Source organism: Variovorax sp. YR566 (genome assembly GCF_051992195.1).
GTDB lineage: Bacteria > Pseudomonadota > Gammaproteobacteria > Burkholderiales > Burkholderiaceae_C > Variovorax.
In genome coordinates this window covers 6,361,836-6,588,977 of record NZ_CP197092.1, presented here as the reverse complement: position 1 = coordinate 6,588,977, position 227,142 = coordinate 6,361,836, and the positions used below count along the sequence as shown (strand labels likewise).

The following is a 227,142-nucleotide window of genomic DNA, read 5'->3' as shown; positions in this document are numbered from 1 at the left end:
GTCCCACGGCGTGCAGCAGCCGCTGCAGATGGTCCGCCAGGATCGGGTCGTTGGTGCTGCCGCTGCGCGCGCCCTCATGCTGCGCCGCCGCATACCGATGCACCAGCATTCCCACGGCCGGCCCCTCGTCGAGGATCAGCCGCATGAATCCTTCCTGGCTTGCCGTCTGCAGCACTTCGCCGAATTCGTCGACGGCGGCGGCCACATCGCCCACGCGCTGCAGCGCCAGCGCGCGCAGCACCTTGAGCTTGAGCACGCGTCGGTTGCGGGCCGAGGCCAGCGCGGCATGCAGCTCCGCGTCGAGCACGCCCAGCGCGCTGCGTGCGTCGCCGAAGGTGATCTCCCAGCGTGCCTTGGCCAGCGCGAGATAGTCGAGGTCGTGCGCCGGCAGGCGTTGCCGCTGTTCGCGCTCCCACAGCGCGGGGTCGTCGGCGCGCAGCAGTTCGTCGTGCGATGCGGGCCCGTTGCCCTGCAGCAGCAGCATGCGCGAGCGCTCCAGCTTGGCGCCCGCCACCACGCGCGGCAACTGCCGGTGGTGGCCCAGGTATTCGAGCTCGGTCAAGGCCTGGAAGGCTGCGTCGATGTCGCCCGCATGGAACGCGAGCCGAGAGCGCATCACGTGGCTCAGGATCATGTGGTCGGGCAGGCCCACGTCGCGCGCCAGCGGCAGGTACACGTTCAGCAGGTGCTCGGCCTGCACGAGCTGGTTGGTCTCGTACACGGCGCCCGCGTACAGCACGCCGGCCCATGCATTGCCGTGGCTGTGGTTGTAGGACACCGCATGCGTCGAATCGACCGCCATGCGCAGCCGCGCGGTGGCCTGCCGCAGGCGGCCTTCGTGCAGGTCGAACAGGCCGGCCAGCGACTCGGTATACATGCGGTTGAAGGTGCTGTTGCCCTGCTCGCGCCGAGCCACGTCGAGCAGGCGCCGCGCTTCCTGCTGGTCGCCGCGCACGGCCAGGATGTGGGACATGGCGTTGAGCAGCACGCTGTCGGCAAAGGCCAGGCCGGTCGGCAGGCGCGCCAGGCTCGGCCGGCCGGCCTCGTAGGCCTCGTCGTGCCGGTCCTGCATGGCCAGCAGCAGGGGCACCAGCGTGTGGGCGCTGGCGCGCACTTCGGCAATGGGGCTGTCGAGGCAGCCCGACTGCTCCAACTGCCGCATCGCGTCCCACGGGCCATGGGTGAAGCAGGTGGCCCACAGCGAGATGGGCTGCAGGAACGGGTGTTCGCGCAGCTGATGCTCGGGTATCGCCGAGAACCAGCGCGCCAGCATGCGCATGCGGCCCTGTTCGAGGAACTGCGCCGCGTAGCTGTCGAGCAGGGTCAGCGCATACGGATGGTCGCCTCCCTCGATGGCATGGTCGATGGCGGGCACGGGGCGGTCGTGCGCTTCGTACCAGCCCGCCGCCGCGAGGTGCAGGCGCTCCAGCTCGCCGGGCTGCTCGCGCGCCAGCTGCGCGCGCAGGAAGTCGGCAAACAGGCTGTGATAGCGCCATGCATCGCCGTCGCCGCTCACGGGCGTGACGAACAGGTTCGACGCGGCCAGCCGTTCGAGAATGGCCGCGCAGTCCACGCGCGGGCACAGCGCCTGGCACACCGACGCATCGAGCTGCCGCAGGATGCTGGTGCGCAGCAGGAAGTCGCGTATCTCCTGCGGCTGGTGCGCGAGCACGTCTTCGGCCAGGTAGTCGGCCACGGCGCGGTCTGAGCCTGAAAAGCGTTCGACAAAACCGCTCGTGGTGCCATGCCGCTCCAGCGCCATCGACGCGAGCCAGATCGCGGCCACCCAGCCTTCGGTCTTGCGGTACAGCTGCGACAGCATGTCGGCCGGCAACGCCTGGGTTGCCTGCGCCTGGCGCAGGCTGAAGAAGGCGCTGGTTTCTTCGAGACTGAAGCGCAGGCGGTCGGTGTCGATCTCCATCAGCTGGCCGCGCGCGCGCAGCCGCCCCAGGCCCAGGTCGGGCAGGCTGCGCGAGCCGATCACGATCTGCCCGCGTCGCGGCAGGTGCTCGATGATCTCGCGCACCAGCCCCAGCACGGCCGGCTCCTGCACTCTTTCGAAGTCGTCGAGAAACAGCGTGAAGGGCGAGTCGTGGGCGGCCAGCGCAGCCACAGCATCGAAGGGCGCATTGGCGAGCGGCTCTTCCACACCCAGGCGCTGCACGGCCTCGGCCAGGCATGCGAGAAAGCGCGAGACGTCGTTGTCGGCGCGGTCCAGCGTGAGCCACGCGGTGGCAATGCCCTGCGCCTCCATGCGCTCGCGAATCTGCGCCATGGCTGTCGTCTTGCCGAAGCCGGCCGGCGCCCGTACGAGCACCAGCTTCACGGCTGCCGAGGCGATCTCCTCGCTGATCGCGGTGCGCAGCACCTGCGTGGCGACGAAGGCCGGGGGGTTGAGCTTGGTTTCGAGAATCCGGGGTGTGGGGGACTGCATGCGGTGCTGCTGAAATCCCGTCGTTTCCGACGATGTGTGCGGCTGATTCTGCTTCCTAAACTGGCTGTGGACAAACCCGTCAAGACACCTCAAGGACACCAGCAGATGCAACTCGATTCCAGCATTGCAGCCGTCGTCACCGGCGGCGCCTCGGGGCTCGGCGCCGCCACCGCGCGCCGCCTTGCCAGCCACGGCGTGAAGGTCGCGCTGTTCGATCTCAACGCCGAGCAGGGCGAAGCCTTGGCCAAAGAGCTGGGCGGCGTCTTCTGCAAGGTCGACGTCACATCCGAAGAACAGGTCGATGCGGCGTTCGCCAAAGCGCGCGCGGCGCACGGGCAGGAGCGCGTGCTCGTCAACTGCGCCGGCACCGGCAATGCGGTGAAGACCGCGAGCCGCGACAAGGCCACCGGCGAGATCAAGCACTTTCCGCTCGCGAATTTCGACCGCATCATCCAGATCAACCTGGTCGGCACCTTCCGCTGCATTGCCAAGTCGGCGGCCGGCATGCTCACGCTCGACATGCTGCAGGACGGCGAGCGCGGCGCCATCGTCAACACCGCCTCGGTGGCCGCGCAGGACGGCCAGATGGGGCAGGCCGCCTACACCGCATCGAAGGCCGGCATCGTCGGCATGACGCTGCCGATCGCGCGCGACCTCATGAGCGAGGGCATCCGCGTGAACACCATCCTGCCGGGCATCTTCGACACGCCGCTGCTGCAGGGCGCGCCCGACAACGTGAAGGCCGCACTGGCGGCGTCGGTGCCGTTTCCGAAGCGGCTGGGCAACCCGGCGGAGTACGCGACGCTGGCGGAGCTGATGATCACCAACGGGTATTTCAACGGCGAAAGCGTGAGGCTCGACGGCGCTATCCGCATGGCGCCGCGCTGAGCGGTTCGACCCTCCGCACGCTCGCGCACGGACATACCTCTTATGGGGGATGTGCAGGCGCGCACCTTCCGATTGAATTCGCAGCCAGAGGCAGCATGGCCGGGCGATGCATCGGCCGTACCAGGTGCCACTGGAGGGGAATTCGATGAGCGCTATCGACGAAGAGGTGGCCAAGCGACGCGACGCGCTGGGCGATCCCGCTTTGACAGGTTCGACCCGGAAGTGGGGGCTTGCGCTTTCGGGTGGTGGCATCCGCAGCGCAACTTTCTGCCTCGGCGTCTTCAGCGCGCTCGCGCGGCGAGGGGCGCTGCTGCGCTTCGACCTGATGTCCTCGGTGTCGGGCGGCGGCTATGCCGCCTCCATGCTCGGGCGGCTCTTCAGCAGGGCGCGCAATCGCGCGGATCTCGATCGCATCCAGGACGAAGTCGGCAAGGCAGGGTCGAGCTGGTTCATCTGGTGGCTGCGCGCCAACGGTCGCTACCTGATTCCGCGCGGGCCGCTCGACCGCACCTTCGCGGTGGCGCTGTACCTGCGCAACCTGCTCGGCGTGCACGTGGAGCTGGGCCTGGTGTCCGTGCTGGCGGGGCTCGCGCTTGCAGCGCTGAATCTGGTGGCCTGGTGGGGCATGGCGGAAGTGGGGTACCTGCCCGGCATCGCGGGCTACTTCCAGTGGCTGGCCGAGTGGCTGCCGTCGTGGACCCCGGTGGTCTGGCTGGCGCTGCCGGTGGTCGGAGTGTTCGTGCTGGTCCATGCGTCGGCTTATTGGGCCGTGCCGTGGGTGGAGGCCACGCGCCAGCAAGGCGGCGTCTGGAGGATCTGCCTGGGCGTGCTGGTCGCGAGTGCCCTGCTGCTCGGGCTGGGCCTGACATTCGGAGATGTCCGCAGCGAGACCGGCGACGATCTCAGGAACTTTCTCTGGAGCGGTTTCGGCGTGCTGATCGCCGTCTGGTTCTTTGCCGTGCGCCTGGCGGACGGCGTGTTGACGGAGTCCGAAGACCGCGGCACGCACCAGCCGCAGTCCGACAAGGCGCGCAACCTCCTGACGAACAAGCTCGCCTTCAGTTTTCGCGTGCTGATCGTCGTGCTGGCGGTCGGTCTGGCCGATCGGCTCGCATGGCATGTGGCGTTCCAGCAGATCGGGCTGGCGAGCGCGGGCATTTATCTCGCGATGGCAGCGGCAGTGTTGCGTGCGGTGCTGCCGCTGGCGTCGAACCTGGTGCCGGGGCGGTCGACGTCGAAGGCCCTCATGGCCATTGCGCATCTGCTGGGCTATTTGCTGGCCTTCCTGCTGTTCGCGTGGTGGGTGTCGCTGGTGTACAAGGCCGTGCTGGGCGGGCTGTTCGTGCCGCGCCAGGACCTGGCTTTTTCCGATGCATGGCGCATCTGGGGGCTGCTGCTGGTGCCGGTCGTGAGCTATCTCTGGTGCACGGGCAAGACGCCGGCGTTCCTGAACCTCTCGTCGCTGCATGCCTTCTACCGGGCACGGCTGATCCGCAGCTATCTGGGTGCGGCCAACGCGCAGCGTTTCGGCCAACCTTCGGCGCAGGGCGCGTACGGGGTCCTGGGGGCGTTGGACTCCGTGCCGGCCGTGTTCCCGCCAAACCTGGACACCGCTTCGGTCAACACGATCGTTGCGGACGATGACGCCGATCTTGCGCACTACAAGCCGCAGGCCCCTGGAGGACCGGTCCACCTGCTCAATGTGTGCCTCAACCAGACCAAGGACCCGAGGGGGCAGCTCTTCAACCAGGACCGCCGTGGCCTGTCGTTGACCGTGGCGTCGGGCGGCTTCATGCGGGTGGGGCAGGAAGAGTGGAAAGAGCTGAAAGGCAGCGACACGCCGATGACGCTCGGCAGCTGGATGGCGGTGTCGGGGGCCGCCGTGGCACCGGGCCTGGGCAAGCTCACGCGTGGCGGAGTGGCTGCGCTGCTCGTGTTCGCGGGCGTGCGGCTGGGCTACTGGTGGCGCCAGCCGGAGAAAGACAAGAAGCATTGGTCGGATTTCCTGACCAAGTCGTGGGGCCTGATGCGCGAGACGCTGGCGATCTTCGAGGGCAAGGAAGGCCGCGACTGGTTCATGACCGATGGCGGGCATTTCGAGAACACCGGCGCCTACGCGTTGCTCTCGGAACGCGCGGAAGTCATCGTCGTGGTGGATTGCGGAGCCGACCCCGACTACACCTTCGGCGATGTCGAAAACCTGGTGCGCAAGGCACGCATCGACTTGCAGGCCGACATCGAGTTCCTGCGGCCCCGGCGGGCACTGCCGGGCGAGGTTCCGCGCGGGCTGGCGTCGGAGCCCCCGGGCTTCTACGGTGCGCTGCACGCATTCGGCTCGCTGCAGGAGCTGGCCTCGAACGCGAGCAATGCCTGCCTGGCGGTGGCCCGGATCAATTACTCCGACAGGGACGGGGTTGTGGAGGTGGGGCCGAAGCTGAAGCGGGAGCGCGGAATCCTGCTGATCGTCAAGCCGAACATGTGCAAGGGCCTGCCCATCGATCTTCAGAACTTCAAGCGGGCAGCGCCAACCTTTCCCCAGGAAACGACCGCCGACCAGTTCTTCTCGGAAGCGCAATGGGAGAGCTACTTCCGGCTCGGGCAGGTCCTGGCGCAGGACCTGAGCCCGGCATTCATCGAGGCTCTGCGCGCGGACTGCGTCAAGAACGAGCCGGCGCATTTCGTGCCGGACGACTGCTCGGTGGCCCTGTCGGGCGCTGCGCTGAACGGCGACGAAAAAACGGCGCGCGGACGCATCATCGGCAGCGTGGGCGCCACGGCGGTGGGCGCGTCGATCGGGCTGGGCGCGGCGGCGACGCTGGGTGTGTCCGCGTGGCAGGCGATCGACAGTGTGAAGGTGGGGAGCGCCAGCCGCGTGGACAGGGAGCGCAAGGCGCTCGATGAACTGAGCGATCTCTGGAGCAAGCTGCCCGCGGCTCTTCCTGCGAATGCCAGGCCGACGCAGGTCGCTCCCCAGCTCGAGGCGCTGGCCAGCGAACTTCTCAAGACTGCGGATACGCTGTGCCCGGCTGGCGAGGTGGACTGGTTCAAGCGCTCCGAGCTGGCCAGGCGCATCTACGCCGACACCCTCAGCGAGTGCCGCAAGGTGGTGCCCTATGTCTTTTCTCGCGCTTGCAAGGGGCTTGTGGAGGCAGAGCATCCGGAGGCGCAGAGCAGGCTTGCCGTCTGCCTCAAGCAGGAGCCGGGCAAGACCTCCAAGGAGCCGCTGCCGCGCTATTGGGGCTATGACTATTCGGCCGTGGCGCCGCTCGATGGCATGCACCTTTGCAGTCCATTCCGCGCCGAATTGCTCAAAGCCCGCAATCGGTATCTGGCTGATTACGGAGAGGCCGACGATCAAAGCGCTTCGCTGTCCGGGAAGGATGCAGGAGCGCCGGAGTCGAACGACCTTGGCGCGCGACGCGCATGTCCCAAGGTAGAGGCGACGCCAGCCGGGGCCCCGCCGCCGGCGGTTTCTCCTGCCGCGATTCCACCAGCACCAGCTGCGTCGTCGCCCGCATCTGCCGCATCGTCGCCTTCTGTTGCACCACCAGCGCCAGTCGCTCCCGCCGCGACGCCTCGCAGCGAGGCCGCGAGGAGCGAGTCCTGCAAGGGCGAGAGGGTCTACATCCAGATTTACGACGGCAGCCAGAGAGACAGCGTACGTACCTATCGTGAGCGTTGGCAGCAAATAGGCGCCAGCGTGCCGCCGATCGAAGACGTCACGGAGTCGGCGCGCAAGAACAACCTCCCGCCGCCGAGGCAGGTGAGCCAGCCCACGGTGCGCTATCACGACAAGGCGTCGATCGGTTGTGCCTACGCGCTGCTTCGCGAGGTGGGCTATCCCAATTGGCTCGTGGAGCAGCTGTCCCCCCGACTCAAGCCGAGCAATCGCACCGTCGAGGTCTGGATTCCGACCTCGGCGTCACTCCCCGCGAAGTAGGGGACGGAAAGCGAGAGTCCAAAATCGTCCGTTCCGACGACGCTGCGCCGCGGCACGGGGCCAACAATTCTCCAAACCCCAGACCCCATTGGAGAATTCCCCATGCCCGAAGCATTCATCGTCGCCGCCGCACGTACCGCCGGAGGCCGCCGCAACGGCCGCCTTGCCGGCTGGCACCCGGCCGATCTCGCCGCGCAGGTGCTCAACGCCCTGGTGGAGCGCACCGACGCCGACCCGGCACTGGTCGAAGACGTCATCATGGGCTGCGTCGACCAGGCCGGCGAGCAGTCTTCCAACATCGCGCGCAACGCGGTGCTGGCGTCGAAGCTGCCTGAATCCGTGCCGGCCACTTCGGTCGACCGCCAGTGCGGCTCGTCGCAGCAGGCGCTGCATTTCGCGGCGCAGGCCGTGATGTCGGGCAGCATGGACATCGTCATCGCCGCCGGCGTGGAAAGCATGACGCGCGTGCCGATGGGCATGCCCAGCACGCTGCCGCTGAAGAACGGCCTGGGCTTCTACGTGAGCCCGCTCATGGCACAACGCTACCCCGACATCCAGTTCAGCCAGTTCACAGGCGCCGAGATGATCGCCAGGAACTACGGCATCGAGAAAGACGAGCTCGACCGCTACGCATTCGAAAGCCACAGGCGCGCCATTGCCGCCACCCAGGCCGGCCTTTTCGAGCGCGAGATCGTGCCGATTGCGGTGCGCATGGCCGACGGCACCGAGCCCGGCGAGCTGCACACCACCGACGAGGGCATCCGCTACGACGCCACGCTGGAGAGCATTGCGGCCGTCAAGCTCATTGCCGAAGGTGGGCGCTGCACCGCCGCCACCGCCAGCCAGATCTGCGACGGCGCGAGCGGCCTGATGGTGGTGAACGAGCGCGGCCTGAAGACGCTGGGCGTGAAGCCGCTCGCGCGCATCCACCACATGAGCGTGATGGGGCACGACCCGGTGATCATGCTGGAGGCACCGCTGCCCGCCACGCAGCGCGCGCTGAAGAAGGCGGGCATGAAGATCGAGGACATCGACCTGTACGAAGTCAACGAGGCCTTCGCACCGGTGCCGCTGGCCTGGCTGCAGGCGCTGGGCGCCGACCCGGCCCGGCTGAACGTGAACGGCGGCGCGATCGCGCTGGGCCATCCGCTGGGCGCCTCGGGCACCAAGCTGATGACCACGCTGGTCCACGCGCTCGGCCAGCGCGGCAAGCGCTACGGCCTGCAGACCATGTGCGAAGGCGGCGGCATGGCCAACGTGACCATCGTCGAGCGGCTCTGAGCGCGGCGCGCCCGCGCTGTGGGGCGCCCGGATCGGCGATGCCAACATAATCGGGCCCCATGGGCGCCCTGCCAGCCATCCTCGATCCTCGCTCCGTCATCATTCTTGCGGGGCTCATGGGCGTTGTGATGGCGCTGGTGGTGTTCTTCATGCGGCGCAGCTATCCGGCCACCATCCAGGGGCTGGACGAGTGGTCCCAGGCGCCGCTCATGGCGTTCGTGAGCACCATGCTGTTTGCGGCGCGCGGCTTCTTTCCGGACTTCCTCACGATCGTCGTCGCCAACTTCGTGCTGTACCAGGCCTGCATCCTGTACTACGCGGGCAGCCAGAAATTCTTGCTCGGGCGCCGCGACACCCGGGGCTGGACGTTGCTGAACGGCTGCCTGGCGCTGGCCATGTTCTGGTTCAGCAGCGTGAAGCCCGACTTCGAGACCCGCCTGCTGCTCATTACCCTGGCGGTGTCGGCGCTGTTCTTCTTCCACGCCCAGCTGTACATGCGCCACGAGGGCGGGGTGTTCGGCAAGCGGCTGATGATCGGGCTGCTGCTGGCGCAGGCGCTGGTGGCCGGCCTGCGCTTCGTGTCGGTAGTGGCGGGGCTGGCTGGCAGCAGCCTGATGGACGGCACATGGATCCAGTCGCTCTACATCAGCATGTACTCGTTCACCGTGCTGCTGCTATCCATCGCCGTCATCCTCATGGCCACCGACCGGGTGCACACCGAATTCGAATACCTGGCCACGCGCGACCCGCTCACCGGCGCGCTCAACCGGCGCGCGGTGCTGGATGCATGCGGCACCGTGTTCGCCTCGGGCCGCCGGCGCATGGCGCTGCTGATGGTGGACCTGGACCACTTCAAGGACATCAACGACCGCTTCGGCCACCAGATGGGCGACGCAGTGCTGCGCGAGGCCGTCGGCCGCATGCAGCGCGCCATCGGCGACAAGGGCCTGCTCGGGCGCTACGGCGGCGAAGAATTCGTGGTGCTGCTGCCCGACGTGGGCAAGGCCGAGGCGATGGATATCGCCGCGCGCCTCAAGCAGAACATCGACGAACCGTTCCCGGCCGATTCGCCGATGGCCGCTGTCGGCTCGATGGCGGTGAGCATCGGCGTGGCGGCCAGCGAGAGTGGCACGGGCAGCATTGGCGTCGACGATGTGCTGGCGCTGGCTGATGCGGCGCTGTATCGCGCGAAGGCAATGGGGCGGGATCAGGTGATTGCGGCTGCCTGAGGGTTGTTGTCAGCGCCGCACCGCACCGCTCGCCAGCACGATCCCCGGCACCACCAGCGCCAGGGCCAGCAGCACCGCACCGGTGATCGATTCGTTCATCCAGGCCGCCGCGCCCAGCGTGGTCAGCACTGGCACCAGCGCCGCCGACAGCGACGCGCGCGGCGCGCCGAGCCGTGCGACGGCCACCATGTAGACCACCAGCCCAAGCACTCCTGCACCCACACTTTGCGTCGTGGCCTGCAGCGCGACATCGGGCCATGGAGCGCTGAGCAGCCGCCGCGGTGCGCCGGCGATCGACATCACAGGCAACAGCATCAGCGCCGACCACCCGTTCACGAACGCCGCGCCTTGCCACGGCGTGAGCCCGCAGTGCGCGAACGCGAGCGAATGCACGGCCCACAGCATGGCCGCCGCAAGAAAGAGCAGATCGCCGCGCCAGTCGAGCGAGCCGCCGCGAAAGCTCCCCGCAGCGAACAGTGCCATGCCGATGGCAATGCAGGCCAGCCCGACAAGCCTGAGGCCCTCGACCTTCTGCCTCTTGTGAAGCCATGCGCCGATGGCGGTGAAGAGCGGCAGGCTGCCCGCCATGAAGATGCCCATGTGGCTCGCAGGCGCCCATTGCGCGCCGGCCAGCACCAGCAGTCCGAAGGGCAGGCCGCCGCCGATGACGAGCAGCGCGAGCACCAGCGGCGAGGCCTTCGGCGCGATGCGCTTGCTGCCGAACCACAGCGGCGCGAGCAGCAGCGCCGGAATGCCGTAGCGCATCAGCGCCAGCTCCATCGGCCCGAGCGTGGTGGTCACGCCGTGGCGCGAGACGAGTTGCCAGGCGCTGCCGATGAAGGCTGCGGCCAGCGCGGCGAGCAGGCCTGCAGAAAGGTTGCGATCCATCATCGCGGCGAGTCTCGCGACCGCGCCGCGCGGCGGCTATCAAATTCGTGCGCTGCCGGCCAGCACGCGGCGGGCTTCGCCCAGCGTCACGCCCACCTCGCGGCGGAACACCGCGCCCAGGTGGCTCTGGCTGCAATAGCCGAGGTCGTGCGCGATGCCCGCGAGGTTGCTGTCTCCATCGACGAGCCGCTCCATGGCTGCTGCGAGCCGCAGGTGCTGGCGGTACTGATGCAGGCTCAGGCCAGTCTGCTGCCGGAAGCTGCGTGCCAGATGGAATGGCGAGCGCGAGACCGCGTCGGCCACTTCGTGCATCGGGAGCTTCGCCTCCCCGTCGGCGGTTTCTGCGAGCAGCCGCTTTGCGCGCATGACCGCGCCCGTCAGCGGCAACTGCCGGCGCGACATGCCGAGTTCATCGACCAATGCAGTGATGGCATCCGCACCTGCATCGCCTGCACGCAGTTGCCGCTGCGCCGCGTGAACCCGGTACAGCGACCGTGGTGAAAGCAGGCAGAACACAGGTGCCGCATCGGTGTGAGACGGCCGATGCCGGCTGATGACCATGCTGTGTCGAGCTGCATGCATCACCGGCCGCAACTGATAGACCAGGGCGTCGCAGAACTGCATGGCGGTGAGCCCGTCGACCAGCCAGGTGCCGTCGCCTGTGCGCACATCGAGCACCGTGCGGCCCACCGGGAAGATGATGCGCCGCGATTCCAGCGTGTAGGGGCTGCTCCAGTCAGGCCCCTGGTGCGCGTGGGCGCGCACGTGCTCGACCGTGAACTCGTGTCCGGTGTAGAGGAGAGTGCGTTCCTGTGGCATGACTGGATGGCCGTCGACTACTTTTCGCCCCAGCGCCAGCGCGGTGGCTCGCCCTTGATCCAGCAGACGGCGACGAGCGCGATGGTCAGCCCCATGAGGGCCGCGAAAAACAGCAGGGGTTCCCGTTCGGGGCGGATGGACAACACAGCCGTCACCACCAGCAGGCCGTACACGGCCATCACCGCCCAGCCTTGCCAGCAGTTGGGCAGGCCCCAGCCCCAGCCGTAGCGCTTGGCGGGAAACCAGTAGGGCTGCTTTTGCATCACGTCTCCTCGTCGATTTGCCGGATTCTGTCCGCTCTGCCTGAAGAGATGCTGAGCTTCAGCCTCACGCAAACGGATAAGGCCCTTGCATCTTCCCGATGTGGCTCACATGGCTCACCATGCCGTGCGCTTCGTTCCACAGGTGCAGCATGCAGCCGGGCCGGCCCATGAAGGAGGCCGGCGCCGCGTCGGCGGCCAGCTGCAGCGCGATCTCGGTCGTGCTGCTCGGGCATGAACACACGACCGTGCCTGCCCAGCGCCGCAGCATGGTGCGGTGCACGTGGCCGCACAGCACCAGCTCGATGTTGGAGGCGCTGCGCACGATGGCTTCGAGCGGCGCCGTGTCCATGTAGCGGTACGTATCCATGTAGGGAATGCCGCTCATGAAGGGCGGGTGATGCAGCATCAGCAGCGTTGGCTTGATTCGGTCGGTTTCGAGCGTGCGCTGCAGCCACGCCAATCCTTGCGCATCGATGCCGCCATGGTGAAGCCCGGGAATGCACGAGTCCAGCGCCACGATGCGCACCGCATGGTCGTCGAGGCAGTAGTGCAGCGCGCCTTCGGCCGGCAGGTACGCATGGTCCGCGAAGGCTGCACGAAAGTTCTCGCGGTGATCGTGGTTGCCGGGAATCACGAGGTACGGAATCGTCAGCTTCGCGAGCAGGTGCCGCACCTGTGCGTATTCATCGGGCCGGCCGTCGTCGACGAGGTCGCCGGTCAGCAGCACCAGGTCGGGCTTGCGGTCGAGCGCGTGCAGGTGGTCGATGGCTTCCTCGAACATGCGGTTCGAGTCGGCCACGCCCTGGTAGAGCTGGCCGGCGGGGCGGATGTGGGGGTCGGAGATCTGTGCGATGAGCATGCCGCATCATCAAGCACGATCCGTTCCCTCCGGTGGATTCAGATGCCGACGAACTCGGCCACCTCGGCCAGCGGTGCGCGCTCGGTCACCAGCGCATCGAGCGGCCGGCTGCGGTCCGCATAGCCGATGGACATGCCCGTGAACAGCATGCGCTCGGGCGGCAGGGCGATGAACTGGCCGATGGTCTGCGGGTAGATCGCCCAGCACTCCTGCGGGCAGCTGTCGAGCCCTTCGCCGCGCAGCAGCAGCATCACGTTCTGCAGCATCATCCCCAGGTCGGACCACTGCGGCGGGCCCATGCGGCGGTCGACGCTGCAGAAAAGCGCGAGCGGCGCGCCGAAGAACTGGTAGTTGCGCGCAAACCATTCGCGGCGCGCGGCCTTGTCTTCGCGCGGAATGCCCAGGCGCGCATACATTGCCTCGCCCACGGCGAAGCGGCGGTCGCGATACGGCGCTGCAAGCTCGCGCGGGTAGATGTCGTACTCGCTGCCTTCGCCGGTGGGCGCCTCCTGCACGCGCGTGCGCATGATCGCCTTGAGCTCGGCGAGTTTTTCTCCGCCCACCACATGCAGATGCCATGGCTGCAGGTTGCCGCCGGAAGGCGCGCGCAGCGCCTGCTCGACGACGCGGCGGATGACGTCGCCGGGCACCGGCGTGTCGAGAAAGTCGCGCACCGAGCGGCGGGTGGCGATTGCGTCCTGAACGTTCATGCAAAAGTCCTCTTGAAAGGCCATGCTAGGGGCAACCCTCGAGCGACCTCAATCGTCCGTTCCGACGATGCGGCGCTGAGTGGCGGCTGCCTAGCATCGCCTCAGCGTACAGGAGACAAAAACATGTTCGGATTGATGCAAGACCGCCCGCTGCTGATCTCGTCGCTCATCGATCACGCAGCCACCTTCCACCCGCATGCCGAAGTCGTGGGTCGCACGGTGGAGGGGCCGGTGCATCGCACCAACTACGCGGAGATACAGCGCCGCGCCAAGCAGGTGGCCAACGCGCTGACGACGCTCGGCATCGAACCCGGCGACCGCGTGGGCACGCTCGCGTGGAACACTTATCGCCACCTGGCGCTGTACTTCGGCGTGTCGGGTTCTGGCGCGGTGCTGCACACGGTGAACCCGCGGCTCTTTCCGGAGCAGGTCGACTACATCGTCAACCACGCCGAAGACAAGGTGCTGTTCTTCGATGCCAACTTCGCTCCGCTGGTCGAGAAGCTCGCGCCCGGCCTGAAGTCGGTGCGCGCCTTCATCGCGATGACCGACCGCGCCCACATGCCCGCCATCGACGTGCCCAACCTGCTGTGCTACGACGAGCTCATCGGCGCGCAGAGTGAGACCTACTCCTGGCCCGAGTTCGACGAACGCACCGCCTCGTCGCTTTGCTACACCTCGGGCACCACCGGCAACCCGAAGGGCGTGCTGTATTCGCACCGCTCGACCGTGCTGCACTCGCTGATGGAATGCGCGCCCGACACCTTCGGCGCCAACTCGCAGATGACGCTGCTGCTCGCAGTGCCCATGTTCCACGCCAACGCATGGGGCATGCCGTATGCGGCCGCGATGACCGGCATGAAGCTCGTCATGCCCGGCCCGCATATGGACGGCCAGAGCCTGTACGAGCTGATGCGCGACGAGAAGGTCGGCTTCTCGCAGGCCGTGCCGACCATCTGGCTCATGCTGTTCCAGTACTTCGACGCGCACCCCGAAATCGACACGCGCGCCATCGGCCTGAAGCGCATCGGCGTGGGTGGTGCGGCCACGCCGCGCAGCATGATCGAACGCTTCGAGAGCGACTTCGGCGCCGACTTCGTGCAGGGCTGGGGCATGACCGAGACCAGCCCCATCGGCGTGATCGGCAACCTGCTGCCCAAGCATTTGTCGATGCCGAAAGAAGAGCAGATGCGCGTGAAGATGCGCCAGGGCCGCGGCGTGTGGGGCGTGGAGCTGAAGATCGTCGGCGAGGACGGCCAGCGCCTGCCGCACGACGGCAAGGCCTTCGGCCATTTGCACGTGCGCGGCCCGTGGATTGCGAGCGGCTATTTCAAGAGCGAGGGCGGCCCGGTGCTCGACGCCGAGGGTTTCTTTCCGACCGGTGACGTCGCCAACATCGACGAAGACGGCTACGTGCAACTGGTCGATCGCGCGAAGGACGTCATCAAGTCGGGCGGCGAATGGATTTCTTCCATCGACCTGGAAAACGCCGCGAGCATGCACCCGGCCGTGGCCGAAGCGGCGGTGATCGGCATCGCACATCCGAAGTGGCAGGAGCGTCCGCTGCTCATCGTGGTGAAGCGTGCTGGCGCCGAAGTCACGCGCGAGGAACTGCTCACTTTCCTCGCGCAGCGCGTCGTGAAGTGGTGGCTACCGGAAGACGTGGTCTTCGTCGACACGCTGCCGCATACAGCCACCGGCAAGCTGCTGAAGACCAAGCTGCGCGAGCAGTTCAAAGGTTACGTTGCGACGACATCTGTTTGACGGTTTGATGACTTGTTAGATTTTTCTGTGGACAACTCTGTGAGTTGTGGGTGGAGGCGCAGAGGCGAAGCGAGGATTGGCGTGGCTTCCCATCACGTTGCCTGTTGAATAGGCAGCCCTTCGATGGGGGAGGCCGAAAGGCATAGGGTGGGCGCGTATGTATACAAACAGGAGGGGCAGCCGGCGTCGACTCCCTCCGAAAACTAGACACCGCGAAACTAGCTGGTGCCCCGCGCCAGCTGAGCCCGCCCGAACGGCGTGATGCGCCGGATCACCGCCAGCTCCTGCGGCTCGCGGCTGTCCTTCCACGCCAGCACCGGGCTGATCGCGGCATCGACGAACCCGGCCTGCTTCAGCGCCTCGATGCAGTTGATCTCCTGCGCGTCGTCCACGCGAAGCGGGAATGTCGAACGCTCGATCATGCGCAGGTAGTGCAGCGGTTCGATGCCCGTGCGTGCCGGCTTCGGTGGTGCGTCGGTGTTGCTGGCGTTGCGACCGCGCAGGTTGTCGATCTCGGCGTGCCCCTCGTCGGTGATGCAGACCACCAGCGCCGCCTGCGCCAGCCTGTAGCTGCCCCCGGTGTCGAAAGCCGGGTCGATGGCGGCTTCGATCAGGCCGGTTGCTTTCAGGACGGAAACGCGTCGCACGTCCTGCGCGTCCGTCACGTGCATTGGCAGGCGAGCATGCTCCAAATGAAGAAGGTAACTGAGCGGCACCGAAGATCCCCTGTCTACGTATCCCTCGGCCCTCATGCCGCGTCATGCCGTCCAGCCAAAGCAGGGGCAGCAAGAACGCCCCCGACTTCCTGGACAACTCATGCGCCCCGGACCAATCCAGCCCGCGAGGGTGTTGGTCGAGAAGGGTGTGAATTGTGAATATTTGTCAACAATTCTTGTAGGACGGCCGGTCGAGCGCCATCACCGAAACAGGGTATTTCCTCTGGCCGGGTTCTGGGGTTTCAGGATCGGCTGCGTTGGCGCGGCCGACCCTCGACGCGTTCGCTCCTCAGTGCTTGTGGCTACCGTGCCCCGCGGGTTGCGCAGAGGCATTGAGCGCCCGCACCGGTGCCTTCACCTCGACCGATTCGCGCTTGCCGTCCTTGCCTTCGAAAACCAGCGTGAGCGGCACGGTGTCGCCTTCCTTCACCTGCTGCTTGAGGTCGAGCAGCATCACGTGATAGCCGCCGGGCTTGAGCTCGACGGTCTTGCCGGCGGGCAGGTCGAGCGCAGGGATCTGGCGCATGCGCATCACGTTGTCCTGCATGGCCATTTCGTGCACCTCAACGATGGGCGTGACGGGCGAACTGGCCGAGACCAGTTTGGTGTCTTTCGCGGCGCTGAGCTGCATGAACGCGCCGGTGGCCTTCTGCTGCGGCACGGTGGCGCGCACCCACGCGTCCTTGATGGTGACCTGGGCGTGCGCGTGTGCGGCGAGCAATGTGGCGATGGCGATGAGGAGGGTGCGTGCGATGGGGTTTTTCATGGATGAAATCTCCTGAGGTTGAAACGATGGAAGTCAGGCGGATGCGGTCTGAAGAATCTGGCGGAGGTCTTGCGCGCATTCTTCCGCGCTCTGTTCGTGGCGCAGCACGAGGCGGATCTTTCCCTTCGGGTCGAACACGTAGCTGAAGGCCGAGTGGTCCATGGTGTACGAGGAGCCCGTGGGCACTTTCTTGTAGAACACCTTGAAGTCTTTCGCGGTCTCGCTGGTTCGCTGCATGTCGCCATAGAGGCCTATGAAGCTGGGGTCGAAGGCCTGCGTGTAGGCCTTGAGCACGACAGGCAGATCGCGCTCGGGGTCGACGGTGACGAAGATCACCTGAAGGCGCTCGCCGTCTGCACCGAGCAGCCGCTTCGTCTCTGCCGCGCGCACGAGTGCTGTGGGGCACACGTCGGGGCACTGGGTGAAGCCGAAGAACATCATCACTGCCTTGCCCTTGAAGTCGGCCAGTGTGCGTTCATGGCCGTCCGCGTCGGTCAAACGGAAATCCTGCGCGTATCTGGCGCCGGTGATGTCGACGCCGTTGAAGCTGGCGGGCAGCACCTTGTCGCAGGCTGCGAGGGTCGTGAGCGCGGCGAGGCTGCCGGCGGACAGCAGCAGGAATCGCCTTGTTGGATGGGGTGTGTGGATCATTGAAAAAGCTCTCTTCGGCACGGGTGCGTGTGCCGACGAATTCATTGCAGGAACGCACGCGACGAGCGAGCCTCGACCGAGGCGGCCGCATCACGCGCGCAAGAACTGAAGAAGCGTCAGGAGAGCGAAGGAGGCCCGCGCGCCGGCAAGGGCGCAGCGGTGACCGCGGCGACGTGCGCGGACGGAATCGGCTGGACTGCGCGGGCCAGCGGCATGAGCGCGGGCAACTCGACAGTTGGCGTCGTTGCGGGTGGAGCGCCGTTGAGCACGCACAGCGGGCAGTCCATGTGGCCCGCGCCCAGCTCTTGCGCGCCGTCGTCGGTGTGCACGATGGCTTTCACCGAACCGGCGTTCGAGCAGACCAGTTCCACGGTCTGCGGATGCACGACTGGAGACGCGATGGCCACGCCAAGCGACAGCGCGAACCACAGCAGCACCCAGCGGATCAGGCCCACGCCCGGACGCCGCAAGCCCGCGCGGGCGGCGGGCGGGTTTGGTGTGGCGAGGGAAGGCGCGAGCATCGGCGCGGATTATCGGTCAGCATGCCCGGCAAAGAAAAAAGCCTTGTAAGTCGTTGACTCACAAGGCTTTTTCGTTTTGTTGGTGGCTCTTCACGGACTCGAACCGCGGACCTGTGGATTATGATTCCATCGCTCTAACCGACTGAGCTAAAGAGCCGTCAGTGCTGATTTGCACCGAGCCCAAAATTATAGCCCAGGCTGAGGGCCCAGTTCAACCACCCGCGGGCAACTTGCCCAATTCTTCGGAAACGAGCCGCACGATCAGCTTGTCCAGCGTCTGCACCGAGTAGTTGCCGACGTCATGCACGGTCTGCGTTCCCGGGCCGCTCGCCGGGTTCGTCGCTTCCTTGTAGGTCAGGAACACGAAGCGCCCGCCGGTGTATTGCGCGATCTGGCGCTGGATGTATTCGCCCTGCTTGTCGAGCCCCGATGCGCCCACGCTCAACACCTTGATGCCCTTGCCCAGCGCGGCGACCATGTCGTCGTCGTACTGCGGGCCGCCGTAGTCGAGGTGCGGCGGCGCATCGGCCAGCAGCACCACGAGGCGCGTGGTGCCGTTGCCGCGCCAGCTCATCTTGTGGATGGTTTCGTTCAGGGCCTCGTTCATCGCCTCGGGGTAGTCGCCGCCGCCTGCAGCACGCAGCGCATCGAGCACGCCCTGGAAGGCGTTGAGGTCGTTGGTGAAGTCGTGGCGGCGCACGAGAAATTCGTCAGAGCGGTCGCGATACGCCACCAGGCCGAAACAGGTGTCGGGGCGGCTCGGCAGTTTGGCGACCTGGTCGGCGATGGTGCGCAGGGTGGTCTTGAGCTTGGCGATCTCGTCGTCCATCGAGCCGGTGGCGTCGATCAGGAAGACCAGGTCGAGCCTGGCGCGCGCGGGCACGGCGCCGGGCTTGCCGTCGAGCACGACGTCGACGGCGTTCTTCTGGCCGCGCTGCAGGAAGGCGGTGCTCTGGCGGCCGTTCCTGCGCACGGTCACTTCGTACACCGGGCTCTGCGCCTTGTCGAATGCGTTCGGATGCAGCCAGGCGCGCCCGCCCGCATCGGTGCGGGCCCACATGGCGGCGCCGTTCGCGGCCTGCACCGCCACTTCGGCATCGGGCACGACCGCACCGCGGGCGTCGCGCACCTGGAGGAGGTAGCGCGCGCTGATGTCGCGCTCGCGGTGGACGACCTGCGTGCGACCGCGGAAGGCCAGGTATTCGCTGAAGTCGGCGTTGTCGTCGACCATGCCGGCGGTGACGGGTTCGTTGGCGGGGCGCGGGGCCTGGGCTGGTGGCTGAAGGCCGCCGCTTATGCGCGGCGCTGCGGGCGCGGCCGGCGCAGCAGCTTCAGCGATGGCGCTGGCAAGGGGCTCGGCGGCGGGTGCCGGCATTGATTTCGCGGCCGAGACCGACGGCGAGCCGGGCCGGCGCAGGCTGTAGTCCTTCATCGCGTCGGTGTCCGCAAGCTCGCGCCGGTCGCGTGCGACGCGCGCCATGCCCGGTGTCTCGTAGGTCTGGACCGGCCTCGCGCAGTGCGTGGCGGACGGTGCCTCGAAGTTCGGCACCGTCTGCGCCACTTGCAGGCGGCTGTCGGGCGCGGGCGTGGGCCAGCGCGTGGCACTGGAAAGGGCAGGGGGCTCGGTGGCGCCGCAGGCGGTCAGGAGCAGTTGGGCGCACAGCAGTACGACGAGCGGGCGGCGAAACCTGGGAACGAAAGCTTGGGTCATGGAAGCACTCCGGGTGGTTGAGTGCAGGCTGATACGGCCGACCACCGCCAGCGGGGTTGAGCTCGCCGACTTTTTTTGCCGCCCCGAACCCCGGTGCGGTCCGCCGCCCGTACAAGCTGGGGTGAAAATCCTTCGATGTCCGCGCTTCCCCGCGCCCCTTCCGCCAAGAACGCCCCCGAGCGCCAGGCCATGCCCGACGACCAGTTGATGCTGGCCTACGCGCAGGGTGACGCCGCCGCGTTCGACGTGCTCTACGCGCGCCACGAAGGCGGACTGTTCCGCTTCGTCAAGCGGCTGCTGGGCGCGCGGCTCGTGGCGCAGGCCGACGAGGTATTCCAGGACACCTGGGTGCGGATCATCTCGGCGCGCGACAGCTTTTCGCCGCAGGGCGCGACGTGGCGCACCTGGGCCTTCACCATTGCGCACAACCTGGCGATGGACCGGCTGCGCGTGAGCGGGCGCGAAGTGACGCTCGATGCGCACCCGGACGACGACAGCGAACCCGTGCCCACGCTCGACCGCGGCGTGCGCGGGGCCGTCGATGCGGCGGCGCACCCGTCGGCCGAAGAGCTGGCGTTCTGGCGTGCCGCGGGCCGTCGCCTGCTGGCTTGCCTCGACGAACTGCCGGCCGATCAGCGCGCCGCGTTCCTGCTGCACCATGAAGACGGCCTGACCGTCGAGGCGCTGGCCTCGAGCCTGGAGATCGGTTTCGAGACCGTGCGCAGCCGCCTGCGCTATGGCTTGCAAAAACTGCGCGGGTGCATGGAGCGCTATCTGTCGGTGCTGGAGCAACGGGCATGAGTGGCAACAACACCAAGTTCGACGACGACAACAACGGCGATCTGCGCGACCCCGCGCTGCGCCGCGCGCTGGACCATGCGCCCGACAGTGATGCCAGGCCCGATCCGCGCACGCGCGACGCGGTCCTGAAGATGGCGCACAACCTTGCCGAGGCGCCGGTGACAGCGAGCCCTGCCGCCAACAGCGCGAGCGCCGCGCCGTGGTGGCGACGCCTCTTCGGCGGTGGCGGTGAGCCGCGTGCGCGCATGCCGTGGAACGCGGCTTTCGCGACGGTGCTGGTGGCTGGTTTCGTGGCGGTGCTGTGGCATCGCGAGCCTGTGCCCGATGCGCGACTCGATGGTGAAGCCCGCGTGGGCGGGGCGACTGCGCAAGCGCCGGCGCCGGTGGCGCCGCCTGCAACGGCTCCGGCGCAAGCGTCCGCGGAGGCCGCGCCTCCAGCCGAAGCGCCGGCAGCCGCCGCCGCGCCGCCACCAGTCGTTGCGCAAGCCCCCGCAGCGCCTGCCGCGGAGCAACGCGCCAAGGCCCCGGCCCCGCGCGATTCTTCTTCCTCGAAAAAGGCGGCCGATGCGGCGAGCGCAGATGCCCTCCAGCGTGCTGCGCCGAAGCCATCTCTCAAGCAGGCGGCTCCTGCGCCCGTCGCGCCCGCCGAGCCGGTCACACCTTCGACACCGCCTGCCATCGTGGCCGAGCAATCCGCACCCGCACCCGTCTTGCGCGATGAACGCCGCGAAGCCTCCGTGGAAAACGAACGGCGAAGCGCTTATGCAGCAGGAGCGCCCGCGCCGGCAGCGCCACCGCCGCCAGCCGCCGCACCCGCGAACCAGGACAGCGCCAGCGCCGAGGTTTCCGGCGGACTGCGTTCGACCGCGCCGGGCGCTGCCGCCAAGGCCATGACAAGGCCTCGGAGCGCGGCAGCGTCTTTCTCCGCGCTGGAGCGATGGACGTCCTTCAACTTCACGCGTTCAGGCGCCAGCGTGCGCCACGAGCGCGGCGACATCGAAGGCCTGCCGGCGCTCGTGAGCACCGTGGCGCGTTCGGCCACGTCGCCCGACGAACCGCTCGCCGCACCGGTCGAGGCGCGGCTCGAGCTGTACCGAGGCAATGCGCTGGTCGCCGTGCTGGAAATCGCCGGCGGCCAGGTGCGCTGGACATCGCAGCCCGGCGGCGCGGCTCTCGTCGGCACGCCACCAGCGCAAGCGCTCGATGCGCTGCGCTCGCTGCTTACGCGCTGATCAGATCAGGCGTTCTTGAAATCCGGCGCGCGCTTGTTGAGGAAGGCGTCCATGCCTTCCTTCTGGTCGACGGTGGCGAACAGCGCATGGAACAGTCGGCGCTCGAACATCACGCCGTCGCTCAGGCCGCTTTCGAAGGCGCGGTTGACCGATTCCTTCGCCGCCATCACCGAGATCTGCGAGTAGCCGCAGATGATCAGCGCCGCGCCCAGCGCCTCGTCGGCGAGCTTTTCGAAAGGCACCACGCGGCTCACGAGGCCGGCGCGCTCGGCTTCGGCGGCGTCCATCATGCGGGCCGTGAGCACCATGTCCATGGCCTTGCTCTTGCCCACTGCGCGTGGCAGGCGCTGCGTGCCCCCGGCGCCGGGGATCACGCCGATCTTGATTTCGGGCTGGCCGAACTTCGCGTTGTCGGCCGCGATGATGAAGTCGCACATCATCGCCAGCTCGCAGCCGCCGCCCAGCGCGAAGCCGGCCACCGCGCCGATCACCGGCTTGCGGATCGAGCGGATGGTTTCCCAGTTGCGCGTGATGTAGTCGCCTTTGTAGGTGTCGATGAAGCTGTACTTGGCCATCGCTGCGATGTCTGCGCCGGCCGCGAAGGCGCGCTCGCTGCCCGTGAGGATGATGCAGCCGATGGCGTCGTCCGCATCGAAGGCCTTCAGGGCCTGGCCCAGCTCGGTCATGAGCGCGTCGTTGAGCGCATTCAGGGCCTTCGGGCGGTTGAGGGTGATGATGCCGACCTTGCCTGCTTCGGTCCGCACTTCGATGTTTTCGTAGCTCATGGTGTCTCCGGGGGAAGGGGAAGAAAACGCGCTTCACTATACCCAGCATGGCCGGCGCGGGTGGCGGGGCATTGCGAGTTCCCATAGAGTGCCCGCCATGAGTTCCAACTACGCCTACCTGTTCGTCGCCATCGTGGCCGAAGTGATCGCCACCAGTTTCCTCAAGGGGTCCGAGGGCTTCACCCGACTGTGGCCCACGCTGGCCTCGGTTGTGGGCTATGTGATTGCGTTCTTCTTTCTCTCGCTCACGCTGCGCACCATCCCCACGGGCATCGCCTATGCGATCTGGTCCGGCGTGGGCATCGTGCTGATCTCGCTGGTGGGCTGGCTATGGTTCGGGCAGAAGCTCGACGGGCCGGCCATTGCGGGGCTCGCGCTGATCATCGCGGGCGTGGTGGTGGTGAACGTGTTTTCCAAGTCGGTTTCCCACTGAGCGCCATGTGGCTTTCAGTTGAGAATTATTCTCATCTAGAATGCCCGCCATGGAGTTCCCGATGCAAGAACATGCCGTGTTGCTGCGGGCCTATGCCCGCGTGCAGGAGCGCTGCTCGCGCCTGCTGGTCGAGCAGGCCGCGCTCGTCGAAAGGCTCGAAGCGCAGATCGTGCGTTTGCGTGGCGCCCTGGTGGCGCGCGACTCGGCCATTGCCATCGTGCGCGAAGAGCTCGCGGTGCGTGCCGCCGCAGGCGGAGCGCTGCCGAAGCGGCTGAGCGCGCTGCTGTCGCCGGGCAGCAAGCGCCATCTGATGATGCCGCCCGAGCCGCAGGCGCGCGCCGACCTGCGCGAGAAGGCCGTGCTGTGTGTCGGCCATGAAGACGAGGCGCCTTCGCTCGCGCGCCAGCTGGTCGAGATTGCCGGCGGCCGCTACCTGCACCACGACGGCGGAGACGATGCGGACGATCCCGCGCTCGAAGCCAGCCTGCGCGCGGCCGATCTCGTGATCTGCCAGACCGGCTGCGTGAGCCACGATGCCTACTGGCGCGTGCAAGACCACTGCCGGCGCACCGGCAAGCCCTGCGTGCTGGTCGGTGAACCGCAGCCGATGCTCTTCGTGCGGCACCCGGCAGCGGCGGAAAACGCCTAGCCGGCCAACCAGCCCGCCACCTTCGTGGCGTCGTGCGAGAACAGGCGCCAGGTGGTCACTCCGACAGGCAACACCAGCGGCAGCCTGATCAGCTTGCGGTCGCGCGCCACGATGGCCGTGCACTTCGTCGCATCGCCCAGGTACAGCGCCAGGTCATCGAGCTTGGCGATGCGCCATGCCTGCGCAGCCTGCTGCTGGCCCTTCTTGCCGGCAGCAGGCAACTCGATGCCGATCCACTCGTCGTTCGCGGAGAAGCCGGCCTTCTCGGCCGCGCCGCCGCGCAACACCACCTTCACCTGAACGCTGCCATTGGCCTCGGCCACGCGCAGGCCCAACGCCTGCGCCTGCTGCGACGGGTCCTCCAGCGTGGCAACGCCGTGCGCGCGCAGCAGTTGCGCGAGCGGAAGCTCCTCGGTCGAATGCACCCAGCGCGCCAACTCCGCCGCGTACGAGCGGCCGCTCACGGCCTCGAGCGCCGCTGCAATGTCGGCCTCGCTGATCGGCCCGCCACTGCTGTGCGTCCACAGGTGGCGCATCACGTCGTCGAGCGAGCCCTTGCCTTCATGGCGCAGCGTGAGGTCGAAGCAAAGCGCCACCAGCGCGCCCTTGGTGTAGTAGCTCACCGTGCTGTTGGGCGTCTGCTCGTCTTGGCGGTAGTACTTGACCCAGGCGTCGAAGCTCGCGTCGGCCACCGGCTGCACCAGTCGGCCCGGCGTCTGCATGACCTGGTTGATGGTCTTGTTCAGCAGGCGCAGGTAGGCTGCGTCGTCGATGCGACCGGCGCGGCGCAGCAGCAGGTCGTCGTAGTAGCTGGTGAAGCCCTCGAAGAACCACAGCAGCTGCGTGTAGTTCTCCTGGCTGTAGTCGTAGCGCGCGAACTCGGCCGGCCGCATGCGCTTGACGTTCCAGGTATGGAAGTACTCGTGGCTGATGAGGCCCATCAGCGTGGTGTAGCCATCGGGCTGCTTCTTCTTTTCGCCGCGCTGCGGAAGGTCGCGGCGGTTGCAGATCAGCGCGGTGGAATGGCGGTGTTCGAGCCCGCCATAACCGTCGTCGACGGCGTTGAGCATGAACACGTAGCGGTCGATCGGCGGCTTCGGTCCGCCGCGTTTGCCGACCTTGTCGCCGTGCCAGAAGCGCATCTCGGCTTCGCAGATCGCCTTTGTGTCGGCGATCAACCTCTCGCCATCGAAGGATGCAGCGGCACCGGCAATCACGAAGCGGTGCGGCACGCCGCAGGCTTCGAATTCGGCACTCCAGAAGGCACCCAGCTCGACCGGGCTGTCGGCCAGCTCGTCGTAGCCTGATGCGTGGTAGTTGCCGAAGCCATGCTTGTCGGCCTTCAGCGGCACGAGGGCGGTGGCGCACGACCAGCGCGCGGCGTCGTCGGCCAGCTTGGGTGCGACGATCTCCAGCGCATGCGGCGCCTCGGTCTGGCCTTCTACGCGCAGGCAAACGCTGGTGCCGTTGAAGAAGCCGCGCTCGGCATCGAGCCAGGCGGTGCGCACCGAGTTGTCGTACGCGCAGACCTGGTAGTGCAGCACCAACGGCTGGCCGGGCGTGCATTCGACGAGCCAGCTGCATTTGTCGAGCTGCATCAGCGCCGGCTTGCGGCGGCCCTGCGTGGCGCGCAGGCCCTGCAGGTTCTTGGCGAATTCGCGGACCAGGTAGCTACCGGGAATCCACACCGGCAGCGACACGTGCTGCTGCGCGGCGGGCGCGTCGATGGTGAGCGTGACACTGAATAGATGCGCGTGCAGGTCCGCGCATTCGACGCGATAGCGCACGCCCGCCACGGGTGCGGCGACAGCGGCGGCGCGCCGCGAAACGGTCTTCGTCGCCATCAGCTGGACGAAGCGGCGAGTTGCTTCTCGACCTGCTCTGCGGGAATGGCGCCGGGCGTGCGGGTGCCGTCGCTGAAGATCAGCGTGGGCGTGCCGGTGATGTTGTACTTGCGGCCGAACTCGACGTTGCGCTGCAGCGCGGTCACGTCGCAGCCGTTAGGCGCGGTGGTGGGACGGGTGCTCGACTCCATCCAGTCGCCCCAGGCCTTGCCCTTGTCCTTGCTGCACCAGATGTCGCGCGACTTGATGTTCGAATCGGGGCCGAGCACCGGGTACAGGAACAGGTACACGGTGACGTTGTCGACCGTCTTCATGTCCTTCTCGAAGCGCTTGCAGTAGCCGCAGTTCGGGTCTTCGAACACCGCGAGCTTGCGCTTGCCGTTGCCGCGCACGATCTTGATCGAGTCCTTCAGCGGCAACTGGTCGAAGGCGACCGCGCTGAGTTTTTCCACGCGCTCTTCGGTCAGGTTCTTGCGCGATTTCACGTCGATCAGGTTGCCCTGGATGAGGTAGTTGCCCTGCTCGTCGGTGTAGAAGATCTGCGAGCCGTTCACGCGCACTTCGTAGACACCCGGAATCGGCGACTTCGACACTTCGTCGATGGCCGGGAACTGCGGAATGCGTGCGGGCAGGTTCTTGCGGATCTCGGCTTCGCCGGCTGTGGCGGCCACGACCGCGCCCAGCGTGCAGGCGGCGAGTAAGAGGTTGCGTACGAGTGTCATCGGGAGATCCGTTGGTTCGGTTCTAAAAGAGGGGGCGGGGCGTCAGGCCTTCAGGCCCATGGCCTGCGCCGTGATCCAGCGCTTGACGAGGCGCGTGCGGTCGAAGCCGCGCATGCCCCAGTTGCGCAATGCAGGAAGCGGACCCAGGTTGTGCGCAAAGAGTTGCTGCAGCCCGTCGGTCGCCAGGCTCATCTGCAGCACGTCGGCGCGGCGGGCGCGTTCGTAGCGGCGCAGCAGGCGCGCGTCGCCCACGCTGCGCAAGTAGTCGCGGTTCTTGATCACGTCGGCCAGCGCGGCCGCATCGGCCAGGCCCAGATTCAGGCCCTGGCCGGCCAGAGGATGCACCGTGTGGGCCGCATCGCCCGCCAGTGCCCAGGAGCGAGTCGGCTGCCCGGGCATGGCGCCGGTCCAGCGGTCGGCGATGGCGCGGGCCAGCGGCCAGGCGCCGCGCTCGCTCGTGAGCTTGAGCGCGCCGAGCGCGTTGTGGCTGGCTTCGGTGATGGCGGCGTTGAATTCGTCGTTGCCCTGCGCGAGCAGTTCGGGCGCGCGCAACTGGTCGACCGACCACACCAGCGCGACCGTCTTGCCGTGCGCGCCGCCGAGCGGCAGCAGCGCGAGCACTTCGCCCTTGTCGTTGAACCACTGGCGCGCGATGCCGTCGTGCGACTGCCCGGCCTCCAGGCGCGCCGCGATCGCATGCTGCGGATAGCGCGTGACCTCGTAGCTCACGCCGAGGGCTTCGCGCGTGGTGCTGGCCTTGCCTTCGCACACCACGGTGAGCGGGGCTGCCACCGGCTCGGTCACCACTTCGATCAGGGGCTGGAAGCGCACTGCGTCGGCCAGTTGCTGTTCGAGCGCGGGCACGTCGACGATCCAGGCCAGCGCGTCGACCTTCTGGCGCGCGGCGCTGAACTGCACCCGGCCGCCTTCGTCGCCATGCACGAGCATCTCGCGCACGGCCGTGGCATGGGCCCCATCGGGCCAGGCGCGCAGCGATTCGAGCAGCGTGCGGGAGGCGGTGTTGAGCGCGTAGGCGCGGATGTCTTCCTTGCCCTGCGTGGCCGGCGGCACCACCAGCGCGACGCGCACACGCTCGCGCGCGAGCAGCAGGGCCAGCGTACGGCCGACGATGCCGGCGCCGCGAATGCAAACTTCTGGGGGGAGGGCCATGAATCGATTGTAGGAGTTGCCCGCCAGCCCGCGCCCGGCGCCTTTCCCCCCGGGGTGCCAAGGTCTTCCGGCTGCCGCGATGCGGGACAATTGCGGCCGAATTCCAAGGAACCCCCACCGTGTCCCAGCCCGCTTTCGACCTCGAAGCCACCATCGCGCGCCTGTTCGTCTATCCGGTCAAGTCCTGTGCCGGGGTCGAGCTTCCCGAAATGCTGCTGACCGAGACCGGCCTGGAGTTCGACCGGGCCTGGATGGTGGTCGACGCCCAGGGCGAATTCGTCTCCCAGCGGCAGCTGCCGCGCATGGCGCTGATCAAGCCGCAGATGAAGCACATGGAAGTGGTGCTGCGCGCGCCCGGCATGCTGGCGCTGCACCTGGCTTTCGACCGGGTCGAGAAGCCGGTGCGGGTGCGCGTGTGGAAGGACGACGTGGCTGCCTACGACATGGGCGACATCGCCGCGCAGTGGTTCAGCGACTTTCTCTCCGAACCCGGCAAGCCGCAGACTCTGCGCCTCGTGCGTTTCGACCCCGAGCACAAGCGCCTGTCGAGCATGAAGTGGACCGACGGCGTCGAAGCGCAGACCCAGTTCGCCGACGGCTACGCGCTGCTGGTGGCGAGCGAGGGCTCGCTGGCCGAACTCAACGAACGCCTCGCGGCGCAGGGCCACGGTGCAGTGGGTATCGAGCGCTTCCGCCCCAACATCGTGCTGGCGGGTATCGAGTCGCACGACGAGGACCGTGTCGACGCCCTGCACATCACGACCGGCGAAGGCGAGGCCGAGCTGCGCCCCGTCAAGCCCTGCACGCGCTGCCCGATTCCCGACATCGATCCGGCCACGGCCCTCAGCAGCCCCGAGGTCGGCGACACGCTGCGCACCTACCGCGCCGACGCGCGGGTGGATGGCGGCATCACCTTCGGCATGAACTGCATCGTGATCCAGGGCGTGGAGCACATGCTCAAGGTCGGGCAGGCGGTGGGCGCGAACTACAGGTTCGAGTGACCGACGCCAGGCCGGCGCTTCAGAACTTCACTCCGGCGATCAGGATGATGTTCGCGTAGGGCGTGCATTCGCCCGTGCGCACGACGGCGCGCGCCTTTGCCGTGCGGCGCTTGAATTCTTCGTGCGACACCGTCTGCGGCGCGATGCCCAGCGACTGCGGATACCAGCCCGGCAGCTTCTTCGCATCGCCCAGCGCCTCGTCGGCCACCACGATGCTTTCCACCTGCATTTCCGACAGCACGGCCTGCAGCACGTCGGTGAGCTGCGGCACGCCGCGCGCCACGGCGAGGTCGATGCGGCGCGGGCCGTCAGGAATCGGCAGGCCGGCGTCGCCGAGCACGAGCATGTCGCCATGGCCCAGCGAGGCGATCACATGGGACAGTTCGGCATGCAGCAGGGGGGAGCGTTTCACAGCTTGATCCAGTCGGGAGGCAGGGGGCTGCGCAGCACGGCGTCGCGCTGCGGAATGGAAGGTTGGGCGCCGGGCTGCTGGATGCACAGCGCGGCGGCGCGGATGCCCAGGCGCACGGCTTCGTCGAAGGGCTGGCCTTCGCCCAGCGCGACTGCGAGCGCACCCAGGAAGGTGTCGCCGGCGGCCGTGGTGTCGACCGCCTGCACCTTCGGCGCGGGATGGTGACGCGCGCCGTCGGCATCGACTGCCACGGCGCCACGCGCGCCGAGCGTGACGACCACGCGCTCGATGCCCTTGGCGCGCAGGGCCTGGCCGGCCTGGGCGGCTTCCTGTGGACTGTCTGCGGACTGGCCGCACAGCGTTTGCGCCTCGATCTCGTTGACGACCAGCGTGTCGATCTGCGGCCACAGCGGTTCGGCGATCGCCTGCACCGGCGACGGGTTGAGCAGCACCTTGCAGCCCGCACCATGCGCCACCGCAATGGCGCGCGCGACCTGGCCCATCGGCGTCTCGAACTGCGTCACGAGGAAGGCCGCGCCCTGCACCTGCTGCTTCAGCGCAGCCTCGTCGATCTCGACCCGGGCGTTGGCGCCGGGAATCATCACGATGCGGTTCTGGCCGCTGTCCTCCACGAGGATCAGCGCCGTGCCGGTCGGCTCGCCCGCCGCGGTGCGCAGCGCGGCGGTGTCGATGCCGTCGCGCTCCAATGCCTGGCGCAGCGACTGGCCGTGCGCGTCGTTGCCGACGCAGCCGATCATTTGCACCTGGCCGCCTTCGCGCGCACAGCTCACCGCCTGGTTGGCGCCCTTGCCGCCGGGAATGTTGGCAATCGAATGGCCCAGCAGGGTTTCGCCCGCGGCCGGCGCGTGCGGCACACGCAGCACCAGGTCCATGTTGAGGCTGCCGAGCACCACGATGCGCGGCGCCTGGATGGAACTGGTGGAAGAAGAAGGCTTCAGGCTCACGGGGTGCGGGACTTTCGGGTTTCCGTTGAAGGCGTTTCGGTCGCGACGGGTGCGGCGGGCTCGCGGAAGCTCGCGTGCCGCGCGGTCGAGGCGCGCACGCGCAGCTCGGGCTGCAGCACCACCTTGCGCGCGTCGCGCCGCTTGCCGCCGACGCGTTCGAGCAGCATGTCGACCGCCAACGCGCCGATGCGCTCCTTGGGCTGCGCCACGGTGGTGAGCGGGGGGCTTGTGTAGGCCGAGAGTTCGATGTCGTCGAAGCCGACGATCGAGAGTTCGTCGGGCACCCGCACGCCGCTTTCATGCGCGGCACGCAGCGCGCCGATGGCCATCAGGTCGTTGCAGACGAACACGGCCGAGGGCTTGCGCTCGGTGCGAAGAATGGCATGCATTGCTTCGTAGCCGCCCTGGCTGGTGAAGCCGCCGCGCCACAGCAGCGCTTCGGCATTCGCGATGTCGGGTGTTGCGCCGGTCTCGGCCAGCGCCATGCGCCAGCCCTCGATGCGCTGCTCGCTCGGCATCACGCCCACCGGCCCGCCGATGCAGGCAATGCGCTTGTGGCCCAGCGACAGCAGGTGCCGCACCGCGAGCAGGCCGCCCTGCATGTGCGCGGTTTCCACCAGGTCGCAGGCCGGGTCGGCGATTTCTCGGTCGACCAGCACCGTGGGCATGCGCAGGCCGCGCAGCTGCTTCATGAGGGAGTCGTCGTCGCCCGCGCCGGTCGACACCACGATCAACCCGTCGATGCGGCGCTCGGCCAGCACCTGCAGGTAGACGCTCTGGCGGTGAGGCTCGTCGTCGGTGTTGCACAGCACCAGCGTGTAGCCGGCGCCGAAGCAGCGGTCTTCCACGATGCGCACGATCTCGGCGAAGTAGGGGTTCGAGCTGTTGGGAATCAGCATGCCCAGCGTCGAGGTGGTGTTGCTCTTCAGGCTGCGCGCCATCGCGTTGGGCACGTAGCCCAGCTCGCGGATGGCGAGCTCCACGCGTTCGCGCACCTTGGCGCTCACGTGGCGGGTGTCGTTGACCACGTGCGACACGGTGGTGACGGACACATCCGCCTTGAGTGCGACGTCCTTGATGGTAGCCATGGCTTTTCCTGTTCCTGGTGGGGGCGGGATGCTGTCGTCAGGCCAGGCGGCGGTCGGCACGGCGCTGGCGGAGGGTGTCGATGATCACCGCTACCACGATCACGGCGCCGGTGATGATGCGTTTGCTCGGCTCGCTCGCGCCAACCTGCGCAAGGCCCGCCTCGAGCACCGCGATGATCAGCACGCCGAAGAAGGTGTTGATCACCGAGCCGCGCCCGCCCATGAGGCTGGTGCCGCCAATGACCACGGCAGCGATCACCTGCAGCTCGATGCCGACGCCGGCATTCGGGTCGGCCGCTTCGAGGCGCGCCGATTGCATCAGGCCCGCGAGGCCGGCCAGCAGGCCGGTCACGGCGAACACGATGATGCGGATGGGGCGCGGGTCGATGCCCGCCAGGCGCATGGCTTCTTCATTGGTGCCGATGCCCACCACGTGGCGGCCGAACACCGTGCGCGTGAGCACCATCTGCCCGATGACGACGAGTACCACCGCCAGCACGAAGGCGGCCGAGATGCCGCCGATCCACGGCGCGGCCAGGCCCGAGATGGCGTCGCCCACGTACTGCGTGCGCGAATCGGTCACGAGGTAGGCGCCGCCGCGCACCGCTTCGAGCATGCCCAGCGAGACGATGAAGCTCGGCAGCCGCCATGCGACCGACACCGCGCCCGTGACCGTGCCGCAGATGAGCCCGGTAACAAGGCCGAGCACCGCGGCCACAGGCACCGAGAGCTTCCATTCGAGGATGGCCGCCGCCGTGACGGCCGCGCTCAGCGCCAGCACCGAGCCGACGGACAGGTCGATGCCCGCGATGATCAGCACGAAGGTCATGCCGACCGCCATCACGGCCAGCGCGGGAATTTCATTCGCGATGGAGACGAAGGTCTCGCGCGTCAGGAAGTATTCGCTCAGCGAACCGAAGAGCGCGACCATGCCCACGAGCACGACCGTCAGGCCCAGGTAGGTGCCGAGCTGGCCCTTGAGTGCGGAGGGCGAGGCCGGCGGGTTTTGTTTGGTGGAGGCTTCGGCGTTCATTGTGTGTCGGCGGTGACCGGGGTCGAATCGGAAACGGGGGATACCGTCGGCGGGCTGGCGGCGCGTCCTGTCGCGTCGCTGAATGCTGCGGCCAGCAGCGATTGTTCGGTCCACTCGCCGCGCTCGAACACCGCGACCAGCCGGCCGGCGCTCATCACGCCGATGCGGTCGCACATGGCCATCAGTTCGCGCAGGTCGCTCGACACCATCAGCAGCGCCTTGCCGGCGTCGGTCATGCGGTCGAGTTCGGCGTACAGGTCGGCGCGCGCGCCCACGTCCACGCCGCGCGTGGGCTCGTCGAGCAGCAGCACCTTGCATTCGCGGTGCAGCCAGCGCGCGAACACCACCTTCTGCTGGTTGCCGCCGCTGAGCGTGGCAACCGGTTGTTCGATGCTGCGTGAACGGATGCGCAGCAGTTCCACCAGCTTCTGCGCAATGCTGCGCTCCTTGGCGCGCTGCAGCCAGCCGGCGTGCGAGATAGCGCCAAGATCGCTCAGCGTGGCGTTGACGCGGATCGATTGCGTCAGCAGCAGGCCCTGCGACTTGCGGTCTTCGGTGACGAGGCCGATACCCGCGCGGATGGCCTGCATCGGCGAGCGCCAGCCCTTGCGCGCGTGCTGCGTGGGCTGGCCGTTTTCATAAAGGGTGATCTCGCCGCGGTCGGCGCGGTCGGCGCCGAACAGCAGCCGCACCAGTTCGGTCCGGCCCGAGCCGACCAGCCCGGCCAGGCCCATGACTTCGCCTGCGCGCAGGTCGATGTCGACGTCGCGCACGACCTGCGCCCGGCCAATGCCGCGCGCACTCAGCAACACGGGGCCGGCCACGCGGCGGTCGCGGCCCTCGTGCTCGTGCACCGCACGGCCGACCATGCGCTGCACCAGTTCGGATTCGCGCACGCCGGCCATGGCGCGCACGTCCACCAGCCGGCCGTCGCGCAGCACCGCGACGCGGTCGGCGATGCGCTGCAGTTCCTCGAGGCGGTGCGACACGTACACGATGGCCACGCCGCGCGCCTTCAGCAGCTCGATCTGCTCGAACAAGTGCGAGGTTTCGCGCGGCGTGAGCATGGCGGTGGGCTCGTCGAGCACCAGCACGCGCGTGTCGTCCTGCAGGTTGCGCGCGATCTCCACCATCTGCTGCTGGCCGATGCCCAGCCGCGCCACGGGCGTGGCCGGGTCGATGTTCTCCATGCCGATCTTGGCGAGCTGGCGCGCGGCCAGCTCGTGCAGCTTGCTGCGGCGGATCCAGCCGGTCTTGTTGGGCAGCCGGTCGAGCAGCAGGTTCTCGGCCACCGACAGCGTGGTGACGAGGCCGAGTTCCTGCATGACCATGCGCACGCCCAGCCGCTCGGCGTCGCGGCGCGAGCCGGGCGCAAAGGGCTTGCCGTCGAGCAGCATCTGGCCGCGCGTGGGCTGCACCAGGCCGCAGACGATCTTCGAAAGGGTGCTCTTGCCGGCGCCGTTCTCGCCCGTGAGGGCCAGCACTTCGCCGGCGTTGAGCACGAGCGAGACGTCGTCCAGCACCGGCGCCGCATAGTCCTTGCCCATGGCGCTCAGCGAGAGCACGGGCATGGCCGTTGTGAGATTCATGGCGGCGGATGCTGTCAACGTCTGTACTTTCTCTTGCTGTGTGCTTACTTCGAGTCTTTGGTGACCAGCACCACGTCGGTCTTCACTTCGGCGGGCATCTCCGACTGCTTCTTCTTGTCGGCGATGGCTTTCAGCGCGGTCTCGATGCCGAACACGGCCTGCTTGGCGGCGAACTGGTCGGCCGTGGCGAGCACGCGGCCGTCCTTCAGCATCGGCTTGATGGCGCCGATGTTGTCGTAGCCCACCACCAGCACCTTGCCGGTCTTGCCCGCGGCCTTGACCGCAGCCACGGCGCCCAGCGCCATGCTGTCGTTGCCGGCGAGCAGGGCCTTCAGGTCGGGGTGCTCGCGCATCATGCCGGCGGCCACGGTGTTGCCCTTGTCGATTTCCCACTGGCCGGACTGCACGCCCACCACCGTCACGCCGGCGGCCTTCATGGCGTCTTGATAGCCCAGCGTGCGCTGCTGCGCATTGAAGGTGGTCGACACGCCTTCGATGATGCCGACCTTGTCGCCCGCCTTCAGCTCCTTGGCGAGCGCGTCGCCCACCAGCTTGGCGCCGGCGCGGTTGTCGGGGCCCACGAACGGCACCAGGATGCCCTTTTCCTTCAGTGCGGCACCGTCGAGCTGGTTGTCGATGTTGACCACCAGGATGCCCTTGTCGATGGCCGCCTTGATCACCGGCACCAGCGCCTTCGAATCGGCCGGAGCGATGACCAGCGCGTTGATCTTCTGCGCCACCATCTGCTCGACCATCTTGATCTGGGCGGAGGTGTCGGTCTCGTCCTTGATGCCGTTGGCCACCAGCGTGTATTCGGCGGCATGGGCCTTCTGGTGCGCCTTGGCGCCGTCTTCCATGGTGCGGAAGAACTCGTTGGCCAGCGACTTCATGACCAGCGCGACCTTGGGCTTGTCCTGGGCGAGGGCGGGTGTTCCGGCCATGGCGCCCAGCAGCGTGAGTGCGGCGGCGCTTTGCAGGGTACGGCGGGTGAACTTCATGGTGAATGTCTCCTGAGGTGGTTGATCAGAACGGTGCGCCGGTCTTTGCCGGGGGCTCCGATGTTAGCTGAGGGAAACGTTTGCGCAAACGTTTGCCGGTCGGTGCTAACCCTGAGGTTTTGAGCAAGCAAATGCGAGCTCGAAGACCTGCCGGACGGGCCTGCAACCATGCTCGCCTAAAATCGCGGGTTACCCAAGAGGACCTCCCATGAGTTTGCAATGCGGCATCGTCGGCCTGCCCAACGTCGGTAAATCCACCCTTTTCAATGCGTTGACCAAGGCCGGCATCGCGGCGGAAAACTATCCGTTCTGCACCATCGAGCCCAACGTGGGCGTGGTGGAAGTGCCCGACCCCCGTCTCGCGCAACTGAGCGAGATCGTCAAGCCCGAGCGCGTGGTGCCCGCCATTGTCGAGTTCGTCGACATCGCTGGCCTGGTGGCCGGTGCCAGCACCGGCGAAGGCCTGGGCAACAAGTTTCTGGCGCACATCCGCGAGACCGACGCCACCGTCAACGTGGTGCGCTGCTTCGACGACGAGAACGTGATCCACGTGGCCGGCAAGGTCGACCCGATCTCCGACATCGAAGTGATCCAGACCGAACTCTGCCTGGCCGACCTGGCCACGGTCGAGAAGGCGCTGCACCGTCACACCAAGGTGGCCCGTTCCGGCGACAAGGACGCGCAAAAGCTGGTCGGCCTGCTCGAGCGCTGCCAGGCCGCGCTGAACGAGAACACGCCGGTGCGCGCGCTCGACTTCACCAAGGAAGAGCTGCCGCTGGTCAAGAGCTTCACGCTAATCACCGCCAAGCCCGCGATGTTCGTGGGCAATGTGGCGGAAGACGGCTTCGAGAACAACCCGTATCTCGACCGCCTGCGCGAATACGCTGCCAAGCAGGGCGCGCCCGTGGTCGCCATCTGCGCCAAGATCGAAGCCGACCTGGCCGAGATGGACGACGAAGACAAGAAGATGTTCCTCGCCGAGATCGGCCAGGAAGAGCCGGGCCTGAACCGCCTGATCCGCGCGGCCTTCAAGCTGCTGGGCCTGCAAACGTATTTCACCGCCGGCGTGAAGGAAGTGCGCGCCTGGACCATCCACATCGGCGACACCGGCCCGCAGGCGGCCGGCGTGATCCACGGCGACTTCGAGAAGGGCTACATCCGCGCCCAGACCATCGCGTTCGAGGACTACATCGCCTTCAAGGGCGAGCAGGGCGCCAAGGACGCGGGGAAGATGCGTTCTGAAGGCAAGGAATACGTCGTGAAAGATGGCGACGTGATGAACTTCCTGTTCAGCTCCTGACGCCACTCTCCCGAGCGAAATGCTCCGTTGATGAGCCTTCCCAAGATCGTCATCATTGCGGGCCCCAACGGGGCGGGAAAGACTACCTTCGCCCGCGCTTTCCTTCCGCAGGAAGCGCAAATCTCGCGTTTCATCAATGCGGATCTGATCGCCGCCGGGCTGTCACCCTTCGCGCCGGAGGCCGAAGCCATCAAGGCCGGGCGATTGATGCTGGAAGAGATTGCCGAGTGCGTTCGTCGTCGGGAGAGCTTTGCTTTCGAGACCACGTTGTCGGGACTGAGCTATCTGCGCCACATCGGCGCATGGAGGAAGTCTGGCTATCACGTGAGCCTTTTCTTTCTGGCGCTTCCGACGGCAGAATTTGCAGTCGCGCGCGTGGCGGAACGTGTCCGGCAAGGCGGGCATCACATTCCTGAAGATGTGATTCGCCGTCGTTTCGAGGCGGGGCGTCGGAATTTTGACGACCGTTATCGCGCTGCGGTGGATGCCTGGGCGCTGTACGACAACGCTGGCGAAGAGCCAGATCTCATCGAATGGGGAGAAGCACCATGACCCGTGAACAGCTGATGCAAGCAAAGGACAAGGACCTGGCCGCTTCGCTGATCGCGATTCGGCGCGCCGCACGGGAAGCGCGAGAAGCCGCAGTGCGCACCAACACTGCCATCGTGGTGCAACGTGGCCAGAAATCAGTCCGCATCACGGCTGACGAACTGCGCAAGGCCGGGGTGAAGTAGGCGTCGAGCACAGTGCTGGCAGCCGCCGGCCCGCACATCCGGCTGGGTCGCCAAGGCCGGTTTCTTGGGTAGACTGCGCGCGCCCTATTTCTCCTCCAAGGCCCGCCTTCATGCTCACCGTCCACCACCTCAACAACTCGCGCTCGCAGCGTGTGCTCTGGCTGCTCGAAGAACTCGAGCTGCCGTACGAGATCGTTCACTACCAGCGCGATCCGCAAACCAGTCTGGCGCCCGCTTCGCTGCGGGCCATTCATCCGCTGGGCAAGTCGCCGGTGGTAACGACGGATGACGGACTCACGCTTGCGGAATCGGGCGCGATCATCGAGACGCTCGTCGAGCGCTACGGCCACGGCCGCCTCGCGCCCGCGGCCGGTTCGCCGGAGGCGCTGCGCTATCGCTACTGGCTGCACTTTGCCGAAGGCACGGCGATGTCGCCGCTGCTGCTCAAGCTGGTGTTCGATCGCATCGAGACGAGCAAGATGCCTTTCTTCGCGAAGCCGATCGCCAAGGCCATCTCGGCCAAGGCGAAGTCGGCGTTCATCAATCCGAACATCGCAAGCCATCTGAACTACATGGAAGCCGAACTCGGCAAGAGCGAATGGTTCGCCGGCGACGAGTTCACGGGCGCGGACATCCAGATGAGCTTCGTGGTCGAAGCCGCGCAGGCGCGCGGCGGGCTCGATGCGAAGCGGCCGAAGCTGATGGCGTACCTGGAACGCATCCATGCGCGTCCCGCGTACAAGCGCGCGCTCGAACGCGGCGGTCCCTACGCCTTGTTGAACTGATCAGAAGATCTGCAGCAGCGCCACCGTCATGGTGATGTAGCGCAGGAACTTGCCCACGGCCATGTAGGCAACGCATGGCCAGAACGGCAGCTTGAGCCAACCTGCGACCGCGCACAGCGGGTCGCCCACCAGTGGCAGCCAGCTCAGCAGGCAGGCCTTCGGGCCGAGCCGCTCCAGCCAGCCCAGAACGCGCACATGATGTTTCGAGTGCGAGTATTTGTCGGCCACCTTGTGCGCGCCGTAGCCCATCCACCAGTCGACTGCGCCCCCCAGCGTGTTGCCTATGGTCGCCACCGCGATGGCCGGCCAGAACATGTCGGGGTTGAGCTTGAGCAGCCCGAAGAGAAAGGGCTCGGAGCCCACCGGCAGTAGCGTCGCGGAGACGAACGCCGCCACGAACAAGGTCGAGAGACCGTACTGCGGCAGTGCCAGCAGCGCCATGAGGGAGTCGAGCCAGGCTTGCATAAGGTCGGCGCAGTATAGGCAGCGCGTGCCTCGCAACCCCGCAGGAGAAAGCCCCGGAATGCACCGGTGTTTGTACGGGTACCCAGGGCGCAAATCGTTTCAGTCGCTGAAATGCGGCGTGGCTACAATCGTGCCTCATTTTTCAGCAGCCGAACGCGCACGCTCCTCTTTCCAATGACCTTGCAGATCGGCACCCACACGCTGGAAAACCGCCTGTTCGTCGCGCCCATGGCCGGCGTGACGGACCGGCCCTTCCGCATGCTGTGCCGCGAACTCGGTGCCGGCTACGCGGTCAGCGAGATGGTCACGTCGCGCAAGGAACTCTGGGGCACGCTCAAGACATCGCGCCGTGCGAACCATGATGGCGAACCGGGCCCCATTGCGGTGCAGATTGCCGGCACCGATGCGGCCATGATGGCCGAGGCCACGGTCTACAACATCGAGCGCGGTGCGCAGATCATCGACATCAACATGGGCTGCCCGGCCAAGAAGGTCTGCAACAAGTGGGCGGGTTCTGCGCTGATGCGCGACGAGCCGCTGGCGCTTGAAATCGTGCAGGCCGTGGTCGATGCCGCGCAGCCTTTCGGCGTGCCGGTCACGCTCAAGATGCGCACCGGCTGGAGCCAGGAGCACCGCAATGCGGTGAAGCTCGCGCGCGATTTCGAATCGGCCGGCGTGCAGATGCTCACGGTGCACGGCCGTACGCGCGAGCAGGGCTACAAGGGCTTTGCCGAGTACGACACCATCGCCGCCGTGAAGGCCGCGGTGCGCGTGCCGGTGGTGGCCAACGGCGACATCCGTTCGCCCGAGAAGGCACGCGACGTGCTTGCGGCCACCGGCGCCGACGCGGTGATGATCGGTCGCGCCGCGCAGGGCCGCCCGTGGATCTTCCGCGAGATCGCGCACTTCCTGGAAACGGGCACGCACCGCGCGCCGCCGCTGGTGGCCGAAGTGCGCCGCTTGCTGCTCGACCATCTCGTGGAGCACTATGCGCTTTACGGCGACTACAGCGGTGTGCGCACGGCGCGCAAGCACATCGGCTGGTATGTGCGCACGCTGCCCGACGGCGAAGCGTTTCGCGCACGCATGAACACCATCGAGGACTGTGCCGAGCAGCTGCGCGCGGTCGGCGACTATTTCGACGGGCTGGCGGACCGCATGGACCGCATGCCCGTGCAGCACCTGGCGGACGAAGAGGCGTCGCCAGGTGAAGAGGAGGCGGCTTGCGCCGTCGATTGAGAAAAAGAGAAGAAGCAATGAGCAAGAAACATATCGAGGACTGCGTGCGCACCAGTCTGGACAGCTACTTTCGCGATCTGCGTGGCACCGAACCCGACGGCATGTACGAAATGCTCGTGCGCGTGGTCGAGAAACCCCTGCTCGACGTCGTGATGACGCGCGCGGAAGGCAATCAATCCAAAGCCGCGCAATGGCTGGGCCTGAATCGCAACACGCTTCGCAAGAAGCTCGTTGAACACAAACTTTTGAAATAACTCCACGGCATATCCAATGGCCCAGACCGCACTCATCTCCGTTTCCGACAAGACCGGCATTCTCGAATTCGCCCAGGCGCTGCATGCGCTGGGCATCAAGCTGCTGTCCACCGGCGGCACCGCCAAGCTGCTGGCCGATGCCGGCCTGCCCGTCACCGAAGTTGCCGACCACACCGGTTTTCCGGAGATGCTCGATGGCCGCGTGAAGACGCTGCACCCGAAGATCCACGGCGGCCTGCTCGCGCGCCGCGACCTGCCCGCGCACGTGGCGGCCATCAAGGAACACGGCATCGACACCATCGACCTGCTGGTGGTCAACCTGTACCCGTTCGAAGCCACCGTGGCCAAGTCCGGCTGCACGCTCGAAGACGCGATCGAGAACATCGACATCGGCGGCCCGGCCATGGTGCGCAGCGCGGCCAAGAACTGGAAGGACGTGGGCGTGCTCACCGACGCATCGCAGTACGCGGTGGCGCTCGCCGAGCTCAAGGCCGACGGCAAGCTCAGCGACAAGACCAAGTTCGCGTTTTCGGTGGCCGCGTTCAACCGCATCGCCGACTACGACGGTGCCATCAGCGACTACCTCTCGGCCATCGACTTCGACGCCAGCATCGGCCAGCCCGCGCCCAAGCGCTCGCTGTTCCCCGCGCAAAGCAATGGCCGCTTCGTGAAGGTGCAAGACCTGCGCTACGGCGAGAACCCGCACCAGCAGGCCGCGTTCTACCGCGACCTGTATCCGGCGCCCGGTTCGCTCGTGTCGGCAAAGCAGCTGCAGGGCAAGGAGCTGAGCTACAACAACATCGCCGACGCCGATGCTGCATGGGAATGCGTGAAGAGCTTCGACGTGCCGGCCTGCGTGATCGTGAAGCACGCCAACCCCTGCGGCGTTGCCATCGGCAAGGATGCTGCCGAGGCTTACGGCAAGGCCTTCAAGACCGACCCGACCTCGGCCTTCGGCGGCATCATCGCCTTCAATCGACCGGTCGACGGCGCGACGGCCCAGGAGATCTCCAAGCAGTTCGTCGAAGTGCTGATGGCGCCCGATTACACGCCCGAGGCACTGGAGCTGTTCCAGGCGACCAAGAACCGGCAGAACGTGCGCATTCTCAAGATATCGCTGCCGCCGGGCGGCGCGAGCGACTGGGACAACGGCCGCAATGCGATGGACGTGAAGCGCATCGGCTCAGGCTTGTTGATGCAGACCGCCGACAACCATGAGCTCGCGGCCAGCGACCTCAAGGTGGTCAGCAAGAAGCAGCCTACGCCGCAGCAGCTGCAAGACCTGCTCTTCGCATGGAAGGTCGCGAAGTACGTGAAGAGCAACGCGATCGTGTTCTGCGCCAACGGCATGACCATGGGCGTGGGCGCGGGCCAGATGAGCCGCCTCGACTCGGCGCGCATCGCCAGCATCAAGGCCGAGCACGCAGGCCTGTCGCTGAAGGACACCGCCGTGGCCAGCGACGCCTTCTTCCCGTTCCGCGACGGCCTCGACGTGGTGGTCGATGCGGGCGCGAGCTGCGTCATCCAGCCGGGCGGCTCGATGCGCGACCAGGAAGTGATCGATGCCGCCGACGAGCGCGGCGTGGTGATGGTGCTTTCGGGCGTGCGCCACTTCCGCCACTGATCGGCGGAACGCAGGGTTCGGCGGCCGCGAGACTTACTCGTGGTTGCCGAACCGGTATTTCAGCTGGAAGGTGATCGCGCCGTACAGCCGGTTCTTGATCGTCGGCACGTAGGCGATGTTGAGGCCCCAGTTCTTGCCTTCGATGGCAGCCACCGGAAGGATGGCCGGGAACCAGTTGCCGTTGCGGTAGTTGGGATAGCCGTCGAAGCCGCCGACCACGGCGCCGAACTTCACGCCGTAGAACTCGACGGGCAACACATACAGGCCCACGTAGTTCGACTGCCGGCGATCGCTGTTGCGGAAGGTGCCCGCCGTGAGGCGGTAGGTGTCGTTCAGCGGGTACTCGAAGCCCAGCCCCTGGTTGACGTTCTCCAGGCCCTTGCCGCCGTCGAAGTGCGCCGAATAGAAGCCCGGGTTGATCCAGATGTTCTTCGGATCGAAGGAGGACTGCGCAGTTGCCAGGTCGGGTAGAAGAAGAGCAAGAAGAGGAATGCTCAGCACCGGCAACGTGCGCAGGGGGTTCATGGGCTAGGGCGTCCTGAAGATTTGTCTTGCGGCTTCGATGGTGGCGGCGACGTCGTCGTCGCTGTGGGCTGCGCTCACGAAGCCTGCTTCGTAAAGCGCGGGGGCAATATACACGCCGCGATCGAGCAAACCGTGAAACAGCGCATTGAATTTCGCGTTGTCGGTTGTCATCACGGTTGCATAGTTTTGCGGCAGGTCCTTCATCAGGAAGAAGCCGAACATGCCGCCTTCGCTGTCGGCATTGAAGGGCTGTCCTTCGGCCGCGGCGGCCGCCTTCAGGCCATCGACCAGCGTGCGCGTTTTCTTGCCGAGCGCTTCGTAGAAGCCGGGCTTTGCAATTTCCTTCAGCGTGGCAAGACCACATGCCGTGGCCACCGGATTACCCGACAGCGTGCCGGCCTGATAGACCGGGCCCAGCGGCGCAAGCTGTTCCATGATCGCGCGCGGCCCGCCGAAGGCCGCGAGCGGCATGCCGCCGCCGATGACCTTGCCGAGCACCGTGAGGTCGGGCTTGATGCCCAGCACGCCCTGTGCGCCGTGCAGGCCCACGCGAAAGCCGGTCATCACTTCATCGAAGATCAGCAGGGCGCCGTGCTGCGTGCAGAGCTCGCGGCAGCGCTTGGCGAACTCGGGCGTGGCGCGCACGAAGTTCATGTTGCCGGCAATGGCTTCGATCATCAGGCAGGCGATGTCGTTGCCGTGCAGGGCGAAGGCTTCTTCGAGCTGCTGCAGGTTGTTGTACTCGAGCACGATGGTGTGCTGCACCACCTCGGGCGGCACGCCGGCCGAGGTCGGGTTGCCGAAGGTGGCGAGGCCGGAGCCGGCCTTCACCAGCAATGCGTCGGCGTGGCCGTGGTAGCAGCCCTCGAACTTGACGATGCTCTTGCGGCCGGTGGCACCGCGCGCCAGGCGCAGCGCGCTCATCGCGGCTTCGGTGCCGGAGTTCACGAGCCGCACCATCTCCATCGACGGCACCAGCGCGAGGATGGCCTCGGCCAGTTCGATCTCGCGCTCGGTCGGCGCGCCGTACGAGAAGCCTTCGAGCACGGCCTTCTGCACCGCCTCGACCACGGCAGGGTGGCCATGGCCCAGGATCATCGGACCCCAGGAGCCGATGTAGTCGATGTAGCGCTTGTCGTTGGCGTCCCAGAAGTAGGCGCCCTGTGCGCGCTGGATGAAGCGGGGCGTGCCGCCCACGGCCTTGAAGGCGCGTACGGGCGAGTTGACGCCCCCGGGGATCACGGCGCGGGCGCGCTCGAAAAGAATGTCGTTGCGGTCGGTCATCAGTGTCGGGTGTCGTGTGGGGGGAGGGCGAAGTCCGGCGCGGCGTCCGGGTCTTCATCGTCTTCGTCGTCCTCGGGCTCGGCCCAGAACAGGCGGTCGGGCAGCACATGGCCCATGCCGGGGCGAAAGCCCGCGTCGAGGCAGCGGTCCATGTAGGCCAGCGCCTCGGTGGTCGCGGCCACGAGGTCGGTGCCGCTCGCCAGCAAGGCGGCCAGCGCGGCCGACAGGGTGTCGCCGGCGCCGGCGAAGACGGCTTCGAGCCGTTCGTACTTCTCGTTGGCGAGCACCGACTGCGGCGAGGCCAGCACGTTGTCGATGAACTGCTCGGGCAGCACCATCCCGGTTACCAGCGTGTAGGGCACGCCGAACTCGCCAGCGGCCTTGGCAATGTCGCGCGCACCGGGCGGACGCTCGCCGTTCCAGTCCGGAAGCAGCCAGCGCCACAGAGTACTGTGGTTTCCAACCAACACCGTTGTCTGAGGCAAAACAAGCTCCCGAAAAGCGTCCAGATAGGGCTCGATCAGGTTCTCGTCCCACCACGAAAGGTTGGGCATGTAGGCCACCACGGGCACCTCGGGATAGTCGGCGGCGGTCTCGGCGATGGTGCTCAGGGCCTCGGGGGTGCCGGCAAAGCCCACCTTGATCAACTGGACTTCCACGTCCTCCAGGATGGCGCGCGCCTGTTCGGCGATGGCCTCCTCGTCGAAGGGAAAGTGGTCGAAAATCTCGGCCGTGTCCCTGGCGTAGGCGCCTGTGACGACGGGCAGGACGTGTGCGCCCACCGACGCCATGGCGAGGGCATCGGCGCCCAGCCCGCCCGCACCGCTGGGGTCGCTGGCGTTGAACACCAGCACGCAGGGAGGATTCAGGTCGCGCTCGGCCAGCTCGCCTTCATCCTGCGAGGGGTCGTTAAGATCGCCCGGTTTGCGGGTTTTGTCTGCTGGAAGTAAGTAGATGGTCATACGCCGGGCGGAATCCCCTGGATGGTGGCATAGGCGCGACGTTTACCGTCTGCCAGTGAGATACGCATAGATACACTCGTTGCATTTAATGAACAAGGACTTTAAGCTCCGATGAATACGAAAACTTGGATGTGCCTGATTTGTGGGTGGATCTATGACGAAGCGGTTGGTGTACCGGAAGACGGCATCGCGGCAGGCACGGCCTGGGCCGATGTGCCGATGAACTGGACCTGTCCTGAGTGCGGTGCGCGCAAGGAAGACTTCGAAATGGTTGAAATCTGAAAGCATGGCATAGATAGAGCTACGCGGTCTGCGTCGATGTTCGGCGCGGCGGGCTTCCAAGTCTCATGAGCAGGAGCGTTTGCAATGGGCCCGAATGGATCAGGTTACAAGGTGCTTGTCATCGACGACAGCAATACCATCCGGCGCAGTGCCGAGATTTTTCTGAAGCAGGGTGGGCACGAGGTTCTTCTTGCGGAGGACGGCTTCGACGCGCTCTCCAAGGTTAACGACCACAAGCCGCATCTGATTTTCTGCGACATCCTGATGCCGCGACTCGACGGCTACCAGACCTGCGCCATCATCAAGCGCAACGCCCATTTTTCCAACGTTCCGGTCGTCATGCTGTCTTCGAAAGACGGTGTATTCGACAAGGCCCGCGGCCGTATGGTCGGATCGCAAGACTACCTGACCAAGCCTTTCACCAAAGACCAGCTGCTGCAGGCCGTGCAGCAGTTTGGCATCGTTCAACAGGAAGTGCAGTAATGCCTATTCGCAAAATCCTCGTCGTCGACGACTCCAAGACGGAACTGGTGTTCCTGACCGACCTCCTCCAGAAGAACGGCTTTGCCGTCAAGACGGCTGAAAACGCCGACGACGCCATGCGCCGCCTGGAAGAAGACCACCCCGACCTGATCCTCATGGACGTCGTGATGCCCGGCCAGAACGGCTTCCAGCTCACGCGCGCCATTGCCCGCGACCCGAAGTACGCGGCGATCCCGATCATCCTGTGCACCAGCAAGAACCAGGAAACCGACCGCGTCTGGGGCATGCGCCAGGGCGCACGCGACTACATCGTGAAGCCGGTCAACGCAGCCGACCTGATGTCCAAGATCAGCGCGCTGAACTGAGCGAAAGCCTGCCGAGTCCATGGCGAATCGCGATGCTCTGAGAGCCTTCCAGTCCCGGCTGGCGAGCCGCCTGCAGGCCGCTCGCACGACGGGCGTGGCTGCCACGTGGCTGGCGGTCGAGGCGGGCGAGGGCAAATACCTCTTTCCGCTGGGACACGCCGGCGAAATCTTTCCCTGGACGCCGCCACAGCCCGTGCCCTACACGGAGCCGTGGTTCCTCGGCGTTGCCAACCTGCGCGGCGGCCTCTATGGCGTCGTGCAGCTGTCGGCATTCGCCTCCGGCGTCCCGGTCGCGCTGGCCGCCACCGAGGCGGCGCGCATCCAGTCGCGGCTCGTTGCTTTCAACGAGCTGCTCGAAGTCAACTGCGCATTGCTGGTCGATCGACTGGCGGGGTTGCGGGGGGCGGAGGCCTTCACGGCGTCCGAGCCTCCTGGCGCAGAAGCACCTGCCTGGCATGGGCATCTGTTTACCGATGCAGCGGGGGAGCGCTGGCAGGAAGTCAACCTGCAAGCGCTTTCGCAGCAACCCCAGTTTTTGAGTATTGGTGCGTAGTGCTCCCGCACGCCGTACCGGAAACCACCTGAAGGACCGACCGTGAGCTCGATCGCCGACAAGTTCAAGAAATTACTGCCCGTGAACAACGGGAACGACAAGGCCCGCGTCGATGGCTCCGGTTCCACGATATCGCTTGACGATGTCGATACCGTCCAGGTTCCGGACGAGAAAACCGTGCGCCTCGCCAGGAAGGGTGCCGCGACCACGGACACCAGCTTCGGCGAGCTCGACCTGCCGGGCGGCGGCGACGCCGCCAACGAGCCGGGCGCCACGGTTGCCGAAGCGGCGCCCGACACCACCGGCGGCCGCGCGGGCTCCAACCCGGCGAGGCAGCAGCGGATCCTGGCCATCCTGCTGGCCGTCGTGGTGCTGTTGCTGCTGCTGGTTGCCGGCTCCGCCATTCTTCGCGCGGAACGCCTGGCGCAGCAGGTGGCGGCCACCGGCCAGTCGCTGATGCAGTCGCAGCGTCTTGCCAAGTCGATCTCGCAGGCCCTTGTCGGCAGCGCCTCGGCGTTCGTCGAAGTGAAGGACAGCGCCGACGACCTCTCGCGCCGCGTGCAGGGCCTGACCAACGGCGACGACTCGTTGCGCCTGGAGCGCGTGGGCAACCAGTACGACGAGGAGATGAACAAGATCAATCCTCTCGTCACCCGCGCCGACGCCAGCGCCAAGGCCGTGCTGGCCCAGCGCCAGATCCTGACGCAGGTGGGTGCCGCTCTGCGCGACATCAACCAGCAGTCGTCCACGCTGCTCGAAATGACGGAAACCGTCGCGTCGCTGAAGATGCAGCAGAACGCCACGCTGCCTGAAATCTCGGCCGCCGGCCAGCTCGTGATGCTGACGCAGCGCATCGGCAAGTCGACCAACGAGTTCTTCACGGTCGAGGGCGTGAACCCCGACGCCGTGTTCCTGCTGGGCAAGGACCTGAACACCTTCCAGGAAACCACCCGCGGCCTGCTGGACGGCAACGCGCAGCAGCGCTTCCCCGGCTCGAAAGACCCGCAGACCCGCCAGCAGCTCGAAGCCATCCTGAAGACCTACGAGCAGATGCGCACACAGGCTTCGGCCATTCTGGGCAACCTGCAGGGTCTGGTGGCGGCGCGCGAAGCGCAGGCTTCCATCCTGACCGACAGCGAGCCGCTGCGTAAGTCGCTCGGCGACCTGCAGGAAAAGCTCTCCGCACGCACCGGCCTGGGCGCCGGCACCATCGTGCTGCTGTTCGTGCTGTCGCTGGCCGCCCTGGCACTCGCTGGCGCCATCGGCTTCGTGCAGGTGCGCGAAGGCCGTGAACGTGCCGCCGTCGCCGAACGCGAACGTCTGGCTGCCGAACAGGCTTCCGACGAAGCCGGCCGCGTGAACAACGCCAACCAGGCCGCCATTCTTCGGCTGATGAACGAACTGCAGACAGTGGCCGAAGGCGACCTGACGCAGGAAGCAACCGTGACCGAGGACATCACCGGCGCCATCGCCGACTCGGTGAACTACACGGTGGAAGAACTGCGACTGCTGGTGGGCAACGTGCAGAACACGGCTACCCGCGTGGCGCAGACGACGTCGCAGGTGGAAAGCACCTCGACCGAGCTGCTGGCCGCCTCGACCGAGCAGCTGCGCGAAATTCGCGAAACCGGCCAGTCGGTGCTGACCATGGCCGAGCGAATCAACGGTGTGTCTACCCAGGCGCAAGAGTCCGCCACGGTGGCGCGCCAGTCGCTGCAGGCTGCATCCTCGGGTCTGCAGGCCGTGCAGAACGCCATCGGCGGTATGAACTCCATCCGCGACCAGATCCAGGAAACCTCCAAGCGGATCAAGCGCCTGGGCGAATCCTCGCAGGAGATTGGCGAAATCACGGAGCTGATCTCGGACATTACCGAACAGACGAACGTGCTGGCCCTGAACGCCGCCATCCAGGCCGCATCGGCCGGTGAAGCCGGACGAGGCTTCTCGGTGGTGGCGGAAGAAGTTCAGCGACTGGCCGAACGCTCCGCAGACGCCACGCGCCAGATCTCGGCGCTGGTGAAGGCGATTCAGACCGACACGCAGGATGCCGTGGGCGCCATGGAGCGCTCCACGCAGGGTGTGGTTGAAGGGGCCAAGCTGTCCGACAACGCGGGTACCGCGCTGTCCGAGATCGACCGCGTGTCGCGCCGACTCGCTGAGCTGATTGAGCAGATTTCGCAATCCGCCTCCCGCGAAGCCGATTCGGCCAACGTGGTGGCCGCGAACATCCAGCACATTTTTGCCGTGACGGAACAGACCGGAGAAGGTACGCGCACCACCGCCCAGCAGGTGCGCGAACTGTCGCAGATGGCCGAAGAACTGCGTCGTTCGGTGGCTCGTTTCAAGATTGCCTGACCCACAAGATAGATAAGAACGGCGAGCACCCAACGTGTCGATTCAAACCCCTGCCACGGCCCCCCTCGCCGGCAACGTGCCGGCCACCGAAGACCTCGGGCCGCTGGCCTGGGTGCTGGGAGAAATCCAGAAATCCCTCGACGGTGTAGGTAAGTCGCTGCGGCGCTTCGTGCGCGACGTGGACGCCGCAGCCGAGCCTGAGGCCGGCCCGCTGCAGATGGCCCGCCAGCAACTGCACCAGGCCGTTGGCGCGCTCCAGATGGTGGGGCATTCCTCGCCCGCGCTGGTGCTCGGCGCCATCGAGTTCGCGGTGCAGGGCTTCATCGCCGAACCGCAGCGCTGCACCGATGCCGCGGTGGTCAAGATCGAGCGTGCCGGCTTCGCCGTCACCGATTTCCTCAACGCCCTGCTGGCCGGCAAGCCCGTGTCGTCGGTGGCGCTGTTCCCCCAGTACCGCGACGTGCTGGAGCTCGTCGGCAACGAGCGCGTTCACCCGGCCGACCTGTGGAGCACCGTCTGGCGCTGGGTCGAGGTCAAGCCCGCGCTGACGCAGGCCGCCATCGCCTATGACCCGGCCGTGCGCTCGAAGCTCGACCGCGAAGTGCTGCAACTGGTCAAGACCGGCGACGTGCAGGCCGCCCGGCGGTTGCATGCGCTGTGCCTGGGGCTCGGCCGCGGTGCACTGCTGCCCCGCGTCGCCAGCTTCTGGACCCTGGCCGCCGGCTTCTTCGAAGCCCTGGCCACCGGGCTGATCACGCCCGATTCCTACGTCAAGCGCGCCGCCTCGCGCGTGCTGCTGCAGTACGCCACGCTCGCGCGCGGCGACAGCCTCGTGTCCGACCGTCTCGGACAAGACCTGCTGTTCTTCTGCGCGCAGGCCGTGCCCACCGCCAGCGACGACGCCGCCACGCTGCGCACCGTGCGCAGCGCCTGGGGCATCGCCGGCGAACAGCGCATCGACTACACCGTTGAGCAGTTCGGCCGCTTCGATCCGCTGGTGCTGCAACAAGCGCGCAAGCGTATCGAGACCGCCAAGGAAATGTGGTCGGGCCTCTCGGGCGGCGACATCACCCGCACGCGCCAGGTGGCCGACACCTTCGCGCAGCTCGGCGAATCGCTGCAGAAGCTGCACCCGCCGAGCCTGCCGATGGTGCAGGCGCTGACCCATGCGGTCGAAGCCTCCGTGCGCTCCGGCCAGGCCCCGGGCACCGAACTCGCGATGGAAGTCGCCACCTCGGTGCTCTACCTGGAAGCCGCGCTCGAAGACCTCGACCCGAGCGATCCGCAGCTCACCTCGCGCACCCTGCAGCTGGCGGGCCGCATCGAACGCGTGCGCGCGGGCGGCCATTCCGAGCCGCTCGAGCCGTGGATGGAAGACCTCTACCGCCGTGTGAGCGACCGCCAGACCATGGGCACCGTGGTCGACGAGCTGCGCAGCCACCTGAGCGAACTCGAGAAATCGCTCGACCAGTATTTCCGCCGCCCGGCCGAAAAGGGTCTGCTGCGCACCGTGCCGACGCAGCTCCTGCAGATGCGCGGTGTGTTCTCCGTGCTCGGCCTCGACCAGGCCGCGCTCACCGTTCAGCGCATGCGCGACGACGTCGAGGCGATGCTCGTCAGCACCTCGCCGGCCGAAGAAATGGCCGGCTTCGACGCGTTGGGCAACAACCTCGGCGCGCTCGGTTTCCTGATCGACATGCTGGGCTACCAGCCCGCGCTGGCCAAGCGCCTGTTCGTGTTCGACGCTGAAGCCGGCGAACTCAAGCCGCTGATGGGCCGCCAGGCCACCGACAGCACTGCTGCCGACGGCGCCGCCCCGAGCCCGGCTCCGGTCGCCCAGGCCGTGCTCAGCATCGAGGAAGTCGACGCACAGATCGCCTCGAAGCTCGCCGCGCTCGCCACGCCCAACCGCAAGGCCAAGGTTTCGCCGATCGAGGAGTTCAGCAGCAAGGCCGACAGCTGGACGAACAAGATCTCCGGTCCGTCCGCACTGCCCGACACCGAAGTCACCGAGCTCGAAGAAGACGACCTGCAGAACATCTTCCTCGACGAGGCCCGCGAGGTGGTGCAGAACGGCCTGGCCGCCATCGCCGAACTCGCCAGCTACCCGGACGACACCGAAGAACTCACGATCCTGCGTCGTGCCTTCCACACGCTCAAGGGCAGCTCGCGCATGGTCGGCCTCACCGACTTCGGCGACGCCGCCTGGTCGCTCGAACAGGTGCTCAACACCTGGCTGGCCGACCAGCGCGCCGCCACGCCGGAACTGCTGTCGGCCACCGAACGCACGATGAAGGACTTCAGCCAGTGGGTCGAGGCCATTGCCTCGGGCTCCGCACACGGCTGGCAGTCGGCACCGTTCAGCCGCGTGGCCAACGCGCTGCTGGCCGGCGAGCCCGTGCCCCCGCCGGTGCGCGTGGCCGATGCGGAGGCCCTGGCGGTCGCCGCGCGCCACATCGCGGCCGAAGCGCCTCATTCCGCGCCAGCGCCGCTCGAAGTTGCGGCGCCGGTGGCGGCGCAGCTGCCGCCCCTGCAATTGCCCGATTTGCCGGACCTGTCGCTGACCTCGGAAGCTCCCGCACCAACACCGGCTGCGGCACCCGAGGTGCCGTTCGAAACCGTGGCATGGCAGGAGCCCGAGAAGGCTGCCACGCCCGAGCCCGACGACGATTTCGCATCGACCGACTTCATCGATTTCGAAGCGAAGCAGACCACCGAGCCTGCAGCGCTGGAAGCCTTGCCGAGCGGCGAGGAGTTCGATTTCCTGGCGCCCCCCGCGAAGACGCCTGCCGCCGCCGAGCCGGAGCCGGCAGAGCCCGCTCCAGTCATCGAATCGATCGAGGCCACCGTGCCGACCACGGCCGGCCTGCCCGACCTGGACTGGGAGCCCGAGCCGCTGCCCGTGCAGGCTGCTGCCGTTGTTGCAGCCGAGCCCGAAGTCATCGAAGCCGCGGCGCTGCCGCTGCACGAAGAAGAGCCTGAAGAACCGGTCGCCGCACCCGAGCCGCAACCGGTGGCTGAAGCAGAGCCGGAGCCCGAGCCCGAACTGCCCGCCCCGGCGGTTGCCGAAGAGGTGCTCGTGCCCATCTTCGAAGCACCCCCGGTGCCCGAAGAACCGCAGATCCTCGTTGCCGACAAAGAAACAGAAGCAGAAGCGCCCGAACCTGTCGTGGCCGCTGCGCCAGCTGCGCAGCAGGAAAGCGCCGAAGACCAGGTCAAGGTCATCGGCCCGCTGCGCATCGGCATCCAGCTCTACAACGTCTACCTCAACGAGGCCGACGAATGGTCGCGCCAGCTCGCCACCGACGTCGGCGAATGGGCGCTCGAATCGCACGAACGCCTGCCCGACTCGACCGTCGCGCTGGCCCACTCGCTGGCCGGCAGCTCGGCCACGGTCGGCTTCCACAGCCTGTCGGGCATGGCCCGCCTGTTCGAAGCCGCGCTGCAGCATCTGCAGATGCAGGGCAGCGGCACGCGTGAGCAGGGCATGGTGCTGGTGGCCGCGGCCGACGAGCTGCGTCGCCTGCTGCACCAGTTCGCCGTCGGCTTCCTGCGTGATCCGGCCGAAGGCACGCTGCAGGCGCTGCGCGACATCGCCAATTCGCCGATGCCGACCGAAGTTGCCATGCGCGCCGAAGTCCGGCCGCTGCAGCAGGTGGTGGTCAGCGATTCCGTCGCCGACGTGGCGCTGGACGATTCCGAAGACGCCATCGACCTGGCCGACGCGGTCGACGTCGACCTGTTCCCGATCTTCGAGGAAGAGGCGGCCGAACTGCTGCCCCAGCTCGGCGAGGCGCTGCGCCAGTGGGCGCATCACCCCGACGACAGCGCGCCGCGCGCCTCGGTGCTGCGCACGCTGCACACGCTCAAGGGCAGCGCACGGCTGGCCGGCGCCATGCGCCTTGGCGAGCGCGCGCACCGCATGGAGTCCGAGATCGAAGTCCTGGGCTCCCAGGGCGCGGAACGGGCCGACATCGAAAAGCTGCTGACGCGCCTCGACGCCCTGCAGGCCACCTTCGACGCACTGCGCGCGGCCGACGATGCCACGCAGGTCGAGCTGGCCCAGATCGTGGCCGCGGCCACCGCGACCGCATCCGCCGCCCAGCTGCTGCAGGTGGCGCCCGAAGCCGGCGTGCCGGCGAACGACGAAACCGCCACCCCCGTGGCGAGCCTGGAAGACGAAGAATCCGTCGCTGCCGCACCGGCCGCACCCACGACGCTGCAACCGCGCCCTGCGCCCGCACTGCTCACGCCCCTGCGTGCCGCAACGGGCCAGGCCGTACGCATCCGCACCCAGCTGCTCGACCGCCTGGTCGCGCAGACCGGCGAGGTCATCATCACGCGTTCGCGCCTGGAGGCCGAGCTGGGCCAGCTGCGCGGCTCGCTGTCCGACCTCACGGGCAACCTGGACCGCCTGCGCCAGCAGCTGCGCGACATCGAAGTGCAGGCCGAAAGCCAGATGCAGTCCCGCCTGGCGCAAGCCAAGGACTCGCAACAGGGCTTCGACCCGCTGGAGTTCGACCGCTTCACCCGCGTGCAGGAACTCACGCGCATGATGGCCGAGTCGGTGAACGACGTGGCCACCGTGCAGCGCACGCTGCAAAAGACGGTGCAGGCGACGGAAGACGACCTCAGCGTGCAGGCGCGCCAGACGCGCGAACTGCAGCGCGGCCTGCTGCGCACGCGCATGGTGGAATTCGAAGGCATCTCCGACCGCCTCTACCGCGTGGTGCGCCAGGCCTCGAAGGACACCGGCAAGCAGGTGCGCCTGGACATCGTCGGCGGCTCTATCGAAATGGACCGCGGCGTGCTGGACCGCATGACGCCCGCCTTCGAGCACTTGCTGCGCAACTGCGTGGCCCACGGCATCGAGGATTCGGCCGTGCGCGAAAAGGCCGGCAAGGACGCCAGCGGCCTGATCGTCATCGACCTGCACCATGAAGGCAACGACGTCTCGGTGAGCTTCCGCGACGACGGCGCCGGCCTCGACAACAAGCGCATCGCCGAGCGCGCCCGCGCTCTCGGCCTGCTCGGCCACGACCAGGAACTGTCGGCCGAAGAAGCCACCGAGCTGATCTTCAAGCCCGGCTTCTCGACGGCGGGCCAGGTCTCCGAACTGGCCGGCCGCGGCATCGGCATGGACGTGGTGCGCGCGCAGATCGCGGCGCTCGGCGGCCGCATCGAAACGCACAGCAACCCGGGCCAGGGCACCACCTTCAAGCTGGTGCTGCCGCTGACCACCGCCGTGACGCACGTGGTGATGCTGCGCGCGGGCGAGGTGTCGATCGGCGTGCCGTCGAACCTGGTGGAACTGGTGCAGCGCGTGGGCGGAACCGACCTCGAGGCCGCCTACCTGCACAACAGCCATCCCTTCGGCCATGAACAGGTGCCGTTCTACTGGGCCGGCGCGCTGCTGCAGGCCTCGACCCGCAGCGAGCATGCGGGCGCCAAGAACAACACGATCGTGGTCGTGCGAAGCGCCGCGCAGCGCGTGGCCCTGCACGTGGACGAAGTGCTGGGCAACCAGGAAGTCGTGGTCAAGAACCTCGGCCCGCAGCTCGCGCGGCTGCCCGGCCTGGCCGGCATCTCGGTGCTGGCTTCGGGCGCGGTGGCGCTGATCTACAACCCGGTGGCGCTGGCCGCGGTGCACGGCGAACAGGCGCGGGAGCGCCAGGCCGCCGCGCTGGTGGCGCCGGCGCATGCCGCATCGGCCATGGCCGGGCAGGGCGCGCCGCAGGAGCCGTTGCCGGTGCTGGCCCCGGTGGCACCGCAGATTCCGCTGGTGCTGGTGGTGGACGACTCCATCACCGTGCGCCGCGTCACGCAGCGTCTGCTGCAGCGCGAAGGCTATCGCGTGTCGCTCGCGGCCGACGGCCTGCAGGCGCTCGAACGGCTGCAGCAGGAGCGCCCGGCGGTGGTGCTGTCGGACATCGAGATGCCGCGCATGGACGGCTTCGACCTGGCCCGCAACATCCGCGCCGACGCCGCATTGGCCGAGCTGCCGATCATCATGATCACCTCGCGCATCGCCGAGAAGCACCGCGACTACGCGCGCACGCTGGGCGTGAACCACTACCTCGGCAAGCCGTACTCGGAAGAGGAACTGCTGCGCCTGGTGCGTGCGTACACGAGCGAGTCGACGACGCTGGCTGCCGCCGCCTGACGCGCGGTTTTCAGGCAGCGATAAAGAAAAGGGCCTTCGGGCCCTTTTCTTTATCTATTTCTGCAGCGCCTTCGCCCGAGCCACGCCGTAGCGCTGCAGCGTCTTCTCGCGCGCTTCGGCGTGGTCCACCACCGGCTTCGGGTACGTCTCGCCGAGCTTGATGCCCGCCGCCTCCAGCTCCACCGGCGACGCCATCCACGGCGCATGGATCGCCGCATTCGACAGCCCCGCCAGCTGCGGCAGGTAGCGGCGGATGAACTTGCCCTCGGGGTCGAAGCGCTCGCTCTGCGTCACCGGATTGAAGATGCGGAAGTAGGGCTGCGCGTCGCAGCCGCTCGAACTGGCCCATTGCCAGCCGCCGTTGTTCGACGCCAGCTCGAAGTCGTTCAGGTGCAGCGCGAAGTAGGCCTCGCCGCGCCGCCAGTCCAGCCCCAGGTCTTTGCACAGGAAGCTCGCCACCACCATGCGCAGGCGGTTGTGCATGTAGCCGCTCTGGTTGATCTGCAGCATGGCCGCGTCCACCAGTGGGTAGCCGGTGCGGCCCTGGCACCAGGCGTCGAACAGCTGGTCGGCGTGCTTGCCGTGGTGCCAGGTGATCTTGTCGTACTCGGGCCGGAAGCTCTTCGACTCGCCGCCCCGGTGCACGTGCGGAAAGTGAACCAGTATCTGGAAGTAGAACTCGCGCCAGATCAGCTCGCTCAGCCAGGTCGCCGCCCCGGCGTTGCCCTGCAGCGAGAGCTGGTGCGCCAGGCTGGCCATCTGCCGGATCGACACCGTGCCGAAACGCAGGTGCACGCCCATGTAGCTGGGCCCCCGCACCGCCGGAAAGTCGCGCGCCTCGTGGTAGCGGTCGATGCGCTCGAAGAAATCCTCGAACAGCAGGCCCGCGCCGCGCGTGCCCGTGGGAATTTCCAGCGCCGAGAGGTTGCTCTTCTCGAAGCCGATCTCCCGCAGCGTCGGCACCGGCTCCCCGTAGGCCTGTGGCGAGGGCGCCAGCGCGTCGGCGTGGCTGCGCACCGGGTACGACTTGAGGAAGAACGCATCGACTTTCGCCAGCCAGGCCCGCTTGTAGGGCGTGAACACCGTGTAGGGCTGGTCGGTCTTGGTCATGACCTCGTCGCGGTCGAAGACGGTGGAGTCCTTGTAGGTGTGGAAGGCCACGCCGGCATTGGCCAGCGCGCCGAACACCTTGGCGTCGCGCTCCAGCGCGTCGGGTTCGTCGTCGCGGTTGGCAAATACCGCCTGCACGCCGAGCTCGCGCGCCAGCGCCGGAATTTCCTGCACCGCCGCGGCATGCCGCACGATCAGCCCGCCGCCCAGCGCGCGCAGCTCGGCCTCGAGCTCCACCAGCGATTCGCGGATGAATTCGACCCGGCGGTCGACCGTGGGCAGGGCGTCGAGGATGGCCTTGTCGAACACGAAAACGCAGACCACCTGGCGGCAGGCCCGCAGCGCGCGATACAGGGCCGCGTTGTCGTCCACCCGGAGATCCCGGCGGAACCACATGAGCCCTTTGGGATAGGTCTTGTCAACGGCCAGTAAAATCGGAGGCATATGGCCGCCGATTCTGCCCCGATGAACCTTACGCATCACTTTTTGATAGCGATGCCCGGGATGGAAGACAAAACTTTCAACCGCAGCGTCGTGTACCTCTGCGAACACAGCGAGCGCGGTGCGCTCGGCCTGGTAATCAACAAACCCAGCGACATCAACCTGAGGGTGCTGTTCGAGAAGATCGAGCTCCATCTGGCCCGCCCCGAGCTGGGCGAAGCCCCCGTCTTCCAAGGCGGCCCGGTGCAGACCGAACGCGGCTTCGTGCTGCACGAGCCGGTCTTCACCCAGGCCGAGAAGCCCGAGGAATCGGTCTACGCCTCGACCATGACCATCCCCGGCGGGCTCGAAATGACCACCTCCAAGGACGTGCTGGAGGCCCTGGCCACCGGCGCGGGCCCGCGCAAGGTGCTGGTTTCGCTGGGCTATGCGGCCTGGGGCGAAGGCCAGCTCGAGTCCGAACTGGCCGAGAACAGCTGGCTTACCGTGGGCGCCGACCCGGCCGTGATCTTCGACACCCCGATCGAGCAGCGCTACGACAGGGCGCTGCTGCTGCTGGGCCTCGAGGCGTGGAAATTGTCGCCGGACGCCGGACACGCATGAGCGCAGCCGCCATGCCAGACGCTCCCGCTCCTACTGCTTCTTCTTCCGTTCCCGCTGCTGCCGTTCCCGTCCCAGCCCATTTCCAGACCTTCCTGGCCTTCGATTTCGGCCTGAAGCGCACGGGCGTGGCCAGCGGCAACCGGCTGCTGCAGACGGCCACCCCCCAGCCCACCATCAAGGCCGAGGGCGACGCCCGCTTCGCGCAGGTCGAGGCCCGCATCAAGGAATGGCAGCCCGACGCGCTGGTGATCGGCGTGCCCTACCACCCCGACGGTGCCCCGCACGAGAACACCCGCCGCGCGCAGAAGTTCGCGCGCCAGCTGCGCGGCCGTTTCAACCTCCAGGTGTTCGAGGTCGACGAGCGCTACAGCACCACCGAGGCGCTGGCCTCCGGCGCGCGCGATGCCGACGCTGCCTCGGCCTGCATCATCCTGGAGCAATTCTTGAGGAGTCTCACGTGAGTTCAATTCCCGATGCCGAAGCGCTCTACACCAAGCTGCTTGCCGGCGTTAAGACGCTGATGCGCCCTGAAACCAGGCTGGTCGGCATCACTTCCGGCGGCGCCTGGCTGGTCGAGCGCCTGCAGAAAGACCTGGGCCTGAGCGGCGCCCCCGGCGTCATCTCGTCGGCCATGCACCGTGACGACTTCGCGCGCCGCGGCCTCTCGGCCAGCGCGCAGACCGTGCTGCCCTTCGACGTGAACGGCACCGACGTGCTGCTGCTCGACGACGTGCTCTACACCGGCCGCACCATCCGAGCGGTGCTCAACGAGCTGTTCGACTTCGGTCGCCCCGCCAGCGTGCGCCTGGCGGTGCTGGTGGACCGGGGCGGACGCGAACTGCCCGTGGCCGCCGACTTCGCCGCCACCACGCTCACGCTGCCGAACACCCAGCTGCTTGCCCTGGCCCGCGCCGCAGACGGCGCCTTCAGCCTCAAGGTGGAGGAAAGCAAGTAATGCTCTACAAGCGAAATCCGCAGCTCAACAAGAACGGCGAGCTGATCCACCTGCTGTCGATCGAAGGCCTGCCCAAGGACATCGTCACGCACATCCTCGACACCGCCGCCAACTTCACGAGCGTGAGCGACCGCGAGGTGAAGAAGGTGCCGCTGCTGCGCGGCAAGAGCGTGTTCAACCTGTTCTTCGAGAACAGCACCCGCACCCGCACCACCTTCGAGATCGCGGCCAAGCGCCTGTCGGCCGACGTCATCAACCTCGACATCGCGCGCTCCTCGGCCACCAAGGGCGAATCGCTGCTCGACACCATCGCCAACCTGAGCGCGATGGCCGCCGACCTGTTCGTGGTGCGCCACAGCGAGTCGGGCGCGCCGTACCTGATCGCGCAGCACGTGGCGCCGCACGTGCACGTGGTGAACGCCGGCGACGGCCGCCACGCGCACCCGACGCAGGGGCTGCTCGACATGTACACGATCCGTCACTACAAGAAAGACTTCTCGAACCTCACGGTCGCCATCGTCGGCGACGTGCTGCACTCGCGTGTGGCGCGCTCCGACATCCATGCGCTCACCACGCTCGGCTGCGCAGAAGTGCGCGTGGTGGGCCCCAAGACGCTGGTGCCGAGCGACATGGCCGGCATGGGCGTGCGCGTGTGCCACACGCTCGAAGAGGGCATCAAGGACTGCGACGTGGTCATCATGCTGCGCCTGCAGAACGAGCGCATGAGCGGCGCGCTGCTGCCGTCGTCGCAGGAGTTCTTCAAGACCTTCGGCCTCACGCCCGAGAAGCTGCAGCTGGCCAAGCCGGACGCCATCGTGATGCACCCGGGCCCGATCAACCGCGGCGTGGAGATCGACTCCGCCGTGGTCGACGGCAAACAGAGCGTGATCCTCCCGCAGGTCACTTTCGGCATCGCCGTGCGCATGGCGGTGATGAGCATCGTGGCAGGTAACGAAGCATGAACACACTGATCACCAACGGCCGCTTCGTCGACCCCGCTTCGGGCACAGACAAGAAGGCCGACATCGCCATCGCCGACGGCAAGATCGCCGGCATCGGCCGCATCCCTGCCGGCTTCAAGGCCGAGCGCACCATCGATGCCGCGGGCTGCATCGTCGCCCCCGGCCTCGTCGACCTTGCCGCGCGCCTGCGCGAGCCCGGCTACGAACACGAAGGCATGCTCGAAAGCGAAATGGCCGCGGCCATTGCCGGCGGCGTCACCAGCCTCGTGTGCCCGCCCGACACCGACCCCGTGCTCGACGAACCCGGCCTGGTCGAGATGCTCAAGTTCCGCGCCGAGAAGCTGCAGTGCGCGCGCCTGTTTCCGCTCGGCGCGCTCACGCGCAACCTCGCCGGCGGCGTGCTGACCGAGATGGCCGAGCTCACAGAGGCCGGCTGCATCGGCTTCAGCCAGGCCGACGTGCCGCTGGCCGACACGCAGGTGCTGCAGCGTGCGCTGTCGTACGCCAGCACCTTCGGCTACACCGTGTGGCTGCGTCCGCAGGACCGCGACCTCGGCAAGGGCGTTGCGGCCAGCGGCCCGCTCGCCACGCGGCTCGGCCTCGCGGGCGTGCCCGTGTCGGCCGAGACGATCGCCATCTTCACCATCGTCGAGCTGATGAAGGCCACCGGCGCACGCGTGCACCTGTGCCGCATCTCCAGCGCCCGCGGCGTGGCGCTGGTGCGCGAAGCCAAGGCGCAGGGCCTGCCGCTCACCTGCGACGTCAGCATCAACTCGCTGCACCTGGTCGACACCGACATCGGCTACTTCGACAGCCGTGCACGCCTGAACCCGCCGCTGCGCCAGCAAGGCGACCGCGAGGCGCTTTCTGCCGCGCTGGCCGACGGCACCATCGACGCGCTGGTGTCCGACCACACGCCGGTCGAGGCCGACGCCAAGACGCTGCCCTTTGCCGAAAGCGAAGCCGGCGCGACCGGGCTCGAGCTGCTGCTGCCGCTCGCGCTGCAATGGGGCGAGCGCAGTGGCGCGGGTGTGGCACGCGCCATCGAGGTCATCACCTCTGCACCAGCGCGCCTGCTGGCCGCTGAAGACGCGGGCACCGGCATCGGCCGCCTGGTGGAAGGCGGCGTGGCCGACCTGTGCATTGCCGACCCCGGGCTCGAATGGCAGGTGCTGCCCGATGCGCTCAAGAGCCAGGGCAAGCACACGCCGTTCGCCGGCTATCCGATGCAGGGCCGCGCACGCCACACGCTGGTGGCGGGCCGGGTCGTGCACGGCTGACAGACAGAAAGAAAGAACGACGCCCCGATGGTTCATTCGTTGAAAGCCTGCTGGCGCCTGCTGCACGCGGTGGGGCATGCGCTGGTCGGCTGGTGGACGATTCGCTTCACCTTTCCCAGCCTCGAGCAGGCAGAGCGCAATGCGCGCGTGCAGGCATGGTCGAGGCGCATGCTCGAGATCATGGGCATCACGCTGAAGGTGCAGGGCACGCCGCCGCCCGAGGGGCCGGTGCTGCTCATTTGCAATCACCTCTCGTGGCTCGACATCACCTGCCTCCATGCGGCACGCCATGTGCGCTTCGTGTCGAAGTCGGACGTCAAGAACTGGCCGCTGATCGGCACGCTTTCCAACGGCTCCGGCACGCTCTACATCGAGCGCGAACGCCGCCGCGACGCACTGCGCGTGGTGCACCACATGACCGAGGCGCTGCGCAACGGCGACCTGATCGGCGTGTTTCCCGAAGGCACGACCAGCGACGGCCGTGGCCTGCTGCCGTTCCACGCCAACCTGCTGCAGGCGGCCATTTCTTCCGGCGCGCCGGTGCTGCCCGCCGCGCTGCGCTTTGCCGATGCCGCCACCGGCGAGACCAGCCAGGCCCCGCGCTACATCGACGACGACAGCCTCGCCGCCTCGCTGTGGAATACGCTGCGCGCGCCGCCGCTGCTGGCCATCGTGCGCTTCGGCGAGCCGCAGGACCCGCACGGCCGCGAGCGCCGCGCCTGGGCGCAGTCGCTGCATGAAGACGTGCAGCAGTTGCGCCGCGAAACACACTGAAGTCAAAAAAAAAGCGCTCCTCGAGGGAGCGCTTAACGACGCAGGAATGCGCCGTGAGGAGGAACCGGGAGCCCTTCGGCAAATGCTGCCTGCCGAAGACCTTCAAGCCTCCACTTTGACCGCGTGCGCGGCCCGTGCCTGCGGGATAAGGCAGGCCGGGCGCGTGGGTGCTTGCCTACAGTCAGCCCAGCAGGCCGTGCAGGATGTTGGTGACCGGGCTCACGACGTGGTTCACCGTCTGCTCGACCTGGCTGGTGATCGGCGCCACCACTTCGGTCAGGCCCGAGCCGACGGCATGGCCCGCGCCTTCGACCACGCTGGCCACCGTGTCGACCACCGGTGCCACGACACCCGTGGCCCCTGCCAGGATGTCCGTTGCCGGAGCCGCGGCGTGGGAGACCGTGCTGCCTACGGTCTCGACTGCCGGAGCGACTGCGTCGCCCGCCGGCTGCAGGACGTTGGCCACGGCGCCGTCGCCGCCCAGCGCGCCAAGCAGACTGCCGACGAGACCGTCCGCGCCCAGCAGGCCGCCGACCAGGCCGTCGCTGCCCAGGAGGTTGCCCACGATGCCGTCCTCGCCGAGAACACCACCGAGCAGGCCGCCACCGCTGCCACTGCCGCCGCCGAGTACGCCGCCAAGGAGGCCATCGTCACCCAGGACACCGCCCAGGAGACCGCCGTCGCCGCCGGTCACGCCGCCGAGCACACCGCCTAGCAGACCGTCGTCACCCAGGACACCGCCGAGCAGGCCGCCGTCACCCAGGACACCGCCAAGGAGGCCACCGTCCCCGCCGAGCACGCCGCCCAGCAGACCGCCTTCGCCCAGGACGCCGCCGAGGAGACCACCATCACCACCGAGTACGCCGCCAAGCAGGCCGTCGTCGCCCAGGACCCCGCCGAGGAGGCCGCCATCGCTGCCAAGCAGACCGCCCAACAGACCACCGTCGCCCAGCACGCCACCGAGCAAGCCGCCGTCACCGCCCAGCAGGCTGCCGAGCGGGCCTTCGGCGCCGAGAAGGCCGTCGTCGGCCAGAACACCGCCCAGCAGGCCGTCGTCACCGAGAAGGCCGCCCAGCAGGCCGTTATCGCCCAGCACGCCACTGAGCAGGCCGCCATCTCCCCCGAGCAAACCGGCCAGGGGTGTCTCGCTCAGCAGGTCGCCAACCGCGCCGTCGGGTCCGAGCAGGCTGTCGACCAGCCCGCCTTCGCCAAGCAGGCCGCCGGTGAGGCCTTCGCTGCCCAGCAAGCCGGCGAGCGAGCCGTCGCCGCCGAGCACGCCGCCCAACGGGCCATCGTCGCCGAGGAGGCCGTCAACACCGCCGAGCACGCCGCCAAGCAAGCCACCGTCACCGCCAAGCAGACCGCCCAGCAGGCCGTCGTCACCCAGCACGCCACCGAGCAAGCCGCCGTCGCCGCCAAGCAGACCGCCCAGCAGGCCGTTATCACCCAGGACGCCACCGAGCAAGCCGCCGTCGCCGCCAAGCAGACCGCCCAGCAGGCCGTTATCACCCAGGACGCCACCGAGCAGCCCGCCGTCACCGCCGAGCAGGCCGCCAAGGAGCCCGTCATCGCCAAGCAGTTGCCCGATCAGACCGTCTTCGCCGAGCACGTTGCCCAGCAGGCTGCCGTCGCCCAGCAGGCCTTCGAGCACCTGCCCGACCACGCCGTCGGTGCCGACCAGTTCGTCCACGAGGCCGTCGATGCCAAGGCCGGTGGTCACGCCGCCGAGCAGGCCTTCGCTGCCGAGCACGTTTTCGAGGATGTTGCCCAACGCATCGGTCAGGTAGTCGACCTGGCCGATCAGCGACCCGACGAGCGCGTCAGTCAAGCCGTCGCCCAGCAGGCCGTCCACCACGGGGGTGAGCACGCCGCCGATGTTGACGGCCAGGTTGTCGACGGTGTTGTCCAGCGGATCGAACGCGTTCGGATCGTCGGGCCTGAACTCGTTGCCCGCGATCGGCGAAAGCACGTCGTCCAGCAGATCCGTGAGGCCGTCGGCTGCGGGCATCAGCGATGCCAATGTGCCGGATGAACTGGCGGCGACGCTTCTGGCCGCAGCGGCGCTGCCACCTCCGAGGCCGAGGACGTTGTCCAGGGAGCCGAGCAGATGGCCGGCGAGGCTGTCGCCTGGATCGAGCAGGTGGTCGGCATCAGCGTCCGCATCGGCGTCTGCGTCTGCGTCTGCGTCTGCATCCGCGTCGGCATCAGCGTCCGCATCTGCATCTGCATCTGCATCTGCATCTGCATCTGCATCCGCATCCGCATCCGCATCCGCATCCGCATCCGCATCCGCATCCGCATCGGCGTCGGCGTCGGCGTCGGCGTCTGCATCACCGTCCGCATCCGAGTCTGCATCTGCATCTGCATCTGCATCTGCATCTGCGTCGGCATCGCTGTCGCCAACGCCCGGAACGAAGAAAGGAACTGCGCCGGCGTCGCTGCCGCCGCCACCGCTCAGCGCGGCGCCGAGCGCGACGGCACCCAGTGCGCCGAGCGCGAATTCACCCAGGCCGATGCCGCTGCCGGCAGCGGTCTTCTTGCTCACCGCAAGCGCTGCGGCTTCCGCGTCGCTGTCGGGCGAAGTCACTTCCAGGTCGCCCGAGGCCACGTCCACATTCACTTGCTCGAGGCCGCTGGCCAGCTTGGTCGTGCTGATGGTGGCGTCGGTGCCGCCCGTGAAGACGCCGGACAGCGGCGCCGTGTTGGTGGCCGATCCGGGGAAGAGAACATTGGCGTGGCCGTCCTGCGGAACGATCACGCGGTCGCCGGCCATCAGCGCCTGGCTGCCGTCGACGGGAATCGAGACGCCGTCGCGCATGAGGACCGTGCCGGGCGTGGCGTTCGACAGCGATCCGATGCCGGCCGGTGCCGCGGGCTGAACTGCGGCGGCGGTAGTGCCCATGGGGGCAATCGGCTTCACTGTCGCCTGGGCGATGACCACCGGCGCGGCACCGTTGTCGGCGCCTCCGGCGATCGAAGAAATCGATGCATTGGCATCCGTCATGGCAGTCTCCTCGGTGGTGGGACTTACTGACGGGGCAACTTGCGTGCCGCATTTTCGCGATACATCGAGCGCGCATGCGCCGAATGTGCAAGCTATTGATTCATATGAATTTTTTGCCGGATCGGTGCCGCGATGGAGATCGGCGAAAGCCCTTGGCTGTGCGCTCTTCGGCGCTTGTTACGTAGCGTTGTTACGCGCTGGGGTCGTAACGAGTGCTCGCGCAACGGCAGTCGCCGAAGGCTTCGGCAACGGGTATCTGAACAGGGGGGCTTGCTGGTGCTCGACAGGAATCAAAAAACGGCCGGACAGCCCTGCCTATGTTGAATTCTCCCCAGCTCAGTCTGAAAAGTATCGACAAAAGTACCGACAAATCTTGACGGTGATTTCTGTACGGAGAGATTTATCTCGGCGCTGCACTCCATCTCGTGAGCCGTACGCCGAGGTTTGGAGGCGTGCCAAATCGTCGGTGCGTTTCGTGGATGCAAAGAGCGCAGGCTGCCACGATGCGTCAGGAGTGAGCGTTCGATCGGCTTTCCTGAATCTCATTTGGTCAACGAGTGGAAATCGGAAGGATTGCCGACCCATGCCTGCAATGCTTCTCTGCGCCATCCTTTTGCTCGTCCGCCGAGCGACACCTGAGGCGGAAAAGCACCGGCAGCAATCCGTCGATAGATGGTGGAGCGACTCAAGGCAGTGATGCGGATCACGTCACCGAGCCGATAGAAGGCCGGTTCAGGCTTCTGCGAAGCGGTCGTAGTGTCCCTGGCATATGGCATGGCTGCACCTTCTTGAGCTTCCTGGCCGCGTGAGGATGCGCGAGTCCTGCGAGGTTCAAAACTCGCTTCAGCGAACTGCGGCGATGAACGTCGCACAGGTTGATCGCCTTCTTCAGAAATCACGCTCAAGCGTCCGGGGCCGGCTTCGACCCGGTTGTCGACTTCACAGCGGACCGGACCTCGGTGCGATGCGGAGCACCCATGCGCTTACGCTTCGCATCCGATAGTCGGTCGATGGCATTCGAGCTTACGCAGCGCTCAATGCACGAGCAGTGCGGCGACGCGCACGGGAGTTGGTGCTGCAGATGTGTCGCTCATCAGCCAGGATGACCGCCATCACCTCGGTGACGCGGCGCTCAACACGGCCCTGCTTGCGGGCGAAGAGCAGAGGTTGGGGCTCGTCGGCCGACGAGGGCAGCGTCTGAGTTGGGGTGTTCTTGTTGATGCCCACGAGCATGGGCGTCAAGACCCTGTTGTGCCCAAGAGCAAGCGCAGATGTGGACGCTTTCCCTCGCTCGCCGCAATCCGGCGCGGCAGTACTGCCTAGGCGGCTCGAGTGCGTATTTCAGCCCATCGTGGACGGCGTTTCAGGCTGATCGAAGACGCCGTTTCAACGTGATCGTGGACGGCATTTCAAACTGATCGTGGACGCTGTTTCAGCGCGATCGTGGACGATTTGGGGAGCGCGCAAGTGATCTTTTGACCGGGCGTCAAGCTCATCGCCTTTTGCGGTGAAGCCTGATGCCCACGAACAGAATCACGATGCGCCGAATCCGAGAGACATTGCGCCTGCACCTGCAGGCAGACCTGAGCTACAACGAGATCAGCCGAGCGCTCAAGATCTCCAAGAGCGTCGCGGGCAAGTACGTCTCGCTCGCCCGCGCCGCAGGCATCGACTGGGTGGTGGCCCAGACGCTCACCGACGAGGAGCTTGAATCCCGGCTGTATCGACCGGCGTTGCCCCGCTCCAGCCACCAACTCAGCCCCGACTTCGCGCTGGTCCATCAGGAACTCAAGCGCGCCGGTGTCACCCTGCAGCTGCTGTGGGAGGAGTACGCCCGCAGCCTCGTCGGGGCAGGCCAGCAGGCCTACAAGTACACGAGCTTCTGCGTGAAGTACCGGGCGTGGGCGCTCGGGCTGAAGCGGTCCATGCGCCAGACCCACATCGCCGGCGAGAAGCTGTTCGTCGACTACGCCGGCCAGACCGTTGCGCTCATCGACGCGGCCACCGGCGAGCTCGCCGCCGCGCAGATCTTCGTGGCCACGCTCGGCGCGTCCAACTACACCTACGCCTGCGCCACCGCGCGTCAGACCACCGCAGACTGGATCGGCGCCCAGGTGCGTGCGCTGGAATTCTTCGGCGGCGTGCCGCGCTTGATCGTGCCCGATCAGGCCCGCGCGTTGATCAAGAGTCCAGATCGCTACGACCCCGAACCCAATCGCCTATACGACGAGTTCGCCACCCATTACGGCTGTGCGTTGCTCGCAGCACGCCCGGCCCATCCTCGCGACAAGCCGAAGGTCGAGAACGCGGTGCTCGTGGTCGAGAGATGGATTCTGGCGCGCCTGCGCAACCGGCGCTTCTTCAGCCTGGACGAACTCAACCGGGCGATCGCCGCGCTGCTGGTCGATCTGAACCAGCGCCCCTTCAAGAAGCTGCCCGGCTGTCGGCGCAGCGCCTTCGAGACGCTGGACGCGCCCGCGCTGCGGCCGCTGCCGCCCCAGCGCTTCGAGGCGTGCCTGTGGAAGAGCGCCAAGGTGAACATCGACTACCACGTCGAGTTCGACGGTCACTACTACAGCGTGCCGCACGCTCTCGTGCGCACCACCGTCGATCTGCGCGTCAGCGCCAGCCTGGTGGAGTGCTTCGCTGCCAACCAGCGTGTGGCCTGCCATGCGCTGAGCCACCGCAAAGGCGCGCACACGACCGCGCCCGAGCACATGCCGGCGTCGCACCGCGCCCACCTGGAGTGGACGCCCCAGAAGCTGATCGACTGGGGCCGGCGCATCGGCGTCAGTGCGGCGGCGGTGGTGACTTGGCAACTCGAACACCGCCCGCATCCGGAGCAGGGCTACCGCGCCTGCCTGGGGTTGCAGCGCCTGGCGCGCGAGTACACGCCGGCACGGCTGGAAGCCGCCTGTGCTCGAGCGCTCGCGATTCGCGCGCCGACCTACCGCAGCGTCGCCTCGATATTGAAGAACGGCCTGGACCGCCAGCCCGCCCTGTTCGCGACGACACCCACGCCGCTGCCCGCTCACGAGAACGTGCGTGGCCCGGACTACTACCACTGAACCACTCAAGGAGATGACGATGCTGAATGAACACACCCTGGACCAACTGCGCAGCCTGCGCCTGGACGGCATGGTGCGCGCAATCGAGGAGCAAACTACGAGCACCGCGGCGGCCGCACTGGGCTTCGACGAGCGCCTGACCATGCTCGTGCAGCGCGAGATCGCATGGCGCGACAACAAGCGGGTGGCGCGTCTGATGAAGGCCGCCCGGTTGAAGGTCAGCACGGCCTGCGTGGAGGACATCAATTGGCGCGCGAGTCGTTCGCTGGACCGCGCCCAGGTGGCCGCGCTGGCCGGCGGCGACTGGCTGCGAAACGCGCAGAACTTGCTGATCACCGGCGCGACGGGATGCGGCAAGACCTGGTTGGCATGCGCGCTGGCGCACCAGGCGGCAAGGTCGGGCTTCTCGGTCCTGTACACCCGCGCTGCGCGCCTGTTCGATGAGCTGCAGGTCGCCCACGGCGACGGCAGCTTCACCCGGCGTCTGGCGCAGTTGGCCAAGCTCGATCTGATCGTGATCGACGACTTCGCGATCTCCCCGGTCGGCGCGCCCGAGCGAAACGATCTGCTGGAGGTGCTGGACGATCGCGTGGGCACGCGCTCGACGCTGATCACCAGCCAGTTGCCTGTACGAGCATGGCACACCTACCTGGACGACCCAACCCTCGCCGACGCGATCCTGGAGCGTGTCGTGCACAGCAGTCACAAGATCGAGCTCAAAGGCAAATCGCTGCGCGATGAGGAGCCCATGAAATGACTACCGCGCTCACCGCCCACGACTGTGGGCTGCAAGACGACTTATCCACCGCGTCGGCCGGTACGTCGCAAGCGCCGTCCGCCGCCGTGGATAAGTCTGCGCCGCAACCCTCACCAAACATCTGGAACCTCGCTTCGCGTCAGTGCGCTTCAAACTGATCGTGGACGATTGAGATACATTGAACCCCTTGCTTGCGTGCATCCCCTGCACGTCCACGATGGCGCTGAAACAGCGTCCGCGATCAGCCTGAAACAGGCGTCCACGATCGCTGAAATGCGCACCTCGAGCGTACAGACCGCGAAGGCGGTTGCCTTCCAGAACCACAGCCAACCATCGCTTCGCCCACCGAGAGGCGGCTGAATGCGCGGGGCAGGATGCAGCCCCATCGACAGAACAACGATGTCGCCGGCCACCGTCTCCAAACTGTTTGCTCATTGTCTGTTCATCATCGCGCCTCCGAATCAGGTCGCACCATGCAATGAACTCACCTCTTTTGTCGCAACGCTATCTCGCCAGCATTTCGGCTTTGTGCTTGGTGATCATTCCTGCAGCGAACGCGGAAATCGTGTGCATCAACGACCCCGTTCCTGCTCCAGTGCCGCGCACAAGGCTGCCTCCGGCGATGCACGCTCCCAGACCACGCCGGATTCCGGCGACCGGATGGTCGTTGGGGCCGATATCGATGAACGCCATCGTTTGGAAACTCGACAGTCGGAGCCGGCTTTCCTGTTCTTGATTTCCTTCATGACCCGCGAATACATTCCTTCCTGTCCGAAGCTCCAGACTTTTGTCATCAACCTCGATCGATCGCCAGATCGCATGGAGGCGATGCGGCGGCGATTGGGTCGCGTCGATCTCTCGTGGCGGCGGATCCCTGGAGTCGATGGGAAGACCCTCGACCTGGCGCTGCATGCCGATGTCGACGAGGCGGGGTATCGACGCAGACACGGCAAGAAAATGAACCCTGCCGAGGCAGGTTGCTATCTCTCCCATCTGGAAGCGCTGCGTCAGTTTCTCGCGGGGCCTTGCGACTGGGTGCTGGTGCTGGAGGACGATGCCGACTTTCCAGAAGACTTCCAGCAACTTCTGCAGAGCCTTCTTGCTTCCAATGAGCAGTGGGACATCGTCAAGCTATCCAGTTTCCATTCGGGAACACCGATCTTCACTGCAAGTCTTCACCACCCCTACGAACTCGCAATACCACTCTCGCGGCACATGAATGCGAACTGCGTGCTCTACAACAGAAATGCTGCCCGCACGCTCTCGAAGTATTTGCTTCCGATGAGTCTTCCTTACGATCACGCCCTTGAACGCGCGTGGCTTTTCGGACTGAAGCTGCGAGTCGTTGTCCCGTCGCCTTGCCCGTCCGATACCGGGTTGACCTCCACCATTGGAGATCGCAAGCAGCTGAAGCTTTACAAGTTTCCCCTGTATCGGCGATTACCCGCCATGCTGTTCCGCCTGCAAACAGAAGTCGCTCGATTCGGCTTTGGATTGATGCAGTTGTTTCACACGACACGAGGTCTGTAGTTCGAGAGGGCCGAGCCAGGTGACTGGCACTCAGGCTTGAGAGGTCTGTCGCATGCGCGGCGGATCGCGAAGCTCGGACCGTGACGTCGTGGTGAACCTGCCAGGGTCGCGCGATTCAGGCGCTTGCATCTAGCCAAGGCGAAGTCCGCGGAACTCCAGACCCACCTGATTCCGCCGAGTGAAGGTCTTCATTTTTTCTCCTTCTTCGAAGTTCAGGATGTCGGTCATGGACCATCCATGGCATTACGTCTCGCTCGGTGCCTCCTAGGTGCCGTAACTCGACAGCCTATTGGTGCCGGCGCGTGTGAACGATTCTCTATTGGAGCTTGCCATGGTGGCACGATGGCACAAGACGCAGCCCTTTCCTTTCGTTCAGTCGCGGCAGAGAAAACTCCGCCAGGTATGGCGTTTCGTGATGGGGCTGCTGGCCGTCGGCGTCCTGGCGTTCGGCATCTTCATCGCGGCCACCGACACATGTGAAGCCGCAGAAGTCGGCGCTGCTGGCAACCATGGCCGGTCTACCCTTGCGCCGATCACGGCCGCTGGTGCCAATGCAGCCCCTGCCGACCTGCGTGGCGGCAACTGCAAGCCCAAGCGCGACACCCGCCGCATCAGGGACCCGAAGACGCGGTCCTGAGTACGTCGCGGTTGCCCATGCTCGTGTCGAACCGCCTCATCTGCGCCGCTGACGCCCGAACAGAAGATCAAGGCCCTCGATGTCCAGCTTCGCGAAGCTGACGAGGAAGCTCCGCTGCTCGAGGCCGTGCTCCATATTCTGAAGAAGGACTCCGAGGTGGGGCATGTCGCAAGAAAAGCCTTTGGCAAGTCCTCCCGCAAAAGCGCCTGTCGAGGCTGAGTGTCTCGAGGGCCTGCTGCTACTGGGGCATCAGCCGTCAGGGAGACTCCGCAGCCGGGCCGAATCCTTCGGTATATCTTTGTTTGCTCATGGCACCTCCTATCGGGCCTCAGGCTCGAGTGCGTATTTCGGGGCATCGTGACCGCCGATTTCGGCATCGTGACCGGTCATTCCGGCGCATCGTGACCGGTCCGCGTTTCGGACCATCGTGACCGGCCGTTTCGGCATCGTGACCGCCCGTTTCGGCGTTCATGACCGCCGGTCCGGAGCCTTCCTGAGGAGGCGCCCGGGCGTCGGCGGCGCTGCGTAGAGAACTCAACCCCTGGGCACCGTAGCCTCGGCGGCTTTGCCGTCGAAGGAGCGGGATGCCCAAGCAACGAATGTCTCTACCCATGATCAAGGATGTCATCCGCCTGAAGTGGCACGCCCAGCTCTCTTACGAGCAGATCGCCACTACCCTCAAGGTCTCCAAAGGCGTCGTCGCCAAGTACGTCAGCCTGGCCACAGTCGCCGGCCTGGACTGGGAGAGCGTGCAGCATTGGAACGAGCGGCAGCTCTCGAGCGCGCTGCTTCCCCGGGCCTCCACCTCGCAGCCCTTCGTCGAACCCGACTGGGGCCGCATTCATCGGGAGCTCGACCGCAAGGGCATGACGCTCATGCTGCTGTGGCAGGAGTACGTGGCCGCCCATCCCGATGGCCGCACCTGGCGCTACACGCAGTTCTGCGAGCACTACAAGGAGTTCGCCCGCACGCTCAAGCGCTCCATGCGCCAACACCGGCGCGCCGGCGAGAAGCTGTTTATCGACTTCGCCGGCCCCACCGTGCCACTGAGTGACGGCGCCCGCGCCCAGGTGTTCGTCTCGGCCATGGCCGCCTCCAGTTACGTCTTCGCCTGCGCCACCCCGGCCCAGCGCCTGGATGACTGGATCGACTGCATGGTGCGTGCGTTGCACTTCTACGGCGGTGTGCCGCAGTTGATCGTGCCGGACAACGCACGCGCGGTCATCGCCTCGCCCGACCGCTACGAACCACGCGCTAACGACACCGTGCTCGACTTCGCCCGCTACTACGGTACCTCGGTGCTGGCCGCCCGCCCACGAACCCCAAGGGATAAGGCCACTGCCGAGTCTTCAGTGCAAGTCGTCACCCGTTGGGTGCTGGCGCGGCTGCGCCACCATCGCTTCGACACCGTCGCCCAGGTCGATACCGCCATCACCGAGCTGCTATCGAGCGTGAACGACCGGCCGTTCCAGAAGCTGCCCGGCAGCCGCGCCAGCGTGTTCGCCGAACTGGATGCGCCGGCTCTGATGGCGCTGCCGCGCCAACCCTATGAGCTTGCCCGCTTCAAGACGGTGAAGGTCCACATCGACTACCACGTCGAGCTGGAGGGCCACCGCTACAGCGTGCCTCACGCGCTCGTCGGCCAGACCCTGGAGGCGCGCCTCACCCGCCACGGCGTAGAGCTGCTGCTGCGCGGCCAGCGCGTGGCCGCCCACGCCCGCAACGAGCGCCGCGGCGGCTACACCACGGTGGAGGCCCACATGCCCGCTGCCCACCGCGCCCACCTGGAGTGGACGCCTCAGCGTCTGATCGATTGGGGGCAACGCATCGGCATGGCCTGCGGCGAACTCATCACCCGGCTGCTGCAGACCTACAAGCATCCCGAGCACGGCTACCGCTCCTGCCTGGGACTGCTGAACCTGTCGCGCCGATATGGCGAGGCACGGCTGGAGGCGGCCTGCGAGCGGGCCCTCGCACTGGGCGCCTTCCGCTACCGCCATGTGCGCGACCTGCTGGCCAACAACCGTGACCAGGTGCCGCTGAATGCCGAAGCCGAATGGACCAGTCCGACGCACGCCAACCTGCGCGGACCGGGCTACTACCAGTGAGGACGACCGACCTCACCAGCCCAGAGCCCACCATGAACTCATCCAATCCATTGCACCCACACGCCATGCTCAACAACGCCACCCTGACCCAACTGCGCGCACTCAAGCTGCAGGGCTTTGCCGACGCCTTGCAGCAGCAGCAAGAACAGGCCGACTGCCTGAACCTGTCGTTCGACGAGCGACTGGCCCTGCTGGTCGAGCGCGAGGTCTATGCCCGAGGTGACCGCAAGCGGGCCCGGCTGCTGCAGCGTGCCCAGCTGAAGTACCCCACGGCTACCTTGGAGGACGCCAGCTTCGAGGCGGTGCGCGGCATCGACAGGTCCACCTTGATGGGCGTCGCACTGTCGACCTGGATCGAGCGGGGCGAGACGCTGACCTTCGCCGGCGCCACCGGGCTGGGCAAGACGTGGTTGGCCTGCGCGCTGGCCCAGTACGCCTGTCGCCAGGGGCACTCGGCGCTGTACTTGAGGGTGCCACGTCTGGCCGAGGAGCTTCGCATCCTCCACGGCGCAGGCACCTTCCGACGTTGGCTCGAACAGCTTGCCAAGGTCGACGTGTTGATCCTGGACGATTGGGGAACGGGTCCGATGGACAGTGTCACCCGGGGTGACCTGCTGGAGGTCATTGATGACCGGGTGGGCCACCGCGCGACGATCATCACGCACCAGTTGCCCATCGAGCATTGGCACGCCTGGCTGGGCGACGCCACCATCGCAGACGCCATCCTCGACCGATTGATGCAAAGCTGCCGGCGCTTCAATCTCGAGGGCGAGTCGCGTCGCACAGGCAAGGCCGCGCGGGCAGCAGCCAAGTCAACAAAGGCAGTTCAGGAGGCCAGCCAATGATCTGATCGAATCTGACCCCCTAAACTCTGCCCCCTGCGCAGCACCGCCATCGACCTGGGCGGTCACGATCACCGAAACGCGTGGTCACGTTGCCGAAATGACGCCGAATTCACCCCTCGGCGTGCCGGTCACGATGGGCCGAAATGGGCGGTCACGTTCGCCGAAATACGCACTCGAGACTCAGAGGTACCAGGAAAACCTGGGGCAATTCACTTGTAGGCGGTGATTAATAGCTTGCGGGTGGAGTTAAGCAAGAATCTGAATGTGACATTGGGATGGTCCAAGGCAACCTTTCCATGGGAATTGGTTTCCACGAATCCATGCGGGCCCTTGTTGTCATTTTTCTTCAGCCAATTGATGGTGTCTTTGATTTCCTGAATCTTCGGAGCATGGTCTTGAGAGGCGAAAATCCAGTCGCAAAATATCTCGCCGCTGAGCTCCCAGTGAAAGTACTTGAGTTTTCTGGGCATGAGGATTTGCTCGGTGACGATCTTGTTCAATGAAACTTTGCGGGTGGACGGCAAGCCTTGACGTACCCACTTCACTACCGCATCGCCTTCTAGCTTTTCATTTACCTGCCTGAGTTGCTCGGGGCTCAATAAATTCGCTGGCCCATACTCGTCGGCAAAATTTGCGGCCGTAAGGCAGAGGCGCGGATAGCGTATGTTGAAACTTTTTGTCTCCTCTCCAATGACGACCAGATCCGCGTGCGATTAAAAGCTCTGAACATGGTAATCGTGGTCAGGGAAGCACCCAATTAAATTGGCAACAATCTCTTCGGCCTTGGCGGCTCTGGTTTTTCCAGGAAGTTTTTTTGTTGATCCAAATGTATGCCGACATGGTGCAAGCCGGCATTGCAATGCTCCCTGAACCAGTTGAAGAAGGCCGCAGATTCTTCGTAATTCAGCTGATGTTCTTCTGAATTGGGTATGAGAAGGGTGGATCTATGATTTAACTCGGAGCTGCGGTCTCTCAGATTCTGGAGGTCCACGCCGAACGCCGTTGCCCATTCAAGTTGCTTATTGAACTCGGCCTCGTCTCGCTGCCAATCGCGCAGGACGCTTGGAGGTATGTATTCGGCTGCCGTCGGGTTGTATCGAAATTGCCTTTGTGGCTGCGTAGGCTGTGTTTGAGTCTGAACCGCCGGCATGGGTGCTGTTGGCAAAGCTACTGGTGGCACAGGCATTACCTGCACAGTCAACGTCGGCACGGTCACTATCTGCGGAGGCACTTCCGCCACGAGCACTGGAACAGATTCCGCCAAGGCAATTGGAGGAGGACGTACCTGCACCGGAGTTTCTAGCAAGGGGTCTGGACGGGCGGTGGCCGCCAAAACGCCTTGTCGGTTCATGTGATCCTCGTGGGCTCGAGGAACGACAAGCACCTGCTGTCTTCGAAGAAAGTCTCGATGGAGGCGGGCGGCCCATTTCCTTTGTTGGCGGTCCGCTGCGCGTGCATCTTGGCGAAACTGCTTTCCTGCTGTCATAAGTACTCATCCATTGAATTCGATTACTTCATTTTTCTATGAATGAAGCCGGATTTTGGGTGGCCCTTGGGCAACGCCAAGGCCGCGTGACGGGAATTGAGAAGTCGCCGGAAATTCTAGAGGCCAGTTATATAAATCATCAAGCGAACTCCAAACAACGTTCCAGGCGATCTGCCTTTTTGATATGGCCACTTCTGTCGATGGCAAAAGAGTGCACACCAACAACGGCACTTTGCTCAAAATTTCTACCAATTCGGACGGGCGCAACAATCTGCCCGAAGGTTCTCCTTCAGGCCCTTGAGGACTTGCCCCCATTACCGAAAAATTCCGGGATATTTTTCTTGCGCATCGTCCGTCATGCTGAACGTCCATCGCACGAGTCCGGCAATGACCGACGTGATAGGCGGCATAGGAATGCGCACGGGCGTGTGTATTTCCTCGTGCCGCAGCGTCAGCGTCCTGCCGTTCCATCTTGACCCGGCCCGAGTCCGTGATCCTCAAGAGGCGGTGGTCGATCCAGCGAAGCCGACGCACGCCGCGAGGTTGAGGGTGACCAGCAGCAGATATTTCTCAGCATCGGCGCGCACGCACGCAGCAAGTCGTGGTCGCCGAGGCATCCGCAGACGAACGCGATCAGGTAGCGCTCGAGATGCCACGACGCCCTTGGAGATGCCGGGCGAGGCGGCGATGCGCTCATGGCAGAGGCGGGCTTCAATCAAGGTTGGGACGTAGGACGTCTCTGATCTTACGGACGTCGAGTACTGGCAAAGGTCGCGCTGCCTTGCTTCATGCCGCGGGCCGTCATGTCCAGGTCGCGAACATCCGATCGGACTGCTGCTCGATCCGTGCGGTGAAGCTCGGCAGATCGACAGACAGCTCCAAACGTCGGCACAGCGCATGCAGCGTCTGGATCGTCGCATGAGCGATCGCTTCCGGATTGCCAACGCTCACCGCATCTGGGCACGCTCACAGTGCCGGGTCGGGCCGAGGTGCCACAGCAACACGTACCCGGGCGGTTGACAAACACCAGGGCCGAACGGCCAGGTGTCCAGGACGCATCGTGTGCAATCCGCGTGCTCTCGATGTCGATTCATGTGGTCAGGCTCTGAAGAAGCCGTTGAAGCAGGGGGATCGCCTCTGCCGGGGTCTGCGCGGTGCCGTACACATAGTTGTCGGGTCTCGCGATGACCACCGACTGGCCCAAGGACGCCAGCCAAGGCGCCATGACCGCCTCAAGTTCTTCCACGTGGAGGGACGGTGTTCTCGTTTGTTTCGTCGAGCCCACCTGGACCAGCGTTCCGCCGCACGATGCCAAAAGGCCGAGCAGCTGCGTTTCCACTGCCGCATCGAGTTCCCCGAGAACCATGACCCGGACGCCACGCCCGCACAGGTCGTCCAGTCGGCCTTCGAGTCCCGACGCCCTGACACGGGGCTGCGGAACCAGTGAGCCGGCGCCGGGCGCGTCCGGTGCGATCAGGCCCTGCCTCAGGGGCGGAATCATGTTCTGGCGAAACACGGTTCGCACCTGCCCGCCCTGTTCGGCCAGAAGACGTTCGTCGCGCCTGTGCGCCAATTCGGGATCGCGCTCGCAGATGACGCGCCCCAACTCGATCGCGGTCAGCGTGGTTTCGACGACGTGGGGCCGGCGTTCCTCGCCATAGGAGTCGAGAAGCGAAGCCGGCGACGAGCCGCTCAAGACCCGGTCGAGCTTCCACGCCAGGTTCTGGGCATCTCGAAGCCCCTGGACCATCCCTTGCGCCATGAAGGGCGGCGTCATGTGCGCGGCATCACCTGCCAGAAGGATTCGGCCTTCACGCCACGTGCTTGCCACCAGCCCGTGGAACCGATAGGCCGCAGCGCGCCAGAGCTTGCCGTCTTCGGGCCTGATCCAGCGTTCGAGCAGCGGCCACAGTTCGCTTTCCGGAAATTCAGGAGACAGGCTCTCCCCAGGCAGGAGCATGATTTCCCACCGGCGGTGGTTGCCCGGCAACACGACGAAGGTCGACGGACGCCCTGCCTCGCAGTACTGAACTTGGGTCTGCGGCAGGTTGTCGAGCTTGTCCTCGTTGACGAGGACGTCCACCACTAGCCAGGGCTCATGAAAGTGCAAATCCTCCAGTGGAATCCCGAGGCGCGTGCGGATCGGGCTTGCACCGCCGTCGCAGGCCACCAGGTACCTGCCCGTGACGCGCGTGGTCGGTTCCTCCCCGCGAACGCGCACGTCGATCCAGGCGCCTCCGGCATCTTGACCTTGCGCCGTGACCTCGGTCTCCAGATGCACCTGCACCGTCGCCAGTTCCGAGAGCCGGGTTCGGATGATGCCCTCGAAGGCGGGCTGATCGAACACGTAGTTCGGTGCCCAGCCGAGGCGATAGGGTGGGGGCGCCATGTCCAGACGCTTGATCAACTGGCCTTCCATGCCGCGGTATTCGCTGGGGCGGTAGGGGGCGGTGTGCTTCTGGATTTTTTCCGCGATGCCAAGCTCTTGCATGATCCGCATGACCTCGTGGTCGAGGCCGATGGCCCTTGGCAAGGGATAGAGATCGGGCAGCCTGTCGAAGGCGGCCACCCGGACGCCGCGCTGCCCCAGCAGCGCAGCGAGTGTTGCCCCGGTCGGGCCAAGGCCCACGATGATGACGTCGACGTTCATTGCGAACCCATTGATGCGCTTGAGGCGTGGAACAGAGGAGAAGATGTGCCGACTGGAAGTGGATCAGGCGGCAACCGTCACGGCGCTGCCGCTTTCCCTATGCGCACGATGACGGTGCCGGGGCAGCGCCTGCCCGTCAAGCGCGCCGCGTGCGCGTGCTGCAGTGTCTTGGCGATGCGTGCGGCAGGTCGATCGACGTCGTCGTGCGCTGGCGCGCCAGGGCGAGTGATGCTGCACGCCGGCAGCCTTGCGCGCATCAGGAGTCCAGCGAGATGCCGGTCGTCTTCACGATGCCCTGCCAGCGCCTGTAGTCCGCTTCGAGAAGGTGCCTGAGCTCCGTGGCGTCCGCCGGGCGCGGCTCCACTTCCAGCCGCTTCGCTGCGGCGGTCAACTCCGGCTTGCCGACGGCAAGCCGGAGTTGATTCTGAAGCTTGGCGACCGCATCGGCGGGAGCCTTCGATGAAGTGAACAGGCCATACCACTCCACGAGTTCGAGGGCAGGTCGCTTGAGCTCGGTGAAGGTCGGCACCGCAGGCAGCGAAGCGACTCGGCTCGGGTTGGTGACGGCAAGGATGCGTATCCGTCCGGTCTTGTGATACTCGAGCAGCGTCGGCAGGGGGTTGAAGGTCGAGGCCACCTGGCCGCCGATCAGGTCTTGCAGTCCGGGCGCGACACCCTTGTAGGGCACGTGCACGAGGGGGGCCCCGATCTCGCGACCCAGGATGGTTCCCAGAAAGTGCGGTGCCGTGCCGGAGCCCGGCGTCGCGAAAGTCGCTTCCTTGGCGTTGTTCCTCGACCAGTCGACGAATTCCGCGAAGCTCTTGATGGGCGAGGTTCCCGGAACCGCGAATCCGAAGGAGTGATCGCACACGCCTCCGACAGCGGCGAAATCGCCGAGGCTGTCGAACATGGGCTTCTTGTAGAGGTGAGGCACGAGCGACAAGATGGACGATGGCGTCAGCAGCAGTGCATTGCCGTCCGGTGCAGCCATGCGCACGGCCTCGGCGGCCAGTTGGCCGGAGGCTCCCGGCTTGTTGTCGACGATCATGCTTTGCCCCGGCGGCGTCATCAGGGGGGCCAGCACGCGGGCAAGGCTGTCGGCTGTGCCTCCGGGAGGGAACCCGACGATGATCCGGGCCGCATTGGCGGACTGGGCGAATGCAGCGAGGCTCTCCCAGCCCAGCCCCATGGCCGATGCAGCAGCAAGGAGTCGGCGTCTGGTCAAGGTGTTGTTCAAGGTATGTCTCCAGGATTCATGCACCGGCGTGGCGGCGCGGATGGGAATGAGTGCGACAGGAGGTGAACTGCCTGCGCGCGCTGCCGTCTCGCGCCGGCTGCAGGGTCGACGTTCGAGACGCGCCTGCGGATCTCGATCGAAGACATGGGAGGGCTCTTTGCCGCAGCTGGCGATTGAATGTGCACGAAAAAGAAGTTTATGCATAAAAATAGAAACGCCCTCGGTGTTTTCCCTGCATGCTTTCTTTCTTTGTGCATAAAATGTGCGCCATGAGCTACACGAACTCCAGTGCGTCAGCCGATTCCTCCACGCCTCTGTCGGAGCAGGCTTTTCGCAGCCTTCGCCACGATGTCTTGATCGGGACTTTCGAAGCGGGCAGCAAGCTCAAACTGGAAGAACTTCAGGGGCACTACGGCTTTTCGAGCAGCCCGTTGCGCGAAGCGCTCAGCCGCCTCACGCAGGAAGGTCTTGTGCGCGCCGACGAGCGAAGAGGGTTTCGTGTCGCGCCGATCTCGCTGGAGGACTTGAACGACATCACCGGCATGCGGCTGATGCTCGATGTGCATGCGCTGCGCGGCGCGATCGAGTTGGGTGACGATGCTTGGGAAGGGGCGGTCGTCGCCGCCTTTCATCGACTCGAGAAAGTCGAATCAAGGCTCAGTGACGGCCCCGTGATCCTCGACGAGGAGTGGAGCGAAGTTCACCGCACCTTCCATCTGGCGCTGGTCGCCGCATGTGCGTCGGATCGGCAACGCATGTGGAGTGCCAGCTTGTTCGATCAGGCCGAGCGCTATCGCCGCTTTTCCGCGCGCCATCGTCAGGCAGGGCGTCGCAAGTCCAACGAGCATCGAAAGATCATGGATGCGACCCTGCGGCGCGACGCGGATACCGCCTGTGCGCTGCTGAGCGAACACATCCTGAGCACCCAGCGCAACGTGGAAGCCGCGATACGCCGCGTCACGGGCGCCTGAGGTATTGCGGGAAGAGCGCCTCCTCGGGCTGACACCCACGGGGCGCCTCCCTGGTGCCCGGCGATCGCGGGCACTTCAGTTCTTCAGTCCCTGCCTGGCTAGCCACTGGTCGATCAGCGCGGCGATCTGGTCGGAGTTGCGGTCCATCATGAGCATGTGGGAGTTGCCGGTGATGCCGATCTCCGGCAGCACGATGCGCTCGCCCTTGCCGCCGGCGCGCACCAGGCTGTCGCGGAACTGCTCCTGCTGCGCCGCGATGCGCTCCCAGAACGCGAACTTGCCCAGGTTGTCGCCCCAGACCCAGAGCATGGGCACCCCCTTGACGCGCGCGAAGTCATAGGTGTCGGCGTTGGGCGAGCCCGAGGTCTCGACCGCCACCAGTGCCTTGACCTTCTGCGGATACTTCAGCGCGGAATTGAAGGCGAAGTTGCCGCCCTGGCTGTGCACGACGATGACGCAGGGACAGACCTTGTCCACGTAGGCGTCGTAGGCGGCCTGGGTGGCCGCATCGTTGGTGCCCCAGCGCGGGATGGCCTGCTTGGCGAACTGGTCGAAGGCTGTCACTGGGAACTGCGTGCCGGGCAAGGCGCGGCGCTTGGCGGGATCGGTGGCGTACGAGTCGGTGTCGCCGATGCGGAAGAGCTCCCAGGCCTCCTTCTTCGGGCGGAAGAAGGGCTCGCTCTTGAAGATCTCCGGGTAGCGGGCCCACGACGCGCGACCGCGCTCGACCGCGTCGCTCACGTAGACGTCGTAGCCCGCGCGCAGGAAGAAGTTCTCCCAGCCGGGCTGCCCGTCCGGCTTGGTCTCGAAGGTGGTGCCCGCCAGTCCACCGCCGTGCCACAGGAGCGGCGGGTACCTCGCCTTGGGCTTGCACAGCCGCGTGTAGCGCGCGTACAGCGCCTCGACCTCGAAGTCGCCGTTCGGGTCGAGCTTGAGCGGCGGCGCGCCGGGCGTGAACACGAGTTCCCGTTGCGGCAGGCCCGCGAGCGTGACGGCGCGCCCGCCGACATGAAAGCTGCCCATCTCGGCCACCTGCAGTGAAGGGCCGCTCGCACAGCCGACCAGCGTCGTGAGCGCCAGGGCCGCCGCGACGCGGAGGATGTTTCTTGCCATGGTGTTGTTGTCTCCGTTGTCTTGTGGTTCCGGCTTCGCAGTGTAGGAAGCCGTGCCCCTGCCGACGCATCGTGGTTGGCGATGGCAGCGCTCTTCTTTCGCTGCCGCATGGGCCGCGTGAATGCGCCTTGGATTAAACATGCACGAAGATATTTTTATGCACAAAAACGTCTTCATGCATTAATATGGATATCGGGCGGGGGCTGTGCCGACCTGCCGTGCAACGTCCAATCCGAAAGAAGCAACGCATGAAACTGATGTCCTACTCCCTCGCAGGCCGCGAAACTTGGGGCGCCGTCGTCGATGGCGGTGTGGTCGAGTTGGCCGCGCGCACCGGCCACGCCACGTTGGCCGACTTCATCGCCAGTGCGGACTTCGCGCGTCGCGACGCACTGGTTGCAGGGCTCGCCGCCGATGTGCCGCTGTCCGATGTGCGCTACCTGCCCGTCATCACGAAGCCCGAGAAGATCGTCTGTGCGGTGCGCAACTACATGGACCACCACCAGGAGGTGCTGGCCGCGGGCATGCATCGCGAGCTCTCCGAGCAACCGCCGATCTTCCTGCGCGTGTGGCGCTCGCAGACGCCGCACGAGGGGCCGATCGTGTGCCCGCGCGTGTCGGAGTCGCTCGACTGGGAGGGCGAGCTGGCGGTGATCATCGGCAAGGAAGGCCGCGACATCCAAGAGACCGATGCGTGGGATCACGTGGCGGGCTACAGCTGCTACAACGACGGCAGCGTGCGCGAGTGGCAGTTCCATGCCAAGCAGATCGCCTCGGGGAAGAACTTCGAAGCGACCGGCGGCTTCGGCCCCTGGATGGTCACGGCCGAAGAGATCGCGCCCGGGCGCGAGCTCAAGCTCGAGACGCGGCTCAACGGCGAGGTGGTGCAGTCGAGCCACACGGGCCACATGATCTTCTCCATCCCGCGTCTCATTGCCTATGCCTCCACCATCTTCACGCTGGTGCCCGGCGACGTGATCGCCACCGGCACGCCGGCCGGCGTGGGCTGGAGCAAGAAGCCGCCGCGTTTCATGAAGCCTGGCGACGTGGTCGAAGTCGAGATCGAGGCCGTGGGGCTGCTTCGCAACCCGGTGGTCGCACAGGACTGAGCGCACGCGCGCCGGGCCGCAAGCGCACGAGTCGCCCGCCACAGGGCGCTGCACCAGGAGACAAGACCTTGAAACGCAGAACGCTTCTCGCCGCCGGCGCGGCAACGGCAGCCGCGTGGCCGGCCTTCAAGGCCCTCGCACAGAGCTACCCGGAGCGCGCCGTGAAGCTCTACCAGGGCTTCGCCCCGGGCGGCAACGCGGATGCGATCGCCAGGGCCGTGGGCGTCGAGATGGGCAAGGCGCTCGGCCAGCCGATCGTGGTCGAGGCCCAGCCGGGGGCGGGTGGCACCATCGCGGCGGCCACCGTGGCGCGCGCCAAACCCGACGGCTACACGCTGCTGCTGGCCACCGGCGGGCATGCGGTGGCAGGGGCGCTGTACAACACGCTGCCCTACAAGACCGTGGCCGACTTCGAGGCCGTGTCCACCGTCACCTACTTCCCCTTCCTGATCGTCGTCCATGCGGGCTCGAAGGCGCAGGGGCTCGCCGAGATCCTCGCTGCGGCCAAGGCCGCGCCTGGAACCATCGCCTATGGCACCGCCGGCATCGGGTCGACGCACCACCTCGCGGGCGAGCTTCTCACCAAGATGGCCGGCGTCTCGATGATGCACGTGCCCTACCGGGGCGATGCGGCATCCGTCACCGCGCTGCTCGGTGGCGAGGTGCCTTTCATCATCGCGCCGCCCACGGCAGTGCTGTCGAACATCCAGGCCGGCAAGCTGCGCGCCATGGCGACGACGGGGCCGCAGCGCTGGCCGGGCCTGCCGAAGGTGCCAGCGGTTGCGGAGCAGGGCGTGGCGGGGTATGACGTGCGCTCGTGGGCGGGCATCCTGGCACCGGCGGGCACGCCGCGCCCGATCGTCAACCGGCTCAATGCCGAGGCGCTGCACGCGCTGCAGGCCCTGTCGGTGCGGCAGCGCCTGGAAGACATGGGCGGCGAGGCGAGCGGCAGCACGCCCGAGGAGATGAAGGCCCTCGTGGCCCGGGAACTCGAGAAGTGGACCCAGGTGGTGGCCGACGCGAAGATTCCCAGGCAATGAACGAACAAACGAAATGAAGAACGAAGGAATCAAGCCATGTCACTGATCGCGCTGCGCAAGAGAAGCCTCACCGTGGAGACCGTCTTCCACGAAGGCGGCCCGGCACCCGCGAAGCCGCTGCGCATCGCCGCCGCCTGCGCGGTGATCCGCAATCCCTACGCCGGGCGCTACGAACCTGACCTGCTGCCTTTCATGGCGGCACTGCGAAGCCTCGGTACCTCGCTGGCCGAAGAGCTCGTGGCCACGCTCGGCAAGGACAAGGTCGAGGCGTACAGCAAGGCGGCCATCGTCGGCGTCAACGGCGAACTCGAGCACGGCGCGGTCTGGCACGAGGCCGGCGGCTGGGCCATGCGCCATGTGCTGGGCGACCCCAAGGCCATCGTGCCGGCGGCCAAGGTCGTCGCGGCCACCGGCTATCGCCTCATGGTGCCGCTGCACTACATCCATGCCGCCTACGTGCGCAGCCACTTCAACACCTTCGAGGTGGGCATCCAGGACGCGCCGCGGCCCGACGAGATTCTCTTTGCGCTGGTGATGGCCGACGGCGGACGCATCCACTCGCGCCTGGGCGGCCTGGCCAAGGAACAGGTCTCGGCGCACGACGGGCAGCGTTGAGCATGACGAAGCACACCATGCGCGCCGTGCAGTTGTCCGAAACAGGTGATCCTGAGGTTCTTCGGCTGGTCGAGCTGCCGCTGCCCGAACCGGGGCCGGGCCAGGTGCGCGTCAAGGCCGCCGCGATCGGCGCAGGCGGGCCGGACGTGCTCATCCGCAACGGCACCTACAAGTGGATGCCGCCGCTGCCGGCCATTCCGGGCAACGAGATGGCAGGAACGGTCGATGCGATCGGGGCCGGCGTCACCAAGCTGTCCGTGGGCGAGCGCGTGCTCGTGAGTGCGCGGGAGCTCGCGCAGCGCGGCGGGTGCTACGCGGAGTACATCTGCATGAGCGAGTCGGCGCCCTTCGTGCTGCCGCTCGCGCTGGGCTTCGAAGACGCGGTGAGCCTGGGCAACTTCCAGCTCGCGATCGCACTGCTCGCGAGCAATGGCAATCTGCCGGCGCAGACCATCCTGGTGCCGGGTGCCGCAGGCGGTGTCGCGACCGCGCTGGCGCAGGTCGCGCGTGCACGCGGCCTGCGCGTGATCGGCACCGCCTCGTCGCACGAGAAGCGCGTCTTCGCGCTGGAGAACGGCGTGAGCGAAGTCATCGACGGCGACCCCGCCACCCTGCCCGAGCGCGTGATGGCCTTGACCGGGGGCCGCGGCGCCGACCTCGCGTTCGACCATGTCGGCGGCGCGCTCTTCGTCGCCTGCCTGCGTTCGCTCGCGCCCTTCGGCATGGCCGTGTCCTACAACATCCTCGCGGGTCCGCCCTCGAACGATGTCTTCGACGAGCTGCGCAAGCTGCTCGGCAGGAGCCTGGCGATCCGCACCTTCTCGATCCACACCGTCGACAGCGATGTGGCGCAGCGCCGTGGGTTGATGGAGGACGCCATCGCGCTGATGGCGCAGGGAAAGGTGCGCGCGCCGCGCGCCACCCGCATGCCGATGGCCGAGGCGCGGCGCGCGCACCAGCTGCTGGACAGCGGCGGCTCGCTCGGCAAGCTCGTCCTGACTCCTTGAATCCACCCGCATCCCACTGAATTCAGCCCGAGGCCATCGTGAACGCACCCTACATTCCCAATCTGTCGCACTGCGGCATCTTCTGCCGCGATCTGGTCGTGATGAAGCGCTTCTATACCGGCGTGTTCGACATGCAGGAAACCGATCGGGGCGTCGGCGGCACCTTCCGCTACGAACTCGTGTTCCTGAGTGGGCGCGATGACCAGCATCACCAGCTGGTGCTGGCTGGTGGTCGTGCCGCGGACGCGCCCAGCACCGTGATGCAGCTTTCGTTCAAGGTCAAGACCATCGATCACTTGCGCGAAGCGCGCGGCCGCGCGCTGGCGCTGGGTGCGACGAAGATGCGTGGCCTGAACCACGGCAACGCACTGTCCATCTACTGCATGGACCCGGAGGACAACACGGTGGAGGTGTACCTTGACACGCCGTGGTACGTCAGCCAGCCGCATGGCGACCCGTTGGACCTGGAAGACACCGACGAGGCGATCTGGGCCCAGACCGAGCGCGTGGTGCGCTCGGACCCCAGCTTCATGCCGGCGGAAGAGTGGGCCGCCCGTTTCGCCCGACGCAGCGAGGCACTGCGTGCTGCGCGCCGCTGAGCACACGACGGGGGCCTGGAGCGCGGGCTTCCTGCCCCTGCGGGAGCAGTGAGCAAGTCCCCTGCGCTGTGGAGGTTGGTGGCTTCATGCCGGATGCAGGCACCGAAGCGCGGCCGGCATGGATGGTGTGACGCGTGGACCGGCCGATGATGACGGTCGCAGTGAAGCGACAAGTGCCTTCGACGCAGGCACCGTGTGTGATGTCCATGGGCTGGCTGCATCAGATCGCTCGAGCGCGCGAAAGAGGTGCGAGAGCGGCGTTGAGGGCGGCCTAGCGCCTCATGGGGTGGTCAACGAGTTCAAGGAGGCCTGGCCACGGAGTTCAGGCAGGCCGGTCAGGGGATCCGAAGGACCGCATCTGCCGACGTCAGCGATGCCGCTTCACACGCATTCGGGCGCGAGCCGGTCGAGGACTTCGACAATGCTTTTCACCAGCCGGTCCGAGTATGGCTTCGAGGGATGCAGCACGTCCTCCATTTCTTGGGGCGTGAATCTCACGGCATCCCAATCGGCAAAGGGAACGCGCAAGTCGGAGGCCAGTCGACGGATGGATTGATTCGCCGCAGTCCGCCCGGGAATCGACACCGGCTGCCGGGAAAGTCCCGTCAGGATGGGTTCCCGGCCTTCGCGGCGAACGGTCTCGATCATCGAGCGCAACGAAACTTCGAGTGGAAGACGCTGCATCGTGTCATTGATCCCGTGCTCGATGACGACAAAGCGCCCTGTCCGGGGTTCGCTTCCAAATGTCTTTGCCCGCAGGGTGGCCGTCTCGCCATTGAGCGAGAAGTCCTGCACGGCATAGCGGGGCCGCAGGCGCTTCAGCGTGGCCGCGGGTGGCTCGGCCAGGCGCAGGTTGCCCTTGTAGCCGCCATGCATGATCGAGTCGCCGTATAGATCGACGCTGCAGACGGCAGCTTCGGCGGGTGTCTTCGTGGACGATGGCGACGAGGGCGCAGCGACGGAGGCCGTGGGAGCGGGGATGCTGTCCTTGACGGGGACATCGGTTCGCATGGAGCACGCTGCAAGTCCGAGCAATCCCACGATTGCGGCAGCACTCCTGCGATGACATGGAAATCGGAGATGGCTTGGCATCGTCCTACTGTCGTAGGGCGATGCGTTAAGCGATGTCTGCCTGTGTCAAGATACGCAAAGATCCGGCCGCCCTTCGTCCACGGGCGGCATTCCGCCAGGTGAAGGTCATGGGTCCGGCCATGAGATTGGTCATGCGCGCCGTGGGACTTCTTCCGCGTTGCGGGCACGGGGCTGCATGGCCCGCAGGCGTTGCCACATGCCGACCAGAATGGATCGACCGGACGCAGGTTCCCTGGGCGGGGCCTGTTCCTCTTCCAGCCACCGCGCGAATGCTTCCCTGCCGCTGCCCGACCAGTGCAGATGCACGCTGCGCATGTCCGCAGTTGAGCGCATGGCATTGCGCTCGAGCGTCCATGGGTAGAACTCCTTGAAGCCGCGCCGGAACAGAATCTCCAGAATCCAGTGGGATTGGTAGTCGGCCCGGCCATGCAGGACGAAGCTGCCGTCGGCCGCGAGAATCTTCGCGTCGAGCACCTGATACGTGTGCTCGAGAAGGCTCCGCTTCGGGTCGAGCTCGATGGCATTCCATTGCCTGACGTAGCGTCCATGCATCCCGAACAGGGCCTGCCTCGTGGCGACGTCGTCCAGTACCGTGCCGAACTCGGCGCAGGACCACCGCTGGCCGCCGGGAGGCTGCCCGCCTATCCAGTAGTCGCTCGATCCGTGCATGGCGGTTCCTTCCGCGCACACCCTGCCGCCGTCAGCGACGCGTCCAGCCGCCGGGACTCAGGCGCCAGCCCCGGCCATCCCGCACCCAGGCCGGCGAGCGGTACCTGTAGCCCGGGCGTGCCGTTTCCCATCGGCCGGGCACCCATTCATGGCGGCCATCGGCCCAGCCCCAGTAGCCGCGGATCCACATGGCGCTGGCAAACGGCGGCGGCGGTACGGCCTCCTCATAGGGGGCTGGCGGCGGCACGTCGATGATGATGGCGCCTTGGTTGTAGTAGGGCGGCGGCGCCGGGGGCGCAACCACGGGCGGGGGAACGGGTGCGAGCGGAACGGGTGGGGGGGGAGGCAAAGGGTGCCGAACCGGTGGAGGCGGGATCGGAGCGAGCGGGACAGGCGGCGGCGGGACCGGCGCGAACGGATCGGGCCCGACCGGGGCGGGTTGCGCGGCGGCGCCTGCGGACAGAAGCAGCCACAGGGCCAATGTGACAACTGCAAGCAGGATGGCCGACAGCGTTTGCGGGGCAGCGACGCCGCTGGGGCGTCGGGCTTGCTCAGGCGTGGATGGCATGGACAGGTCTCTGGAAGGGGGCAGAAAGGCAAACATGGATCGAGTGATCGGCCTCTGGCATGGGCGCCTGGGGTCGAACGCAGGACGGGCGCATCAAGGCCGAGGCATCGGTCCCGGCAGAGGTCCTGGTACCAGCGGAACCGGCGCCGGTGGTGCCAGCAGGACGGGAGCAGGCACTGGCACCGGTGGGGGAAGGGGCGCCAGGGGCACACAAGCTGACAGAAGCAGCACAGACAGAGAGAGCGCGACCGTGGCTGCAAGCCTCAGGTCAAGAAGTGGCGTTTTGTTGGGCATGAAGGCATCCGTTGATCGCTCAAGTGCAACGTGGCTGCCCTCAGCCAGTCTGCTCAAGCGTTCAAGGATCGTAGGAGCGCTGCACGTTCACCACGGTTCAGCGACGTTAAGCAGGGTAAAAATCAACGTCGGCCTTGCCCCGACGCTTCAGTTCATCACCCGCGTGCTGGCAGTGTCAGCGTCACGGCGAGACCGCCCCCTTCGCGCAAGGTGGCTTCCACGCTGCCTCCATGCAGCAGCATCGATCGGCGTGCGATCGCGAGGCCCAGGCCGGTGCCGCGCACCGATTCACTGCCTTCGACCCGCGTGAAGGGCTCGAAGATCGCCTGCAGCATCTCCGGCGGCACGCCGGGGCCGCGATCCCGCACGGTGGTGACGAGCGCCCCGGCTTCTTCGTCGATGACCGCCTCCACGCCGATCTCGCTGCCCGCCGGACTGAACTTCAGCGCATTGCGGATGACGTTCTCGAACGCTCTGTAGAGAAGCTCGCCGTGTGCCTCGATCACGAAGCTGCCCGGCGCATCGAGCTGCAGCGTTCGCTGCGATGCGTGGGCCTCGAAGCCGGCATCGTCGGCGATGGCCTGCAGCAGCTCGATGACGTCGACGCGCTGCCGCGGTGCGCCGGCGGAGCCCGCGTCCAGCCGATGCAGCGTCAGCAATTCCTCGATCAGCATGTCCAGGCGTTCGCTCTCGCGTTCGATGCGCTCGATCATCACGGCCGTCTGCGACGGATCCTGGCGCAGCAGACCGATGGCCGCCTGCAGGCGGGTCAACGGCGAACGCAATTCGTGCGAGATGTCGTGCATCAGCGCGCGGTTGGCCTGCGCCAACTGCTCGATCCGCACAGCCATGCGATCGAAGTCGCGCGCGAGGTCGGCGATCTCGTCGCGCCGGCCGCTCATCAGCGGTTCGACCCGGGTGTCCAGCCGGCCCTCGGCGAAACGATCGAGGGCCCAGCTCAGGTGGCGCAGGGGACGCGAAAGGTACCACGCGAACACGAGGCTGATGAACAGCACCGCGATGACGGCCGACAAGAACGGAACTATCGGGATCGGACCCCACATCGCCATCCCTTCGGGTGGTGGTGGCGCATGGCCAGTGAGCTGCATATAGCCCACCGTTCCGCCGATGGCCAGCACCATGCACATGACGATCGCGAGCAGCAGCTTCCAGAAGAGGCGGCCAGGTCCATCGCGGCGGCGTCGTGGCGCCATGGCTAGTCTTCCAGCAGCTGATAGCCTCTGCCGCGCACACTCTGGATCCACGACTGGCCGTCCGAGCGCGTGCCGAGCTTCTGGCGGATGCTGCTGATATGAACGTCGATGCGACGGTCGAAGCGCGCCAGGGGCCTGCCGAAAGCCTGCTGCGAGATGGCGTCCTTGCTGACGAGTTGTCCGGCATGACGCGCCAATACGTCGAGCAGGCTGAACTCGGTGCCTGTCAGTTCCAGCGGCTTGCCGCACCACAACGCGCGTCGACTGCTGGGCCACAGCGTGAGCTCCCCCACTTGCAGCATCCGTGTATTGACCTGTTGTGTACTGGCCGGCTCCCGCACCCCGGTGCGGCGCAGGATCGCGCGGATGCGCGCGGCCAGCTCGGCGGGCGTGCAGGGCTTGGGCACATAGTCGTCCGCACCCATGTCGAGGCCGACGATGCGGTCGATGTTTTCGCCTCGCGCCGTGAGCATCAGCACAGGCAACTGGCTGGTGGCGCGAATGCGGCGCAGCGTCTCCACGCCCGACATGCGCGGCATCATGATGTCGAGGACGACGATCGCGTATGCGCCGCGGACCGCCTCGGCGGCGCCACTCTCGCCGTCGTGCACTGCATTGACGTCGAAACCTTCGCGCGCAAGATAGAGCGACAGCATCTCAGTAAGGGCGATGTCGTCATCGACAAGAAGTACGCGAGGCATGGGACGATCGTGAATAGGACTTGCAGTATCGCGCCGTTTGATGGCCCGGCGCGCATCGGTGCCTGGACTTTTACCCAGCTTAACGTCTCTGAACCGAGGTGAACAGAGGGCGTTCCTAAGATTCGCGCCTTCTCACTCGCGTTACGCATCTTCCCTTGGCAACCCGTCTTTTCACCGTCCTCGTGTTGGGTGCTGCAAGCCTCGTGCTTGCAGCATGCGCCACCAGACGTACCTACTCCGAGCCGGTGCTCGAAACTCCTCCTGCCTGGCAGGCCGTGCTGCCGCATGGCGGCAGCGTCGGTGCAATGCGCGACTGGTGGCGGCAGTTCGACGACCCCGTCGTTGCGCAGCTGACCGCGATCGCGGAAAGCGACAGTCCGAGCCTCGTGAAGGCGTGGGCCGCCATTGAAAAGGCGCGTGCCACGCTCACCACCTCTCAGGCGAGCGGCTTGCCGAGCCTCGACGGCAGCGCATCGGTCACCCGCGCGCGGCAGCAGTCGGTATCGGGCGCACTGGCAACGACGACGACACGCAGCGCGGGCCTCGATGCGGCGTGGGAGATCGACCTGTTCGGCAAAGTGCGAAACAACATCGAGGCGGCTGAAGCCCGCGCCGGCGCGCGTGTGGCCGATTGGCACGATGCCCGTGTGTCACTCGCGGCGGAGGTGGTCGACACCTATGTGCAGTACCGTGGTTGCGAGCTGCTCGTCGATGCCTACGAGCGCGAGCGGGTCTCGACGGCGAAGACCGAGCGGGCAACGGCCGTCGCGGTGCGCGCGGGCTTCAGTTCGGAGTCCGATGCTGCGCTGGCGCGCGCCAGCCTGGCGAGCACGACTTCGACGCTGCTGTCGCAGCGCGCCCAGTGCGATCTGCTCGTCAAGTCTCTTGTCGATCTGACGGGGCGCGACGAGCCGATGCTGCGCTCGTTGCTGTCCAGCGGCAAGACCGGCGATGGAGCCGGCAGCGGCCGCCTGCCCCTGCCGGCCGGACTGGAGGTCCAAAGCGTGCCTGCCAATGTGCTGCGGCAGCGGCCTGACCTTGCATCGCTGGAACGAGAGCTGGCCGCGAGCAGCGCGGAGATCGGCGTGGCGCAGGCCGACCTGTACCCGAGCCTGTCGCTCTCGGGATCGATCTCCGTCTCGGCGACGCCGGGCGCTTCGGCGCTCACGACATGGTCGCTCGGTCCCTCGCTTTCGATACCGCTGTTCGACGGGGGCAAGCGCCGCGCCGCCGTCGTCACCGCGCGTGCCAACTACCAGACGGCACTCGCCAACTACCGGCAGGGCGTGCGCACCGCGGTGAAGGAGGTCGAGCGTTCGCTGGTCAACCTGGACAGCACCGCGCGCCGCGTCGATGAGGCGCAACGCGCGGCCGACGACTACCGCCGCTACTTCCAGGCCACCGAGACGAACTGGCGTGCGGGCCTCGAGAGTCTGCTGACCTTGGAGGAGGCGCGGCGGTCGGCCCTGTCGGCCGAGATCAGCCTGATCACGCTGCAGAGCGACCGCGTCGAATACTGGATCTCCCTCTACAAGGCACTCGGCGGAGGCTGGCAGGCGGGTGCGTCCGCGTTGCCCGCATCGCAAACCGGTGGGTCGGTGGAAGCATCGAAATCAAACTCATGAAGACTCTGCTCTCGAATAGAAAATTCCGCATCTGCGCAGGTGTGCTGGCCGTGGTGCTGGCGGTCGGTGCCATCGCTTGGCTCGAACGTCCCAAGACGGCGTCTACCGCACCGACGGCGGACGCAAAGGCCCCGAGCGTGCTGACCGTCAGCGTGGTCGCGCCGAAGACCGAGAACTGGCCCGACGTCGTGCAGGCCAGCGGCCAGCTCGCTGCCTGGCAGGAGATCATCGTCAGCCCCGAGACCGGCGGACTGCGCATCGCCGAACTCTCGGTGGACGTGGGGGCGAAGGTCAAGCGCGGCGACCTGCTCGCGCGGCTGGCCAGCGAGAGCCTGCAGGCCGATCAGCGCAAGCAGCAGGCCGCCGTCGCGCAGGCACGCGCGTCGCTGGAGCAGGCAGTCTCGAACCTGCGGCGCGCGAAGATGGTCGAAGAAAGCGGATCGCTGTCGGCGCAGAAGGTGGAGGACTACCGCATCAGCGAGGCGACGTCGCGCGCGTCGCTTGCGTCTGCGGAGGCCGAGCTCGACAGCATCCAGCTGAAGCTGCGGCAGACCCGCATCGTCGCCGTCGACGACGGCGTCGTGTCGTCGAAGTCCGCGGTGCTCGGCAACGTCGTCAGCGCGGGTGCCGAAATGTTCCGCATGGTGCGCCAGGGCCGCATCGAGTGGCGTCCGGAGCTCGATGCGCGCCAGGTGTCGAGCCTGCGCACAGGTCAGAGCGTGCGGGTGACATTGCCTGACGGTGAGCTGGCCAGAGGGCGCGTGCGGCTGGTCGGCCCGACGCTCAGCACGAGCACCGGCCGTGCGACGGTCTACGTCAGCCTCCAGGCGAACAGTCTGGCGCGGCTCGGCACGTTCGTGAACGGGGTCATCGAACTCGATCCCCGCGCGGCGCAGACGCTTCCGCAGACGGCCGTGACCTTGCGCGACGGCCGCGCCTATGTCTACCTGCTGGGCGCCGGGGGCAAGGTCAGCAGCCGCCCGGTGACGACCGGCCGCAGGCAGGACGGCCGCGTGGAAGTGGAGGGCCTGCCCCCCGATGCGCGCGTGGTCGCCGAAGGCGGGGCCTTCCTGTCCGAGGGGGCGCAGGTGACCGTGGTCCAGTCGAAGGAAACGCACGGCGCGGCGCAGGAGGCGGCGCGATGAACTTCTCTTCGTGGTCGATCCGCAATCCGGTGCCGGCGCTGCTGCTCTTCGCGTTGCTCACCGTGCTGGGGCTCATCGGTTTCCGGCAGCTGCAGATCCAGGACTTTCCGGACATGGATCTGCCGACGGTGCAGATCGCGGCGACGCTGGAGGGCGCCGCGCCCTCGCAGCTCGAAACCGAGGTCGCGCGCAAGATCGAGGACAAGCTGGCCTCGCTCAGCCGGCTGGACCACGTCACGACGACGATCACGGACGGCTCGGTGTCCATCAGCGTCAGTTTCGAGATCGACAAGAACGGCGAGGAGGCCCTGAGCGAGGTGCGCAACGCCGTGGACAGCGTGCGCGCCGAGCTGCCGTCGAGCATGGCCTCGCCGACGGTGTCGAAGCTCACGACGGCGGGCTCGGCCTTCCTGACCTACACGATCGCATCGGACAAGCTGGACGAGCAGGACCTGTCCTGGTTCGTCGACAACGACGTCACGAAGGCGTTGCTCGCCGTGAAGGGGGTGGCGTCGGTCGCCCGCGTCGGCGGCCTGGACCGCGAGGTGCATGTCGATCTCGACCCCACGCTGATGGCAGGCCTCGGCGTCACGCCCTCGGACGTGTCGGGCAGGCTGAAGTCGACGCAGAAGGAGAGCTCCGGGGGGCAGGGTGACATCGGCGGCCAGCGGCAGTCGACGCGCATGATCGCGACCGTCGGCACCCCGGCCGATATCGCTGCGATCACCGTGCCGCTCGCGGACGGCCGCTACGTGAGGCTGGGCCAGATCGCGCGCATCAGCGACGCTCGCGCCGACCCCACGACGCTCGCGTTCATCGACGGTCGCCCGGTCATCGGCTTCCAGGTGACGCGGTCGCGCGGTTACTCGGACGTCGGTGTGGCGAACGCCGTGCGCACTGCGGTCAGCAGCTTCGGGCAGGCACACCCCGAGGTCAGCATCGCAGAGGCGAGCAACACGGTCGCGCCGATCGAAGACAACTACGAGGGCTCGATGCACCTGCTGATCGAGGGCGCGCTGCTCGCGATCGTCGTCGTCTGGTGGTTCCTGCGCGACTGGCGTGCGACCTTCATCTCGGCGACCGCCTTGCCGCTGTCGATCATTCCGACCTTCGGCTTCATGGCGCTGGCGGGCTACTCGCTCAACACGATCACGCTGCTGTCGCTGTCGCTGGTCGTGGGCGTCCTGGTCGACGACGCGATCGTCGAGATCGAGAACATCGAGCGCCACCTGCGCATGGGCAAGACGCCCTACCAGGCGGCAATGGAAGCGGCCGACGAGATCGGCCTGGCAGTCATCGCCACCACCTTCACGCTGGTCGCGGTGTTCCTGCCGACGGCATTCATGAGCGGCATCCCGGGGAAGTTCTTCCGCCAGTTCGGCGTGACCGCATCGGTCGCGGTGCTGGTTTCGCTGCTCGTCGCGCGGCTGCTGACGCCGATGATGGCCGCCTACCTGATGAAGCCGGTGAAGGCGGGGGCGCACGGCGATGCCGATGGTCCGCTGATGACGCGCTACCTGGGCTGGGTGCGCAAGACCTTGTCGAATCGCGGTGCCGTCGTGGCTGCCACGGTGTTCTTCTTCATCGCCACGGCTGGTGTTGCAACCCGCCTGTCCACTGCCTTCATGCCGGCACAGGACAAGGCCCAGAGCGTCGTGACGATCAAGCTGGCACCCGGCAGCACGCTGGAGATGACTGCGGCGGCGAGTCGCCGTGCCGCAGAGCTGCTGGGCACGCTGCCCGAGGTGCGCGGCGTCTTCATCTCCGCCGGCACCGCGACAACTTCGGGAGGACCCGTGATGTCATCTTCGGCAGACCTGACGAGTGCGACGTTGACAGTCAATCTTGTTCCACGTGGCGAGCGTCAACTCAAGCAGTCGGGCGTGGAAGCAAGGATGCGCGAGTTGCTGCAAGCGATCCCCGGCGTACGTGTTTCGGTCGGCGGTGGCAACAGCGGCGAAGCACTGCAGATCACGCTTGCCAGCGACGATCCGCAGGCATTGACGCGCGCTGCCGAGCAGGCCGAGGCGCAGCTTCGCACGCTCAAGGGCATCGGCAACGTCACGTCGAGTGCCGCGCTGCAGCGCCCGGAGATCCAGGTGCGCCCCGACAGCGCGCGCGCGGCGTCGCTGGGCGTCACCTCGGAGTCGCTTGGCGACGCGGTGCGGCTGGCAACCTACGGCGACTACTCGACGGTCCTGCCGAAGCTGAACCTGCCGCAGCGCCAGATCGCGATCCGCGTGCGCATGGACCCGGCGCTGCGCGGCGACCTCGGCACCGTCGCCAACCTGCGCGTGCCGGGCAGCAACGGCAGCGTGAGCCTGGGCTCGGTGGCCGAGGTCACGCTCGGCAGCGGACCCTCGCAGATCGATCGCCTCGACCGCTCGCGCAACGTCACGCTGACCGTGGAGCTCAATGGCCGCGCGATCGGTGACGTGCGGCTCGAGGCGATGCAGCTACCAGCGCTGCGCGCCCTGCCTGCCGGCGTTCGCAGCGTCGACCAGGGCGACGTGCAGCGCATGAGCGAATTGTTCCAGAGCTTCGGTACCGCCATGGCGATCGGCATCTTCTGCATCTACGCGGTGCTGGTGCTGCTGTTCCACGACTTCCTGCAGCCCGGCACGATCCTGTCGGCCCTGCCGCTGGCGCTGGTCGGCGCGCTGTTCTCGCTGTGGCTGACGCACCAGGCGTTCTCGATGCCGGTGGTCATCGGCGTCCTGATGCTGATGGGCATCGTGACGAAGAACTCGATCCTGCTCGTCGAGTACGCGATCCTGGCGCGGCGAGAGCGCGGCCTCGGGCGCTTCGAGGCGCTGATCGACGCCTGCCACAAGCGGGCGCGGCCCATCGTGATGACCACCATCGCCATGGGGGCGGGCATGCTGCCCAACGCCCTCGGCCTCGGGGCGGAGCCCAGCTTCCGCCAGCCGATGGCCATCGTGGTCATCGGCGGCCTCTTGACCTCGACGGTGCTGAGCCTGCTCGTCGTGCCGGTCGTCTTCACCTTCGTCGACGACTTGCTGCAGGTGCTTCGGCGCGCCATCGCGCGCCGGGAACCGGATGTGCCTGCACGCGATTCGGTCACCGAGAGCTGAGCGGCCCGGCCCATGCAGTCGCTTGCAACGCAAGAAGATGCCGGTGGCATCGCGGACCGATGAGCAAGGAAGCCTCACCGATGGAATTCGGGCGCCCGGATCATCTCTTCGTGGTGGAGGGCGACGTCGCGTTCAGGGACATGCTCTGCTGCTACCTCGAGGAGCAGGGCGTCGCGAGCACGCCCATGGCAAGCGCCGAGGAGATGCTGCGTCGCATCCACCGCGTGCGCCCCGACCTGATCGTGCTGAACGCACGGCTTCCAAGAATGTCGGGGCTCGATGCCTGCCGCCGCTTGCGGGCGGACGGCGACAAGGTGCCCATCATCTTCCTCACGCCTCGCGACGAGGAGATCGACCGGCTGCTCGGCCTGGAGATGGGCGCGGATGACTGCCTGAGCAAACCGTTCTCCGCGCGCGAACTCGTCGCTCGGGTGCGGGCCGTGCTGCGGCGCACCGCGTTCACGCCGGGTGCGCCGCTCGCGACGGGCGCCTCGATCCCGATTGGAGCCTGCGTGTTCCAGGTCGGGCAGCGCAGTTTGGACTGCGGTGGCGAACTTCGCGTGCTCAGTACGGTCGAGTACGCGATGCTTGCCGAGTTGGCCACCAACGCCGGCGTTCCGATCTCTCGGGAGCGGCTGCTGGCCGTGTCGCATGGGCGCGAGCAAAAGGTCTCCCTGCGCGCGGTGGATGCCGCGATGGTTCGCCTGCGCCGGGCGCTGGAGCCCGATCCGGCCCATCCACGGTACATCCAGACCGTACGCAAGCACGGGTATGTTTTCGTGCCTGACGGGATCGGCAGACGAGCCATCTGAGCATCGGGTGCCGGATGCCGCCCCTCATGGCCGATCGCCGGTGTCGGTCCTTTGTTCGGGGCTGGTGAGGTTCTCGCCGCCACGCGCCCGACCTGAAACAACGGCGCCAAGAGTTGGCACGCCCGATCGCCGGTCTTGACAGCGGGGAGGCCTTGCCAAGGTCGATGCGGCCTGGGCGTTTCGGCCGCTTGCGTTCCTTGTCGTGAGCAGTGCGGGCCCGCGGCGGCGATGGATGGCGGCCCGTGATCATGGCCGGATCCACTGAGCCGGCTCGGCGGACGGATCATCACAGTCCGATGATACGAGGCGCGCGGGGGGCCGCCCCGTGGCTGCCTTCGCAGCCAAAGGCGGACCGCCCCTCCTGCGCAAGGCGACTAGGTGCAATCTCCCAGCCGGCGCGCCTTCACGGTGTGCTGGATCGTGCGGGTGCCGAGGAACTTCATTTCCAGCGTTTCCTGCAGGCTTACCTGGTCGGGCTGCGTTGTTGCGCTTCCGGTCCCGGTCATCGTCGGACTTTCGCAGGTCGATGTCCACGAAGAGGTAGGACCTTCGCGCCGAACCTGGGAGTACTCGCATTTGGGGGGCGGCTTCGAGGCGTCGTCCGAGGGCTGAGGCGCGGCCTCCATCAGCGCCTTCTCCGGGACGGCGCCGAGCGCTGCCGCCGAAAGGCACGTGGTTCGAACACGCTCCGAGGAATCGCCGAAGGGCAACCCCTTGAAGGAGCCCGTCAATTCCCACTGACCGGGCCTTACGGCCACCTGCGCGAACGTGCTCGCATGCATCGCCATTGCGAGCCAGAAGACCAGTCGCGCTTTCGCTATCGCCATGAATCACTCCTTGAATGAAAGGAGGTCCAGCTTAAGACGCTGCACAAGCGAAGGCGATGGTGAAGCATGACGAAATGTGATGCGAAGGAGGCGCGCGTCACGTGACGTCACTTGCGCGAGTGATGTGTTTGGCGGATGCGACGTCCGTCGGTGGGGTGCCCGGTCCGGTCCCCGTGCACAAGCGTGCGGTGTCTGGCATCCGGATCGCCGTTCTCCTGCTTCGCCGAGGCCATCTTTTACCTTGGTTAACGCTGCCGAACGCTGATGAACAGAAGCGTTCCTAAGATGCCCTGGAGCAGCTGAGCAGCTCATTGGATCACTGGCATCGGTGTTGAGATCAGCACCGAAAACAGACGATCCCCGCAGCGACGATCTGCCTGCGGCGTCGTATTCCCTCTATCAACAAAAGCATCATGAATTGTTTCTCTCGACTGGTGGCATTGACCTCGATCTCCATCGCCTCGCTCCTGGCAGGCTGCGCAACGGATGTGCAAACAACCCCGAAGGCTCTGCCAAAGAGCGTGCCCGGCATCGCCGTCACGACGGATTGCGGGAAATGTGAAGTGCCCGTGGAGGTCACAGAGTTGATCCGCACCGGCTATGCCGTGGCGGCAGCGAAAGCGGGTGTTCCGATCGCCAACGACAAGCAGATCACCTTGACGATCAAGGACTACTCGGAGCGCAGCATGGTGGTGCGATTCGGCTCGGTGGTTGCGGGGCCGCTGGCCTTTGCGTTGAAGGATGAGATCAAGGCTGTTGCGGTGGTCGATGGGAAGCGATCACCGCTGGAGTACAACCACCGCAACCCCTTCCAGGGCATCAAGTCCGTTGCCGAGAAGATGGGTGAGCTGAGTTTCGAGACCGTCACCAGATGACCCGCGCGCGCGTGTTCGAAAGCGGGCGCCGAGCAGCCGGCCGTCCGGCTGCAATGACGAAATTCATCATCGCGTCATCGTGCAAGCCGCTGGCGATACGGCTCGGCCGCGCAAGACCTGCGTCAAGTGCAGTGCACCTTCCTGCGGTGCCCGTCGAACCGGGCCCGGTCTCTTCCGTGCGAAGAGGCCTCGTTCTCTCATTTCACAACCGGAGCATTCCATGACCTTTCCTCCCCTTTTCCGTGTTGCAGGCAGCGCAGCATTGCTCGTCGCGGCTTTCAGTGCCCACGCGGGCAGCTTCCCCTCGTCCGCGGCCTCCAGTGCCGGGTCTGCATCGAGCGGCAGCGTGTCCACGTCATTGCGCGGGTCGAGCAGGAGCTCGTTCGACGGCGACAAGGTGGCCGAGGGCGACTACCGCATCACGGAGATCGCACAGGCCGGTGACCGTGAGGGCTTCGCGCGTGTCGCAATGCAGAGCGACAGCGACGCGCAGCGGCGCATCGTGCTCGAGCTGCCGCAGGCCACGTTCGCGAAGGAGCGCCTGGGGCTCGGCGACCTCGTGCATGCACAACAGCGCGCCTACGGCACCGCATTCGCACGTGGCGATTCACGCGAGGCGTTCTACCTGGTGCTCGCCGACGACTGGTACGGCGGACTGGCGGCGCGTCCCGTGAGTCTCTGACCATGTCTTGGGTCTTCCTTCGCCGGCTTGCGCTGACGGGTTTCGTGGTGATCTGCACCTTCGCGGCACGCGTTGCGGACGCGGCCCCTGCATCCTCGCAGTTGTGCGATCGCGTGACCCCACTCGACGCCAGTCAACAGGATCGCGTGCTGCGCTTTGCCGCCGTCTTGCAGGAAGCCTTGTCACAGACCGGTAGCGACACGGTGCTGATCAGTCGCTCCGGCCTCGATCTTTCTCGCTTTCGCATCCGCTACTCCCACGCCGCCATCGCCTGGAAAGGCGCGGGCGGAACCTGGCTCGCGCGGCAGCTGTACTACGCCTGCGACGAAGGGCACCCACGCCTCTACGACCAGGGCCTGGCCGGTTTCGTCATGGGCATCGACGACCCGGCGCTGGGCTACGTCTCCGTCGTGACCCTGCCCCCTGACGCAGCACTGGCACTGCGCAATACCGTGCTCGATGCGCCACGCGCCTTGCACCTGCTGGCCGCGCGCTACAGCGCCAATGCCTATCCGTTCAGCCTGCGCTACCAGAACTGCAACCAATGGGTCATGGAGTCGCTCGCGGTCGCATGGGGCAAGTTGCCCGACGGAGATGATCTGCGCGAGCGCGCCCAGCAATGGCTGCGCGACGCGCCCTACAGGCCCGAGCCTGTCGATGTCGGTTCGCACGCACTCGTCTTCGCGTCGAACTTCGTGCCGCTGCTGCACCTGGACGACCATCCTGTGGACGACATCTACGCGCTGAAGCTGCGCGTCAGCCTGCCGTCGACCGTGGAAGCCTTCGCGAGGGAACAGCAACGCGCCGGGACCGAGCGCATCGAGCTGTGTCACGACGGCGGGCAGGTCGTGGTGCACCGCGGCTGGGAGCCTGTTCCTGCAGGCTGCCGGCCCGCAGCGAGCGATCGCATCGTTCTTCTCGACTGAAGCCAACAAGGGCAAACGACAAGCAATGAAAAACCTTTTCTCCAACTTCGCCGTCGCCCATGCCGCTGTGCTTGCGCTCGTGGTGGGCGTCTTTCTGTTGGATGGCTGCGCGCACAAGCAAGCCGACACGCCCCCGAATGCCTCGGATACAGCGGCTTCGGCACCTGCAGAGGGCCCCAACCCATGAATGTCCTGTTGCTCAAATCCGAACACGCGAGGTACGACGAGTTCGGTGGCATGCTCGGAAGATGCGGCTTCACCGTCGATGTGCTCGACCCCTGCGATGCTCGTGCGCGGCTTGTCGCGGGCAAGCCGTACGCGCTGATCCTTGTCGACGCCGTGCAACCGACGGCGGCCCATGTGGCGATACGTTCCGTCCGGCGCAGCAGCAGTGCACCGCTGCTGGTGCTGACGCAAAGAGACCCGGTGGCCGAACGCCTGGAAGGACTGGCGCAGGGCGTGACCGAGTACCTGGTCAAGCCGTGTGCACCCGCCGATCTGGTGGAGCGCGCTTGGGCGCTAGCGTCCGGCGATCGCTACCTGAAGGGGGGTGTGGTGCGGCTGGCGGACCTGGCCATCGACCGCGCGAGCGGCAAGGCCTTTCGTCAGGGCGTCGATCTCAGCCTCAGTTCGACGCTCTTCGAGCTTCTGGACGTGCTGATGGCGCACAGGGGGCAGGTGCTGTCGCGCGCGGAGCTGATCAAGACCGTGTGGGGATCAAGCACCAGCGAAAGGGACAACTTGGTCACGGTGGGCGTTCTGAGGCTTCGCCAGAAACTCGACGATCCGTTCCCCTTGAAGCTGCTTCACACGGTGCGCGGCCGAGGGTATGTATTGAAGCTGTTCAACGATCAGGTGCACGTGCTGTGAAGCTTCAATAGCTCGCGCCCTGATCTGCGGCAGCGAGCCGAGGACCGCTGGGGCGGCAGCCTCCACGACGAAGGGGGCGCGCATGGCGGCAGGGTTGTGACTCGCGCGCATTGCAAGATGGCTCCAGGCAATCCGTGCTTGGGTTGCTCGCGGATCGATCTGGGAGACCGTCGTCGACGCACGAGTACCGATGCTTCGGTTGCCCTGCACCAGCGGTTGGGTACCATTTCCCGGTGCTGCGCTGCATCCACGGCGCATCCGGTTTCGTTGGATGGCTACATGCCAAGAAGGATGGAACATGGCGGCGTTCTTCATCGAGATGGGCCAGGGCATTCTGGCTCCTGGATACGATCCCAGGACGCGCAAAGGTGATTTGCGCGTGACGACTTCGAATCTGTATTCGTGCGCGCTCATCGGCGGGTACAACGTCCATACCGGATGGGCAGGCGCTTTTCACTATCCCGCAGGAGAGCTGAGCTCGATCACGCCGGAGGAGGTCATGTGGAAAACGTCTTACAGGGGCTACGACAGCGAGATCGAGGACTTGGATTGGTCCCTGGGGAATCTGGCGGAAATCAAAAGAAGAGTTGAGTGCGGAGTCAGGACGATTGAAGGGTTGCTCTCCTGGATTCAAACCTTGCGACCGACGGCGTGCACGGTGATGGAGGGGCGCATGTGTGAATCGCAGGATATGGACAGGCTCCGGGTCTTCCTGGAGGGCCACGGGAGGATCGGCGTGAAGCGCCTGCGGGCTGCGGGCGGCGAGGTCGCGATGAGGTCCTCCAGCGACAAGCCCTTGAAGGTGGCCTTGCTGGGCGAATTTCTTGGCCCCGTCGGGTTTCATCCTCGGCTCGATGTTCAGTATTTCCCAACGGGCCGTCATTACTTCACCGACCCGCAGAAGAAGTTCATCCTGGTTGGCCACAACGTGACCGCCAAGATCGCAAGTTGGGGGAAAAAGAGGAGGGCAGCGAAGCGGCGTGAAGAACAGCGTGCCGGGGCATGAGATGGAAGTGCTTTCGCTGCGCAGGCCAAGGCTTCAACAGGTCCGCTCTTTTTCCCCGTCGCCGACGTCGTGTGGCCTCGGGCAGAACTGATCGAGCGTCTGGACGATCAGCGGGTCAAGGCGCAGCGTGACCGTAGGGGATGGCCTTGTGGCCGTAGCGGCGTACGCGAATGTTCGCTTGCTCGCCGTGGCCGGTGAAATGCTCGAGGGCGCAGAGACGCGAGCAGTACTCGCCGATCATGGCTGACGCTTCGTCGGTCGTGACCCGCTGGTAGGTGCACGTCTTGAGGAACTTTCCGACCCACAGGCCGCCGGTGTAGCGCGCGGCACCGGAGGTGGGAAGCGTGTGGTTGGTCCCGATGACCTTGTCGCCATAGGCAACGTTGGTACGAGCGCCGAGGAAAAGAGCCCCGTAGTTTTGCAGGCGCTCGAGGAAGTAGTCCGGGTCGCGGGTCATGACCTGCACGTGCTCGGACGCAATCCGATCAGCCTCGCGAATCATCTCTTCGTCGGTTTCACACACGATGATCTCGCCGTGGTTCTCCCATGCGACCCGTGCGATGGGCGCGGTGTCGAGCTTCTCGAGCATGAGCTCAATCTGTGCCAGTGTGTCCCGAGCCAGTTTCTCCGAGGTGGTGACGAGTACGGCGGGCGAGGTCGGCCCATGCTCAACCTGTCCCAGCAGGTCGGTGGCAACGAGTTCGCCGTCCACGCTATCGTCCGCCACGATCAGCGTCTCTGTGGGGCCGGCGACCAGGTCGATGCCGACCTTTCCAAACAGCTGACGCTTTGCCTCGGCCACGTAGGCGTTGCCCGGGCCGACAATCATGTCCACGGCCAGAAACTCGCCAACGCCCAAGGCCATGGCTGCGACCGCTTGAACCCCGCCAATGCAGTAGATCTCGTCCGCGCCCGCAAAGTGGATGGCGGCGATGACGGCCGCGCTTGGCTTTCCCTCGTAGGGGGGCGACACGGCGATAACGCGCCTGACGCCCGCCACCTTCGCGGTGACCACACCCATGTGTGCCGATGCGACCAGCGGGTACTTGCCGCTCGGGATGTAGCACCCGACGGTTCCTACCGGAACGTGGCGGTGGCCAAGGACAACGCCCGGCAGTGTTTCGACTTCGACATCAAGCATCGAGGCGCGTTGGTACTCCGCGAACTTGCGCACCTGTGCTTGCGCGAACTTGATGTCCGCGACCTGCTGCGGCGTGAGTTCGGCGATGCAGGCCTCGATCTGTGCCTGACCGAGACGAAAGCTTTCCGGTGCCCATTGGTCGAACCTGCAGGAGTATTCGCGCAGCGCGTCTGCGCCGCGTGCTGCGATGTCGCTGATCATGTTTTCGACGGTCGAGCGCACATGGGTATTGTCGGCTTCACCTGTTGGTTCGGTGGTGGGGGATTTGAGGATGTAGGACATGCGAGTGGAGATGAGGGTTTGGGGTGTTCGATGGGGCCCTCCCATCGATGGACCAAATTGTGGGAGTCCCCTCCCGCGCCTTCAATTCGCAACGCATCGCCGGATGACGCAGGTTGACGCACGGCCTGCTTCAAAGTGCGTCACCTGCTGGGCGGTCAGCCTTCGCCGCCGATCAGTGGCTGTCCGGCCGGCCCGCCGAGGTAGCGTCGGACCTCCGGTGGAATGGTGGGTGCTTCCATGTCGAGCACCGTTGCGAGTCGCAGATGCTGTCGACGCAGAGGTGAATCCGCTTCGCGTGCAAGCACGACCCGGGCCGAGAAAGGCTGCCGATAGGAAGTTGCAGCCACTCCAGTGACGACGCCGAACAAGAATCGCACCGGCGTTCGGTGCTGTGGCGTGAGCACCGTGAAGGTGAGTTCATTCCTCTGTTTGCTCTCGAAATCGACCATGAAGATCCGGTCGCCCATCAGCGTGCAAAAGCCTCTGTAGACAAACGAGAAAGCGGTCCGTGCACCGCCCTCGAGCTCGGGGAAGCGCTCGACCGTGACGTACTGCGTCAAACCGTCCCTCTCGAACATCCGCGTGACCGAGCGCAAGACTTTCCCCTTGTAGATGGCCGACTGGTGGTAACGGAAATACAGGCCATGGAAGGCCTGAAGCTCGGCGCCCGCGGCTTGCGCGATCCGCAGGAGTTCCGAGACACCCGAGAGCTTGACCAGATCCGATGCCGCCTCGTCCAAACCTTCGTAGAACCGCCTGAATGCATCGGCCGGCAACGCGAGATCGCCCGCGTCCATGTGAAAGTACTTCGCAATCCTGACGAGGATTCTTTGGGAAGGCATGTGCTTCCCGGCGAGGTACTTGTTGAACTGCTGGCGGTTCACGCCGACACGCGCACAGAACTCCGAGATGGAGTGGAACGACTCGGCGAGCGTGAGCAGGTTCGACGCAATCTGAGGCTGCGGCGAAGAGGGATGCGTGGTCATGGGAACCGTACTCGATCAAACAGGAGCGCTTGACTGTACACAGCGCGCGCGGTCCAAGAGGGGGCGGCGGGCGTCGGATTGGTGCGTGCAGACCCTCGGGAGGCATCGACGATCGGGTTGGAATGGAGCGGTTCTACGAGCTTTCCCCAATATCCCCGGATGGGAAATAGACGACACTTGGATTTTGACATGTCAAATTGATATCTGGCATGTTAATTGCGCCGACAGACCACCACACCCACTTTTGGAGCAGTAATGACCAAGTTTTCTGTTGCATCGACGTCAAGGCGCGGCCTCTTGAAAGGCGCGGGCACCGTTGGTCTGGCAACGCTGGCGTTCCCGACCATCTGGACACCGGCACAGGCCCAAGACAAGCGGATCGTTGTGAGGGATCCAGGAGGCCCTTACGCCGATGGCTTCCGCGAAGCCTTCTACCAACCGTTCAAGGCGGCCACCGGGATCGAAGTCGTCCCGATCGTCGCGCAGGCGGATCCGACCGCTCAGATCAAAGCCATGGTCGATGCCAAGAACTACGCGTGGGACATGGCGCTTCTGAATCGCCAATCGGCCGACGTTCTCACCGACGCCAAAACAGGCGTTTATCTCGAAGACGTCAATGTGAGCGCGTCGGAGATCCCTGAAAGATTCCGTTCGCAGTATCTGATCGCCACGCTGGTGCTTCAGACGGTGCTCGCAGTTCGCACCGACAAGTTCAAGGACCGCAAGATGCCCAGCTCATGGGCAGACTTCTTCAACGTCAAGGACTTCCCGGGCCGCCGCGCCATGCGGCGCAACCCGGCTGACACGTTGGAGCAGGCCCTGCTCGCTTCGGGTGTCAAGGGTAGTGCCCTCTACCCGCTGGACCTGGACAGGGCATTCTCAAAACTGGACACCATCAAGAAGGACATCCAGGTGTGGTGGACCGGTGGCGCACAGACCTCACAACTGCTCAAGAGTGGGGAGGTCGACATGTGCCCGACTTGGAATGCCCGCGCCCAGACGGTCGTCGACGAGGGTGGACCCGTGAAGATCATCTGGAACGAAGGGCTTTGGAGCTACGAAGGATTCGCCATCCTGAAGGGCACGCCCAAAGCCAGTGTCTGTCGGGAGTTCATCAAGTTCACCTGCGATGCCAAGCGCCAAGCGGCCTACACCAAGTACCTCGCATACGGCCCGTCGAACCCGGAGGCCTACAAGCACATCGATCCCGCACGCGCGCAAACGCTTCCCGCCTTGCCTGCCAATCTGGCCAATTCGGTTCAGCTCGATGGGCGCTACTGGGCATCCAACAAGGACGCTGTCAATGAGCGCTTCAACACCTGGCTGCTGAGCTGAGAACCTCCGTCATGTCTGTCATCGCTCAAGTTCACACCCTCGTCCCGCGCCATGCGCACAGTGTGCCGGCGCCACAAGTCGTGCACGCCGACGCAGCCAAGCTGCGTGTCGCCGGGATCTCGAAGCGCTATGGGGATTCCTTCGCCCTCCGAGAGTCGAACCTCGACATTCAAACTGGCGAGTTCGTGACGCTCCTCGGCCCATCGGGTTCGGGCAAGACAACCCTGCTCATGATGATTGCCGGCCTGGTCACACCCACCGCAGGCGATATCTGGATCGATGGGCGTGCTGCCACCAGGCAGCAGCCGTACGAGCGCGACGTCGGAATGATGTTCCAGAGCTACGCCCTGTTTCCGCACATGACCGTGGGCGAGAACATTGCCTTTCCCTTGAAGATGAAAGGCGCGTCCAAGGAGAGCATCCGCAAAGCCGTGAACGAAGTTCTTGAACAGATCAAGCTTCCCTCCCTGCGCAATCGCTTTCCGGGAGAGCTGTCGGGCGGCCAGCAGCAACGGGTGGCGCTGGCGCGCTCCATCGTGCACCGACCCTCCGTCGTGCTGATGGACGAACCGCTGGCAGCGCTGGACAAGTCGTTGAGGACGCACATGCAACTCGAGATTCGGCAGCTCCAGCAGGCCCTCGGCATCACCGTGCTCTATGTCACGCACGATCAGGAAGAGGCGATGACGATGTCGGACAGGATCTGCCTGATGAACGAGGCGCGAATCGAACAGGTCGCGGCGCCGGCAGAGCTGTATTTCTCCCCCCGATCCGTGTTCGCCGCCGGCTTTCTAGGCGAGTCCAACACATTGGAGGGAGTGATCGAGTCCATAGAAGGCGAGACCGCGCTCGTACGTCATGCAGATACCGTCCTTCGCGGACGCTTGATGAACGACGCATGTGTGGGGGCACGCTGCAGACTGATGGTGCGGCCCGAAGCGCTGACGGTTTCGGATGGACCGTGGGTGGCGCTCGGCAACGTGATCGATGCGCATGTGACGTCTCAAGTCATCGGAGGCGCTCTCGCGCGAACGGTCATGCGTGCCAGGACTGGTGTCGAAGTCGTGGCAACCCGCCTTACGGCGCGCAGCGGTGCACGGCCGCAGGGCGATGTGCGCGTCTCGTTTGCCGAAGAGGACAGTCTCGTCTTCGGAGAAGCATCGTGAGTGCGACCGGCGTAAGCAGCCCACGGTGGACTGGTGTCGCATTGCTGTCGCCCGCGATGGTCTTTCTGCTCGCGACCGTGTTTGTGCCTGTCGCATTGCTGATGTTCGCGTCGTTGAACGGGCCTTCCGGTTTCTCGTACTCGTCGTTTGCGCGCTTGGTGAACGCGCCCGTTTACTCGCAAGTGATTGGCCACAGCGCCTTTCTTTCAGCTGCCGCTGCCTCGATCAGCGTCCTGGCGGCCTTCCCCGTCGCAGTCGCACTCGCACGTACGAGTGGGGGCTGGCGCCAGCTCCTGATGATCGGCGTGCTGCTGCCCTTTTGGACCAGCTTCCTGGTTCGAACGATAGCCTGGATCGTGGTCCTGGGACGCAACGGTCTGGCCAACAGTGTCCTCCTGTCTCTGGGCGTGACATCGCAACCGCTCGAGCTGCTGTACACGAACCTGAGCGTCATCGTCGGCCTGGTCCATGTGCTGCTCCCGCTCGCAATTCTGACCATGTTGCCGGTCATCGAGTCGATGGACCGTCGACTGGTTCCAGCGGCGGCAACGTTGGGGGCGCGACCCGGAGTGTCGTTCTTCGTGGTCTACCTCCCCCTGTGCGCCGCCGGGTGCACCGCCGCCTGGTTGACGACATTCGTCTCTGCGCTGGGTTTCTTCATCACGCCCGCTCTCCTCGGGTCGCCCAGGCAAACAATGATCGCCCAGATCATCATTCAACAAGTCCAGGAAATGATGGACTGGGGACTTGCCGCGTCTCTTTCTCTGGTCACCCTGGCGGCGACCCTTGTCATCTATTGGCTCTATGACAAGTTGGTCGGGCTCTCGAGCTTGGCGGGTGAGGCGGCGAAATCGCAGGGCGGCAAACTCAGCAGGATCCGGGACTTGAAAGATTCCCTCTGTTGGCGGCTTGGCAGCGCGACCGACGCAATGTTGAAACTGTTTCCAGTGCGCGGGCAGGATGAAGGTAAGGGTGTCCCGTTGACCGCACTGCTGATCCTTTTCTTGGCAATTGCCCCGGTGCTGCTGCTGATCCCCGAGTCGTTCACCACGAGCTCGTTCATCGACTGGCCACCAAAGGGTTTTACGACGAAGTGGTACGAGGACGTCTTCAACTCGCCGGTGTGGGCCGCTGCGACATGGAGATCCTTGGGCGTCGGCATCATGGCCGCACTGATTGCCAGCCTGATTGGCATCCCGGCGGCCTTCGCATTTGCGCATCAGCGCGTACCGGCCCGCTCTTTGCTGCTCGGTCTGGTGCTGGCGCCGGTGATCTTGCCGCGCATCATCATCGCACTCGGCTTGTTTTACGTGCTTTCGCGAATGAACCTGGTGGGCTCATCCTTCGCGTTGGCAGTCGGCCATGCTGCACTGGCCCTTCCGTATGTGGTCATTACCGTGACGGCGACCCTCAAGTCCTACGACCGGCGACTGGATGCCGTTGCCAGCATCTTGGGAGCGAGAACGGGTACGCGTCTGGCCCGGGTGACCCTGCCCATCATCATGCCAGGTATCGCTTCGGCGCTGATCTTCGCGTTTGCCACTTCCTTTGATGATTTAACGTTGTCGCTCTTTGTCAGCGGTGGCCTGTTCACGACGCTGCCCAAGCAGATGTGGGACGACGCCTTGCTCAAGGTAAGCCCATCGCTGGCTGCTGTATCGGTGCTGCTGTTCGCCGGCGTGCTGCTTGTCATGGCAATCGTGTACTTCACCCGCGCGGCGCTCGCGCGTCGGCGGTTTGTGTGAGTTCCGGAGTCGAAATGAACGAAGAAATCGTGGTGATCGGCGCCGGGATAGTGGGGGCCTCATGTGCTGCCCGCTTGGTGATGGCAGGCAAAAAAGTAGTCATCGCCGACCGGCTCGGACCCGGGGATGCGTGCTCTTTCGGTAACGCCGGCGGACTCAGTCCGACGATCAGCTTTCCGCTGGCAACGCCGGACATGTACAGGCAAATCCCGGGTTGGCTCACCGACCCGGACGGCCCATTGGTGGTCGATTGGAAGTATCTGCCAAAGGCGGCTCCCTGGCTCCTGCGTTTCCTCCGCGAGGGTTCGCCTGCCCGCTCCGCAGCGGCCGCGCAGGGCATGCGTACCATGATGCGGGGTGTGTTCGAAGACTATCAGCCGCTGTTCAAGTTTGCCGGGGCTGAGGCGCTCATTCACCGTGTGGGCCAGTTGTACGTGTTCGACACTGACGCCGGTTTCGCAAAAGAGCAAGGCGCCATAGAGGCTCGGCGCGAGCTGGGTCTCGCGCAGGAAGTGCTCGACAGCCATGGCATTCACGCTCATGAGCCCGGGCTGGACGCGAGATTCAAGCATGGCGTCTACTTGCCGACCCACGGCCATTGCGCCAACCCCCACCGCCTCGTTCAGATGCTGGTGCAGGCTTGCATCGAAGCGGGAGCGCGATTCGTCTCCGGCAGCGTCAAGGGTTTGGAGCCGGTGGCCGGCGGGGTCCGCGTTCATGGGCTGGGGGAGTCGCTGACTGGAGCGTCGGTCATTCTTGCCGGTGGCGTCTGGTCCAACGAACTTCTGCGGCCGCTCGGCTGCTCTGTTCCGTTGGAGAGCCATCGCGGCTACCACGTCCAGTTGCCTTACGGCACGGCCAAGCGTCCGTCTAGAAATGTCATGTGGACGGAAATGAAGACGCTCGCGACGCCGATGGACGAAGGTCTGCGAATTGCCGGGACCGCCGAGATCGCAGGGATCCACGCCGAGCCAAACGAGCGACGTTTCGAACTGTTGCAGCGCATCGCTGGGCAGATGTACGGCGGTCTGGAGCCGCGTGGCGCGACCCATTGGATGGGGCACCGGCCCTGCACGCCCGACTCGCTGCCGGTGATCGGCGCATTGGCGCGCGATTCGAGGATCATTTGCGCGTTTGGACACGGTCACGTCGGCCTTTCGGGCGCTTCTTTCACCGGACGCGTAGTCAAGAGCATTGTCCTTGGAGACGATGTGCAGCCGGAATGGAAAGCTTTCTCCCCGCAGCGCTACCTTTGAGAGTTGATTGGACAAAACCATGCTACCCATATTCGACATTGCCGATGAATCTCTGCCGTTGCAGGAGAGATTGTTCGAGGACATCAAGCGAAGAATCATCACCTGCGAGCTCCTGCCTGGAACGGAAGTGTCCGAGAGTTCGGTGTCGACCGCGTACGGCATCTCGAAGGCGCCTGTGCGCAGCGCGTTGTCCAGGCTGAAAGAGGCTGGCTGGTTGCAGAGTCTTCCGCGGCGGAGTCACGTGGTGACACCATTGAAGATCAGCGACGTCAACGAAATCTACGATGCGCGAGCCTTGATCGAACCCGAGACCGCTCGACTTGCGGCAGGGAACGTTTCGCGCTCGTATCTGCTAGCACTCGACGGCGCCTGTGCGCGCGCCTACGACTTGGACGATGCCAATGCAAAGCGCGAATTCTTGCTGGCCAATGCTGCGTTCCACGTCGGCATCGCCAAGGCTTGCGGAAACGCACGTCTGTGCAACATCCTTGCGCAATTGCACGAGGAGTCGCTGCGAGTGCTGTACCTGAGCGTCAGTGTTGCCCAGCGATCCAACTCCTGGAAGACCGGGCATCAACTGATGATCGAGATGCTGCTGCACGGTGACGGAGTCGGAGCGGCCAAGGAGACGCTCGAGGGCATCGAAAGAAGTCGCTCGGCGGTTCTGGACGCGCTGGCTCGCCAGAAGCATTTGCTGAAAAGCGGTTCCTGAACCTGCTTCGCATGCGCAGCATTCTGTGCGCCAAGTGGCACCGCAGTGTCCCTGCGCGCGCGTCGCGCGTCATCTTCAACTCAACTGAATCTCTATGACTGACATTTCTCGCATCAACGTCGGCATTCGCCTGTCTGACGTTTCCATCTTCAACAATGTCGCATATCTCGCGGGTCAAGTGCCGCGCAAGACCATTGACGCGGGCATCAAAGAACAAACTGCCGAAGTTCTTGCAACGATCGATGATCTGCTCGAGAAGGCCGGCAGCGACAAGAGTCGCATCTTGTCCTGTCAGATCTTCCTGAAGGACATCAACCAGATTGCTGAAATGAACTCCGTCTGGGACCTTTGGATCCCAAAGGGGGACTGCCCGTCTCGCGCTACGGTCCAGGCATCGATGGCCAATCCAAAGACCGGCATCGAGATCGTGATCGCGGCTGCGCTGCGATAGCCCAGAAGTACAGCCTTGAGGCGGCTCGCGACAATTCACGACGTACCTGTTCCAGGAATCGAACCGCCCGGGCTGTCAACCTCAACATGCGCGACTGGTGGATGCCCGGCGCTGCGGGCTACTTCGACCATGTGTCCAAGGCGCTGAAAGCTGTGCAGGTGTTCGTTCCGGGGAGAGGTGACCCGGCTCGCCAAGCTCAAGAAGGCGCATGCCGACAGCGTGGCCGAGCGACTGGCTGCGGATCGGGATGGCCGCCGGTGATGTTCACCAAGCCGGCGCCCGCCATCGACGTACCGGCAATACAGGGCGCGGGGGCTGACGGTGTCTGCCGCATGTCATCCCTAGATCACGCATGTCCATGGTCCGCTTGCGGTCGCCATCGAGGCTGGCACACTCAAGCCAGCCGTGCTTGAGAAGGCCCCGCAGACGTTGATCATCTTTGCCACGAGGACTCGTCGGTTCAGCCTTCCAGGCGCAGGACCCGCTGGGGTGTACGACCAGACCCGCCTCGAGGGAATCGGCCGCATCGGCATCGCGGAAGCACCGATTCAGTGGCCCGTAGTTGCCCGCGTCGAAGTAGAACTGAGCCACCGTGAACCACTCGGCGAAGTCCAGATGGGTGGTGATCACCACACTTGTGTGCTCGTACCGCTTCGAGAGCAGATGGAGCGCAAACCGTCAATCAACGACGCCCTGGCGTTGGGCGCGACCGACGTTTTGGACGGCTTTGGTATCCATCCGCTCTGACAGACTTGCGACGACGGATTTGTAGGGCTGACACCGCACGGTCGATGCTCAACAATCCAAGAAACATCGCGATCGCGCTCGCCACGGTCATGCTCAGCATCGAGGGTGTGGCATCACCATAGCAATCTTGTTCCAGCAGAAACGACATCAGGTGTTCATATTTCAGAACGACAAGCAACGCCCCAATCGAGAGGCCGATTGCGAGCAATATCGAAATGACCGCATACAGGACGGCGCAGGCAAGGCGACTTGACCAGCGCCCGCAAAGTAAGCGAGGGCCCAAGGCCCTCTTGACGATCGGACCTCGTAGCGACTACAGCAGATCGCTCTCGCCGTCGTTGACTTCATCGATGAAGAGGTCGTCCGACCAAGCCATCCCGATCGCCTTGTCCAGGCGCTTGAGCAGCGCATTGAAGGTCTCGCCATCACGGCGCACGAGCATGGCCAGGCAGCTGCTGCCGTCGGCCGCTGTGGCAGCGCACTCGTGAGGCGGCAGCGCGCCGATGTTGATGTCACCGCCATCGGCGATCAACGTCTCGATGTTCCTCGTCGATCGCGCCATGGCAGCGTCAGAGCTTGATCGCGGCCAGGCGGTCGTTGGCCTCGGTGGAATCGAATGCCTTGGGATCCCAGGTCTTTACGCCGATCCATTCGGCCAAGTTCTCGTGCTCCGGGTCATCGGGATCGGCCATGGCCTGGACGAAGTCGGCATAGCCTGGAATGCCGCCGCAGTCCTCGGGCGGCGTCGCGCAGGCGCCGCCGACGCAGAACGGCAGGGGCAGCAGCGGATCCGGTGCGAGCTTCTTCTCGACCTTGATGCGGTGGTCCCAGTAGTCCCCGAAGTCGTAGACGTAGCTCAGCGTCGACCGGTTCAGGGCGGTGGTCAGTCGCGTGCTCTCGCTGGTGATCGCGCCAGGATCGTCGTACATCGGATCGGGCGTTCCATAGCGCTCGCCGTCGCCGGCGATGAACTCGTGCAGGTGCGAGTGGCCCCATCCGAACGCGGCCTGGATGACCAGGTGAAGCTTGAGCAACGTGATCGTCTCGGGCACCAGCACGCGGCGCCAGACCTTGGGCTTCGTGCCGCGCAACTCGATGTGCAGTTGGAGGATTTCCGGGGACGTCTTGATCCGATGTACCTTGGTCGCCATGCTCAGGCTGCTTCTCGTTGATCGTCGGCGCGTCGGCCGATGTTCCACGGCAGCAACTCGTCGATGCGGTTGATGGGATGGTCGGCGATGCACGTCAGCACATCGCGCAGATAGGCCTCGGGATCGATCCCGTTGAGCTTGGCCGTCTCCACAAGGCTATAGATCGCCGCAGCGCGTTCGCCTCCCGCGTCCGACCCCATAAAGAGGTAGTTCTTGCGGCCGAGGCTGACGCCGCGCAGCGCGCGCTCGGCGGCATTGTTACCTGGCATGCTTGTCCCGCGCGCCGCCCGGCGCACAGACGAGCTCTCCGGAGTATCGTTTGCGGACCGGGATTGGGGTGTCGGGAGCATGTTTTGCGGGCAGGCCGAAATTGACAATGAGCTGCGAGCTCGAGTTGTTATCTGGCTGCCCCCATCGATTCGCCCGGTTGCGCTGCGAGCGCGAATCCGTAGTTGTCGTGTTGCCCGTGAGCTCCCTTCGCACGTCCGGCGTCTGGACACCTGGCGTCGTGTCCTACTGGCGCACGTAGACCCCGAACTGCCGCAGCTGCGCCTCACTGTTGGTCACCTCCGTGAGCGTATCCTCGCCGCCGCTGCTGACCATCAGTTGCGCAAGGGTGTGTGCAACCGCCATGTGCGGTACCACAGAGGGAAACACCGCAAGATTACCGTTGGGGGCCAGTATCGTGATGGTTGCCTTCGAGGCAACGGGCGACACCGTGCTGTCCGAAATGGCGACCAGTGTCGCGCCGCGCTCGATCGCGAGCGTGGTCGCCTGCACGCTGATCACTGTATATGGCGACGACGTGAAGCAAACGAAGACGTCGTTCTTGTCAATGCGGCGCAACTCGTCTGCAACCGTTCCGCCCGTGCCGTGCACCAGGGTCACACCCTTTCGGAAGGAGGACAGGACGTAGTGGAAGTAATAGGCCGCAGAGAACAAGCTGCGAACACCAAGGATATAGACGTTCGTTGCCTTGGAAAGCGCTTGCTGCGCTCCGATCCAGGACCGCTGGTTCTCTGAGCCAAGCGTCTTGTCGAGGTTGACCAATTCCGTGTGCAGGAAATCTGCGAGGGACTTTCCTGTGCCTTCGTTCCTCGAACGGTTTCGCAACTGGATGGTGCGGCTGACGAGACCCGAATCTTGGCTGGTCAGCCAGTCGATGTAGACAGCCTTGAAGGCCTCGTAGTTCTCGAATCCCAGTTCCCGCGCAAGTCGCAGCATCGAGGCTGGTTGCAGGCCGGCGTTGCCTGCGACCGACCGCATGGATTGCAGCGCGATCTCCTTAGGCGAATCGAGCACGTAGCGAGCAGCCGCCTTGATTTTGGGTGGCATTCCGGAGAAGCGGTCCTCGATGAGCGCCTCAAGTTCTTCTTTGTTCATCTCTATGAGCCCGGTCACGGCACCGACGACATAGGTGCAGTCCCGGTCCCTGCGCCCCATGACGGCGCAAAAAATGAACAAGTGTTCCAAATTGGGTGAATGACTGCACCAATATCGTCCCGCCAAAGAGGCCAACGATACCACTCATCACCTTGTTCATTCGGCTGATGTCACTGGAGGATGGTCTATTCATCTCGAGATTTCAAGGGTTTACACCCAGATAAAACACTTGGTCTGAATATTGCCTTGATTAAACATATGATCTATTATCAATGAAAATACAACGAATGTTTAATTTGCTCGCTCGACCCGCTTGTCCGTACCGATGAGCAGAGGAGCGCGTCCACCAGAGATGCCCCGGCGAGCGGGCGCATGCCTGGCGGCCGCAAGGGGCAACCGAGCTTTGTGGTTCACATCGCTGCCGGTCGGCTGCAACACGATCCAGGTGTGCTGTCGAAGGCGAGGAAGCAGTCACGCGCCGCACTGCAAGCGACAACGCGGCATCGCAACAGGAAGACGTTCAATGGACAGCGCAACTCATATCTTTCACCGCCACCTCCATCACCAGTATCCGACCGCGGTCAGCGGGAAGGGCATCTATATTCGCGACGCATCGGGGAGGGAATACATCGATGCGTCCGGCGGGGCAGCGGTGTCGTGTCTTGGGCATGGGCACCCGGACGTGATTGCGGCGATTCACGCGCAGGTCGACAAGCTCGCCTATGCCCACACTGCGTTCTTCAGCACGGAAGTTGCGGAAGAGCTGGCGCACCAACTCATTCGCGCCACTTCGCCTGCTGCGGACTTCAGCCACGTCTATTTCGTCAGTGGCGGATCCGAAGCCGTCGAGGCCGCACTGAAGATGGCCCGCCAATACTTCATCGAAATCGGCCAGCCGCAACGCAAACGCTTCATCGCGCGTCGACAGAGTTACCACGGCAACACCCTCGGCGCGCTGGCGGTCGGTGGCAACAAATGGCGGCGCGCCCAGTTCGAGCCCTTGCTGATCGATGTCACCCACGTCTCGCCTTGCTATGCGTACCGTGAGAAGCAGTCGGCCGAGAGCGAAGTCCAGTACGGGCAACGACTGGCCAAAGAGTTGGAGGACGCCATCCTTGCCGAAGCGCCCAATTCGGTGATCGCATTCGTGGCCGAGACCGTGGGCGGCGCGACCTCCGGCGTCATCACGCCTGTTCCTGGATATCTCGCCGGCGTGCGTCAGGTGTGCGACAAGTACGGCGTCTTGCTGATACTGGACGAGGTCATGTGCGGCATGGGGCGCACCGGCACGCTGCACGCTTGGGAGCAAGAAGGCGGCGTCGCGCCCGATATCCAAACGATCGCGAAGGGCTTGGGCGGTGGGTATCAACCCATTGGTGCCGTCTTGGCAGGTCGGCACGTCGTCGACGCAATCAGCAAGGGATCCGGCTTCTTCCACCACGGGCATACCTACCTCGGCCATGCAACCGCCTGTGCCGCAGCCCTCGCTGTCCAGCAGGTCATTCAGCGGGAAGGTCTGCTTGACCAGGTGCGCTCCCGCGGAAAGTTCTTTGCAGATCTGTTGGCCGCGAGGTTCGACAGCCATGACTTCGTCGGCGATGTGCGAGGGCGAGGGTTCTTCATGGGCGTTGAGCTCGTCAAAGACCGGCAGGAGAAGACGCCTTTCGATCCCCAGCTTTCTTTGAACGCACGCATCAAGAAGGAAGCGATGGCGCGTGGTCTCGCCTGCTACCCGGCCGGCGGGACCGTGGACGGGAAATCCGGCGATCACGTCATGCTCGCGCCACCGTTCATTGCCACCGAAAGCGAGCTGACCATGATCGTGGATCGACTGGCCGATTCGATCGATGCGGCCATCGCATCTTGCAATCCATGACCACGCACCGCTCGTCCCTTGCCCGCCCGGACGGCCAAGGGGGCCAACAACAGCCATGACCGAAGACTTCCCCAGTGAGTTGGCGCCAAGCGCCACTCTTCTTCCACCGAGCACCCACACTCAATCCTAGGATAGACATGAAAACACGCTCCCTCTTTCTGGTCCTGGCCTGTTCCCTGGCCATCGCCGGTTCGGCATCCGCGCAAGCCTTGACTGGCACCTTGAAGAAGATCAAGGACACCGGGTCGATCACGCTTGGCGTTCGCGAATCTTCGATTCCGATGGCCTACCTCGACGACAAGCAGCAGCCTGTCGGCTACGCGGTCGACATTTGCAAGAAGATCGTCGAAGCGATCAAGGTCCAACTGGCGATTCCCAATCTCAAGGTTGAGTACCAGCCGGCCAACTCCTCGAACCGCATCGCGCTGGTAACGAATGGCACCATGGATCTCGAATGCGCATCCACCAGCAATCTTGTCGAGCGCCAAAAGCTCGTCGCGTTCTCGGTCACGCACTTCGTCTCCAACATCCGTGCGATCGTGCGCGCGGACTCGCCCTATACCAGCCTGAAATCGCTCAGCGGCAAGCCGATCGCCCTGATCACCGGAATGACTGCAATTCCGATGCTGCAGAAGTACGCGACCGAGAATCAGGTGAACTTCGAGCGCGTCTACGGCAAGGACGTGGCTGAGTCATTCCTTCTGTTTCAGACCAAGCGCGCTGAAGCGTTCGTCTTCGATGACGTGTTGCTGGCATCCATGGCCGCCAACACCGGCGACGCCAAGGCCTTCCGGATTCTGGACGACACGCTGCGCTCGGAACCCAATGCCTTGATGTTCCGCAAGGATGACCCGGCGTTTAAGAAGGTCGTGGACGACACCATCGTCGGTCTCATCAAGTCGGGCGAGATCGAAAAGATCTACGCCAAGTGGTTCCTGCAGCCGATTCCTCCGAAGAACATCAACCTGAACTTCCCGATCTCCAAGGAACTCAAGGAAGCCTTTGCCAAGCCCAACGACAGCGGAATCTAAATAGAAGAGAGGCGAGGAAGACCCAGTCTTCTTCGCCGAAGCAAAGAAGAGGACCGAACGATGCTAGACCTAAACTGGAATTTTCTATTCGAGCCTGACCCCAGTTCCGGCGACCTCATTTGGAAAATGATCGGGACGGGGCTGGGCAACACTTTGAAGTTGTCCATCGCCGCATGGATCATCGCCATGGGGTTGGGCATCACGATCGGCGCGGCCAGAACCGGCAAGAGAAAGACGCTCGCCAAATTGGGAGACGGCTTCGCGGAGTTCTTCCGGAACATCCCATTGATCGTTCAGATGTTCTTGTGGTTCTTCGTCGTGCCCAACTGGATCCCCATCCTCAAGAGCGTCGACTACTCGACATACCAGTTCATATCGGCCGTCCTGGCCCTTGGCCTGTTCACCGCAGCGCGGGTATCGGAGCAGATCCGGGCCGCCATTTTGGCGATGCCGCGAGGACAACGCGCTGCAGGCGAAGCCCTGGGCCTGCGCGGAACGCAGGTCTATCGCTACATCCTGCTTCCCATGGCATTGCGAATCTGCATTCCATCTTTGACCAGCGACACGATGAGTCTCATCAAGAACTCCACCGTGGCGCTCACGATCGGCTACGCCGAGCTCATGTTTCGCAGCGTCAAGGAGGTGGCCGAGACCAACTTCCGCTTCTTTGAGGTCTACGCCATCCTGACGATTCTCTACATCGGGATCTCGATGATGGCGAACAGAGTCATGCGCTACGTTGAAGGCCGCGTCGCCGTGCCTGGATACATCACTTCCAAAGCATAGAGAGTCAAATGGACTACTTCAATACCGAAGCGCTTCTGCGCGGGTTGCCGTACCTTTGGACTGGCCTCAAGTACACGCTCCTGCTGACCGTCGTCGCTTCGACCGTCGGAATCTTTCTCGGCTGCCTGCTGGCGCTTGCGCGCCTCTCGTCCTCGAAGATCCTCTCCAGGTCAGTGGCCGTCTATGTGGACTTCATGCGCTCGACTCCGTTGGTGCTGGTCATTTTCTGGGTGTTTTTCGTTGGACCGCTGGTACTGCAAGTCGTCACCGGCGAGGAGCGGCCCGTGTCCATCGGTGCGAATGTCACGGCCTTCGTGACGTTCTCCATCTTTGAAGCGGCTTATTTCTCCGAGATCATTCGCTCTGGAATCCAGGGTATCCCTCGAGGCCAGATTCATGCAGCACAGGCGATGGGATTCGGGTATGGCCAGTCCATGCGTTTCATCATCCTTCCGCAAGCGTTCAGGCGTGTGCTGCCCGTGCTTCTGACTCAGATCGTCAACCTCTTCCAGGACACCTCGCTCGTTTACGTGATCTCGGCGACTGATTTTCTTGGCGCCGCATCGAAGCTCGCGCAGCGCGATGGTGCGATCACCACGATGTATGTGTTCGTCGCCATCGTCTATTTCGTTGTTTGCTATGCGTTGTCAAAGCTGACAAGACGATTGCATCTCAGGTACGCGAACTTCTGAACAAGGAAACGGTATGTCGATGATTGAAATTGAGAATGTCTCAAAGTGGTACGGAAGCTTCCAGGTCCTGAACGACTGTACGCTCGAACTTGACAAGGGGGATGTCGTGGTGGTGTGCGGTCCTTCGGGATCCGGAAAATCCACGCTGATCAAAACAGTCAATGGCCTCGAAGCCATTCAGAAAGGCCGCATCCGGTTCGGTGGCGAATGCGTGACGGACCTGAAGAACAAGGCCCTGAATCTGCCGCGCATCAGATCCAAGGTCGGCATGGTGTTTCAGCACTTTGAACTCTTCCCGCACCTGTCGGTAGTCGAGAACATCTGCCTTGCCCAGACGAAGGTGCTGGGACGAACGCGCGAGCTGTCGCAGTACAAAGCTGGCCTCATGCTCGATCGCGTCGGTCTGAGGGCGCATATCGACAAGTACCCGGGGCAGTTGTCCGGCGGGCAACAACAGCGCGTCGCTATCGCACGAGCGCTGGCGATGGATCCTCTGGCGATGCTTTTTGACGAGCCAACTTCCGCGTTGGATCCTGAAATGGTCAACGAAGTCCTGGACGTCATGATCGAGTTGGTGAAAGAAGGCATGACCATGATGGTAGTGACTCATGAGATGGGGTTTGCCCGAAAAGTGGCCAACCGTGTTGTCTTCATGGACCATGGCGCGATCGTCGAAGACGTCTGCGCTGCCGATTTCTTCGGCAAGCCGAAAGAACGCAGCGAGCGGGCCGAGCAGTTTCTGTCAAAGATCCTTGCCCATTGAACAAACACATGGCTCAGAAATGGGCCGGTCAACGGTCTGCGCGACCGGCGTCGGCCGGCGTTCGATGGCGTGTGCGGCGGCGCGCATTGTCCCAAGTGTCGTGCCGGAACCGTGCGATGGGCATGGGGACGTTGCTGCCGAAGGATTTGCAATCCGGGGCATTGTCCGGGCGCCGCCTCCGGAGGGGTGCTGCGCAGGACTGGCGAACTCGCGCTCTTGAGGGTTGTCGCTGCCGAAGATGAGGCCGAGCAAGCTGCTGCGGGACGGCGAGTATCGAACGCCGTCGGCAGCATTGACCTGCCCGGTTTCTCCGAGACATTGATTTCTAGGAAGATGGCTCCCGCCCGAAGAGGAGCCCATGAAGAAGAGTCGATTTTCAGAAGAGCAAATGGTCACGATCCTGCGCGAAGCAGATCGTACGACGGTGGCAGAGTCCGCCAAGAAGCACAAGGTCAGCGACGCCACCATCTATGCCTGGCGCAAGCATTTCGGCCAGATGGAAGCCGCCGACGTCAAGCGTTTGAAGGCCCTGGAGCTTGAGAACAGCCGATTGAAGAAGCTCCTTGCCGAGAAAGACCTGGACCTCGAGATCCTCAAGGAGATCAACGCAAAAAAATGGTGAGCCCGCTGGCTCGGCGCGAGCAACTGGCCTTCGTGCGCGCACGGGGCTTGAGTCTGCGCCGCGCCTGCGGGCTCATTGGCATGTCACGCGCCACGCCCAGCTACGAGCTGCGCCTGCCCGCCAAGGATGCGCCGGTGCTCGCGGCGATGAAGGCACTGTCGGCCCAGTATCCGCGCTACGGCTATCGCCGAATTCGCGTGTTCCTGCGTCGCAGCGGCTTCGAGCTGAGTTGGTCACGCACACATCGCCTGTGGCGCCAGGCAGGCCTGCTGGTGCCCCGCAAGCGGCCACGCAAGCGCATCGCCTCGGTGCGCCCGCGCATCCACACGCCGTTCAAGGCCAACATGGTCTGGGCCTACGACTTCGTCTTCGACAGCACGGCCAGTGGTCAGCAGATCAAATGCCTGACCGTGGTGGACGAATACACCCGCGAGTGCTTGGCCATCGATGTGGCCGGGGCCATTCGCTCCAAGCGCGTCATCGAGGTGTTGTCGCGCCTGGTGCGCCTGTATGGGGCGCCGCTGTTCATGCGCTCGGACAACGGGCCCGAGTTCGTCAGCCAGGCCATCCTGGAGTGGATCGCGCACGCCGGCATCGCCACCGTGCTCAACGACCCGGGCAAGCCTTGGCAGAACGGCACCGACGAGAGCTTCAACGGCAAATTCCGTGATGAGTGCCTGTCCATCGAGTGGTTCCGCTCGCGCCGCGAAGCCGCCGTCCTGATCGAAGCCTGGCGCAATCACTACAACGAGGTACGTCCCCACAGCAGCCTGCAATACTTGACCCCGGCAGAGTTCAAACAGGAACTCCGCCTAGAACTGCAACCCGCCGTCTTCTAGGAAAAACTGTCTCGACTAAACCGAGCAGGTCACTTCCAGGCGCAGGACCCGCTGGGGTGTACGACGAGACCCGCCTCGAGGGAATCGGCCGCATCGGCATCGCGGAAGCACCGATTCAGTGGCCCGTGGTCGACGCGGGATCGGGCGGCACGCGCGACGAGTGCTGCGTCAAGGCCGGCCCCGGGGCCGCTCACGAACCACTTGCTTCATCTGTCGTCGCATAGCGCGCGATGTCGTTCAGAAGGATGTCCATGGCCGGTACTCCAACCGCTTGAGTCATCTCGCACTGGGCATGCACGATGGCGCGCCCGAACGCGTCCAGCCACACCAATCCCGCATGAGTGAAGCGCACGACGCGGGCACGCCCATCGGCCGGATCCGGCACGCGTTCGACCAGTCCCAGTGTTTCGCACTGGTCGATCAACTCTGTCATCGCGGCATTGGTCATGGCCGCGCGTCGGGCGAGCTCGGTGATGCGCGTGCCCTCGAGGTCCAGATGGCGCGTCAGGTTCACGTGCGAGCGCCGGGTTTGGGACTGCCCCGCTTCCTGCATGAGGTCCATGACGCGGTCTTCGAAACGGCGCAATGCGTTGTCAAGCACGCGGCCCGGGTTGTGGTGTCGCCAGCGGTAGGCCCGCGGCAGGGCGGAGTTGGTCATGGTATTTCCCCTAATGGTGATGAAATATTGCTTAGGTAACCTAAGTAATATTGAATCTGAACTTCCAGCGAGCAAGATAGCCGATGACTGCCGACCCCTTCTCCGCAAGCCAGCCAGCGCTCGTGACAGACGTGCTGATCTCTGGCGGCGGCCCCTGTGGTTTGATGCTGGCCAACGAACTTGGCCGGCGTGGCATCCGTTGCTTGATGGTGGATGCAAAGCCGAGCACTGCCTTCAATCCTCAGGCGAACGCCACCCAGGCCCGCACGATGGAGCACTTTCGGCGTTTGGGATTTGCTCACGAAGTCCGTGCCCAAGGCTTGCCGCCAAACCATCCAACGGACATTGCCTACTTCACCCGCTACACGCAGCATGAACTTGCACGCCTGGCCTTGCCGACGGCCGCGGAAGCAATCGCCGGGGTCAGATCGAGGACGGGTTCATGGAGCGCAGCAGAACTGCCGCATCGCGTGTCGCAGAAGTTCGTCGAGCAGACATTGCGCCGCCACGCGCAAACCTGGCCGTCGGTCGACATGCGGTATGGCTGGGCGCTGGAGTGCTTCCATGACAACGGCCAGTCGGTCGACGCAATCGTGCGGCCTACCGACGATGGCCCTGCACAGAAGGTGAATGCCCGATACCTCGTCGGTGCCGATGGTGCACGCAGCCTGGTTCGGCGCGAACTGGGCATCGAATGGGAAGGGGTCACCGGTATTCAGCGCGAATTCATGGGGGGAAAGATGTTTGCTGCCTACCTGCGCGCACCCGGCTTCCTGTCGGTGTTGAAGCATCCCAAGGCATGGATGTATGTCGCCGTCAACCATGGCCGCCGCGCATTCATGGCTTCAGTGGATGGCGTGGCGGAGTACGCGTTTCATGCGGCGTTGAAGCCGGGAGAAGACGCAGAGAACTGGACTGACGAGGACGCGCGCCGCGTCTTCGCCGAGGCCGTAGGCGTCGATCTGCCGGTGGAGGTTCTTTCGAAGGGGACATGGCTGGCTGGCCATGCATTGGTGGCGCAGCGTTTCCAACAGGGGCGCGTATTCATTGCGGGTGACGCTGCGCATTTGTTCACTCCTACCGGCGGTCTGGGCTACAACACCGCGGTTGAAGATGCGGTGAACCTCGGATGGAAGCTTGCGAGTGTCATTCGTTCCCAGGCGCCCGAGGCCCTTCTGGACAGCTACGAATTCGAACGCAAGCGGATCGCTGAACGCAACACCGGGTTTGCACGGCGCTTCGCGGATTCAGTGGGACTTTTCGTCGCGAGGCCTGAGCTGGAAGATGACTCCGAAAGTGGTGCCGCGGAACGCAGCCTCGCGGCGCGGCACCTCAACGAGCATGCGCGCCTCGAGTTTGACATCCCCGGTGTGACGTTCGGTGGCCGCTATGACGGTTCGCCCATCATCTTTGGCGACGGCGCATCACTGCCACCTGGCGAGCCCAATGCCTATGTGCACACGGCCAGCCCCGGCGGTCGGCCGCCGCATGCCTGGCTGGACGACGGGCGATCGCTTTTCGACCTATTCCATGTTGAGTGGACCTTGTTGGCTCTCGGACCCGATGTGCCATCCATCGCCGGATTCGAGAAGGCGGCCCACGATGCGTCCGTGGATTTGCGGGTCGTGCGGCTGCCGTTCGCATTGCTGCGCGAACTGTATGAAGCGCCGCTCGTGCTCATTCGTCCCGACCAGATCGTCGCATGGCGCGGATCTACAGCCGACGGGGCGGGGGACGTGTTGTCCCGCGTGAACGGGAGAGGCTCCGGCGCCTGATACCTGATGCATGGCAAGAAAACGACTAGGAGACATTCATGACAGAAGTTCGAGGCTTTTTCACTCGATTCATGGCCGTACTTTTCACCCTGACCCTTGCCGCAGCGCCGGTCTTCGCGCAAACATGGCCGAACAAGCCGGTTCGCATGGTGGTTGCGTTTCCGCCGGGAACGCCAGGCGATGTCATTGCTCGCCTGATTCAGCCCGCGCTGCAGTCGGCCTGGGGGCAAGCCGTCGTGGTTGAAAACAAGCCCGGGGCAGGGGGAAATCTTGCTGCTGGCGAGGTCGCCCAGGCCAAGGATGGCCACACATTGCTCGTGGGGCCTGATACCGTACTCACGATCAACCCGCACCTGTACAAGAAGCTGAGCTTTGACCCGCGGAGCTCGCTGCAGCCGGTGACCTACTTCGCCAGCTTCAATCAGATGCTGGTTTGCAATCCCGGCGCCGGCATCGCATCGCTGGAGGCGTTTTCTCGACTGCCTTCCACCAAGCTCTATGCATCGGGCGGGGCGGGAACGCCGAGCCACATGACCATGGAGCTGTTGCTGTCGACCTTGGGCACGAGGCTCACGCATGTTCCCTACAAAGGGCCGGGGCCGGCTGCGCAAGATGTGATCGCCGGTCATGTCGACTGCGGCTTCATCGTCTCGTCCGTCGTGCTGCCTTACGTTCAGAGCGGCCGACTGCGTGCGATCGCCGTGTCCGGCAAGGAGCGCTCGGTGGTCCTGACGGGCGTGCCGACCGTGGCCGAGAGTGGGCATCCAGGGTTCGACGCGACCTTCTTCGAAACCCTGATGGCTCCTGCCGGACTGCCAGCCGCAGTGGTCGACAAGATTCAGCACGACGTGCGCCTTGTGTTGCTCGCTCCGTCGATGAAGGCGCGTCTTGCCGACATGGACCTGCGCGTCGAAGCCAGTACGCCGCAGCAAGCCCGGCAGCGAAGCCACGAGGACTCCGCAAAGTGGGAGGGCGTGGCGCAGCGGACCGGCCTGCGGCTGGATTGAGAAACTGGCAAGCGATCTCCTGGCCCGAAACACCATTAGGAGGCACCTGCGAGCGCAGACAGGGGCGTCGCGGTATGCCAGGCGGTCAGCCCGAGGAGGCCGGCCGCGTTCGCACCGTCTGTCGCCAGAACATGGTGCTCGATCCCAAGGCAGTATGGATCGCCGCAGGCGCGCCCTGCGCGAGATCGCACTTTTCCTCACCCGAACGAGCGTTCGCGGTGTGGCGTTCAAGGGCAGTCTGGATGACTTGGTCGGACGGAGCATTCGGGTAGTTGTCGTTGCCTAGCTCCTTGCCAACCGGTGGGCCAATCGCATGAAGGTCCTCGTGCACGATGGCATCGGCATCTGGCTGTGCGCACGTCGTCTGCACCACGGCCGCTTCCTCAGGACCAACGCGAGCCTGGGCACGCAGATGGCGATGACGCGTGAGCAGCTCGACGCGCTCGTGCTCGGACTGCCCTGGCAGCGCCTCGGTGCAGCTGGCGTCATCACCTTGGTGTGATCGCTCGGTCAGCCGCGTCGACGAACTGCTGCTGCATTGCTGGCAACACAGCTGACGGCCTGCTTGTGCACGACCTGTCGCTGCATCACCGGAACTGACTACATTCAAAATCGCTCTTGGGACGACCGCTTTGTGATTGCCTCGATCGACGGTAGCGGCGCCAAGACGGCAGTACAGCGCCCTTGAAAGAACTCACTCGAAATCGAAACTATCCCAGGAGCTCGCGGCAGTCGAGGTCTTCGACTGCGAGGCATACGCGCTCGAAGTTGTTCCACCAGATCACTGAAGGAATTCCGTTCGCGTGCTGCCAGATCGGGGTTGTGAGCAGCCAGAGCACCGAAAGCCTGTAGTCATCTTGCAATGCGCGCCGATCGTAGCCCTGTACACCATGCGCGACCAGTTCATCGTGGAAGCTGTCGAGCAAGCGGTTCTCGCATCGCTGCCGCAGATCGGGGTACCACTGCTGGGCCATCATGCATGCGAGGTCATCCGATCCGGTGTTGACCTGCCAGGCATCCCAGTCGAACAACCTGCCACCGTCTTTCGCGCTGTCGCGCGGCAGAAAGCAATTCCAAACGTGCGCATCGCCCTGGACGACGGTCATATGACGGTGCGATTGGTAGCGTGCAGCGAGCTGCGGCGCGGCCTCGAACAAGCGCTCGTAGAGAGCACGTCTTTCTCCGGCAAGCCGATCACCCATTTCATCGGCGAAGCTCGCGAACTGCGCGACCGCGACTCCTGTCGCTTTTTCGTGGGCTTGCGTGTCCTGCCACGTGCCGATCGTCACGCCAAGCCGAGCGTCATCCCACCACGCACTTTGGGAACGGGCGTGTGTCCGGACGATGGCGTCGCACTGCGCGAAGGTCGGAGGGACTGGCCAGCGGGTCGCGATCACGTGAGTGTCGGTGAAGTCTTCCAGCAGAAGATGCCAGGTGCCGGTGTCACTGTCCCATTCGGCATCGAAGCAATGAGGCACGATCCCGGAAGGCATGCAGGGCGCGAGATCGCGGTAGAACGCGACCTCTCGCTTGCCGCCAACCCATGGCCCGCCAGCCCGTTCGGAGAGCCCGGCTTTCAGGATGAGCGTTGTAGGCGCCTCAGATGCGGCGTCGGCAAAAGTTAACCGCAATCTGAAGATGTGCGACAGCACGGTCGAGTAAGACGTCTCTACCGACACTGCGGTCAAACGATTTTGACCGAGTCGCTTCGACCTGAGCAGCACCTCGTTGAGCTTCTCCAGCTCGGCAATTTTCGGCAGGGATGGGCTTGCCATGCCAAATTATGATCGGCCTCAGCCTGAAGTGCGAGATGGGTCAGCATGCGCTCTAAGGGTGACAACGGAGGTCCAGTCTCCCCCTGCGAAATGCGCCATATGGTCAAGATGGGGTTGTCGTCCGCTGACTGACCAAGAACGAGGAGGCCGAATTTCTCGCGGCTCTGCCCTCCTGGGCGAACAACGGACCCATCGCGTGAGGCGCCGACGGAAGGTGAGATGGCACGGGTGCAAGAGGATGGCGCTGTCCTCGGGTCCTGGCGGGCAAGGATCGGCCAGCGGGTGACGGTCTCGGCGGCCCGACGACCGGGTGTTCGGCACGGCTGCCACGCCCGTGGCGGGACTCGCCTTGCCGCACCGCTGCTTGCAGGGGATGGCGCCGGACCGAGGGTTGCGACGCGCGACCTGGCGCGTGCCGGGTTGCCGGTCAGCCTCCGAGATAGGCACGCTGGACTGCTTCGCTTGCGAGCAGCCGCTGCGCGTCGTCCTCGCCGACGATGCGGCCTTGTTCCAGCAGGTAGCCTCGGCTGGAGAGCGCGAGGCTGCGCCTGGCGTTCTGCTCGACCAGCAGAATCGAGACCCTGTCGTCGCGCACACGCGCCAAGGATTTGAACAGCTCCGACACCATCAGCGGCGAGAGGCCCAGCGACGGCTCGTCGAGGAGAAGGACATCCGGGCTGGACATCAGGGCGCGGCCGATTGCAACCATCTGCTGCTCGCCGCCGCTCATTGTTCGCACGCTTTGAGTCAAGCGTTCACGAAGCCTCGGAAACAGCTCGAGGACGCGTGCGAGGTTGCGCTGCTCGCTGGCGCGTGCACGTCGCGGGTAGGCGCCCAGAAAAATATTCTCCCTGACCGTCAGATCTCCGAAGATGCCGCGCCCCTCCGGCACGAGTGCGATGCCGGCCTCGACGCGCTGGTCTGCCTTCAGCCCGGTCAGCGGCTTGCCGTTCAGAACGAAGCTCGCGCCGTCTGTCGGCATCAGACCGGCGATGCACCGCAGCAAGGTGGACTTTCCAGCTCCGTTCGCCCCCAGGACGCTGACCACCTGTCCCGCCCCCACGTTGATCGCGACGTCAGCCAGCGCTCTGTGTTTTCCGTAGTGGGCACTCAGCGCCTTGACCTCAAGCATCGTCGTCTCCCAAGTAGGCTCGTACCACCTCGGGGTCCGCCAGGACCGAGGCGGCCGTACCACGGGCAATCCGTTGCCCCGCATTCATCACGACGCAGTGATCGCACAGCGATCTCACGGCCTCCAACACATGCTCCACCATCAGGATCGACACACCTTCGTGCTTGAGCGAACGCACCAGATCGATGGCTTGAAGAAGCTCTGTCGGATTGAGCCCCGCCAGCCATTCGTCGAGCAGCAAGACCCTCGGGCGACTCGCGAGGCAGCGCGCGAGCTCGAGCCGCTTCTGGTCGATGTAAGTCAGATCCTCGGCGCGATGGGATGCGCGAGCCGCCAATCCGACGCGATCGAGCAACGCCATTGCGGGGGTGGTTGCCTCGCGGCCGAACAGGTGACCGTGGGTGAACGACATGCCGGCAACCGTGTTCTCCAGCACTGTCATCGTCTTGAAGAGACGCACCAGTTGATAGGTCCGAGAGATACCGAGGCGAGCCACCTTGAAGTTGGGGGCCCCGGCTGTCTCGAGTCCATCGAGTTTCACCGAGCCCCGGTCAGGGCGGAGCGCGCCACTGATCAGGTTGAGCGCGGTGGTCTTGCCGGAACCGTTGGGCCCCAAGAGGCCGACGATCTCTCCCTTGCCGACTTCGAGCGAGAGGCCTTCGACGGCCTTCAGGCCACCGAAGCGACGTGAAAGACCCTTCACATCCAGAAGCGGCTTGCTCACTTGACCTTCCTCCAAAGCTTCTCGACGATGCCCAGAAGCCCTCGGGGGAGCAGATAGACGATCACCAGGAAGATGGCGCCCAACACGATGCTGAAGTGGTCCGGAAAATACTTGGTCAGGACTTCGAAAGCCAGCACCAGAGGCACCACCCCAAGGATGGGGCCGTAGAACGCCGCAACGCCTCCCAGCAGCGCCATCACGACGACCTGAAACGATACCAAGGAGTTGAAGGCGATCGACGGCTCGATGTAAGTCCATCGCGGGGCAACGATGGCCCCGGCGACCGACATGAACATGGCCGTGCCCGTCAGCACCGCAAGGCGCACGCCGACCGTATTGATGCCGCAACTGCGGGCGGCCGATTCATCCTCGCCAATGAGCCGCAATGCAAAGCCCAGGCGCGATTTCGAGAGCCAAGCGCCCAGTGCCCACAGCAGTGCCAACAGGATCAGCAACTGCCAATAGATCTGCGCAGGGCTGGTCTCGAGGAAGACGTATCGTCCGACGGAGCCGACGAATTTTGATTCGTACCAGGTGACAAGCTGGCGAATGAGTTCAGCGATCCCGAAGCTGAACACGACGAAGTACATCCCGGAAAGCCGCAGCGTGCAGAGGCCGATCAGCAGTGCAAGCGCACCTCCCAGCAGGGCGGAAACGACCAGGACAAGCGGCCAGGGCAGCACTTCCGCGAGCATGGCAACGCTATAGCATCCCACGCCGAAGAATGCGACCGTCGCCAGCGAGATGAACCTCGTGGTCCCGCAGAAGATGCCCCATGCCGTGGCCAGATTCGCATAAAGCAGCAGGTTGATGAGCAAGGACGTCGTGTAGTCGTTGCCTGTCGCCGGCGCGAACGCCAAGACGATGAAGGCGACGAGCGACGCAATCAGGAAGCTCGTGGAGCTGGATTTCATCGGCTGGTCCTCCCGAACAGGCCGGAAGGACGAAACACCAGCACGAGAAGGAAGATGGCGTAGTTTGCGGCCAGCGTCAGGCCAGGGTCCACGTAGGTCGCGACGAAACTCTCACTCAGGCCGAGCAACAGGGCGGCAAACACGCATCCAATGAAGTTGCCGACGCCACCCATGATGACGACGATCAGCGCCTTCATCGTGAAAAGAACCCCCATCGTCGCGCTGAAGGTGGAGAACATGCTGACCAGTACGCCGGCCACCACCACCAAGGCAGTTCCGATCGCGAACGCGAACATCGCAATCTTCGTCACGTCGATGGCCACGAGTGGCGCCGACGCGGGGTCGACGGCGACGGCGCGCAGGGCCGTTCCCATGCGGGTTCGCGTCAGCAGCAAGAAGAGCGATGCGCCAAGAGCCAGCGCCACGACAAGAGCCAGCAATCGATTGGCGGCAATGGTGGTGCCGAGTACCTCGACCGGAATCGACAGGTAGGAGTAACTCATGTAGTTGCCGCCGAACATCGCGAGCATCACGCCCTGGACAACGAACAGGAGGCCGAAGGTAGACAAGATGCTGTCGCCCTCCAGCGCGTCCCGGCTCCGCGCACGCCTTACGAGTGGGAGGAATGCAATGCGGTAGAGCAGCGCACCGGCGCAGGCTGCCAAAGGCACCAGCACGATCAGCGAGACCAGCGGCGAGATGCCGTTGTGTGTGAACAGGACCAATCCGCCCAGCGCCGCAGCGATAAGCATCTCGCCGTAGGCCAGATTGAGGATGCGCGCGACCCCGTATTGCAGATTGAGGCCCAAGGCAACGAGCGCGTACGTGCCTCCCAGCGTCAGCCCGAAAATCAATGCATCGATCAACCGCATGGTGGGCCTAGGCGGCTTTCCAGGCGGGCTTGGCGACGGGCTCTTTGGCGCCTTTCTGCTTCGGGGCGATGCCGAAGAACGTACCGCCCTGCCACTGTCCGACCGTCCATCCGCCTGCGAGGATGTGGTTGTCGAACTTGAGCGCTCCGGCCACGGTGTCGAACGTCGTGGACCCGAGGGCCTTGACGATCGCCGGGCGATCGATCTTTCCGACCTTTTCGATGGCCTGCTGCAGCGCCTGGAGCCCGGCGTAGCATAGCGCGCTGACCCATTGCTCCGGCGGCTGTCCCGTCAGCGCGGTGTGCCGGGCGACATAGGCCCTGAGGGCTTCCGTGTCCGGATTCCAGCCCCCTGGGCCCATCACCCCCTCAGTGTTCGCCCCAAACTTCTGGGCATAGAGCGGCAATGCCGTCCCGACGCCGGCATAGAACAGCTTCGGATTGAAGCCGCGCACCCGCGCGGACTCCGTTAAGCCAAGCGTGTCGGGCGGATAGCTGAAGCCGAGGAATATGTCGGGGTTCGTGCGCTGGGCGTTGGCGATCAGGGGGGTCATGTCTTGCGACGTGATCGGATAGCTGCTGTCGAGGACGAGTTCAAACTTAGCTGCTTTCAACGACTTCCGCGCGGCGGCTGCCAGTTCCAGGCCGAACTGGTCGGTGACATTCACCATCGCGACCTTGCTGCCGATCTTGCCTTCGGTGCGCATCTGCGACATCACCGCGACGACGGCGTCCGAGTACGAGGACGCGGTCGCCAGCAGACTGAACATGTTGTCCCACCGCTTCACCAACTCGGGCATCCGGTCGGTGATGCAGCTGGGCATGATCATGGGAAAATTGCCCTTGTGAAAGGCTGGCGCCACCGCGAGATTCATGCCGGTGCCCCAGGGGGGCAGCAGGAAGTCGACCTTGTCCTGGTTGACCAAGCGCTCGATCGCACGAACGGCTTCCTCCGGCTGGCTGCGATCGTCGTACTCGATGACCTCGACACGACGCTTGCTTGCGCCGACCGCAACGCCGCCGGCCTTGTTGACGTCATCTACCCACAGCTTGTAGGTCGGGATCTGCGCCGAAGCTGCGCCGCCTGCAAACGGCCCCGTCTTCGAGATCGCGTAACCGATCTTGATCGGGTCGCTGGTCTGCGCCCGAACCAGCGCGGCAGGGACCGACGCGGCGAGGGCCGCGCCTCCGAGGACGCGGACGAAATCTCGGCGGTGTTGATGCGAAGTCATGGTGTTCGTCCGATCGTGTTTCAGGGGTGGATGACGTAGTTGCTGAAGCCGCCGTTGCGGTTCTCGATGCCGGAGATGGCTTCGTTGACCTGTTCCAACGGGAAGCCGACCTGCTCGAAGATGTTGAGATCGACAAGGCCTGCCTCGGACATGTCCGCCATGTCCTGGCCCTGCCCGGCCGTGAACCAGACCGAGCCGTCGAGCGACTGTCGAAGGTCCATCATCGTGTGGAGGTCCACCGGCACGCCGCCCGCGATCGCACCGATGTTGACTGCCGCGCCGCCGCGCTTGAGCGAGCGCATGCCGGCCAGGAATGTCTCGTGCAGCGCGCCGGGTCCCAGGCAATCCACGAACACGTCGACGCCGTCGCCCGTATGACGCATGACCCAGATGTCGGGCGCTTCAGCATCGTCGAGCGACATGACTTCGATGCGCGATGGCGCAATGGCCTTCACGCGTTCGAGCAAGGCCCGGTTGCGAGCCGTTCCGTAGATCTTGGTGGCCCCCATCGCGAGACCGTACAGAACGGCACCAATGCCAAGGGTGCCGCTGATGCCGTTGATGAGCAGGGTTTTGCCGACGCCCACGTCGACCTTGCGAAGGGCCGCATAGGCGGTGCCGAGGTATCCGAACCGGGCCCCTTGGTCGAACGTGACGTTGTCCGGCAGCTTGACCAGCGAGTACTGCGGCGCCGTCATGTATTCCGAGAGGCCGGCATAGGGGTAGTCGCGGAAAATGGCCAGGGAGTTCTGCGAGAACCCGAAGTAGCCATTGAACGTGTAGTGGCTGCAACTCGTCAGTTCGCCGCTGCGGCACGCGCGGCACCCGCCGCAGTAGCGCCCCGGGTTGACATACACGCGATCGCCTGGTTTCCATACGCGGACTTGCGAACCGACCTCCACGATCTCACCCGTGGGATCGAGGCCGAAGATCGCCGGCAGGGGAGGCAGGGGGCGCTCGGGAAACCAGGTCGTCCAGTTCTTCAGGATGTTGCCCAGGTTGGGCACGATGCCGCACGACCTGACACGCACCAGCACGTCGCCGGGACGCACGCTTGGAACGTCGAGTTCCTCGATCCGCATGGGCCCGCCGATCTCGTGCATGCGGGCAGCTTTCATCTTTTGGGGCAGCGACATGTGTGTCTTCCTTGGATTGAATGGACGGGATGCTTTGCCATCGCCGGACAGGAGGCTAGGTGATGCGCATCTCGGTGGGCGTGGTCTGGAAAGCGAGCTGTTGCCAGCGCTCGCCTTCCTTGATCCAAACCTGCATCACGCGGGAATCGATGGTCACGGTGCCCGTGCCGTTCTTTCGGACACCCACCAGCAGCTGGCGGCCGGTCATGAGGGCGCTGCCACCCATGACTCGGACTTCCAGATCGGCTCTCTCGAGGCGCGTGTAGGTGACGTTGAAGCCGCCGGTGCTGAAGTAGCTGTCGTAGCCGTCGACCTGACCCTTGGCATGAACGTGGGTGAGATCGTGGTGAAGCAGCTGACGCAGGCGATCGATGTCCGCGTCCATCATGGCGCGGCAGCGTTGCTGCTCGAGGTCGATCAACAGTTCTCGCACGTCGGCTGTCGCATTTACCTTGTTCATCGGAGTGCTTTCGGAAACGAGCGTCGACTCATCGGCGCGGGACTGGGTAGACGACTGGAGCGAACGCGCCGCGGGCTTTCAGGCGGCGCGCTGCTTCCCCATGAGGACGAACAGCATGGTTGCCGGCTTGTCGCCCTTGTTCCGCCATGCATGGCGGTTGCCCTGCTGAACGGCCACGTCGTGCTTTTTCAACAGCACCTCCTTGCCGTCGTCCAATTCCAGCGTGATCTCCCCGTCGAGCACCACGTCGTAGTCGATGCTGTCGGTGGTGTGCATCCCGGGCGCGTCCGGTTCGAAGGTTTCGGCCAGACCAGGCAATAGCCGATCGAATTCGGCGCCGAAGGCAGCACCGTCGAAGTTCGGTCGCATCATCACGGCGTCCGGAGGAAAGGTGACGAACATCAGCCGGGATTCGCCAAGGCCCGGAAGAAAGTTGGCCTCGACGGTCGGATCGCTGAACGTGGACTTGCTCCCAGCCTCGCTCACCGCCGTTGTCGACCAGAGCAGGTTGGCTTCGAATCCCGGTACGGTCTCGAACGCCGAATTCCGTACCGCGTGCGCGTCGGACAGGACTCCCGACTTTCCGGCTGAGTCGACGCCCAAGACTACGCGTCTGATTTTCATGATGGATCTCCTATGAAGCTTTGAGATGGATGGTCGGCCGGGTGTCATCGGGAAAGGGTAAATTCAATTATTGTGCAAAAAATCCATTTTGTGCAATGTTGAAGGCGCACGAGCCAAACATCATTGGGACCTTCCCTAGTCTTACTGTGTCATAAGTGAAATAATGCGATCCTCTCGTCTTCGTACCGGAGGATTGATGAATGCATCCGAGCGCTTCGATAGCTATCTGGAGCACCTGAGCGAAGGCCTGGGTCACGTGGACCGGCATGCGGGCCTTCGTGGTTACTGCACGGGCTTGATGCTTCCGCTGTCGCGCAAGAGCGTGGAGCCCATGGCCGCGCGGGTGGACCCGACGCACGCCAGCGCGCGGCACCAAGCACTGCACCACTTCGTGGCCAAGGCCGAATGGTCTGACACCCAGATGCTGCGGCGCGTATGTCAGTGGGTAATGCCCAAGATGGACTTCAGCCAGGGCGGCTGGTGGATCATCGACGACACCGGGTTTCCGAAGAAGGGCCGCCACTCGGTCGGTGTCACGCGCCAGTACTGCGGGATGCTCGGCAAACAGGACAACTGCCAGGTGGCCGTGAGCATCTCGCTGGCAAGCAAACAGGGCAGCTTGCCCGTGGCCTGGCAACTGTACCTGCCCGAGGATTGGGCTACGGATCCCGAACGCCGCACCAAGGCAGGCGTTCCCGATGAAGTGCGATTCGCCACGAAGATGCAGATCGCGCTGCAGCAATTGCGCACGTTGCTGGACGAAGGTGCACCGCGCCACTGCGTGCTGGCCGATGCTGGCTACGGCGTGGACAACGCTTTTCGTCAGGCGCTCAGCGATATGGGCTTGCTCTATGCGGTAGGTATCACATCTGCCGTCGTGGTCTGGCCGCCTGGCGTTCAGCCGCTGCCACCTAAGCCTTACAACGGCATGGGCCGCCCGCCAGTGATGCCCAGGCGCACGGCAGCGCTGCAGCCCATGAGCGTCAAGGCATTGGCGCAGTCGCTGCCAAGCCGAGCGTTCCAGGACATCAGTTGGCGCGAGGGAACCAACGACACGTTGAGTGGGCGCTTCGCGGCCGTGCGGGTGCGCCACGCCGGCGGCAATACGGGCAAGGCACGCCTGCATCCCGAGCAGTGGCTGCTCGTCGAGTGGCCAGCAAGCGACGCTGAGCCGAGCAAGTACTTCTTGTCCACAATGCCAGAAGACACGCCGATCAACGATTTGGTCGACGTTGCCCACCAGCGTTGGCGCATCGAGCGCGACTACCAGGATCTGAAGCAGGACTTCGGTCTCGGCCACTATGAGGGCCGAGGGTGGCGGGGGCTCCACCACCATGCCGCCTTGAGCATCGCGGCCTACGGGTTCCTCATGGCTGAACGCCTCGTCTCCGACAAGTCTGTCGGCGGTAAAAAAAACTTCATCGAACGCCAAGTGCCTCCACTTCCCGAGGATTACATCCCCCGCGGCAGTCCTGCGCGCGCAGCGCCACGTGCCGACGTCGATCACGACACTGCGCCATCGACTGAGCTATCAGTTGATCGCTCGTCTCGGCCAGTGCCCCTGCTGCGGAAGGGCAAGCGCAAAGCTACTCTTGTGACACTACAAGGGCTTTCCCAATAGTCAAGCAGCGCAAGGCCGGAGGGATCGATCTCGAACCCTCGATGACACAGCTGAAGCGACTCGACGCCAACTGCGCAGCGACGCTGATGTCACAGGGCAAGGTGCGGACTGGCGAAACTACAAACGGTCATTGATGCAGGCGCATTGCCTACGGACCCTGATGAAAGACGCACGTGGAGGACCCATTCAGTAAACGAGGACGCTATGCAAAGCGCCTCCACGTCACAGGCGGTCAATCCCCACGCAGGTCCAACCTTGCTTCATCAACGCAAGCCGTCAAGCGGCGGTAGAAATACGGTCAGTGCGGCCTCTGGGCCAATCGGTGGCGATGGACGCCGCGCGCTCACTTGGGCATCACGAACGCCTCGCCTCGGGCCAGCAAGGCCCAAGCCATGCGAGCGTTTTTGGCTGCAATGGCCACAATCGCGCGCCAGTACCCTCTGCGCGCAGCCAAAGCAACCGCCCATTGACTGACTGGGTCCGTCTTGCCCTTGGCGAAGTTGAGTACCGATCTTGCGCCCAGGATCATGAGCGAACGAATATAGGGATCACCGGCCTTGGTGATATGCCCCAAGCGTGCCTTGCCACCCGAGCTGTACTGGCTGGGAACCAATCCCAACCAGGCGGCCAGTTGGCGGCCGCATTTGAATTCGTGCCCATTTCCGATAATGGCCAACAATGCGGTGGCCGTGGTCTTGCCGATGCCCGGCAAGTGCATGAGTTGCTTCGCACGAGCGTCCTCTTGGGCGATCTGCGCAATATGGCAGTCGTACTGGGCGATCCGTTCATCGAGCCGATGCAAGTCGCTGAGCATGTCGCCGATCGCATTGTTGGCCCAGCCAGGAAGATCTTCCAGGCAGGCTGCTGCGCGCCGACGTACGGTCTCGGCCTTGAGCGGTAGGACGACTCCAAACTCGGACAACACCCCTCGGATCCGATTGATGGTGGCAGTGCGTTGTTCAATGTAGCTCTGGCGCACACGGTGCACGCTCAGTTGAGCCTGCTGCTCCAGATTCTTGACCGGCACGAATCGCATGTTGGGCCGCTGAACCGCCTCGCAGATGGCGGCGGCGTCCGCTGCGTCGTTCTTGCCGCGCTTACCGCTGAGGCGGTACGGTGCCACGAATTTGGGCGCGATCAGCCGCACGGTGTGGCCGTGAGCAGCAAACAACCTGGCCCAGTGATGGGCGCCGGAGCAGGCCTCCATCCCAATGACACAGGGCGGTAGACCGGCGATGAGTTCCAACAACTTCGTGCGCGGCACGCTCGGGCGCACCAATGTCGGCTTGCCGGCCTCATCTACGCCGTGAACAGCAAACACATCCTTGGCAAGGTCAATGCCGATAATCAGAATGGTCATGGACTTCCCCTTTCGAGTGAGTTGATGAGAACTTCCCATCGTGGCACTTGGATGCCGTTTGCCGCAACGCTCAATAAGCACTCTGCGGATTGCTCGGGACGGGGAAGTCCCTTTCATTCAGTAAGACTAGGGGGCCAGATCAAGTCGGCTTCGATGGCCTGGACGGCTTGAACGCGGGCGAGGTGGGATGCCGCGAGTCAGCTCCGTTTTTCTGAAGTGCTGTGCGCAGGCAGGAGGAAGAAGATCGGTTGCGAGGTCTCCTCGAGGAGATGGTGCAGGTGGTGCTACGGCAGGCGCTGCGGAAGGTGATCAAGCCGTCCTATGCCCAAGTCGGCCGCGGTCGCAGGCCCTGCCCCTGGAGGCGATGCTGCGCGTGCATCCGATGCAGAGCTGGTTCGCGCTGAGCGATCCGGCGATGGAGGAGGCGCTCTGCGAGATCGCGTCGCTGCGCAGCTTCGCGGGCTCGAGGCTCGGCGAGCCTAGCGTGCAACGGCCTGCTGCTCAAGCAGCCGGTGCAGGGACCACTGCACGAAGATCAGCGAGCCAAGGACGTGGTCAAGCGAGGCAGCTTCAAGAAAAGCCCGAAGAGGCGGCGGGAGCAGGGGCGGGCGAGTTCTCGCTCGGAGCGAGTCAGGTACCTGGGGCCTGCAAAGAGGTCGGTTCGGAGTCTCGATGATGGCTAGCCAATTCCGAGGTGCTTGAGTCGGTAGGCCATCTGGGCGCGGGTGATGCCCATGTCCCGTGCGGCTTGCGCCACGTTGTACCGGGCGGCAATCAACACCTTCCTGTAGCGAGCGGCGTCTCTTCCATCAGCCTTTGCTGGAGGCGTCTTGGCCGCTCTCGAGACGTTGTCTTCGGCGGGGGGCGGTTCGGATGCGGCGGTCAAGCGTCCGCCAGCGCCCAGGCCCAGGGTCTGTGGGTTGAGAATTTCTCCGCCGCGAAACATGTGGTGGACATCGATCGGCTCGTCGTGCGCGGCCATGATCACCCCCCGCTCGACGAGGTTCTGCAACTCTCGGACATTGCCCGGGAAGTTGTACTGCAAGAGTGCTTGAACGGCGCGTGGGGTGAAACCCGGAATCTCGCGCTCATGGATTTCCGCATATCTGCGCAGGAAGGCCTCCATCAACAGTGGAATGTCGTCGCGGCGCTCCTTGAGCGGGGGCAGGCCAATAGGAAAGACGTTCAGGCGGAAGAACAGATCCTCGCGGAATCGCCCGGCCGCGACCTCGTTGCGCAGGTCCACATTGGTCGCTGCCACGATGCGCACGTCCACCGCGATCAGTTTCTGGCCACCGACCCGCTCGATCACCCGCTCCTGCAGGGCGCGAAGCAGCTTGCCCTGCGCGACCAGGCTCATCGAGGCGATCTCGTCCAGGAAAAGTGTTCCTCCCTTGGCGCGCTCGAATCGCCCGGCCCGAGATGCGACGGCGCCCGTATAGGCGCCTTGGTCGACACCGAACAGTTCGGATTCGATCAGCGTGTCCGGAATGGCTGCGCAGTTGATCGCAATGAACGGTGCATTGGCCCTCGGGCTGATCGCGTGCAGCGTCTGCGCGAAGAGTTCCTTGCCGGCCCCCGACGGTCCAGTGAACAACACGGTGGCATGCGTTGGTGCGACTCGCTCGATGAGATGGCGAGCTGCGCTGAAGCTTGACGAGATACCGATCAGCTCCTGGGCTTGGCCCTTCGATGGCATGGATGATGTCCGAGGCCGGCTGATGTCGGAGATGGCGGGCACGATCGAGCGACGCACGCGCTGGGCCGAGTGATCGGGTGTGAAGTAGTGCTGATCGAGCTCGGGGCTGTCCCATTGGTCGGCCGGGCGGCCGATGATCCGGCAGGCTTCAGCGCCCGTCGAGCGGCAAGCCACTTCCCGATAGATGATCAGCTTGCCCATGAATGCGCTGGCATAGCCACTGGCGTAGCCGATCTGCATCCAGCACGCGGGCTCCGTGCCGATGCCGAATGCGGAGATGTGCTCATCGTCCTCGCTGGAGTCGTGCCAGATGAAATCCGCGTAAAAGTCACCGCGTGGAATGTCGAACTCGAAGCTGATGGTCTCGGGACGCACGATGCCCTCTAGCTTGTGCATGCGAGGCCCGGCATGAAACACGTTGGCGGGATCGCTGCCCGGCCACATCTGAAGCACGAGTTCCGCGTCGCGTGAGCCCGCTGTGTAGCCCACCCGCGTCAGGAGCGAGCGCGCTTGCTCCTGCCCCAGGCTCGAAATGAGTTCCCGACGCAACCCGCCGTAGGTCGACGAGCGCCAAAGGACCATGCGTTGGTCGTTCAACCAGATTCGGCCATCGCCGGGCGAGAACGTGAGCGTCTCCGTGAGATCACGCAGCGTGGGGGGCGCACCCTCGTCGATCTCGGCGCTGCTGCCTGCGCCCTTGTGATCTTGAAGTTCGGCGAGCGACAAGCGCGTGGGCTTTTTTTTCAAGGACTTTCTCGGTCGGTTGATTAATTTTTGTTCATCAATTTTTCACCAATCGACAACAACTGCATTCCGGGTAATCCCGCGGCAGATTCGGTAAGTGATTGATTTGCTTGAGCTCTGGCTGGCGTGCCGCGTTGGCACCGTGCTTGCGAATGAAGAGCCAAGTTCATCGCAAACAAAGGATTGCAAATGCTCCAAGGCAAAAAGATCGTGATCACAGGTGCGGCGTCGGGAATCGGCGCCAAGACGGCCGAGCTGGCCGCGGCGCACGGTGCGCAAGTCATTTCGGTCGACATCAACAAGCCCGCGAAGCCGGTCGGTGAGTTCATTGCCGCAGACCTGTCCGACGAGCGCTCGATCGACGAACTCGTCGCCAGACTGCCCCAGGGCATCGACGGACTGGCCAACGTCGCAGGCCTGCCGCCGACATGGCCCGCACCCGCGGTCGTGAAGGTCAACCTCGTGGGCTTGAAGCGGCTGACGGTGTCGCTCGTCCCCAAGATGGCCGACGGAGCCTCCATCGTCAACCTGGCGTCGATCGCGGGCCTGGGCTGGCCGCAGGCAAGGGACGTCATTCAGGAAAGCAATTCGCTGCAACTCGGCGACGTGGATGCCTTTTGCCGCGTCCACGGCATTGAAGGTGCGCGCAGCTACTTCTTCTCCAAGGAGGCGCTGATCGTCTGGACGATGGAAAACCGCTGGACCTGGCGCGCCCGCGGCATCCGCATGAACACCGTGAGCCCCGGCCCGGTCGACACGCCGATCCTGAAGGACTTCATCGAGACGCTGGGCGCTCGCGCCGAAGAGGACATGAGGACGATGGACCGGCCCGGCACCCCCGCCGACATCGCGCCTGTCGTTTGCTTTCTTCTCTCGGACGGCGCCGTCTGGATTCGTGGGACCAACGTTCCGGTCGACGGCGGCATGTTCTCGAACGTGCTGCTCCAGACGAGCGGCTTCTGACGCCGTCTTTCTTGATTCACCACACAGGAGACAACATGCAGAAAAACTTCCATTCCGAACGCGAATCCGTCAGTGCTCTGCGGTCGCGCCGCGAGGTTCTCGCGCTGGCTGGCGCGGCTGGCCTGGCGCTGGCGGTGCCCGGTCGCGCGAGCGCGCAAGGCGCGGACACGCTGCGCATTGGATTCGTCAGTCCCAGGACCGGTCCTCTGGGCAGCTTCGGCGAGGGCGATGGCTACGTGCTCGGACTCGCTCGAAAGGCGCTGGGCGGCGGCCTGACCATCGGCGGCAAGAAGTACAACGTCGAGCTCCTGGATCGCGACACGCAGTCCGACCCGGCGCGCGCGAGCCAGCTCGCGAAAGCGCTGATCGACGAGAAGATCGACTTGATGCTCACGACTTCCACGCCCGAGGTCGTGAATCCGGTCTCCGACGCGTGCGAGGCCGCCGGCGTGCCGTGCCTGGGAACCGTCATGCCCTGGGAGGCCTGGTACTTCGGTCGCGGCGCCAAGCCGGGCCAGCCCTCGCCCTACAAATGGACGTTCCTGTTCTCCTTCGGGGTCGCGGATTTCGTGAAATCCTATGTGTCGCAGTGGTCTGCGATCCCGACCAACAAGAAGGTCGCCGCGCTGTTGCCCAACGATGCGGATGGCAATGCGATCCGCGCGGCGATGCTGCCCGAGCTGCAGAAGGCCGGTTTTATCGTGGTGGACGGTGGCCCGTACGAAACCGGCACGACCGATTTCTCCGTGCAGATCGCCAAGTTCAAGGCCGAGAAGTGCGAGATCCTTTGCACGTTTCCGATTCCCTCGGACTTTGCCACTTTCTGGCGCCAGGCTGCACAACAGGGCCTCGCCAAGACCATGAAGATCGTCCAGGTCGCCAAGACCGGTCTTTTCGCCTCCACCATCGAGGTGCTTGGCCCTCTGGGCTACAACATCTCGGTTGCTGCCTATTGGCACAAGAGCTACCCGTACGCCTCGTCGCTGACCGGCGTGAGCGGGCTGCAACTGGCCGATGGATACGAGAAGGCCTCGGGCAAGCAATGGAACCAGCAGCTCGGCGCCTCCCTCTCGCTGATCGACGCGGGTCTTGCTGCACTGAAGGCGAGCACCAACCCGAAGGACAAGGTCGGCGTTGCCAAGTCGCTGTCGACGCTGCAGGCCACGACCATGATGGGTCATCTGGACTTCACCAAAGGCCCCGTCGGCAACGTCTCCTCGGTCCCGATGATCGGGGCGCAATGGGTCAAGCCGGCTGCGGGCTCGAAGTTCAAGTACGACTACATCGTCACCGAGAACGCAAGCGACCCGAAGGTTCCGGTCGCGAGCAAGGTCAAGCCTTTCGCGTAGTGCTCGATCGTGGCTGCAATCCATTCATCCACAGTGCCGCTCATTCGGGCCCAGGGGCTGTGCAAGAGCTTCGGGGCGTTGAAGGTGCTCGACGGAGTCGACCTGGCGATCGCGTCCGGTGAGGCCGTCGGCGTCGTCGGCCCCAACGGGGCGGGCAAGACGACCCTTCTGGCGTCGCTGTCCGGGTCTCTGGCGGCGAGCAAGGGTTCGATCGCGTTCAATGGGCAAGACGTGACCGGCTTCGATGCGGCTCGCCGCTGTCGGATGGGCATCGCTCGCAGTCACCAGGTCCCCAAGCCCTTTGTCGGCATGACGGTCTTCGAGAACGTTCTCTGTGCGGCATTGCATGGCGGTGGCTTTCGTCGGGCGGAAGCCTACGATCGGGCGATCGCTGCGATCGACGCATGCGGGATGGCATCGGTCGCCAATCGGCGGGCGGAAGCCTTGGGGTTGCTTGATCGAAAGCGACTCGAACTCACGCGCGCGCTGGCAACGGACCCGCAATTGCTGCTGCTCGACGAGATCGGTGGCGGGCTCACGGATGGTGAGGCGGCGGAACTCGTCTCTACCGTGCGCGACCTTCACGCGCGCGGAATCACCATCATCTGGATCGAGCACATCGTTCATGTGCTCGTCCAGGTGGCCAAGAGGCTCATATGCATGGATGCCGGACGCATCATCGCCGACGGCACGCCCGAAGCGGTGTTGTCGGACAGCCAGGTGGTGAGCGCCTATCTGGGAGGTCACGCATGAGCGTGTTGGACATCCAGGGCCTGGAGGCGCGCCACGGCCTGTTGCAAGCCGTTCGCGGCATCGACATCGAACTGCAGGCCGGTGAGCGCCTCGCGCTTGTCGGCGCCAACGGTGCAGGGAAGACGACGTTGCTTCGCACCATCGCCGGCATACATCCTGCCGCAAATGGACAGGTGAAGCTTGAGGGTGTTGACATCACCGGGCAATCGGCTCATCGACGCGCTTCGGAAGGGATCGCGCTGGTTCCGGAGGGGCGGCGCCTGTTCAAGACGATGTCCGTCGCGGACAACTTGAGAGTTGCACTGGCGGCACGCAGGTCGGGTCCGTGGACGTTCGACACCGTGATCGATGCGTTTCCTCAGCTCAAGCCGAAGCTCAAAGCCCCCGCCGGTTCCCTGTCCGGAGGGCAGCAGCAGGCCGTTGCGATCGCTCGCGCGCTCATGACCAACCCGAAAGTTCTACTGCTCGACGAGATCTCGTTGGGCTTGTCGCCCGCAGCGGTGCATTCCACATACGAATCACTGGCGTCGCTGTTCGCCGCAAAGACCAGCCTGATCCTCGTGGAACAAGACCTGAATCGAACCTTTGAAGTTGCGGACCACATCGTGTGCATGTTGGAGGGGCAGATCGTTGCCCGCGGAAGGACCAGTGAATTGACGCGAGAACAAGTCATCGACCATTACTTCGGTCATCGCACGGCGGGTGCCGCAACGGAGCCCGCATGAACTGGATGAATCAAATTGTCCAGGGGGTTCTCTTGGGCGGGTACTACGCGCTGCTTGCGTGTGGGTTGTCGTTCATGTTTGGCGTCATGAGGATCATCAATCTCGCGCATGGCAGCCTCGCTGTACTCGCCGCTTACGGGGTATTTCTCCTCGCTGAAAAGTACGAGCTCAGCCCGTTCTGGGGGATGCTGCTGGCGATGCCGGCCATGGGCGCCATCGGTTGGATCCTGCAGCGCTTGGTTCTGGAGCGCAGTCGCCGATCCGGTGAGCTCGTGCCGATCCTGGCGACGTTCGGCTTGGCCGTGATTCTGGACAATTCGATGTTCAGCGCATTCGGTGCGGACACCCGGTCACTCGCGCCGTACATCGATACGCTCGCGTACGACGGCTTCGACGTGGGCGACATCACGATTGGCTACCTGCCGCTCTTGATCTTCGTCTGCGCGGTGCTGTTGCTCGGGGGGCTTCACATCGCGCTTGGCTATACGGGCCTCGGCAGGCAGATCCGTGCCGTCGCGGACGACCCCAGTACCGCGGAGCTCGTGGGTGTCAATTCGCGCGCGGTCAACGGCATGGCGGCAGCTATCTCGATGGCAGCCGTTGCGATTGCCGGAACCTTTCTGGCTATGCGCGCCACCGTGGACGCCTACTCGGGCGCGCCTCAGCTGATCTTCGCCTTCGAGGCCGTGATGATCGGTGGAGCCGGGTCGTTGTGGGGAACCCTCGCGGGAGGCATTGCCTTGGGCGTCGCGCAAAGCGTGAGCGCCCAGGTTCATTCCCAGGGATTTCTGATCGGGGGACACGTCTTGTTCCTCGTGGTCATGCTGGTCCGGATGGCCCTGAACGGCCGATCGCTGCGCGCCGTTCTGACGGGGAGGCATTGAGATGACGTCGAACTCCCAGGGAACTCGTTGTGTTCGGAGATGGACTTCTCAGTCCAGATGCGGCGTCGCCCTGCTGGCGCTGAGCCAGCTCGCCCTTGGCCTGGCGCCGCTGGTGCTCTCAACTGCTGCGGTGGATCGGTTGACGATCCTGTTCATCTACGGGATTCTTGCGTTGATGTGGAACGCCTTGGCAGGTTTCGCAGGGCTCGTGTCCGTGGGCCATCAGGTCTTCTTCGGTCTGGGCGCCTATGCCGCGGTGCGATTTGCCGACGCAGGACTCGGGCCCTACCCCGCGATGGTGCTGGCCGCCTTCGCTGTCGCGCTGGTGTCCATCCCGATGTCGTTTTTCATGCTCCGCCTGCGCGGTGGCGAATTCGCCATCGGCATGTGGGTGGTGGCGGCCCTCACGCACCTGGTCGTCAATCTCGACACCCTCGTCAAGGGCGAGACGGGGACGTCGCTGATCACCTTGCAGCAATACGAAGCCGAACCAAGACGGCTGATGACCTACTGGCTTGCACTCGCGACCATGGCAGGCCTGGCCTGGGGCGTCTTCTTTCTGCTGCGCAGTCGTGCCGGAGCGGCGCTCCAGGCAATCCGTGATGACGAGGAGGCCGCTGCATCAGTGGGTATCACGGTGATGCCCACCAAGCGATTGATCTTTGTGCTTTCGGCTTTCGGATGTGCCGCCGCGGGAGCTCTTTGGCTGGCCACCGCGGTGACGTTTCAACCCAAAACCTACTTCGGTGCTCAGTGGACCGCATACATGCTGTTCATGGTGTTGGTGGGTGGGCTTGGCACCTTCGAAGGTCCGGTGATCGGTGCCGTCCTCTTCTTCACCATCGAGTCCTTGTTTGGTGGAACCGGCGTCACGTATCTGATCGGCCTTGGGGCAGTTGCTGTCGTGTTCGCGCTTTTCCTGCCCAAGGGCATCTGGGGCGCCATCGAGCAGCGCTGGCATATCAACCTGCTGCCCATCGGGTACCACCTCAGCGATCGGTCGGATGGAACCGCGGCGCAGAGTGGGCACCGGCAAGACGCTGACTGTCTTTGAACTCATTCGATTTTCTCAGGAGAAACCATGTCTGATCTTTCCATGCTCATCAATGGCCTCAAGGTGCCGGCCGAGAACCAGAAGACTTTCGAGCGCCGCAATCCTCTGGACGGCTCGGTCGCGACGCGCGCGCCGGCGGCATCCACCATGGACGCACGCCGTGCCGCAGACGCCGCCGAGGCTGCGTTCGTGAAGTGGCGCGACACCGGCCCCAACGAACGTCGCGCGCTTCTTTCGAAGGCGGCGGACATGCTGGAGGCGAAGCTGCCTCAATTCGTTCACGCGGTAGCCGCCGAAACAGGGGCTTCCAGCATGTGGACCGAGTTCAACGTGATGCTTGCCGGCGGCATTATCCGAGAGGCTGCGGCACTCACGACGCAAATCACCGGTGAAGTGATTCCCTCGGACGTTCCCGGGTCGCTGGCCATGGGGGTTCGCCAACCGGCGGGCGTGGTGCTGGGCATTGCGCCTTGGAATGCGCCGGTGATTCTTGGCGTCCGTGCGATCGCCACGCCGCTCGCATGTGGGAACACCGTGATCTTCAAGGGCAGCGAGAACTGTCCGCGAACGCATCAGCTGATCGTGGAATCGTTCGAAGAAGCGGGATTCCCGCCCGGGGTGGTGAATTACCTGACGAACGCGCCCCAGGACGCTGCGGCGATTGTCGAAGAGCTGGTTTCCCATCGGGGAGTGCGTCGCATCAACTTCACCGGATCTACCCGTGTGGGCAAGCTCATTGCCCAGACCTGTGCCAAGTACCTCAAGCCAGTTGTCCTCGAACTGGGTGGAAAGGCGCCCCTGATCATTCTCGATGATGCTGATATTGGCGAGGCCGTGAACGCAGCAGCATTCGGTTGCTTTGCCAACAGCGGGCAAATCTGCATGAGTACCGAACGGGTCATCGTCGACAAAAAGATCGCCGACCAGTTTGTCGAAGCCTTTGCGGCGAAGGCACGGGCCTTGCCATTGGGCGATCCGCGCAAGCCTGAACCGGTGGTCCTCGGCAGCGTCATCGGCATGAGTACCGTGGAGCACTGCAACGCGCTGATCGATGACGCCCTTTCCAAGGGAGCGAAGTTGGTCAGCGGCGCAAAGGCCGAGAGCACGCTGATGCCCGCCACACTGCTCGACCACGTCACCCCAGACATGCGGATCTACCACGAGGAAACCTTCGGCCCGGTCAAGGCGATCGTGCGAGTCGAGGGAGCGGACGAAGCAGTGGCCTGCGCCAACGACAACGAGTACGGGCTCTCCTCCGCGGTGATCGGCAAAGACGTCGCCCGCGCGTTCAATGTCGCTCGGCAGATCGAATCGGGCATCTGCCATGTCAACGGACCCACCGTCCACGACGAGGCCCAAATGCCGTTCGGTGGCGTGAAGTCAAGCGGCCTCGGCCGGTTTGGAGGCCGTGCCGGTATCGCCGAATTCACCGATCTGCGCTGGATTACCGTGCAAACGACCCCGCGCCACTATCCATTCTGACCAGACCTGCCTGATGGCTTGCCGTCGGTCGAGAACACCCAACTTCCAGGAGACATCGAATGATCATGAAATTTCGCGCCCGCATGATGGGTGCATTCCTTTCTCTGCTTTTCTGCGTGGCCGCGACGGCGGCGGACGTCGACAGGCTGGCGACCGAGCTCTATCCGCTGATCCTCAGCGGGCAAGCGCAACAGTTGGAAAGTAGCTTTGCCGTCGAGCCCAAGATTGACACGCCCCGCACAGGCCCACTCCGTGGCGTTCAGATGTGGCGCAGGTTCGTTGCGCAAGAATCTCAGTGGCTGACCGGCATGGGGGTGCGACCGGAAAGCTTGAAGGTGGTGAAAACGACAAGAAACGCGCAACGCGTCGTGCACGAATTCGTCGTCGACGTCGCCACGTCCGCACGCACCGGCCCCTTCAAGATGGCTGTTGTCGTCGATGCGACCGGCAACAAGGCTGCCGCAGTTCGCGTCTACTACGCGTACGCTACGACGCCGGGCAATCAAGGCTTCCTGCGGCAAGCGATCATTCCGTCCGATCCCAACGTCGTCAAGGAGGTTGCGACCCCGGTGCGCAAGTATTTCGAGGCCATCGAGGCGTCCGACCAAATGGCCTGGAAGTACTTCACGCCAGATGGATACTTCAACGGCGGGAACGCTCCGCTGACAGGCTTCGGTCTGAAGAAGTTCTATGCGGTGCTGGGGGCCGAGCCTGGTGGTGTTCCACTGCGGCCTGCGACCGTCACTTGCGAGCATGGAACCTGCGCCATCGAAGAGAACCTGGCCACCTGGGGAACGATCGTGTTCTCCCGAGATACCGCAGGCCTTGCGGTGTACGACTACGATGAAGCTCGCGGGCTCGTCATGGGTGCACGTGTCTACGATGATCTTCCCGAAAGCCCATTCGGTGTACCTGGCTGGATCCACAAGAACTGGAGTCTGATCGCTTCAGCACTCGAGAAGTCTGGCTGCAAGACGACGTATCGGCCTGCGTCTGACGCATCGCCGGCTACTGTGCGCCGAGAGCTCTTCGGTGCTCACTGCGAGTGAGTTTGCACGATCTCTTCCCGACGCGATGTTGTACGAGTCAAGCCTGTGGCTGATCCGCTGATGTCAATCATGTTGACCACTGGCAAGGCCCGCGATGCCGAGCGTGCTGTTTCGCGACGTGGCCGCCGTCAAGAACTTGCGCAAGGCAGATACCTTGATCGCCGCATGTTGTGACGGAGGGCCGTCTTCCGTTCGTGCGCACAGGGGGCCCGTTGGCGGTGCCGATGAACGAGAGGCTGCACGCTTACTGCGAGCTTGGATCGGGACAGCGAGCATCTTCTGGCGGATCTCACTGTCCGAATTGCGCGCGCTTGCATTGGCCGCTGGCCTTCACGAGGGCGAGGGTCAGTCGCGCGGGTTCAGGCTACCTATCAGGCACGGAGTTGGACCGTGCCTGACCTGTGGACGTTGACGATAAGAAAGGCGCCGAACGTCATTGGATACGCCTGTTGACTCTGTTTGACGAAACCCTGAATCAGCTCTGACTCACGGGTTACTTGGCGTTTGGGGGGTGTTGACCAACACAAAGACTTCCATCCAGGATCACTCGACGACCTTGCCTTCCGATGTGTAGCCGCCAAGGAAGACCTGCAAGGCACGTTGCGTCGCCTCCCGCAATACCTTCCGGGTCAAAGGCCCCTGGATGCCGAGAAGGCATGGCGTGACGGTCTCGGAGTGCAGCAGCGCCATCAAGTGATGCGACGCCGCGACCGGGTCGGCCGTGCGCAGCCGGCCCTTGCGCATCTGCCGCTCCAGAAATCCGGACACCTCCTCGAGACCCTTCTTCGGTCCTCCTTCGAAGAAGCGCCGCCCGATGTCGCTGCGGCCGGATTCGGCGATCACGGCCCTGTGCGCCTGGATGACCTCCTGCGAGCACACCACCGCCAGAACCTTCTCGCCGAAGCGTTGCAGCACGCGCTCGAGGTCGTCGTCGTCCTCCTGTCCCAGCGCCGCGAAGATCGGTTCGAAGTGCCTCTTCGCGGCACTGTGCATTGCGGCGACGAACAGCTCCTCCTTGGCGCTGAAGTAGCCATAGAGCGTCGCCCTCGAGCCGCCTACGCGCGCGGCGATTTCCACCATCGAGGCGCCCTCGAACCCCAGTTCCCTGAAGACCTCCGATGCCACCTGGACGATCGCCTCGCGCTTGGCTTCGGTTTTGACTCGCATCTGAATGCCTCCTTAATTTTGTACAACGATGTCCATTATTGATTGACAAGCCCTGAAAGTCAAAATACATTTCAGTACAACACTGTATGTTTAATCATCGACTGTACACACCAACGTCCCGTCGTTTTCCCAGGAGAAACGCAATGCGCCCCCCTCTTACCTATGGCCTGACTTTCGCCGCGGCCGTCGTGTCCACCTGCATGCTCGTCGCCTGCGGCAAGCCGCCGGGCGGTCCACCGCCCGCGCCCGGCACGCCGGAAGTCGGCGTGGTCACCGTGCAGCCGCAGCACGTGGCCATCACGACCGAACTGCCGGGACGCACCGTGCCCTTCCTGATCGCCGACGTGCGCCCGCAGGTCGGCGGCATCGTGAAGTCACGTAAGTTCCGCGAAGGCAGCGACGTGAAGGCTGGCGAGGCGCTCTACCAGATCGATCCCGCCACCTACAAGGCGACCTACGATAGCAACGTCGCCGCGCTCGCTAAGGCTCAGGCCAGCCTCACGACCACGCGGCTGAAGGCCGAGCGCTACAAGGAGCTGGTCGCCATCAAGGCCGTGAGCCAGCAGGACTACGACGACGCCGCCGCCTCGCTGGGCCAAGGCGAGGCCGACGTTGCCTCGGCACGGGCCAATGTTGAGACGAGCCGCATCAACCTTGCCTATGCACGCATCGACGCACCGATCTCCGGCCGCATCGGCAAGTCGACGGTCACGCCCGGCGCACTGGTCACGGCGAGCCAGTCGACCGCGCTGGCCACCATCCAGCAGCTCGATCCGATCTATGTCGACGTGACGCAATCCAGCGCCGCGATGCTTCAGTTGAAGCAGGCCATGGCCCGCGGCGATCTGCAAAAGAGCGGCGCCAACGCCGCGAAGGTGCGGCTGCTGCTCGAAGACGGGAGCGCCTATCCGCTCGAAGGCAAGCTCGAGTTCTCTGACGTCACCGTAGACCAGAACACCGGCGCCATCACGCTGCGCGCGGTGTTCCCCAACCCCAAGGCGGACCTGCTGCCCGGCATGTACGTGCGCGCCGTGCTGCAGGAAGGCGTGAAGGAACAGGCGCTCATGGTGCCGCAGCAGGCCGTGTCGCGCGACAGCACCGGCAAGCCGACGGCCTACGTGGTGGATGCCCAGCACAAGCTGCAGCGGCGCGTGCTCGAAACGGAACGCGCCATCGGCGACCAATGGCTGGTGCGCAGCGGCCTGCAGGCCGGCGACCAGCTCGTGGTGGACGGCCTGCAGCGCGCGGCGCCGGGCGTCGAGGTGAAGACGGTGCAGTGGAACCCCAAGTCCAAGCCCGGCACCGAAACCACGGCCAAGGCGGCCCTCCCCTCGCCCGGCGCCACGGCGGACTGATCCAGGAAGACCACCATGGCACGCTTCTTCATCGACCGCCCCATCTTCGCGTGGGTCCTCGCCATCATCGTGATGCTGGGCGGCGTCATGTCCATCGCCACGCTGCCGATCGCGCAGTACCCGAGCATCGCGCCGCCCGCCGTCGCAATCACCGCCAACTACCCCGGCGCTTCCGCCAAGACGCTCGAAGACACCGTCACCCAGGTCATCGAGCAGAAGATGAAGGGGCTGGACCGGCTGAGCTACATGGCCTCGACCAGCGAGTCGTCGGGCTCGGTCACCATCACGCTCACCTTCGAGAACGGAACCGACCCCGACACCGCTCAGGTGCAGGTGCAGAACAAGCTCTCGCTCGCCACGCCGCTGCTGCCGCAAGAGGTGCAGCAACAGGGCGTCACCGTCACGAAGTCGGCCACCAACTTTCTGAACGTGTTGGCCTTCACCTCCGAAGACGGCAGCATGAACGGGTCGGACCTGTCCGACTACGTCGCGGCCAACGTCCAGGACGCAATCAGCCGCGTCGAGGGCGTGGGCGACACCACGCTCTTCGGCTCGCAGTACGCCATGCGCGTATGGCTCGACCCGAACAAGCTCTCCAGCTTCAGCCTCACGCCGCTGGATGTGAAGAACGCGATCACGGCGCAGAACGCGCAGGTTTCGGCCGGCCAGCTCGGCGGCATGCCTGCGGCAAGCAACCAGCAGCTCAACGCCACCATCACCTCGCAGACGCGCCTGAAGACCGCGCAGGAGTTCGAGGACATCCTGCTGCGCACGCAGACCGACGGCTCGCAGGTCCGCCTGCGCGACGTAGCCCGCATCGAGCTCGGCAGCGAGTCGTACAACACGGTCGGTCGCTACAACGGCAAGCCGGCCGCGGGCCTGGCCATCAAGCTGGCCACCGGCGCCAATGCGCTCGACACGGTCAAGGCCGTCGATGCGCGCGTCGCCGAGCTCGAGAAGTTCTTTCCGCAGGGCATGAAGGTGCAGAAGCCCTACGACACCACGCCCTTCGTGCGGATCTCCATCGAGGAGGTCATCAAGACGCTCGTCGAGGCCGTGGTGCTGGTGTTCCTGGTGATGTATCTCTTCCTGCAGAATTTCCGCGCCACGCTGATCCCGACCATTGCGGTTCCCGTGGTGCTGCTGGGCACCTTCGGCGTGCTCGCGGCCTTCGGCTTCACCATCAACACACTGACGATGTTCGCGATGGTGCTCGCCATCGGGCTGCTGGTGGACGATGCAATCGTGGTCGTCGAGAACGTCGAGCGTGTGATGGCCGATGAAGGCCTCCCGCCCAAGGAGGCCACGCGCAAGTCCATGGGCCAGATCACCGGCGCGCTGGTCGGCGTGGCCCTGGTGCTGGCGGCGGTGTTCGTGCCGATGGCTTTCTTCGGCGGCTCCACGGGTGTGATCTACCGGCAGTTCTCCATCACCATCGTCTCGGCCATGACGCTGTCGGTGCTCGTGGCGCTGGTGCTCACGCCGGCCCTTTGCGCGACGCTGCTCAAGCCGGTCGACAAGGATCATGCAATGGCCACCACCGGCTTCTTCGGATGGTTCAACCGCAGCTTCGATCGCGGCAACCACCGCTACCAGGGCATCGTGCGGCACATGGTGGGCAAGGGCTGGCGCTACATGGCCCTGTACGCGGTCTTGTTTGCCGTGGTGGTGTTCGGCTTCATGAAGCTGCCCATCGGCTTTCTGCCCGACGAAGACCAGGGCACGATGTTTGCGCTGGTGCAGCTGCCGCCGGGCGCGACGAACACGCGCACGGAAGAAGTCATCCGCCAGGTGGAGCATCACTTCCTGGTCGATCAGAAAGACGCGGTCTCGGGCATCTTCACGGTGGCGGGTTTCAGCTTCGCGGGCAGCGGGCAGAACACGGGCTTTGCCTTCATCAAGCTCAAGCCCTGGAATGAACGCGAGGGCGAGGCACTGAGCGTGACGGGAGTGGCCGCAAAGGCCGGTGCCTTCTTCAACACAATCAGGGACGCAAAGGTGTTCGCCTTCGCACCGCCCGCCGTGGCAGAGCTCGGCAACGCGACCGGCTTCGACCTGATGCTGCAGGACCGCGCCAACCTCGGGCACGAGGCCTTGATGCAGGCGCGCAACCAGCTGCTCGGCACGCTGGCCAAGGACAAGCGCCTGGTGGCCGTGCGCCCCAACGGGATGGAAGACACGCCCGAATTCAGGCTCGAGATCGATCCGCACAAGGCACAGGCCCAGGGCCTTTCGATGTCCGACATCAACGACACCTTCTCCACCGCCTGGGGCAGCAGCTACGTCAACGACTTCATCGACAAGGGGCGCGTGAAGAAGGTGATGCTGCAGGCCGATGCACAGTACCGGATGCTGCCGGAGGACATCGACCGCTGGTACGTGCGCAACAGCGCCGGAACGATGGTGCCCTTCACCTCATTCGCCAAGGCGGGCTGGAGTTCCGGCTCGCCCCGCCTGGAGCGCTACAACGGGGTGCCCTCGGTGGAAATCCTGGGCATGGCGATGCCGGGAGCCGCGTCCAGCGGCGAGGCGCTTGCCATCGTGGAAGCGGCGGTCGCGCAGCTGCCACCAGGGATCGGCTATGAATGGACCGGCCTGTCGCGCCAGGAGAAGGCATCGAGCGGCCAGACCGGCCTGCTCTATGGGCTGTCGATCCTGATCGTGTTCCTGTGCCTTGCGGCGCTGTACGAAAGCTGGGCGATTCCGTTCTCGGTGATCCTGGTGGTGCCGCTCGGCGTGCTGGGCGCGCTGATCGGCGCGATCCTGACGTGGAAGATGAACGACGTGTACTTCCAGGTGGGCCTGCTCACCACCATCGGCCTCGCGTCGAAGAACGCCATCCTGATCGTGGAGTTCGCGAAGGACCTGCACGCGCAGGGCAAGGGACTGGTCGAGTCCGCGCTGGAGGCGGCGCGCCTGCGCCTGCGCCCCATCCTCATGACCTCGCTGGCCTTCATCCTCGGCGTGCTGCCGATGGTGCTGGGCACCGGTGCGGGGGCCGGCGCGCAGCATGCGCTGGGCACGGCCGTCATCGGCGGCATGCTGTCGGGCACGCTGCTCGCGATCTTCTTCGTGCCGCTTTTCTTCGTGCTGGTGCGCGGCCTCTTCAAGGGACGGTCGCCCTCGCCTGCTTTGCCCGCCTTGCCGGACTCGCATGCACAACCGGCTGCGGCCGCTTCCTGAGGTGTCTGCCATGAAACCATTCCGCCTTGCTCCGCTCGCGCTCGCCGCCCTGATGGCCGGCTGCAGCCTGATTCCCACTTACCAGCAACCCGCGGCGCCCGTGGCCGGCAAATTCGCCGGCGACACAGGCAACGCCCCAGCCTCCACGCCGGTGGCCGACCTCGGCTGGCGCAACGTCTTCACCGATCCGTCGCTGCAGCGCGTGATCGAGATGAGCCTCGCCAACAATCGCGACCTGCGCGTCGCGGTGCTGAACATCGAGAAAGCCCGCGCCCAGTACCGGGTGCAGGATGCAGCGCTCTTCCCCACCGTCAACGCCAGTGCCGGCGGCAGCGGCAGCCGCACGCCGGCCGACCTGTCGTCGACCGGCGAAGCCCTCACGGCGCGGCAGTACAGCGCTTCGGTCGGGTTCAGCTCCTACGAAATCGACCTGTTCGGTCGCGTGCGAAGCCTGAGCGCACAGGCGCTGGAGCAGTTCTTCTCCACGGCCGAGGCGCGCCGCAGCACGCAGATCACGCTGGTGGCCGAGGTGGCGACGAGCTACCTCACGCTGGCGGCCGACCAGGACCGGCTGAAACTCGCGCGCGACACGCTCCAGAGCCAGAGCGACTCCTACAGCCTCAACCAGCGCAGCTTTGAACTGGGCGCGGCGTCGGCGCTCACGCTGAGCCAGGCGCAGACCAGCGTCGACACCGCGCGCGTCGACGTCGAGCGCTACACCTCCCAGGTAGCGCAAGACCGCAATGCGCTGGTGCTGCTCGTGGGCGCAGACGTGCCGGACGAACTGCTGCCGCAGTCGCTGCCCGATGGCACGGCAGCCGCAGCGAGCCCGCTGGCCACCATTCCGCCCGGGCTGCCCTCGGAGCTGCTGCAACGGCGACCCGACATCCTGCAGGCCGAGCGCGACCTGAAAGCCGCCAATGCCTACATCGGCGCGGCGCGTGCGGCTTTCTATCCGAGCATCAGCCTCACCGCGTCGGCCGGCACGTCGAGCAGCCAGCTCTCGGGCCTGTTCAAGGGCGGCTCGGGCAGCTGGAGCTTCGCGCCGCAGATCACGCTGCCGATCTTCGATGGCGGCGCCAACCGCGCCAATCTCAAGATCGCGACCGTGAGCCGCGACATCTCGGTGGCGCAGTACGAGAAGGCAATCCAGACGGCGTTCCGCGAGGTTTCAGACGCACTGGCGCAACGCAACACGCTGGGCCGCCAGCTCGATGCACAACAGTCTCTGGTGAATGCGACGGCCGAGAGCTACCGCCTTTCGGACGCGCGATTCCGCCGCGGTGTCGACAGCTACCTCAGCGTGCTGGATTCGCAGCGCTCGCTCTACACGGCACAGCAGAACCTCATCACCACGCGCCTGTCGCGCCTGACCAACCTCGTGACCTTCTACAAGACGCTGGGCGGCGGATGGGCAGAGAGCACGGTCAGCGCTCCCGTGGCCGGGACGCCTTCGGACAAGGCCTCCTGAGCATCGTCATGAAGACGCCTCATGGCCCGGCATACGAAGATTGAAGCACAGCTCACGCGCACGCGGATCGTCGAAGCCGCGCTCGCCGCCTTTGCCGAGCACGGCGTGCGGGCGACCTCACTGGGAGACGTGGCCACGCGCGCCGATGTGACGCGCGGCGCGGTGTACTGGCATTTCGCGGACAAGCCGGCGCTCGTCTGCGAAGTGATCGCTGGACTTGAATGGCCGCTCGACATAGGCGCCGACATCGAGGCCTATGGAGCGCATCCCCAGCCGCTACTGCTGCTGCGGCGGCAACTGTGGCGCCAGATGGAGCGCTGCGTGCAGACCCCATGGCAATGGCAAAGGGTGAAGCTGGTCCTGCGCCATGGCATCCGATCGGAACTGAGCCCTGCACCGGTGGCGCAGCTGGAAGAGCTGATGGCCCGGACCGTGCAGCGCCTGGGCCAGGTCATGGCGATCGCTCACGGCCGCGGCCAGCTGCGCGACGGGCTCGCGCCGCCGTCCGTCGCGCAAGGCCTGCATGCCGTCGGCAAGGCCATGCTGGCGGAACATGCGAGCGAGCCGGCGCACTCGCAACGGCCGGTTTCTCCACTGTGCCTCGAACTCTTCATGAAGGGGGCTGCTGCTGAAGCGGTCCAGATGGCCCCGGCACCGAGCCTGCGCCTTCGGTAGCCAGGGCCTCCGCTGCGCGCTGATCGGGTGATCCTGCCCCAACCGGGGACAGCACGCTCGGGATCTTGGTCGGGCGGTACCTTGCGTTCGCAAGGGACCTGGTCCGCCGCGGTTTCTCCGAGACGTCGATTTCCATGAAGCCGACTTCCGCGCCCAAGAGGAGCCCATGACGGAGAGTCGCGATACGGACAGGACGCCCACTTCTGAAACGGGTCTGACGACTCCGGAAGCGCTACCTTCGGTTGGTTCGCAGCCCAAGTCCAGGTCAGATCGGGCGCACCCGATTCGTGGGCAGCATTGCGAAGACGGCGACCTGCATGCATCCGCGCCTCGCCTCCAGCCCAGGAGCTACCGCATGTGCGCCAAGTCTCGAACGTCCGATCGGAGCGCTGCACGATCAGAACCATGAAGCGGCAAGCGAACAAACAGTTCCAAACGGTGACGCAGCGCATGCTCGCTCCAGCTTCGAGGCGCACGCGCCGGAACGGGCATGCTCGCTCCATTCAGGGGGCCTATGGCCGCAGGGTGAACTGTGTCGGTGTCGGTCATCATTCCAGGCTTCCCGCTCGAGGCCGAGCAATCCATGACCGACGCGCGGGAGGAGCGAACCTTTCACCTGCGTATTTCATCAATGCCGATGCTCGGAGCGATAGATCACCTCCTGTCGGGCAACCTGTTCGTCGAGCCGTACCTGGTCACGCTGCTGCCCGGCGCCGATCCCTACGTGACCTTCCAGCACCCGGGTCTCAAGTTCCTGTACTTCCTGTCCGGGGAGGTCAGCTACCGCTATGGCGGCAGGACCGCGGAAGTGAGGGCAGGGGACTCGCTGCTGTTCGATGCGACCGCACTGCATGGGATCGAGGCCATTCGGACCCAGCCGGTCTCTTACCTGTCAGTGGTGTTCACGCTGCGAGAGTAGGCTGTTCTTGGCGGCCCTGCCGCGCTGCGCGCGGCGACGCGAATGCCCATTCGATGGTTCCCCTGCGAATTCGCTAGCCGATTCCACTCCCATCTGAACACCGCCGCCGGTTGCTTAGCAAGACGCGCCGACCTCAGCCGTGTAGCAGCCTTCGGTGCGTATTTCAGCCCATCGTGGACGGCGTTTCAGGCTGATCGAAGACGCCGTTTCAACGTGATCGTGGACGGCATTTCAAACTGATCGTGGACGCTGTTTCAGCGCGATCGTGGACGATTTGGGGAGCGCGCAAGTGATCTTTTGACCGGGCGTCAAGCTCATCGCCTTTTGCGGTGAAGCCTGATGCCCACGAACAGAATCACGATGCGCCGAATCCGAGAGACATTGCGCCTGCACCTGCAGGCAGACCTGAGCTACAACGAGATCAGCCGAGCGCTCAAGATCTCCAAGAGCGTCGCGGGCAAGTACGTCTCGCTCGCCCGCGCCGCAGGCATCGACTGGGTGGTGGCCCAGACGCTCACCGACGAGGAGCTTGAATCCCGGCTGTATCGACCGGCGTTGCCCCGCTCCAGCCACCAACTCAGCCCCGACTTCGCGCTGGTCCATCAGGAACTCAAGCGCGCCGGTGTCACCCTGCAGCTGCTGTGGGAGGAGTACGCCCGCAGCCTCGTCGGGGCAGGCCAGCAGGCCTACAAGTACACGAGCTTCTGCGTGAAGTACCGGGCGTGGGCGCTCGGGCTGAAGCGGTCCATGCGCCAGACCCACATCGCCGGCGAGAAGCTGTTCGTCGACTACGCCGGCCAGACCGTTGCGCTCATCGACGCGGCCACCGGCGAGCTCGCCGCCGCGCAGATCTTCGTGGCCACGCTCGGCGCGTCCAACTACACCTACGCCTGCGCCACCGCGCGTCAGACCACCGCAGACTGGATCGGCGCCCAGGTGCGTGCGCTGGAATTCTTCGGCGGCGTGCCGCGCTTGATCGTGCCCGATCAGGCCCGCGCGTTGATCAAGAGTCCAGATCGCTACGACCCCGAACCCAATCGCCTATACGACGAGTTCGCCACCCATTACGGCTGTGCGTTGCTCGCAGCACGCCCGGCCCATCCTCGCGACAAGCCGAAGGTCGAGAACGCGGTGCTCGTGGTCGAGAGATGGATTCTGGCGCGCCTGCGCAACCGGCGCTTCTTCAGCCTGGACGAACTCAACCGGGCGATCGCCGCGCTGCTGGTCGATCTGAACCAGCGCCCCTTCAAGAAGCTGCCCGGCTGTCGGCGCAGCGCCTTCGAGACGCTGGACGCGCCCGCGCTGCGGCCGCTGCCGCCCCAGCGCTTCGAGGCGTGCCTGTGGAAGAGCGCCAAGGTGAACATCGACTACCACGTCGAGTTCGACGGTCACTACTACAGCGTGCCGCACGCTCTCGTGCGCACCACCGTCGATCTGCGCGTCAGCGCCAGCCTGGTGGAGTGCTTCGCTGCCAACCAGCGTGTGGCCTGCCATGCGCTGAGCCACCGCAAAGGCGCGCACACGACCGCGCCCGAGCACATGCCGGCGTCGCACCGCGCCCACCTGGAGTGGACGCCCCAGAAGCTGATCGACTGGGGCCGGCGCATCGGCGTCAGTGCGGCGGCGGTGGTGACTTGGCAACTCGAACACCGCCCGCATCCGGAGCAGGGCTACCGCGCCTGCCTGGGGTTGCAGCGCCTGGCGCGCGAGTACACGCCGGCACGGCTGGAAGCCGCCTGTGCTCGAGCGCTCGCGATTCGCGCGCCGACCTACCGCAGCGTCGCCTCGATATTGAAGAACGGCCTGGACCGCCAGCCCGCCCTGTTCGCGACGACACCCACGCCGCTGCCCGCTCACGAGAACGTGCGTGGCCCGGACTACTACCACTGAACCACTCAAGGAGATGACGATGCTGAATGAACACACCCTGGACCAACTGCGCAGCCTGCGCCTGGACGGCATGGTGCGCGCAATCGAGGAGCAAACTACGAGCACCGCGGCGGCCGCACTGGGCTTCGACGAGCGCCTGACCATGCTCGTGCAGCGCGAGATCGCATGGCGCGACAACAAGCGGGTGGCGCGTCTGATGAAGGCCGCCCGGTTGAAGGTCAGCACGGCCTGCGTGGAGGACATCAATTGGCGCGCGAGTCGTTCGCTGGACCGCGCCCAGGTGGCCGCGCTGGCCGGCGGCGACTGGCTGCGAAACGCGCAGAACTTGCTGATCACCGGCGCGACGGGATGCGGCAAGACCTGGTTGGCATGCGCGCTGGCGCACCAGGCGGCAAGGTCGGGCTTCTCGGTCCTGTACACCCGCGCTGCGCGCCTGTTCGATGAGCTGCAGGTCGCCCACGGCGACGGCAGCTTCACCCGGCGTCTGGCGCAGTTGGCCAAGCTCGATCTGATCGTGATCGACGACTTCGCGATCTCCCCGGTCGGCGCGCCCGAGCGAAACGATCTGCTGGAGGTGCTGGACGATCGCGTGGGCACGCGCTCGACGCTGATCACCAGCCAGTTGCCTGTACGAGCATGGCACACCTACCTGGACGACCCAACCCTCGCCGACGCGATCCTGGAGCGTGTCGTGCACAGCAGTCACAAGATCGAGCTCAAAGGCAAATCGCTGCGCGATGAGGAGCCCATGAAATGACTACCGCGCTCACCGCCCACGACTGTGGGCTGCAAGACGACTTATCCACCGCGTCGGCCGGTACGTCGCAAGCGCCGTCCGCCGCCGTGGATAAGTCTGCGCCGCAACCCTCACCAAACATCTGGAACCTCGCTTCGCGTCAGTGCGCTTCAAACTGATCGTGGACGATTGAGATACATTGAACCCCTCGCTTGCGCGCATCCCCTGCGCGTCCACGATGGCGCTGAAACAGCGTCCGCGATCAGCCTGAAACAGGCGTCCACGATCGCTGAAATGCGCACCCCGCAAGCCAAACGCGCGGCCGTCGCCATCATGATCGGGGAATGCGATCTGAGCGAGCGGCGCGCCTGCAGGCTTGTGGGGCTCTCCCGCGACAGCTACCGCCATCCACCCGAGGCCGATGCCATGACGCAAGAGCTCAGCAACAAGATCGTCGAGATCGCACATGCACGCCGGCGCTTCGGCTATCGGCGCATCCACGACATGCTGCGCCCGGACTTCCCGGGCGTGAACCACAAGCGCGTCTACCGCCTGTACAGCGCCGCCAACCTGGCGGTGCGCAAGCGCAAAAAGGTCAAACGCCCCGCCAGCGAACGCGTGCCGCTGCAACTGGCCACGACGGTCAATGAGGTGTGGAGCATGGACTTCGTCAGCGACAGCCTGAGCACGGGACGGCGCATCAAGTGCTTGACCGTGGCCGATGACTTCAGCCACGAGTGCGTGAGCATCTCGGTGGACTGGGGAATCTCGGGGCAATACGTTACGCGGCTGCTGGATCAAGCGGCCGTGTTCAGAGGCTATCGTGAGCAACACGCTGGCCGCGGGTGTGGTGCGCATCGGCCAGGCCGTGCAGCCCATCATCAACCTGCTGCGTGACCACCTGCTGGACTCGGACCTGATCTACGGAGACGAGACGACCGTGCAGGTGCTCAAGGAGCCCGGTCGGCAGGCGCAGAGCAAAAGCTTCATGTGGGCTCAGATGAACGGCAGCGGACCGCCAGTTCGACTGTTCGCCTATGCGCCGGGTCGCGGTACCGTGCACGCGCAGAAGCTCTATGCCGGCATCCGGCGCGGCGCCACGCTCGTGACCGACGGGTATCAGGTCTACGACGGCATCGCCGCGGACCATGGCCTGACGCACCTTGGATGCTGGGTGCACGCGCGCCGACCGCTGATCAAGGCCGAGGAGGCGATCCCGAAGGCAGCCCGGTCACCGGACCAGCTGGCAACACGGTTCATTAAGCTCATCGGCAAGCTCTACCGAGCGGAGGCGCTGGCCAAGGACTGGACGTCAGAGCGCCGTCATCGGCTGCGCCAGCGCTACAGCGCCGCAGTGGTCAAGCAGATCGAACAGTTGCTGCTCGCGCACCTGCACGCCGTCGCGCCCTCGAGCCTGCTGGGCGAGGCGCTGCACTACCTTCACGGCCAGTGGCCCAAACTCATCCGCTTCCTGGACAACGGGACCTGGCCGCTAGACTCCAACCCGGTAGAAAATGCGATCCGCCCGTTCGTCGTTGGACGACGCTCATGGCTCTTCGCCGACACCGTCGGCGGTGCGAACGCCAGCGCCAATCTTTATTCACTCATCGAGACGGCAAAGGCCAATGGTGTCGAGCCGTATCGCTATCTCGTCGCCCTGTTCAAGAATCTGCCGCTGGCGCAAACGGCCGACGACTACGAAGCCCTGCTGCCATGGCGACTCGTGCAGTGACCAAGCGGGCTAAGTCTGCGATCTGCCTCAGTGCAGGTCATTCGCTGCTCCGCAGCACTTCTTGAACTTCTTGCCGCTGCCGCAGGGGCAAGGCTCATTGCGCCCCACCTTGGGTTGCATCGACTTCGCCACCTCGCGCTCATAGACAGCGCGTCTGAGCGGCAGCCAATGGGCATGCATGTCCAGCACTGCTTGCGGGATCTGAAGTGCCAGTTCCGCCCTCATGGCAGGCGTCTTGGTGAGTTCGTCCTGATCCACGCAGTAGTCATCTTCGCCGAGCAGGCCGATCGGCCTGAACCAGGCTTGCCCTTGCGGTGTCGACAGCAACGGCTGCCAGTCACTCCAGCAAAGCTTCATTCCCTCAACGAAGCCGCAGGCCCACACTTCAGCGTCGTCATACTCCCGCTCGTCGCCTTCGTAGGTCATCGTTGACCAGCCAGGACTGACCCCTCGTGGGTCATCCTCCAGCCCGGCAATGATGCTGTTGAAGTGGCGCATGACGAGCCCCAAAATGTGGTTCACCTGCTCGATTGAATCCATCGGCGGCATCATCTCCTTGGTGCCCCAGATCTTGGGGAGCCACCGCTTCGGATGGATGGTTGTGGGACCGACCGCAAGGGCGTGCAAGAACCCATCCACCATGTCCAGGGTCATGACATCTTCTGTGTCGACGTCATAGAGCAGGAACTGGTCAAGCTCGTCGTATTCGTCCTCGGAAAGTGGGGCAAATGGGGTGCTCATGGATTGAATGCGGGATGCGGGAACAATCGAGATTCTCGCCCGCGGCGCGCCGCCAGCCGACAGCTAACCATCCGTGACTCCCTTACCCCAAACGGTCATCTGGGCACAGGGGCGTGGTCAATAGAGCGCTTACCATTGAGCCATCAGTGGGCAGCAAAGGCGATTCGTACGACAACGCCCTGGCCGAGACGATCAACGGCCTCTACAAGGCTGAACTGATCCATCGCCGGGCACCGTGGAAGACCAAGGAGGCGGTGGAGTTTGCAACTCTCGAATGGGTGTCCTGGTTCAACCACCATCGCCTGCTCGAACCCATCGGCTACATCCCGCCTGCAGAAGCTGAGGCAAACTATTACCGGCAACTCGCCAGTCAGACCGCCACGATGGCGGCATGACTTAAACCAACCGGCCTCCACGAAAGCCGGGGCGCTTCACTGCCGGTTCCGCGCTGTGACCCCGCACCCTACCGTCTTCATAGTAGTAGACCTCGTAGATAGCGACCGCGCCATCTCGGCTCATTACTCGATATTCCCAAGTCATAGAATTAGCGGGAGTCTGACTCCGATTACTACTTGAGACCGCCATCAATCCTCAGCCCAATAGCGCACCTTCTCATCAGAATCGCGGCTGAGCTTGTCAAGGCAAGCTATGGTTTTTTTGCTGCGAGGAAATCTGGCAAGAGCTGAGGCGACGCCCGCGCGAACTTCAGGGCTGCGATCAGTCGCTGCAGCGATCAGGGATTCAACGACCTCTATCGCTCTTAAATGCCCAAGAGCCGCAGCCGCCGACGCCCGCACGCAGGCCGCGGAATCTATCTTCAGTACCTCATTCAGCAACGGGATGCTTTGTTCTCGATATGGCAAGCTAGGTGTGCCAAGTTGACCAAGAATGAAGGCACCCAATTCTCGGTCATGACGCTTTGCTGCTCTCAGCAAACCACGGGCAAGCTCAAACTCGGAGTCTCCGCCTTTCAATTGAATCGCTCTCGCCGCAGCCATTCGCACTCGGGTGCTTCCATCGGTGAGGAACTGGGGCAGCAAATCTACTGAATACAGTTCCAAAGCCTGCCAGATCAAGGTGTCAATTGCAGTGTTTGTCATATCAAGATGGGTGTGAATCTTAGCGACTCCTACCCCCTTTTCCATACCGAGAGCCTCGGCATCCCCATGCCTTTTGAGTGGCTTTTACTTGGTCTGGCCGGTACCTGCTAGCGTTTTGCGCGAGCCACGCGCATCGGTCCATCGGTACTCTCCCACAGAGCCGTTCATTCGCTGCATATGCTTCGTAGTCTTTGGCGATTTCAGTGTCCGCTTGATTGCCAGGGGCGGTCATCTGCGCCGGTTCAGATACAGACGGATCTGGCCAAGTTATTCCATTCCAATTCCACGTAGGCAACAGCGGGCTTGGCTTTGTCCAGCTCGATGGCACGGGACTTTGATTTTGAGTGGATCCGCCGCCAGGAACAACCGGCGGCCCAGGCATCGGACCAAAGGGTGTAGGCCACACCGTCTGCAATCCCAGCGGATCGGTCGCATTTAGCGGATCGCCATCCACATACCCGTATCTGTTGAATCCCCCATCAAGCCCAATGGGATCGGACTGGCTGTATCGGCCTGTCCTGCTGTCATAGCTGCGGAAATAGTTGTAGTTGAGCCCCGATTCCTCATCCGCATACTGCCCCGGATACCGCAGGTTGAACTTCACCTCCGAGATGCTGGTCGTGCCCGGGTTCGGCGTCGTCTCCAGATTGGCAAAGCGGTTCTTCGCCAGCGTCGGCTTGTCTTCCCCGAACGCGCTGTAGCCCCACTGCCAGACCGCTTGCCCATCCGCGTTCGTGAGCTTGCGCGTTGTGTTCAGGTGATCGCTGTGCACCGCATAGGTGTTGCCGTTGACGATGGCCGCAATCGGCATCGGCCCGTTGGCCGAGGGCAGATAGATGTACTGCGCCTGCCCGCCGCTGTTCGTGCCGCCGCTGCCCGCCTCCGCGAGCAGGGTGCCCTGCTCGTCGTAGACATACGCATAACCCAGCTGCTCGGCCTGCGTGGTCGCCGGGCTCCACAGCTTGGTGAAGAACGCGATCAGGCTCTGCATGAAGCCCGGGTCGGCCTCGTCGCCCTGGCTGGGCGGATACAGCGGCTCGGTCTTGAAGACGCGCTGGCCCAGCGCGTTGTGCGCGTAGCGCGTAGTCGGGCTGACATCGGTCGCACCCGTCGTCGCTGCAGCAAGCCGGCCTTCGATGTCGTAGGTATAGCTGCGCAGGCCGTCGCTCACCATGTCGCCGTTGGCGTTGTAGCCGTAGGTGACGCTGGTGCTGCTCGCGCCGTTGATGGTCTGGCTGAAACCCGTGAGCTGGTTGCTTGTCGATCCCACCGTGTAGGTGCGGTTGGTGCTCACGCCGGCGACGGCGCGGGTGCTGCTGGAGCGGTTGCCGTTGGCGTCGTAGCCGAAGCCTGCGGTGTTGCCCGTGGCGTTGAAGCTCACGATGCGTCCCACCGCGCTGTAGCCCACGCTCCAGGTGACGTTGGCATTGGCGATGGTGCTGTGGGTCGGGTCGGTGTCGCCGGGCTGCCAGAGGTTCTGCGTCAGGCTGGTGATGCGCCCGGCTGCGTCGTAGGTGTAGCTGCTGAACTCGGTGGTGGTCAGGCGGCCCGCGGTGTCGTAGGTGCGGCTGGCTGCCACTGCTGGGGAGGCAAACGCCCAGGTCCAGGCGGTGGGCTGGCCCAGCGGGTTCCAGGCGATGCTGGTGACCAGCGGGGTGCCGTTCCAGTTCAGGCTGGCGAGACGGCCGGTGGTGTCGTAGAGATGCGTGAGCGTTCCGCCATTGGGGTAGCCAATGCTCGCCAGCGTGCCGTTGGGGTTGTAGGCGTAGCTGACCTGCTGGACGCTGCCGTTGGCAAGGGTCTGCTTCTTGAGGGTGACGCGGCCGAAGGTGTCGCGGGTGTACTCGGTGGTGCCGCTGCGGTCGACGATCTCGGACAGATAGCCCTTGCTGTTGACCGTGAGGTCGTAGCGCAGGGTGGTGGTCTTGCCGTCGGCGAAGACCAGGCCTATGGGGCGGCCCAGGGCATCGCGGGTGATCGTGGTCGCCTGGCCGAGGGCGTCGGTGATCTGGGTGGGCAGGCCCAGGTTGTCGTACTGGGTGCTGGCGGTGCCGACATCAGCGCTGCTCTCTGCCGTCGCGTTCCCTTGGGCATTGCGGGTGTAGGCGGTGGTCACGCCCTTGAAGTCCTTGGCTTCGGTGACGGCGTCGAGGGCGTTGTATTTGAGGGTGGCGCTGGCGCTGGCTGCGTCGGTCACGGTCTTGACGCGGCGCAGGTTGTCCAGGCCGTACTGGGTGCTCTGGTTCAGGCCGTTGGTCTGGGCAATCAGTTCGCCGTTGGCGTCGTAGCCGAAGGTGTTGGACTGGTTGGGGCCTTCAGTCTTGCCGGAGAGACGGTTGATGTTGTTGACCGTGCGGGCCACGCTCCAGGCTACGCTGCCGGCGCTGTCCTTGATCTGCTCGGCGGTGCGGTTGCCCATGCCGTCCAGGGTGTAGGTGCCGCTCTCGCCTCGGTTGTTGCTCCAGCCTGTGAGGCGGTGGGCCGCGTCGTAGGTGTAGGTCAGGACGAGGCCTGTGGGTAGCGACACAGTCTCCACGGTGCCGTAGGGCTTGTAGGTGAGCGTGGTGGTCTGGCCGCCGACCGTCTGGGTCAGCAGGCGGTCGCGGGCGTCGTAGGTGTAGGTGGTGACAAGGCCGTTGGGGACAGTCGAGCTGACGACGCGGTTGGCAGTGTCGTAGGCGTAAGTGGTGACGTGGCCCAGCGCATTGGTCGATGTGAGGACGTTGCCTCGGGTGTCGTAGGTGTAGTTCGTAACCGCACCGTTGGGCTCAGTGGCGGTGTCAACCAACTGCGACGTGTTGTAGGTCCACTGCCAGAGCTGGGCTTTGTTGGTGGCCGTGTCGGTGACGGTCTTCGACAGCGTGTTGCCCAAGGTGTCGTAGGTGTAGGCGGCGGTGCGGCCGGCCTCAGTCACCAGTGTCGGCAACGAGAACAGTGGATGCCATTGCGTTGCGACGGTCTTGGCTTCAGGCGTGCCGGATGCTTGCACCACGGTGAGGGGCAAGCGCCGAGCGGTATCCCAAGCTGTTGTCGTGATCGCGCCCTTGAAGTCAGTCTCAGAGGTAATCAGGCCGTTGACGTCTTGAACACGAGAGGCGGCATCCGCTTGGCTTCGCTCCGATGGGCGAGAGCTAGCAGCAACCGTGAGCTTGCCTGCTACGATGCCATAGTTGTAGCTGCGGCTTGCACCCAATGGGTCAACAATGACAGCTGAACCTGCTGCAGGGTAGCTGACTTGATAGCTACCAGCCCCATCTGGCAGAGTGGTGCCGATGGCACGACCCTGCTCATCATAGGCAAAGGTGGCCCATCGGGCGCCAGTCTCATCCACGATTCCCGTGAGGGCCTGAGCATATGTGGCGTTCTCGTACAGGAAGGTTTGGTTCTTGCCGTCAGGATAGAGCACTGATGCTAGGCGACCAGCACTGTCGTAGCCGTAGCTAACAATCCGGCCATCGGGTGTGACCAGCATCGTTAGTTGATTTGCGCCGTTGTACGTAAACGATAAGACGCGACCAAAGGCATTGGTAACCGTGGCTAGCTGGCCAGCTCCGTTGTAAGCATACGCCGTGCCCCAACCGTTGCGAGCCACCGCACTCTGCAACTTACCATCAGCAGTGAAGTTGTACGTATCGCCATTGTCGGTACGATGCCACGCCCATGTCCCAGCACTTGCTAACACGAGCCCATCCGCGCTATCAGTAGGGGTCCAGCCAGCGCTGGTGGAAGTGCGCGTGAAGGTGCGCACATAGCCTTCGGGAAGGGTAACGGTGGCAGTCAGCGGTGCCCCAACAGGTATTGCACTCAGTCCGATGTTGTAGTTGTGAGACCAAGCCTGCCCCAAGCCGGAAGCTGGGCCGGTCGTACCATTGGCCCAACTGCTTCGATAAGTGCGACTAAAGACAAGGGGGTCTGGTCCAGCGGCGAACCAATCGGTTTGTGCTTCGTATTTTTCGGTGCTGCCAGGAAGAATGGGATTGCCGGCCGATGCACCGGCCATGCACATATTTGGCGGCTCTGAAAGCACTGGGGACGGTGTCGAACCCGTTTTCACGCAGGAAGATTGAGTGGAGTCCTCGACGTATCCGCCGTGGCACAAACAAAGCCCGCCCCAGGAGTAGCTGTTTGCAGGGCAAAAAGTAGGACTGGATTCAATCAGCACAGCACCGTTTGGCTGTACGGAGCCGTTGGGAGCTTGGGTGAAGATATTGCAAGTGTTGCCGTCCCATACCGTCCAACCAGTTGCCCATCCTAAGTACCGAACCTCAGCCGGAATCATTGGAGACGCCGCACTACATGCATCAGCTTTGGCCGAAAAATAATCTGTGTAGAGCAAATGCATGATCGACAGATGTCCGCGCCATTGGAATGGCAACGGACTCACTGCGGCCAGTGCGGGGGAGCTTCCTCCGCTGATAAGTAGCAGAAGGGCGATTGCGTGCAGGTCTAACCGGCCTTTGGAACTTGAACCACGGCAAGTCAAGGGAGAACTATCTACAACGGCAGCGCTGGCGCGTCGAGTCGTTCTAAGAAATGCATGTACCCTATTTGCCAGTTGGGCGATGCATTGCTGGGCACAAAGCTAAAGATCATGACTATCTCGGTCTGGCCGCGCCAACTTCAAATGACTCATTCCCCATCCCTCCCTATCTGCTCGCATAGTTATCCAATCAATCGCGACGGCCTCGTCGCGTTGTTGCGACGATCTGCATTTCTTGGACGATCAATCACCCACTCGAGGCGCAGTCTGCCGAGTATTCTTTTTTCCTTAAATCAATGGCTCTGCAATTTGGTGGAGAGTGGAAAGAATATGCAGATCGCTTGGGCGATGCCTGGCTGGATGTAGAGTGGAGTGCGCGTGGTGAACCCCTAAGAAGGTTCTTTGAACGCGCAGAATGGGTGGTTGGCCTGATGGAAACGGGAGATGAAAAACCCGTTGGTCATCACGATGTCGCGATATCGGAGTCTCGTGATTTCAAAATAAAAATTGCCGCCACAGAATGGCTAAAAGATTCCGGAAAATCTCTTCAAGTTATCGGAAATGAAGCCGTGTTTGAGCGGTCAAACGTCTTTATCGGTCCCGAGACTTTGCGAGGTCGCAGTTCTCGATCACAAGTTACGCGGAATTTACTTCGTGATAGGTTTAAGTTCTCCAATCATTCAAATCCTCCTTATGATCGGGCGGCTTTCGTCACTGCGCTTGCGGAAATGATCGGAAGGACGTCGGGAAATCAGCGGGTTTTTACGCATTTGGACGCACCGTTTGATGCTCTGGCGCTTAAGCCGGAAGTAAGGCTGTTCGCGCGCCCTCTATTTTCGCTTGCCGCCTCCAGCAAAAACCCTGTTTTGCTTCCTTTTCTTTTCTTAGGATCCGCGCGGGAAAATGGGAAGAAAATAGAGGTATCGCCCGAGCAGATAGAAAGGCTATGCCTTTGGGTGCATCCTCGATTGAATCACCAAATTGAAATAAATGAAGTCCGGCGCCTATATAGGGACTGATCACTTGGGTCGATGATGAGGTAATGAAGCCAACGATGTTCTGGGAGAAGTGGAGCTTGGCTCGAGGCCATGTCAGGATCTGAACGAAGTCCTGCAAGGGATCCCAGCCGGTGCTGGGCGCGAGTCGAGGCCGGCCCGCAGGATCTACCCGGCAAACGCCAAGCTGCTGGGTAGACGGGTAGCCAGTTGTCGTGTTCCACTGGGAATGGAATTTTTTCACCGAACTTGGAATTAGCGCCAGGTGGCCGACACGGGGGCGCCGCCCAACCCTCTCCGGTCGACCCCCTGATCGTCGAATCAAGAGATTTAGCAAAACTCTCGTACCTCGGCCACGGTATGGATCTCGGCCATGGTATGTAACATGGCCGAGATATGTAAAATGACCGGGTTACTCGAAGACTGGCCTACATGCCTTCAAAACACCCCCCCAGCCTCCGCGGCGAACAAGCGGAAAGGTTCGTCGGTGAACTGTTCCGCGCCCACGGTTGGCAAGTTGATTTCCCTCCCGACAGTTCGGGGGGGGATCCAGACATCTGGGTAGAGCAAGGCCAACACGCCTATGCGATCGAGGTGAAGGCTCCGACCGAAAGCCGCGCTGACAGGGTGATTCCCCTCTTGTCCCAGGCCGTGTTGCAGGCCCAGTTGCAGGCACAGTTAAGCGGCAATCACCCCGATGGTGTGCGACCTCTGGCCGTGATATGCCTTGACCATGCGAGTTACGCTCTGGTGGAGCAAGTCGTTCGTTTCGCCGAAAAGTATGCTCCCGAAGTGGCCGTGGGCATTGTTTCGCGCGACGGGGTTCGGCGGTTCAGCGGCCCAGGCTTGGAGGGCATGAACGAGGAAGCAGAGCCCGTCGCCCGCTCCCGAGGTACGAGCACGCCACAAGCGGTCAATCTCTTTTCAGACCTTAACCAATGGCTACTCAAAGTCTTGCTCGCGTCGGACTTGCCAGAAGGGCTGCTGTCCGCCCCGCGAGAGCGGTACGTCAGCGGGGCGGCACTGGCCGACGCAGCGGATGTGTCCAGAATGAGCGTCTCGCGCTTTCTACAGCAGCTGAAAAGCGAAGGGTACCTCGCCGATTCCGGGTACCTGACGCTCGTCCGAAGAGAAGAGCTGTTCCGCCGTTGGAGTGCAGCCAATATGCGGCCGGCGCCGGAGCAGCCGATGAGCGCTCTCATACCGCTGGTAGGTAACCTGGTCCAACCACTGGTGAACAGCCTCCACGCCGATGCTTGCCTCGCGGTCTTCGCCGCCGCGACCGAATTGAACTTAGGCCACGTCAGCGGCGTTCCGCCCTACATCTACGTTCGCAAGCTGCCTCTGCCGAACGAACGCCGATGGGGAATGCTCACGCCGGCAAACAAGGGCAAACCGACCGTGGTGCTGCGGCAAGCGCTGAACCCCCAGTCCATATTCCGCGGTGCAGTGCAGCGCAACGGCATGCTGGTCACCGACGTGATCCAGGTGTGGCTGGACGTCGCGCACCACCCCAGCCGCGGCACTGAGCAGGCAGAACTCATCTACGAGAAGATACTGGCACCCATCATGAAAGGCGTCCACTGAATGGACGACCTCAACGATTTCGCCCGCCTGGCGCAGGCGCTGGTCCCCTGGGGCGACCATCTGGTCTACGTGGGGGGATGGGCGCACCGCCTCCACCGCCTCCATCCCCACGCACATGTCCCCGATCATGATGCTCTGCTGACCCGCGACAGTGACGTAGCCATCGACAAGTGGGTGCCGAAAGAAAGCGACATCAAGGCGGCACTGCTCGCCCACGGCTTCAGAGAAGAACTGCGCGGCGATCTCCGCCCACCCGATGCCCAATACACACTCGGCGATGAGAATGCCGGCTTCTACGCCGAATTCCTCACGCCCCTGGTGGGCAGCGGATACAGACGAGGTGGAACGCAGATCGCGAACGAGAAGATGGCCGGTATCCTGGCCCAGAGAATTCGCCACCTGGACATTTTGCTGGTCGATCCCTGGCGAGTGACCCTGGATACCGACAACTTCGACTCGCTCCCGGCACCGATGGAAGTTCGCGTCGCAAATCCCCTGTGCTTCATGGTTCAAAAGTTCCTCATCCAGGAGAGAAGGCGCAAGCAGGGTAAGGCGCCCAAGGATCTGCTGTACCTCTATGACACCATCCAACTGTTCGGCGGCCAGTTGGACGCCTTCCAGGAACGCTGGAGAACGGTGGTCGCCCCAGCACTGGGGCAAGCCGACGCCAAAAAGGTGATCGAGCTCAGCCAACAAACCTTCAACGCCGTCGACGACGACCTGCGGAACGCCGCCATCATTGCTCAGGGCCGCGACCTCGACCCGGATGATATGCGGCGAGCCTGCAAGTTCGCGTTCGAGCACATTCTGGCAATCTGAGCCATCCCTAGGCCCCGCCCGCATGCGGCCTGCATAGGCCGTGGCCATCGCCTCCACCTTGATGCCAAGCGCCCTCTCGACCCGCTGGGAGCTGCCCGTACCCTCGGTGCCTAGCAACGTGTCCTCCGCCAGCGCCGCTTTAGCCGCCTTCGCGGCATCGCCCAGTCGCAGCGCACACCGCTTCCTCGTTGCAATGTATTCCTTGGCTTTCGGAGACGCACTGTCGAAGCAGCATTTGCGGAGGCATCGAGGTCGCAACTTAGCCGCTAAATTCCAAACTTAGAGCGACAAACCCCGAAGATTTCCACCCTAAGTGAAACAACGGTTCCAAGCGCAGTGCCTGTTTGGGGCGTAAGTGATTGACTCCAAAGAGAGGCGGGGCTCACTCCTCCTGAAACTCGACATCAGCAAGAGCTGAGCGCGCGCGGCTCAGATCGGCCGCACGTCGAAGAACGGTAATAGTCCGCTCGAGGCCGTTGTTGACGGCCGGGTGGTTTAAGGCGTGATGTCGGTGACGTGTTGAAGCAGAGCGAACGCCACGCGCCATGCGCGACCGTCGCAGTGAACGGTGGCTGTGCGCTGGTTGATCCGAACGATTTCTCCGACGTGGCGCTTGAGGCTTTGGTCGGTAAAGCTCACGCGCTGGCCGACGCGGAAGTCCTGTTTGTGATAGATCTCCGGCGGCGGCCTCAGCGGTGCTGCAGTCGCCGGTGAGGGTGACGCGCCTGCCTGCTGATCATCGACAGGCACGACGGCCGCGTACAGCACGCTGAAGCGCTGTTTGCTTTGCTCATCGATCAGTGTGACCTGCCGGTCTTTCATCGCCGCGATGCGAGCCTCGCGCAGCTTGCCGGTCCCCCAGTCCCAGTACCTCACCAGTTGGCCCATGTGCAACTGCGAGCGCGCCTGCACGATGCGCCTGGGGTCGGCCATGAGTTGCTCGATGACCCAGCTGAGCTGGTACAGCTCAGCGCTGGTGGCCATGGGGAGATCTTCGATCTGCTTGACACGCATGCTGGCGATTTTGCCAGCGGCGATGCGCTCAGGCCGCGAGCTTGTCAGTCGGCTGTGAGCTCGTCGGCGCCGCCTTGGCAAGCTCACTGGCAACCGCCCACGGCAGCAACTCGTCGATACGGTTGCTCGGATACCCGATCGCCAACGCCATCGGCGACTTCGCCGAGACCTGCGACAGCGCGGTGTTGAACCATGCCTTCAGGTCGCCCAGCATTGCAGCGGTTCGTTCCCGGCGAACTCGCATTCGCTCGTGTGGCGGCTTGCCTCGGATCTCGGCTTCCACCCCGAAGACCTTGCCGATGCGCTGCAGCGCCTGGTGCGCCAGCGTTCCGCCGAGCTTGTGCTGGCGCTCGTGGATGTCCCACAGCTTGCGCCGTGCATGGCTCCAGCAAGCCGCTTCGACCACCCGGCCGTCTTCATACAAGGGGTGGTAGCCAGCGAAGGCATCAGCTTGCAGGATTCCCTTGAAGTGCCGCAGGTGGCGCACTGGATGCTCGCCCTTGCGGTTTGCTGAGTACTGGAACCACACTGCTGGCGGCGCTGTGTCGCCGCTGGGCCGGTCATCCCTCACATACACCCACAGACGGCCTGTTCGAGCCTTCGCGCCTGCGCCGCCGAGCACGCGGATCGGCGTGTCGTCGCCATGGATCTTGTTGGCGGCCAACACGTAGCGGCCGATGGCTTCGGCCAGCGGGCTCAGCAAGCGTGCCGCCTGCGCCACCCAGTCGGCCAGGGTCGAGCGCTGCAGCTCGACGCCTTCACGGCCGTAGATCTGGCACAGCCGATACAAGGGTGTGTGATCGCAATACTTGCTCACCAACACGTGCGAGAGCAGCCCGGCGCCGGCCATGCAGCGATCGATGGGGCGACTCGGCGCGGGCACCTGCGTGATCGTGCTGCAGTTCGCGCAAGCGAGCTTGGGGCGAACGTGGCGCACAACATGGAAGCTGCCCGGCTCATAGTCGAGTACCTCCGCGACGTCCTGGCCGATCTCGCGAAGACCGCGGCCGCAGGCCTGGCAGTTGCAACCGCTGTGCGGCGTATGCATCACGGTGCGCCGCGGCAGATGATCTGGCAAGTCGCGCACGCCGGTGCGCTGTCGCGCCTGGCGCTTCTTGCGGCCCTGCTCGATGGACGTGACGTTGGAAGGGTGCTCGCCGTCTTCGGCGTCGGCGCCCTCGGCCTGTGTTGTCGGCGTCAATGTCGGCTGCGCGAGCTGGCCGCCCACCAGCTCAAGCTGGGCGTGCTCGAGTTGCTCGCTGGAGCGGCCGTACTTCATGCGTCGCAAGTACGCCACTTCGACCTTGAGCTTCTCGACAGTGAGCAGCGCGATCTTCAATGCCTCTTGCGAGCGCTGCACTTCGCCGCTGAGCGCGGCGTTGGCGGCAAGCAGTTCCTGTGAGGTCATGGGCACGAATGTGCCGGTCGGTACCTGGCCCTACAACGGGAGTTGTCCTGTCAACTTGGCCGATGCTCCACTACGCCGCTGCGCGTGGCTGCCAGGTGCGCTCGGGTCGGCGCCAGTCGATGCCTTCGAGCAGCATCGACAGCTGCGCACCGCTCAACGAGATCGATCCCGACTCGGCCTGTGGCCAGACGAATCGCCCTCGCTCCAGCCGCTTGGCCAGCAGGCACATGCCGTCGCCGTCACTCCACAACAGCTTGACCAGGTCGCCGCGCCGCCCGCGGAAGACGAAGACGTGGCCGGAGTACGGATCCTCGGTGAGAGCGGTCTGCACCTTCGCCGCCAGCGTGTCCATGCCGCAACGCATGTCCGTCACGCCAGCGGCCAGCCAGACGCGGGTGCCCGCCCGCGGGCCGATCATGCACTCTGGCGCAGTGCGCGCAAGACACTGCACAGGCTGTCTTCGTCGACAGTCCCACGCAGTCGCAATTGCGCGCCGGCGAACTCCAGTTCGATGACGCCGTTGCGCGGTGTCGGTCTCGATGACGATGGGGCAGGCGCAGCGGAAGTCGGAATGGACATGACCTCGGTCGCCGGTGCTACCTCTATCGGCAACAGCACCGCCGGCGGCGCGTCGCCTGCGGCTCGAACATGCTCCCTGCGCCACTTGAACAGCATGTTGGCGTTGATGCCGCTGCGCAGCGCTATCGCCGACACGGACGCGCCCGGCTCCAAACTCTGCCGTACCAGCTCCTGCTTGAACGCACGGTCGTGATGTCGTCGGCCGGCCTTCGAGGCTTGCTCACTCTTCATGGTGCACACCATCTCCTTTAGCGCACACCTCCAAGCGGGTCTGCGATTGAGGTCAGATGCTTGCTGCCGCCTGAGCATCAGGCAAGGACGGTCTTCGTCGGACTATTACGACCATCGCCACTGCGCGCGAACATCTGTCATTCCAGACCGAGGACCCCTGGGAGGGCTACTGGAAGGCCAAGCAGACGCTCACTGGGCCGATGAAGGTGCTTGGGTTCGCGAAGAAGAAGGGTGATTGATGTATGACGAACGTGCTGCGCTGTAGTCAACGACTGCTTCAGCCTCGGCATGTCGAATTCGGGTTCTTCTCGCGTGACTGGTTGCTGTCCGACTGTGAGCGCCGGTTGAGTCTTGACCTACCGGGTCAGAAGTCCAGGGAATCCAACAGCCCTCGTGTCTAGAGCCGCGCCTTGGCCGCTAATTCGGTCACAGAAACGCCAATGCCTGCGGCGATCTGAACAACGGTCATCACGCCAGGGTTTTGCATCCCTCTTTCGATGCTGCTCAGGTAAGAGCGGTCGATGTGACTGCGATGCGCCAACCACAGAATTCACGCACCGCGCCAGGGCGCTCAGGCATGGGCGCGAATGCCCCATTCTGAGTCCGTTGTGGCAGCGTTCTCGCATGCCCGGTTGCAGGTTCAATCGGGAACGGAGGTGTGCGAGCCGACGGCCTCTTGGATTCGTGAACAACCTATGCCTCCTTACAAATCTTTCCAACTCCAACGTTGCAGCAAGGGGCGGGCAATCGTCGACTCGATTGCCGTCAATGCTGCACACCGCCCTTCGGCATGCTTGGCGTAGGCACTGACAGCAGCGTCAAGAGGGTAGTGCATTACTTGTAGGCAGTGATGAGCAATGTGCGCCCGGAATTGACGACGAATTTGTATGAGCTATTTGGATGATCTAAGCTAATGTTCCCCTTGTTGTTTGATGTTTCCACAAATCCATTCGGACCTTTGCTGTTTTCAGGTCTTCTTGCCCATTCGAAAACTCTTTTTACTTCAAGAATGCTGGGTGCGTGATCTTGTGAATGAGAAATCCAGTCGCAAAACACTTCACCGCCCAACTGATATTGAAAATCTTTCAGTTCTTTGGGCATAAGTATTTTCCCCGCAACGGGGTTGTTGAATGCGGTATTTCTTCGTGTGTACGGCACCGACTCAAATGCCCATTTCAAAACAACTGTGCCATCCAATTTTTTATTCAATGTCTGCAGTTGGCTCGTGCTCAGAATGTTGATTGGCCCAGTCTCGCATGAAACAACAAAAGCATTTAGACCCAAGCGCGGGTAGAGTAGTTTTAATTTCGCCGTCTCCTCTCCTACAACTATCAAATCAGAGAAAATGTGAAAATCTCTCTCGGTGAGATCAAATTCTGGGAGGTAAGAAAGCATTGACTCGACAATTTGCACAGATAACTCGCCGCGCCATCCGCTGAGATCTTCAAGGGTCTTCAGGCATGATCCAACATGAATTAATCCATTTCTACAGTAGCCTTCAAACCATAGAAGCCAATTGCCAAAATGTTTGTAGTCCTGACCGTCTACGTCGGAATTTGGCGTTAACGCGATTGCCCTAGAGTTCAGATCGGCACACCGACTCATCAGGGCTTGTAGGTTTGCTCCGAAATTGGTGGTGAAATCAAATTCGTCCTTGAAAAGTTTTTCGTCTTCTTGTTTTTGAGGTGAAAGCAGGACATTGTTGGTTTTCGGCGGAGGAGTGTACGCAGCCGCATTTGGATTCATTTTGAATTGTCGCGGTGCTGAAGTCTGCCCCTGTGACGGCTCTGCCTGCGCCAATATGGGCACTGGAACGGGCATCTGCACCGGTTGCGGTATCGGCACGGGCATCGCCGTCGGCATTAGCACTGCAACGGGAGCTTGCGCTTGATCAAGCCTAGGCGGGGGGACAGGCTGTGGCAGTACTTGCGCTTGCCGTTGAGGCGGGGCCTGTAGCAGCGGGTCTGGTCGGGCGACGGCCTCTAACAGACCTTGTTGATTCAGGTGTTCTTCATGAGCCCGGGGAACAACAAATGCGCGCTGTCTTCTGAGAAAGTCTCTATGCAGGCGATCCGCCCACTTCCTTTGTTGTCGTTCAGCTGCGCGTGCATCTCGACGAAACTGCTTTCCAAAGGTCATAATAGTCCTTGATTTGAATGAATTGATTTCTTTTGTTTGCAGGGGAGGGCGGCTTCCAAGGCTACCCATGAGTGACTAGGCGATTGACGTATCACGTGCCGTCCTTTTTCATGCGTCAGCGTGTAATTGGATGGCGTTCTAACTGCTCGCACAATTTCTTGTCAACTCGGCGTCAACGAAAGAAAAAGCAGTTCGCCTGAAAACTCGACTGAAGCTTCTGGATGAGGAGATCTAGGGCCTGTTAACACAACCGCAAGCCATCAGCGATGAGGGCGAAGCTGATGAAGGCGGTGAACATGACGTCGAGCTTCTCGAACCGGGAGAAGATGCGCCGATAGCCCTTGAGCCGACGGAACAAGCGTTCGACTTCATTGCGGCGCTTGTACATGGCGCGGTCGTATTCCCACGGCTCGACGCGGGTGCGCAGTGGCGGGACGACAGGTATAAAGCCGAGGTCAAGCGCAAGCTGTCGAGTCTCGTTGCCTTCATAGGCGCGATCCATGAGCAGATGCAGCGGCCGATTCGGCGCGCCCAAGCGCCTGAGCAACTCGCGACCTTCGGGTGCATCGTGCGCCTGGCCCGGCGACAACGAGAACGTTGCGGCCGTGCGCGCGTCCGCGGCGAGAAGGTGGATCTTGGTGTTCCATCCGCCGCGGGACTTGCCGATAGCTTGCGGACCGTTTTTTTTCCAGCGCCTGTGGCATCGGGATGCACCTTGACGCTGGTGCTGTCCAACGACACGGCTTCGATCTTGATCTGCACCACTTGCGCGAGCTGTAGCTGCGCGAAGGCTGTGTCCAGGACGCCAGACTTGGCCCAGCGATTCATGCGCGTGTAGATGGTGTGCCAGTTGCCGAACCGCTTGGGCAGGCCTCGCCACTTGCACCCATGCTCGGCGACGTACAAGATGGCATTGAGTACCTGCAAGTTCGACAAGCTGACATTGCCTCGCTGAGTCGGCAAGCAGTCCTCGATCTGCTCAAACTGCGCTCGTGTGATCTCCATGCCACCAATGTCGCTCGAACACGCGATGCGCGCAACTAGTGTTAACAGGCCCTAGCCGAAAGGCCACACACCAACAATGACAAATCAATGGTATTGGGAGTGTTGTCGACACGATGAATATGAAAGGACTCAATTCCCGGAGATTGCTGTTGTCGATGAACGACTGTAGGGCGGCGCGTGGTCGCGCAAGGTAAGGTCGAGCATCAGGGGTTCTCGCCGAGAGCGGCTCGCAGCTTGGCACCGTCCATGCGTGCGCTATCACCCGCCGTACCGTGAGCGTCCAGTCATCCCATCTTGACCGGCCCCACGCGGGTCACTTGGACTGCAACTGCGCTCCGACGTAGGCAACGCACTCCACGAGGTTGAGAGCGGCCAGCAGCAAGAACTTCTCGGCATCAGTTCGCACGCGCAGCAGGTCATGCTCGCCGAGGTAGCCGTACACGAACGCCAGCAGGTAGCGCTCGGGGTGGTCAACGCAGAACTTCGTGATCATCTGCGCGACGAGGTCTGGCGGCACGCCCTCGGTGAACTGCATCGTCGCCGTCAGCCGCTGCAAGCAGGTTTCCTGGACGTCTTCAGAGATCGTCGGCACGGCGTGCCCGCAGTGCTTCATGGCCTGGAAGGCAACCAGCAGAACGTGGATCGGCACCTCAAGCTGCAGCATGTCGACCCCGTAGCGAGGCAACACGAGGATGGAGGCCAGCAGGTTCGGCTGCTGGACGTAGATTTCGTCAGCCAGCTCAACCTTTTGTTGCGCGCTCATGCGGTCGACGTCGATGTTCGCCCGCACCATCACGGCCTGCGTGAGCAAGGTCATGGTCGCGCGTCGGACGCTGGCTGCCATCGGTGCGGCAGCAAGTCCTCGATCTGGCTGGCGCGCTGCGTCGGCAGGCGCTGCAACACGTCGCGCAGGTAGGCCCAGGGGTCATGGCCGTTCAGGCGCGCCGACTGCACCAGGCTCATCACGATGGCGGCGCGTTGGCCAGCGAGTTCACTGCCCACGAACATCCATGCCTTGCGGCCCATCGCCCACGGCTTGATTTGGCGCTCGAGGTGGTTGTTGTCGATGGCGACCGCGCCGTCGTCCAAGTGACGCGTCAGCGCGGCCCAGTGCCCCAGCGTGTAGTCGATGGCCTTGGCCGTCGGGCCGCCGTCGGCCACCAGCCGGCGCTCCAGTTGTAGCCAGTGCTTGAGCTCTTCCCACAGCGGCCTGGCGAGCTGCTGGCGTTGCGCCCGGCGCTCGTCATCGCTGAGCTCTTTGAGCTGTGCCTCGACCCCGTAGATGCGCGCGAAGCGACGCACCGCCTCCAGGCCCACCACGCTGGTGCCGTCGTGCGTCAACTCTTCGAAGTTGCGGCGCGCGTGCGCGGCGCAGGCTGCGCCCAGGCGGTCCGGATACAGCCGGGGATCGACCACGGTCTCGTAGGCGCCGTAGCGGTCGGTCAGCAACGTGCCCGACCATCGTCTGCCGTGTCTCCCTCGGCCTCCCAGGAATGCCAGCGGGTACTGCGCCCCGCGTCCCGGGCAGAACTCGTAGATCACACCAGGCACCTTGTCGTGCCAGCTTCTGGCGTAGGCCCAGACGTAGGCTCGGCGCGTCTTGCCCGCGCCGGGGTCCAGCAGGGCCACTGGGGTCTCGTCGGCGTGCAGCACCGCGCAGCTGAGGATGAAGCGCCTGTGCGCCTCGTGCAGCGGCTCCAGCGCTGCACCTGCCTGGCCGGTGATGGACGCCAGCGTCGAGCGCGGTGTGTGCACGCCGCTGCGGGCGTTGATGGTCGCTTGCCGGTAGTACGGCATGTGGTCCACGAAGCGGCTGATCAGCGTGTGCGCGACGAAGCCGCTGGCAGCGATACCGCCCTCGATGACTTCTGCCACGCTGGGCGCCTGGCGCAGCACCTGGCAGCAGCGGCAGCCCGACGGGGCGACCTGCAAGACCTTGCAGATCGGCTCGACCCCGAAGGTGCCGCGATGCTTGTCGATGAAATCCCTCAGGACTTCAGTCGGCGGTCGAGCTCCGCCTGGGCGAAAAACGCACTCGCCAGCTTGAGGATCTCGTTGGCTCGGCGTAGCTCCTTGACCTCGCGTTCGAGCTCCTTCATCCGCTGGGCCTCGCTGGTCGTCACGCCTTCGCGTACGCCGTTGTCGACCTCATCGCCTTGACCCATTCGTTCAGCGTCTGCGGCACGCAGCCGATCTTCGGTGCAATCGATTCGATCGCAGCCCACAGCGACGGGTACTCCCCACGGTGCTCCTGCACCATCCTCACCGCGCGCTCACGCACCTCGGGTGAAAACTTGTTTGACTTCTTCATGGCTCAATCCTCTCAGAGTGTTGAGCCTCCTGAAAAGCCGGGGCGCTTCAAATCGACATGTAGATCACTGCCTCAGTTAACAGGGGCTATCTATTAAAGAGAACCAGCAGACCGACGACCCCCGTTATTAAGTTATGCCCGTGCCCAGCCCCTTGTGGTCGCCTTCCAGCCAGGGGCGAGGGCGGGAATCAACGGCTTCGCTTCCTTCTTCACGTCCTCCGAATACCCCAGGTCTGCCCAGAGCCTCCGGGAGGACACTGCGATCTCCTTGGACACCCTGAGCCTCTCGGCCACTGCTTGAGCCGCCTGGGTCTTCTGTGCCGGTCCCGGCGTCCCTTCCGGATGCCAATCCTCCCAACGCATCCCGGGCGTCACCTTGTCCAGATGCGTGCGGAAATTGGACCTCGCATCCATAGACAACCAGGCTGTCATCGCAGGAGCTTCGCGCTCGTTCACGATGAGACGCATCCTCCCTCGCGCCAAGGCCTGGAAGATGTCGCCGGCACAGACGCTCGCCAGCGCATCCAGCATCTCCGTGTGCTTCAGCGTGTAGGTTGCCGCCGCTGCGCAAGCCATGGAGGACGCCATTCCGGACTGCCTCGTCTCAGGCTACGAACACCTGATCGAGGGCCTGAAGCTATCGGACCCTGAAGACCGCCACGTGCTGGCGGCTGCGATCTCTGGGCACGTGGATGCGATCATGACGTGGAACGAAAAGGACTTTCCCAGGGAAGTGCTGGACCCGTTCGGCATCGAGGTACAGACCCCTGACGAATTCGTCCTCAACCAGTTGATGCTGGAGAAGCTCACCGCCCTCGCAGCTTTGAAGCGAATGCGCGAGCGCTGGGCCCGACCGCAGTACGACGCGATCGCGTTGGTCGCCCTGCTCGAAAAGCGCGGATTGCCCCAGACTGCGGCGCACCTGCGCGATGTCGTGGCACTCATCTAGCTGGCTTGGCAGGCGCGCGCGGACTTGGCGCTATGTCATCTGGCGCGGCTTCAAGGGAATCGCGTCGGCACCGATGCGCAGCTTGTCGAGGTAGTCCGCCCAGCGCTGCATCATTTCCTGGCGCGCGGGGAGATGTGCGGTGCGGTTGTACGCGCGACCGTTGGCATCCTTGACCGTGTGGGAGAGCTGGTGCTCTATGAAGTCCACGCGCTCGCCAAGCACCTCATCCATGATCGTCCGCGCGGTTGCCCTGAAGCCGTGGGCCGTGTGAACTTCAGCGCTGTAGCCCATCCCGCGCAGGGCGGCATTGATCGTGTTCTCGCTCATGGGGCGTTCACCCGTCCGTATGCTGGGAAACACAAATCGTCCATGCCCTGTGATCGGGTGGAGGTTGCGCAGGATCTCCACCGCTTGGGTTGCTAGCGGCACGACGTGATCGACCTTCATTTTCATCTTCGGGCCGGCGATGCGCCACTCGGCCGCGTCCAGGTCGATCTCAGCCCATTCCGCGGTGCGCAACTCGCCAGGCCGGACAAACAGCAGAGGGGAAAGCTTCAGCGCGGCAACGGTAGTGGGGTGGCCGCTATAGGCATGGATCGAGCGCATCAGGTCTCCGACCCGCTTGGGCTCGGTAATGGCGGCGAAGTGCTTGGTCGCTTTCGAGGCCAGAGCTTCGCTCAGATCGGCGGTCACGTCCCTCTCTGCCAGTCCTGAGACCACTGCGAAGCGAAACACCTGCCCGCAAAGCTGCTTGACGCGATGGGCGGTATCGATAGCGCCGCGTGCTTCCAGCTTGCGGACAACTCGCTCCAGAATGTCGCGCGGACCGATGGTGGACATGGGCATCTTGCCGATGAAGGGGAACACGTCCTTCTCGAGCCATGTCTTGACCTTGAGCTGCGTTCCACTGGCTCGTTTGGCCGCAGTCTTTCCCAGCCACTCGCGCGCAACCGCCTCGAACGTATTCGCCGCTGCGTCGGCTCGGGCTCTCTTTTCTTCGCGCTTGGCCGCGCTTGGGTCAATCCCGTCTGCCAGCAGCTCGCGGGCGGCGGCGCGGCGATCCCGAGCTTTGGCCAGCGAGACCTCTGGGTAGGTACCCAGCGCCAGCGTTTTCCGCTTGCCGGCGAAGGTGTAATCCATTCGCCAGTATTTCCCAGCAGTCTTCACCAACAGGTACATGCCGGCGCCGTCGGCATATTTGTCGCCGATGGCCTTCCCGGTGGGCTTCACCTGCCTAACAAACGTGTCTGTCAGTGCCATCTCCACTCCTTAACGGTATCTCGTCACGGGGATTTCCGGGATACCGGCAAAAGTAACGGTATTTCTGGGAGATCGGATGCTACGCGGTGCATCGTCGCGAGGCAAAGAAAAACCCGCTACGCTGGGGAAACGTGCGGGTTTTGAGGCTTGGTGAGACGCCGTGAACCGGGTCCTTGGTGCCTTCGACAGGAATCGAACCTGTATCTGAGTCTTAGGAGGACCCCGTTCTATCCATTGAACTACGAAGACGGATTGAGGCGAGAGGAGAGGAGACCCCGCTGCGCGCCGCGATTTTATAGGCTTGGCGATGACAGGACGCGCAGGGCTCGCCAGCGCGGGCTAACCCGAATACGAAATCTGCGAAAAGTTGACCGCGATCAAGCAGGCGTGAATCAGTGGCGCGCACCATCGTGCCGGTCCGTATCTCTGCTCAGATCCAAGAACAAAAAAGAGCGAAACACTACACAGGAGACAACCTGATGAAGAAGATCGCTTCGCTCGTTCTGGGCCGTACGAAGGTCGTTGCCGCGGCCGTTCTGGCGCTGGCAGCCGCCACGCCCGCCCTCGCATGGGAACCCACCAAGCCGGTGGAGTTCGTGATTCCCGCCGGCACCGGCGGAGGCGCCGACCAGATGGGGCGCCTGCTGCAGGGCATCGTCATCAAATACAAGCTGATGAAGGAGCCTCTGATCGTCGTCAACAAGTCGGGCGGCGCGGGCGCCGAGGGCTTTCTGGCGGTGAAGGAAGCCAAGGGCGATCCGCACAAGATCGTCATCTCGCTGTCGAACCTGTTCACCACGCCGATGGCTACGGGCGTGCCTTTCAACTGGAAGGACATGACACCGGTCGCCATGCTGGCCCTCGACCAGTTCGTGCTGTGGACCAACGCGACCGAGCCCTACAAGAACGCCGGCGAGTACATCACCGCGGTGAAGACCGCGGGGCCGAGCAAGTTCAAGATGGCCGGCACGGGCTCGAAGCAGGAAGACCAGATCATCACGGTCGCGCTCGAGAAAGCCACCGGCACCAAGTTCATCTACGTGCCGTTCAAGGGTGGCGGCGAGGTGGCGGTGCAGCTGGTGGGCGGCCATGTGAATTCGACGGTGAACAACCCGATCGAGGCGGTGGCGCAGTGGCGTGCGGGCAAGCTGCGCGCGCTGTGCGTGTTCGACGACGAGCGCATGCCGTTCAAGGCCAAGGTCACGGACACGCAGTCGTGGAACGACATCCCCACCTGCAAGGAAGCGGGCGTGCCCACCAAGTACACGATGCTGCGCGGCATATTCATGCCACCCGGCGTGACGCCCGACCAGCTCGCGTTCTACAAGGACCTGCTGGTCAAGGTCGCCGCCACGCCGGAGTGGAAGGAGTACATGGAGAAGGGTGCCTTCAACCCGACCTTCATGACCGGCGACGCCTTCGCGAAATGGCTCACCGAGGCCGAGGCCACGCACCGCACGCTGATGGCTGACGCGGGCTTCCTCGCAAGCAACAAGTAGCCGACAGGTCGCGACGGCGCCGCGCGCCGCGCGGCACCCACAGAGTGCCGGCGGCCCGACGGACGGCGTGCGCGCCGCATCCGTCCCTTCTTTCTTTCTCACACAACCACGATGGGGGCTCCATGGAGCACGACGAAACATCCGAGGGCCCGGCGCGTTCGGGCATCTCCACCCACCTGGTCGAAGCGGCGGTGGCATTGGCGCTGCTGGTGATCGGCCTGGTGGTGGTCTTCGAGGCGCGCAAGCTCGGCGCGGGCTGGACCAGCGACGGCCCCGGCGCGGGCTACTTTCCGTTCTTCATCGGCGTGATCATCACGATCTCGGGCGCCGGCATCCTCTACCAGGCACTGCTCGGCAAGAGCCGCAACACCGCGGTGTTCGTCGATTCGGTGCAGCTCAAGCGCGTGCTGTCGGTGCTGGTGCCGGCCACGGTCTACGTGCTGGCGATCACCTTCCTCGGCATCTACCTGGCATCGGCGATCTACATCGCACTGTTCATGGTGGTGCTGGGCAAGTACGCGTGGCTCAAGAGCGTGCTTGCCGCGCTGGCGGTCAACACGCTGTTCTTCTTCATGTTCGAGGTCTGGTTCAAGGTGCCGCTGTTCAAGGGCACTCTCGATCCGCTTCGATTCCTCGGCTACTGAACCTACTCACGGAGCACAAGCGAAATGGAAGAAATCAGTGCCCTGATGCAGGGCTTTTCAGTGATCCTCACGCCAATGAACATCGGCCTGATGTTCGTCGGCATCATCCTCGGCGTGTTGATCGGCGTGCTGCCAGGCCTCGGCGGCGCCAACGGCGTGGCGATCCTGCTGCCGCTCACCTTCACGATGTCGCCGACCTCGGCCATCATCATGCTGTCGTGCATCTACTGGGGGGCGCTGTTCGGCGGGGCCATCACCTCGATCCTGTTCAACATACCGGGCGAGCCGTGGTCGGTGGCCACCACATTCGACGGCTATCCGATGGCGCAGAACGGGCAGGCCGGCGCGGCGCTCACGACGGCCTTCACCTCGTCGTTCGTGGGCGCCTTTCTCGCGGTGGTGATGATCACCTTCCTCGCGCCGCTGGTCGCCAAGTTCGCGCTCAAGTTCGGTTCGCCCGAGTTCTTCGCGGTGTACTTGCTGACCTTCTGCAGCTTCGTCGGCATGGGCAAGGGCTCGCCCTTCAAGATCCTGGCGTCGATGGCGCTGGGCTTCGCACTCGCGAGCGTGGGCATGGACACCGTCACCGGCCAGCTGCGCCTGACCTTCGGCCAGCCCGAGCTGATGCGCGGCTTCGACTTCCTGATTGCGGTGATCGGCCTGTTCGGCATCGGCGAAATTCTGCTGTCGATGGAAGAGGGCCTGAAGTTCTCCGGCAAGAGCGCGAAGATCGATCCCAAGGTGGTGTGGCAAACGTGGAAGCAGTTGCCCAAATACTGGGTGACCTCGATCCGCAGCTCGCTCATCGGCATCTGGATGGGCATCACGCCCGGCGGCGCAACGCCGGCCTCGTTCATGAGCTACGGACTTGCCAAGAAGATGTCGAAGAAGGGCGCCAAGTTCGGCACCGGCGAGATGGAAGGCGTGGTCGCACCCGAAACCGCCGCGCACGCCGCCGGCACCAGCGCACTGCTGCCCATGCTGGCGCTGGGCATCCCTGGTTCGCCTACCGCTGCCGTGTTGCTGGGTGGCCTGCTGATCTGGGGCTTGCAGCCCGGGCCGCTGCTGTTCGTCGAGCAGAAAGACTTCGTCTGGGGCCTGATCGCCAGCATGTACCTCGGCAACATCGTCGGCCTGATCGTGGTGCTCAGCACCGTGCCGCTGTTCGCGTCGATCCTGCGTATTCCGTTCTCGATCATCGCGCCGGTGATCATCGTGATATGCGCGATCGGCGCCTACACCGTGCACAACGCGATGCTCGACATCTGGTTCATGCTCGGCTTCGGCGTGATGGGCTATCTCTTCAAGAAGCTCGACTTTCCGCTCGCGCCGCTGGTGCTTGCGCTGGTGCTCGGCGACAAGGCCGAAGACTCCTTCCGCCAGGCCATGCTGGTGTCGCAGGGCGACGTGATGGTGATGTTCTCGAACCCGCTGGTCGGCGGCATCACCACGCTGGCGCTGGTGCTGCTGTTCTGGCCGCTGATCTCGAAGGCGCTGGCGCTGCTCAACAGAAAGCCGAAGAAGCCCGACGAGTTCGCGGTCGAACGGCCGGTGGACTGAAACACAACGAGGAGCCAAAGACATGCCTGTGATCGCACTGACCCAGGAGATGGGGTCCCTCGCGAAAGACGTTTCGCTGAAGCTCGCCGAGACCCTCGGCCTCGCCGTGATGCGCCATGAAGTCATCGAGCACGTGGCAGACCGCATGCAGGTCTCCACGAGCCTGATCGGCCGGCTGCGCAGCGGCAAGGCCGGCCTGGTGGAGCGCCTGACCACCGACTCGCGCAGCGTGGCGCTCTACACGGCCGAGGAACTGTTCGCGCTGGCCGACCGTGGCAATGTGGTGCTGCGCGGCTGGGGTGCCACCTGCCTGCTGCGGCCGGTGCCGCACGTGGTGTGCGTGCGCATCACGCGTTCGCTGAAGAAGCGCGTCGAGTGGCTGATGGGCGACCTCGAAACCGACGACGCCGAATTTGCCGAAGCCGAGATCCGCCGCAGCGACCAGGCTCATGCCGCACGCATGCACTCGCAGTTCGGCGTGACCTGGGGCGACCCGGTGCTCTACGACCTGGTGCTCAACACCGACCGCCTGTCGGTCGAGAGCTGCGTCGAGCAGATCCGCCTGATGGTGAACCGGCCCGAATTCGCAGAAACGCCGGCGTCGCGCGCGCTGCTTGCCAACATGGCGCTGGAAGCGCGTGTGCGCGCCGCGCTGAAGGAGCATGAGGCAACGCGCGACATCAACGTGACGATCACCGCGAACCAGGGCGAGGTGATGCTGCGCGGCATCGTGCTCAACAGCGATGAGCGGGCGCAGGCCGAGGCGGTTGCTGCGGAGGTGTCAGGCGTCAGTGGTGTCCACAACCAGCTCAGGTTGATGGCGAGCACGCGGCGTTTTGCTTCTGCCAAGCAAACGTGAGTTGGTTCGGGGCGCGCTCACGCCGACGGGGTACCTTGCTCCGCGAATGTCCCCCGGCCTGCGGCCTCCTCCTTTATTTCGCTGCGCAAGGCACCCCATCGACGTGATCGTTCAGCGCAGCGTTTGATCGGCCCGCACAACGACTGCGTCCATGTGCGAATGGCATCGGGTGCTCCCCGCAGCGAAATAAAGGAGGAGGCCGCAGGCCGGGGGACATTCGCGGAGGGGAGTACCCGGTGTCATTCGCACGCACCCCGAACAAACCCGAACAAACCCGAACGAACCTGAACGAATACAGGAACTAGATCTTCCCGCGCTTCCGAAGCCGACTAAGGGTTTCTGCTGAGAGATTCAGATACGAAGCCAGCTCCTTGCTCGGAATCCGGTCCTCGAGCTCCGGATGCTTTCGGATGAACCGATGCACGCGCCCTGCCGCATCGAGCAAATGCAGCGTGATCGTGTGCGCCATGATCTCGCTCATACCCCGCATCACCAGGAACTCGAACAGTTCCTTCGTCTCCGGATGCCGGTTCAGAAAGGCGATCCATTCCTTCAGCGGAAGGCTCGCCACCCGCGCCTTCGTCACGCAGACGATGCCGTAGGGCGTGGGCGTGCCCAACCGCAGCGCGGCGTAGCTCGTTTCCATGTCGTTCTCGTCGGCGAAGCGAAGGATCATTTCCTTGCCCTCCGGGTTGCTCACCACCCGCTTGAGGATGCCGTCGAGGATGAAGTATTGCTCCATCTCCCGCACGCCCTGATGCAACAGGAATTCGCCCTTGTTGCCGTCCACGATGACGAGATGGGTTTCCAGTTCGGCGCGGTCGGCTTCGCTCAGGTCCTTGAGAAGGATGTTCTGCCGGAGCTGGGCACGAATGATGTTTTTCTCCGGGTGGTTTTCCAACAACGTCATGGTCACCGTCTTGCTCGATTTTTTCGCTGCCGGCGCCATTCATCGGGGCGCGCCGTTTTCGGGAAAGTTGACCGAGGTCAACGGCCGAAAGCTTGAGCCCGAATCATAGTCTTGGCTCGGGCCTTGGCCATTCACCCATGCAGAAGGAGAGACATGTCTTCAGTCAGAACAGAGAAAGAGGCAACCACCACGCTGGACGATGCCCTCAAGCCCGTGAAAACCCGCGATGCCGATGGCGAACAAGTGGTTCGCGCCATCAAGAGCTTGACGGAAGACGCGCCGGCCGCCGAGACCATCGACGGCTTCCATCTTGTCATCGATGCGCTCAAGCTCAACGACATCGACACCATCTTCGGCCTGCCCGGCATCCCGATCACCGACCTCACGCGCATGGCCCAGGCTGAAGGCCTGCGCGTCATCTCGTTCCGCCACGAGCAGCACGCCGGCAACGCCGCAGCAGCTGCAGGCTTCCTCACGCAGAAGCCCGGCATCTGCCTGACCGTGTCGGCCCCCGGCTTCCTCAACGGCCTCACCGCGCTGGCCAACGCCACCACCAACTGCTTTCCGATGATCCTCATCAGCGGCTCCAGCGAGCGCGAGATCGTTGACCTGCAGCAAGGCGACTACGAGGAAATGGACCAGCTCGCCATCGCCAAGCCGCTGTGCAAGGCCGCCTTCCGCGTGCTGCATGCTGAAGACATCGGCGTGGGCATTGCACGCGCCATCCGTGCTGCGCTGTCGGGCCGCCCGGGCGGTGTGTACCTCGACCTGCCCGCCAAGCTGTTCGCGCAGACCATGGACGCAGCGGCCGGCAAGAAGTCGCTCATCAAGGTCGTCGACCCCGCGCCGCGCCAGATCCCCGCGCCCGATGCCGTCAAGCGCGCGCTTGACTTGCTCAAGGGCGCAAAGCGCCCGCTGATCCTGCTCGGCAAGGGCGCCGCCTATGCACAGGCCGATGCCGACATCCGTGCATTCGTCGAGAAGACCGGCATTCCCTACCTGCCGATGTCGATGGCCAAGGGCCTGCTGCCCGACACCCACGTGCAGTCGGCCGCGGCCGCGCGCTCCTACGTGCTGCAGGAAGCCGACGTCGTGCTGCTGGTCGGCGCGCGCCTGAACTGGCTGCTCTCGCACGGCAAGGGCAAGACCTGGGCGCAGGAAAAGGGCGCCAAGCAATTCATCCAGATCGACATCGCGCCGACCGAGATCGACAGCAACGTCGCCATCGAAGCGCCCGTGATCGGCGACATCGGCTCCTGCGTTGCCGCGCTGCTGGCCGGCATCGATGCCAAGTGGGCCAAGCCGCCGGCCGATTGGACCGGTGCCATTGCCGAGCGCAAGGACAAGAACCTGTCGAAGATGGCCGTCACGCTGGCCGCGCGGCCCTCGCCGATGAACTTCCACAGCGCGCTCAGCGTGATCCGCGACCAGGTGAAGGCGCGGCCCGATGCCATCGTCGTCAACGAAGGCGCCAACACGCTCGACTTCGCGCGCAGCATCGTCGACATGTACGAGCCGCGCAAGCGCCTCGACGTGGGCACCTGGGGGATCATGGGCATCGGCATGGGCTTCTCGGTGGCCGCGGCCGTGGTCACTGGCAAGCCGGTGATCGCCATCGAGGGCGACAGCGCCTTCGGCTTCAGCGGCATGGAGGTGGAAACCATCTGCCGCTACAACCTGCCCATCTGCGTCATCGTCTTCAACAACAACGGCGTCTACCGCGGCACCGACGTGAACGCCAGCGGCACACCTGACGTGGCGCCCACCGTGTTCGTCAAGAACGCGCGCTACGACAAGCTGATGGAAGCCTTCGGCGGCGTCGGCGTGCATGCCACCACTGCCGATGAACTCCAGAAGGCCCTGGCCGAGGCCGTTGCCTCGGGCCGGCCGACCCTGATCAATGCCGTCATCGACGAGACCGCGGGCACTGAAAGCGGCCGCATCACGAGCCTGAACCCCAGCACGGCGAAGAAGAAGTAACCCGAGTTCCATCATTCAAGGAGATATCCAAATGAGCAGCAGCAACAACAAACCACTCAGCGGCATCAAGATCATCGACTTCACGCACGTGCAAGCCGGTCCCGCCTGCACGCAGATGCTGGCCTGGTTCGGCGCGGACGTCATCAAGGTCGAGCGCCCGGGCGCCGGCGACGTCACGCGTTCGCAGCTGCGCGACATTCCCGATGTCGATGCGCTGTACTTCACCATGCTCAACAGCAACAAGCGCTCGCTGACGCTGGACACCAAGCAGCCCGAAGGCAAGGTCGTGCTGGAGAAGCTGATCCGCGAATCCGACGTGCTGGTCGAGAACTTCGGCCCCGGCGCGCTCGACCGCATGGGCTTCACCTGGGAACGCATCCAGGAACTCAACCCGAAGATGATCGTCGCCTCGGTCAAGGGCTTCAGCGACGGCCACCACTACGACGACCTGAAGGTGTACGAGAACGTCGCGCAGTGCGCAGGCGGCGCTGCCTCGACCACCGGCTTCTGGGACGGCCCGCCCACCGTGAGCGCTGCCGCCCTTGGCGACAGCAACACCGGCATGCACCTGGCCATCGGCATCCTCACGGCCATCATCGGCCGCCAGCAGACCGGCAAGGGCCAGCGCGTGGCCTGCGCGATGCAGGACGCGGTGCTCAACCTGTGCCGCGTGAAGATGCGCGACCAGCTGCGCCTCGACAAGCTCGGCTACCTGGAGGAATACCCGCAGTACCCGCACGGCACCTTCAGCGACGTGGTGCCGCGCGGCGGCAATGCCGGCGGCGGCGGCCAGCCGGGCTGGGTGCTCAAGTGCAAGGGCTGGGAGACCGACCCGAACGCCTACATCTACTTCACGGTGCAGGGCCATGCCTGGGCTCCGATCTGCGACGCCATCGGCAAGCCCGAGTGGAAGACCGACCCCGACTACACGACACCGAAGGCACGCCAGCCGCACATCACCGACATCTTCGCGACCATCGAAGGCTGGCTGGCTGACAAGACCAAGTTCGAGGCGGTCGACATCCTGCGCAAGTTCGACATTCCCTGCGCGCCGGTGCTGACGATGAAGGAGCTGCTGCACGACCCGTCGCTGCGCGCCAGCGGCTCCATCGTCGAAGTGCCGCACAAGGAGCGCGGCAGCTACTTCACCGTGGGCAGCCCCATCAAGTTCTCGGACCTCAAGCCCGAGATCACCGGCTCGCCGCTGCTTGGCGAGCACACCGACGAAGTGCTGGCGGAGCTGGGCTACAGCAAGGACCAGATCTCCAACCTGCGCGAAGCCAAGGCTGTGTAGGCCGGGTTCGCTGCGGGGGCTTCATCCCCTGCAGTGAACGACGACATGTAGACAGGTAGCGCCGGGAGGCACGTATGCAAACGAACCTGGATTTCAAGCAGCTCGTCGAAGGCGCCGGCGACGCGATCATGGTGTGCGATGCGGCAGGCGCGATCACGTTGTGGAACCGTGCCTCCGAACGCATCTTCGGCTTCACCGAAGCCGAGGCGCTCGGCAAGTCGCTCGACTTGATCATTCCCCAGCGCCAACGCCAGCGGCACTGGGACGGCTACAACAAGACGATGGAAACCGGCGTCACCAAGTACGGCGCCGACCTGCTGCGCGTACCGGCGCTGCACAAGGACGGGCACACGCTGTCGATCGCCTTCACGGTGTCGATGCTGTTCTCCGCCGATCACGAGGTCACGGGCATCGTTGCCATCGTTCGCGACGAGACCGCCCGCTTTGCCGAGGAGCGCAAATTGCGCGCCCGTCTGGTAGAAGTCGAAGCCACGATGATCAAAGAAGGAGACAGTCAATGAGCAAAGCACTCGAGGGCGTTCGAATCCTCGATTTCACCCATGTGCAGTCCGGCCCCACCTGCACCCAACTGCTGGCCTGGTTCGGTGCCGACGTGATCAAGGTCGAGCGCGCAGGCGAAGGCGACGCAACGCGCGGCCAGCTACGCGACATTCCCGGTGCGGACAGCCTCTACTTCACGATGCTGAACCACAACAAGCGCTCGATCACGCTGGACACCAAGAAGCCCAAGGGCAAGGAAGTTCTCGACAGCCTGATCAAGACCTGCGACGTGCTGGTCGAGAACTTCGCGCCCGGCGCACTCGACCGCATGGGCATTACCTGGGCCCACATCCAGAAGCTCAACCCGCGCATGATCGTGGCCTCGGTCAAGGGCTTCGGCCCCGGCAAGTACGAGCACTGCAAGGTTTATGAGAACGTGGCCCAGTGCGCCGGCGGCGCGGCATCGACCACCGGTTTCGAGGACGGCCCGCCGCTCGTGACCGGCGCGCAGATCGGCGACAGCGGCACCGGCCTGCACCTGGCGCTCGGCATCCTCGCCGCGCTGTTCCAGCGCAACAGCACCGGGCGCGGCCAGCAGGTGCTCGCGCCCATGCAGGACGCCGTGCTCAACCTGTGTCGCGTGAAGATGCGCGACCAGCAGCGCCTGGAACGCACCGGCACCATGCACGAGTACCCGCAGTACCCCGACGGCAAGTTCGGCGATGCGGTGCCGCGCGCCGGCAATGCATCGGGCGGCGGCCAGCCCGGTTCCATTCTCAAGTGCAAGGGCTGGGAGACGGACCCCAACGCATACATCTACTTCATCACGCAGGCGGCCGTGTGGCCGGCGGTGTGCAAGGTCATCGGCGAAGAGGGCTGGATCAACGACGAGGCCTACGCCACGCCGGCCGCGCGCCTGCTGCACCTGAAGCCGATCTTCGCGCGCATCGAGCAATGGACCATGACCAAGACCAAGTTCGAGGCCATGGACATCCTCAACGAGTACGACATTCCCTGCGGGCCGATCCTCTCGATGAAGGAGATCGCCGCGGACGAATCGCTGCGCGAGACCGGCACCATCGTCGAGGTCGACCACCCGGTGCGCGGCAAGTACCTGACGGTGGGCAACCCCATCAAGATGTCCGACAGCCCGACGGTGGTGACGCGTTCGCCGCTGCTCGGCGAACACACCGAGGAAGTGCTGCGGCAGCTCGGCTACGGCGCGGACGAGCTGGAGACATTGCGGGCCGAACGCGTGATCTGAGGCACGGCGGGCGCAGACCCGCCCGCCTGCCATCGTGAGTTGAAAGAAAAAGCGCTGCCTGCGGGTGGCGCGGAAGGCCCTTGGGCGCGTGGATTTGGCGCCTTCCATGCATAACTTATGGCGAATGGTTTTTATAAATTCATTTAATTTTTATTTATTGTCCATCGACCCTACATTTTGAACTCGCCGGGATTTTTCATCCGATTCATCAATTCGGCATTCATTCAAGGAGAAGGTCATGGAAAACCATTCACCCATTCAGTACTGGCGCGACGAAATCGAGCGCAATGCCTATAACGCAGCATTCTTCGAATTGGGGCTGCGCTGGCATTGGGACGGCGAAACCTACGACCGCCTGATGGGCCTGAACCAGAGCGCCAACGAGCGGATCGGCCACTACCTGAAGACCCATCAGCCGCATCTGCTGAAGGCCTACGACGCCGAATTCCTGGCCGAGGCAATCGAGCAGAAGAAGGAATTGCACAGAAAGCGGGAAATGGCTTCGTCGAGCTATTTCAATTGGGCGGAAAGCCACGGCGTCGAGCTCGGCGCCTGAAATTCCTTGCAAATAAACAGCCTGCTGCGACCATGAACATCCACGAATACCAGGGCAAGGACGTGTTGCGCCAATACGGCGTGGCGACACCCCGTGGATTCGTCTGCCGTTCGCCCGACGAGGCGGCAGACGCCGCCACCCGTCTCGGTGGCCGGGCCTGGGTGGTCAAGGCGCAGATCCATGCGGGCGGCCGCGGCAAGGGCGGCGGCGTGAAGCCCGCGTGGTCCGTCGCCGAAGTGCGGCGGCACGCGGACCAGATGCTCGGCATGACGCTGAAGACGCCGCAGACCGGCCCCGAAGGCCGCGTGGTGAAGCGGCTGCTGGTCGAGGAGAGCGTCGAGATCGACAAGGAGCTGTACCTCGGCTTCGTGGTCGACCGCAATTCGCAGCGCGTGGCGCTGATGGCGTCGAGCGAAGGCGGCATGGACATCGAGGAGGTGGCCGCACGCACGCCCGAGAAGATCCACAAGCTTTTCATCGATCCGGACACCGGCCTGCGGATTGCCGATGCAGACGGCATCGCGCGCCGCATCGGCATCTCCGAGCGCTCGGTGGTGCAGGCGCGCGTGTTCATGCAGAACCTCTACCAGGCCTTCGATGGCAGCGACGCTTCGCTGGCCGAGATCAATCCGCTGGTGCTCACACGCGACGGCCGAGTGATTGCGCTCGACGCCAAGTTCGACTTCGACGCCAACGCGCTGTTCCGCCAGCCGGAGATTGCCGCGATGCGCGACTTCGACGAGGAAGATCCGGTGGAGGTCGAGGCCTCGAAGTTCGATCTTTCGTACATCGCGCTCGACGGCGACATCGGCTGCCTGGTCAATGGCGCGGGCCTTGCGATGGCGACGATGGACGCAATCAAGCTCTACGGCGGTTCGCCCGCCAACTTCCTCGACGTGGGCGGCGGCGCAACGGCCGAGAAGGTGACCGAGGCCTTCAAGCTGATGCTGCGCAACCCGAAGCTCAAGGCAGTGCTCGTCAACATCTTCGGCGGCATCATGAAGTGCGACGTGATCGCGCACGGCGTGGTCACTGCAGCGCGCGAGACCGGCCTCACCGTGCCGCTCATCGTGCGCATGAAGGGCACCAACGAAGACCTGGGAAGGACCATCCTCGCGCAGTCCGGACTGTCGATCATCAACACAGACGACATGGCCGAGGCTGCACAGCGGGCCATTGGTGCGGCTCGGAACTGGATGCGCTAGGTATGAAAGCCTGCTCCCTCATTCGCTGCGTCGTTTCGGGGCACGCTCACGCCGACGGGGGACATTCGCGGAGGGGAGTACCCGGTGTCATTCGCACCCACCCCGAACAAACGCACGCAGCACAAAACACGATGGAGCAAATGAAATGTCCATCCTGATCAACAAGCACACCCGCGTCATCACGCAGGGCATCACCGGCAAGACCGGCAGCTTCCACACACAGGCCTGCCTCGAATACGGCAACGGCAAACACTGCTTCGTCGCAGGTGTGAATCCGCTGAAAGCAGGCGGCTCGCTGGCCGGCATCCCGATCTTCGGCACCGTGCAAGAAGCAAAGGCCGAGACAGGCGCCACCGTCTCCGTGATCTACGTGCCGCCAGCCTTCGCAGCAGCGGCAATCGACGAAGCAGTCGATGCCGAACTCGACCTCGTCATCTGCATTACCGAAGGCATCCCTGTGCGCGACATGATCCGCACCCGCCACCGCATGCAAGGCCGCAAGACGCTGCTGCTCGGCCCGAATTGCCCCGGACTCATCACGCCCGGCGAAATCAAGATCGGCATCATGCCGGGCCATATCCATCAGCGCGGACGCATCGGTGTCGTCTCGCGCTCGGGCACGCTGACCTACGAGGCCGCGAGCCAGCTCGCGAGCTTCGGCATCGGGCAGTCGACCGTGGTCGGTATCGGCGGCGACCCGGTCGGCGGGCTGCGGCACATCGACGTGCTGAAGATGTTCAACGACGACCCGCGCACCGACGCCGTGATCATGGTCGGCGAGATCGGCGGCGATGCTGAAGAGGAGTGCGCGCGCTGGATCCGCGACCACATGCGCAAGCCCGTGGTCGGGTTCATCGCAGGCGCCAGCGCACCGCCCGGCAAGCGCATGGGCCATGCGGGCGCCATCATTTCCGGCGGCCGCGGCACCGCCGAAGAAAAGCTCGCGGTGATGAAGGAATGCGGTATCCACGTGACGCGCAATCCGGCCGAGATGGGAAAGCTGCTCGCCTCGCTCGTCATCCCCGACTACCTCCCGTTCGACTGACTGACGGTAGGCCGCTCCGAATTTTCATCAATCCAGAAAGCAGATAACAACATGGAACAGCAGCAGAAGAAATGGGTCCGCTTCGAGCATGCCGGTGGCATCGGCTTCGGCACATTGGAAGGCGATGCGGTGCACGAGCGCCAGGGCGACATGTTCGGCAGCTCGGAGCTCACGGGCCGCGTGTTCGCGCTGGCCGGGCTGCAACTGCTCACGCCCACCGAGCCGACCAAGGTGATTGCGCTGTGGAACAACTTCCACGCATTGGGCGCAAAGCTGAGCCTGCCGGTGCCGGCCGAGCCGCTGTACCTGCTGAAGACGCCCAATTCATATCTCGCCCCCGGCGCTCCCATCCGCAAGCCGCTGTGCGACGGCAAGGTGGTGTTCGAAGGCGAGCTCGGCATCGTGATCGGCAAGACCGCCACCGCCGTCTCCGAAGCCGATGCGCTCGACCACGTGTTTGGGTACACCTGCGCCAACGACGTGACGGTGGCCGACATCCTCAACCGCGACGCATCGTTCGCGCAATGGGTGCGCGCCAAGGGCTTCGACACCTTCTGCCCCATGGGCCCGGTCGTCGCCACCGGCCTCGACCCCGCAACACTCACCGTCACCACGCTGCTCAACGGCGAGGTGCGACAGAACTACCCGATCAGCGATATGCGCTTCTCGGTGCAGCAACTTGTGAGCCTCATCTCGCAGGACATGACGCTGCATCGCGGCGACGTGATCCTCTGCGGCACCTCGGTCGGCGTCGGCTCCATGAAGCCCGGCAGCCTCGTGGAGATCGAGATCGACGGCATCGGCAAGCTCAGCAACCGCTTCGGCTGACACATCGCCGAAGGGTCGCGCAACGAATTCAACTCTTGGGGATCGACATGAAGATTGCAATCATCGGCGCGGGCGCCATTGGCGGACTGGTCGGCGCGAAGCTCGCGCTGGCCGGCGAAGACGTGACGTTCATCGTGCGCGGCGCCAATCTCGATGCCATTGGCAAGAACGGCATCAAGCTGATCTCGGCCGAAGGCGAAGAGCAGGTGGCGCGCAACGTCAAGGCCACCGACCGCTATGACGAGGCCGGCCCGCAGGACATCGTCGTCCTCGCGATGAAGGCCCACCAGGTCGAGGCGGTGGCCAACGACGTGCCAAAGCTGTTCGGGCCCGAAACGGTGGTCGTGACGATGCAGAACGGCATCCCGTACTGGTACTTCCACCAGCACGGCGGCGCGCTCGCGGGTACGCCGGTGCGCAGCGTCGATCCCTCGGGGCTCGTTGCCACGAAGATCCCTGCGCAGCGCGTGATCGGCTGCGTGGTGTATCCGGCATCGGAGCTGATCGCGCCTGGCGTGGTCAAGCACATTGAAGGCGACCGCTTCCCTGTTGGCGAGCTCGATGGCTCGACGAGCGAGCGCGTGAACCGTGTCTCTGCCTGCTTCACAGGTGCTGGCTTCAAGGCACCCGTGCTCGACAACATCCGCTCCGAGATCTGGCTCAAGCTGTGGGGCAACCTGACCTTCAACCCGATCAGCAGCCTCTCGCATTCGACCCTGGTCGACATCTGCCAGTATCCGCCGTCGCGCGAGCTTGCCGCCGCGATGATGCGCGAGGCCCAGGCCGTTGCGCACAAGCTCGGCATCGAGTTCCGCGTGACGCTCGAAAAGCGCATCGCGGGCGCGGAGAAGGTCGGCAAGCACAAGACATCGATGCTGCAGGACGTGGAAGCAGGGCGCGCACCAGAGATCGATGCGCTGGTGGGCGCGGTGGTCGAGCTGGCCCGGCTCACCGAAACCCCGACGCCGCACATCGACACCGTCTACAGCCTGGTCAAGCTGCTCGCGCGCACCATGGAAGACCAGCGTGGCCGCGTCAAGCTCCATGAAATGACGACAGCATGAGACGCACACGCAGCGCAAAGATCGTCGCCACGCTCGGCCCAGCCACCACCGACGAGCCGGCCATCCGCGCGCTGTTCGAGCGTGGCGTGGACGTGTTCCGGCTCAACTTCAGCCACGGCACGCAGCACGACCATGCACGGCGTCTGGAAACCATCCGCCGCCTCGAGAAGGAATTCAACCGGCCCATCGGCATCCTGCTCGACCTGCAGGGGCCCAAGCTGCGGCTGGGCACTTTCGAAGGCGGTCGCGCGCAGCTCGATGCAGGCGCGCGCTTCCGGCTCGACATGGACAAGACCAGCGGCAGTGCACGCCGCGCGCCGCTGCCACATCCGGAAATCTTCGCCGCGCTGCAGGACGGCACCGAGCTGCTGCTCGACGATGGCAAGCTGCGGCTGCGCGTGGACAGCCACGGCGCCGACTTCGCAGAGACCACGGTGCTGGTCGGTGGGCCTATCTCCGACCGCAAAGGCGTCAACGTGCCGAGCGTGCTGCTGCCGATCTCGCCGCTGACGCCGAAGGACCGCGACGACCTCGACTTCGGCCTGTCGATGGGCGTCGACTGGGTTGCGCTTTCTTTCGTGCAGCGGCCCGAGGACATCGAGGAGGCGCGCGCCATCATCGGCACGCGCGCCTGGATCATGGCCAAGCTGGAGAAGCCCGCGGCCATCGAGCATCTGGATGCGATCGTCGCGCTGTGCGACGGCCTGATGGTGGCGCGCGGCGACCTTGGCGTGGAGCTGCCGCCCGAGCAGGTGCCCGAGCTGCAGCGCCTGATCGTGCGCGCCTGCCGCAAGGGCGGCAAGCCGGTGGTGGTGGCGACGCAGATGCTCGAATCGATGATTGCCTCGCCGGTGCCCACGCGCGCCGAGGTGTCGGACGTTGCAACCGCCATCTACGACGGCGTCGATGCGGTGATGCTCTCGGCCGAATCGGCCTCGGGCAAGTACCCGCTCGAAGCGGTCGCGATGATGGACCGCATCATCGTGCGCGTGGAGGCCGATCCTTCATACCGCGCGGGCATCGACGCCACGCACGATGCGGCGCTGTCGACCACGGCAGATGCTGTCTGCGCCTCGCTGCGGCAGGTGGCCGCGCTGCTCGCGCCGGCCGCCACCGTGACGTACACCTCCTCGGGCTTCACCAGCCTGCGCGCGGCGCGAGAGCGCCCGGCGGTACCGATATTGAGCCTCACGCCCGACACCGTCGCGGCGCGCCGCATGGCGATGGTCTGGGGCGTGCATGCGGTGCTGGTCGACGACGTGCACGACGTGGGCGAGATGATCGAATGCGCCTGCCGCACGGCACGCGCCGAGGGCTTCGCGAAGGCGGGCGACGACGTGGTTGTGGTCGCGGGCCTGCCCTTCGGGCAATCGGGCACCACCAACCTGCTGCACGTCGCGCGGATACCGGACTGAAGCGGACTGAGCGCGCGGCGCCAGCGCAGGCGTTGTCGCGCTGTACGATGCCGCTCGACTGCAGCCACCCTCTTTCCCGATGAAGCATGCGACCCTGCGCCAGTTGAAAGTCTTCGAGGCAGTGGCGCGGCTGCTGAGTTTTTCGCGCGCGGCCGAGGAGCTTCACCTCACGCAGCCCGCCGTCTCCACGCAGGTGCGCAAGCTCGAGGAGCACGCGGGCAATGCGTTGTTCGAGCAGTTCGGCAAGAAGATCTATCTCACGCCTGCGGGCACCGAGCTGCTGCAGATCAGCCGCGCGATCATCCAGCAGTTCGAAGCGGCCGAGAACGCGATGATGCAGTTCAAGGGCGTCTCGGGCGGCAAGCTCAACGTGGGTGTGATCAGCGCGGGCGACTACTTCTTTCCGCGCCTGCTGGTGGAGTTCGCGAGCCGGCACCAGGGCGTGACGTTGAACTTCACGGTGCACAACCGGGCGGGGCTGCTGACCCACATCGCAGAGAACCTCACGGATCTCGCGATCATGGTGCGGCCGCCGACCGACCTGGACACCGTCAATCAGCCCTTCGCGCCGCACCCTTATGTGATCGTCGCGGCGCCGAAGCATCCGCTGGTGGGTGTGAAGAAGATCCCGATGGCACGGCTGATGCGCGAGCCCTTCGTGGTGCGCGAGAAAGCATCGGACACCTGGCATTCGATGGAAGACGGCTTTGGCGGCGATCTGAGCGGCATCAACATCGCGATGGAGATCCGCAGCACCGAGACCATCAAGCAGGCGGTGATCGCGGGCATGGGCGTGAGCTTCGTCTCGGCCCACACGGTGAGCCAGGAGATGCGCGCGGGCAGTCTCTGCGTGCTCGACGTCGAAGGCTTTCCGCTGATGCTCAACTGGTACGTGGTGCACCGCCGAAGCAAGCGCCTGCCGCCGGTGGCGCAGGCCTTCAAGGACTTTCTGCTGAGCGACGGGCCGTCGCTGATATCGCAGATCGTGCCGTTCGGGAACCACAAAGAAAAAGAGCGCGGCGAGTAACTCGCGCGCGCTCTTTGTGGGGGAGGGATCCGGTGCGGCGGTTCAACGCTGCACGGCCGCCCTGCGGCGTTGCATCAGCGCGGCACGTGCGGCCTTGTAGAAGATCACGATGGGCATTGCGGCGAACAGTTCGCGCATTGCGTCGTTGGCGGTGGACGACGAGGCCGGGGTACGGAGGCTGCTGGAATTCAGTGTGGTGTGGCTCATTGAGGGCTCCAAAGGATTGAATCTAAAAGACCGAAGGGATTACCCTGAATTTTAGGGTTTACCCTAGACGAGAGCAAACGCCATTTTTGCGTTTCTTGATCTAGGTCAATTTTTTCGGAGGCAGACAGGTTCTTGCGTAGGCCTGCAACCCGTCTGCAGGAGCGCTTCCGGAGCACATGAGCGAGCGCGCAACGCGCATCGCAAATTCATGAAGGCCATCGCACTGGCCATCGAAAGTTCGCGCGAAGACTTCCGCGATTTTTTCTTCGTCGCACCATGCTGCCGCAATGTCGCTGCAATGCCGTCGCATCGCGCGATGCACATCGCATGCAGCGCGATGCACGCACGCATCGCGGTGTGTTTCGAACGGCATCGACACACACAAAGTGCGCGTGCAACGAGGCCTCGTGCTAGGGATATCACGGGGGTCTCACGAGGGCGCGATTCGTGTGAACTTGACTGAGGTCAAGAGTTTTTGAGTCGCTCAGTCCGACAGTCATTCACGCGCAGAAACTGGTGATCCCAATGCCGTGTAGCGATGCCAAGGAAACCTCGTCGCCTTTCGATGCGCACCGATCGCTCGACTGATTGCTCTGTATTCGCAGCCTGTCGGATTTAAACGAAAACACCAAGGACAACTCCATGACTCGGCCCACCTCCACGACCGCGGGTTCCAACCCCGCGATGTATCCCCCGTCCGAAACCTATGGCGCGACCGCGACGCGATCCGAGGCGTTCCGATGGGGTCAGTTGCTGATCGGCATCGTCTGCATGGCGATGATCGCCAACCTGCAATATGGATGGACGCTCTTCGTCAATCCGATTGCAGACAAGCACGGCTGGAGCCGCGCCGCGATCCAGGTTGCGTTCACCATCTTCGTGCTCACAGAGACATGGCTCGTGCCCATCGAAGGCTACCTGGTCGACCGCTTCGGCCCGCGTCCCGTGGTGCTGGTGGGCGGCGTGCTGTGCGGCCTGGGCTGGGTGCTCAACTCGGTGGCCGACTCGCTGCCGCTGCTGTACATCGCGGCGGCCGTTGGCGGCATTGGCGCAGGTGCCGTCTACGGCACCTGCGTGGGCAATGCGCTCAAGTGGTTCCCCGATCGCCGGGGGCTTGCAGCGGGCATGACCGCAGCGGGCTTCGGTGCGGGTTCGGCCCTCACGATCATTCCGATCTCCGCGATGATCAAGTCGAGCGGCTATGAATCTGCGTTTCTGTATTTTGGGATCGGGCAGGGACTCATTGTGTTCCTGCTCGCATGGATGCTGACCCGCGCGCCAAGCCACTCCAAGGCGTCGAACAGCCGCAACGTGCAGCAGGCTGGCCGCGACTACGCGCCGTCCGAGGTGCTGCGCTCGCCCGTCTTCTGGGTGATGTACGCGATGTTCGTGATGGTGGCCGCCGGCGGCCTGATGGCCACGGCGCAGCTTGCGCCCATCGCCAAGGACTTCAAGATCATGGACGTGCCGGTCAACATCATGGGCCTGGTGCTGCCCGCGCTGACCTTCGCGCTCGCCATCGACCGCGTGCTCAACGGCCTCACGCGGCCCTTCTTCGGCTGGGTGTCCGACAAGATCGGCCGCGAGCAGACCATGTTCATCGCCTTCGCGATGGAGTCGGTCGGCATCCTGATGCTCTATCACTACGGCCAGAACCCGATCCTCTTCGTGATCCTGACCGGCATCGTGTTCTTCGCCTGGGGCGAGATCTACAGCCTGTTCCCGTCGACCTGCGCCGACACCTTCGGATCGAAGTACGCGGCGTCGAACGCAGGCATGCTCTACACCGCGAAGGGCACGGCCTCGCTGCTGGTGCCGCTGTCGAGCGTGCTCGCGGCCGCCACCGGCAGCTGGCAGGCGGTCTTCATCGTGGCCAGCGCGGTCAATGCGCTCGCGGCGCTGATGGCGTGGTTCGTGTTGCGGCCGATGCGCCGCAAGCACATCGAGGCGAGCCGCGTCGTCGAATAAATAGACCACCATCGGCTTTCCGTCAGCCGGTACCATCCGGCTTTCTTCCGCCCACGCAGCCCTGCCATGAAGATGGCAGGGCTTTTCGCCGATGCACAGGAGCCCGCAGTGACGATCTACCGACTTGACGCGCATGAACCGGTCATCGACGCCAGCGCCCGCGTGGCCGAGAGCGCCAGCGTGATCGGACAGGTCGTGCTCGCAGCCGGCAGCCGCGTCGGCGCGAATGCGGTGCTGCGCGGCGACAACGAGCCCATCACCATCGGCCGCGGCAGCCATGTGCAGGCGGGCGTGATGCTGCATGCCGACCCGGGCTATCCACTGACCATCGGCGACGACGTGACGGTGGAGCCGCACGTGATGCTCCATGGCTGCACCGTTGGCGACGGCGCCGTGGTCGGCGAGCACACCATCGCGCTCAACGGCTCGGTGGTCGGCCGTGCGTGCATCGTCGAGTCCGGCTCGCTGCTGACCGAGGGCAAGGTCTTTCCCGACCGCTCGCGCATCGCGGGCAGGCCCGCGAAGGTCACGGGGGAGGTCGACGACGCCGAGGCCGAAGCGCTTCTGCTCAGGGCGCGCGGCAGCGCCGGTCCCTTCGCTCGCTAGGGCCTTTCAGCACCCCTCCCGAAACCCTGCGCGCCCGCAGGGTTTGTGCGCATTGGCACCGTGCTTGTTTCGGCGGAAATTGACTTGCGTCAAGGCCCCCGGCGCCCGATTCATCGACATTGATCCTCAAGCGGATGGCCGCGGGATTCACGTCGAATTTCATGACGTTGGTCCCGCGACAGAACCACGATGAAAACAGCTCCGCTTGCAAGCAGACAGCAATGCAGCAGCGGCGCCGGAAACGGACCAGATCGGACGGGATCATGAAACTACAACAAGCGCAGCAGGGGCACGAGGTACCGCATCCGGCCTCCGGCCCCACCGACAAGGAAGACGAACTCGTCGCTGTGCATCGCAGCCTGCTGCAGCATGCGGACGAACCAGGCGCGCTGCTGCCGATCCTGCACGACGTGCAGGACGCGCTGGGCTACATCCCCGCGCACACGGTGCCGGTGATTGCCGACGCGCTGAACCTCTCGCGTGCGGAGGTCCATGGTGTCGTCACCTACTACCACCACTTCCGTGCCGAGCCGGCTGGCCGGCACGTGATCCAGATCTGCCGCGCCGAGGCCTGCCAGGCGATGGGCGCCGACGCCTTGCTCGCCCACGCCGAACTGCGCCTGGGTTGCAATGCGCACGGCACCTCGAAAGATGGCGCCTTCACGCTGGAGCCCGCGTTCTGCCTCGGCCTGTGCGCCTCGTCGCCCGCGATGACGTTCGACGACCAGCCGCATGCGCGCATGACGGCCAAGAGCTTCGATGCATTGGTCGCGCAGACCAGCGGAGGCCGCGCATGAGCGCCGCGCCGGGCCGCCCCAAGCAAGCTCGCACCGCAGTGCGAAGCACGGAGGTACTCCAATGAGCACCATCACCGTCTACGTGCCGCGCGACTCGGCAGCGCTTGCAGCAGGGGCCGACCGCGTGGCCCGATGCATCGCGAAGGAAGCTGCGGCGCGTGGCCTCATGCTCGAACTCGTGCGCAACGGTTCGCGCGGCATGTTCTGGCTCGAACCGCTGGTCGAGGTGAACACACCGAGCGGCCGCATCGCCTACGGACCGGTGACGCCCGACGACGTGGCCGGCCTGTTCGATGCCGGCTTCCTCACCGGCGGCAAGCACCCGCTGGCTCTAGGCCTGACCGAAGACATTCCCTACCTGAAGAAGCAGGAACGCCTGACCTTCGCGCGCATGGGCATCACCGACCCGGTGTCGCTGACCGACTACCAAGCCTACGAAGGCTTCGCAGGCCTGCGCCGCGCGCTGGCCCTCGCGCCCGAGGAAATCGTGCAGCAGGTGCTCGACTCGGGCCTGCGCGGTCGCGGCGGCGCGGCCTTTCCGGCCGGCATCAAGTGGAAGACGGTGCTGGGCACGGCGGCGGCGCAGAAGTACATCGTCTGCAATGCCGACGAGGGCGACTCGGGAACCTACTCCGACCGCATGACGATGGAGGGCGACCCCTTCATGCTGATCGAGGGCATGACCATCGCCGGCCTCGCCACCGGCGCGACGCAGGGCTACATCTACGTGCGTTCGGAATACCCGCACGCGATAGCGACGCTGAACGAGGCCATCCGCATTGCCGAGGCAGCGGGCTTTCTCGGCGACAACATCCTGCGTTCGGGCAAGCGCTTCTCGCTCGCGGTGCGCAAGGGCGCGGGCTCGTATGTGTGCGGCGAGGAAACGGCGCTGCTCGAAAGCCTCGAAGGCAAGCGCGGCATCGTGCGCGCCAAGCCGCCGCTGCCGGCCATCGAAGGCCTGTTCGGGCAGCCCACGCTGATCAACAACGTCATCACGCTGGCCAGCGTGCCGCTGATCCTGGCGCGCGGCGCGGCCTTCTATCGCGACTACGGCGTCGGCCGTTCGCGCGGCACGCTGCCGATGCAACTGGCCGGCAACATCAAGTACGGCGGCCTGGTGGAGAAGGCTTTCGGCGTCACGCTGCGCGAGCTGCTGTACGACTACGGCGGCGGCTCGGCCTCGGGCCGGCCGATCAAGGCAGTGCAGGTCGGCGGGCCGCTTGGTGCGTACTTGCCCGAATCGCAATGGGACCTGCCACTCGACTACGAGGCCTACGCGGCCGTCGGCGGCACGGTGGGCCACGGCGGCATCGTGGTGCACGACGACACGGCCGACCTGTCGAAGCTCGCGCGCTATGCCATGGAGTTCTGCGCGCTCGAGTCGTGCGGCAAGTGCACACCATGCCGCATCGGATCGACGCGCGGCGTCGAGGTCATCGACAAGATCCGCAACAACCAGAACCGTCCGCAGCAGGTGATCTTGCTGCGCGACCTGTGCAACACGATGGTCCACGGCTCGCTGTGCGCCATGGGCGGCATGACGCCGTTTCCGGTGCTCTCGGCACTCGACCACTTCCCGCAGGACTTCGGTCTCGTGGTTCCCGATCGCGAAGCTGCCTAGGCGGTTGCGGCGCAGCAGCAGGAGTAAGAAAGACATGTTGGACCATCTCAAGGAAACCGATTACGGCACCCCCAAGCGCGAATCCACGCGCGAGGTGACGCTGGAGATCGACGGCAACGAAGTGACGGTGCCCGCGGGCACTTCGCTGATGCGCGCGGCGGTGGATGCGGGCATCCAGGTGCCCAAGCTCTGCGCTACCGACAGCCTGGAGCCCTTCGGCTCCTGCCGGCTGTGCCTGGTCGAGATCGAGGGCCGCAAGGGCTTTCCGGCCTCTTGCACCACGCCTGCCGAAGCCGGCATGAAGGTGCGCACCCAGACGCCCAAGCTGCAGGACCTGCGCAAGGGCGTGATGGAGCTCTACATCTCCGACCATCCGCTGGATTGCCTCACCTGCTCGGCCAACGGCAATTGCGAGCTGCAGGACATGGCGGGCGTCACCGGCCTGCGCAACGTGCGCTACGGCTTCGACGGCGCCAACCACCTGAAGAGCGAGAAGGACGAGTCGAACCCGTACTTCAGCTACGACCCGTCGAAGTGCATCGTGTGCAACCGCTGCGTGCGTGCCTGCGAGGAAACGCAGGGCACCTTCGCGCTGACCATCAGCGGCCGCGGCTTCGAGTCGCGCGTGTCGCCGGGCCAGGACGAGGCCTTCATGGATTCGGAGTGCGTGAGCTGCGGCGCCTGCGTCGAAGCCTGCCCCACCGCCACCCTGCAGGAAAAGTCGGTGATCTGGCTCGGCCAGCCCGAGCACAGCGTGATCACCACCTGCGCCTACTGCGGCGTGGGCTGCGCCTTCAAGGCCGAGATGAAGGGCAATGAGGTCGTGCGCATGGTGCCGTGGAAAGACGGCAAGGCCAATGAAGGCCACTCCTGCGTCAAGGGCCGCTTCGCCTGGGGCTATGCGACGCACCAGGACCGCATGCTCAAGCCGATGATCCGCAAGAACATCACCGACCCGTGGCAGGAAGTGAGCTGGGACACCGCGCTCAACTACGCCGCGGGCGAGTTCAAGCGCCTGCAGGCCAAGTACGGCAAGGACTCCATCGGCGGCATCACCTCGTCGCGCTGCACCAACGAGGAAACCTACCTGGTCCAGAAGCTGGTGCGTGCCGCCTTCGGCAACAACAACGTCGACACCTGTGCACGCGTGTGCCACTCGCCCACGGGCTACGGCCTGAAGCAGACGCTGGGCGAATCGGCCGGCACGCAGACCTTTGCGTCGGTCGACAAGGCCGACGTCATCATGGTGATCGGCGCCAACCCGACCGACGGGCACCCGGTGTTCGCATCGCGCATGAAGAAGCGGCTGCGCCAGGGCGCGAAGCTGATCGTGGTCGATCCGCGCCGCATCGACATCGTGAAGTCACCTCACGTCAAGGCTTCGCACCACCTGCAGCTCAAGCCCGGCACCAACGTGGCCGTGGTGACGGCGCTGGCGCACGTCATCGTCACCGAAGGGCTTATGGCCGACGACTTCGTGGCCGAGCGCTGCGATACGGCTTCGTTCAAGGAGTGGAAGTCGTACGTCGAGCAGCCCGAGCAATCGCCCGAAGCCACCGAAAAGGCGACTGGCGTGCCCGCGGCCGAGCTGCGCGCCGCTGCGCGTCTGTTCGCCACGGCTGGCAACGGCGCCATCTACTACGGCCTGGGCGTGACCGAGCACAGCCAGGGCTCGACCACGGTGATGGGTATCGCCAACCTCGCGATGGTCACCGGCAACGTCGGGCGCGAAGGCGTGGGCGTCAACCCGCTGCGCGGCCAGAACAACGTGCAGGGTGCCTGCGACATGGGCTCGTTCCCGCACGAACTGCCGGGCTACCGCCATGTGTCGGACAGCACCACGCGCGCCTCGTTCGAAGCCGCCTGGGGCGTGCAGATCAACCCCGAGCCGGGCCTGCGCATTCCCAACATGTTCGACGCCGCCATCGGCGGCAGCTTCAAGGGCCTGTACTGCGAAGGCGAGGACATCGTGCAGTCCGACCCGAACACGCAGCACGTGGCGGCCGCGATGATGGGCATGGAGTGCGTGGTGGTGCAGGACATGTTCCTCAACGAAACCGCCAAGTACGCCCACGTGTTCCTGCCGGGCTCCTCGTTCCTCGAGAAGGACGGCACCTTCACCAATGCCGAGCGCCGCATCTCGCGCGTTCGCAAGGTGATGCCGCCCAAGGCCGGCTATGCCGACTGGGAAGTGACCGTGAAGCTCGCGCAGGCCCTCGGCTATCCGATGGACTACAAGAGCCCCGAAGAGATCATGGACGAGATCGCCGCGCTGACGCCCACCTTCCACGGCGTGAGCTACAAGCGCATCGACGAGCTCGGCAGCATCCAGTGGCCCTGCAACGACGAGGCGCCCGACGGCACGCCCACGATGCACATCGACCACTTCGTGCGCGGCAAGGGCAAGTTCATCGTCACGCAGTACGTGGCGACGGACGAGAAGGTCACGCGCAAGTTCCCGCTGCTGCTGACCACCGGGCGCATCCTCTCGCAGTACAACGTGGGCGCGCAGACGCGCCGCACCGACAACAACCAGTGGCACAGCGAAGACCGGCTGGAGATCCATCCGCACGATGCCGAGGAGCGCGGCGTGAGCGACGGCGACTGGGTGGGCATCCAGAGCCGCGCGGGCGAGACGGTGCTGCGCGCCACGGTGTCCGAGCGCATGCAGCCGGGCGTGGTGTACACCACCTTCCACTTTCCCGAGTCGGGCGCGAACGTCATCACGACAGACAACTCCGACTGGGCCACCAACTGCCCCGAATACAAGGTCACAGCCGTGCAGGTGATGCCGGTGATGCAGCCTTCGGCCTGGCAGCAGGAGTACAGCCGCTTCAACCAGACGCAGCAGGACTTGCTTGCCGCCGCATCGGCGCAGCAAAGCGGCGAGACGGTACCGGCCAAGTGAGGATGCTCGCCGCATGAACCTGGTCACCGACGCCGTTCAGTTCTGCGAAGGCGCGCAGTTGCTGCCCGTGCGCGGAGTGCGCGGCGGCCGGCCATTCGACGTGCAGGACTGGGTGGCCGAGGAAGTGCCCGTGGCGCTCGAATACAACGGCATCTCGCATGCGGTGATGCTCGCGACGCCGCTCGACCTGGAAGACTTCGCGCTCGGCTTCTCGCTCAGCGAGGGCATCCTCGAAGCGGCGCACGAGCTTTACTCGGTGGAAGCCGAGCCGTCGGCGCTCGGCGTCACGGTGCATCTGCAGGTGTCGAGCGCGGCCTTTGCGCGCCTCAAGCAGCGCCGCCGCTCGATGGCCGGACGCACCGGTTGCGGCCTGTGCGGCACCGAAAGCCTGACGCAGGTTTCGCGCGAACTGCCCGTGCTGAGCAGCGAGGGCGCCGCGCAGTTCGACCGCGAGGCTATCGGCCGTGCGATGTCGCAGCTGCCATCGCAGCAGACGCTGCAAGAGGCTACCGGTGCCGTGCACGCGGCCGCCTGGTGCTCGGCGGAAGGCGAAGTGATGTGGCTGCGCGAGGACGTGGGCCGCCACAACGCGCTCGACAAGCTGGTGGGCGCGCTCGCGGCCAACGACGTCGATGCTTCCACGGGCTTCATCGCAGTGACCAGCCGCGCGAGTTTCGAGATGGTGCAGAAGGCCGCGATGGCCGGCGCGCCGCTGCTCGCCGCGGTGTCGGCGCCGACCTCGTTCGCGGTGGCCACGGCGCAGCGCGCGGGCCTCACGCTGGTGGGCTTCGTGCGGCAGCAGGACCTGGGCGTCTACAGCCATCCGCAGCGGCTGCGCACGGCGGAACCGCACCGCGTGCGCTGACGCTTCATCAACAAACAAATCAATTTTTCGAAGGCCCCATGGAGCACGATCATTCGGCACAGCTGGTCAAGATGGCCAATCAGATCGGCACCTTCTTCCAGGCGCAATCGCCGAGCGATGCCGGCGCTGCCACGCAGGCGATTGCCGGGCACCTGAAGTCGTTCTGGGCGCCGAGCATGCGCATCCAGCTGATACGCGACTTCGACGCCGGCAAGACGCCGCTGCTGATGCCTATCGTGGCATCAGCGATTCGCGGCCATCGGGCGACGCTGCTGCCTGCTGCGCCATGAGCAGCGACTCGTAGTACAGGCACAGCGGCATCGCGACGAACACCATGCCCGCGACGTAGATCACGAGGCTGGTGACCGGGAACTGCATCTCGTCCCAGTACGGTATGGAAGCCACCGCCGCGATGACGGCGATCAGCGTGATCACGCCGCGCAGCGTGCCGCGCATGAACGCGATGCGCGAGAGCCCCGGTGGGGCGTATGTCCGAGGGCCTTGCGCAAAGCTCTGAAGGCCCTCGCCCTTGTCTCCATCTTTTTTCATCGTCGTCGCTCCTCGGTGAAGGCGAAGACGGTTCTTATCACGCGCGCAAGACGCGGGTCAAGGCCGAAGTCCGGCTACTGCGGGACAACCCGCGCTCAGTCGTACTTCACGGTGTAGATCAGGTCGAGCCCGCTCGTCTGCCCCGCCTGCCCGCGCAGCGTGAGCCGCGTCGTCAGGTCGTAGAAGATGAAGATCGTGCCGAAGGTGCCGCCCAGGCTGCGTTCGTAGGTGAGGTAGAAATCTTTCGACAGCCGCTTGCCCAGCGTGACCGCCGACTCGCGCAGGTCGCCGCCGCTGCCCGGCCCCTTGAAGCCGAGTTCGTCCAGCCCGAAACGGCTGGCCAGGCTGCCGCCGCTGCCACTGCCGCCGATCTTGCCGAGCAGCGACAGCGCGGCCTGCTGCAGCAGCGCGGATTCGCCGCCGCTGGTGGCCGAAGCGCGGCCCAGGATCACCCATGACAGCGTTTCGGCATCGGACAGCGCGGGCTCCGAGTACAGCTTTACGCGTGGCGATTGCGCGGTGCCGGTGATCTGCACGCCCGCGCGCTGCGACAGGTTCGGGCGGATCGCCAAGACGTCCAGCGCCGGGTTGTCGAAGGGGCCGTTGAAACGCGCCACGCCGGTTTCCACGTCGAGCTGCTGGCCGTAGGCGCGGTACTGGCCTTTCACGGTCTTCACTTCGCCGGTGATGCGCGGCGGGGCATTCAGCCTCGTGCTGCGGATCTCCAGGTCGCCTTCGAGCCGCGTGGTGATGCCGCGGCCCTGCACCGCGAAGTCGTCGCCAAGGTCGAAGTTGATGACGATGTCCGGCGGCTTGGCGGTCTGCGGCTTGGCAGCCTGCGCGTCGGCCTGGGCGGATTCGCGCTGCGCCGTCTCGGTGGCCTCGCGGTCCTTGGCGGCGGAGCGCACGACGACGTCGCTGCCCAGGCTGGGCGCGGTCTCGTCGGGCAGGATGATGACGGCGCGGTCGGTCTTGAGCTTGCCGCGCACATTGAACTGGCCGTTGTCGAGCCGGGCCTGCACATCGCCCGAGAGCGTGACCTGCCGGTCGGTGCGCACCAGCACGCGCAACGCGCGCAACTGGCCCTGCAGGGCCATGCGGATGCCCGAGGCTGTTCCGCTGGCGGGGCCCCAGCTGAGGTCGCCGCTGGCCGAGAGCGTGCCGCCGTCGCTGCGGGCCTCGCTGGCCGAGGTGCTGCGGTTGCCGCTCTGGCCGGCGATGCGCGTGGAGCTGCCGGTGCCGCCCTTGAGCGTGAATTCGGTGATCTCGATGCGCTCGCCGCTGAGCGTGGCGCGCAGGCGGCCATCGCGCAGGTCCAGCCCTTCGACCGGTGCGCGCAGCGCGAGCTTGTCGGCGCCCAGCGTGCCGTTCCAGCGCGGCACGGCGCGGTTGCCCGACAGCGTGGCGCCGGCGTCGAGCGTGCCGGCAATGCGCCAGCCCGGCGGCGCGAGCATCGACCACACGCCGAGGTTCGGCAGCGCGGCCTTGATGGTGCCGCCCAGCGGTGCGTCGGGCGCCCACTGCCAGCCGCCGGCGCGCTGCTGTACGCGGGTGTTGATGTCGGCGTCGATCTTGCCGGCGCGTTCGCTGTCCCACGCGAGAACGGCGTGCACCGCGTCGCCTTCGGCATCGAGCCGCAGTTCGGCCTGGCGCAGGCCGGCCGGCGTGCTGGGCGCGTCGCCGTTCCCGGAGGAGGAGTTCATCGTGCGTTCACTCGCAGTGCCCGTTCCGGTGCTGGTGATGCGCGTGACGAGCGCGGCCTCGCCGGCCTGCACGCGGATGTCGCCGCTCTGGCGCCCGATGCGGGCCTTGGCGCGCAGCGTGTCGCCGGCGTCGATGTCCCAGTCGCCGTTGAACATCAGGTCGCCGCTGATGCCGTATTCGCCCAGCGTGGTATTGGCGCCGAACGCGCCGGCCCAGGCCATCGGCAGGCCCTGCAGCTGGCCCTTGGACTGCACGCGGAACACGCGGTTGGGCGCCGCGCCGCTCTGGCTGAAGCGCAGCGGCTGCCAGTCGATGCGCACGGTGCCGGGTACCGGGCCGCGCAAGGTGGCCGCGGCGGCGGATGCTTCGACGTCGAGGCGGGGTGCATTGCCGCTGGTGGTGCGGATGGTTGCCGTGACTTCGCGGCTCAGCTCCAGCACCCACGGGTCGCCGGGGCGGGCGCTGTCCTGTGCCTGCAGCTTCAGGCTGGCCAGCGCCGCGCGCCATTGGCCGGCGCCGGCGATGCCGCCGCTGGCGCGGGTGTCGATGTTGAACTTCTGCGTGCCGGTGGCGGCTTCGCCCTTCAGCGTGAGCGAGGCCTGCGCGAGGCTGCCTTCGAGGTCGGCGCGCAGGTCGCGCAGTTGCACGGCGGTGGTCGTGCCGCCGGGCGTGGCCGAGGGCAGGCTCAGGTCGAGCCGCGGCACGCCGAGCATGGCCTTGAGGCTGGGCTCGGCGCCGCGCTGCGCGGGCGCGTTGGCGTTCTGCAGCCGGCGCTGGATGGTCTGCCAGCCGCCTTGCCAGCTGGCGTCGAGCTTCGCCGAGCCCTTTGCGCTGGCGTTCGCGAATACGCCGGACAGCCCGGGCAGGCTTTGCACCCAGCGCTGTACGACGTCGGCATCGTCGATGCTGGCTCTGATGTCTCCACCGCCTGCAGACGGTGCAATGCGGCCATCGACCTGCGCGCTGCCGCCCGGCAGCACGAGGTTGAGCTTGCCGCTGGCAGCCTGCTCGGCCACGCGCACCTGCAGCCGGCCATCGACGCTGGCGCGCTGGGCCTCGATGCGCAGCGTGCGCAGGTCGAGCACCTGGTCTTTCCATTGGCCCTGGGCCAGCGCGCGGTCGAGCGCGAAGCCTGGCAGGGCCTTGCTGCCGGCGCCGCCCTCTGCGCGCAAGGCACCGTCGAAGGTGATGGTGCTTTCCTTCTGCTCGGCCTTGAGCTGGCCGCTGACGGGCGCGCCCGAGAGTTCGGTGTACAGCGCGCCGGGCCGCACGCCGCGCACGGTGGCCTGCGCCTGCCACGGCGACGGCGCGGGGCTCCACTTGCCGGCCGCGTCGATGCGTCCGCCGCCCGCGCGCACGGTGGCTTCGGGAACGCTCCAGCTCGTGCCGTCGAAGCCGACCTTGGCCTGCACCTGTTCGAGCGGCAGTTTCTCTTTGTCCCACGGGCCGGGCACGGCGTTGCGGATGTCGGCCGAGGCCTTCCATGCGGTGGGCCCGGTATCGGCGTCGGGCTGCAGTTCGACCGTGCCGGTGAGCTGCGTCTGGGGTGCGCCGGGCCACAGGCTCGACGCATCGACGTTGCGCAGGTCGGCCTTCGCGTCGATCACCGGCTGGGGCAGCCAGGGCGCGATCTGTGCCTGCAGGCTGGCTTCCATCGGCGCATCGGCGTTTTCTTCGGCCGGCTTCAGCTCGGCCGCTACCTGCAGCCGCGCAGCGGTGCCGGCGAGCGTGCCCTTCACGGTGGCGGTGGCCAGCACGTCGATGTTGTGGTCCTCGGCCAGCGGCGCCTTCACGCGGCCGTCGAGCGATGCATCAATCGCCATGGGCGCGGGGCCTTGCAGCTTCACGCGGGTGCTGTAGTGGCCGTCGGCAATGTCCACGCCCTTGACTTCGAGCACATGCTCGGCGGCCTTGTAGCTGTAGCTGCCCGAGAGGTTGAGCGCCTGCAGCGCGGGCGGGCCGGCCCAGCGCACTTCGTCGATGCGGAAGGGCAGCTCGATCTCGATCGGCAGCGCGAGCCGTTCGAGCGGCTCGGTGGGCTTGTCGCTGGGCGGGCCGCGCTTTTCGATGAGCACCTGCTTCGCGTGCACCTCGCCGAGCTGCACCTTGCGTTGCAGCAGCGGCGCGAGCTGCCAGCCGATGGTGGCTTCGTTCACTTCGACGGCAATGCCCTCGCTCTGGTACTTGAGCCAGCCGATGTGGCCGCCGGTGCGCAGCGAGCCGCTCACGTCGCGGCTTTCGAGCGTCTGCCCGGCCGGCAGGCGCTGCGCCGCCTGCGCGATCGCGAAGGCGAGCGAGGTGTTCGAGCCCAGCCACCACCACGCGCCCGCGACCAGCAGCACCACGGCGAGCAGCAGCCCGGCCACGGTCCAGGCCAGGGCGCGCATTGCCCGGCGCGCGCGCGAGCGGCGGGGGGCGAGGGGCGTTGGCGTGGGGTCTGCGTCGGTCTGCATCGAAAAAATCAGAAGGTGAAGCCGAGGCGGAAGTGCAGGCGGAATTTCTTCGAGTCCACGCCGTAGGCCAGGTCGGCCTGCACCGGCCCCACGGGGCTGCGCCAGCGCGCGCCCACGCCCACGCCCACCTTGGGCTTGAGCTCGCCGGGCTTGTCGGCCACGGCGCCGGCATCGGCGAACACCACGCTCTCCCATTCGGTGAGCTTGCCGTTGTAGACGAAGGGGCGCTGCCACTCCACGCTGGCCACGCCGAGGTAGCGGCCGGCAACGGTCTGGCCGTCGGCGCGCACGGTGCCGATCTGCTTGTAGCTGTAGCCGCGCACGGTGGTGTCGCCGCCGGTCAGGAACATCAGCGTGGACGGGATCTGCGCGCTGTCTTTGGCCGACACCGCGCCGGCCTCCACGCGCAGCTGCAGGCGGCTGCGGCGCGCGCGTGCTTCCTTGTCGTCCGCTGCGCCCAGCGGCAGCACGCCGAGCCAACGCGCGTAGGTGCGCGTGAAGGGCGTCTGCTCGCCGGTGAGCGTGTAGCCCGCGGCCACTTCGAGTGCGAGACCGAAGCCGCGCGAGGGCGACGCGTTGTCGTCGAAATAGCGGCCGGTCCAGCCCCAGTTGGCCGTCACGGCAGAGGCCGAGGGCGGTGCGTTGATGCCGCGGTTCTGCGCGTAGTCGTACTGCAGGAAGTAGCTGCGGTCGATGTGGTCGCCCGACTTGCTGCGCCCGCCTCGCAGGCGTCCGCTGTCGACCACGTAGCTGCCCGATTGCTCGCTCTTCAGTTCGGCGCCCGAGAACCATTGCCAGCCCCGGTCGTCGGGAATCGCCTTCCACTCGGTGCCGAGCGACTTGATGTCGTTGTCGACCGACAGCCGCGAGACGGAGCGCCAGCCCAGCAGCGGAATCTGGTTGTGGATGTGGTCGATCGACAGGCGCGGGCCGTTGTCGGTGGTGAAGCCCACGCCCATCACCACCTTCTGCAGCGGCGCCTCGCGCAGCTGCGCGATCACCGGCGCGGCCAGCGGGTTGCCGCTCTCGGTGTCGAGCGTGAGGAACACCGAGTCGTAGTAGCCGCTGCTGGCCAGGCGCTGCTGGGCATCGAGCAGCTTCTGCTGGTCGTAGTCGGTGCCGCTGGGCAGGCGGGCGATGCGGCGTGCGCCGTCGGGGTCGTAGCGCTGGATGCCGTGCAGCATGAGCGGGCCGAACTTGTAGGCCGGGCCTGACTGGTAGGTGACGCTGAGGCGGGCCTCGCTGCGGTCGGCGTCCACTTCGGCGCGGCTGATCTCGATGCTGCCGGTGGGAAAGCGCTTGGCCGTCAGGCTGCGCAGCGCGGTGGTCTTGGCATCGTCCCAGGCCTGCTGGGTGAAGGGCTGGCCGGCGCGCAGGGCCCAGTTGGTGCGGATCGAATCGCGCTGCGCCTCGGCGGTTGCGTCGTTTGCGATCGGGCCGCCGTAGCTGATCTGCACGTTGCTCACCTTGGTGCTCTCGCCGGGCGAGACGGTGATGACGATTTCGCGCGGGGCCTTGGTGCTTTCGGGTGTCTCGTTGAGTTCGAGCGTCAGCGTGGGCGAGAAGTAGCCCATGGTGCCGAGCAGCTCGCGTGCATTGGCCTCGGCGGCCACCATGAGGCGGGAGATTTCGGTAGCGCCGAGGTCGTCGAGCTCGCGGTAGCGCTGGATCTCGAGGTGCAGCTTGAGGTAGTCGCGCACGGCCTCGGGGCCGCGCACATCGACGGTGAAGGCGTCGCGCTTGTCGGCTTTTTTCTTGTCGTCGTCCTTGCCGTCGTCAGTGGCGGCAGTGCTGTCGGCAGCACCGCTGCGCACGAGGCCGGCCGCGGGCTTGTTGTCTTCGGGCGCCTCTTTCTTCGGCAGCAGGCTGCAGCCTTGCAAGAGCAGGACGCCGGAAAAAAGCAAAGCCGGCCACCATGCCGGCGAAGAAACTGAAACCACCCTGACCATGGGCGGATTCTGACAGCAAGATTCGCCGGTTCCTGAAGCGTCCGGATACAGATGGCTTCGTCCTACTTGGACAGCATGCGCATCGCGTCTTCGAGGCCTCGCAGGGTCAGGGGGTACATGCGGTTCGACATGAGCTGCTGCATCACCGCGATGCTCTGGCGGTACTGCCACACGCCCTGCGGCTCGGGGTTGATCCACGCGAACTTCGGAAAGGTGTGCGTGAGACGCTGGATCCACTCGGCGCCGGCTTCTTCGTTGTTGTATTCGACGCTGCCGCCGGGCTGCAATATCTCGTAGGGGCTCATCGTGGCGTCGCCGACGAAGATGAGCTTGTAGTCCTTGTTGTACTTGCGCAGGATGTCCCAGGTCGCGAACTTCTCGGAGAAGCGGCGCTTGTTGTTCTTCCACATGAAGTCGTACACGCAGTTGTGGAAGTAGAAGAATTCGAGGTGCTTGAACTCGGTCTTCACGGCCGAGAACAGCTCTTCCACGCGCTGGATGTGCTCGTCCATCGTGCCGCCCACGTCCATCAGCAGCAGCACCTTGACGTTGTTGTGGCGCTCGGGCCGCATCTTGATGTCGAGGTAGCCGGCATTGGCCGCGGTCGAGTGGATGGTGTCGTCGAGGTCCAGCTCTTCGTCGTGGCCTTCGCGCGCGAACTTGCGCAGCCGGCGCAGCGCAACCTTGATGTTGCGCGTGCCAAGCTCCTGCGTGTCGTCGTAGTCCTTATAGGCGCGCTGGTCCCACACCTTCACGGCGCTCTTGTTCTTGCCGGCCCCACCAATGCGGATGCCTTGGGGGTTGTAGCCGCCGTTGCCGAAGGGCGAGGTGCCGCCGGTGCCGATCCACTTGCTGCCGCCCTCGTGGCGCTCCTTCTGCTCCTCGAAGCGCTTCTTGAGCGTTTCCATGAGCTCGTCCCAGCCCATCTTCTCGATCTTGGCTTTTTCCTCGGCGGTGAACTCACGTTCGAGCGTCTTCTTGAGCCAGTCGAGCGGCACTTCCTTCGTGAAGTCGGTCAGCATCTCGACGCCCTTGAAGTAGGCGGCGAAGGCGCGGTCGAATTTGTCGTAGTGCTTCTCGTCCTTCACGAGCGCGGTGCGCGAGAGGTAGTAGAAGTCGTCGATGCCGTAGGCGCCGTCGGAGTTGGGCCCCACCACGTCGGCCTGCAGGGCTTCGAGCAGAGTGAGGTATTCCTTGACCGACACCGGCAGCTTGGCCGAGCGCAGGGTGTAGAAGAAGTCGATGAGCATGGGCGCTCCTTGTGTTTCAGCCGCGCGGCTTGTCGAGCAGGTACAGCAGCTGGGCCTTCACTTCGGGCCATTCGCCCGCGCGCAGGCTGTACATGACGGTGTCGCGGATGGTGCCGTCGCGGCGCATCACGTGGCCGCGGATCACGCCGTCTTTCTTCGCGCCCAGGCGCTCGATGGCGCGCTGCGAGGCGAAGTTGAAGTTGTCGGTGCGCCAGCCCACCACGTTGCAGTTCAGCGTGTCGAAGGCATGCGCGAGCAGCAGCAGCTTGCAGGTGGTGTTGACGTGCGTGCGCTGGCAGCGCGCGGCGTACCACGTGTAGCCGATCTCCACGCGCTTCACGCCCGGCAGGATGTCGTGGAAGCTGGTGCTGCCGAGCACTGTGCCGGTGGCCTCGTCGGTCACTGCGAAGGCGAAGCGGTCGGCGGTCTTCAGCGCGGTCTCGATGTAGGCGCGCGTGTCCTGCGGCTCGGGCACCGAGGTGACGCGCAGCTTCCACAGTTCGCCGTCGGCGGCTGCGGCGCGCAGGCCTTCTTCATGAGCCAGCGACAGCGGCACCAGCGCGATGCCGCGGGCCTTCAGCGTGACGGGTTCGACGAACGCCATTTCAAACTCTCTTGTGTTTTCAGCCTTTGGGATCGCCATACTTGCGCACGTACCAGGCGCGCGCCAGTTGCACCCCGCCACCGCCGCCCAGGCCGATCAGCAGGATCCCGAAGATTTCCTTGTTGCCGTAGCCGGCGGCGCCGAAGGCATCGAGGCCCAGCAGCAGCCCCAACCCGCGGCCGAGCAGCGCACCCAGCACGAACAGCACTGCCTGGGCAATGCCCAGCTTCATCAGCTGCCCCGTGGGATGCGGCGTCTGGCTCATGGACTCAGCGGTTGTTGCGTTGCATGAAGACGAGCTTCTCGAACAGCGTCACGTCCTGTTCGTTCTTGAGCAGCGCGCCCACCAGCGGCGGCACGGCGACCTTGTCGTCCTTGCTCTGCAGCGCTTCGAGCGGAATGTCTTCGGCCACCAGCAGCTTGAGCCAGTCGAGCAGCTCGGAGGTCGAGGGCTTCTTCTTCAGGCCGGGCAGGTTGCGCACGTCGTAGAAGGTCTTCATCGCGGCCGTGAGCAGTTCTTGCTTCAGGCCAGGGAAGTGCACGGCGACGATGTGCTTCATCGTCTCGGCATCGGGGAACTTGATGTAGTGGAAGAAGCAGCGGCGCAGGAAGGCGTCGGGCAGTTCCTTCTCGTTGTTCGAGGTGATGAACACCACCGGACGGTGCTTGGCGCGGATGAGTTCGCGCGTCTCGTAGCAATAGAACTCCATGCGGTCGATTTCGCGCAGCAGGTCGTTCGGGAATTCGATGTCGGCCTTGTCGATCTCGTCGATGAGCAATGCCACCGGCTGGTCGGCCGTGAAGGCCTGCCAGAGCACGCCCTTGATGATGTAGTTCTGGATGTCCTTGACGCGCTCGCCGCCGTCGACGTCCTTCAGTTGCGAGTCGCGCAGGCGGCTCACGGCATCGTATTCATACAGGCCCTGCTGTGCCTTGGTGGTCGACTTGATGTGCCACTGCAGCAGCGGCAGGCCGAGCGATTGGGCCACTTCCTCGGCCAGCATGGTCTTGCCCGTGCCGGGCTCGCCCTTGACGAGCAGCGGGCGCTTGAGAGTGATGGCCGCATTGACCGCGAGCATCAGGTCTTGCGTGGCGACGTAATTGTCTGAGCCCTGGAATTTCATGAGTGAGATGAGTGAGACGGAGGCTGGGGTGGAGAAAAGAACACACTTGACACGCGTTGTGCAGCCTCAGGGTTGGCCTGCACAGGGTTCCAGGGGACCCCTGCATATAATCGAATGTTGATTCGAAAAACTGTACTCTCCACGAGATTGTGCGCGCAAAATGAACAAGTTGTTGACCACGATGTTTGCCCTTGCTGTCGCTTGCGTGACGGTCTCGGCTGAAGCCCAGCAAGTCACTGGCAAGGCCCAGGACGGAGCAAAGAAGGTTGCGATGTGCGTGGGCTGCCACGGCATCATTGGCTATCAGGCCAGCTTCCCGGAGATCCACAAGGTGCCGATGATCGCCGGCCAGAGCGCCACGTACATCACGGCCGCGCTCACCGCATACAAGGGCGGCGACCGCAAGCATCCCACCATGCGTGCCATTGCCGACACGCTCACCGACCAGGACATCGCCGACCTCGCTGCCTATTACAGCCAGTTGGGCCTGAAGGACGGCAGTGCACCGCCGGCCACGCTGGCCAAGGCCACGCCCTCGAACGTCGAGGCGCTCATCACCCGCAACGCCGACAACAACTGCACCAAGTGCCACGGCGCCAACTTCAACACGCCGAACGACGGCACCGTGCCCAAGCTGGCCGGCCAGCATGCCGACTATCTGTTCGTCGCGCTCAAGTCGTACCGCGTGAAGAACAACCCGCACCTCGGCCGCTCGAATGCGGTGATGGGCCAGCAGGTCGAAGACAAGAAGTTCACCAACGCCGAGCTCAAGACGCTGGCCAGCTACATCAGCTCGTTGCCCGGCGAACTGAAGACGGTGCCCGAATCGCGCATTCACCACGGCGCCGAATAAGCGCTTCGCTCATAACAAAAAAGCCCGCTGCGAGCGGGCTTTTTTGCGTCCGGGATTTCCCTGAGATCAGACGTCGAAGAAGGCAGTCTCGTCAGTGCCCTGCATGCGGATGTCGAAGCGATACGTCACTGCGCCGCCTTGCTCCACGCGCTCGGCGATCAGCGTGTGGCGGCGATCGGCCGGCACGCTCTGCAGCACTGCGTCTTTCGCGTTGGCTTCGGCTTCGTCGCTGAAGTACACGCGCGTGAACGCATGCAGCAGCAGGCCGCGCATCAGCACGATCACGTTGATGTGCGGCGCTTCGCCGGGCGATTCAGCGCCGGGCTTCACGGTGTGGAACACGAAGCGGTTGCCTTCGGCGGTGCCCGTGCCGACGCGGCCGAAGGCGCGAAAGCCCATGGCGCGTGCCTCGTCGGGCGTCTGCGGGTAGCGGCCTTCGCCGTCGGGCTGGCTGATCTCGACCAGCGCGTCGTTGATCGGGTTGCCGTCGCCGTCGATCACCCGGCCTTCGAGGCGGATGCGCTGGCCGCTGGCCTTGTCGAGCGCCAGCACGGCGTCGAAGGGCTGGTCGAAGTCGTAGCCGTACTGCGTGGCGGTGAGGCCGTAGGCGAAGTAGGGGCCCACGGTTTGCGAGGGGGTCTGGCCGAAGTCGGCTTCCTGTGCGGTCATCAACATGGTGTGTGTCTCCTGGCTCAGCGGTTCTCGAAAGGCGTTTCGTCTGCGCCGCGCAGCACGATGTCGAACTGGTAGCCCAGTGCGTAGCCCTCTTCGGTGATGTCGAGGCTGAAATCGGCGATGAGCCGGTTGCGGTAGCGCTCGGGCGTGCCGGTGATCATCGGGTCGTACTGCATCAGCGGGTCGCCGGGGAAGTACATCTGCGTGACCAGGCGGCTCGCGAAGCTCTGGCCGAACAGCGACAGGTGGATGTGCTGCGGGCGCCATGCGTTCGGGTGATTGCCCCAGGGGTAGGCGCCGGGCTTGATGGTGAGAAAGCGGTAGCGGCCTTCGCTGTCGGTCAGGCAGCGGCCCGCGCCCAGGAAGTTCGGGTCCAGCGGTGCGTCGTGCTGGTCTACCTTGTGCACGTAGCGGCCGGCGGCGTTGGCCTGCCACAGCTCGACCAGCGTGTTGGCCACCGGGCGGCGGCGCTCGTCGAGCACCTGGCCGGTGAGGATCATGCGTTCGCCCAGCGGTTCGCCGTTGCGGCGCGCGTTGCGCGTGAGGTCGTTGTCGAACTCGCCGATGCTGTCGTGGCCGTACACCGGCTGCTGCAGTTCGCCGAGCGAGGCCTTCAGCGGAATCAGCGGCTTCTGCGGGCCGCGCTTCACGGTGGACTTGTAGCCGGGGTAGACATAACTGGGGTGGGCTTCCCAGTCGCGCGGGGTGAGGATGGGCGAGGGGCCCTTGGTCTTGGTCAACATGTACGTTGTCTCCTGTCGTGGGACGAATCCGGAAGCCGCCACTTTAGAAGCGGCATCCGATGATGTAAATTGAAGATTGCTCCGTTCTCAATAACCAGAAGGCATTGAAAGATTCCGCCGATCTTCGCCAGGACTTCGTGCGCAATGTGCAGTTGCGGCACCTGCGCTGCCTCGTTGCCGTAGCGCAGGAGCGCCACCTCGCGCGCGCGGCCGAACGGCTGGCGCTGAGCCAGCCGGCCGTGTCGAAGACGCTCTCCGAGCTGGAGGCGATTGTCGGCACGCGGCTGGTCGAGCGCAGCAAGGCCGGCCGGCGCGGCGTGCAGGGTCTCACGGCAGCCGGCGAGCAACTGCTCGCGCATGCGCTGCGCGTGCTCGAAGCGCTCGATGCCAGCGCGCAGGCCGTGGCGCCGGCGGCTGGCGGGCGCATCGAGCGCTTGCGCATCGGCGCGCTGCCGAGCGTGGCGCCGGCCCTGCTGCCGATGGCGCTGGCACGGCTGCGCGACAGCCGGCCTTCGGTGCAGATCGTGGTGAAGAGCGCCGCCAACCCCACGCTGCTCGACGAGTTGCGCGCCGGCGAGCTCGACCTGGTGGTCGGCCGCATGAGCGATCCGCGCCTGATGGGCGGCCTGAGCTTCGAGCTGCTGTACACCGAGCCGCTGGTGTTCGCCGTGCGCGCGGGCCATCCGCTGGCGCTGAAGGCGGCGTCGGTGCAGGCGGTGCTGGCTTATCCGCTGGTGGTGTACGGCGAGGGCACGATCCCGCGCCACAACACCGAGAGCTTCCTGTCGGCGCGCGGCCTCGTGTTGCCGGCTAACGCATTGCAGACGCTCGACGTGGCGGTGGCGCGCGCGCTGGTGGCGGTGTCCGATGCGGTATGGATCACGCCGCTGGGCGCCGCGCGCGGCGAGCTGGCGGACGGGCGCCTCGCGCGGTTGCGCATCGAGACGGCTGGCACCGAAGAGCCGGTCGGGCTGCTGCAGCGCAGCGATGCCGAGCCTTCGGCGCTGCGCGGCGCCATGGCCGCGTTGCTGCGCGAGGCTGCGAAGCAGCAGGGCGCGGTGCCGCAGCGGCCCAGGAAAACCTCTCGCGGCTAACTGGCTAGTCTTTCGTGGCCCTGCGCTGTACGCAGGCCACGTAGCCCTCGCCATCCGGCGGCCTGCCCGCGCGCTGGCTCTCCCACATCATCTGGCCCAGGCAGTCCATCGCCTCGTGATGCGCATGCAGCAGCGAGCCGCGGCGCGCTGCCAGCAGCTCGACGGCCTGGCGGATGCCGCGCGGCTGGTCGATGGAGCACTGCTCGCTGATCGACAGATGCATCGACAGATGAAGGAACGGGTTCTCGCGCCCGTTCGATCCGTCGTACACCCGCGCCACCGCCGCGTCGGCATCGACAAGGTCCTCGTGGTACTCGGGGTGCTCGTCGATCCAGCCGGCCGCGATGGTCTCTAGCGCTTCCATCGGCAGGCCCTGCCGGTGCTTGGCGTACACGTCGCAGAAGAAGCGGCGCACGTCTTCCTGGGAGGGGTTGAACATATATAGATAGAGCAGAAGAAAAAGAGGGATGGGAGCCGTGTGTGGGGGCCGTGTTTGCGAGCCGTTTCGCAGGCGGCTTCGGGAGCTTGGGATGTGTCGGATGTTCCGGGTACAGGGCGTTACATCGTTACGTAACGAATCGCCAAATGACCTTCTTACGAGCTGTTTCCACACCCCGGTGGAAACCCCCGCTTAAAGAAAAATCTCCATACAAATCAACAGGTTGCATTGCCATGGACCGCTTTGGCATGGGGCGCGAAAAAAGCGGCACGCTAGTTGCCCCTTAGTAGGCATCTTTTGTCACAGAGGCTGCCATGACCGCTCAACAAGCATCGACCAATTCGACCGAAGGACTTGCCGCCGCTGGCGTCGCTCCTGTGGTCATTGCCCAGGCCACCGTCACTCCGCTGGGCGCTCCTGCCTCGCTGGGTTCGGCGGCGCCCGCCGCAACTGCTGGCCCGTCCAGCATCGGCACATTATCGAATGCCACGCCGGGTGTCGCAGTGATGCGCGACGGTGTCAGCATTCCCGTCGATGGCAATCAGACTCTGATGGCCGGCGACCGCGTGATCGTTCCGCAGGACGGCCACGCCAATGTTCTCTTCCCCGGATCGGCCACCAACAAGGCCCCGCTGGCCGGTGTGTTCACCGGCGGCACCGACGCCACCATCGGCTCGACCAAGCTGCCGGGCGGCCTCGAACAAGTGAATGTGGATGTCGCCTCGGGCGACCTGCAAGTGACCCCGCCGGACAGCGACGCAGATGCCGCGGCCCTGGCCGTGACCAAGAAGCTCGCAGCCGGCAGCGGCATCGGGCTGGGTGAATTCGCACTCGGCGCCCTGGGCGCCGCAGCGCTTGGCGCCGCCCTCAGCGGTGGCGGCGGCGGCAGCGACAGCGTTGTTCCGCTGCTCGTCGGTTCGGGCAATCCGACCACGCCCACCACGCCGGGCGACTCCGACGCGGACGCCGACTCGGATGCAGATGCCGACGCCGACGCGGATGCGGACGGTGATGCAGATGCAGATGCCGACGCCGATGCCGATGCTGACGCCGATGCCGATGCTGATGCTGATGCTGATGCTGATGCTGATGCTGATGCTGATGCTGATGCTGATGCCGATGCCGATGCCGATGCTGATGCCGATGCCGACGCCGACGCCGACGCCGACGCCGACGCCGACGCCGATGCCGATGCAGATGCAGATGCAGATGCAGATGCAGATGCAGATGCCGATGCCGATGCCGATGCCGATGCGGACGCTGACGCCGATGCCGACGCCGATGCCGATGCCGATGCCGATGCCGATGCCGATGCCGATGCCGATGCCGATGCGGATGCCGATGCCGATGCGGATGCCGATGCCGATGCGGATGCGGACGCTGATGCCGATGCCGATGCCGATGCCGACGCCGATGCCGATGCCGACGCAGACGCAGACGCAGACGCAGACGCAGACCACCTCCTCGATCCAGGCGACGGCGCCGTCGGTCACGTCACCGACAGCCTCGGCAATGCGCTCGGCCTTGGCGACTCGCTCACGCCGGTCAACAACGTGGTCGACGGCCTGACCGACACGCTCGACGACGTGCTCGCTCCGGTGCTCGGCAGCGAGTTCACGCCGAACGATCCCAACCAGTTCGACCCTATCGACAACACTGTCGGCAGCGTGACCGGCCTGCTGGGCGACTCCCTGAGCCCCACGCTCGACAACCTGCTGGGCGAGGGCGCCACGACCGCCATCCTCGGCACGGTGCTGGGCCAGGTCGACTACCTGACCGACGCGCTGGACAACGGCCTGACCAACCTGATCGGTGACCACGGCATCATCAGCGGCCTGACCGACGCCCTCGGCCTCGGCGGCCTCACCGACCAACTGGTGGGCGACGACGGCCTCCTGGGCGGCGTGCTCGGCAACGTGCTCGGCGACGGCAGCCTGGTGTCAGGCCTGCTGGCTGACGATGGCCTTGTCGGTGGCCTGCTCGGCGAAGACGGCCTTGTCGGCGGCTTGCTGGGCGAAGACGGCGCCGTGGGCGGCCTGCTCGGCAATGTGCTGGGCAGCGACGGCCTCGTGGGCGGCCTGCTCGGCGACGGCGCGGTGGGCAGCCTGACCGGCGGCCTGCTGGGTGACGAGGGCCTGCTGGGTGGCCTGCTCGGCGACGGCAGCGCACTGGGCGGTGTTCTGGGCGACGACGGCCTCGTGGGCGGTCTGCTCGGCGGCGACGGCGCCCTCTCGGGTCTGCTGGGCAGCAGCGGCCTCACCGGCGAGCTGCTGGGCCACGGTGGCCTGGTCGACAGCCTGCTCGGCCAGGACGGCGCGATCTCCGGCCTCATCTCCGACAGCCCGCTGGGTGGCCTGCTCGGTGGCGAAGGCGGTCTCCTGGGCGGCGCGCTCGACGGCCTGCTCGCTGACGACGGTCTGGTCGGCGGCTTGCTGGGTGACGATGGCCTCGTCGGCGGTCTGCTCGGCGGCGATGGCCTCCTGGGCGGCGTGCTGGGCGGCGACGGCCTGCTGGGCGGTGTGCTCGGCGACGACGGCCTGCTCGGCGGCGTGCTGGGCGACGATGGTCTGGTGGGTGGCCTGCTCGGTGGCGATGGCCTTCTGGGCGGCGTGCTGGGCGATGACGGTCTGGTCGGCGGCCTGCTGGGCGGCGACGGCATCGTGGGCGGCCTGCTCGGTGACGACGGTCTGGTGGGTGGTTTGCTGGGCGACGATGGCCTGCTGGGCGGCGTGCTCGGCGGCGACGGCCTCGCTGGCGGCCTGCTCGGGCCGGATGGCCTGGTTGGCGGCCTGCTGGGCGAAGACGGTCCGGTCGGTGGCCTGCTGGGTGATGACGGCCTGCTTGGCGGTCTGCTCGGCGATGTGCTGGGTGGCATCGGCGGTGGCGGCACCCCGGGCACCGGCGCGGCGCTGCTCGACCCGGCCGACGGCGTGCTCGGCAACCTGGCCGACGGCCTGAACACCGGCCTGCTGGGCGGGCTCGGCCTGGGCAACGTACTCGGGCCGGTTGTCGGCGTCGCGGACGGCCTGACCGACACGGTCGACGGCCTGCTGGGCCCGGTGCTCGGCACCAGCTTCACGGAGAACGACCCCAACGTGCTCGACCCGGTCGACGGCCTCGTTGGCCAGGTTGCGGGCGGCGTGAGCGGCCTGCTGAGCCCGCTGACAGATCAACTGCTCGGCGCGAACACGACGGCCGCGCTGCTGAATGGTGTCACGGCTCAAGTCGACTACCTGACGGATGGTGTGGCCAACCTGCTGGGGGGCGATGGCCTGCTCGGCGGGGTGCTGGGTGACGACGGCTTGTTGGGTGGCGTCCTCGGCGGTGACGGCGGCCTCCTTGGCGGCGTCCTGGGTGATGACGGCCTGCTGGGCGGTGTGCTCGGCGGCGACGGTGGCCTGCTCGGCGGTGTCCTGGGTGACGACGGTCTGCTGGGCGGCGTGCTCGGCGGCGACGGCGGTCTCCTCGGTGGCGTTCTGGGCGACGACGGCTTGCTGGGCGGCGTACTCGGCGGCGACGGCGGCCTCCTTGGCGGTGTCCTGGGTGACGATGGCCTGCTGGGCGGCGTACTCGGCGGCGACGGTGGTCTCCTCGGTGGCGTGCTGGGTGACGACGGCCTGCTGGGCGGCGTGCTCGGCGGCGACGGTGGCCTCCTTGGCGGTGTCCTGGGTGACGATGGCCTGCTGGGCGGTGTGCTCGGCGGCGACGGTGGCCTCCTTGGCGGTGTCCTGGGTGACGACGGCCTGCTGGGTGGCGTGCTCGGCGGTGTTACCGGCGGCGACGGCGGCCTGCTCGGCGGCATCCTCGGCGACGACGGCTTGCTGGGTGGTGTGCTCGGCGGCGTGACCGGTGGCGACGGCGGTCTTCTCGGCGGCATCCTCGGTGACGACGGCTTGCTGGGTGGCGTACTCGGCGGCGTGACCGGTGGCGACGGTGGCCTGCTCGGCGGCATCCTCGGTGACGACGGCTTGCTGGGTGGCGTACTCGGCGGCGTGACCGGTGGCGACGGCGGCCTGCTCGGCGGCATCCTCGGTGACGACGGTCTGCTGGGTGGCGTACTCGGCGGTGTGACCGGTGGCGACGGCGGCGTGCTCGGCGGCATCCTCGGTGACGACGGCCTGCTGGGCGGCGTGCTCGGCGGTGTGACCGGTGGCGACACCGGCGGCGTGCTCGGCGGCATCCTCGGTGACGACGGCCTGCTGGGCGGCGTACTCGGCGGTGTGACCGGTGGCGACACCGGTGGCCTGCTCGGCGGCATCCTCGGCGACGACGGCCTGGTGGGTGGCCTGCTTGGCGGCGTGACCGGTGGCGACGCCGGTGGCCTGCTCGGCGGTGTGCTCGGCAACGACGGCCTCGTCGGCAGCCTCCTGGGTCAGGACGGTCTGGTGGGTGGCCTGCTCGGCGGCCTGACCGGCGCCGACAGCCCGGTGGCCAACATCCTGCAGCCGGTGACCTCGGTCGCCAGCGGCCTGACCGACACCGTGACCCCGATCGTCTCGAACGCGACGAGCGCGGTGCACGACGTGACGGCTCCGGTGACCGACATCCTGGCCGGTGCCACGACGGCGACCGCTCCGGTGACAGACGTTGTCAGCAGCGTGGTGAACGGTGTCGAACATGCAGTCACCCCGCTGGTGACCGATGTCGTGACCCCGATCACCAGCCTGGTCGAGCACGCCGCGTCGCCCGTGACGAACATCCTTCACGGTCTGCTGGGCTGATCACTAAAAGACAAAGAAGGAAGAGGGGCGAGGGAGCTAGTAGCTGCTGCAGCACCAGGGACAGGCCACCACCGGCCTGTCCCTCGAAAGGACCGATATGAAAAAGAATTTCCGCACACTGACCATCGTCGCCCTCGGCGCAGCCCTCGTGGGTTGCGCGGCCCCGAAAGCGGGCCGCGACGATGCAACGTACTACTACTCGAACAAGGCCGCCACCGCGGTGCCGAAGGTGGAGCCGGCACCGCCGCCGCCGCCGCAGAACGGACCGGTCGGCGTGCCGAAGATCGTCTACTTCGACTTCGACAAATACAACATCAGGCCGGGCGATCGCAACATCGTCGAGGCGCATGCGAGCTTCCTGCGCAACCGGCCGGCGAGCCGGGTCGTGATCGAAGGCCACACTGACCAGCGCGGCGGCCGCGAGTACAACCTCGCGCTGGGCCAGCGCCGTGCCGATTCGGTACAGCGCACGCTCACGCAGCTCGGCGTACCCGCCGAGCGCATCGAAGCCATCAGCTGGGGCCTGGAAAAACCAGCGTCGCTCGAAACCACCGAGGAGGGCTATCAGCTCAATCGCCGAGCCGAATTCAGCTACCGCTGAACCGGATCACCGCGATGACTTCGACGACGGCGGTTTCCGGCCCACGCACACGTCATCAAAGCGAGAGCAGATGACGGGCGCGGCCGGTCTCCCGCATTCGTCCGGAGCCGAATGATGTCCTTCCCAGACCAGCTCCACGCCTGCCACGAACGCCTGGTGTCGGTGTGCGCGGCGCTGCCTGCCCCGTACCCGGCGTTCACGCTGTTCTTCTCCGTGAGCGATGGCTCGCAGCGCGCACACGTTGTGCACGCGCGGGCCGCCGATTTCGAGACCGCCTGGCGCGAAGGCGCCGAGCATGCCGAGCGCTGGGTGCGCGAGCGCGGCATCGTGTCGCCGTGGCTGCGCATCGACTGGGTCGAGGGCGCGAGCCCGATGGACTGGGCCCAGTTCAAGACACAGCTCACCGCCGTCAAGCGCAACTACTTCCGCCTCGGCCTGGCCTTCGACAAAGACTTCGCGCTGGCCTTCACCGAGCAGGAGCTCAACGCCAACGCCATGCTGTGCGGCGATTCGACCATTCCGCATTCGGTGGTGAACGCGCGCAACTTCGAGGTCTACGGCCAGGCGCGTTTCCAGAGTTCGCCGCCGCTGGACATGCCCTCGGACCAGCCGGTCTACCTGCTCGCCACGGTGGGCGTGTTCTGCCAGCCCGACGGCGTGGTGCACAAGCTGGTGGGCACGGGGCTCGACGCGGGCCGCCGCCAGCTGCCGGCACTCAACCCGCAGTCGGTGCTCGACCTCGTGCGCAGCGGCTCGTCGTACCTGGCGCGCCAGGTGCAGAGCGACGGCCTCTTCGTGTACGGCTACTTTCCGTGCTTCGACCGCCGCATTCCGACCTACGACGCGATGCGCCATGCGAGCGCGCTCTACGCAATGATCGAAGCGTGGGAGCTCACGCGCGACGAAACGCTGCGCGCGGCCATCGACCGCTCGCTCGACCATCTCACGAGCTCGCTGATCCGCGACTACACGCTGCTGGACGGGCGCGCGGTGGCGTTCCTGGTAGACACCGGCGGGGAGATCAAGCTCGGCGGCAACGCGGCCTGCGTGCTCGCACTGGTGAAGTACTGCGAGCTGACGGACACGCGCCGCTGGCTGCCGCTGCTGGAAAAGCTCGCGCTCGGCATCGCCTCGCTGCAAGACCCGGCCACCGGCCGCTTCAACCACGTGCTGCATGCGGCCGACCTCACGGTCAAGCAGGCCTCGCGCATCATTTACTACGACGGCGAAGCGGCCTACGGCCTCATGCGCCTGTATGCCCTCACGCGCGACCCGCAATGGCTGGCCGTGGTCGAGAAGGCGTTCGATCATTTCATCTCCAGCCAGCACTGGCAGGCGCACGACCACTGGCTCAGCTGCTGCGTGTACGAACTCACGCACTGGAGCCCGCAGGAGAAGTACTTTCGCTTCGGCCTGCAGAACGTGGCGGGGTATCTGGACTTCGTGCTCGACCGGAAGACCACCTTCCCGACGCTGCTCGAACTCATGCTGGCCGCGCAGCAGATGCTCCAGCGGCTCGAGGGCATGCCCGCGATGCGGCACCTGCTCGACGAGCTCGACGTCGAGAAGTTCTACCGCGCGCTCGACTACCGCGCGCACTACCTGCTCAACGGCTTCTTCTGGCCCGAGATGGCGATGTACTTCCGCCGGCCTTCCACCGTCGTCGGCTCGTTCTTCATCCGCCATCACTCGTTCCGCGTGCGCATCGACGACGTCGAGCAGTACGTGTCGGGCTTCGTCGCCTATCACCGTTACCTGGTGGAGCGGCGCGCCTCGCCCGGAGCGGCCGGCACTGGCGGCGGCGGCAGCACCGGCGTGGGCGGCGCGCGCGACGACGGCGCCGTCTGGACCGCGAGCGAGATGGCACGCGTCACCGGCGGCGAATGGGTCGTCAAGCCCGAGGACGGCTGGCGCGCCACCGGCGTGGCGCAGCGCTCTTTCATGCGCAAGGGCCGCGTGGTGTTCGACCACCAGACGCGGCCGTCGAAGACACCACTGGCGGCCGTCACGCTCAAGGGCGTGCTGCAACCGGCGGCAGCCGTGCTGTGCACCGACCCCAAGCCGCACCTCGACAAGCGCGTGCCCGTGCTCAAGGTGTCGAACGTGCTGCAGGCCGTGCTGGAGCTGGGCGACCATGCGCGCGCCGAGTTCACCGGCCGCGTGTGCGGCGTGCTCGGCAGCGGCGCGACGAACGGCGCGGCAAGCGGCACCGTCGCCGCCATGCTGGCCGGCGCGCTCACCGTGTGGGGCGAGGTCGGCCAGCCCGAGGGCAACGTCAGCCTGCCATCGGGCATCGCCTGGAACATGACCTGCATGCCGCGGCACGCGGCCTACTGGGTGCTGGAGATGGGCACCTCGCACATGCCGGCGTCGGCGCAGCTGGTGCGGCCTTCGCTGGTGGTGGTGACGGGGCTGTCGGCCGCGTCGCAGAAACACCGCGGCCCGTCGGAGGCCGCAGCGCGGCTCGACAGCCGGATCTTCCAGGCCATGGCCCCGGGCGACAGCGTGGTGCTCAACCGCGACATGCCCGAGTTCGCGACCTTTGCCGAAGCGGCGATGGCGCAGCAACTGCAGATCGTGACCTGCGGCGAGCACAAGGACGCCGACGTGCGCCTGCTCGCCTTCGACCATGGCGAAGTGCAGGCGATGGTGGCGGGCGAGCCCTTTCAGCTGCGGCTCAATGCGCCGGGGCGCCACATGGGCGCGAGCGCCATCGCCGCGCTCGCGGCCCTGCAGGCCATGCGCCTGCCGCTGGCGGCCGCGGTCGAGCCCTTCGCGCATTTCGAGCCGCCGGGCGGCCGTGGCGCACTGCACACCATTCACATCGGCGGCGGCAGCTTCAAGCTGATCGACGAGACCTACGACGCCAACCCGAGCTCGATGCGCGCGGCGCTGGAGCTGCTGTCGCAGGCGCCCTGCGAGCCGTCGCGCCGCGTGGCGATCCTCGGCGACATGCAGGAGCTCGGCCCCGCCGCGCAACGCCACCACCTCGACCTCGAAGCCGAGTTGCTGGCCTCCCAGCCCGATCGCGTGCTGCTGTGCGGCCCGCTGATGCGGGCACTGCACACGCGCATTCGCACCAAGGTGCGCTCGCACTGGTTCGTCGACGTGTCCGATCTGTCGACCGCGCTCGGCAGCCTGCTGCAGCCCGGCGACTGGGTGCTGGCGAAGAGTTCAGCGGGCGTCGGCCTGTCCCGGTTGGCCCGGGTTTTGAAAGCACTG

Annotated in this window: 199 protein-coding genes, 2 tRNA genes, 9 pseudogenes and 1 other annotated feature (2 of these 211 running past the window's edge); of the genes and pseudogenes, 118 read left to right on the top strand and 92 right to left on the bottom strand. The window is 65.0% G+C overall.

The genetic code is table 11. The features are described 5' to 3' along the window. Positions 1-2,434: the 5' portion of a LuxR C-terminal-related transcriptional regulator gene (locus ACTG4X_RS30860; protein ID WP_440532763.1), read on the bottom strand. It extends 245 nt beyond the left edge of the window; the window shows 2,434 of its 2,679 coding nt (coding positions 1-2,434); it begins with the start codon at positions 2,432-2,434; its stop codon lies beyond the left edge, outside the window. Between the two features lie 105 nt (positions 2,435-2,539). Between ACTG4X_RS30860 and ACTG4X_RS30855 the strand changes: the two genes are divergently transcribed. The 4 genes from ACTG4X_RS30855 to ACTG4X_RS30840 all read left to right on the top strand — a co-directional run bounded on the left by ACTG4X_RS30855 (position 2,540) and on the right by ACTG4X_RS30840 (position 9,772). Next, positions 2,540-3,322 (top strand): SDR family NAD(P)-dependent oxidoreductase, encoded by a 783-nt coding sequence (locus tag ACTG4X_RS30855; RefSeq protein ID WP_093056669.1) that lies wholly within the window; start codon positions 2,540-2,542, stop codon positions 3,320-3,322. Between the two features lie 145 nt (positions 3,323-3,467). Then, positions 3,468-7,262 (top strand): patatin-like phospholipase family protein, encoded by a 3,795-nt coding sequence (locus ACTG4X_RS30850; RefSeq protein WP_440532762.1) that lies wholly within the window; start codon positions 3,468-3,470, stop codon positions 7,260-7,262. 102 nt (positions 7,263-7,364) lie between these two features. Continuing rightward, on the top strand, positions 7,365-8,543 hold the full coding sequence (locus ACTG4X_RS30845) for an acetyl-CoA C-acetyltransferase (RefSeq protein WP_093177357.1): 1,179 nt from the start codon (positions 7,365-7,367) through the stop codon (positions 8,541-8,543). A gap of 59 nt (positions 8,544-8,602) precedes the next feature. Then, a complete protein-coding gene (locus ACTG4X_RS30840) occupies positions 8,603-9,772 on the top strand; it encodes a GGDEF domain-containing protein (RefSeq protein ID WP_440532761.1) in 1,170 nt (389 codons plus the stop codon). 9 nt (positions 9,773-9,781) lie between these two features. On the opposite strand, the gene ACTG4X_RS30835 is transcribed toward ACTG4X_RS30840, so the two are convergent. The 5 genes from ACTG4X_RS30835 to ACTG4X_RS30815 all read right to left on the bottom strand — a co-directional run bounded on the left by ACTG4X_RS30835 (position 9,782) and on the right by ACTG4X_RS30815 (position 13,311). Next, positions 9,782-10,663: a DMT family transporter gene (locus ACTG4X_RS30835; protein WP_440532760.1), complete on the bottom strand. Its 882-nt coding sequence runs from the start codon at positions 10,661-10,663 to the stop codon at positions 9,782-9,784. Between the two features lie 36 nt (positions 10,664-10,699). Beyond that, positions 10,700-11,479 carry a helix-turn-helix domain-containing protein gene (locus ACTG4X_RS30830; RefSeq protein WP_440532759.1) on the bottom strand — a complete coding sequence of 260 codons (780 nt, stop codon included), beginning with the start codon at positions 11,477-11,479 and terminating at the stop codon, positions 10,700-10,702. A 17-nt stretch (positions 11,480-11,496) separates the two neighbouring features. Next, positions 11,497-11,742, bottom strand: coding sequence for a hypothetical protein (locus tag ACTG4X_RS30825; RefSeq protein WP_097197945.1), 246 nt, complete (start codon positions 11,740-11,742; stop codon positions 11,497-11,499). 64 nt (positions 11,743-11,806) lie between these two features. Beyond that, complete coding sequence (locus tag ACTG4X_RS30820) at positions 11,807-12,601, bottom strand: phosphodiesterase (protein WP_440532758.1); 795 nt, start codon at positions 12,599-12,601, stop codon at positions 11,807-11,809. A 38-nt stretch (positions 12,602-12,639) separates the two neighbouring features. After that, positions 12,640-13,311 carry a nitroreductase gene (locus ACTG4X_RS30815; RefSeq protein WP_440532757.1) on the bottom strand — a complete coding sequence of 224 codons (672 nt, stop codon included), beginning with the start codon at positions 13,309-13,311 and terminating at the stop codon, positions 12,640-12,642. Positions 13,312-13,434: 123 nt separating this feature from the next. Between ACTG4X_RS30815 and ACTG4X_RS30810 the strand changes: the two genes are divergently transcribed. Further along, entirely contained in the window at positions 13,435-15,075 is a 1,641-nt protein-coding gene (locus tag ACTG4X_RS30810; protein ID WP_440532756.1) for a 3-(methylthio)propionyl-CoA ligase, read from the top strand. Positions 15,076-15,293: 218 nt separating this feature from the next. Here the strand turns inward: ACTG4X_RS30810 and ACTG4X_RS30805 are convergent, their stop codons facing one another. From ACTG4X_RS30805 to ACTG4X_RS30780, 6 genes are all read right to left on the bottom strand, one after another. Further along, positions 15,294-15,746 (bottom strand): hypothetical protein, encoded by a 453-nt coding sequence (locus ACTG4X_RS30805; protein ID WP_093078448.1) that lies wholly within the window; start codon positions 15,744-15,746, stop codon positions 15,294-15,296. Between the two features lie 334 nt (positions 15,747-16,080). After that, entirely contained in the window at positions 16,081-16,557 is a 477-nt protein-coding gene (locus tag ACTG4X_RS30800) for a copper chaperone PCu(A)C (RefSeq protein ID WP_093056659.1), read from the bottom strand. A gap of 33 nt (positions 16,558-16,590) precedes the next feature. Further along, positions 16,591-17,208, bottom strand: a complete 618-nt coding sequence (locus tag ACTG4X_RS30795) for an SCO family protein (RefSeq protein WP_440532755.1) — start codon at positions 17,206-17,208, stop codon at positions 16,591-16,593. Between the two features lie 116 nt (positions 17,209-17,324). Further along, a complete protein-coding gene (locus ACTG4X_RS30790; RefSeq protein ID WP_440532754.1) occupies positions 17,325-17,729 on the bottom strand; it encodes a DUF2946 family protein in 405 nt (134 codons plus the stop codon). A gap of 80 nt (positions 17,730-17,809) precedes the next feature. After that, positions 17,810-17,886 (bottom strand) — tRNA-Met (locus tag ACTG4X_RS30785). A 54-nt stretch (positions 17,887-17,940) separates the two neighbouring features. After that, positions 17,941-19,440 carry a vWA domain-containing protein gene (locus tag ACTG4X_RS30780; protein ID WP_440532753.1) on the bottom strand — a complete coding sequence of 500 codons (1,500 nt, stop codon included), beginning with the start codon at positions 19,438-19,440 and terminating at the stop codon, positions 17,941-17,943. Between the two features lie 135 nt (positions 19,441-19,575). Here ACTG4X_RS30780 and ACTG4X_RS30775 point away from each other — a divergent pair, with 135 nt between their 5' ends. Together ACTG4X_RS30775 and ACTG4X_RS30770 are read left to right on the top strand one after the other, a co-directional pair. After that, a complete protein-coding gene (locus ACTG4X_RS30775; protein WP_440532752.1) occupies positions 19,576-20,241 on the top strand; it encodes a sigma-70 family RNA polymerase sigma factor in 666 nt (221 codons plus the stop codon). Further along, positions 20,238-21,473 (top strand): hypothetical protein, encoded by a 1,236-nt coding sequence (locus ACTG4X_RS30770; protein ID WP_440532751.1) that lies wholly within the window; start codon positions 20,238-20,240, stop codon positions 21,471-21,473. Before ACTG4X_RS30775 ends, ACTG4X_RS30770 begins: the two co-directional genes overlap by 4 nt. Before the next feature lie 5 nt (positions 21,474-21,478). On the opposite strand, the gene ACTG4X_RS30765 is transcribed toward ACTG4X_RS30770, so the two are convergent. Beyond that, positions 21,479-22,258 (bottom strand): enoyl-CoA hydratase, encoded by a 780-nt coding sequence (locus ACTG4X_RS30765; protein WP_093078457.1) that lies wholly within the window; start codon positions 22,256-22,258, stop codon positions 21,479-21,481. 97 nt (positions 22,259-22,355) lie between these two features. Between ACTG4X_RS30765 and ACTG4X_RS30760 the strand changes: the two genes are divergently transcribed. Continuing rightward, on the top strand, positions 22,356-22,691 hold the full coding sequence (locus ACTG4X_RS30760) for an SMR family transporter (protein ID WP_093056653.1): 336 nt from the start codon (positions 22,356-22,358) through the stop codon (positions 22,689-22,691). Positions 22,692-22,752: 61 nt separating this feature from the next. Then, positions 22,753-23,340: a DUF2325 domain-containing protein gene (locus tag ACTG4X_RS30755; protein ID WP_440532750.1), complete on the top strand. Its 588-nt coding sequence runs from the start codon at positions 22,753-22,755 to the stop codon at positions 23,338-23,340. On the opposite strand, the gene ACTG4X_RS30750 is transcribed toward ACTG4X_RS30755, so the two are convergent. From ACTG4X_RS30750 to ACTG4X_RS30740, 3 genes are read right to left on the bottom strand one after another with little or no spacing between them, the layout of a single operon-like run. Further along, entirely contained in the window at positions 23,337-25,184 is a 1,848-nt protein-coding gene (locus ACTG4X_RS30750) for a M61 family metallopeptidase (RefSeq protein ID WP_440532749.1), read from the bottom strand. The genes ACTG4X_RS30755 and ACTG4X_RS30750 overlap by 4 nt on opposite strands. Further along, positions 25,184-25,906: a DsbC family protein gene (locus tag ACTG4X_RS30745; RefSeq protein WP_093078462.1), complete on the bottom strand. Its 723-nt coding sequence runs from the start codon at positions 25,904-25,906 to the stop codon at positions 25,184-25,186. The genes ACTG4X_RS30750 and ACTG4X_RS30745 overlap by 1 nt, the downstream gene beginning before the upstream one ends. A 42-nt stretch (positions 25,907-25,948) precedes the next feature. After that, positions 25,949-27,076: an FAD-dependent monooxygenase gene (locus tag ACTG4X_RS30740; protein ID WP_440532748.1), complete on the bottom strand. Its 1,128-nt coding sequence runs from the start codon at positions 27,074-27,076 to the stop codon at positions 25,949-25,951. A 119-nt stretch (positions 27,077-27,195) separates the two neighbouring features. Between ACTG4X_RS30740 and ACTG4X_RS30735 the strand changes: the two genes are divergently transcribed. After that, positions 27,196-28,077 (top strand): MOSC domain-containing protein, encoded by an 882-nt coding sequence (locus ACTG4X_RS30735; RefSeq protein ID WP_093056649.1) that lies wholly within the window; start codon positions 27,196-27,198, stop codon positions 28,075-28,077. Positions 28,078-28,096: 19 nt separating this feature from the next. Here the strand turns inward: ACTG4X_RS30735 and rbsD are convergent, their stop codons facing one another. Genes rbsD through ACTG4X_RS30705 form a run of 6 tightly spaced genes read right to left on the bottom strand, consistent with a single transcriptional unit; the run spans position 28,097 to position 34,162 of the window. Then, positions 28,097-28,489 carry a D-ribose pyranase gene (gene rbsD, locus ACTG4X_RS30730; protein ID WP_307615869.1) on the bottom strand — a complete coding sequence of 131 codons (393 nt, stop codon included), beginning with the start codon at positions 28,487-28,489 and terminating at the stop codon, positions 28,097-28,099. Further along, positions 28,486-29,454: a ribokinase gene (gene rbsK / locus ACTG4X_RS30725; protein ID WP_440532747.1), complete on the bottom strand. Its 969-nt coding sequence runs from the start codon at positions 29,452-29,454 to the stop codon at positions 28,486-28,488. Before rbsK ends, rbsD begins: the two co-directional genes overlap by 4 nt. Then, the gene (locus ACTG4X_RS30720) at positions 29,451-30,542 is read right to left on the bottom strand and encodes a LacI family DNA-binding transcriptional regulator (protein ID WP_093056646.1); all 1,092 of its coding nucleotides are present in this window, start codon (positions 30,540-30,542) and stop codon (positions 29,451-29,453) included. Before ACTG4X_RS30720 ends, rbsK begins: the two co-directional genes overlap by 4 nt. 37 nt (positions 30,543-30,579) lie before the next feature. After that, positions 30,580-31,575, bottom strand: coding sequence for an ABC transporter permease (locus tag ACTG4X_RS30715; RefSeq protein ID WP_093177402.1), 996 nt, complete (start codon positions 31,573-31,575; stop codon positions 30,580-30,582). Then, on the bottom strand, positions 31,572-33,164 hold the full coding sequence (locus ACTG4X_RS30710; RefSeq protein WP_307615866.1) for a sugar ABC transporter ATP-binding protein: 1,593 nt from the start codon (positions 33,162-33,164) through the stop codon (positions 31,572-31,574). The genes ACTG4X_RS30715 and ACTG4X_RS30710 overlap by 4 nt, the downstream gene beginning before the upstream one ends. A gap of 44 nt (positions 33,165-33,208) precedes the next feature. Then, complete coding sequence (locus ACTG4X_RS30705; RefSeq protein ID WP_093056643.1) at positions 33,209-34,162, bottom strand: sugar ABC transporter substrate-binding protein; 954 nt, start codon at positions 34,160-34,162, stop codon at positions 33,209-33,211. Between the two features lie 208 nt (positions 34,163-34,370). On the opposite strand from ACTG4X_RS30705, the gene ychF reads away from it, so the two are divergent. From ychF to ACTG4X_RS30685, 4 genes are all read left to right on the top strand, one after another. After that, positions 34,371-35,462 carry a redox-regulated ATPase YchF gene (ychF, locus tag ACTG4X_RS30700; RefSeq protein ID WP_093056642.1) on the top strand — a complete coding sequence of 364 codons (1,092 nt, stop codon included), beginning with the start codon at positions 34,371-34,373 and terminating at the stop codon, positions 35,460-35,462. Positions 35,463-35,492: 30 nt separating this feature from the next. Then, positions 35,493-36,014 (top strand): zeta toxin family protein, encoded by a 522-nt coding sequence (locus ACTG4X_RS30695; RefSeq protein ID WP_093078473.1) that lies wholly within the window; start codon positions 35,493-35,495, stop codon positions 36,012-36,014. Continuing rightward, positions 36,011-36,196 (top strand): hypothetical protein, encoded by a 186-nt coding sequence (locus ACTG4X_RS30690; protein WP_093056640.1) that lies wholly within the window; start codon positions 36,011-36,013, stop codon positions 36,194-36,196. Before ACTG4X_RS30695 ends, ACTG4X_RS30690 begins: the two co-directional genes overlap by 4 nt. Positions 36,197-36,306: 110 nt before the next feature. Beyond that, entirely contained in the window at positions 36,307-36,981 is a 675-nt protein-coding gene (locus ACTG4X_RS30685) for a glutathione S-transferase (protein WP_093056639.1), read from the top strand. On the opposite strand, the gene ACTG4X_RS30680 is transcribed toward ACTG4X_RS30685, so the two are convergent. Beyond that, positions 36,982-37,446 carry a YqaA family protein gene (locus ACTG4X_RS30680; RefSeq protein ID WP_093056638.1) on the bottom strand — a complete coding sequence of 155 codons (465 nt, stop codon included), beginning with the start codon at positions 37,444-37,446 and terminating at the stop codon, positions 36,982-36,984. It abuts the gene before it with no gap. A 174-nt stretch (positions 37,447-37,620) separates the two neighbouring features. On the opposite strand from ACTG4X_RS30680, the gene dusB reads away from it, so the two are divergent. The 3 genes from dusB to purH are packed head-to-tail and all read left to right on the top strand — an operon-like array spanning position 37,621 to position 40,563. Next, on the top strand, positions 37,621-38,685 hold the full coding sequence (gene dusB, locus ACTG4X_RS30675; protein WP_093056637.1) for a tRNA dihydrouridine synthase DusB: 1,065 nt from the start codon (positions 37,621-37,623) through the stop codon (positions 38,683-38,685). Between the two features lie 17 nt (positions 38,686-38,702). Further along, positions 38,703-38,939 (top strand): Fis family transcriptional regulator, encoded by a 237-nt coding sequence (locus ACTG4X_RS30670; protein WP_007838304.1) that lies wholly within the window; start codon positions 38,703-38,705, stop codon positions 38,937-38,939. 16 nt (positions 38,940-38,955) lie between these two features. Next, positions 38,956-40,563, top strand: a complete 1,608-nt coding sequence (purH, locus tag ACTG4X_RS30665) for a bifunctional phosphoribosylaminoimidazolecarboxamide formyltransferase/IMP cyclohydrolase (RefSeq protein WP_426390437.1) — start codon at positions 38,956-38,958, stop codon at positions 40,561-40,563. A 33-nt stretch (positions 40,564-40,596) separates the two neighbouring features. On the opposite strand, the gene ACTG4X_RS30660 is transcribed toward purH, so the two are convergent. From ACTG4X_RS30660 to thiD, 3 genes are read right to left on the bottom strand one after another with little or no spacing between them, the layout of a single operon-like run. Continuing rightward, on the bottom strand, positions 40,597-41,088 hold the full coding sequence (locus ACTG4X_RS30660; RefSeq protein ID WP_440532746.1) for a hypothetical protein: 492 nt from the start codon (positions 41,086-41,088) through the stop codon (positions 40,597-40,599). Between the two features lie 3 nt (positions 41,089-41,091). Further along, positions 41,092-42,372 (bottom strand): glutamate-1-semialdehyde 2,1-aminomutase, encoded by a 1,281-nt coding sequence (gene hemL / locus ACTG4X_RS30655; RefSeq protein WP_440532745.1) that lies wholly within the window; start codon positions 42,370-42,372, stop codon positions 41,092-41,094. Continuing rightward, positions 42,372-43,334: a bifunctional hydroxymethylpyrimidine kinase/phosphomethylpyrimidine kinase gene (gene thiD / locus ACTG4X_RS30650; protein WP_093056633.1), complete on the bottom strand. Its 963-nt coding sequence runs from the start codon at positions 43,332-43,334 to the stop codon at positions 42,372-42,374. Before thiD ends, hemL begins: the two co-directional genes overlap by 1 nt. A 111-nt stretch (positions 43,335-43,445) precedes the next feature. Between thiD and ACTG4X_RS30645 the strand changes: the two genes are divergently transcribed. The 6 genes from ACTG4X_RS30645 (at position 43,446) to ACTG4X_RS30620 (ending at position 53,535) form a co-directional block, all read left to right on the top strand. After that, the gene (locus ACTG4X_RS30645; RefSeq protein WP_007838397.1) at positions 43,446-43,616 is read left to right on the top strand and encodes a rubredoxin; all 171 of its coding nucleotides are present in this window, start codon (positions 43,446-43,448) and stop codon (positions 43,614-43,616) included. An 84-nt stretch (positions 43,617-43,700) separates the two neighbouring features. Further along, a complete protein-coding gene (locus ACTG4X_RS30640; protein ID WP_021012487.1) occupies positions 43,701-44,099 on the top strand; it encodes a response regulator in 399 nt (132 codons plus the stop codon). Continuing rightward, positions 44,099-44,464, top strand: a complete 366-nt coding sequence (locus ACTG4X_RS30635; RefSeq protein ID WP_093056632.1) for a response regulator — start codon at positions 44,099-44,101, stop codon at positions 44,462-44,464. Before ACTG4X_RS30640 ends, ACTG4X_RS30635 begins: the two co-directional genes overlap by 1 nt. Before the next feature lie 19 nt (positions 44,465-44,483). After that, positions 44,484-45,017, top strand: a complete 534-nt coding sequence (locus tag ACTG4X_RS30630) for a chemotaxis protein CheW (RefSeq protein WP_093056631.1) — start codon at positions 44,484-44,486, stop codon at positions 45,015-45,017. Between the two features lie 42 nt (positions 45,018-45,059). Then, entirely contained in the window at positions 45,060-47,372 is a 2,313-nt protein-coding gene (locus ACTG4X_RS30625; RefSeq protein WP_440532744.1) for a methyl-accepting chemotaxis protein, read from the top strand. A gap of 34 nt (positions 47,373-47,406) precedes the next feature. Continuing rightward, a complete protein-coding gene (locus ACTG4X_RS30620) occupies positions 47,407-53,535 on the top strand; it encodes an Hpt domain-containing protein (protein WP_440532743.1) in 6,129 nt (2,042 codons plus the stop codon). 54 nt (positions 53,536-53,589) lie between these two features. Here ACTG4X_RS30620 and ACTG4X_RS30615 read toward each other — a convergent pair whose 3' ends face one another. Further along, the gene (locus tag ACTG4X_RS30615) at positions 53,590-55,089 is read right to left on the bottom strand and encodes a cryptochrome/photolyase family protein (protein ID WP_440532742.1); all 1,500 of its coding nucleotides are present in this window, start codon (positions 55,087-55,089) and stop codon (positions 53,590-53,592) included. On the opposite strand from ACTG4X_RS30615, the gene ACTG4X_RS30610 reads away from it, so the two are divergent. The 6 genes from ACTG4X_RS30610 to ACTG4X_RS30585 are packed head-to-tail and all read left to right on the top strand — an operon-like array spanning position 55,090 to position 59,660. Next, a complete protein-coding gene (locus tag ACTG4X_RS30610) occupies positions 55,090-55,689 on the top strand; it encodes a YqgE/AlgH family protein (RefSeq protein WP_093056627.1) in 600 nt (199 codons plus the stop codon). A gap of 11 nt (positions 55,690-55,700) precedes the next feature. Next, the gene (gene ruvX, locus ACTG4X_RS30605) at positions 55,701-56,150 is read left to right on the top strand and encodes a Holliday junction resolvase RuvX (RefSeq protein ID WP_093056775.1); all 450 of its coding nucleotides are present in this window, start codon (positions 55,701-55,703) and stop codon (positions 56,148-56,150) included. Continuing rightward, positions 56,147-56,644, top strand: coding sequence for a bifunctional pyr operon transcriptional regulator/uracil phosphoribosyltransferase PyrR (gene pyrR, locus ACTG4X_RS30600; protein WP_093056626.1), 498 nt, complete (start codon positions 56,147-56,149; stop codon positions 56,642-56,644). Before ruvX ends, pyrR begins: the two co-directional genes overlap by 4 nt. Further along, complete coding sequence (locus ACTG4X_RS30595; RefSeq protein ID WP_093056625.1) at positions 56,644-57,606, top strand: aspartate carbamoyltransferase catalytic subunit; 963 nt, start codon at positions 56,644-56,646, stop codon at positions 57,604-57,606. Before pyrR ends, ACTG4X_RS30595 begins: the two co-directional genes overlap by 1 nt. After that, complete coding sequence (locus ACTG4X_RS30590; RefSeq protein WP_440532741.1) at positions 57,603-58,886, top strand: dihydroorotase; 1,284 nt, start codon at positions 57,603-57,605, stop codon at positions 58,884-58,886. Before ACTG4X_RS30595 ends, ACTG4X_RS30590 begins: the two co-directional genes overlap by 4 nt. 27 nt (positions 58,887-58,913) lie before the next feature. After that, positions 58,914-59,660: a lysophospholipid acyltransferase family protein gene (locus ACTG4X_RS30585; protein WP_093078486.1), complete on the top strand. Its 747-nt coding sequence runs from the start codon at positions 58,914-58,916 to the stop codon at positions 59,658-59,660. Between the two features lie 181 nt (positions 59,661-59,841). Here ACTG4X_RS30585 and ACTG4X_RS30580 read toward each other — a convergent pair whose 3' ends face one another. The 3 genes from ACTG4X_RS30580 to ACTG4X_RS30570 form a co-directional block, all read right to left on the bottom strand. Further along, the gene (locus tag ACTG4X_RS30580) at positions 59,842-62,664 is read right to left on the bottom strand and encodes a hypothetical protein (RefSeq protein WP_440532740.1); all 2,823 of its coding nucleotides are present in this window, start codon (positions 62,662-62,664) and stop codon (positions 59,842-59,844) included. 542 nt (positions 62,665-63,206) lie between these two features. Beyond that, a complete protein-coding gene (locus ACTG4X_RS30575) occupies positions 63,207-63,563 on the bottom strand; it encodes a helix-turn-helix transcriptional regulator (RefSeq protein WP_440532739.1) in 357 nt (118 codons plus the stop codon). Between the two features lie 124 nt (positions 63,564-63,687). Then, complete coding sequence (locus ACTG4X_RS30570) at positions 63,688-63,897, bottom strand: hypothetical protein (RefSeq protein WP_440532738.1); 210 nt, start codon at positions 63,895-63,897, stop codon at positions 63,688-63,690. Between the two features lie 284 nt (positions 63,898-64,181). Here ACTG4X_RS30570 and istA (ACTG4X_RS30565) point away from each other — a divergent pair, with 284 nt between their 5' ends. The 7 genes and pseudogenes from istA (ACTG4X_RS30565) to istB (ACTG4X_RS30535) all read left to right on the top strand — a co-directional run bounded on the left by istA (ACTG4X_RS30565) (position 64,182) and on the right by istB (ACTG4X_RS30535) (position 71,609). Continuing rightward, a complete protein-coding gene (gene istA / locus ACTG4X_RS30565) occupies positions 64,182-65,732 on the top strand; it encodes an IS21 family transposase (protein WP_440532665.1) in 1,551 nt (516 codons plus the stop codon). 19 nt (positions 65,733-65,751) lie between these two features. Further along, positions 65,752-66,489 carry an IS21-like element helper ATPase IstB gene (gene istB / locus ACTG4X_RS30560; RefSeq protein WP_440532664.1) on the top strand — a complete coding sequence of 246 codons (738 nt, stop codon included), beginning with the start codon at positions 65,752-65,754 and terminating at the stop codon, positions 66,487-66,489. Positions 66,490-66,888: 399 nt separating this feature from the next. Further along, on the top strand, positions 66,889-68,019 hold the full coding sequence (locus ACTG4X_RS30555) for a glycosyltransferase family 25 protein (protein ID WP_440532737.1): 1,131 nt from the start codon (positions 66,889-66,891) through the stop codon (positions 68,017-68,019). A gap of 331 nt (positions 68,020-68,350) precedes the next feature. Continuing rightward, entirely contained in the window at positions 68,351-68,656 is a 306-nt protein-coding gene (locus tag ACTG4X_RS30550) for a hypothetical protein (RefSeq protein ID WP_440532736.1), read from the top strand. 39 nt (positions 68,657-68,695) lie between these two features. After that, positions 68,696-68,916: pseudogene (locus ACTG4X_RS30545) on the top strand (IS3 family transposase); the annotation flags it as partial. Between the two features lie 324 nt (positions 68,917-69,240). Beyond that, complete coding sequence (gene istA, locus ACTG4X_RS30540) at positions 69,241-70,764, top strand: IS21 family transposase (protein WP_440532735.1); 1,524 nt, start codon at positions 69,241-69,243, stop codon at positions 70,762-70,764. A 65-nt stretch (positions 70,765-70,829) separates the two neighbouring features. After that, positions 70,830-71,609 carry an IS21-like element helper ATPase IstB gene (gene istB, locus ACTG4X_RS30535; RefSeq protein ID WP_440532734.1) on the top strand — a complete coding sequence of 260 codons (780 nt, stop codon included), beginning with the start codon at positions 70,830-70,832 and terminating at the stop codon, positions 71,607-71,609. Between the two features lie 209 nt (positions 71,610-71,818). On the opposite strand, the gene ACTG4X_RS30530 is transcribed toward istB (ACTG4X_RS30535), so the two are convergent. The 6 genes from ACTG4X_RS30530 to ACTG4X_RS30505 all read right to left on the bottom strand — a co-directional run bounded on the left by ACTG4X_RS30530 (position 71,819) and on the right by ACTG4X_RS30505 (position 76,970). Further along, positions 71,819-72,208: a hypothetical protein gene (locus ACTG4X_RS30530; protein ID WP_440532733.1), complete on the bottom strand. Its 390-nt coding sequence runs from the start codon at positions 72,206-72,208 to the stop codon at positions 71,819-71,821. A 158-nt stretch (positions 72,209-72,366) separates the two neighbouring features. Continuing rightward, positions 72,367-72,960 (bottom strand): hypothetical protein, encoded by a 594-nt coding sequence (locus ACTG4X_RS30525; protein ID WP_440532732.1) that lies wholly within the window; start codon positions 72,958-72,960, stop codon positions 72,367-72,369. Positions 72,961-73,592: 632 nt separating this feature from the next. After that, a complete protein-coding gene (locus tag ACTG4X_RS30520; RefSeq protein ID WP_440532731.1) occupies positions 73,593-73,814 on the bottom strand; it encodes a hypothetical protein in 222 nt (73 codons plus the stop codon). 82 nt (positions 73,815-73,896) lie between these two features. Next, positions 73,897-74,046, bottom strand: coding sequence for a hypothetical protein (locus ACTG4X_RS30515; RefSeq protein WP_440532730.1), 150 nt, complete (start codon positions 74,044-74,046; stop codon positions 73,897-73,899). Positions 74,047-74,185: 139 nt separating this feature from the next. Next, on the bottom strand, positions 74,186-75,745 hold the full coding sequence (locus ACTG4X_RS30510) for a bifunctional 3-(3-hydroxy-phenyl)propionate/3-hydroxycinnamic acid hydroxylase (protein ID WP_440532729.1): 1,560 nt from the start codon (positions 75,743-75,745) through the stop codon (positions 74,186-74,188). Positions 75,746-76,001: 256 nt separating this feature from the next. Further along, positions 76,002-76,970, bottom strand: coding sequence for a tripartite tricarboxylate transporter substrate-binding protein (locus ACTG4X_RS30505; protein WP_440532728.1), 969 nt, complete (start codon positions 76,968-76,970; stop codon positions 76,002-76,004). A 281-nt stretch (positions 76,971-77,251) separates the two neighbouring features. Here ACTG4X_RS30505 and ACTG4X_RS30500 point away from each other — a divergent pair, with 281 nt between their 5' ends. After that, a complete protein-coding gene (locus ACTG4X_RS30500; protein WP_418115946.1) occupies positions 77,252-77,953 on the top strand; it encodes an FCD domain-containing protein in 702 nt (233 codons plus the stop codon). A 75-nt stretch (positions 77,954-78,028) separates the two neighbouring features. Here the strand turns inward: ACTG4X_RS30500 and ACTG4X_RS30495 are convergent, their stop codons facing one another. Next, positions 78,029-79,066 carry an alpha/beta fold hydrolase gene (locus tag ACTG4X_RS30495; protein ID WP_440532727.1) on the bottom strand — a complete coding sequence of 346 codons (1,038 nt, stop codon included), beginning with the start codon at positions 79,064-79,066 and terminating at the stop codon, positions 78,029-78,031. Between the two features lie 248 nt (positions 79,067-79,314). On the opposite strand from ACTG4X_RS30495, the gene ACTG4X_RS30490 reads away from it, so the two are divergent. From ACTG4X_RS30490 to ACTG4X_RS30470, 5 genes are all read left to right on the top strand, one after another. Continuing rightward, entirely contained in the window at positions 79,315-80,175 is an 861-nt protein-coding gene (locus ACTG4X_RS30490; protein ID WP_440532726.1) for a fumarylacetoacetate hydrolase family protein, read from the top strand. 68 nt (positions 80,176-80,243) lie between these two features. Beyond that, positions 80,244-81,215 (top strand): tripartite tricarboxylate transporter substrate binding protein, encoded by a 972-nt coding sequence (locus ACTG4X_RS30485; RefSeq protein WP_440532725.1) that lies wholly within the window; start codon positions 80,244-80,246, stop codon positions 81,213-81,215. Between the two features lie 36 nt (positions 81,216-81,251). Further along, a complete protein-coding gene (locus tag ACTG4X_RS30480; RefSeq protein ID WP_440532724.1) occupies positions 81,252-81,830 on the top strand; it encodes an amino acid synthesis family protein in 579 nt (192 codons plus the stop codon). 2 nt (positions 81,831-81,832) lie between these two features. Continuing rightward, entirely contained in the window at positions 81,833-82,837 is a 1,005-nt protein-coding gene (locus tag ACTG4X_RS30475; RefSeq protein WP_440532723.1) for a zinc-dependent alcohol dehydrogenase family protein, read from the top strand. A 38-nt stretch (positions 82,838-82,875) separates the two neighbouring features. Further along, positions 82,876-83,436: a VOC family protein gene (locus ACTG4X_RS30470; protein ID WP_440532722.1), complete on the top strand. Its 561-nt coding sequence runs from the start codon at positions 82,876-82,878 to the stop codon at positions 83,434-83,436. A gap of 381 nt (positions 83,437-83,817) precedes the next feature. Here ACTG4X_RS30470 and ACTG4X_RS30465 read toward each other — a convergent pair whose 3' ends face one another. From ACTG4X_RS30465 to ACTG4X_RS30445, 5 genes are all read right to left on the bottom strand, one after another. Beyond that, positions 83,818-84,447 carry an SGNH/GDSL hydrolase family protein gene (locus tag ACTG4X_RS30465; RefSeq protein ID WP_176947672.1) on the bottom strand — a complete coding sequence of 210 codons (630 nt, stop codon included), beginning with the start codon at positions 84,445-84,447 and terminating at the stop codon, positions 83,818-83,820. 210 nt (positions 84,448-84,657) lie between these two features. After that, positions 84,658-85,197 (bottom strand): hypothetical protein, encoded by a 540-nt coding sequence (locus ACTG4X_RS30460; RefSeq protein ID WP_440532721.1) that lies wholly within the window; start codon positions 85,195-85,197, stop codon positions 84,658-84,660. 31 nt (positions 85,198-85,228) lie between these two features. Continuing rightward, on the bottom strand, positions 85,229-85,501 hold the full coding sequence (locus ACTG4X_RS30455) for a hypothetical protein (protein WP_440532720.1): 273 nt from the start codon (positions 85,499-85,501) through the stop codon (positions 85,229-85,231). A 713-nt stretch (positions 85,502-86,214) separates the two neighbouring features. Next, positions 86,215-87,273: a HAMP domain-containing sensor histidine kinase gene (locus ACTG4X_RS30450; RefSeq protein ID WP_440532719.1), complete on the bottom strand. Its 1,059-nt coding sequence runs from the start codon at positions 87,271-87,273 to the stop codon at positions 86,215-86,217. A 2-nt stretch (positions 87,274-87,275) separates the two neighbouring features. Further along, positions 87,276-87,974: a response regulator gene (locus tag ACTG4X_RS30445; protein WP_440532718.1), complete on the bottom strand. Its 699-nt coding sequence runs from the start codon at positions 87,972-87,974 to the stop codon at positions 87,276-87,278. 155 nt (positions 87,975-88,129) lie between these two features. Here ACTG4X_RS30445 and ACTG4X_RS30440 point away from each other — a divergent pair, with 155 nt between their 5' ends. From ACTG4X_RS30440 to ACTG4X_RS30425, 4 genes are read left to right on the top strand one after another with little or no spacing between them, the layout of a single operon-like run. After that, on the top strand, positions 88,130-89,599 hold the full coding sequence (locus ACTG4X_RS30440) for an efflux transporter outer membrane subunit (protein WP_440532717.1): 1,470 nt from the start codon (positions 88,130-88,132) through the stop codon (positions 89,597-89,599). Further along, positions 89,596-90,744 carry an efflux RND transporter periplasmic adaptor subunit gene (locus tag ACTG4X_RS30435; RefSeq protein WP_440532716.1) on the top strand — a complete coding sequence of 383 codons (1,149 nt, stop codon included), beginning with the start codon at positions 89,596-89,598 and terminating at the stop codon, positions 90,742-90,744. Before ACTG4X_RS30440 ends, ACTG4X_RS30435 begins: the two co-directional genes overlap by 4 nt. Further along, a complete protein-coding gene (locus ACTG4X_RS30430; RefSeq protein WP_440532715.1) occupies positions 90,741-93,839 on the top strand; it encodes an efflux RND transporter permease subunit in 3,099 nt (1,032 codons plus the stop codon). The genes ACTG4X_RS30435 and ACTG4X_RS30430 overlap by 4 nt, the downstream gene beginning before the upstream one ends. A 59-nt stretch (positions 93,840-93,898) precedes the next feature. Then, entirely contained in the window at positions 93,899-94,651 is a 753-nt protein-coding gene (locus ACTG4X_RS30425) for a response regulator (protein ID WP_440532714.1), read from the top strand. 374 nt (positions 94,652-95,025) lie between these two features. Here ACTG4X_RS30425 and ACTG4X_RS30420 read toward each other — a convergent pair whose 3' ends face one another. Next, positions 95,026-95,478, bottom strand: coding sequence for a DUF3617 domain-containing protein (locus ACTG4X_RS30420; protein WP_440532713.1), 453 nt, complete (start codon positions 95,476-95,478; stop codon positions 95,026-95,028). 413 nt (positions 95,479-95,891) lie between these two features. Here ACTG4X_RS30420 and ACTG4X_RS30415 point away from each other — a divergent pair, with 413 nt between their 5' ends. The 5 genes from ACTG4X_RS30415 (at position 95,892) to ACTG4X_RS30395 (ending at position 99,837) form a co-directional block, all read left to right on the top strand. Then, a complete protein-coding gene (locus ACTG4X_RS30415) occupies positions 95,892-96,353 on the top strand; it encodes a hypothetical protein (RefSeq protein ID WP_418115952.1) in 462 nt (153 codons plus the stop codon). Positions 96,354-96,573: 220 nt separating this feature from the next. After that, positions 96,574-97,035: a hypothetical protein gene (locus ACTG4X_RS30410; RefSeq protein ID WP_440532712.1), complete on the top strand. Its 462-nt coding sequence runs from the start codon at positions 96,574-96,576 to the stop codon at positions 97,033-97,035. Positions 97,036-97,037: 2 nt separating this feature from the next. Beyond that, positions 97,038-97,961 carry a DUF2145 domain-containing protein gene (locus tag ACTG4X_RS30405; protein WP_440532711.1) on the top strand — a complete coding sequence of 308 codons (924 nt, stop codon included), beginning with the start codon at positions 97,038-97,040 and terminating at the stop codon, positions 97,959-97,961. Positions 97,962-98,144: 183 nt separating this feature from the next. Next, positions 98,145-98,831, top strand: coding sequence for a winged helix-turn-helix domain-containing protein (locus tag ACTG4X_RS30400; protein WP_093307806.1), 687 nt, complete (start codon positions 98,145-98,147; stop codon positions 98,829-98,831). A 298-nt stretch (positions 98,832-99,129) separates the two neighbouring features. After that, on the top strand, positions 99,130-99,837 hold the full coding sequence (locus ACTG4X_RS30395) for a hypothetical protein (RefSeq protein WP_440532710.1): 708 nt from the start codon (positions 99,130-99,132) through the stop codon (positions 99,835-99,837). 115 nt (positions 99,838-99,952) lie between these two features. Here ACTG4X_RS30395 and hisD read toward each other — a convergent pair whose 3' ends face one another. Next, the gene (gene hisD / locus ACTG4X_RS30390) at positions 99,953-101,260 is read right to left on the bottom strand and encodes a histidinol dehydrogenase (protein ID WP_440532709.1); all 1,308 of its coding nucleotides are present in this window, start codon (positions 101,258-101,260) and stop codon (positions 99,953-99,955) included. Positions 101,261-101,415: 155 nt separating this feature from the next. Next, the gene (locus tag ACTG4X_RS30385; protein WP_440532708.1) at positions 101,416-102,246 is read right to left on the bottom strand and encodes a helix-turn-helix domain-containing protein; all 831 of its coding nucleotides are present in this window, start codon (positions 102,244-102,246) and stop codon (positions 101,416-101,418) included. Between the two features lie 255 nt (positions 102,247-102,501). Here ACTG4X_RS30385 and ACTG4X_RS30380 point away from each other — a divergent pair, with 255 nt between their 5' ends. From ACTG4X_RS30380 to ACTG4X_RS30355, 6 genes are all read left to right on the top strand, one after another. Continuing rightward, positions 102,502-103,581 (top strand): ABC transporter substrate-binding protein, encoded by a 1,080-nt coding sequence (locus tag ACTG4X_RS30380; RefSeq protein WP_440532707.1) that lies wholly within the window; start codon positions 102,502-102,504, stop codon positions 103,579-103,581. 11 nt (positions 103,582-103,592) lie between these two features. After that, positions 103,593-104,747, top strand: coding sequence for an ABC transporter ATP-binding protein (locus ACTG4X_RS30375; protein ID WP_440532706.1), 1,155 nt, complete (start codon positions 103,593-103,595; stop codon positions 104,745-104,747). After that, positions 104,744-106,492 (top strand): ABC transporter permease subunit, encoded by a 1,749-nt coding sequence (locus tag ACTG4X_RS30370; protein ID WP_440532705.1) that lies wholly within the window; start codon positions 104,744-104,746, stop codon positions 106,490-106,492. Before ACTG4X_RS30375 ends, ACTG4X_RS30370 begins: the two co-directional genes overlap by 4 nt. A 14-nt stretch (positions 106,493-106,506) precedes the next feature. After that, positions 106,507-107,748 carry an NAD(P)/FAD-dependent oxidoreductase gene (locus ACTG4X_RS30365; protein WP_440532704.1) on the top strand — a complete coding sequence of 414 codons (1,242 nt, stop codon included), beginning with the start codon at positions 106,507-106,509 and terminating at the stop codon, positions 107,746-107,748. 7 nt (positions 107,749-107,755) lie between these two features. Next, positions 107,756-108,460, top strand: coding sequence for a GntR family transcriptional regulator (locus ACTG4X_RS30360; protein ID WP_440532703.1), 705 nt, complete (start codon positions 107,756-107,758; stop codon positions 108,458-108,460). A gap of 94 nt (positions 108,461-108,554) precedes the next feature. Next, positions 108,555-108,911, top strand: a complete 357-nt coding sequence (locus ACTG4X_RS30355) for a RidA family protein (protein WP_440532702.1) — start codon at positions 108,555-108,557, stop codon at positions 108,909-108,911. A gap of 318 nt (positions 108,912-109,229) precedes the next feature. Here the strand turns inward: ACTG4X_RS30355 and ACTG4X_RS30350 are convergent. Then, positions 109,230-109,406 (bottom strand): annotated as a pseudogene (locus ACTG4X_RS30350) (IS3 family transposase); the annotation flags it as partial. Here ACTG4X_RS30350 and ACTG4X_RS30345 point away from each other — a divergent pair. Further along, entirely contained in the window at positions 109,401-109,658 is a 258-nt protein-coding gene (locus ACTG4X_RS30345) for a hypothetical protein (protein WP_440534454.1), read from the top strand. The pseudogene ACTG4X_RS30350 and the gene ACTG4X_RS30345 overlap by 6 nt on opposite strands. Before the next feature lie 313 nt (positions 109,659-109,971). On the opposite strand, the gene ACTG4X_RS30340 is transcribed toward ACTG4X_RS30345, so the two are convergent. The 4 genes and pseudogenes from ACTG4X_RS30340 to ACTG4X_RS30325 form a co-directional block, all read right to left on the bottom strand. Continuing rightward, positions 109,972-110,220, bottom strand: a complete 249-nt coding sequence (locus ACTG4X_RS30340) for a hypothetical protein (RefSeq protein ID WP_440532701.1) — start codon at positions 110,218-110,220, stop codon at positions 109,972-109,974. A gap of 7 nt (positions 110,221-110,227) precedes the next feature. After that, positions 110,228-110,809 carry a plasmid pRiA4b ORF-3 family protein gene (locus tag ACTG4X_RS30335; RefSeq protein WP_440532700.1) on the bottom strand — a complete coding sequence of 194 codons (582 nt, stop codon included), beginning with the start codon at positions 110,807-110,809 and terminating at the stop codon, positions 110,228-110,230. Positions 110,810-110,811: 2 nt separating this feature from the next. Further along, positions 110,812-111,069: pseudogene (locus ACTG4X_RS30330) on the bottom strand (transposase domain-containing protein); the annotation flags it as partial. A gap of 253 nt (positions 111,070-111,322) precedes the next feature. After that, positions 111,323-112,192, bottom strand: a complete 870-nt coding sequence (locus ACTG4X_RS30325; RefSeq protein WP_440532699.1) for a MurR/RpiR family transcriptional regulator — start codon at positions 112,190-112,192, stop codon at positions 111,323-111,325. A 523-nt stretch (positions 112,193-112,715) separates the two neighbouring features. Here ACTG4X_RS30325 and ACTG4X_RS30320 point away from each other — a divergent pair. From ACTG4X_RS30320 to ACTG4X_RS30295, 6 genes are all read left to right on the top strand, one after another. Then, the gene (locus ACTG4X_RS30320; protein ID WP_440532698.1) at positions 112,716-114,068 is read left to right on the top strand and encodes an aspartate aminotransferase family protein; all 1,353 of its coding nucleotides are present in this window, start codon (positions 112,716-112,718) and stop codon (positions 114,066-114,068) included. 74 nt (positions 114,069-114,142) lie between these two features. Then, positions 114,143-115,099 (top strand): amino acid ABC transporter substrate-binding protein, encoded by a 957-nt coding sequence (locus tag ACTG4X_RS30315; protein ID WP_440532697.1) that lies wholly within the window; start codon positions 114,143-114,145, stop codon positions 115,097-115,099. Between the two features lie 60 nt (positions 115,100-115,159). Further along, positions 115,160-115,885, top strand: a complete 726-nt coding sequence (locus tag ACTG4X_RS30310; protein ID WP_440532696.1) for an amino acid ABC transporter permease — start codon at positions 115,160-115,162, stop codon at positions 115,883-115,885. A gap of 8 nt (positions 115,886-115,893) precedes the next feature. Further along, on the top strand, positions 115,894-116,577 hold the full coding sequence (locus ACTG4X_RS30305; RefSeq protein ID WP_440532695.1) for an amino acid ABC transporter permease: 684 nt from the start codon (positions 115,894-115,896) through the stop codon (positions 116,575-116,577). Positions 116,578-116,596: 19 nt separating this feature from the next. Further along, positions 116,597-117,340 carry an amino acid ABC transporter ATP-binding protein gene (locus tag ACTG4X_RS30300; RefSeq protein ID WP_440534444.1) on the top strand — a complete coding sequence of 248 codons (744 nt, stop codon included), beginning with the start codon at positions 116,597-116,599 and terminating at the stop codon, positions 117,338-117,340. A 358-nt stretch (positions 117,341-117,698) separates the two neighbouring features. Beyond that, positions 117,699-118,801 (top strand): IS3 family transposase gene (locus ACTG4X_RS30295; RefSeq protein ID WP_440532694.1). Its coding sequence is split into 2 segments (ribosomal slippage): positions 117,699-117,957 and positions 117,957-118,801, totalling 1,104 coding nucleotides; the frame shifts between segments, so codons are not numbered across the junction. A 190-nt stretch (positions 118,802-118,991) separates the two neighbouring features. On the opposite strand, the gene ACTG4X_RS30290 is transcribed toward ACTG4X_RS30295, so the two are convergent. Next, a complete protein-coding gene (locus tag ACTG4X_RS30290; RefSeq protein WP_440532693.1) occupies positions 118,992-119,459 on the bottom strand; it encodes a MarR family winged helix-turn-helix transcriptional regulator in 468 nt (155 codons plus the stop codon). 83 nt (positions 119,460-119,542) lie between these two features. On the opposite strand from ACTG4X_RS30290, the gene ACTG4X_RS30285 reads away from it, so the two are divergent. From ACTG4X_RS30285 to tnpB (ACTG4X_RS30275), 3 genes are all read left to right on the top strand, one after another. Beyond that, positions 119,543-121,234 (top strand): FAD-dependent oxidoreductase, encoded by a 1,692-nt coding sequence (locus ACTG4X_RS30285; protein ID WP_440532692.1) that lies wholly within the window; start codon positions 119,543-119,545, stop codon positions 121,232-121,234. Positions 121,235-121,272: 38 nt separating this feature from the next. Next, a complete protein-coding gene (locus ACTG4X_RS30280; RefSeq protein WP_440532691.1) occupies positions 121,273-122,241 on the top strand; it encodes a Bug family tripartite tricarboxylate transporter substrate binding protein in 969 nt (322 codons plus the stop codon). A gap of 313 nt (positions 122,242-122,554) precedes the next feature. Next, entirely contained in the window at positions 122,555-122,743 is a 189-nt protein-coding gene (tnpB, locus tag ACTG4X_RS30275) for an IS66 family insertion sequence element accessory protein TnpB (RefSeq protein ID WP_440532690.1), read from the top strand. Positions 122,744-122,951: 208 nt separating this feature from the next. Here tnpB (ACTG4X_RS30275) and ACTG4X_RS30270 read toward each other — a convergent pair whose 3' ends face one another. The 9 genes from ACTG4X_RS30270 to ACTG4X_RS30230 all read right to left on the bottom strand — a co-directional run bounded on the left by ACTG4X_RS30270 (position 122,952) and on the right by ACTG4X_RS30230 (position 131,109). After that, on the bottom strand, positions 122,952-124,016 hold the full coding sequence (locus ACTG4X_RS30270) for a hypothetical protein (RefSeq protein ID WP_440532689.1): 1,065 nt from the start codon (positions 124,014-124,016) through the stop codon (positions 122,952-122,954). A 427-nt stretch (positions 124,017-124,443) separates the two neighbouring features. Continuing rightward, positions 124,444-125,148: an ABC transporter ATP-binding protein gene (locus ACTG4X_RS30265; RefSeq protein WP_440532688.1), complete on the bottom strand. Its 705-nt coding sequence runs from the start codon at positions 125,146-125,148 to the stop codon at positions 124,444-124,446. After that, the gene (locus tag ACTG4X_RS30260; RefSeq protein ID WP_440532687.1) at positions 125,141-125,872 is read right to left on the bottom strand and encodes an ABC transporter ATP-binding protein; all 732 of its coding nucleotides are present in this window, start codon (positions 125,870-125,872) and stop codon (positions 125,141-125,143) included. The genes ACTG4X_RS30265 and ACTG4X_RS30260 overlap by 8 nt, the downstream gene beginning before the upstream one ends. After that, positions 125,869-126,786, bottom strand: coding sequence for a branched-chain amino acid ABC transporter permease (locus ACTG4X_RS30255; RefSeq protein ID WP_440532686.1), 918 nt, complete (start codon positions 126,784-126,786; stop codon positions 125,869-125,871). The genes ACTG4X_RS30260 and ACTG4X_RS30255 overlap by 4 nt, the downstream gene beginning before the upstream one ends. Beyond that, complete coding sequence (locus ACTG4X_RS30250; RefSeq protein ID WP_440532685.1) at positions 126,783-127,658, bottom strand: branched-chain amino acid ABC transporter permease; 876 nt, start codon at positions 127,656-127,658, stop codon at positions 126,783-126,785. Before ACTG4X_RS30250 ends, ACTG4X_RS30255 begins: the two co-directional genes overlap by 4 nt. A 7-nt stretch (positions 127,659-127,665) precedes the next feature. Beyond that, a complete protein-coding gene (locus ACTG4X_RS30245) occupies positions 127,666-128,889 on the bottom strand; it encodes an amino acid ABC transporter substrate-binding protein (RefSeq protein ID WP_440532684.1) in 1,224 nt (407 codons plus the stop codon). Between the two features lie 20 nt (positions 128,890-128,909). After that, complete coding sequence (locus tag ACTG4X_RS30240) at positions 128,910-130,025, bottom strand: alcohol dehydrogenase catalytic domain-containing protein (RefSeq protein ID WP_440532683.1); 1,116 nt, start codon at positions 130,023-130,025, stop codon at positions 128,910-128,912. Between the two features lie 55 nt (positions 130,026-130,080). Continuing rightward, a complete protein-coding gene (locus ACTG4X_RS30235; RefSeq protein WP_440532682.1) occupies positions 130,081-130,485 on the bottom strand; it encodes a nuclear transport factor 2 family protein in 405 nt (134 codons plus the stop codon). Between the two features lie 78 nt (positions 130,486-130,563). Further along, complete coding sequence (locus tag ACTG4X_RS30230) at positions 130,564-131,109, bottom strand: cupin domain-containing protein (RefSeq protein ID WP_440532681.1); 546 nt, start codon at positions 131,107-131,109, stop codon at positions 130,564-130,566. 196 nt (positions 131,110-131,305) lie between these two features. Between ACTG4X_RS30230 and ACTG4X_RS30225 the strand changes: the two genes are divergently transcribed. After that, positions 131,306-132,730 carry an IS701 family transposase gene (locus tag ACTG4X_RS30225; RefSeq protein ID WP_440532680.1) on the top strand — a complete coding sequence of 475 codons (1,425 nt, stop codon included), beginning with the start codon at positions 131,306-131,308 and terminating at the stop codon, positions 132,728-132,730. A gap of 343 nt (positions 132,731-133,073) precedes the next feature. Here the strand turns inward: ACTG4X_RS30225 and ACTG4X_RS30220 are convergent, their stop codons facing one another. Beyond that, positions 133,074-134,090 carry an IS110 family transposase gene (locus ACTG4X_RS30220; protein ID WP_440532679.1) on the bottom strand — a complete coding sequence of 339 codons (1,017 nt, stop codon included), beginning with the start codon at positions 134,088-134,090 and terminating at the stop codon, positions 133,074-133,076. A gap of 187 nt (positions 134,091-134,277) precedes the next feature. Between ACTG4X_RS30220 and ACTG4X_RS30215 the strand changes: the two genes are divergently transcribed. Next, on the top strand, positions 134,278-134,766 hold the full coding sequence (locus ACTG4X_RS30215; RefSeq protein WP_440532678.1) for a transposase: 489 nt from the start codon (positions 134,278-134,280) through the stop codon (positions 134,764-134,766). A gap of 3 nt (positions 134,767-134,769) precedes the next feature. Here the strand turns inward: ACTG4X_RS30215 and ACTG4X_RS30210 are convergent, their stop codons facing one another. After that, positions 134,770-136,536 carry a sigma 54-interacting transcriptional regulator gene (locus ACTG4X_RS30210; protein ID WP_440532677.1) on the bottom strand — a complete coding sequence of 589 codons (1,767 nt, stop codon included), beginning with the start codon at positions 136,534-136,536 and terminating at the stop codon, positions 134,770-134,772. 186 nt (positions 136,537-136,722) lie between these two features. Here ACTG4X_RS30210 and ACTG4X_RS30205 point away from each other — a divergent pair, with 186 nt between their 5' ends. The 8 genes from ACTG4X_RS30205 to ACTG4X_RS30170 all read left to right on the top strand — a co-directional run bounded on the left by ACTG4X_RS30205 (position 136,723) and on the right by ACTG4X_RS30170 (position 144,792). Further along, positions 136,723-137,496 (top strand): coniferyl-alcohol dehydrogenase, encoded by a 774-nt coding sequence (locus ACTG4X_RS30205; protein ID WP_440532676.1) that lies wholly within the window; start codon positions 136,723-136,725, stop codon positions 137,494-137,496. A gap of 35 nt (positions 137,497-137,531) precedes the next feature. Beyond that, entirely contained in the window at positions 137,532-138,845 is a 1,314-nt protein-coding gene (locus ACTG4X_RS30200) for an ABC transporter substrate-binding protein (protein ID WP_440532675.1), read from the top strand. Between the two features lie 84 nt (positions 138,846-138,929). Further along, positions 138,930-139,598, top strand: coding sequence for an ABC transporter ATP-binding protein (locus ACTG4X_RS30195; RefSeq protein WP_440534443.1), 669 nt, complete (start codon positions 138,930-138,932; stop codon positions 139,596-139,598). Beyond that, complete coding sequence (locus tag ACTG4X_RS30190; protein ID WP_440532674.1) at positions 139,595-140,323, top strand: ABC transporter ATP-binding protein; 729 nt, start codon at positions 139,595-139,597, stop codon at positions 140,321-140,323. The genes ACTG4X_RS30195 and ACTG4X_RS30190 overlap by 4 nt, the downstream gene beginning before the upstream one ends. Next, on the top strand, positions 140,320-141,207 hold the full coding sequence (locus ACTG4X_RS30185; RefSeq protein WP_440532673.1) for a branched-chain amino acid ABC transporter permease: 888 nt from the start codon (positions 140,320-140,322) through the stop codon (positions 141,205-141,207). The genes ACTG4X_RS30190 and ACTG4X_RS30185 overlap by 4 nt, the downstream gene beginning before the upstream one ends. Before the next feature lies 1 nt (position 141,208). Further along, positions 141,209-142,261, top strand: coding sequence for a branched-chain amino acid ABC transporter permease (locus tag ACTG4X_RS30180; RefSeq protein WP_440532672.1), 1,053 nt, complete (start codon positions 141,209-141,211; stop codon positions 142,259-142,261). Positions 142,262-142,288: 27 nt separating this feature from the next. Continuing rightward, on the top strand, positions 142,289-143,743 hold the full coding sequence (locus ACTG4X_RS30175; RefSeq protein ID WP_440532671.1) for an aldehyde dehydrogenase: 1,455 nt from the start codon (positions 142,289-142,291) through the stop codon (positions 143,741-143,743). A 59-nt stretch (positions 143,744-143,802) separates the two neighbouring features. Beyond that, positions 143,803-144,792, top strand: coding sequence for a hypothetical protein (locus ACTG4X_RS30170; RefSeq protein WP_440532670.1), 990 nt, complete (start codon positions 143,803-143,805; stop codon positions 144,790-144,792). A 543-nt stretch (positions 144,793-145,335) separates the two neighbouring features. On the opposite strand, the gene ACTG4X_RS30165 is transcribed toward ACTG4X_RS30170, so the two are convergent. Continuing rightward, positions 145,336-145,959, bottom strand: a complete 624-nt coding sequence (locus ACTG4X_RS30165) for a TetR/AcrR family transcriptional regulator (protein WP_440532669.1) — start codon at positions 145,957-145,959, stop codon at positions 145,336-145,338. A gap of 143 nt (positions 145,960-146,102) precedes the next feature. On the opposite strand from ACTG4X_RS30165, the gene ACTG4X_RS30160 reads away from it, so the two are divergent. The 9 genes and pseudogenes from ACTG4X_RS30160 to tnpC (ACTG4X_RS30120) all read left to right on the top strand — a co-directional run. Beyond that, positions 146,103-147,314: an efflux RND transporter periplasmic adaptor subunit gene (locus tag ACTG4X_RS30160; RefSeq protein ID WP_440532668.1), complete on the top strand. Its 1,212-nt coding sequence runs from the start codon at positions 146,103-146,105 to the stop codon at positions 147,312-147,314. Between the two features lie 15 nt (positions 147,315-147,329). Beyond that, positions 147,330-150,497, top strand: a complete 3,168-nt coding sequence (locus tag ACTG4X_RS30155) for an efflux RND transporter permease subunit (protein ID WP_440531537.1) — start codon at positions 147,330-147,332, stop codon at positions 150,495-150,497. Positions 150,498-150,507: 10 nt separating this feature from the next. Then, a complete protein-coding gene (gene adeC / locus ACTG4X_RS30150; RefSeq protein ID WP_440532667.1) occupies positions 150,508-151,968 on the top strand; it encodes an AdeC/AdeK/OprM family multidrug efflux complex outer membrane factor in 1,461 nt (486 codons plus the stop codon). Positions 151,969-151,989: 21 nt separating this feature from the next. Beyond that, complete coding sequence (locus ACTG4X_RS30145; RefSeq protein WP_440532666.1) at positions 151,990-152,643, top strand: TetR family transcriptional regulator; 654 nt, start codon at positions 151,990-151,992, stop codon at positions 152,641-152,643. A 649-nt stretch (positions 152,644-153,292) separates the two neighbouring features. Beyond that, positions 153,293-153,562, top strand: a pseudogene (locus tag ACTG4X_RS30140) (cupin domain-containing protein); the annotation flags it as partial. A gap of 339 nt (positions 153,563-153,901) precedes the next feature. Next, positions 153,902-155,452 (top strand): IS21 family transposase, encoded by a 1,551-nt coding sequence (gene istA, locus ACTG4X_RS30135; protein WP_440532665.1) that lies wholly within the window; start codon positions 153,902-153,904, stop codon positions 155,450-155,452. A gap of 19 nt (positions 155,453-155,471) precedes the next feature. Beyond that, positions 155,472-156,209 (top strand): IS21-like element helper ATPase IstB, encoded by a 738-nt coding sequence (istB, locus tag ACTG4X_RS30130; RefSeq protein ID WP_440532664.1) that lies wholly within the window; start codon positions 155,472-155,474, stop codon positions 156,207-156,209. Positions 156,210-156,491: 282 nt separating this feature from the next. Continuing rightward, positions 156,492-157,010, top strand: a pseudogene (locus ACTG4X_RS30125) (IS3 family transposase); the annotation flags it as partial. Then, positions 157,009-157,920, top strand: a pseudogene (gene tnpC, locus ACTG4X_RS30120) (IS66 family transposase); the annotation flags it as partial. The pseudogenes ACTG4X_RS30125 and tnpC (ACTG4X_RS30120), both read left to right, overlap by 2 nt. Before the next feature lie 27 nt (positions 157,921-157,947). Here the strand turns inward: tnpC (ACTG4X_RS30120) and ACTG4X_RS30115 are convergent. Continuing rightward, a complete protein-coding gene (locus tag ACTG4X_RS30115) occupies positions 157,948-158,661 on the bottom strand; it encodes a UPF0149 family protein (protein ID WP_440532663.1) in 714 nt (237 codons plus the stop codon). A gap of 134 nt (positions 158,662-158,795) precedes the next feature. Between ACTG4X_RS30115 and ACTG4X_RS30110 the strand changes: the two are divergent. After that, positions 158,796-159,056: pseudogene (locus tag ACTG4X_RS30110) on the top strand (integrase core domain-containing protein); the annotation flags it as partial. A 189-nt stretch (positions 159,057-159,245) separates the two neighbouring features. Here the strand turns inward: ACTG4X_RS30110 and ACTG4X_RS30105 are convergent. The 3 genes and pseudogenes from ACTG4X_RS30105 to ACTG4X_RS30095 form a co-directional block, all read right to left on the bottom strand. Further along, positions 159,246-159,761 (bottom strand): HEAT repeat domain-containing protein, encoded by a 516-nt coding sequence (locus ACTG4X_RS30105; RefSeq protein WP_218132249.1) that lies wholly within the window; start codon positions 159,759-159,761, stop codon positions 159,246-159,248. A gap of 19 nt (positions 159,762-159,780) precedes the next feature. Next, entirely contained in the window at positions 159,781-162,753 is a 2,973-nt protein-coding gene (locus tag ACTG4X_RS30100; protein WP_440534442.1) for an RHS repeat-associated core domain-containing protein, read from the bottom strand. A gap of 807 nt (positions 162,754-163,560) precedes the next feature. Continuing rightward, positions 163,561-163,761, bottom strand: a pseudogene (locus ACTG4X_RS30095) (DUF6531 domain-containing protein); the annotation flags it as partial. A 776-nt stretch (positions 163,762-164,537) separates the two neighbouring features. Between ACTG4X_RS30095 and ACTG4X_RS30090 the strand changes: the two are divergent. The 3 genes from ACTG4X_RS30090 to ACTG4X_RS30080 all read left to right on the top strand — a co-directional run bounded on the left by ACTG4X_RS30090 (position 164,538) and on the right by ACTG4X_RS30080 (position 167,642). Next, positions 164,538-165,260: a hypothetical protein gene (locus tag ACTG4X_RS30090; protein ID WP_440532662.1), complete on the top strand. Its 723-nt coding sequence runs from the start codon at positions 164,538-164,540 to the stop codon at positions 165,258-165,260. A gap of 408 nt (positions 165,261-165,668) precedes the next feature. Then, positions 165,669-166,823, top strand: a complete 1,155-nt coding sequence (locus ACTG4X_RS30085; RefSeq protein ID WP_440532661.1) for a hypothetical protein — start codon at positions 165,669-165,671, stop codon at positions 166,821-166,823. After that, the gene (locus tag ACTG4X_RS30080) at positions 166,824-167,642 is read left to right on the top strand and encodes a GSU2403 family nucleotidyltransferase fold protein (RefSeq protein ID WP_440532660.1); all 819 of its coding nucleotides are present in this window, start codon (positions 166,824-166,826) and stop codon (positions 167,640-167,642) included. A gap of 495 nt (positions 167,643-168,137) precedes the next feature. Here ACTG4X_RS30080 and ACTG4X_RS30075 read toward each other — a convergent pair whose 3' ends face one another. From ACTG4X_RS30075 to ACTG4X_RS30025, 11 genes and pseudogenes are all read right to left on the bottom strand, one after another. Then, positions 168,138-168,626: a hypothetical protein gene (locus tag ACTG4X_RS30075; protein WP_440532659.1), complete on the bottom strand. Its 489-nt coding sequence runs from the start codon at positions 168,624-168,626 to the stop codon at positions 168,138-168,140. A 58-nt stretch (positions 168,627-168,684) separates the two neighbouring features. Beyond that, positions 168,685-170,064: an IS66 family transposase gene (gene tnpC, locus ACTG4X_RS30070; protein WP_440532658.1), complete on the bottom strand. Its 1,380-nt coding sequence runs from the start codon at positions 170,062-170,064 to the stop codon at positions 168,685-168,687. Positions 170,065-170,134: 70 nt separating this feature from the next. Beyond that, positions 170,135-170,482: an IS66 family insertion sequence element accessory protein TnpB gene (gene tnpB / locus ACTG4X_RS30065; protein ID WP_097197973.1), complete on the bottom strand. Its 348-nt coding sequence runs from the start codon at positions 170,480-170,482 to the stop codon at positions 170,135-170,137. After that, entirely contained in the window at positions 170,479-170,874 is a 396-nt protein-coding gene (tnpA, locus tag ACTG4X_RS30060) for an IS66-like element accessory protein TnpA (RefSeq protein WP_440532657.1), read from the bottom strand. Before tnpA ends, tnpB (ACTG4X_RS30065) begins: the two co-directional genes overlap by 4 nt. Positions 170,875-171,271: 397 nt before the next feature. Further along, the gene (locus tag ACTG4X_RS30055; RefSeq protein ID WP_440532656.1) at positions 171,272-171,361 is read right to left on the bottom strand and encodes a hypothetical protein; all 90 of its coding nucleotides are present in this window, start codon (positions 171,359-171,361) and stop codon (positions 171,272-171,274) included. Between the two features lie 347 nt (positions 171,362-171,708). Beyond that, positions 171,709-173,082 carry a hypothetical protein gene (locus tag ACTG4X_RS30050; RefSeq protein WP_440532655.1) on the bottom strand — a complete coding sequence of 458 codons (1,374 nt, stop codon included), beginning with the start codon at positions 173,080-173,082 and terminating at the stop codon, positions 171,709-171,711. Between the two features lie 172 nt (positions 173,083-173,254). Next, a protein-coding gene (locus ACTG4X_RS30045) for an IS5 family transposase (RefSeq protein WP_440532654.1) occupies positions 173,255-174,018 on the bottom strand; the annotation gives its coding sequence in 2 pieces (ribosomal slippage) (positions 173,255-173,703 and positions 173,703-174,018; 765 coding nt in all). A gap of 313 nt (positions 174,019-174,331) precedes the next feature. Beyond that, on the bottom strand, positions 174,332-174,835 hold the full coding sequence (locus tag ACTG4X_RS30040; protein ID WP_097201234.1) for a hypothetical protein: 504 nt from the start codon (positions 174,833-174,835) through the stop codon (positions 174,332-174,334). After that, positions 174,832-175,893, bottom strand: coding sequence for an IS66 family transposase (tnpC, locus tag ACTG4X_RS30035; protein ID WP_440534441.1), 1,062 nt, complete (start codon positions 175,891-175,893; stop codon positions 174,832-174,834). Before tnpC (ACTG4X_RS30035) ends, ACTG4X_RS30040 begins: the two co-directional genes overlap by 4 nt. A 36-nt stretch (positions 175,894-175,929) precedes the next feature. After that, positions 175,930-176,329, bottom strand: a pseudogene (locus tag ACTG4X_RS30030) (transposase); the annotation flags it as partial. Next, positions 175,936-176,052 (bottom strand) — a sequence feature (AL1L pseudoknot). (Overlaps the previous pseudogene by 117 nt.) 132 nt (positions 176,330-176,461) lie before the next feature. Continuing rightward, positions 176,462-176,905: a hypothetical protein gene (locus ACTG4X_RS30025; RefSeq protein WP_440532653.1), complete on the bottom strand. Its 444-nt coding sequence runs from the start codon at positions 176,903-176,905 to the stop codon at positions 176,462-176,464. Here ACTG4X_RS30025 and ACTG4X_RS30020 point away from each other — a divergent pair. Beyond that, entirely contained in the window at positions 176,904-177,278 is a 375-nt protein-coding gene (locus ACTG4X_RS30020) for a hypothetical protein (RefSeq protein ID WP_440532652.1), read from the top strand. The genes ACTG4X_RS30025 and ACTG4X_RS30020 overlap by 2 nt on opposite strands. Before the next feature lie 30 nt (positions 177,279-177,308). Here ACTG4X_RS30020 and ACTG4X_RS30015 read toward each other — a convergent pair whose 3' ends face one another. Further along, a complete protein-coding gene (locus tag ACTG4X_RS30015) occupies positions 177,309-178,538 on the bottom strand; it encodes a tyrosine-type recombinase/integrase (RefSeq protein ID WP_440532651.1) in 1,230 nt (409 codons plus the stop codon). Positions 178,539-178,712: 174 nt separating this feature from the next. Continuing rightward, a tRNA-Arg gene (locus tag ACTG4X_RS30010) sits at positions 178,713-178,787 on the bottom strand. Positions 178,788-179,017: 230 nt separating this feature from the next. Between ACTG4X_RS30010 and ACTG4X_RS30005 the strand changes: the two genes are divergently transcribed. The 4 genes from ACTG4X_RS30005 to ACTG4X_RS29990 all read left to right on the top strand — a co-directional run bounded on the left by ACTG4X_RS30005 (position 179,018) and on the right by ACTG4X_RS29990 (position 183,100). Further along, positions 179,018-180,037 (top strand): Bug family tripartite tricarboxylate transporter substrate binding protein, encoded by a 1,020-nt coding sequence (locus ACTG4X_RS30005; protein ID WP_093057507.1) that lies wholly within the window; start codon positions 179,018-179,020, stop codon positions 180,035-180,037. 122 nt (positions 180,038-180,159) lie between these two features. Next, a complete protein-coding gene (locus ACTG4X_RS30000; protein WP_093177419.1) occupies positions 180,160-180,681 on the top strand; it encodes a tripartite tricarboxylate transporter TctB family protein in 522 nt (173 codons plus the stop codon). Positions 180,682-180,705: 24 nt separating this feature from the next. Then, entirely contained in the window at positions 180,706-182,241 is a 1,536-nt protein-coding gene (locus tag ACTG4X_RS29995; RefSeq protein ID WP_093057509.1) for a tripartite tricarboxylate transporter permease, read from the top strand. A gap of 22 nt (positions 182,242-182,263) precedes the next feature. Next, the gene (locus ACTG4X_RS29990; protein ID WP_440532650.1) at positions 182,264-183,100 is read left to right on the top strand and encodes a cytidylate kinase family protein; all 837 of its coding nucleotides are present in this window, start codon (positions 182,264-182,266) and stop codon (positions 183,098-183,100) included. A 301-nt stretch (positions 183,101-183,401) separates the two neighbouring features. Here ACTG4X_RS29990 and ACTG4X_RS29985 read toward each other — a convergent pair whose 3' ends face one another. Then, entirely contained in the window at positions 183,402-184,010 is a 609-nt protein-coding gene (locus ACTG4X_RS29985; protein ID WP_440534440.1) for a Crp/Fnr family transcriptional regulator, read from the bottom strand. 153 nt (positions 184,011-184,163) lie between these two features. Between ACTG4X_RS29985 and oxc the strand changes: the two genes are divergently transcribed. The 11 genes from oxc to ACTG4X_RS29930 all read left to right on the top strand — a co-directional run bounded on the left by oxc (position 184,164) and on the right by ACTG4X_RS29930 (position 196,189). Further along, on the top strand, positions 184,164-185,990 hold the full coding sequence (oxc, locus tag ACTG4X_RS29980; protein ID WP_440532649.1) for an oxalyl-CoA decarboxylase: 1,827 nt from the start codon (positions 184,164-184,166) through the stop codon (positions 185,988-185,990). A 31-nt stretch (positions 185,991-186,021) separates the two neighbouring features. After that, positions 186,022-187,284: a formyl-CoA transferase gene (gene frc / locus ACTG4X_RS29975; RefSeq protein WP_093177424.1), complete on the top strand. Its 1,263-nt coding sequence runs from the start codon at positions 186,022-186,024 to the stop codon at positions 187,282-187,284. A 74-nt stretch (positions 187,285-187,358) separates the two neighbouring features. After that, positions 187,359-187,805, top strand: a complete 447-nt coding sequence (locus ACTG4X_RS29970) for a PAS domain-containing protein (protein WP_093079768.1) — start codon at positions 187,359-187,361, stop codon at positions 187,803-187,805. Then, positions 187,802-189,049, top strand: a complete 1,248-nt coding sequence (gene frc, locus ACTG4X_RS29965) for a formyl-CoA transferase (RefSeq protein WP_093057514.1) — start codon at positions 187,802-187,804, stop codon at positions 189,047-189,049. Before ACTG4X_RS29970 ends, frc (ACTG4X_RS29965) begins: the two co-directional genes overlap by 4 nt. A 238-nt stretch (positions 189,050-189,287) precedes the next feature. Then, positions 189,288-189,605, top strand: a complete 318-nt coding sequence (locus ACTG4X_RS29960) for a hypothetical protein (protein WP_435459143.1) — start codon at positions 189,288-189,290, stop codon at positions 189,603-189,605. 32 nt (positions 189,606-189,637) lie between these two features. Then, positions 189,638-190,810 carry an ADP-forming succinate--CoA ligase subunit beta gene (gene sucC, locus ACTG4X_RS29955; RefSeq protein WP_440532648.1) on the top strand — a complete coding sequence of 391 codons (1,173 nt, stop codon included), beginning with the start codon at positions 189,638-189,640 and terminating at the stop codon, positions 190,808-190,810. Between the two features lie 145 nt (positions 190,811-190,955). Then, on the top strand, positions 190,956-191,855 hold the full coding sequence (gene sucD / locus ACTG4X_RS29950; protein ID WP_093177427.1) for a succinate--CoA ligase subunit alpha: 900 nt from the start codon (positions 190,956-190,958) through the stop codon (positions 191,853-191,855). Between the two features lie 51 nt (positions 191,856-191,906). Further along, positions 191,907-192,683: a fumarylacetoacetate hydrolase family protein gene (locus ACTG4X_RS29945; protein ID WP_093057518.1), complete on the top strand. Its 777-nt coding sequence runs from the start codon at positions 191,907-191,909 to the stop codon at positions 192,681-192,683. Positions 192,684-192,730: 47 nt separating this feature from the next. Beyond that, the gene (locus ACTG4X_RS29940) at positions 192,731-193,747 is read left to right on the top strand and encodes a 2-dehydropantoate 2-reductase (protein WP_440532647.1); all 1,017 of its coding nucleotides are present in this window, start codon (positions 192,731-192,733) and stop codon (positions 193,745-193,747) included. Beyond that, the gene (pyk, locus tag ACTG4X_RS29935; RefSeq protein WP_093057520.1) at positions 193,744-195,162 is read left to right on the top strand and encodes a pyruvate kinase; all 1,419 of its coding nucleotides are present in this window, start codon (positions 193,744-193,746) and stop codon (positions 195,160-195,162) included. Before ACTG4X_RS29940 ends, pyk begins: the two co-directional genes overlap by 4 nt. Before the next feature lie 79 nt (positions 195,163-195,241). After that, complete coding sequence (locus tag ACTG4X_RS29930; RefSeq protein WP_435466175.1) at positions 195,242-196,189, top strand: LysR family transcriptional regulator; 948 nt, start codon at positions 195,242-195,244, stop codon at positions 196,187-196,189. A 42-nt stretch (positions 196,190-196,231) separates the two neighbouring features. Here the strand turns inward: ACTG4X_RS29930 and ACTG4X_RS29925 are convergent, their stop codons facing one another. Further along, positions 196,232-196,396 carry a hypothetical protein gene (locus tag ACTG4X_RS29925; protein WP_176928890.1) on the bottom strand — a complete coding sequence of 55 codons (165 nt, stop codon included), beginning with the start codon at positions 196,394-196,396 and terminating at the stop codon, positions 196,232-196,234. Between the two features lie 684 nt (positions 196,397-197,080). Between ACTG4X_RS29925 and oxlT the strand changes: the two genes are divergently transcribed. From oxlT to ACTG4X_RS29890, 7 genes are all read left to right on the top strand, one after another. Beyond that, positions 197,081-198,364: an oxalate/formate MFS antiporter gene (gene oxlT, locus ACTG4X_RS29920; protein WP_436318388.1), complete on the top strand. Its 1,284-nt coding sequence runs from the start codon at positions 197,081-197,083 to the stop codon at positions 198,362-198,364. A gap of 66 nt (positions 198,365-198,430) precedes the next feature. After that, positions 198,431-198,970: a gamma carbonic anhydrase family protein gene (locus ACTG4X_RS29915; RefSeq protein ID WP_440532646.1), complete on the top strand. Its 540-nt coding sequence runs from the start codon at positions 198,431-198,433 to the stop codon at positions 198,968-198,970. Between the two features lie 263 nt (positions 198,971-199,233). Further along, complete coding sequence (locus ACTG4X_RS29910; protein WP_440532645.1) at positions 199,234-199,767, top strand: formate dehydrogenase subunit gamma; 534 nt, start codon at positions 199,234-199,236, stop codon at positions 199,765-199,767. Between the two features lie 61 nt (positions 199,768-199,828). Beyond that, the gene (locus ACTG4X_RS29905; protein WP_093177433.1) at positions 199,829-201,388 is read left to right on the top strand and encodes a formate dehydrogenase beta subunit; all 1,560 of its coding nucleotides are present in this window, start codon (positions 199,829-199,831) and stop codon (positions 201,386-201,388) included. 34 nt (positions 201,389-201,422) lie between these two features. Further along, positions 201,423-204,296, top strand: a complete 2,874-nt coding sequence (fdhF, locus tag ACTG4X_RS29900; protein ID WP_093079747.1) for a formate dehydrogenase subunit alpha — start codon at positions 201,423-201,425, stop codon at positions 204,294-204,296. A 13-nt stretch (positions 204,297-204,309) separates the two neighbouring features. Next, entirely contained in the window at positions 204,310-205,161 is an 852-nt protein-coding gene (fdhD, locus tag ACTG4X_RS29895; protein ID WP_440532644.1) for a formate dehydrogenase accessory sulfurtransferase FdhD, read from the top strand. A 38-nt stretch (positions 205,162-205,199) separates the two neighbouring features. Further along, the gene (locus ACTG4X_RS29890; protein WP_093057526.1) at positions 205,200-205,451 is read left to right on the top strand and encodes a formate dehydrogenase subunit delta; all 252 of its coding nucleotides are present in this window, start codon (positions 205,200-205,202) and stop codon (positions 205,449-205,451) included. Here ACTG4X_RS29890 and ACTG4X_RS29885 read toward each other — a convergent pair. From ACTG4X_RS29885 to ACTG4X_RS29855, 7 genes are all read right to left on the bottom strand, one after another. Continuing rightward, the gene (locus ACTG4X_RS29885; protein WP_307617011.1) at positions 205,393-205,710 is read right to left on the bottom strand and encodes a hypothetical protein; all 318 of its coding nucleotides are present in this window, start codon (positions 205,708-205,710) and stop codon (positions 205,393-205,395) included. The two genes, ACTG4X_RS29890 and ACTG4X_RS29885, sit on opposite strands and share 59 nt — an antisense overlap. 95 nt (positions 205,711-205,805) lie before the next feature. Next, on the bottom strand, positions 205,806-209,867 hold the full coding sequence (locus ACTG4X_RS29880; RefSeq protein WP_440532643.1) for a translocation/assembly module TamB domain-containing protein: 4,062 nt from the start codon (positions 209,865-209,867) through the stop codon (positions 205,806-205,808). Positions 209,868-209,875: 8 nt separating this feature from the next. Further along, positions 209,876-211,816 carry an autotransporter assembly complex protein TamA gene (locus ACTG4X_RS29875; protein WP_440532642.1) on the bottom strand — a complete coding sequence of 647 codons (1,941 nt, stop codon included), beginning with the start codon at positions 211,814-211,816 and terminating at the stop codon, positions 209,876-209,878. Positions 211,817-211,878: 62 nt separating this feature from the next. After that, the gene (locus ACTG4X_RS29870) at positions 211,879-213,066 is read right to left on the bottom strand and encodes a vWA domain-containing protein (protein WP_093057530.1); all 1,188 of its coding nucleotides are present in this window, start codon (positions 213,064-213,066) and stop codon (positions 211,879-211,881) included. 16 nt (positions 213,067-213,082) lie between these two features. Then, positions 213,083-213,670 (bottom strand): GNAT family N-acetyltransferase, encoded by a 588-nt coding sequence (locus ACTG4X_RS29865; RefSeq protein ID WP_440532641.1) that lies wholly within the window; start codon positions 213,668-213,670, stop codon positions 213,083-213,085. Positions 213,671-213,689: 19 nt separating this feature from the next. Next, positions 213,690-213,935, bottom strand: coding sequence for a hypothetical protein (locus ACTG4X_RS29860; protein WP_093057533.1), 246 nt, complete (start codon positions 213,933-213,935; stop codon positions 213,690-213,692). Between the two features lie 4 nt (positions 213,936-213,939). Continuing rightward, positions 213,940-214,794 (bottom strand): AAA family ATPase, encoded by an 855-nt coding sequence (locus tag ACTG4X_RS29855; RefSeq protein WP_093057534.1) that lies wholly within the window; start codon positions 214,792-214,794, stop codon positions 213,940-213,942. Between the two features lie 160 nt (positions 214,795-214,954). Between ACTG4X_RS29855 and ACTG4X_RS29850 the strand changes: the two genes are divergently transcribed. Further along, positions 214,955-215,647 (top strand): c-type cytochrome, encoded by a 693-nt coding sequence (locus tag ACTG4X_RS29850; protein WP_093057535.1) that lies wholly within the window; start codon positions 214,955-214,957, stop codon positions 215,645-215,647. A 66-nt stretch (positions 215,648-215,713) separates the two neighbouring features. On the opposite strand, the gene pcaG is transcribed toward ACTG4X_RS29850, so the two are convergent. Beyond that, a complete protein-coding gene (gene pcaG, locus ACTG4X_RS29845) occupies positions 215,714-216,322 on the bottom strand; it encodes a protocatechuate 3,4-dioxygenase subunit alpha (protein WP_440532640.1) in 609 nt (202 codons plus the stop codon). A gap of 17 nt (positions 216,323-216,339) precedes the next feature. Next, a complete protein-coding gene (gene pcaH / locus ACTG4X_RS29840; RefSeq protein ID WP_093057537.1) occupies positions 216,340-217,065 on the bottom strand; it encodes a protocatechuate 3,4-dioxygenase subunit beta in 726 nt (241 codons plus the stop codon). A gap of 104 nt (positions 217,066-217,169) precedes the next feature. On the opposite strand from pcaH, the gene ACTG4X_RS29835 reads away from it, so the two are divergent. Next, positions 217,170-218,159 (top strand): LysR substrate-binding domain-containing protein, encoded by a 990-nt coding sequence (locus ACTG4X_RS29835; RefSeq protein WP_426390418.1) that lies wholly within the window; start codon positions 217,170-217,172, stop codon positions 218,157-218,159. A gap of 4 nt (positions 218,160-218,163) precedes the next feature. On the opposite strand, the gene ACTG4X_RS29830 is transcribed toward ACTG4X_RS29835, so the two are convergent. Further along, a complete protein-coding gene (locus ACTG4X_RS29830) occupies positions 218,164-218,598 on the bottom strand; it encodes a DUF1841 family protein (protein WP_093057539.1) in 435 nt (144 codons plus the stop codon). Positions 218,599-218,912: 314 nt separating this feature from the next. Between ACTG4X_RS29830 and ACTG4X_RS29825 the strand changes: the two genes are divergently transcribed. The 3 genes from ACTG4X_RS29825 to ACTG4X_RS29815 all read left to right on the top strand — a co-directional run. Further along, positions 218,913-223,319, top strand: coding sequence for a hypothetical protein (locus tag ACTG4X_RS29825; protein ID WP_440532639.1), 4,407 nt, complete (start codon positions 218,913-218,915; stop codon positions 223,317-223,319). A 97-nt stretch (positions 223,320-223,416) separates the two neighbouring features. Continuing rightward, positions 223,417-223,920: a peptidoglycan-associated lipoprotein Pal gene (pal, locus tag ACTG4X_RS29820; RefSeq protein ID WP_093057541.1), complete on the top strand. Its 504-nt coding sequence runs from the start codon at positions 223,417-223,419 to the stop codon at positions 223,918-223,920. A gap of 111 nt (positions 223,921-224,031) precedes the next feature. After that, positions 224,032-227,142, top strand: the 5' portion of a protein-coding gene (locus ACTG4X_RS29815) for a glutamate ligase domain-containing protein (protein WP_097198023.1). Its footprint extends 6 nt past the window's final position; the window shows 3,111 of its 3,117 coding nt (coding positions 1-3,111); its start codon is at positions 224,032-224,034; the stop codon falls past the right edge of the window.

What these genes read in the sequence shown, in the direction of transcription:
- ACTG4X_RS30005 (WP_093057507.1), top strand. Translation starts at nt 179,018, where the DNA reads ATGAAGAAGATCGCTTCGCTCGTTCTGGGCCGTACGAAGGTCGTTGCC.
- ACTG4X_RS30525 (WP_440532732.1), bottom strand. Translation starts at nt 72,960, where the DNA reads ATGAACCGACAAGGCGTTTTGGCGGCCACCGCCCGTCCAGACCCCTTG.
- ACTG4X_RS30380 (WP_440532707.1), top strand. Translation starts at nt 102,502, where the DNA reads ATGACCAAGTTTTCTGTTGCATCGACGTCAAGGCGCGGCCTCTTGAAA.
- ACTG4X_RS30710 (WP_307615866.1), bottom strand. Translation starts at nt 33,164, where the DNA reads ATGAATCTCACAACGGCCATGCCCGTGCTCTCGCTGAGCGCCATGGGC.
- ACTG4X_RS30615 (WP_440532742.1), bottom strand. Translation starts at nt 55,089, where the DNA reads ATGCCTCCGATTTTACTGGCCGTTGACAAGACCTATCCCAAAGGGCTC.
- ACTG4X_RS30105 (WP_218132249.1), bottom strand. Translation starts at nt 159,761, where the DNA reads ATGACAAACACTGCAATTGACACCTTGATCTGGCAGGCTTTGGAACTG.
- oxc (WP_440532649.1), top strand. Translation starts at nt 184,164, where the DNA reads ATGTCTTCAGTCAGAACAGAGAAAGAGGCAACCACCACGCTGGACGAT.
- ACTG4X_RS30715 (WP_093177402.1), bottom strand. Translation starts at nt 31,575, where the DNA reads ATGAACGCCGAAGCCTCCACCAAACAAAACCCGCCGGCCTCGCCCTCC.
- ACTG4X_RS30080 (WP_440532660.1), top strand. Translation starts at nt 166,824, where the DNA reads ATGGACGACCTCAACGATTTCGCCCGCCTGGCGCAGGCGCTGGTCCCC.
- ACTG4X_RS30450 (WP_440532719.1), bottom strand. Translation starts at nt 87,273, where the DNA reads ATGGCGCCACGACGCCGCCGCGATGGACCTGGCCGCCTCTTCTGGAAG.
- istA (WP_440532665.1), top strand. Translation starts at nt 153,902, where the DNA reads ATGCCCACGAACAGAATCACGATGCGCCGAATCCGAGAGACATTGCGC.
- ACTG4X_RS30170 (WP_440532670.1), top strand. Translation starts at nt 143,803, where the DNA reads ATGATCATGAAATTTCGCGCCCGCATGATGGGTGCATTCCTTTCTCTG.
- ACTG4X_RS30480 (WP_440532724.1), top strand. Translation starts at nt 81,252, where the DNA reads ATGTCACTGATCGCGCTGCGCAAGAGAAGCCTCACCGTGGAGACCGTC.
- ACTG4X_RS30075 (WP_440532659.1), bottom strand. Translation starts at nt 168,626, where the DNA reads ATGGCCACCAGCGCTGAGCTGTACCAGCTCAGCTGGGTCATCGAGCAA.
- hisD (WP_440532709.1), bottom strand. Translation starts at nt 101,260, where the DNA reads ATGTCCTACATCCTCAAATCCCCCACCACCGAACCAACAGGTGAAGCC.
- ACTG4X_RS30175 (WP_440532671.1), top strand. Translation starts at nt 142,289, where the DNA reads ATGTCTGATCTTTCCATGCTCATCAATGGCCTCAAGGTGCCGGCCGAG.
- pyk (WP_093057520.1), top strand. Translation starts at nt 193,744, where the DNA reads ATGAGACGCACACGCAGCGCAAAGATCGTCGCCACGCTCGGCCCAGCC.
- ACTG4X_RS29985 (WP_440534440.1), bottom strand. Translation starts at nt 184,010, where the DNA reads ATGACGTTGTTGGAAAACCACCCGGAGAAAAACATCATTCGTGCCCAG.
- frc (WP_093177424.1), top strand. Translation starts at nt 186,022, where the DNA reads ATGAGCAGCAGCAACAACAAACCACTCAGCGGCATCAAGATCATCGAC.
- ACTG4X_RS30490 (WP_440532726.1), top strand. Translation starts at nt 79,315, where the DNA reads ATGAAACTGATGTCCTACTCCCTCGCAGGCCGCGAAACTTGGGGCGCC.
- ACTG4X_RS30245 (WP_440532684.1), bottom strand. Translation starts at nt 128,889, where the DNA reads ATGACTTCGCATCAACACCGCCGAGATTTCGTCCGCGTCCTCGGAGGC.
- ACTG4X_RS30595 (WP_093056625.1), top strand. Translation starts at nt 56,644, where the DNA reads ATGCTCTACAAGCGAAATCCGCAGCTCAACAAGAACGGCGAGCTGATC.
- ACTG4X_RS30180 (WP_440532672.1), top strand. Translation starts at nt 141,209, where the DNA reads ATGACGTCGAACTCCCAGGGAACTCGTTGTGTTCGGAGATGGACTTCT.
- ACTG4X_RS30000 (WP_093177419.1), top strand. Translation starts at nt 180,160, where the DNA reads ATGGAGCACGACGAAACATCCGAGGGCCCGGCGCGTTCGGGCATCTCC.
- ACTG4X_RS29930 (WP_435466175.1), top strand. Translation starts at nt 195,242, where the DNA reads ATGAAGCATGCGACCCTGCGCCAGTTGAAAGTCTTCGAGGCAGTGGCG.
- fdhF (WP_093079747.1), top strand. Translation starts at nt 201,423, where the DNA reads ATGTTGGACCATCTCAAGGAAACCGATTACGGCACCCCCAAGCGCGAA.
- ACTG4X_RS30670 (WP_007838304.1), top strand. Translation starts at nt 38,703, where the DNA reads ATGAGCAAGAAACATATCGAGGACTGCGTGCGCACCAGTCTGGACAGC.
- ACTG4X_RS30810 (WP_440532756.1), top strand. Translation starts at nt 13,435, where the DNA reads ATGTTCGGATTGATGCAAGACCGCCCGCTGCTGATCTCGTCGCTCATC.
- ACTG4X_RS30040 (WP_097201234.1), bottom strand. Translation starts at nt 174,835, where the DNA reads ATGACCTTGCTCACGCAGGCCGTGATGGTGCGGGCGAACATCGACGTC.
- ACTG4X_RS30145 (WP_440532666.1), top strand. Translation starts at nt 151,990, where the DNA reads ATGGCCCGGCATACGAAGATTGAAGCACAGCTCACGCGCACGCGGATC.
- purH (WP_426390437.1), top strand. Translation starts at nt 38,956, where the DNA reads ATGGCCCAGACCGCACTCATCTCCGTTTCCGACAAGACCGGCATTCTC.
- ACTG4X_RS30285 (WP_440532692.1), top strand. Translation starts at nt 119,543, where the DNA reads ATGACTGCCGACCCCTTCTCCGCAAGCCAGCCAGCGCTCGTGACAGAC.
- ACTG4X_RS30555 (WP_440532737.1), top strand. Translation starts at nt 66,889, where the DNA reads ATGTCGCCGGCCACCGTCTCCAAACTGTTTGCTCATTGTCTGTTCATC.
- ACTG4X_RS30200 (WP_440532675.1), top strand. Translation starts at nt 137,532, where the DNA reads ATGCAGAAAAACTTCCATTCCGAACGCGAATCCGTCAGTGCTCTGCGG.
- tnpB (WP_097197973.1), bottom strand. Translation starts at nt 170,482, where the DNA reads ATGATCGGCCCGCGGGCGGGCACCCGCGTCTGGCTGGCCGCTGGCGTG.
- ACTG4X_RS29875 (WP_440532642.1), bottom strand. Translation starts at nt 211,816, where the DNA reads ATGGTCAGGGTGGTTTCAGTTTCTTCGCCGGCATGGTGGCCGGCTTTG.
- ACTG4X_RS30020 (WP_440532652.1), top strand. Translation starts at nt 176,904, where the DNA reads ATGGAGGACGCCATTCCGGACTGCCTCGTCTCAGGCTACGAACACCTG.
- ACTG4X_RS29945 (WP_093057518.1), top strand. Translation starts at nt 191,907, where the DNA reads ATGGAACAGCAGCAGAAGAAATGGGTCCGCTTCGAGCATGCCGGTGGC.
- ACTG4X_RS30255 (WP_440532686.1), bottom strand. Translation starts at nt 126,786, where the DNA reads ATGAAATCCAGCTCCACGAGCTTCCTGATTGCGTCGCTCGTCGCCTTC.
- ACTG4X_RS30550 (WP_440532736.1), top strand. Translation starts at nt 68,351, where the DNA reads ATGGTGGCACGATGGCACAAGACGCAGCCCTTTCCTTTCGTTCAGTCG.
- ACTG4X_RS30830 (WP_440532759.1), bottom strand. Translation starts at nt 11,479, where the DNA reads ATGCCACAGGAACGCACTCTCCTCTACACCGGACACGAGTTCACGGTC.
- ACTG4X_RS30270 (WP_440532689.1), bottom strand. Translation starts at nt 124,016, where the DNA reads ATGGCAAGCCCATCCCTGCCGAAAATTGCCGAGCTGGAGAAGCTCAAC.
- istB (WP_440532734.1), top strand. Translation starts at nt 70,830, where the DNA reads ATGCTCAACAACGCCACCCTGACCCAACTGCGCGCACTCAAGCTGCAG.
- ACTG4X_RS30250 (WP_440532685.1), bottom strand. Translation starts at nt 127,658, where the DNA reads ATGCGGTTGATCGATGCATTGATTTTCGGGCTGACGCTGGGAGGCACG.
- ychF (WP_093056642.1), top strand. Translation starts at nt 34,371, where the DNA reads ATGAGTTTGCAATGCGGCATCGTCGGCCTGCCCAACGTCGGTAAATCC.
- ACTG4X_RS30430 (WP_440532715.1), top strand. Translation starts at nt 90,741, where the DNA reads ATGAACTTCTCTTCGTGGTCGATCCGCAATCCGGTGCCGGCGCTGCTG.
- ACTG4X_RS30435 (WP_440532716.1), top strand. Translation starts at nt 89,596, where the DNA reads ATGAAGACTCTGCTCTCGAATAGAAAATTCCGCATCTGCGCAGGTGTG.
- ACTG4X_RS30755 (WP_440532750.1), top strand. Translation starts at nt 22,753, where the DNA reads ATGCAAGAACATGCCGTGTTGCTGCGGGCCTATGCCCGCGTGCAGGAG.
- thiD (WP_093056633.1), bottom strand. Translation starts at nt 43,334, where the DNA reads ATGACCATCTACTTACTTCCAGCAGACAAAACCCGCAAACCGGGCGAT.
- hemL (WP_440532745.1), bottom strand. Translation starts at nt 42,372, where the DNA reads ATGACCGACCGCAACGACATTCTTTTCGAGCGCGCCCGCGCCGTGATC.
- ACTG4X_RS30660 (WP_440532746.1), bottom strand. Translation starts at nt 41,088, where the DNA reads ATGAACCCCCTGCGCACGTTGCCGGTGCTGAGCATTCCTCTTCTTGCT.
- ruvX (WP_093056775.1), top strand. Translation starts at nt 55,701, where the DNA reads ATGCCAGACGCTCCCGCTCCTACTGCTTCTTCTTCCGTTCCCGCTGCT.
- ACTG4X_RS29860 (WP_093057533.1), bottom strand. Translation starts at nt 213,935, where the DNA reads ATGAGCCAGACGCCGCATCCCACGGGGCAGCTGATGAAGCTGGGCATT.
- ACTG4X_RS30160 (WP_440532668.1), top strand. Translation starts at nt 146,103, where the DNA reads ATGCGCCCCCCTCTTACCTATGGCCTGACTTTCGCCGCGGCCGTCGTG.
- ACTG4X_RS30680 (WP_093056638.1), bottom strand. Translation starts at nt 37,446, where the DNA reads ATGCAAGCCTGGCTCGACTCCCTCATGGCGCTGCTGGCACTGCCGCAG.
- ACTG4X_RS30025 (WP_440532653.1), bottom strand. Translation starts at nt 176,905, where the DNA reads ATGGCTTGCGCAGCGGCGGCAACCTACACGCTGAAGCACACGGAGATG.
- ACTG4X_RS30445 (WP_440532718.1), bottom strand. Translation starts at nt 87,974, where the DNA reads ATGCCTCGCGTACTTCTTGTCGATGACGACATCGCCCTTACTGAGATG.
- ACTG4X_RS30795 (WP_440532755.1), bottom strand. Translation starts at nt 17,208, where the DNA reads ATGATCCACACACCCCATCCAACAAGGCGATTCCTGCTGCTGTCCGCC.
- ACTG4X_RS30280 (WP_440532691.1), top strand. Translation starts at nt 121,273, where the DNA reads ATGACAGAAGTTCGAGGCTTTTTCACTCGATTCATGGCCGTACTTTTC.
- ACTG4X_RS30425 (WP_440532714.1), top strand. Translation starts at nt 93,899, where the DNA reads ATGAGCAAGGAAGCCTCACCGATGGAATTCGGGCGCCCGGATCATCTC.
- ACTG4X_RS30770 (WP_440532751.1), top strand. Translation starts at nt 20,238, where the DNA reads ATGAGTGGCAACAACACCAAGTTCGACGACGACAACAACGGCGATCTG.
- ACTG4X_RS29995 (WP_093057509.1), top strand. Translation starts at nt 180,706, where the DNA reads ATGGAAGAAATCAGTGCCCTGATGCAGGGCTTTTCAGTGATCCTCACG.
- ACTG4X_RS30570 (WP_440532738.1), bottom strand. Translation starts at nt 63,897, where the DNA reads ATGCTCGTGGGCATCAACAAGAACACCCCAACTCAGACGCTGCCCTCG.
- ACTG4X_RS30585 (WP_093078486.1), top strand. Translation starts at nt 58,914, where the DNA reads ATGGTTCATTCGTTGAAAGCCTGCTGGCGCCTGCTGCACGCGGTGGGG.
- ACTG4X_RS30475 (WP_440532723.1), top strand. Translation starts at nt 81,833, where the DNA reads ATGACGAAGCACACCATGCGCGCCGTGCAGTTGTCCGAAACAGGTGAT.
- tnpA (WP_440532657.1), bottom strand. Translation starts at nt 170,874, where the DNA reads ATGAAGAGTGAGCAAGCCTCGAAGGCCGGCCGACGACATCACGACCGT.
- ACTG4X_RS30405 (WP_440532711.1), top strand. Translation starts at nt 97,038, where the DNA reads ATGTCTTGGGTCTTCCTTCGCCGGCTTGCGCTGACGGGTTTCGTGGTG.
- ACTG4X_RS30400 (WP_093307806.1), top strand. Translation starts at nt 98,145, where the DNA reads ATGAATGTCCTGTTGCTCAAATCCGAACACGCGAGGTACGACGAGTTC.
- frc (WP_093057514.1), top strand. Translation starts at nt 187,802, where the DNA reads ATGAGCAAAGCACTCGAGGGCGTTCGAATCCTCGATTTCACCCATGTG.
- oxlT (WP_436318388.1), top strand. Translation starts at nt 197,081, where the DNA reads ATGTATCCCCCGTCCGAAACCTATGGCGCGACCGCGACGCGATCCGAG.
- ACTG4X_RS30855 (WP_093056669.1), top strand. Translation starts at nt 2,540, where the DNA reads ATGCAACTCGATTCCAGCATTGCAGCCGTCGTCACCGGCGGCGCCTCG.
- ACTG4X_RS30790 (WP_440532754.1), bottom strand. Translation starts at nt 17,729, where the DNA reads ATGCTCGCGCCTTCCCTCGCCACACCAAACCCGCCCGCCGCCCGCGCG.
- ACTG4X_RS29960 (WP_435459143.1), top strand. Translation starts at nt 189,288, where the DNA reads ATGGAAAACCATTCACCCATTCAGTACTGGCGCGACGAAATCGAGCGC.
- ACTG4X_RS30610 (WP_093056627.1), top strand. Translation starts at nt 55,090, where the DNA reads ATGGCCGCCGATTCTGCCCCGATGAACCTTACGCATCACTTTTTGATA.
- ACTG4X_RS30300 (WP_440534444.1), top strand. Translation starts at nt 116,597, where the DNA reads ATGATTGAAATTGAGAATGTCTCAAAGTGGTACGGAAGCTTCCAGGTC.
- istA (WP_440532665.1), top strand. Translation starts at nt 64,182, where the DNA reads ATGCCCACGAACAGAATCACGATGCGCCGAATCCGAGAGACATTGCGC.
- ACTG4X_RS30825 (WP_097197945.1), bottom strand. Translation starts at nt 11,742, where the DNA reads ATGCAAAAGCAGCCCTACTGGTTTCCCGCCAAGCGCTACGGCTGGGGC.
- ACTG4X_RS30510 (WP_440532729.1), bottom strand. Translation starts at nt 75,745, where the DNA reads ATGAACGTCGACGTCATCATCGTGGGCCTTGGCCCGACCGGGGCAACA.
- ACTG4X_RS30850 (WP_440532762.1), top strand. Translation starts at nt 3,468, where the DNA reads ATGAGCGCTATCGACGAAGAGGTGGCCAAGCGACGCGACGCGCTGGGC.
- ACTG4X_RS30740 (WP_440532748.1), bottom strand. Translation starts at nt 27,076, where the DNA reads ATGGCCCTCCCCCCAGAAGTTTGCATTCGCGGCGCCGGCATCGTCGGC.
- ACTG4X_RS29880 (WP_440532643.1), bottom strand. Translation starts at nt 209,867, where the DNA reads ATGCAGACCGACGCAGACCCCACGCCAACGCCCCTCGCCCCCCGCCGC.
- ACTG4X_RS30385 (WP_440532708.1), bottom strand. Translation starts at nt 102,246, where the DNA reads ATGACCACGCATCCCTCTTCGCCGCAGCCTCAGATTGCGTCGAACCTG.
- ACTG4X_RS29915 (WP_440532646.1), top strand. Translation starts at nt 198,431, where the DNA reads ATGAAGATGGCAGGGCTTTTCGCCGATGCACAGGAGCCCGCAGTGACG.
- ACTG4X_RS30495 (WP_440532727.1), bottom strand. Translation starts at nt 79,066, where the DNA reads ATGGCAAGAAACATCCTCCGCGTCGCGGCGGCCCTGGCGCTCACGACG.
- ACTG4X_RS30320 (WP_440532698.1), top strand. Translation starts at nt 112,716, where the DNA reads ATGGACAGCGCAACTCATATCTTTCACCGCCACCTCCATCACCAGTAT.
- ACTG4X_RS30845 (WP_093177357.1), top strand. Translation starts at nt 7,365, where the DNA reads ATGCCCGAAGCATTCATCGTCGCCGCCGCACGTACCGCCGGAGGCCGC.
- ACTG4X_RS30835 (WP_440532760.1), bottom strand. Translation starts at nt 10,663, where the DNA reads ATGATGGATCGCAACCTTTCTGCAGGCCTGCTCGCCGCGCTGGCCGCA.
- ACTG4X_RS30685 (WP_093056639.1), top strand. Translation starts at nt 36,307, where the DNA reads ATGCTCACCGTCCACCACCTCAACAACTCGCGCTCGCAGCGTGTGCTC.
- ACTG4X_RS30775 (WP_440532752.1), top strand. Translation starts at nt 19,576, where the DNA reads ATGTCCGCGCTTCCCCGCGCCCCTTCCGCCAAGAACGCCCCCGAGCGC.
- pcaG (WP_440532640.1), bottom strand. Translation starts at nt 216,322, where the DNA reads ATGTTGATGACCGCACAGGAAGCCGACTTCGGCCAGACCCCCTCGCAA.
- ACTG4X_RS30640 (WP_021012487.1), top strand. Translation starts at nt 43,701, where the DNA reads ATGGGCCCGAATGGATCAGGTTACAAGGTGCTTGTCATCGACGACAGC.
- ACTG4X_RS30205 (WP_440532676.1), top strand. Translation starts at nt 136,723, where the DNA reads ATGCTCCAAGGCAAAAAGATCGTGATCACAGGTGCGGCGTCGGGAATC.
- sucC (WP_440532648.1), top strand. Translation starts at nt 189,638, where the DNA reads ATGAACATCCACGAATACCAGGGCAAGGACGTGTTGCGCCAATACGGC.
- ACTG4X_RS30760 (WP_093056653.1), top strand. Translation starts at nt 22,356, where the DNA reads ATGAGTTCCAACTACGCCTACCTGTTCGTCGCCATCGTGGCCGAAGTG.
- dusB (WP_093056637.1), top strand. Translation starts at nt 37,621, where the DNA reads ATGACCTTGCAGATCGGCACCCACACGCTGGAAAACCGCCTGTTCGTC.
- ACTG4X_RS29925 (WP_176928890.1), bottom strand. Translation starts at nt 196,396, where the DNA reads ATGAGCCACACCACACTGAATTCCAGCAGCCTCCGTACCCCGGCCTCG.
- ACTG4X_RS30395 (WP_440532710.1), top strand. Translation starts at nt 99,130, where the DNA reads ATGGCGGCGTTCTTCATCGAGATGGGCCAGGGCATTCTGGCTCCTGGA.
- ACTG4X_RS30355 (WP_440532702.1), top strand. Translation starts at nt 108,555, where the DNA reads ATGACTGACATTTCTCGCATCAACGTCGGCATTCGCCTGTCTGACGTT.
- ACTG4X_RS29970 (WP_093079768.1), top strand. Translation starts at nt 187,359, where the DNA reads ATGCAAACGAACCTGGATTTCAAGCAGCTCGTCGAAGGCGCCGGCGAC.
- sucD (WP_093177427.1), top strand. Translation starts at nt 190,956, where the DNA reads ATGTCCATCCTGATCAACAAGCACACCCGCGTCATCACGCAGGGCATC.
- ACTG4X_RS30015 (WP_440532651.1), bottom strand. Translation starts at nt 178,538, where the DNA reads ATGGCACTGACAGACACGTTTGTTAGGCAGGTGAAGCCCACCGGGAAG.
- ACTG4X_RS30230 (WP_440532681.1), bottom strand. Translation starts at nt 131,109, where the DNA reads ATGAAAATCAGACGCGTAGTCTTGGGCGTCGACTCAGCCGGAAAGTCG.
- ACTG4X_RS30645 (WP_007838397.1), top strand. Translation starts at nt 43,446, where the DNA reads ATGAATACGAAAACTTGGATGTGCCTGATTTGTGGGTGGATCTATGAC.
- ACTG4X_RS29940 (WP_440532647.1), top strand. Translation starts at nt 192,731, where the DNA reads ATGAAGATTGCAATCATCGGCGCGGGCGCCATTGGCGGACTGGTCGGC.
- ACTG4X_RS30215 (WP_440532678.1), top strand. Translation starts at nt 134,278, where the DNA reads ATGCCGCGAGTCAGCTCCGTTTTTCTGAAGTGCTGTGCGCAGGCAGGA.
- ACTG4X_RS30690 (WP_093056640.1), top strand. Translation starts at nt 36,011, where the DNA reads ATGACCCGTGAACAGCTGATGCAAGCAAAGGACAAGGACCTGGCCGCT.
- ACTG4X_RS30340 (WP_440532701.1), bottom strand. Translation starts at nt 110,220, where the DNA reads ATGGCGCGATCGACGAGGAACATCGAGACGTTGATCGCCGATGGCGGT.
- ACTG4X_RS30185 (WP_440532673.1), top strand. Translation starts at nt 140,320, where the DNA reads ATGAACTGGATGAATCAAATTGTCCAGGGGGTTCTCTTGGGCGGGTAC.
- ACTG4X_RS30225 (WP_440532680.1), top strand. Translation starts at nt 131,306, where the DNA reads ATGAATGCATCCGAGCGCTTCGATAGCTATCTGGAGCACCTGAGCGAA.
- ACTG4X_RS30750 (WP_440532749.1), bottom strand. Translation starts at nt 25,184, where the DNA reads ATGGCGACGAAGACCGTTTCGCGGCGCGCCGCCGCTGTCGCCGCACCC.
- ACTG4X_RS30720 (WP_093056646.1), bottom strand. Translation starts at nt 30,542, where the DNA reads ATGGCTACCATCAAGGACGTCGCACTCAAGGCGGATGTGTCCGTCACC.
- ACTG4X_RS30415 (WP_418115952.1), top strand. Translation starts at nt 95,892, where the DNA reads ATGAATTGTTTCTCTCGACTGGTGGCATTGACCTCGATCTCCATCGCC.
- ACTG4X_RS29905 (WP_093177433.1), top strand. Translation starts at nt 199,829, where the DNA reads ATGAGCACCATCACCGTCTACGTGCCGCGCGACTCGGCAGCGCTTGCA.
- ACTG4X_RS29855 (WP_093057534.1), bottom strand. Translation starts at nt 214,794, where the DNA reads ATGAAATTCCAGGGCTCAGACAATTACGTCGCCACGCAAGACCTGATG.
- ACTG4X_RS30590 (WP_440532741.1), top strand. Translation starts at nt 57,603, where the DNA reads ATGAACACACTGATCACCAACGGCCGCTTCGTCGACCCCGCTTCGGGC.
- adeC (WP_440532667.1), top strand. Translation starts at nt 150,508, where the DNA reads ATGAAACCATTCCGCCTTGCTCCGCTCGCGCTCGCCGCCCTGATGGCC.
- ACTG4X_RS30745 (WP_093078462.1), bottom strand. Translation starts at nt 25,906, where the DNA reads ATGACACTCGTACGCAACCTCTTACTCGCCGCCTGCACGCTGGGCGCG.
- ACTG4X_RS30460 (WP_440532721.1), bottom strand. Translation starts at nt 85,197, where the DNA reads ATGCACGGATCGAGCGACTACTGGATAGGCGGGCAGCCTCCCGGCGGC.
- ACTG4X_RS30325 (WP_440532699.1), bottom strand. Translation starts at nt 112,192, where the DNA reads ATGAACAAAGAAGAACTTGAGGCGCTCATCGAGGACCGCTTCTCCGGA.
- ACTG4X_RS30265 (WP_440532688.1), bottom strand. Translation starts at nt 125,148, where the DNA reads ATGCTTGAGGTCAAGGCGCTGAGTGCCCACTACGGAAAACACAGAGCG.
- ACTG4X_RS30815 (WP_440532757.1), bottom strand. Translation starts at nt 13,311, where the DNA reads ATGAACGTTCAGGACGCAATCGCCACCCGCCGCTCGGTGCGCGACTTT.
- ACTG4X_RS30780 (WP_440532753.1), bottom strand. Translation starts at nt 19,440, where the DNA reads ATGACCCAAGCTTTCGTTCCCAGGTTTCGCCGCCCGCTCGTCGTACTG.
- ACTG4X_RS30705 (WP_093056643.1), bottom strand. Translation starts at nt 34,162, where the DNA reads ATGAAGTTCACCCGCCGTACCCTGCAAAGCGCCGCCGCACTCACGCTG.
- ACTG4X_RS30085 (WP_440532661.1), top strand. Translation starts at nt 165,669, where the DNA reads ATGCCTTCAAAACACCCCCCCAGCCTCCGCGGCGAACAAGCGGAAAGG.
- ACTG4X_RS30310 (WP_440532696.1), top strand. Translation starts at nt 115,160, where the DNA reads ATGCTAGACCTAAACTGGAATTTTCTATTCGAGCCTGACCCCAGTTCC.
- ACTG4X_RS30580 (WP_440532740.1), bottom strand. Translation starts at nt 62,664, where the DNA reads ATGACGGATGCCAATGCATCGATTTCTTCGATCGCCGGAGGCGCCGAC.
- ACTG4X_RS30820 (WP_440532758.1), bottom strand. Translation starts at nt 12,601, where the DNA reads ATGCTCATCGCACAGATCTCCGACCCCCACATCCGCCCCGCCGGCCAG.
- ACTG4X_RS29865 (WP_440532641.1), bottom strand. Translation starts at nt 213,670, where the DNA reads ATGGCGTTCGTCGAACCCGTCACGCTGAAGGCCCGCGGCATCGCGCTG.
- ACTG4X_RS30410 (WP_440532712.1), top strand. Translation starts at nt 96,574, where the DNA reads ATGACCTTTCCTCCCCTTTTCCGTGTTGCAGGCAGCGCAGCATTGCTC.
- tnpB (WP_440532690.1), top strand. Translation starts at nt 122,555, where the DNA reads ATGAAGGTCCTCGTGCACGATGGCATCGGCATCTGGCTGTGCGCACGT.
- tnpC (WP_440532658.1), bottom strand. Translation starts at nt 170,064, where the DNA reads ATGACCTCACAGGAACTGCTTGCCGCCAACGCCGCGCTCAGCGGCGAA.
- ACTG4X_RS30235 (WP_440532682.1), bottom strand. Translation starts at nt 130,485, where the DNA reads ATGAACAAGGTAAATGCGACAGCCGACGTGCGAGAACTGTTGATCGAC.
- ACTG4X_RS30420 (WP_440532713.1), bottom strand. Translation starts at nt 95,478, where the DNA reads ATGGCGATAGCGAAAGCGCGACTGGTCTTCTGGCTCGCAATGGCGATG.
- istB (WP_440532664.1), top strand. Translation starts at nt 155,472, where the DNA reads ATGCTGAATGAACACACCCTGGACCAACTGCGCAGCCTGCGCCTGGAC.
- ACTG4X_RS30465 (WP_176947672.1), bottom strand. Translation starts at nt 84,447, where the DNA reads ATGCGAACCGATGTCCCCGTCAAGGACAGCATCCCCGCTCCCACGGCC.
- ACTG4X_RS30375 (WP_440532706.1), top strand. Translation starts at nt 103,593, where the DNA reads ATGTCTGTCATCGCTCAAGTTCACACCCTCGTCCCGCGCCATGCGCAC.
- ACTG4X_RS29850 (WP_093057535.1), top strand. Translation starts at nt 214,955, where the DNA reads ATGAACAAGTTGTTGACCACGATGTTTGCCCTTGCTGTCGCTTGCGTG.
- ACTG4X_RS30155 (WP_440531537.1), top strand. Translation starts at nt 147,330, where the DNA reads ATGGCACGCTTCTTCATCGACCGCCCCATCTTCGCGTGGGTCCTCGCC.
- ACTG4X_RS30500 (WP_418115946.1), top strand. Translation starts at nt 77,252, where the DNA reads ATGAGCTACACGAACTCCAGTGCGTCAGCCGATTCCTCCACGCCTCTG.
- istA (WP_440532735.1), top strand. Translation starts at nt 69,241, where the DNA reads ATGCCCAAGCAACGAATGTCTCTACCCATGATCAAGGATGTCATCCGC.
- ACTG4X_RS30840 (WP_440532761.1), top strand. Translation starts at nt 8,603, where the DNA reads ATGGGCGCCCTGCCAGCCATCCTCGATCCTCGCTCCGTCATCATTCTT.
- ACTG4X_RS30240 (WP_440532683.1), bottom strand. Translation starts at nt 130,025, where the DNA reads ATGTCGCTGCCCCAAAAGATGAAAGCTGCCCGCATGCACGAGATCGGC.
- pcaH (WP_093057537.1), bottom strand. Translation starts at nt 217,065, where the DNA reads ATGTTGACCAAGACCAAGGGCCCCTCGCCCATCCTCACCCCGCGCGAC.
- ACTG4X_RS30305 (WP_440532695.1), top strand. Translation starts at nt 115,894, where the DNA reads ATGGACTACTTCAATACCGAAGCGCTTCTGCGCGGGTTGCCGTACCTT.
- ACTG4X_RS30220 (WP_440532679.1), bottom strand. Translation starts at nt 134,090, where the DNA reads ATGACCATTCTGATTATCGGCATTGACCTTGCCAAGGATGTGTTTGCT.
- pal (WP_093057541.1), top strand. Translation starts at nt 223,417, where the DNA reads ATGAAAAAGAATTTCCGCACACTGACCATCGTCGCCCTCGGCGCAGCC.
- ACTG4X_RS30765 (WP_093078457.1), bottom strand. Translation starts at nt 22,258, where the DNA reads ATGAGCTACGAAAACATCGAAGTGCGGACCGAAGCAGGCAAGGTCGGC.
- ACTG4X_RS29830 (WP_093057539.1), bottom strand. Translation starts at nt 218,598, where the DNA reads ATGTTCAACCCCTCCCAGGAAGACGTGCGCCGCTTCTTCTGCGACGTG.
- ACTG4X_RS30695 (WP_093078473.1), top strand. Translation starts at nt 35,493, where the DNA reads ATGAGCCTTCCCAAGATCGTCATCATTGCGGGCCCCAACGGGGCGGGA.
- ACTG4X_RS30635 (WP_093056632.1), top strand. Translation starts at nt 44,099, where the DNA reads ATGCCTATTCGCAAAATCCTCGTCGTCGACGACTCCAAGACGGAACTG.
- ACTG4X_RS29910 (WP_440532645.1), top strand. Translation starts at nt 199,234, where the DNA reads ATGAAACTACAACAAGCGCAGCAGGGGCACGAGGTACCGCATCCGGCC.
- fdhD (WP_440532644.1), top strand. Translation starts at nt 204,310, where the DNA reads ATGAACCTGGTCACCGACGCCGTTCAGTTCTGCGAAGGCGCGCAGTTG.
- ACTG4X_RS30115 (WP_440532663.1), bottom strand. Translation starts at nt 158,661, where the DNA reads ATGAGCACCCCATTTGCCCCACTTTCCGAGGACGAATACGACGAGCTT.
- ACTG4X_RS30800 (WP_093056659.1), bottom strand. Translation starts at nt 16,557, where the DNA reads ATGAAAAACCCCATCGCACGCACCCTCCTCATCGCCATCGCCACATTG.
- ACTG4X_RS30165 (WP_440532669.1), bottom strand. Translation starts at nt 145,959, where the DNA reads ATGCGAGTCAAAACCGAAGCCAAGCGCGAGGCGATCGTCCAGGTGGCA.
- ACTG4X_RS30090 (WP_440532662.1), top strand. Translation starts at nt 164,538, where the DNA reads ATGGCTCTGCAATTTGGTGGAGAGTGGAAAGAATATGCAGATCGCTTG.
- ACTG4X_RS30190 (WP_440532674.1), top strand. Translation starts at nt 139,595, where the DNA reads ATGAGCGTGTTGGACATCCAGGGCCTGGAGGCGCGCCACGGCCTGTTG.
- ACTG4X_RS29885 (WP_307617011.1), bottom strand. Translation starts at nt 205,710, where the DNA reads ATGAAAAAAGATGGAGACAAGGGCGAGGGCCTTCAGAGCTTTGCGCAA.
- ACTG4X_RS29825 (WP_440532639.1), top strand. Translation starts at nt 218,913, where the DNA reads ATGACCGCTCAACAAGCATCGACCAATTCGACCGAAGGACTTGCCGCC.
- ACTG4X_RS30290 (WP_440532693.1), bottom strand. Translation starts at nt 119,459, where the DNA reads ATGACCAACTCCGCCCTGCCGCGGGCCTACCGCTGGCGACACCACAAC.
- ACTG4X_RS30055 (WP_440532656.1), bottom strand. Translation starts at nt 171,361, where the DNA reads ATGCAAAACCCTGGCGTGATGACCGTTGTTCAGATCGCCGCAGGCATT.
- ACTG4X_RS29870 (WP_093057530.1), bottom strand. Translation starts at nt 213,066, where the DNA reads ATGCTCATCGACTTCTTCTACACCCTGCGCTCGGCCAAGCTGCCGGTG.
- ACTG4X_RS29990 (WP_440532650.1), top strand. Translation starts at nt 182,264, where the DNA reads ATGCCTGTGATCGCACTGACCCAGGAGATGGGGTCCCTCGCGAAAGAC.
- ACTG4X_RS30805 (WP_093078448.1), bottom strand. Translation starts at nt 15,746, where the DNA reads ATGCACGTGACGGACGCGCAGGACGTGCGACGCGTTTCCGTCCTGAAA.
- ACTG4X_RS30365 (WP_440532704.1), top strand. Translation starts at nt 106,507, where the DNA reads ATGAACGAAGAAATCGTGGTGATCGGCGCCGGGATAGTGGGGGCCTCA.
- ACTG4X_RS30050 (WP_440532655.1), bottom strand. Translation starts at nt 173,082, where the DNA reads ATGGGTAGCCTTGGAAGCCGCCCTCCCCTGCAAACAAAAGAAATCAAT.
- istB (WP_440532664.1), top strand. Translation starts at nt 65,752, where the DNA reads ATGCTGAATGAACACACCCTGGACCAACTGCGCAGCCTGCGCCTGGAC.
- ACTG4X_RS30630 (WP_093056631.1), top strand. Translation starts at nt 44,484, where the DNA reads ATGGCGAATCGCGATGCTCTGAGAGCCTTCCAGTCCCGGCTGGCGAGC.
- ACTG4X_RS29890 (WP_093057526.1), top strand. Translation starts at nt 205,200, where the DNA reads ATGGAGCACGATCATTCGGCACAGCTGGTCAAGATGGCCAATCAGATC.
- ACTG4X_RS30335 (WP_440532700.1), bottom strand. Translation starts at nt 110,809, where the DNA reads ATGGCGACCAAGGTACATCGGATCAAGACGTCCCCGGAAATCCTCCAA.